Raw genomic sequence first — 229,557 nt, 5'->3', positions numbered from 1 at the left:
GGGCAGTTCTTTGACGCAATCGACAAAGACAAGCAACAAAGCCGTGCCAACGGACCCACGAATGAGCGGAATGTAGACACGGCGCAATGTGCCGCCCAGTGTTTGCCCCAGCGATCTAGCGGCCATTGGCAAAGACGGCGCAACCCGCCCCATGGCCGCATCCGCAGCGCCTTGAGCGATGGCAAAGAATCGCACTGTGTAGGCAAAGATGATGGCAAAGGCAGAGCCCGTGAACAGCAGGCCGATTTCGTGCCCTGTGAGCTTTAAAATCAGATCGGCCAAAGCATTGTCAAACGCGGCCAGCGGAAACAGAATTCCGATCCCCAAAACGGCACCGGGCGCGGCGTAGCCAAGCGTCGTAAAGGGCAATGCCAAACGCGGCAAAGCGCGCCCCGTCAAACGCACCCCGTAGACCATGAACAAGGCCGCAGTCACCGTGACCAATGACGCAATCCCTGCCACGGTAAGCGTGTTTTTAAAGGCTGAAATCAACCCCGGTGCAAGCCATTGCTCGGGCTCGCCCAAAGCGTGACTTAAAATAACAGCGACGGGCAGAATAAAACCAACAGCAAAAGGAATGAAGCAGACAAAGGTTGTCAGCCAGCCTTGTGCGCCCGTCAGTTTGATCGCCAAAATAGGACGCGGATGGCGTGCACCGCTGTGATAACGGGCTTTGCCTCGCGATGACTTTTCAAAGGTGAGCAACAAAAGCACAACCAAAAGCACCACAGAAGCAATCTGCGCCGCGCCGCCTGCATTGCCCCCTTCTAACCACGTGGAAAAGATGCCCGTGGTCAGGGTTTGCACTGCGAAATACGACACGGTGCCGTAATCTGACACAGTTTCCATCATCACAATGGCCGTGCCAGCCGCAATCGCGGGGCGCGCCATTGGCAAGCCTACACGCCAAAACCGTGCAAAAGGCCCCGCCCCCAAAGCGCGTGAGACTTCGTAGACAGACCCCGAATGTTCACGGAACGCCGCGCGTGCCAGCAAGAACACATAGGGCGTTAAGGCGGCGGACAGCACGATGATAGCAGAACCGATAGAGCGGATTTCGGGAAAGGCATAGTCACGCGCAGACCGCCAGTCGAACACGTTGCGCAACAAAGTTTGCACAGGGCCAGCGAATTCCAAGAAATCCACCAATGCATAGGCCCCGACATAGGCAGGGATGGCCAAAGGCAATAACAACAGCCACTCAAGCGTTTTGGACAACGGGAACCGGTACATGGTCACCAACCAAGCGGTGCCCGTGCCAACGCAAGCCGACAAAAGCGCCACACCCAATGCCAAAATGCCCGTGGTCATCGCATAGCGTGGCAATGTCGTGGCCAACAAATGCGGCCAGATATTTTCGGTCGGGTGAAACGCGATCCAAATCACCGCAAAGATCGGCATAAGCACCAAAGCTGCAATGACGACAGAGCCAAGTGACCAGATGCTCAACCTGCTGACCGGCCGCAAGCGGTTTTTAGGCGCAATATCTGTCGCGCAGCTTTGTTCAAGCACGTCTGGTTGCTGCGGATCAGGCACGTTTTTTTGAGGCTGAGTGATATCGTTGGTCATTATGAGGACCGCATACGCGAAACCGGTTTCGCTGTCCAGAAAAGCGCATATACTGTACCCAAACAATTCGCATGCGCACCAAAGGCCAACCCCATCTATGCTCATCTCATTTCACATCGGCGCGCACTGTACATATGGCTCGAAACTTATGCGCGGGCTTTTAAAAAACCGGCCCATCTTGGAACAGCACGGCGTCATTGTGCCTCCACCCTCGCGGTATCGGGAAGTCTTGCCGCAGGTGATGAAAAAAATCAAAACCAGCCGCGCCACCACCGAAGCCGAAGAGATGGTGATTGACGAAATCACCGACATGCAAACCTGCGACCGTATGGTGCTGAGCTACGAAGACCTGATTTGTATGCCCAAAGGTATTTTTTACAATGATCGCCTGTATGGCCAAGCAGAGTTCAAACTTAAATGGCTGCGCAACGTGTTTCCCAGCAGTCCGATGGAATTTCACATCGGCGTGCGCAATCCTGCGACCTTTATACCTGACGCTTGCCCAGACTCTGAAAACTACGCGGACTTCATTGGCAAAACCAATGTAGATGCAGTGCTTTGGTCCGATCTGATTAAAACTATGCGCCGCGCCTGCCCCGATGTGCCCGTCACCGTGTTCGCCTATGAGGACACGCCTTTGACATGGTCGCAGGTCATGCGCAGCATCGCAGGGCTTGATCAAATGGTGCCTATTGAAGGCGGGTTGGATATCTTGGCTCAAATCATGCAACGCGAAGGCATGAAGCGTCTGCGCACGTATTTGCACACCCATCCGCCGCAAAATGAAATGCAACGCCGTCGGATTTTATCTGCGTTTTTGGACAAATACGTCGATGAAGACGCCATTGAAGAAGAAATCGATCTGCCCGGTTGGGATGATGCTTTGATCGAGCGCCTGACTGAGCGCTACGAAGATGACCTGTACGCGATCGAAGACATTCCTGGCGTCACATTTATCCAACCGTAATTTATGGCCCGACGCTCTACACACCAATAGGCCCTCCAGTGTGCAATTCAGATCACCGTCAAAAACGACTAAAATGAAAAAACCGCGCGGTAAGGCCAGCGCGGTTTTCTTATCTTAAACCCATGCCTTTGGATGCATTGGTTTCAATCCAATCAAGCTCGGCTTACGCCATGCCCAACGCTTCTTTGTACATTTCAAGAACCGCTTCTTCTTCGGCAATTTCATCTGTAGATTTCTTACGCAGAGCAATCACTTTGCGCAGAACTTTGGTGTCGTAACCGCGCCCTTTGGCTTCGGCCATCACTTCTTTTTGTTGGTCAGCGATGTCTTTTTTCTCCATCTCCAACCGCTCATAGCGCTCCACGAACTGGCGCAGTTCATCTGCGGTCACACGGTACGCGGCATCGGGGCCTGAAGGGGTGTTGTCATCGATCATGGTCGAGCCTTTTCTTGGCAAAATGTGGACTTGGCAAAGCGGGATGAGATCTGCTGACCTCGGTTGATCTGATCCCTAGCGCCCCTGCCCGCGCATGGCAAGTCTCAGGCGTCTTGATCTGCCGCTTTGGCTGGTTGTTGCTCGCGCGGCAACGCTTTGCTTTAACCATATCCACACGTCATATCGCCCGCCTATATAACATGTGGCACATCACAAACTTGCACCCACACGCAGGACACGCTAGGCGATCTGAAAACAAAGAAAGGAATGCCGATGGAAATGCTCATTTATGCAGGCGTGGTTTTGACCTTGGGCGGAGTTGCGCTTTTGGTTTATTGTATTTTGCAAGCCGCAAAGGCCCGTAAATCTGGCGGAACCGAAGATGAAATTCGTGTTCGGTTGCAAAAGGTTATTGCGCTAAATTTGGTCGCTTTGATGATTTCAGCAATCGGTTTGGGCGCGGTGACCATCGGCAGCATCCTATCCTAACACGCATTGCTTTTTAGGCTATGACACACCCCTAGCTTGGATGATGCCGCAACGCCCCGCGATTCTGGGCGTTGCCTTTTGGTCAGCGTTACTCTGCCCCATTATGTTGACATAGTTTCAATGAAAACACATCCAAACACCCCAAATTCATAAGATAATATCCGGTTCGGAAACAGTTAATCATTTAGGCTGCGGAATCCTTTTGATCGCCTCTGAAATGCCCTAGTTTATGCTCATGTCGTTAACCATGTGGATGTCATGCCAGACACAGGTACACGCAAGCACACCCCTTTTAGGGCACCCAAGTCGCGTATCTGCGTCAAGGCAAAACGACTGAGAAAATGGATAAGGCAGCAATGGATCAACCGCCCAAATCGGACGCACAAAACGTGCGGACATCTGATATTTCAGACCTGCCGCGCGCGCAATGGTTGGAAGCCATCGAAGATATTGGCGAAGATGCGGGTTATTTTGAACCTTTGGGCGCAGATCATTGCGTCATGTTTTCAGACGAAGCCCCTCGACTGCTGGTGACGTTCGAATCCTATGACAGCATCACAGAGCGCAGCGAAAATGGGCTGCCTTTGGGGTATAATTTTGCAAAAAAACATGGCTGGTCCCACCTGAGTATTATCGCCCATGGCAGCGACCCAACATCCCTGTGGTTCCGCGTTCATAACATCTATGGCTATTTTGATCGGCTGGTGGATGAAGGCTTTTTTGAAGACTTCGACCAAGTCGTTTTTTACGGTGCGGGGCACAGTGGTTATGCGGCCTGCGCCTATTCTGTTGCCTCCCCTGGGGCGACAGTCATTGCCATAGCGCCCCAAGCAACGCTTGATGCACGCCTCGCGTCATGGGACAAACGGTTTTCAAACACGCGGCGCATGGATTTTTCCACCCGCTATGGGTTTGCCCCTCATATGATCGACGCAGCGGATCACGCAATGATTTTATACGACCCGCACATCGACCCAGACGCGATGCACGCCGCCCTATTCAAAAATCGTCATACATCATTGCGACCTGTTCGCAATTTTGGGGCAGACCCCGAATTTGAAATGCTCGAAATGGGCGCGGTTGAACCCATTCTTATCGCTGCCATGAACGGGGTTTTGACTCAACGGGTTGTCACGCGAGCCTTGCGCAACCGACGTCATCATGCGGGCTACCAGCGGCGCCTGTTGACCGAGGTGACGGCGCAAAATCATCCCTTGCTCACCACACGTTTATGCACGCATGTTCTCAAAACCAGAAAAGCTCGGCCATTCGAAAGCGCACTGGGCTTGGCGCAAAAATCTATGCAAGAGCAAGGCATGACGATCCCTTTTGACGCCAAACCAGACTAAATCCCGCCTAGTCTCACGTGCCAAGACCACCATCTTCTTCGACAAAAGCACAGATAGCCTCAACGCCGATCCCTGCCCGCAAAGACGCCATCACATAGGGCAACGCGCCACGGGCCGCTTTCGTGTCTTGCTCAAGCAACGCCAAATCGACATCCACATGCGGGGCCAAATCGGTTTTATTGACAATCAACAAATCTGACCGCGTCAATCCCGGTCCCTTTTTACGCGGAATATCCTGCCCTGCCGCTGTATCAATCACATAAAGCGTCAAATCCGCCAACTCAGGCGAAAACGTTGCAGCCAAATTGTCGCCGCCACTTTCGATCAAAATCACATCCAAGTCAGGGATTTTATCGGTCAAATCGGCAATAGCAGCCAGATTGATCGACGCATCCTCGCGAATAGCTGTGTGCGGGCAGCCGCCCGTTTCCACGCCGCGAATACGCTCAAGTGGCAAAATTTGTTGGCGCATCAACGCCTCAGCATCCTCGCGAGTGTAAATATCATTGGTGATCACCGCCACCGAATATCGTTGCGACAACTCCTTTGCCAAAGCGCCTGTCAGCGTGGTTTTTCCAGCCCCAACGGGACCACCGATACCCACCCTAAGGGGGCCATTTTTCGACGCCATTTTCACAGTCCTCGTATAAATTTCATAGGGCCACCTGTCAGCTTTTGAACAGCCGGACCTCCATATCTTCGTGCCGCGCCGCGCTTAAATCAGCGGCAAAAGCACTTGTGGTCAACGTGCTATTTGTCGCCTCAAGTACTGCGGCTGCCTGCGCCTCAATAACAGGGTGCAAACGCGCTAAAACGGTTTGGCCCGCACTTTGTCCCAAAGGAACAAACCTTACAGCAGCACTTACAAGATTCGCCGTAAAGCTATGCAAATAAAGTGAAATTATAGCTTCAGGCGCAACATCCATACCTCTCGCAGCCTGACCAACAGCGACAGGCAAAGCGCAAGCCGTAATATCGGTTCCGCCCATTGCTAAAACTGTCCGCACAAAAGCCGCGCCCTGATCATAAGCTTCCATCCAACGCTCACGCGTGCCCGCCAAAGCCTCAGCCATCTGAGCCATGTCATCCGCGTCTGCGCCAGTCAACACCTGCGACAAGAGCCATGCATCCACCTTACCGCCGCCCACTTGTAACGTCATTTTCAGCCAGTCTTCCAACGTGTCTGCATCGGTCACAGCCCCGTCAGACATGACCAACTCTAAGGCATGCGAATAGGCAAAAGCCCCAAGCGGGAATGACGGCGAAAGCCATTGCGTGAGACGCAAAAGGTCGATGGTCGACGCCTGCGCTTTAGTCATGGTGATGCCCATGTATGTGGTCGTGGTGGTGGAGTTCATGGTCGTGACCATCATCAGGCAGCGCAGGATCAACATGATCATGACTGCCATGATCATGCCCCATCGTACGCCCATGCCCATAGGCCCCACCCTCAGGCGTGAATGGCGCTTCAATATCTTTCACTTCAGCTCCAAGCTGAAGCAACATAGCCTTAAGCACAGGATCGCGCTGAATCACCAACTGATCAGGCGCCAATTCACAGGGCGTGTGCCGGTTTCCAACATGCCAAGCATAGCGCAGCATATCTGGCCCAGTGATGGCAAACAGGTCTTCCTGCGCAGCCTCAACACACACAATGCGTCCATCGCTAAGTAAAAAACCCTGCCCCGCCGAGACAGAAATGGTTTTAGGCAAATCAACATAAAACGCCTCCCCTTGAGAAGTCGTTAATTTCTTACGCCGCAACAATCTTTGATCATACGTCATGGCAACAGTGTCATGCGCCTTGCCTGCCGAAACACGGTCTACGGCAACGATTTCATATGCTTTTTGCAAACTCATATCGCGTTCCTGTGTTGAAATTTGGAATTTTTTAACCGACTCGCCCCCAAATGCAGGGCAAGGAGATCATTTTGATGACACACACACCGCTGCACGCCATCGACGAACTTGCCAACTTGCGTGGAACCATAGCTGCGCTGCGCCTGCGCGAATCCGAGCTCTGCGATGAAATTCGTACGGGGGCCACGGAACATGGCACATTGCGACTTGAGGGTAAAAAACGCATAGCCGTGATCGAAATACGCAAAACATATCAATTGGATGTCTCGCAAGTCCCTGATGAAATTTTGAACGATCCCAACCTGTTTATCGCGTCTCACAAAACGCATGTCCTCTTGTGGCCCAAAACCAACACGACGAACGGGACTGCGGCCCAAGATACGAGCTTGGACAGCACGCCAAACACCGAACATGTCGAGCAAGACCTGTCTCATTGCGATATCACCGCGCAAGAAACGGTCGAACCAGACGTTGCGGAAACCCTTGCAGTACTGGAAATGGATGCTGAACCGGATATCACGGAGGGTTTTGCCCCCGCGAGCCAAGCTAATGTTCCAGAACCAACTCTTGATGTGCAAAATACTAATTTGTCGGAAGAGAGTTTCAGCGAACTCAATGAGCCTGAAAACGTTGTCGTCACCGAGCCTGACATTGAAGCCCCGAGCGATCCGGATATCGCAACGCAAGTTGCCCCGAACGACACTGTTTTTGATATTGTCGATGCAAATACGCCGATGCCTACGATAGATATGCCCACTCTTGATACGCAGCAAATTGCAGAAACGGCCGAAGAAATCGGATCGCCACCCGACTTGCGTGCAACAGCCTATACAGACCTGCAACCAATGGGAGATTTGACCGAAGAAGATGTTGAAGCAGCCCTTTATGCCGCCGACATAGCGATGGAGCCGGCAATGGATACTGAGGCGGTTCTGGACACGGAAATACTGCAAGCTCAGCTTGATACACAAATAGAAACTGGCGACACGACTCAAGACGCAGCCGCGTTTGCCACCCGTAGAGTGATTGGTGCTCCAGGCTGAACAACTGAAATTTTGCGACCCAATTACGGCCTCTCCTCCTAAATCATCAAACGTCGTTTCAGAAGGAACCACATCATGTATATGCCAAATTCTCATGTTGACGAGCTTGCCAAAATTCGAGGCCAAATTGCCGAACTGCGAGCGCGGGAAACCACACTGGAAGCGCGGTTTATTAAGCAGCGTTCCTCTGGACCATTCACAGGGTTTTCTGGCGATGTTGTTGTTGATCAAACCGCCCATGAGGTGTTCGACATTGCCAAACTGCCCGATGCCATGCTGAACGACACGCGGTTTTATTCTTTGCGCCACGTGACCACGGTTCGTATTGAACCGCATGAAACGGTTAACGCGATGTCGTTGACTGCACCGCGGATGTCTATATCCAGCCTGTAGTCGATCAATCAGCAATAAAGGCGCTTTAAAGCCAACACAATTTTCCCGTGGTGCGGCACGCCGCATAATCGGCAAAGAAGCAACACGAGAGCACTGAAACAACATTGACCGTGCCTCATACTGGCCCTCGCGCACAACATACCGCACGGACAGCGTCAAAAAGACAGCCGCGTTTTCGGCGCGACGGAACGATAAGCAGCCCCAATGTAATCCGCCAAAAGCGCAACATCTATGCTGTTGAGTTGCAGGTATGTCCAGCCATCCTGCTGCTCTGCTACCACGGCACCCGCTGCGCACAATTCCACAAATGCGGCATGTTGGCTGACACCCAGCTTGAGAAAACCAGACCTATTGTCACCCAGTTTCGCAAACGCATTTCCTGCATGATCAAACACACTAGACTTGCCCTTTTGGGTCACATCAACACCTTTGTGCGACATGGCAAGCGCCGTGAATATTTTATCTGAAGCTTTCATCAGAACATGAAATACCGCTGAGCCATGGGCAATTCGCTGGCAGGTTCACAGGTCAACAGCTCACCGTTGGCGCGCACTTCATACGTTTCGGGATTGACCTCAATCTTGGGCTTTGCCGTGTTCATGATCATGTCGGATTTACCGATGTTGCGGGTATTTTTTACCGCAAGTGTTGATTTGGCAAGACCATATTTGGACGCCACGCCCGCAGCTTGTGCGGCTTGCGAGACGAAAATCACAGCCGAGCGTTCTACCGCGCGGCCCATAGCGCCAAACATAGGACGCGTATAAACGGGTTGTGGTGTGGGGATCGACGCATTTGGATCGCCCATTTGCGCCACAGCAATAGACCCACCCAACAGCACCATTTCAGGTTTCACACCAAAGAATGCTGGCGACCAGACAACCAAATCGGCACGTTTACCAACAGCGATTGATCCAATTTCTGCACTCATCCCATGCGCAATCGATGGGTTTATGGTGTATTTAGCAATATAGCGCTTCACCCTTACATTGTCGTTTTCGCCGGTTTCTTCAGACAAACGCCCGCGCTGCTTCTTCATTTTATCAGCGGTTTGCCATGTACGGATCAACACTTCGCCGACACGACCCATGGCCTGACTGTCGGATGCAATGATCGAAAATGCGCCCATATCGTGCAAGATGTCTTCGGCTGCAATCGTTTCTTTACGAATACGGCTTTCGGCAAAGGCCACATCTTCGGGAATGGATTTATCGAGGTGATGACAGACCATCAACATGTCGAGGTGCTCTTCCAGCGTGTTCACCGTATAGGGGCGCGTCGGGTTGGTGGACGATGGAATCACATGCTCTTCGCCGACCACTTTGATGATATCAGGCGCGTGCCCGCCGCCTGCGCCCTCGGTGTGAAACGCGTGAATGGTCCGTCCCTTCATCGCCGCAACTGTGTTTTCGACAAACCCAGATTCGTTCAGCGTATCGGTGTGGATCATCACTTGGACGTCCATGTCGTCAGCGACAGACAGACAGCAATCAATCGCCGCAGGCGTGGTGCCCCAGTCTTCGTGCAGCTTCATCGCGCAGGCACCCGCCTCAATCATCTCGACCAGAGCTTGAGGTTGCGAGGCATTGCCCTTGCCCGCAAGACCGATGTTCATTGGAACGCCGTCCAACGCTTGCATCATGCGCTCCATATGCCACGGACCGGGGGTACAGGTGGTGGCGAGCGTGCCATGGGCCGGCCCAGTGCCGCCGCCAAGCATCGTGGTTACGCCAGAATGTAGAGCATCATCAATCTGTTGCGGGCAAATAAAGTGAATGTGACTGTCAAAACCGCCTGCAGTGATGATACGGCCCTCGCCTGCGATCACTTCGGTTCCGGGGCCAACAATAATGTCTACATTCGGTTGGGTGTCGGGGTTGCCCGCTTTACCAATCCCAGCAATGCGCCCACTTTTGAGGCCGATATCGGCTTTGTAAATCCCGGTTGTGTCAACGATCAAAGCGTTGGTTATCACCGTGTCAACAGACCCTTGGGCGCGCGACAATTGCGATTGCCCCATGCCATCACGAATGACTTTACCGCCACCAAATTTGACTTCTTCGCCGTAAGGGCCCGTGAGATCGCGCTCAACTTCGATAATTAAATCGGTATCGGCAAGGCGCAGTTTATCGCCTGTGGTGGGCCCAAACATATCGGCATAAGTGGCGCGGGAAATTTTTGCAGGCATGGTGAAGGTCCCTTTTAAAACGGTTCGTAAGTGGCGCGCATGTCTTGGGTGCGGCGCGTTGTTAATGTGGCTTTGCACGTGTTCTCGATGAGAGGGCGAATTGATCCACCCTCATGCAGCTGACCTTCGGCATTGCAGGCCGCATCACGGTACGCAATCCACGTACGTTGCGCGGCACGCAAAGCTTCTTTGGTGCCAGAACCCCAGTCCTCGGTGCGCGCCAAAGCCCATGTGTAGGTGTCGTTCAACGCCCGATCTACAACCATATAATCCTCATAGGAACAGATGTTCATATCCCTTTGCGTCATCGCATTTTCGCAATCAACCACGGCATCTTGCGCCAAAATGGGGCTTGCCCCCAAAAGACCAAACACCAAGGCGACAGCGTACCTGTGCATCACAAAGGACCGGACACTTTGGCATTAAATCCGTAAACTTCACGCTTGCCTGACAAAGGCACAAGCGTCACTTCGCGGGTTTGGCCCGGTTCAAACCGCACGGCTGTGCCTGCGGCAATATCCAAACGTTGACCGCGCGCGGCACTGCGATCAAAAGAGAGCGCTTCATTGGTTTCAAAGAAATGATAGTGCGAGCCAACCTGCACAGGGCGGTCACCTGTGTTGGACACCTCAAGCGTGGTCACTGGCGCGCCGGCATTCAGCTCAATCTCGCCATCTTTGATGAAATATTCTCCGGGGATCATGGCGTGCTCCTAACGAATGGGGTGATGAACGGTGACCAATTTGGTCCCGTCTGGAAAGGTGGCTTCGACTTGCACGTCATGAATCATCTCTGAAATGCCATCCATGCACATATCTTTGGTCACGACATGGGCAGCGGTTTCCATCAATTCGGATACCATTTTACCGTCGCGTGCGCCCTCGACCACAAAGTCTGTGATCAAAGCGATAGCTTCGGGGTGATTAAGTTTCACACCGCGCTCTAAACGCCCACGCGCCACCATGGCAGCCACTGAAATCAGCAGTTTGTCTTTTTCCCGAGGCGTCAGATTCATAATCGGTCCTTATACTTGCCAGACCCGCGGCAACGCTGTGCCACGGAGTTTCGTCAAAATTTGTGCCACATAACGGCGCAGTGGATACCCATCGCCAGCCATTGCGCGAACAATCAGTTTGCCATTCCAGCCCGACACACCCGCGACAACGCCGTCTTGCGACAAGGGCTTAAGCACATCGGCAAGTGCCTCTGCACCTTGGTCAAACAGACCGATTGTGGCAAAGGCGCGATGTCCAGCCAAGCTTACAGCATTGGCGCGCGATGCCAAAACGGTCGCATTGATTTCAAGTGGTTCCAAAAACTCCAACCGCCCTGCCCGCGTGATTTCACGCCGATCTGTCAGATGCAGTGTTTCGATGGTCTCGCCCATAGCGGCGCGGCCCAGCACTAAGGTTTCCACAAATAGAAACCGCGCATTTGCAGCCAACTCAGCTTTGGTACAGCGAGCCAAGCGGGACTTTTCAAACAAAATAGTTTCTTGTGGTAACCATTCAAGCGAGGCGTTTTGCCCGACTTTGAGATCGACATGGACCTCGGCAGCTATAGAATTATCTGTCGACGCATAGGCGCGCTCTGCGGTTTGCGACGTACCGATCAGATGAGTGTGATCTAGAGCTTGCAAATGATATTCAAGCCGATCCCCGCCCGTGAGACCCCCAGATGTATTGAGAAAAACCACCTCGGGAATGCCGGTGTGTACCTTGGGCATCATCGCTTTGGCCGAGCCAGATTGATGCAAGTCACGCAAGCCACCAGGCCCAAACACCACACGCCCACGACCGCGCACGCGCTGCATCGCAGAGGAAGGTTGTGGGTGTGGCGTGTCTAGCATCGAAGCCTCCGTTTCATGCGACGCTAACGCTGCGCAGGGGTAAGCTTCAATCCTTGGCACGATCAATTGATGAGCAATCGCATCATTTATTGACCTCTCGCTCAAAAAATAGGCACGCTATGTGTTGCAGAGCCACTGGCCCTTTTACGCAATACGCGGTATGCGGTTTTCATGATCGATACACTCACACTCCGCCGCCCCGATGACTGGCATTTGCACTTGCGCGATGGCGCAATGATGCAAGCCGTCCTGCCCGAAACTGCGCGCCATTTTGCGCGGGCTGTTATTATGCCAAATCTTGTGCCCCCTGTGGTCAAAAGTGCCGATGCCGCCGCATATCGCGATCGCATTATGGCCGCTTTACCCAAAGGGTCGGATTTTGAGCCTCTGATGACATTGTATCTGACCGAAGATACGGACGCAGATGATGTGGCCGCGGCGCATGCAAGCGGGTTGATCAAATCGGTCAAACTTTACCCTGCTGGGGCGACGACCAATTCCAACTCGGGCGTGCGCAATTTTGACAATGTGCGGGCTGTTTTGGAAAAAATGGCTGAGATAGGCCTGCCACTGTGTTTACACGGCGAAGTCACCACAGCCGATGTCGATATCTTTGACCGCGAAGCCGTATTTATTGACACCGTTCTAGACCCAATTCGTCGCGCCAATCCCGATTTGAAAGTGGTGATGGAACATATCACCACCAAAGACGGTGTCGATTATGCGCGCTCTGCCGACAGCGGTTTGGCGGCCACGATCACAACGCATCACTTGGTGATCAACCGCAACCACATCTTGGTTGGCGGTATCAAACCACATTACTATTGCCTGCCAGTGGCCAAACGCGAAGAGCATCGTGTGGCATTGGTTGAGGCCGCGATCTCTGGCGATAAGCGCTTTTTCTTGGGCACAGATTCTGCCCCGCATTTGGATCACCTCAAAGAAAACGCATGCGGCTGTGCGGGGTGTTTTACCGCAACCAACACACTGTCAATTTTAGCGGAAGTGTTTGAGCGCGCAGGTAAATTGGACAATCTTGAAGCGTTCACATCGCTCAACGGCCCACGTCATTACGGCCTGCCATTGAATGAAGGCACGATCACGCTGCGCAAAGGTGCGGCAGTTGAATACCCCAAACATATCGCCACGCCCGACGGTCCTGTCACCGTATTTGACCCGCAAATGCCGCTGCATTGGTCGGTCGAGGCCTAACTTTTTACAAGACACCAAGGACACTGCCATGATCCCTTCCACGTTTCCAGATTCAACCGAAATCGCCCGCCTCACGGCACGTATGTTGCTTGAAATTAAAGCCGTTGATTTCAATACGGCTGAGCCATTCACTTTGGCTTCAGGTTTGCTGAGCCCAACCTATGTCGATTGCCGCAAGTTGATTTCCTATCCGCGTATTCGTTCAACTTTGATGGATTTTCTGTCTGTCACCGTGATGCGCGACGCTGGATTTGAAGCATTTGACAATATCGCGGGCGGTGAAACGGCTGGCATCCCATTTGCGGCGATGGTTGCAGAACGTCTTGCTTTGCCAATGACTTATGTACGCAAAAAACCCAAAGGCTATGGGCGTAACGCACGCATTGAGGGTAAAATGACCGAGGGCGAGCGTGTGCTTTTGGTCGAAGATCTCACCACAGATGGCGGATCAAAACTGTCATTCGTGGATGCGATCCGCGACACTGGTGCGACATGTGGTCATACGGCTGTGATTTTCTACTACGGGATTTTTTCGGAAACAGAAAAAACACTCGGCGACCACGGGATCCAACTGCATTCATTGTGCACGTGGTGGGATGTTCTGGCAGAAGCAAAGTTGCAAAAATCCTTTGATGCAGACACCTTGGCTGAAGTTGAGAAATTTCTCAACGCCCCGCGTGAGTGGCAGGAAGCCAATAAAAAGGGCTAAGCCCTGTGCAGTTTACCCCAAAGTAACTACATTTTATGAACGCCGCCAAATTTGGTGGCGTTCATTTTTTATTCTGGCGCAGATCAACATATTGATCATACATCCACTCCCTCACTACATATCGTAGCACTAGAGTTATCCACAGAAATATACAGTTTGAACCTTGGTCGTGAGTTTCGTTACAACAACCAAACATGCCACGACAGGCAAGCACGATCAGGCAAAAGACAGGACCGCACCGGATGAACGACGACATCGCCACGCTCAATGACACGCAAGGCTCAGACGATCCCGGCTATACAGACATGCCAGAGACGGCAGATGTTACGCCAGCTTCAGATGCGCCAAGCACCGCTGTCACAGCACAAACAGGCTCGGTCATTTCATCATATGACGGCGCTTTGCCGCACAACACAGAGGCCGAACAGCAATTGCTGGGCGCGCTTTTGACCAATAATGATGTCTACGACAAAATCGCATCGGTCATCATGCCAGAGCATTTCTACGACCCGGTGCACCGCGATATCTTTGAAAAAGCGGCTGAACGGATCGCAAAAAACATGCTGGCCTCGCCTGTGACGCTCAAAGCCTACATGGAAGATCACAAAGGATTACAAGAGCTTGGCGGACCCGCGTATTTGGCACGCTTGGCTGCTTCAGCCATTTCGACTTATGCCGTGCGCGACTATGCGCAGCTGATCTATGATCTGTTCATTCGCCGCCAATTGATTGAGCTGGGGAATGAAATCGCAGGCGCTGCGGCCAGTGGATTGGACAGTCGCGAACCCGTTGAACAAATCGTATCAGCCGAGCAAAAGCTCTATTCCTTATCTGAACAGGGCAAAGCGGATTCTGGATTTAAATCCTTTCTGTCTGCCGTCACCCAAGCCGTTCTCAATGCCAACGCAGCTTACGAGCGCGGGGGCGGTATGGCGGGGATTTCATCAGGCTTGATGGATCTGGACAAAAAAATGGGCGGGTTGCACAAGTCGGATTTGATCATCTTGGCGGGACGGCCATCGATGGGCAAAACGTCGCTCGCGACCAACATCGCGTACAACGTAGCCAAGGCTTATAAAAAGGGCACTTTGCCAGATGGCAAAGAGGGCGCGGTGCAAGGCGGCGTTGTTGGGTTTTATTCACTCGAGATGAGTGCCGAACAGCTTGCCGCACGTATTTTGGCGGAAGCGGCGGAAATTTCATCGCATAAAATTCGCCAAGGTGACATGGAAGAAGACGAGTTTCGCCGTCTGATCGAAGCCGCGAAAACGCTAGAAACCTGTCCTTTGTATATCGATGACACGCCAGCTTTGCCGATCTCGCAATTGGCAGCGCGCGCACGACGTTTGAAACGGACACACGGCTTGGATGTGTTGATCGTCGACTATTTGCAGTTGGTGCGCGGCACACCAAGCACCCAAGGCAACCGTGTGCAGGAAATTGGCGAGATTTCGATGGGCCTCAAAGCCATCGCCAAGGAATTGAACATCCCTGTGATCGCGCTGTCCCAGCTGTCTCGTACGGTGGAAAGTCGCGATGACAAACGCCCGCAATTGTCGGATTTGCGTGAATCTGGCTCAATCGAGCAAGATGCCGATGTGGTGATGTTCGTGTATCGCGGCGAATACTACAAAGAGCGCGAAAAACCAGATGATCACAACCACGAAGCCATCGCCGCGTGGCAAGAGGAAATGGAACGTTTGCATGCTAAAGCCGAAGTCATTTTGGGCAAACAGCGTCACGGTCCCATCGGCACGGTCACCTTGTCGTTCACTGCCGAATTCACACGATTTGGCAATCTGGCGTATGAACATCACCTGCCAGATGCTGAAGAATACTAAGTCACACTTGTCGTAAGGAGCACTGGCGGCACGGAATTTGGGCTTGCGTCCAATCTCTGCGCCCGTCAAAACACGTTTATGGGCAGTTCAACACTTCATATCGATCTTGGCGCTCTGGCGCAAAATTGGCGCGTGCTTGACGCGAAATCAGCCGCGAACGTGGAAACCGCTGCTGTGGTCAAAGCAGACGGTTATGGCACGGGCGCGGGCAAAGCAGCACGGGCTTTGGCGCGTGCGGGCGCTAAGACATTTTTTGTTGCCGCCGCAGAAGAAGGCATTGACGTGCGCAACGCTGTGGGGCCATCACCGCGCGTCTGCGTGTTCAGCGGTCATATGGCCGGCGACACCGACATGATTGCCGATATGCAATTGATCCCCATGCTCAATTCACTCGATCAAATTACCCGGCATTTCGAATTGCTGCCCAAACACCCGTTTGGGGTGCAGCTTGACACAGGCATGAACCGCCTTGGCTTGGAAGCCAACGAATGGGACGCGGTGCGCGACTTGGTGATGGCTGCAAACCCTGTGCTGATCATGTCGCATTTGGCCTGTGCAGATGAGCCAGATCATCCGATGAATGCTCAACAACTTGCCGAATTCCACAAAATGACCGACGGGCTAGACGTGCCGCGCGCTTTGTCTGCGACAGGTGGCATTTTGCTTGGGCCAGACTATCACTTTGATCTGACACGCCCGGGTATCGGGCTTTATGGCGGCTTGCCATTTGAAGACGCTGCCCCTGTGGTGCGTGTGGAATGTCCGGTCATTCAAATCCGCGATGTTCCCGCGGGTGAAACTGTGGGCTATGGCAACACATGGACCGCCGAGGTCCCTTCTCGTGTGGCCACCGTGTCTGCGGGCTATGCTGACGGGATCACGCGGCAGATTTCAAACAAATCAGTTTTGTTTGATGGCGATACGCCTTGCCCGCTGATCGGACGTGTGTCTATGGATTTGATCACCGTCGATGTCACCCATCTTGACCAAACGCCACGGTCGCTTGATTTGCTGTGCGCCCATCAAACTGTTGATGATTTGGCAGAAATCGGTGGTACAATCGGCTATGAAATTTTGACATCCCTTGGTCGCAGATACAATCGTCGGTACCGCACATGAACACGTCCCTGATCACACGTCCGCTGGCGGCGCTTGGCGCAACAGTGCTTGGGGCTTTAGCAGGCATGGGACGTTTGACATTATTTGCGCTGTCAACGCTGCGCCATATGGTGACACCACCGTTTTACACCCGTGAATTTATGCAAGCTTTGCTACATATTGGCTATTTGTCTTTGCCAGTCGTGGGGTTGACCGCGTTTTTCACTGGCGGCGCTTTGGCATTGCAGATTTATTCCGGCGGATCACGGTTTTCGGCCGAAGCCGTTGTGCCACAAATTGTCGCCATCGGCATGGTGCGCGAACTTGGCCCTGTGCTGGTTGGCTTGATGATTGCCGCAAGGGTCACAGCCTCGGTCGCGGCCGAAATTGCGACGATGAAAGTGACCGAACAAATCGATGCATTGGTCACGCTGTCGACCCATCCGATGAAATACCTCACCGTACCGCGCGTGTTGGCGGGGCTATTGACTGTGCCGCTTTTGGTGGGCATCGGCGACATCATCGGCATCTATGGTGGCTGGTTGGTATCGACACAGTCCTTGGGCTTTAACGCCGCAACTTATTTGCAAAACACAGTGAACTTTCTAGAGCCAATTGATGTGATTTCATCTTTAGCCAAAGGTGCCGTGTTTGGTTTCATCGCCACGGTCATGGGCTGCTACTACGGCATGCAATCAGAGCGCGGCGCACAGGGCGTCGGCAGCGCCACCAAGTCTTCGGTTGTGGCCGCAGCGGTGCTGATTTTGGCGGCGAATTTCCTTCTGACACAGGCGTTTTTTGCGATATGATTGAGCTTTCAAATGTCCATAAATCCTTTGGGTCCAAACAGATCCTGCGCGGTGTCGATCTGAACATTCCACGCGGCGAAAGCCTTGTGATTATTGGCGGTTCTGGCACCGGAAAATCCGTGATGCTCAAATGCGTTTTGGGGCTGATCCAACCCGACCTTGGCACGATCAAAGTCGATGGTGAAGATGTCACCAAAACCAAAGACCGCGATGCGTTTTTAGCGCGATTTGGCATGTTGTTCCAAGGCGGAGCATTATTCGATTCAATTCCTGTTTGGCAAAACGTAGCCTTTCGGTTGCTGCGCGGCGCACTCAAACGCCCCCGCGCAGAAGCCCGCGAAATTGCCATCGAAAAACTGCGCCGCGTTGGCCTGTCCCCCGATGTGGCAGATCAGTTTCCGGCAGAACTGTCAGGCGGCATGCAAAAACGTGTAGGTCTGGCCCGTGCGATCGCAGCCGACCCCGAAATCATTTTCTTTGACGAGCCGACAACAGGTCTTGATCCAATTATGGCTGGCGTTATCAATGACTTGATCCGCGAGATTGTGGTTGAAATGGGCGCAACGGCCATGACGATCACCCACGACATGACCTCAGTACGCGCAATATCGGACACGGTTGCAATGCTACATGGCGGGAAAATTCGCTGGACGGGCCCCGTGGCGCAGATGGATTCAGGCGATGACCCATATCTGCAACAGTTTATCACCGGATCGTCCATAGGGCCGATTGAAACACTGCGCTGATCTGACACTCACAACACGCACCCTATCAGGGGCGCTTGAAACTTAGGCGCAGGGAAACCACCTGTATCTCATGACAATTTTGCGCCTTTTGAACCTTTCACTTTTGATCTTTTTTCCCATCGCATGGATCGCCCCCCTGTTTCGCGCAGGGGTGTTGCCTTTGTTTGGCATGAAAGAGGTTTCAATCCTGTCAGGCATCGCAAGCCTTTGGCAAACTGACATTTTTCTAGCACTCATCGTCATTATATTCGCCATCATCGCCCCGGTCGCGAAAATATTGACCTATGAAGCACTTGCCACGGGGCGTTTGCCTGCACACGCCAAACCTTGGTTGTTTCACCTTGGTCGCCTTGCCATGGCGGATATTTTTCTCATTGCGATCTATATCACTGTGGCCAAAGGGCTTGGGATCGGGCGCATTGATGTGGCGTGGGGACTGTATGTGTTCACTGCCAGCGTTTTGGTATCGATTGGGCTCAGCTTTCAATCCCAAAGTTCAAAACAAGGTTGATCCCACCCTACGCTTCGCGCTAAACAAGAACATAGCGCGAACATGCGCCATTGATCCAAGCGGAGCATCCCATGGCAAAAGCCTCAAACAATTTCACCTGTAGCGCTTGCGCCGCCGTTTACAGCAAATGGTCAGGGCGCTGCGATGGTTGCGGCGATTGGAATACCATTATTGAGGAAAAGCCGCTGTCAAAATCAGGCCCCTCCAAGAAAACCTTGGGCGGAATGCGCGGCAAAAAGGTGCCTCTGACGGACCTGTCCACCAAAGAAGCACCGCCCCCGCGCACCGTGTGCGGCATGGGCGAATTGGACCGCGTTTTGGGGGGCGGCCTTGTGCCTGCATCGGCGATTTTGGTCGGCGGTGACCCAGGGATCGGCAAATCCACATTGATGTTACAAGCCGCCGCGCGGTTTGCCCAAGCGGGGTTGAAAACAGTCTATGTCTCGGGCGAAGAATCATCGGCCCAAGTGCGGATGCGCGCACAAAGGCTTGGCCTTGGGGATGCCCCTGTCAAGCTTGCCGCGGAAACCAATCTGCGCGATATTTTAACCACGCTTGAAGCCGAAGAACCTGATTTGGTGGTCATCGATTCCATCCAAACCATGTGGGCCGACAATGTCGAAAGCGCGCCGGGCTCTGTCAGCCAAGTGCGCGCCGCCGCCCATGAAATCGTCACCTTTGCCAAATCGCGCAATGTCGCGGTGATTATCGTCGGCCATGTGACCAAAGACGGTCAACTTGCCGGCCCACGTGTGGTCGAACATATGGTGGATACGGTTTTGTATTTCGAAGGCGAACGTGGGCATCATTTCCGCCTATTGCGTGCAGTGAAAAACCGTTTTGGCCCCGCGCAAGAAATCGGCGTGTTTGAAATGACCGGCGACGGCTTGTGCGAAGTGACCAACCCGTCGGCTTTGTTCCTGTCAGAACGCGACAAACCCACCGCTGGATCTGTTGTTTTCGCAGGGATTGAGGGCACGCGGCCCGTGTTGGTCGAATTCCAAGCACTGGTCGCCCCCTCACCCAACGCGCAAGCGCGGCGCACGGTTGTCGGTTGGGATGGCGGACGATTGTCGATGATTTTGGCCGTCTTGGAATCGCGGTGCGGCATTCCGTTTGCCGGACTTGATGTCTATCTCAACGTGGCGGGCGGCATGAAAGTGTCTGAACCTGCCGCCGATTTGGCCGTGGCAGCAGCGCTGCTATCTGCGCGCGAAGACGTGGCGATCCCCAAAGACTGCGTTGTGTTCGGTGAATTGTCGCTGTCAGGGGGCCTGCGCCCCGTCAATCAAACCGAGAATAGATTGAAAGAGGCACAAAAGCTTGGATTTTCTTCGGCTATTGCCCCCTCGCGGTCAAAAGCGGGCGACGGATCGGGCATGCAAATCAGATATATGGATGATCTTGTCAGCTTTGTTGGCGAAGTCTTTGCTGCGGGGTAACGCGTTTGGCTTGGCTGTTTTCGTAATTTTCATGAAAATATAGGGCTTTATCTGCTCATACTGGTCTTTTTTATGCATCACATTCGGAAAATAGGTTGAATCCTACGCCAAAAATTGGTTCTTCGTGCCCAAGTGCCTGAACGGGTGCAAGAGTCGATTCAATAGAAAAGAGGCGCCATGGAAGGCTTTACCATAGTTGACGCAATCGTAGCGCTTGTGATCATTGTATCCGCACTTTTGGCCTATTCGCGGGGATTTGTCCGCGAAGGTATGGCCATCGCAGGCTGGATCGTGGCCGCCATTTTGGGCTATATTTTCGCACCACACGCCGTGCCCTTGGTCAAAGAAATCCCAATGCTGGGGGGCTATATTGAAGACAGCTGCGAGCTTGCCGTGATCGCGGGCTTCTTTTCCGTCTTTGCATTGGCGTTGATTGTCGTGTCGATCTTTACGCCGCTTTTGTCATCAGCTGTGCAACGCTCGGCGCTTGGCGGCATCGATCAAGGCCTTGGGTTCTTTTTCGGCGTGATCCGCGGCATCCTATTGGTCGCCATCGCTTTGGTGATCGTGGACCGCATTTCAACAGGTGACCGCATTGCGGTGCTCGAAGACTCGCGCACAGTGAAAGTATTTGACCGCTCGCAAAGCCGCCTCGATGATAGCATCCCAGAGAATGCACCGGGCTGGATCACATCGCGCTATGAAAGCTTGGTCAGCACTTGCACTGAATAAGTTACTGCAGACTGAAAATTTTGAAAGGCGGGCTTGCAGGACATGCTAAGCCCGCCTTTTTCATGCGTATCGGTTTTTCGTCAACATTCCTAATGCAAACAAGGCGCGCAACGGTGTCTTAAACGTGCTTGATTGCAACTTTGACCAAGCGGTCGAAATTCTTTTGTGATCCTTCCGTGACACTGCGCTCGTTAAGGACTAAACGAAGGACGAAATGCACGCCTTTGGATTCGGAGCCTGTTGCCATGCGCCAGATGCCCCCTGAAAACCCGTTTGACGACGATAAATTAAAAGAAGAGTGCGGCGTGTTTGGCGTTGTCGGCGTTGCCGATGCGGCCAACTTTATCGCACTCGGATTGCACGCCTTGCAGCATCGCGGTCAAGAAGCTGGCGGAATCGTCACGTACGACCCCGAAGCGGGGTTCAACTCGGCCCGCCGCTTTGGCTATGTCCGCGATAACTTTACCAGCCAAAAAGTGATGGAAACGCTTCCTGGCGAAGTTGGCATTGGCCACGTGCGCTACTCCACTGCTGGTTCAAAAGGCGCCACAGCCATCCGTGATGTGCAGCCTTTCTTTGGTGAGTTTTCCATGGGGGGCGCCGCCATCGCCCACAACGGCAATATCACCAATGCAGAAGCGCTCAAACGCGAACTGATTGATCGCGGCTCGATTTTCCAGTCTTCGTCAGATTCTGAATGTATCATTCACCTGATGGCACGCTCGTTGCAGCGCAACATTCCTGAGCGGATGAAAGATGCCCTACGCCGTGTCGAAGGGGCGTTTTCTGTTGTCGCAATGACCCGCACCAAATTGATTGGTGTGCGTGACCCACGCGGCGTACGGCCACTTGTTTTAGGCAAAGTCGGCGAAAAAGGCTATGCTCTGTCTTCCGAGACCTGTGCGCTTGATATCATCGGTGCCGAGTTTGTACGTGAAATTGAACCCGGTGAAATGGTTGTGATCTCGAACGGTGTTGTGGAAAGTTTCCACCCGTTTGAACGCACGGCATCACGCTTTTGCATCTTTGAACACGTCTATTTTTCACGCCCTGACAGTATATTGGGCGGGCGTTCTGTGTATGAAACACGCCGTCAAATCGGTGTGGAACTGGCGCGTGAAGCCCCTGTGGATGCTGATCTTGTCTGCCCTGTACCAGATTCCGGCACCCCTGCTGCGATTGGATTTTCGCATGAATCCGGTATTCCATACGGCATGGGCATCATCCGCAATCAATATATGGGCCGCACGTTTATCGAGCCATCAGAGCAAATCCGCAATATGGGTGTGCGCCTGAAACTCAACGTCAATCGTGCGCTGATCCGTGGTAAACGCATCATTTTGGTCGACGATTCAGTTGTACGCGGCACCACATCGCAAAAAATCAAAGACATGTTGCTGGATGCTGGCGCGGCCGAAGTGCATTTCCGCATCGCTTCGCCCCCCACAATGTGGCCCTGTTTCTACGGCGTAGACACGCCAGACCGTGACAAACTTTTGGCTGCAAATATGACGGTCGACGAAATGTGTGCCCATCTTGATGTGGACAGTTTGCAATTCATCACGCTGGACGGTCTGTACCGCGCCGCTGGCGTGCCTGAGGGCCGTGATGCGAATGCGCCGAAATACTGTGACGCGTGCTTCTCTGGCGAATACCCTGTCGTGCCAAGCGATATGATTGCCAAAGGGTTCGAGATGAAAACAGCCGCTGAATAAGCGCTTTTTGCCCGATATGAATAAACCGCCGCGTCATTGATTTGATGCGGCGGTTCTTTTATGGGACAAGATCAAAGACCCTCAGTTTAAAGGCCAGATCATGACATCAATCCTAGACCTCGATCCGCGTTGGCGTGCCTTACAAGATATGGGCGGCGTGATGGATATTGGCTTTGACCACCCCAGCGCTTGGCCCCACGGCGAACGTGGCGATCAGCCTTTTGTCAAACTTGGCGATGATCAATTGGCGTCAGAACTGTGTCGTTTTGGTGAAGACCGCTTTATCTGCGCCACACTTGCCTTGCCCATTCGCGGCTCTGACGAGCATGTGGTGTTTGCCCTTTGGGTCAAAGTGCCAAACGAGGGGTTCTACGCCTATATCGAGACATTCGATGGCGCAGCGTCCCCTGCACCGTTTGATGGGAAATTGTCATCTGATCTTGGTCCTTTAGCCAACTTAGGGGCGAAAGTGTCACTTGAGTTCAATGACACATCAACACGTCCAACAGCCACACTTGCACAGGGCGCAACGGACATATCGCTTGACGATTTGATTGACCTTTACGAGGCTACAGGGACATTAAGTCGCGACGATTTATCTAAGTCCTGAGAGCTTGCCCTCTTGACCGCGCACGCATTTGAAAGCACATCTGCCCCATGACCGAGAAAACAAAAATTGCCCTGATCACAGGCGCCTCGCGCGGCCTTGGCTTTCATTTGGCCGAAGCCCTTGCCCCTGAGTATCACATCGTCGCTGTGGCCAAGACCACAGGCGCGCTCGAAGAGTTGGATGACCGCATCAAAGCCAAAGGTGGCGATGCGACACTAGCCCCGATGGATGTCACCAACCCCGATGCGATGGCGCATTTGTGTCGCGGCATTTATGATCGCTGGGGGTATTTGGACCTCTGGGCGCATACCGCGATTTACGCACAGCTTTTGTCACCGGCCGATCATTTGGACCCCAAAGATTTGGATCGCACCATAGGCACCAATATCACTGCGACGGGCAAACTTATTCCTCTGATCGGACCGCTTTTGAACATGGGGCCGCGCCGCTCTGACGTGTTGTTTTTTGATGATCCGCATGCAGGCGAGAAATTCTTTGGCGCATACGGCGCATCAAAAGCTGCGCAAATCGCAATGGCGCGCAGTTGGCAGGCGGAAACCGCAAACTCAGACAAAGCGCCCCGCGTGCATATCGTGCAGCCCAATCCGATGCCCACTGGCACACGCGCCAGATTCCACCCCGGCGAAGGCAAAGAGGCATTGGTCCACCCCCGTGATGAAGCTCCGCGCATTTTGAAAGAGATCGGCCTGATCTAAGGTCGGTCCCTGCTCCGCCCGGGTCTTATGACGCGCATCACTATCTCGCCCGTCACCCCGCAAGCGGGGCAAACAGATCAATGCGGTATCCATCGGCATCGGCCACAGTCGCATAACGCTGCCCCCAAAAGGCGTCCCACGGCTCTGTCAAAACCGCAAACCCTGCCGCTTTGATTTTCGCTGTATAGGCATCCACTTCGGCAGGGCTGTCACACAACATCGCAAACACCGAATGGTTCGGCGCGCGTGGCATTTCACCGATGAGCTTTTCCATCAACGTCGCCCTATCGATCATCAACCGTGGCTCGCCCGCGCGACGCACAGGTTCGACATGGTCTTCGCTCTCAAAGCCACCGTCAAATTCAAATCCAAGCAACGTGTAAAACATTTTGGCGCGAGACATATCATGAGCACTCACAGCCACCGCATCTAAAATAGGTTTCGGCATAAATTCCTCCATTTTCCAGAATAGAATGCACGCAAGCCCTGAAAGGCTGCAACCCCGTCTTGCTGTGATTCGTCACCTGCTTTAAGGATGAGACAACACAGAGGCAAAAGGCAGCACATTTATGCGCATTCTCATTACCAATGACGACGGCATCAACGCGCCGGGACTGGTCACACTTGAGGCCATAGCACGCGACATAGCAGGTCCAGATGGCGAAGTCTGGGTCGTTGCCCCTGCCTTTGAACAATCCGGTGTTGGCCATTGCATTTCGTATGCCCACCCGACGATGATTTCCGAATTGGCCCCCCGCCGTTGGGCAGCCGAAGGATCCCCCGCAGATTGCGTTTTGGCCGCCCTTTTTGATGTTATGCCTGAGCGGCCTGATTTGGTTTTGTCCGGTGTAAATCGTGGCAACAACGCTGGCGAAAATGTTATGTATTCGGGCACAATCGGCGGCGCTATGGAGGCGGCCTTGCAAGGTGTCAAAGCCATCGCGATGAGCCAATTTTTTGGGCCAGAGAATGCCGAGCTAAATGACCCGTTTGAAAGTGCCGCACAGCATGGCGCAGCCGTTGTGCGCAAACTCTTGGCCGATGCGCCTTGGGATGGAACAGATTACAACCTGTTCTACAACATCAATTTCCCGCCCATATCTGCTAACAAAACAGGCGGCATCACAGTGACCCGTCAAGGTCGCCGAAAAGGGTCAGGATTTGGGGTTGAAGCACAAATGTCTCCCTCTGGACGGCGTTTTTTATGGGTCACAGGCTCACAGCAATCCGTTGATACAGGCGCGGGCACAGATGTAACCGCCAATCTTGCGGGTCAAATTTCAGTGACCCCGATGCGCGCCGATCTAACAGCATATGATGTACTTGCTGATATTGAGGCCGCGCTGAAATGACCTCAGCCGCAGAACGCAAAATGCAGTTTTTGTACACGTTGCGCTCTAAGGGCGTAACGGACAGCCGCACGATGACCGCGATGGAAAAAATCGATCGCGGGGCATTTGTGCGGGGCCTTTTTGCGAAGCGCGCCTACGAAGACATGCCCTTGCCGATTGCCTGCGGCCAAACGATATCCCAGCCTTCAGTTGTGGGCCTCATGACCCAAGCGTTGAACGTGCAGCCGCGCGACAAGGTTTTGGAAGTCGGCACTGGGTCGGGCTATCAGGCCGCAGTGCTCAGTCAACTGGCGCGACGTGTCTACACGGTAGACCGATTTTCACGATTGGTGCGCGAAGCTCAAGAGGTGTTTGATACCTTGGGCATCGTCAACATCACCGCATTTGCCGCTGATGGCAGCCACGGTTTACCCGATCAAGCGCCCTTTGATCGCATCATCGTGACTGCCGCTGCAGAGGACCCACCAGGCCCCCTCTTGGCGCAGCTGCGTGTTGGCGGTATCATGGTCGTGCCAGTCGGCCAGTCTGATACTGTGCAAAGTCTGATTAAGGTCACACGCCTCGAAAAAGGCTTTGACTACGAAGAACTGCGCTCTGTGCGTTTTGTGCCCCTGCTTGAGGGGATAGGTCAGGAGTAACCGCCCATGTTGGGCCAATTTTGGGGCAAACACCCCGATACGGGCAATGACCCGAAAATTTGAGGATCGAGCTATGACATTTACCAAATTGACAGTCGCCCACCCGCGCACCCTTCACCGTTTGGCACTGTGTGGCTGTGCGGCTTTGGCGCTCACGGCCTGCGACAAACCACTGGATTTTGATCTGCGTGGATTGACCGATGCCTTTTCCACGGCCCCTGCCGCACAAGAAGCAAAGACAGCCGCCAAACCAAAACCAAATGCAAATGGCGTGATCTCATATCCCAATTACCAAGTCGCGGTGGCACGCAAAGGCGATACCATCGATATGGTTGCCAGCCGCGTCGGCCTGCCCGCCGCAGAATTGGCGAAATACAACGGCATTCCAAGCGGCGTTGCCTTGCGCAGCGGCGAAGTCATCGCATTGCCGCGCCCCGCAGGCCAGATCAGTGGAGCCGTCATTCCAACGGGAACAATCGCCTCTGGCGAGCGCATCGACGTGACCTCTTTGGCGAACGAAGCTCTGTCTGAAACGCCGCTTGCAGCGCCACAATCAACAGCCACAGCCCCCGTCAAAAACGCGCCCACTATCACCACAGAACCTGTGCGCCACCAAGTGCAACGCGGCGAGACAGCCTATTCAATCGCACGTAAATACGGTGTGTCTGTGCGCGCCTTGTCCGATTGGAATGGCCTAGGGTCTGACCTTGCGGTGCAAGAAGGACGCTATGTGTTGATCCCAGTTAAAACGGCAGAAAACACGGCGCAACCAGTACAAACTACCCCTGGGGCGGGCACCGCCACACCCACACCGCCCTCTGCCGCCACACCTCTGCCTGATGCCAAAGAAGCAACACCAGAGCCAGTTAAACCCAGCACCCCTGCCCCAAACTTGGGCGCGACACAGACATCCAGTTCTGAAATGTCCAAGCCAGTCTCAGGTCCGATTATTCGCGATTACGACAAAGCGAAATCAAAGTTCGTGCTGTTCTCTGCGCCCTCTGGCACCACTGTGAAAGCGGCCAAAGCGGGCACAGTTAAACTTGTGTCCACCAATGCGGACGGGGTTCAGATTATGGTGATTGATCACGGTGATGGGTTGCAAACAGCCTATAGCTTTATCGACAACCTGTCCGTCAAAAAAGGCGACAAGGTTTCAAAAGGCCAAAGCATCGCCAAAGTAACTGCAAATGAATTCAATGCGTTGCAATTCATGGTCTTCAAAGGCACGCAAACGGTCGATCCGTCACCTTACTTGAATTAAACCAAATTCAAGTGGCCAAGCCATAAAAAAAGCCGCCCCATTTGGAGCGGCTTTTTCATATCTATGTGCTGATGTTTTAAGACAAAGACACACCTTTGCGCCCAGCCAGATCCACAAAAAATTGCCATGCAACACGGCCAGAGCGTGACCCACGTGTGGCTTGCCATTCAATCGCTTCAGCCCGCAGAGTATCGTCATCAATCTCAACGTTATGCGCGGTGCAATAGCCGCGGATCATCGCCAAATAGTCGTCTTGGCTGCACGGGTGGAACCCAAGCCACAAACCAAATCGGTCTGACAAAGACACCTTTTCCTCAACAGCTTCCGACGGATTGATCCCAGAAGAACGTTCGTTTTCAATCATATCGCGCGGCATTAAATGACGACGATTGGACGTGGCGTAGAACAGCACATTGTCGGGCCGCCCTTCGATCCCGCCATCCAGAACCGCTTTGAGCGATTTGTAATGTTGGTCATCATGACTGAACGACAGATCGTCACAAAACAAAACAAAGCGATGTTTTGAGCTGCGCAAGTGCCCCAGCAAACGCGACACCGTGGGCAAGTCTTCGCGCTGCATTTCCACCACTTTAAGCGGCAAACCTTGGTCGCAGACAGACGCGTGCACGGCCTTGACCAAAGACGATTTTCCCATGCCCCGCGCGCCCCACAAAAGCGCGTTGTTGGCTGGCAGCCCCCGCGCAAATTGCAACGTGTTGGTCAGCAACGTATCGCGTGATCTATTGATGCCCACCAAAAGCGACACATCCACCCGCGACACCTGTGCGACGGGTTCTAACCTGTCTGGTCCCGTGTGCCACACAAAGGCATCTGCGGCGTCAAAATCAGGGGCAGATTGTGGTGCGGGGGCCATGCGATCCAAGGCCGCCGCGATCCGTTTCAAAGTCTTGCTCGACATAGTTAAATCCTATTTATCGTCTTCGTCGTCGAACTCTGGGTAAAGCTCTTCATCTTCATCCAAAATACCCGCGGCACGCAATTCAGCTGTGCGTTTTTTCTCAACACGCGCCACAAGGAAGATGGAGATTTCATACAGGCCGTAGACCACAACGAATAAGATCAACTGCGTTGTCACATCAGGTGGCGTGACCAAAGCGGCCACCACAAGAATGCCAACGACTGCATATTTACGGGTTGATCGCAGACCATGCGCTGTTGCCAGCCCAGCTTTTCCCATCAAGGTCAAAAGCACTGGCAGCTGAAAGCACAGACCAAAGGCGACGATCATTTTCAGTGTAATATCAAGTGTTTCGTTCACCTTACCGTTGAACACGATATCGATGCCTGAATCGTTAGAGGCGACCGAAAGATCACCGCCCGACGCCACCAAAGCTGCCATGAACGATGGCAAGTCGGCAAACCCAAGGAAAAACGCCATCGCCAGCGGCACCACGATGTAATGCGCAAAGGCCGCACCAAGTAAAAACAGCACAGGTGACGCAATCAAAAACGGCAAAAACGCATTCTTTTCATTGCGGTACAGACCGGGCGCAATAAAGCGCCACAGTTGGGTGCCGATCACAGGGAACGATAACATCAAGCCGCCGACCATTGAAATACGGATCAATGTGAAAAAGTATTCCTGCGGTGCAGTGTATTGCATCACAGGGTTTGGGTTGCCCAAATTGCGCATGGTTTTCTCGATGGGCATCAGCAAGAAATCAAGAATGGCCCCGCCAAACGCAAAGCAAATCACCATACCAACGAAAAAGGCCAAAACGGCGCGAATAAGCCGCGTGCGCAGTTCTGCCAGGTGTTCGATCAAAGGCGCTGAGCTGTCTTCGACCTCATCAAGGGGCGTGTCTGTGTGGCTCATACGTCGGTTTCTTTCTTGGTCTTAGCAGGGGGTGTTTTCTTTACCGCCGGCTTTTTGGCGGCTGGTTTAGGGGCTGTTTTTTTCGGCGCGATTTTTGCCGCTGGCTTTGCGGCTTTCGCTTTCGTTGTCGCAGCTGGCGTTTTTTTAGAAACGGGTGCTTTTTTAGCAGCTGGCTTTTTCGCAGCGGGTTTTGGTGCTGCCACTTTGGGGGCCGCACTTTGAGCCGCCTCAGCAGCTGCTTCAGATGCCTTGCGTTCTGTTGCTTTCGCGGCAGCGCTGTCACTGATTTTTTTGGCCACAGCCGCCCGGTCTTCGGTCATGACCGCTTGGGTTGGCGCTTTGGGCGTATCCTTTTTCATCGGATCCCAATTTTCGAAATCAGATGCGGCGTCTTTGAGCTTATCCAGCCCAAACTTTTTAGGATTTGCGGCAGCGTTCAACCCGTCTTTGATCTCATTCACACCCGCCTCATCAGCGGCGTTTTCCATCGCGCGAGTGAACTCACGGCTCATCGCTTTGATCTTGGCCGTGAACCGACCAAGCGTGCGAAACATACCCGGAAGATCTTTGGGCCCGACCACAATAAGAGCCACAATCCCGACAATCAGAAGTTCGGACATACCGATGTCAAACATGTTGAGCCGCCTTTCAAAAACGCCAAACAGAAAACGACACACAGGCGGTGGGCCGATCTGGCTTCCCCAGTCCCGCCCACGCCTTAAGAGTCAAAAAGCGTTTAAACTTTGTCTTTTTCGGTTTGTGCCGTCACGTCTGTTGTGACCTCAGTTTCAGCCTCTGCAGCTTCGTCTTCGATTTCTTTGGTGCCATCGTTAACGCCCTTTTTGAACGCAGTGATGCCTTTGCCCACTTCGCCCATAAGGCCAGACACTTTGCCACGACCAAATAGAACCAAAACCACGACAGCGATCAGCAGAAGGCCCGGAATACCGATATTGTTAAGCATAGTCATTCTCCTGTGTGCAGGCACTGTGCGCCCGCTTAAAAATTCATCTGCTTTAGGATTAGCGTGGATTTCGGCGAGGAAAAGCACCAAATGCGCAAAACCACATTGATGCACAACATTGGCGCGGCGCGGTGGGCTAGATTTTATCTACTGACAGGTTTATGTCAGTTGTCAGGATGCACAAACGAGGACCACATCCGAATCGGAGACCACGATGAAAAACATTCAAATTGTTGAAACCGTTACTTTTCGTTCCTTCGCGGGCGGCAATCCCCAAGCCGTTGCTCAGGCATCAAATGCGATGACACCATTCTTAGTGCGTCAAACGGGATTTATCTCGCGCCGCTTGCCTGTTGGCGATGATGGGATTTGGTTAGATCATGTCCAGTGGGCCAACATGGACGCAGCCCAAGCCGCAGCAAAAGCCATCAGCAGCGCACCAAAGGCCGAGACCCTGCTAGCGTTGATCGATATACAGTCCGCCACCATGCGCCATGACACGCTGATAAACGCGCAGGCGACATAATTTATGGTAGGCGGTCGCAAACAAACTGGAATACGGCGCAGCGACCGTTTGTTTGATCTCATTCAAATCATGCGGGACGGCAAACTGCATACCGCACGCGATTTGTCCCAAAAACTTGAGGTATCTGAACGCACGATTTGGCGCGATATGGCCACCCTGCGTGCCTCTGGCGTGCCCGTCGAGGGCGAGCGCGGTGTTGGCTATATGGTGACAGCGCCGATCACTCTACCGCCGATGAATCTCACCATGGGCGAATTGGAAGCGCTGCATTTGGCAGTCGCCATTTTGGGCGAGGCCACGGACCCTGAGCTATCCAAATCTGCGCAAACTCTGGCCGCTAAAATCGATGCTGTGCTGCCCGAAAACTCTGGTCCGCCAAGCACAGGTTGGGGGTTTGCGGTCTATCCCTTTGCCGACGCCGCAGCAGGATTTAAGCATATGCCGTTGCTGCGCGATGCAGTCCGCGAGAAAAAGCTTATTCGTATGAGCTACTTATCTCTGGATGAGACACAAACGACACGGCTGGTCCGTCCACTGCAACTTGAATATTGGGGACGCGTTTGGACAATGGCAGCGTGGTGTGAATTGCGTGCTGGGTTTCGTGTGTTTCGCGTCGATCGGATTGAAACACTGATCGACACGGGCGCGAGCTTTCAAGATGAAGTGGGCAAAACACTACGAGATTATTTGGAACAGATCGACCCGAAAGACACGCCCGCAAGCCAAGCTTAGGTCTGCGGAAACACGAAACAGCGCTCACGGCGCAGCATCAACCACAGCGGCGTGCCCTGTTTGGGCAAAAACACCGATGGGACCGTCGCACGCAAAATTGACCCGTCAAAATCCATGCGAAAATCAACCAAACTTTCACGCCCCATAAACCGAGCGCGTTCGACGATGCCACGTGCAGGCGTGCCGTCTTGCGGGGTGGGATTGGGGCCACGCCCCGCGCGGTCAAAATCAATCCGCAGATGTTGAGGACGAATAACAATTTCAACAGGCGTGCCATCTGCATGGCCCGGACACAAAAATTCGCCAAAGGCAGTAGAGACCAAAGCCCCTTGAACTTCGCCGCCTATTACATTGATATCACTAAAAAATGCTGCCGACTTTTTGTCAACAGGGGCATTATATATATTGTAAGGCGCGCCTTGTTGCACAATCTTTCCATCACGCATCAAAGCGATTTCATCGGCCATGCGCATGGCTTCATCTGGCTCATGCGTGACCAACAAAACGGCTGTACCTTCGGCTTTGAGCACCTCTAAAGTGCTGTCGCGAATGTCATCTTTCAAGCGTTCATCAAGCCCAGAAAACGGTTCATCCATCAACATCACGGACGGACGCGGCGCAAGAGCGCGGGCCAGCGCAACGCGTTGTTGTTCGCCACCTGACAGCTCATGTGGGAACTTTTTGAGCGCCCCCAACAGATCAACTTTTTCAAGCAACTCTTCAACGCGCGCTTGTTTTTCAGCCTTAGAGCCTTTCAACCCAAACGCCACATTCGCAGCGACAGACAGATGAGGGAACAGCGCGAAATCTTGGAACATCAAACCGATAGAGCGCCCCTCAGGCGGCACGCGGTGCACCGTGTCGCACACCAAGGCGCCATCGACGTAGATCTCGCCAGCGTCTTGCATATCAACGCCAGCAATCATCCGCAAGGTTGTGGATTTCCCGCAGCCTGATGGCCCCAAAAGACAGGTCACCTGCCCCGGCATCACTGCGAGCGAGACATCATCAACCACATTGCGGCCTTGAAATGTACGGCGCAAATTGCGGATTTCTAAACGCGGATGCACGGTAGATGTTTGAGCGGTTTTTTGGGCGTTCACGAGCGATATCCGACTGAAACTATAAGTCTGGATCGTCCTAGCAGTCGCAAGCGATCTTAGCAACTGCTAGGCCTTTAACGGCAAGACGCGCCTTGCCGATCACATCGAAAAATGGGCTCATACCCTCGCATCCCGCGAAATGCAGTCTGTAATACCATCTTGCCCGTCTTTACCCTATGACCGCCATTCTGCTTAAAACATACGGAGCATGTGGCAGGCGCGCGAAATCCAGCCCCCGCCACATGAGGTAAGGTTATGCGACCTACATCGTTGAAACAGTTGCGCCGCCATCCAAAAGCACATTTTGCCCGATCATAAAGCCCGCATGTTGAGAACATATAAAGGCGCATGTCGCCCCGAATTCATCAGCAGTGCCATAACGGCCCGCAGGAATGCTCGCACATTTTTCAGCACGAATGTCATCAAAACTTTTGCCCGTTGTTTCAGACGCATTGGTATCGAGTGAAATCATCCGGTCTGTGTCATGCAACCCTGGTAAAAGGTTGTTGATGGTCACGCCACGCGACGCCACTTGGCGAGATGTGCCCGCGACATAGCCCGTAAGCCCTGTGCGTGCTGCATTTGACAGACCCAGCACAGGAATAGGCGCTTTGACAGACACAGATGTGATATTGACCACACGGCCCCAGCCGCGTTCCATCATTCTGGGCACCAAGGCTTTGATCAACGCGATTGGCGTGAGCATATTGGCATCAAGAGCTGCGATAAAATCGGCGCGATCCCAATCCGTCCACATGCCGGGGGGCGGCCCACCCGCATTGGTCACAAGAATATCCACCTGCCCAGCCACGGCAAGCACCTTGGCACGACCGTCTTCGGATGTGACATCGGCCGCAACCGTTTCGACATTCACGTTATACTTGGTGCGAATATCGGCCGCTGTGGCCTCAAGCGCCTCAGCGCCGCGCGCGTTCAGTACCAAGTCCACACCAGCCTCAGCCAATGCAACCGCACATCCGCGTCCCAATCCTTTGGATGAGGCACACACAAGTGCCCGCTTTCCTTTGATCCCAAGATCCATCGTTTATCCTCCTGAAGGCTTGCATAAAATTATCGATTAAAGGCTTTGTAGCGACTGGAATGACATGTGTCATGCCCCAGAATTTACGGGTATTGCATCGTCGCACACCGCGGTGCTTTGGACCAAATGAGGTCAATGAATTTTTATAAAGCACGCGCTTAAAACACCCAGCCAGTACCCGCAGCACGCGTTTCAAAAACCCAGCGCAACTTCATAATATTTATCAATTTTTTACGATTGTGACGCCTGTTTTGGGAAACGAACGCAATGTGTCACCAATCTCGCCAAATTCCCGCCACTGTTCACACCTACACCTGATTCCAATGATGTTTGGGAAAGGTATCGATTTGTCAGCCCCTCTTACTGTATACATTCACGCCAATTTCAGGCATATGAATACCCATGTGGTGGCAAATTATGCTTGGTGCGGCGTTTCCTTAGTAGGAACAACAAATCCCCCGATGCATCGCATTTGCCAAACCACGGAATCGACCTAGAATGATCGAAACAATGTTCAAAACGCCATCGCAGATTAGCCTCAACACTGGAGTGCTGCAGGTTCAAAGCCTGCCTGTGTATCACGCTGACTCATTTCGCGTGAACAATGGTGCTAACTTTGGCGATGCCATTTCCCAAGCCGATGAAATCGAATTGGCGGATATCTACCAGCTTGAAACCAATGCCAAACGTCTGGTCTTGGCTGTGAACGTGTTTGATGATGCTATTCGTATCGCCGAAGGCTCTGATATTGGTCAACTCGGTGCGGATATTCACTTGGATTGCGTGATCACATTGATGGCGCCCGATGGAGCGACTGTTGAAGTTTTGATTTTGATTGAAACCGATGACACCGGCATGATCGAAGGGACCTATATTTTACCCCTCGCGGCCTTGCATGAAAAACAAGATTACGCTGCTGTGATGCTGGACCGAGATGCCCCGCGCGCGCGCTTGGCCGAAGTGTCCTGCGTTTCCTTCACCCGTAGCACATTGATTACGATGGCCAATGGCATGCAAAAGCCAATCGAAGATCTCAATATAGGTGATCGGATTTTGACTCGCGACAATGGCCCTCGCGAAATCCGTTGGATTGGCCAGCAAACTGTGCGCGCCACAGGATCTTTCGCGCCGATCATCATCAAAAAAGGCGCTTTGAACAACGAAAATGACCTAACCGTCAGCCCGAACCATCGCATCTTTATCTATCAGCGCAAGGATCGCGTGCATGCGAAGCGCGCTGAGATTTTGGTCAAAGCCAAACTGTTGGTCAATGGCGTGTCAGTTGTGCAATCTGATGGTGGCTTTGTGGAATACTACCAGCTTTTGTTCGACAAACATGAAATCATTTACGCCGAAGGTATAGCCGCTGAAAGCATGTTTGTGGACACCCAAGTCAAACCCTACCTGCCCAAAGACATCCAAGCGCGCATGTCGAATGTCACCGATATTCACGAACAATCACGCGCGTTTGAAATCACCGATGGCGCACTTGCCCCAGAAGATGCGGCCAACCTGTTGCGCGCGGCCTCGGGAACGTAAGCGACGCTCTTTAGCGACGTGTTTTCACCAAACCAAACACAAAGCGCAGTGGCACACAGTCAAGCGGTCAGCAAACCCATTGCCGCAGCCCGCACGCCCCGCTATAGACACGCCCATGTCAAACGCTTCACATACCGCCCTTGATTTGCCCGACGAAATTGCACGTCGGCGCACCTTTGCGATTATTTCGCACCCTGATGCTGGGAAAACCACGCTGACTGAAAAGTTCTTGCTGTATGGCGGAGCGATTCAGATGGCGGGTCAGGTGCGCGCAAAAGGCGAAGCACGACGCACGCGATCTGACTTTATGCAGATGGAAAAAGACCGCGGAATTTCGGTATCGGCCTCTGCCATGTCGTTTGATTTTGGCAAATACCGTTTCAATCTTGTCGACACCCCCGGTCACTCGGACTTTTCCGAAGACACGTATCGCACGCTGACCGCTGTGGACGCTGCGATCATGGTGATTGACGGCGCAAAAGGTGTTGAAAGCCAAACGCAAAAGCTGTTTGAAGTCTGCCGGATGCGCGATTTGCCGATTTTGACGTTCTGTAATAAAATGGACCGCGAAAGCCGCGATACATTTGAAATTATTGATGAAATTCAAGAAAATCTGGCGATTGATGTCACGCCTGCCTCTTGGCCCATTGGCGTGGGTCGTGATTTTGTAGGCTGTTACGACATCTTAAATGACCGTCTTGAATTGATGGACCGCGCCGACCGCAACAAAGTGGCGGAAAGTGTAAAAATCGATGGGTTGGATGATCCCCGCTTGGCGGAACACGTGCCAGCCGAACTGCTGGAGCAGCTCAAAGAAGAATTGGAAATGGCGCGCGAATTGTTGCCCGCCTTTGACCGAGACGCATTTCTCGAAGGGTCAATGACCCCGATTTGGTTTGGCTCTGCGATCAATTCCTTTGGCGTCAAAGAGTTGATGGACGGCATGGGCGACTACGGCCCCCTGCCCCAAGTGCAAACAGCGCAACCACGGTCTATCTCGCCAGACGAGAAAAAGGTCATGGGCTTTGTGTTTAAAGTGCAAGCCAACATGGACCCCAAGCACCGCGACCGCGTTGCTTTTGTGCGCATGGCATCTGGGCATTTCAAACGTGGTATGAAACTGACCCATGTGCGCTCGAAAAAACAAATGGCCATCTCGAACCCTGTGCTGTTTTTGGCCTCGGACCGCGAATTGGCCGAAGAAGCATGGGCAGGCGATATCATCGGCATACCCAACCACGGCCAATTGCGCATCGGCGACACATTGACCGAGGGCGAAGACATTCGTGTCACTGGCATTCCATCGTTCGCGCCAGAGCTGTTGCAATCGGTGCGCGCTGGCGATCCAATGAAATCGAAACACTTGGAAAAAGCTCTGATGCAATTTGCAGAAGAAGGTGCCGCCAAAGTGTTCAAACCCGCGATCGGGTCTGGCTTTATTGTTGGCGTTGTCGGCGCGTTGCAGTTTGAGGTCTTGGCCTCACGCATCGAGTTGGAATACGGCTTGCCCGTCAGATTTGGCCAATCTCAGTTCACATCTGCGCGCTGGGTCACGGGACCAAAAGACAAAGTCGACGCCTTTGTCAGCATCAACCAGCAGCACATTTCGCACGACCACAACGGCGACATCGTTTACATGACGCGCCTACAATGGGACATCGACCGCGTTCAGCGCGACTATCCCGAATTAACATTGTCTGCGACACGCGAATTGATGGTTTAATCAGCGCTTTTCAATGACCTGACGCCGCTTTTGGCAAGGACCCGCCCATTTTTTGGCGCGGGTCTTTTTGTCTGTGGACCGCCTGACATATCGATGAGACTATCTGCACCAAGATGATTTACTTTGCGAAAGGTTTTGCAATGCGCACGCTTCCTGTCTCTGTTTTCTCTGCCGTATTCGGCGCGACAACGACCATGGCTCTGCCCGCTTTGGCGCAAACAGATGTCTGGGCATTGCTGGGCGATGTACAGGTCGACGAGATCGTCACAGACACAAGTTACGAAGTTAAAAAGACCTTTCCCAAACAGCTTGAAGACGGCATTCGCGCGTTGAAAATCACCGGGTACGCCATGCCATTGACCCCCGGAGATGCGATCAGCGAATTGATTTTGGTCTCGGATATGGGCACCTGTCCGTTGTGTGGCGGTGCCGATCATGGCACGTCTTTGCAAGTGAAACTGTCCCAGCCTTTGATTGGCTTTGAAGACGGCGCTCGGATCACAGTGCAGGGCAACCTGTCTGCCGTACGCGACACAACCACATGGCAAAGCGCTGTGCTGGAAAATGCTGTGCTGGTGGACCTTTAAGCCCCTCTAAGGCCAAGCAGTCACTCACGCGAATCTGCTTTGCGATGACGGACGTATTGCCAGCCTATGGTCCGATATTTTCCTGATAGTGACACGTCGTTGGATCAAATCTGTCACCAATTTGCACGAACGCACCCCATTTGTTGCAAAATATAATCCCATTTGACCATACATCTAGGGTTTCATTGACCTTTCGCCCATATCAGAGTAATGAAGTCCACGATTTAGGGACCTCGATGCGCGAGGTGGTCACGAGACCGGTAACCCCAGTTGACGCCGCGGGCTTAGATATGTCCGTGAGAACACGGATATACATGATAAAATTCACGGATCTCAACCTTGATAAAAAGGTTCTCAAAGCAATTGAAGATGCTGGCTATACAGAGCCAACACCAATTCAAGCAGGGGCGATTCCCCCCGCACTTGAGGGCAAAGACGTTTTGGGCATCGCTCAAACGGGGACAGGCAAGACCGCTTCTTTCACATTGCCAATGATCACACGCCTTGCACGAGGCCGCGCACGCGCACGGATGCCACGTTCTTTGGTGCTGTGTCCGACACGCGAATTGGCCGCGCAGGTTGCAGAAAATTTTGACACCTACACCAAGTATCACAAGCTCACCAAAGCTCTGTTGATCGGTGGCGTGTCGTTCAAAGAACAAGACCGTCTGATCGACAAAGGCGTCGACGTTTTGATTGCCACACCAGGCCGTCTGCTCGACCATTTTGAACGTGGCAAATTGATTTTGACCGATGTGAAAATCATGGTCGTGGACGAAGCTGACCGGATGCTCGACATGGGGTTTATCCCAGACATCGAACGCATCTTTGGTCTGACACCGTTCACGCGCCAAACGCTGTTTTTCTCGGCCACGATGGCCCCTGAAATTGAGCGCATCACCAACACGTTCTTGTCTGCCCCTGCCCGCATTGAAATTGCACGTCAGGCATCCGCCTCTGAGCAGATCGAACAGCATGTTGTCATGATCAAAGGCTCACGCAAGGATCGCACGGCAACTGAGAAACGCAAGCTTTTGCGTGCTTTGATCGAACAAGAAGGCGAGACACTTGATAACGCGATCATCTTTTGCAACCGCAAAACTGATGTCGATATCGTTGCCAAGTCTATGAAAAAATACGGTTTTGACACTGCGCCTATTCACGGTGATTTGGATCAATCCCAACGCAATGCGACGCTTGAACGGTTCCGCAATGGCGAAATCAAAATCCTTGTGGCGTCAGACGTCGCCGCACGCGGTCTTGATGTGCCATCCGTGACCCACGTGTTCAACTTTGACGTACCGGGCCACCCCGAAGACTACATCCACCGTATTGGTCGGACAGGTCGCGCGGGCCGTGATGGCAAAGCGATCATGTTGTGCGAGCCACGTGATGAGAAAAACTTTGAAGACGTAGAACGCCTTTTGGGCAATAAAATTCCGCGTCTTGATAACCCGTTTGGCAATCCTGTGGCGGAAGAGGCAGCCCCTGCTAAACCCGAACCAGTTAAGTCTGAGCCTGCAAAAGCAGCAGATGCGCCATCTGGTGAAGACACGCCAGCGGAAAAACCAAAGCGCACACGTACACGATCACGTCGCAAACCTGCGGCTGATAAAGCGGTTACTGCAGATCAAGCCGCGCCAGTGGACGCGACTGCGCAAGTCACGCCAGCACCAGCATCTCAACCAGCGGAAACGACTGACAACGATGTGGCTCAAGCTGCCGCTCCTGTTGAGAAAACAGATAACACATCAGAACGCCCAGCAGCGCGTGGACGCGGCAGAAGCCGTGGTGGTCGCTCTAATAACGACGGTAACGGCGATAACAACACAACTGATCGCAATGCCAACGACCGCAGCGCCAGTGATCGTAACACCAGTGATCAAACTTCAAATGATCGCCCTGTAAACGAGCGTCCTGTAAACGAGCGCAATTCGAATACGGACCGCCACACCAATGATCGCGACAACAATCGCAATTCCGGTGGCCGTGGTCGTGGACGGTATGGTCGTGAAGAGAAAAACACAGTCGTTGGACTTGGCGATCATCTACCAACCTTCATCGCGCTGAGCTTTGAAGAACGGTTTGGCAGCTAAAACGCCGCCTCAAGCATTGGCTTGAACCTTTAAAATAATTTCAAAAGCCCGGTCAATTTGGCCGGGCTTTGTCGTTTCATCCTGACTATATTTATGACGCGATCATCAAATTATGGCTTGCCCCCGCGCACAAAAAATGGAGGCAGGTTTCCCCGCCTCCATTCAAAATTTGTTGCCTTTAAACGATGATCAGTTTGACAGGCGTGAAATCACAACTTGGACTTCTGGCTTTTTGCCAATTTCATTTTGCGTGGAACGACGAATGATGCGGCGCATCTCTTCTTCGATCTTATCATCATCCACCATCGTTTTCTTATTGGCGCGCATGAGGAACTGGTTGAGATCTTCTTCAAGTACATCCACGAGCGGCGCTTTTGAACGACCAGTTTCTGGCAGGCCTTTGATTTCGCACCAGCAATCGCCCAAAGGCGCATTGTCTTCGATGATCACGGTTGTGACTACAAGACCGTTCAGAGCCATGCGAATACGGTCACGCACGACACCGTCCATTGCGCCGATTTGAACAGAGCCATCCAAATACGTGCGGCCAGTTTCGACAAATTCCACAACCTTGATCTTGCCACCGGCAAGGTTCACCCCCGTGCCATTCGGCGCGATGATTGCCTTGTAACCGTTGTCTTCGGCCAATTTGGCATGGGCGCGCAGGTGACGGTGTTCGCCGTGCATTGGAATGACCAAATTGGGTTTTACAACGTTGTGCACATGCGCAATGTCAGGGCGGTTGGCGTGGCCAGACACGTGGTACAGGCCATCGGAATCCGTGACCACATCAACGCCCATTTCAGAGAATGCGTTGACGATACGGCTAACGGAGTTTTCGTTGCCGGGGATGGTTTTGGACGAGAAGATGACAGTGTCGCCTTCGACCAATTTCATGCCCAGATACTTGCCGCGTGACAATTGCGCTGTGGCTGCGCGACGTTCGCCTTGCGAGCCAGTCGTCAACAACAACAAGTTTTCGCGTGGCACTTCGCCGGCTTTGTCTGGTGGCAAAGTTGTTGGGAAATCTGTGATCACGCCAGTCTCGATGCCAGCGGTAACCATACGGCGCATCGCGCGGCCCATCAGCACAACAGAGCGGCCCGCTTTGACGCCAGCTTCTGCCAGTGTTTTCACGCGCGCGACGTTCGATGCAAATGTCGTCGCAGCAACGAGACCCGGCAGGTCTTTCATCAACTGTGTGAGCGGCTCGACAACTTCGGCCTCAGACCGGCCAGCGTTGGGGCTGAACACGTTGGTGGAATCGCACACAAGCGCGATCACGCCGTCTTTGGACACATCTGCCCACAGATCGTCGTCAAAAGCTTCGCCTACAAGAGGCGTACGGTCGACTTTGAAATCGCCCGTGTGAATGATGCGCCCCTCAGGCGTGTCGATGATCAAAGCAGAGCTTTCAGGGATCGAGTGCGACACAGGCAAGAAGCCAACCGTGAACGGACCTGTTTTGGTCTGCTCAGGCCACGCGCCCACTGTGATAACTTTTTTCACATCCAAGCCGTGCTCTTCAAACTTGAGACGCGCCAGATGCGATGTGAATTTACGCGCATAAATAGGCGCGCCCAAACGAGGCCACAGGTGGCCAACTGCGCCCACGTGATCTTCGTGTGCGTGGGTGATGTAGATCGCATCAATGCGGTCTTTGCGCTCTTCCAGCCATGCGATATCTGCGAAAATCAGATCGACGCCAGGGGTGCCATCCATATCGGGGAATGTCACGCCAAGATCGACAACAATGTAGCGCTCTTTGCCCACGGGCCCGTAGCCGTAAACGTAGCAGTTCATGCCGATTTCGCCAGCGCCGCCAAGCGGCAGGTATAATAGACGATTGGTACTCATAAGTTGCCTTGGTCCTTGTTATATTGATGGATGACCACGAGGCCATGAATGGTTAGGAATTCATCGAATTCGTCAAAGAGCTTGTGGCCCTGATTGAAGAGCGGCGCAAGCCCGCCTGTCGCAATCACCCGCATGGGGCGGCCATATTCGTCTTTGATCCTGTTACATGTCTCACGGATCAAGCCGACATACCCCCAGAATACACCGGATTGCATACAAGCGACAGTGTTGGTGCCGATCACCTTGTCAGGCATTGTCACATCCACATGGGGCAAGGCGGCCGCTTTCAGGTGTAGACTTTCCAGCGATGTGTTCACACCGGGCGAAATCACCCCGCCCACATAGGCACCGTCATGCGCCACAACATCAAATGTGGTGGCGGTGCCAAAGTCCACAACGATCAAATCGCCACCGAACTTGTCAAAGGCAGCAGCCGAATTAACCAAACGGTCTGGCCCCACAATGGTGCCCACATCCACGCGCGCGTCTATCGGCAAAAGGCACTCAGGCTTGCCAACCACCAAAGGTCTGCAATCAAAGTATCTGTTTGCAAAGACACGCAGGTTGAATACAACGCGCGGCACTGTGGATGAGATGATCACCTCGGTGATATCGGCTTCGATCTTTTGAAAATTCATCAAGGTCGACAACCAGACATAATACTGATCGGCTGTGCGCTGAACCTCGGTCGAGGTGCGCCATGTGGCAATAAAATCAGTGCCGTCCCAAATGGAAAACACGGTGTTTGTATTGCCTGTGTCGATACATAGAAGCATTAGAAAAAGACCTCTGCTGCGGGAATTGAAAGCGTGCCCTTGGACTGGCGCAGCACAAGGTTGCCGTTGCTATCGACATCCTCAAACGTGCCATAGTGTTCGTCTTTTGTGGTGCGCGCTCGAATAGGTTCACCCAATTTAGCCGCCCGTGCAAGCCAAGCGGTGCGAATAGGCTCAAATCCATACGTGGTGAACTGGGTTTCCCATTTGGCATAGTTAGGTGCGAGCACATCAAGAAACGCTTCGGGTGTCACGCGTGTACCCATCTCGTCGACCAAAGCCACCGGGGGAAAGGGGCTAGGTTCCACATCAGATGCCATCGGTGCGGCCGCAAGGTTTGCACCAATGCCGATGGACAGATGATTTGCGCCACGTTCTAACAAAATGCCCGCAAACTTACCGCCATTGAGCAACACATCATTGGGCCACTTCAACGCCAAAGCATCGGCACGCCCTGTCACCTCTGTAACGGCATCGAACAGCGCCAAAGACGCGACGAAAGATCGCAAAGCAATTTGTTGAGGTGGTTCATTGGGGAACATCAAAAGCGTAGCGGCAAAATTGCCTTTTGGCATAGTCCAAGGGCGGCCACGACGACCATGCCCCGCGGTTTGATCCAAGGTCAAAATCCACTGCGTGAATGCTGAGGAGGCCGCGACACGCGCGGCCTCTTTCATTGTGCTGTCCGTTTGAAGCAGAACTGTGCGCCCTACCCCATCAGGCCAGTTTTGCGGATTATCGGACAAGGGCCTCAGCCGCTGTCATTGCATATGTATCGATACCAAACAGGTTGACGATACCAACCAGCATGACCACGCCAGCGATCAAGACCACAAAGTTGGCCACGCCGCCTTTGGTTTTGTCGAGAGGTTCCACATCGCTACCAAAGAAGATGTAGTAGACCACACGCAGATAGTAGAATGCGCCGATCACAGATGCGACCACACCAGCTGTCGCAAGCCATGTCATGTCGGCGGCAACGGCAGCTTGCAGCACTGCAAGTTTACCAAAGAACCCAACCATTGGTGGCACACCCGCCATGGAGAACATCAAGAACAACACAGCCAAAGCTTTGGGCGGGCTGACTTTCCAGTAGCCATTGAGGGCTTTGATTTTTGTGACAGGCTGACCATCACGTTGCATCGTCATGATAAAGGCGAATGTGCCGATGTTCATAACAATGTAGATAGCCATATAGATCAGCGCCGCTTGAACGCCGCCAACAGTACCAGACGCCACACCGATCAATGCGAACCCCATGTGGGAAATCGATGAGTAAGCCATCAGACGTTTAATGTTGGTTTGGCCGATCCCTGCGAGGGCGCCAAGGAACATAGATGCCACTGCAATCAAGGCCACAACCTGTGACCAATCGCTGGAAATACCGCCAAATGCATCATGCAAAACACGGGCAAACAATGCCATGGCAGCTAGTTTAGGGGCTGTTGCAAAGAACGCTGTGACAGGTGTCGGTGCGCCCTCGTAAACGTCAGGCGTCCACATGTGGAAAGGCACGGCAGACACTTTAAACGCCATGCCTGTGATCATAAACACCAGGCCGAACAAAACCCCCAAAGGCGCGCCATCTTTTACGACAGCCAAGATACCGGCAAAGTTTGTTGTGCCTGCAAAACCGTAGGTCAGCGATGCACCGTAAAGCAAAAGGCCAGAAGACAAGGACCCAAGCACAAAGTATTTCAGGCCAGCTTCTGAGGACCGCACAGAGTCGCGGCGAAATGAAGCCAGCACATAGAGCGCCAGAGACATCAGTTCGAGCCCCATGTAGAGCGCCATCAGATCACCCGCAGACACCATAACCATCATACCGATGGTCGACAAAGCCACGATGATCGGGAACTCAAATTTGAGCAGATCGAGCTTTTTCATGTAGTCTTGCGACATCACTAAAACGGTCGCCCCCGCCAGCAAAATGCCAATCTTGGCAAAGCGCGCAAAGGCATCGTCAACAAACATACCGTTGAACGCGGTCTGCGCGCCGGCAACGCGAGATGCGATGATCGCGGCGACCACAACAAAAGCGCCCGCTGTGAGCCACGTGATCAACCCCGCAGTTTTGTCTTTGCCAGTGTAGACAGCAAAAAGCAGCGCCGCGAGGGCATAAACGGCCAGAAGGAACTCTGGAAGGACGATCGAAAAATCAGCTGAAGTCATGATCGCGGCTCCTTAGTGGGTTACGGCTGCGGCGACAGTTTCTGTCGGCAATGCAGCGTTATAGTTGTTCAAGAGCGCCTCGACCGAGGGCCCAATGAGGTCAGTGACCAATGCGGGATAAATCCCAAGGATCAAGGTCATCGCAACCAGTGGCGCAATGATCCATTTTTCACGCGGTGTGAGATCTTGGATTGTCTTGAGGCTTTCTTTAATCAACTCGCCCAACACAACGCGGCGGTAGAGCCACAAAGCGTAAGCGGCAGAGAAAATCACACCCGTTGTCGCGATCATAGCCACCCAAGTGTTGGCTTGGAACATGCCCATCAAGGTCAAGAATTCGCCAACGAAACCAGAGGTGCCGGGAAGGCCGACGTTGGCCATGGTGAAGAACATAAACACAAGCGCATAGGCAGGCATCCGGTTTACAAGACCACCGTAGGCATCAATTTCGCGGGTGTGCATCCGATCATAAATCACACCAACGCTGAGGAACAATGCGCCAGAAATAAACCCGTGTGAGATCATTTGGAAGATCGCGCCATCAACCCCTTGTTGATTGAGCGAGAAAATACCAGCCGTCACATACCCCATGTGCGCGATGGATGAATAAGCGATAAGCTTTTTCATATCGCTTTGCACCAGAGCAACAAGCGAGGTGTAGACAATCGCGATTGCAGACATCCAAAGGATGATATCGGCCATCATGTGCGAGGCCACAGGGAACATTGGGATCGAGAAGCGCAAGAACCCGTAGCCGCCCATTTTGAGCAAGATCGCAGCAAGCACAACTGAACCAGCCGTCGGCGCTTGAACGTGCGCGTCTGGCAACCACGTGTGGACAGGCCACATCGGCATTTTCACCGCGAATGAGGCGAAGAAGGCGAGGAAAGCAAGCATCTGCAATCCGCCAACAACTTGAATACCAAGCAGGCTGAAGGTCTCGGTTGAGAAATCATGCGCCATCAATGCGACGATGTCTGTCGTGCCTGCATCCATGTACATCGCGATCATCGCGACCAACATAAGAACAGACCCAAAGAACGTGTAGAGGAAGAATTTGAACGACGCATAGATGCGGTTCGCGCCGCCCCAGATGCCGATGATCAAGAACATCGGGATCAGGCCAGCTTCAAAGAAGACGTAGAACAACATCAAGTCAAGCGCACAGAACACGCCGAGCATCAGTGTTTCAAGCAACAAGAACGCAATCATGTATTCTTTAACGCGTACTTTCATGTCCCATGTCGACCAGATCACCAGCGGCATAAGGAATGTTGTGAGCATCACGAACAGAACCGAAATCCCGTCCACGCCCATTTTGTACTGCAGACCCATGATCCAATCGGCCTGTTCGACCATTTGGAAGCCTGTGTTTGACGGGTCAAACTGTGCAATAACAAACAGCGACACCAAGAATGTGATCACCGTTGCAAACAGCGCCAGCCGTTTTGCGTTGAGTTGCGCCACCTCGTCGTCCCCGCGCAAAAACAGCGTCAGAACCAAGGCCGCTACAGCCGGAAGGAAGGTGATAAAGGAAAGGACGTAATCCATCAGTGAGCCCCTCCGCCGATCGTCATCCAGGTGATCAAAACGACAACCCCCAGAACCATCGCGAATGCGTAAGTAAAGATAAAGCCAGACTGCAAACGACCCGCAAGCCGTGTGAAGAAAGGAACGATGCCAAGGGCAAGTCCGTTGATAGCGCCGTCGATGGTTTTCACATCGCCACGCTGCCACAAGAACCGCCCCAAAGCCAAAGTGGGTTTTATAAAGATCGCGTTGTACAGCTCATCAAAGTACCATTTGTTCAACAAGAACTGATACAAAGGTTGCTGATCTTCGGCCAATTTGCGCGGCAAATCTGGCTTGCGAATATAGAACACCCAAGCCGTGATAAAGCCGATAACCATAGCAATGAACGGTGACAATTTCACCCAGTTCGGCACGTGGTGCGCGTCGTCCAAGATCGTGTTGTCAGCGGCAACAAAGATCGCGCCCTGCGGTGCTTCAAGCACCATCATGTCAACACCGTGATCCGCAGCGGCGCCATGTTCTGCCCCGTGATCTTCTGCAAGAATTGCTGCCCCATGATCCGTCGTTGCGACATCTTCATGTGCTTCAACCGTGCCATGCCCTTCTGCGGCTTCAGCGTGATGTGCTGGGATGCCAAAGAATTCATTGTGCTTGTCGTGATCACCAAAGAACGACCCGTACCAAATCATACCAGAGAACACCGCACCCAAGGCCAAAACAGCCAATGGGATCAGCATCACTTTAGGGCTTTCATGTGCGTGATCATGCGTATGTTTGTCGCCGCGCGCTTGACCGTAGAAGGTCAAGAAAATCAAACGCCATGAGTAGAACGACGTGAACAAGGCCGCGATAACCAGCATCCAGAAAGCATATCCAACACCAGAAGCATAAGCGCTTTCGATGATCGCATCTTTTGAAAAGAAGCCCGCAAAACCCAGATGTGTGAACGGAATACCAACACCTGTGATGGCCAACGTACCGATCATCATCGCCCAGTATGTGGCCGGGATTTTTTTGCGCAGTCCACCGTAGTTGCGCATATCTTGTTCGTGGTGCATTGCGTGGATCACAGACCCCGCGCCCAAGAACAACATCGCTTTAAAGAAAGCGTGCGTCAAAAGGTGGAACATCGCAGGACCGTAAGCGCCAACACCGACAGCCACAAACATGTAGCCAAGCTGTGAACAGGTTGAGTATGCGATCACACGTTTGATGTCGTTTTGAACCAAGCCGACAGTCGCGGCAAAGAACGCTGTGGACGCACCGATGTAGACAATAAAGGTCTGTGCTTGTGGCGCGTATTCGAACAAAGGCGACATGCGTGCCACCAAAAACACACCCGCTGTCACCATGGTCGCGGCGTGGATCAAGGCGGACACAGGTGTCGGGCCTTCCATCGCGTCGGGCAACCATGTGTGTAAGAAGAGCTGAGCAGATTTACCCATCGCGCCGACAAACAAGAGGAATGCCAACAAGTTCGCCGCGTTCCATTCAGTCCACAAGAAATGCAGCTGTGTGTTCGCCAATTCAGGCGCTTTTGCAAAAACCACATCCATGTCGATGGAGCCGGTCAGGTAGAACAGGCCAAAGATACCAAGCGCGAACCCAAAGTCACCCACACGGTTAACGATGAACGCTTTCATCGACGCAGCACCCGCAGATGGCTTTTTAAAGTAGAAGCCAATCAGCAAGTACGAGGCAACGCCCACGCCTTCCCAACCAAAGAACATCTGTACCAAGTTGTCAGAGGTCACCAGCATCAGCATAGAGAAGGTAAAGAACGATAGGTAGGCAAAGAACCGTGCGCGGTAGGGTTCAGCATCCGAGAAGTTCTCGTCATGCGCCATGTAACCGAAAGAGTACAGGTGAACCAATGCAGATACAGTATTGATTACAATGAACATAATCGCAGTCAAGCGGTCGACACGAATGCCCCAAGTTGTGGACAACTCGCCGCTTTCAATCCAGCGGAACAATTCAACGTGCTGTATCGTGCCATCAAAAGTGAAAAACACAACCCACGACAACAAAGCCGCCAACATCAACAACCCAGTGGTTAGATACTGTGCGTTTTTTTCGCCAATGATCCGCCAGCCAAAGCCGCCAATAATAGCACCCAACAGTGGGGCAAAGAGGATAATTTTTTCCATGTGCCCTTACCCTTTCATCACGTTGATGTCTTCAACATCAATCGTGCCGCGGTTGCGGAAGAAGCCTACGAGAATAGCCAGACCAATCGCGGCCTCGGCTGCTGCAACCGTCAGGACCAGCATGGTGAAAATCTGCCCGACCAGATCACCCGAAAAGGATGAAAAGGCCACGAGATTTATGTTGACCGACAACAGGATCAATTCAACGGACATCAAAATGATGATCACGTTCTTTCGGTTCAAAAAGAGACCGAAAATCCCGATGACAAACAGCGCTCCTGCGACTGCTAGGTAATGTTCAAGTCCGACCATGTCGTCCCTCAGTTCTTTTTTCGCGCCTTTGTGGCGGCTTTTCAGTTCAGGGCAGCGGACCGCCCGTCGGTTTTAGGATCTGCGCAGAGACTTAAAGCCCCTGCCCCGATTTCACGTCTTTAAGTTCCATCGCCTTGGCTGGATCGCGGTGCATCTGGGCGATAACGTTTTGGCGTTTCACATTTGGATTATGACGCAAAGTCAAAACAATCGCGCCGATCATAGCCGTCAGCAAAACCAAACCTGCAAGTTGAAACAACAGCAGGTATTCATCGTACATCAACAGCCCCAAAGCGGCGGTGTTGTGAACTTCCGTGCCTTGGATATCACCGAGAGAGGCAGCAACATTAACGCCTTCGGCCACATGCCAGTCACCAAATGCGATGCTCAGCTGCATCAAGACGACAACGCCGATCAGCAAAGCAAAGGGCATAAATTTCGCCATGCCGCCGCGCAACTCTGCAAAATCGACATCCAGCATCATCACCACAAAGAGGAAAAGCACCATCACGGCGCCCACGTAAACGATGATCAACAGCATCGCGACGAATTCAGCGCCAAGCAGGACAAAAAGTCCCGATGCGGACAAAAAGGTCAAAATGAGCCAGAGCACAGAGTGGACGGGGTTGCGCGCCACCACTGTAAACAGACCCGACGCCACCAATAGAATGGCGAAAAGGTAAAATGCGTAATCCGCGACAGTCATGCACTGTCCTCCTGCTTTTCGGCGAACACTTCGGTGACGAAGCCAAGCGCCTTTGACATTGCGGGCAAACCGCCCAGCATCGACATTTGATAGATCGTTTCACCGATCTGCTGTTTTGTGGCCCCAGCTTTTAGTGCATTACGCACTGTCGCTTTAAACGGTGCTTCGGCTTGTGCGCCCAATACCGTTTGGCCGGCCAAAACCACGAGAAGACGCGTTTTGGCGTCCAGACCCTCGGGGTTAAATTTTGTACCCCACATCATGTCCAACTGTTCAGTGGACAGGGTGGGAAAAAGCTGATCAAGGCCCGGCATCTCAAAATCTTTGAGCGCAGGGTTAAACGCTTCGGCCATCTTTTGGCCTTGGGCAGTCATATCCTCGAAAAGCTTTTTAAAATCGGTCATCGGTAAGGTGCATCCAATTCAAGGTTGCGAGCAATTTCTGCTTCCCAACGTGCGCCGTTGTCCAAAAGCTTTTCTTTATCGTAGAATAACTCTTCGCGGGTTTCCGTTGCGAATTCGAAATTTGGGCCTTCAACAATCGCATCCACAGGGCAAGCTTCTTGGCAGAATCCGCAGTAGATGCATTTTGTCATATCGATATCGTACCGCGTTGTGCGGCGTGATCCGTCATCGCGCGGTTCCGCGTCGATGGTGATCGCTTGCGCAGGGCACACGGCCTCACACAATTTACACGCGATACAGCGCTCTTCGCCATTAGGGTAACGACGCAATGCATGTTCGCCGCGAAAACGTGGGGACAAAGGCCCCTTTTCGTGCGGGTAGTTGATCGTTGCCTTGGGGCTAAAGAAATACCGCAAACCGATCCGAAAACCAGCGATGACGTCTGTCATCAAGAAGTATTTCACAGCGCGGGTGTAGTCGAATTCTTGTTTTGCCTGAGCCATGATTTAGCCTCCAATTGCCCAGCGGGCGTAAGCACCGCCGAAGGCACCGAATTGCGCAAAGAATGCCACGAGAACGACCCAAGCGAGTGACAATGGCAAAAAGACTTTCCAGCCAATGCGCATCAATTGGTCGTAGCGGTAGCGAGGGGTGATCGCCTTTACCATCGAGAAGATAAAGAAGAAGAAACCCATTTTGAGGATCATCCAGAAGATGCCATCAGGCAGACCTGGAATAGGTGACAACCAACCGCCGAAGAACATCAGCGAGATCAGCGCACACATCAAAACCACGGCCATCAATTCGCCCATCATGAACAAAAGGAATGGTGTGGATGAGTATTCCACTTGGTAGCCCGCCACGAGTTCGGATTCTGCTTCGGGCAAATCGAACGGTGGGCGGTTTGTTTCGGCCAAGGCAGACACAAAGAACAACACAACCATTGGGAAATGCGGGATCCAGTACCATGAGAAGATACCAAAACGGCCATCTTGCGCGGCCACGATATCGCCAAAGTTCATAGAACCTGATGAAATGATCACACCGATAATGATGAGCCCGATTGAGACCTCATACGAAATCATCTGCGCGGCAGAACGAAGTGCGCCAAGAAAAGGATATTTCGAGTTGGACGCCCAGCCCCCCATGATCACGCCGTACACTTCAAGCGATGAAATCGCAAAGATATACAAGATCGCGACGTTGAGATCAGAGATCACCCAACCGTCATTCCAAGGGATAGCAACCCAAGCGATTGTTGCCATGACAAAGGTGATCATTGGCGCGAGGTAAAAGACAAATTTGTCAGCCCCCGCAGGCACAACCACCTCTTTGACGATATATTTGATGAAATCCGCAAAGGATTGCAGCAAGCCAAAAGCGCCAACAATGTTGGGCCCTTTGCGCATCTGAACCGCAGCCCAGATTTTGCGATCGCCATACATCAAAAAGGCGAGTGCGATAAACAAAGGCAACAGAACCAACAGACATTGTCCGAGGATCATAAGCGCAATGCCAAGATTTGTTGTCGTGAAAAATTCGACCATTTCGTAGTCCTTCACACCGTCGGTATTCTAAATTCGCGGCAATTCGAAACGATGACCTCAGCGTCAATCGTTCGCAAACCATCGGGGAGCGCTGATGAGATGGTGTAAACAGCATCCGCACGCCAAATTCCAGCCTCTTGTGAGACATTTGTTCGCAAGTGACGCGCAAATCCAAAGCCTCGGATCAACGCGTATTGTGCAGCGGCACATTCCGAATATGCCGCCACGTCGTTTTTGGTCGCCTGACCAGTCACGGACACGATGAAATTCACCAAATCCCCGTCCAAAAGGCGTGTTTCCACGCCCAAATAGGTCGGCATGCCTTGTGCACGGCTGACGTCTGGCGCGTTTTGCACACAGCCCATAACAACGGCCGACAAAACACACCCAAGGGTGATTTTGGCGACACGCTGTGAAAGGCGTTTGTATGTGTGCGAGACGCTCATTCTTATTCGGCCGCCAATGTTTCTTCGGAACGGGCTTTTGCAGCGGCTGACAGTTCGGCCATCAAAGCCGACGCACGTGCAATCGGGTTTGTCAGGTAGAAATCTTTCACAGCATAACGGATCGATGCTTTTGCAGGCTTGCGCAAAGGCACGCGTTTCCAAGCATTCTCTGTCACGTGATCCAACTCGGCAAAGTGCGGTACAGCTTCAACCAGCGCCGTACGCAAACCCGCCAATGTGGAATACGCCAAAGTCGCGTCAAGTTCAGCAGACAAAGCCCGCAAAATCGCCCAGTTTTCTTTCGCATCCCCAGGAGGGAACGAGGCGCGCGCAGCCAATTGTGGACGCCCTTCTGTGTTAACGAACAGACCGGATTCTTCGGTATAGGCAGCGCCGGGGAAAATCACGTCAGCGCGGTGTGCGCCACGATCGCCGTGCGACCCTTGGTAGATCACGAAAGCTTCGCCAGCAATTTCAACTTCGTCAGCGCCCAAGTTGTAAACCACTTCGGCTCCATCAAGCGCCGCATCAAGACCACCGTCTGTCACAGCGTCAATGTCCATCGCACCAACGCGGGACGCGGCAGTGTGCAAGATCATCAATTTCGCGCCAGAGTTTTCCGCCAGTTTCATCGCTTGTGACAAAACAGCTTCGCCGTCGGCCTCGTGCAAGGCACCTTGGCCAACGATAACCAATGTATTTTTCTCATCACGAGTCTCGGCAGAGATTTCACGTCCAGCCAATTCCACAAGCGCGGCACGATCTGTGCCGACGTGATGGTATTCGTATGTCAGATCAACAGCTTCACCGATCACACCCACATCTGCGCCGCGCGCCCAAGCCGCACGGATACGCGCATTCAAAACGGGCGCTTCTTCGCGAGGGTTTGTGCCGATCAATTGGATCATATCAGCTGTGTCGATGTCTTCGATGGTCGCGGTGCCAACGTAGGCAGAACGATTTCCGGCGGGCAATTTCGCGCCATCCACACGGGATTCAACTTTACCACCAAGACTTTCGACCAATTGCTTCAACGCGAAAGCCGCCTCAACAGGTACGAGATCACCGATAAGACCGGCAACTTTTTTGCCCTTCATACCTTTGGCAGCAAAGGCCAAAGCTTCGGACCAGCTTGCTTTGCGCAGCTTGCCGTTTTCACGGATGTAGGGCGTGTCCAAACGCTGACGACGCAGCCCATCCCAAACGAAACGTGTTTTGTCAGAAATCCACTCTTCGTTCACGCCATCGTGGTTGCGTGGCAAAATGCGCATCACTTCACGGCCTTTGGTGTCAACGCGGATGTTTGATCCCAAAGCGTCCATCACATCGATGGTTTCCGTTTTGGTCAATTCCCAAGGACGCGCGGTAAAGGCGTAGGGTTTTGATGTCAGCGCGCCAACGGGGCAAAGATCGATGATGTTACCTTGCAAGTTGGACACGAGCGTTTCGTTCAAATAGCTGGTGATCTCGGAATCTTCGCCGCGCCCCGTTTGACCCATTTGCGTGATGCCTGCGACCTCAGTCGTGAAGCGCACACAGCGGGTGCAAGAAATACAGCGCGTCATGGTTGTGGCAACGAGTGGCCCCAAATCCAAGTCTTCTGTCGCGCGTTTTGGTTCGCGGAAGCGTGAGAAATCAACACCGTAAGCCATGGCTTGGTCTTGCAAATCGCATTCGCCACCTTGGTCACAGATCGGGCAATCCAGCGGGTGATTGATGAGCAAGAATTCCATCACGCCTTCGCGGGCTTTTTTCACCATTGGTGAATTGGTTTTCACCACGGGTGGTGCACCTTCTGGGCCGGGGCGCAAATCTTTGACCTGCATCGCGCAAGATGCAGCAGGTTTGGGCGGGCCGCCAACGACCTCGACCAGACACATGCGGCAGTTGCCTGCGATTGAGAGACGCTCATGGTAGCAAAAGCGCGGCACTTCGATCCCTGCGACTTCACAAGCCTGCAAGATCGTCATGGCCGGATCGACCTCGACTTCATTTCCGTCAATGATAAGTTTGCGCGTATCTGCCATATCACGTCACCTGTGTTTCATGAAGGTGCCGCACGCGGTATGCGCCGCACCTTCGGTATTTAGAGGCACCTTTTACAGCGCCGATTTGATCTCACCCGCGAAGATGCGGGAACTGAATACGAAAGGGCTGAGGCCCCTCAATTACGACTGCGCAGCAAAGACCCCGTCAAAGAATTTACTGCAATTTCTTGTTGTCCAAGTGTGCACAAATCTACGCCACTTGTCGGGTTCAAGCCTTTGGACTTCACATAAATTTCGCCAAGGCGACGCATGCGCGATTTTTCTGCATCACTTTCGACATATGCTTTGATTTCAGCGTCCGAATACCCAAGCTTAGACGCCTTGGTTTTCAGCCCCCAAAGGACATTCAACCCTTTGAGTTTACGCGCATCAATGCTGGTACATTTGTCGGAAATCTCAATCGCGAGCGCGACGGCAAACATAGGTCTGTCGATTGTTGGTTCATCGCGCAGATCCTTGGCGATGGCCGCACTCGCGGCAATGCCAGAAAGAGGAACCAAAAGCAGGGATGTAAAGATAAGGGTTTTAAACTTAGACATGTTGGGACTCCATAACAGGTGGCGTGCATGCATTTGTGATGTGCAATTGCGCTTCTTTTAGATACGACCAGCCAAAGGCGTGATCGCTGTCCCCATGTTTTTCCTTGTAGGCAAGGCGTTCAAGCGCCTCATCCAAGCTGGGCTTATGCCCTTGCTCTACGTACCACATTACAAAGTGCTGGCCACCCAAGATTTGGAACCACTCTTCGCGACGGTCGTAGAATTTCTTGTGAACCGTGTTGAAAACGAAATGCTCTAAGCTCTGCACGTCTTCCCACACGGTCATATTGGCAACGAACTGTGGATCGTCGCCAATAGCATTTTCGGTGTTTCCGGTGCCCGGTTCGCCCGAGCCTTCCATCATCCAAACAAAGCCCGGCATGCGTTTACCAAGACCATTCACCATATCCAGTGCGCCCATAAAATCGGCCACGCGCGGATCATCGGTCGGCGCAATGAGTCGTCCGATGTTGAGTTCCGCTATATGTGTTCCAATGGGCTGCATCTGTGTCTTTTACTCCGCCGCCATCGCGCCCATACGGCCCGATTTTTGTGCTTTGATACGGTCTTCAATTTCTTCGCGGAAGTTGCGGATCAAGCCTTGGATTGGCCAAGCTGCAGCGTCGCCGAGCGCACAAATTGTGTGGCCCTCAACCTGCTTGGTTACATCCCAAAGCATGTCAATCTCTTCCAGTTCAGCTTCGCCTTTTACCAGACGATCCATCACGCGCATCATCCAACCTGTGCCTTCGCGGCACGGCGTACATTGGCCACAAGACTCGTGTTTGTAGAACATAGACAGGCGGTGGATGGCTTTGATGATGTCGGTGGATTTGTCCATGACGATGACCGCAGCCGTGCCAAGGCCAGAGCCAAGCTCACCGCGCAAATAGTCAAAGTCCATGATCGCGTCTTTCATATTTTCGCCGCGCACCAATGGCACGGATGACCCACCGGGGATCACCGCCAACAGATTGTCCCAACCGCCGCGAATACCGCCGCAGTGGGTTTCAATCAACTCTTCAAACGAGATCGACATGGCTTCTTCGACAACACACGGGTTGTTGACGTGACCAGAGATCGCGAACAATTTCGTGCCCGCATTGTTAGGGCGACCAAAGCCCGCAAACCACTCAGGGCCGCGACGTAAAATGGTCGGTGCAACTGCGATGGATTCAACGTTGTTCACAGTGGTCGGACAACCGTACAAGCCCGCGCCCGCTGGGAACGGTGGCTTCATCCGTGGCATGCCTTTTTTGCCCTCTAAGCTTTCGAGCAATGCAGTTTCTTCACCACAAATATACGCCCCTGCCCCATGGTGCAGATAGACATCCATGTCCCAACCTGATTTGGCTGCGTTCTTGCCCAAAAGGCCAGCGTCGTAGCATTCATCAATCGCCATTTGCAGCGCTTCGCGTTCGCGAATGTATTCACCGCGCAGGTAGATGTAGCAGGCGTTTGCATTCATTGCGAAGGACGCGATCAACGCCCCTTCGATCAGCGTGTGCGGATCGTGACGCATGATTTCGCGATCTTTACATGTACCAGGCTCAGATTCATCCGCGTTGATCACCAAGTAGCTTGGGCGACCATCGGATTCTTTGGGCATAAACGACCACTTGAGACCCGTTGGAAAACCCGCGCCACCACGGCCACGCAAGCCAGAGGCTTTCATCTGGTCGATGATCCAGTCACGACCTTTTTTGATGATGCCGGCGGTGCCGTCCCAATGTCCACGCGCCATAGCGCCTTTGAGGCTGCGATCATGCATCCCGTAGATATTGGTAAAGATCCGATCTTGATCTTTGAGCATAGCGTCTCTTCCTTCAGCTACTCTGGCGCGCGCGCCAGATCTGATAAATCACGATAAGCGCCCACACAAATGCGGCGAGCGCCAAGAGGTCGAATAGCACTGCATACCGAGTGGTCAAACCCAATGTGCTACCAACCCACTGAGCCCCAATCCAAAGAACCATCGTTCCAGCAATAACCAGCGAGACAAGTCGCGCTTTTTTCGCCAGACGTGAGTCTTTATCAGGAGCCATGTTTCAATCCCATCAATACACGTCGCCTTTTTTGACGCGTTTTGAAAATTCTGTTTCCCCGCCCTTTGCGAGAACTTTAGCCTGACTGCTCCATTCGGTAATCTGCGCTGCAGATGACCGTGTGAGCTGTTCATCAAGCCAAGTGATTTCTTTTTTGCGCAGACCTGCGATCTGATCAAAGTGGTAAAACCCAAGACCATTCAGCGTTTGCTCAAGCTTTGGCCCAACCCCTTTGAGTTGTTTCAAATCATCCGCCCCACTCGCACGTGCTGCGGTCAAAAGCGCCGGCTTGCCGTCTTTGGCCACAGCTGCTTTTGCAGATGGTGCTTTTGCGGCTGCAGGAGCTTTCGCTGCGACTGGTGCTTTGGTGGCAGCGACTTTAGCAACTGGTTTTGTCGCCGCCGCTTTGGCTGTTGTCTTTTTCGCAGGCGCTGCTTTTTTCGCGGCAGGTGCCGTTTTGGCTGCAGCGGCAGCTTTAGGCTTTGCTGGCGCTTTCGTTGCTGCCTTTTTAGGAGCCGCTTTTTTAGGGGCTGCCGCGACAGGATCAGCAACAACTGGTGTGGTATCCACATCAGCCGTTTGAGTTGCAGCCGCGCTCATATCAATCGCAGCGACCGCGGTGTGCTCAGGTGCGTTCGCCGCTGAAGTTGCGGCAATATCTTTTGCTGTTGCATCAGAGGCTGCAGTGACCGCTGCTTGTTGCTGCGCTGTACGATCCGCCAAATCGCTTTCGGCTTGTGGGTCTTTGTACCAGCCGATCCACAATAGAATGCCAACCAAAACAGCAAAGAGAACCCCGACGATAAGCGAGGCGACGGTTGAGTAATTGGCAATATAAAGTAGCGCCAAAAACGCCAAAATTCCTGCTATGGCCGATATCAGCCATATTCTTTGCGTATTACTTGATGTTGTCTCACTCATTGCCGTACTCCTTTACTGTCCCTGTTGAACTGAGGTGTGGCACTTTCGGCCACTTACCCGTTTGGTCGTAAAAATCAGTATTTCGCGCGTTTAGAGAATTCGGTTGTGCCGCCTTCGGCAAGAATTTTGGCTTGCTCGACCCATCCATCGCGTTCGATGCGGCCTTTGAATTTCAGGTTGTCATCCACCCATGAAATTTCTTCGGCTGTCCATTTTGCGATTTGATCAAAATGCCAGAACCCTAGTGTGTTCAGCGTTTCTTCTAGTTTTGGCCCAACACCTTTGAGCATTTTCAAATCGTCAGCACCGGCTTTGCGTGGCGCTTTCATGGTGCGAGGTTTCTTTTGAACGGCAACAGGAATGTTATCCGCAACTGTTGCTTTTGGTGCTGCAGGAACCGATTTCTTTGCAGGCGTTGCCGCTGGTTTCACATCAGGTTTGCCGACAGATTTTTCTGCCAATTTCTTTGATGGCACCTTGGTGGTAACCGCTTTTGCCTTTTTGTCAGCCGCTTGTTGCACCGCCGATTTTGCGGGAGCCGCTGGTTTTGGTGGTTTGGCACCTGTGCGTGCGCCACCTTTGAGCCAAGGTGTCAGCAAAGGCACTTCGGTCCCATCAATACGTTTTAGCGTATCACCGATATCTGCGGCCAAAGCCACAGACGCGTTGTATTGGTTTTTATCTGTATCGCCACCAGTCAAAGACGTGAGACCAGACAAAGGCTCTGCTGCGAAGCGCCCGTTTTGCGGGCCCGGCAGTGGGACATTGCCAGCGGCCATATCGTCGATCAGTTTGCCGAAGTTTTCAGCAGACAGGTCTTCGTAATAATCTTTGCCGATTTGCGCCATTGGTGCGTTGGAACACGCGCCCAGACATTCGACTTCTTCCCAAGAAAACTTGCCGTCCGCAGACACGGTGTGCGGCGTTGGGGAAATTTTCGCTTTAGCGACAGCCATCAGGTCTTCGGCACCACAGATCATGCAAGACAAAGTCCCACAGATTTGGATGTGCGCAACAGTGCCCACAGGCTGCAGTTGGAACATGAAATAGAACGTCGCGACTTCAAGCACACGGATGTAAGGCATGCCAAGCATGTCGCCAATGTGTTCGATCGCGGGCTTTGTCAGCCAGCTTTCTTGTTCCTGAGCGCGCCACAACAACGGGATCACCGCAGATTGTTGACGTCCTTCTGGGTATTTCGTGATTTGCGCTTCGGCCCAAGCTTGGTTGGCAGGAGTGAAGGCAAAAGATGCGGGTTGTTCAGCGTGCAGACGGCGTAGCATTAGCGGTCCACCTCCCCAAAAACGATATCCATGGTGCCGATGAGCGCTGCAACGTCAGCCAACTGGTGGCCTTTCGCAACGTGATCCATCGATTGAAGGTGCAAGAACCCCGGAGCGCGGAGTTTGGCACGATAAGGTTTGTTTGTCCCGTCAGAGACCATGTAAACGCCGAACTCCCCCTTGGGGGCTTCCACAGCAGCGTAAACTTCGCCCTCAGGCAACTTGAAGCCTTCGGTGTAGAGCTTAAAGTGGTGGATCAGCGCTTCCATTGACGTTTTCATATCGCCACGTTTGGGCGGTGTGAGTTTGCCACGGGCTAGAATATCACCTTGGCCCTCAGGCGCACGGAGTTTTTCAATCGCTTGCAAGATGATCTTGGTGGATTCTTCCATTTCCGCCATGCGCACGAGGTAGCGATCATAACAATCGCCATTCTTGCCCACAGGGATTTTGAAATCGAATTCGTCGTACAGCTCGTAAGGCTGCGAACGACGTAAATCCCACGCCAAACCAGAGCCACGCACCATCACGCCAGAGTAACCCCAATCAAGGATCTCTTGCTCGGAAATGATACCAATGTCGGCGTTACGCTGTTTGAAAATCCGGTTTTCGGTCAAAAGCGTATGGATGTCAGCGATCATTTTCGGGAATTCAATTGCCCACTTTTCGATATCGTCGATCAGCTTTGGCGTCAGATCTTGGTGGACACCACCGGGGCGGAAATACGCAGCGTGCAAGCGAGCACCAGAGGCGCGCTCGTAGAAAATCATCAGCTTTTCACGCTCTTCAAAACCCCAAAGCGGCGGCGTGAGCGCGCCCACATCCATCGCTTGTGTGGTGACGTTTAAAAGGTGGTTCAACACGCGGCCAATTTCAGAAAACAGCACACGGATCAACGAGGCGCGACGTGGAACTTCAACGCCAGCAAGACGCTCAATCGCCATACACCAAGCATGTTCTTGGTTCATCGGCGCCACGTAATCAAGGCGATCCAAGTAAGGCAAGTTTTGCAGGTAGGTGCGGCTTTCCATCAACTTTTCTGTGCCACGGTGCAACAGACCGATGTGCGGGTCGGCCCGCTCAACGATTTCACCATCCAGTTCCAACACCATGCGCAACACGCCGTGCGCCGCAGGGTGTTGAGGCCCGAAGTTGATGTTAAAATTGCGGATCTTTTGTTCGCCCGTCAGAACGTCGCTCACATTGCCATCCATCTAATAGACCCTCGCCATATTGGCGCGCGGCTGGTCACAACCTGCGCCGAAGGTTACTTTTACAAAAGCGTCGAGCGACACAACAAACGTGTCTGCCCAGCTTTGCATATTATGCGTCAACAACAGGATAATCCCATCGCGACGGTTCAATTCACGGCCTGTCAGCGCCTCACTTGGGCTCAAGTTTGGGTGCGACTGCGTCAAACGCTAGGCCTCCGGTTTCTCATCGCCAGGAAGGACATATTTGGCCCCTTCCCAAGGTGAGAGATTGTCAAACTGACGGTATTCTTGCGTCAAGGACACAGGTTCGTAGACAACGCGCTTGAGCGCCTCATCATAGCGCACTTCTGTGTAGCCTGTGGTCGGGAAATCTTTGCGCAAAGGATAACCACGGAACCCGTAGTCTGTCAGCAAGCGACGCAGATCTGGGTGACCCGAGAAAATGATGCCAAACATGTCAAAGACTTCACGCTCGAACCAGTTGGCCGAAGGATGAATGTCGACGATAGACGCGATCATTTCGTCTTCGCGCACAGCCGTTTTAATACGGATGCGGTGGTTTTGGTACATGGACAAGAAATGATACACGACATCAAACCGCGCAGGGCGGGTTGGATTGTCAATCGCAGTGATGTCCACCAAGCTTGAGAACTTGCAGGTTGTGTCAGATTTCAAGAAATCGACAAAATCCACAATGCCCGCAGGTGACACGGTCACAGTCAATTCGCCAAACGTAATCTCGGTTGAGACCACATCGTCAGGGCGTTTCAATTCGATATGCGCCGCCAGAATTTCAAGTGCTTCGCTCATAGGTCCGTCTCCTTAGCGGGCAATCGTGCCAGTGCGGCGCATTTTGCGTTGGAGTTGCATGATGCCGTAAAGCAACGCTTCGGCCGTTGGAGGACATCCTGGGACGTAGATATCGACAGGAACGATCCGGTCACAACCACGCACAACAGAGTAGGAATAGTGGTAATATCCGCCACCGTTCGCACAAGACCCCATTGAGATCACGTAGCGTGGCTCTGGCATTTGGTCGTAGACCTTGCGCAAAGCGGGTGCCATTTTGTTGGTCAATGTGCCCGCGACAATCATCAAGTCAGACTGACGTGGCGATGCGCGTGGCGCAGTACCAAAGCGTTCCAGATCGTAGCGTGGCATAGAGGTGTGCATCATTTCAACCGCGCAACAGGCAAGACCAAAGGTCATCCAGTGCAACGACCCTGTACGGGCCCAGTTGATGATGTCTTCTGTAGACGTGAGCAAAAAGCCCTTGTCTTGCAATTCGCTGTTCAAAGCCTGTGTCGCGACTTCTTTGTCTGCGCCAGCTGTGTTGGCAGAAGTGATCACGCCCATTCCAAGGCTCCTTTTTTCCACTCATAGGCAAAGCCCACTGTGAGAACACCCAAGAACACCATCATAGACCAGAACCCGACAAGCCCCACATCCTTGAACGCGACGGCCCAAGGGAAGAGGAAAGCGATTTCCAGATCGAAGATGATGAAGAGGATCGACACCAGATAGAACCGCACATCGAATTTCATACGCGCGTCATCGAATGCGTTAAAGCCACACTCATAGGCTGACACTTTTTCAGGGTCAGGATTGCGCACGGCAATGATCAATGCTGCGAAGATGAAAACAAGACCAAGCGCGATGGCGAGGCCGAGGAAAATGATAACTGGGAGAAAATCCCGAAGCAGGTCTTCCACGTGCGGCTCCTTGATGATGGGCCCACGAGATAGTGGGCGCGCGTGTGCTAAAGCTATCTGTGGTTTAGACCTCTGTGCGGGCAGCGTCAACAAGCGCAGCCGCGTCAAAACCCTTTGTTTCAAGGGAAGTACAAAGTTTTTTATCCGAGATGCACACGGATGATTAACCCTTAATCATCAAAGTTGATTCGAACCCAATACCTGATTTTTTTAGTCTGATTTAGCATTTTCCAAGGCGCTTTGCAGCAACTCACCGCCGATTTGCCCCGTGCTGCCCGAATTTGGATATGCGCCATCAAACGTCAAAAGAGCTCTCGACACCGCACCTAAAACTTCCAAATTTTGCACTTTGATTGCGGGCACGTCGCAGTCCATATACAGGACAGGTGATCAAGGCCAAACCTCAGGCACCTAACTCGATCTCATCCTTCACAATCCGCGCCAGTTGCGCGCAATCATCCACGCTGAACGTCAGTGGCAAGCGCATGTCGATGATGGCATTCAGCACGCGGTCACTGTCGGGCAAAGGTTGCGGGTCTGCGTAGCGCCAACTGTCGTAACGCGATGTAAATGCCACAGGTTCGGGCGCGCCAAACCATTTGAGTTCGACACCTCGCTTTAGGCAGCCTGCGATAAAGTCTTCGATCTTGGCATCGGCCCAATCCAGCAGCAAAAATTGAATGGACGACCCAACAAACCCCTCAGCCTGTGGGCGTTGAATAAGGGTAAGCCCAGCGACATCGCGCAATCCGTTTTCAACAGTGCGATACCGCGCATTCCAATGCTCAACTTGATTGGGTAGATTTTTCAACTGCACCCGCAAAATTGCAGCCCGCAAATGATCCATGCGCCCCGACACATTGGGCGTGTCGTATTTCACCGTCTCAAAAACATCGGCAGACGGGCCAGCTGTGTGCTTGCCATATAACATGTACGATCCCGACAGCATGATCGCCCGCGCTGCAATATCTGCATCGTCAGTGATCAACAGCCCGCCCTCGCCCGAATTGATGTGTTTATAAGTCTGGGTTGAATAGCATCCAACGGCTCCGTGACGCCCCGATGGCACCCCATCCCATGTGGCGCCCATTGTATGCGCGCAGTCCTCAATCACGATCACGCCCGCGCCGTTACAAATATACATGAGAGCATCCATGTCAGCGATGTGACCGCGCATATGCGACAGCATCAAAACCTTTGCGCCGCTGGTCGATATTTTCACCTGTAGATCATCAAGATCAATCACCAATCCCTCGGTGACGCCAACAAAAACAGGCCGCGCGCCCACGGCGGCAATCGCGCCCGGCACAGGGGCCAACGTAAAGGCGTTGGTCAAAACGGCGTCGCCTGCTTCAACCCCTACAGCCCGCAAAGCGCACCCCATGGCATAGCCGCCAGACGCCACAGCCAAGGCATATTTTGCCCCTGTGAACGCGGCAAACTCTTGCTCCAACAAGGCCACCTCGCCCGCCTCATCAGGCAAAGTGTTGTAACGATGCAGTCGACCAGATCGCATCACCGCCACAGCAGCCTCAATAGCATCTTCGGGAATGGGTTCTTGTTGGGTGAAATTGCCCGTAAACACCTCGGTCATCCGATCAACTCCTGCGTGATGCGCGCCAAATCATCGTAGTGATCCAGCACGGCATCTGGCGCATACTGTAACACATCTTGACCAATCGGGCCAAAGCTGACCAAGGCACTGGGCACATTGGCGGCCGTCGCCGTTTTGCGGTCGGTTATGGTGTCGCCGACCAGATAACTCTGCGCAAGATCACCGCCGGCGCGCGCCACCGCTGCCGCATAAGGCATCGGATGAGGTTTGCGTTCGCTCATCGTGTCTGAGCCCACCAAAGCCCCAAACAGATCGCGCACGCCGAGCTTGCCCAACAAAAGCTCAGCCAAGCCTTCGGGCTTATTGGTGCAAACGCCAACCGCATATCCGTCCCGTTTCAATCCCTCAATCGCCGCCACAGCGCCGTCATACAAAGTGGAATGCACCGCAATATTGTCGCGATAATACGCAACCACTAAACCGTGCGATGCATCTATATCAGCCTCGTCAAAGTCGGGCTTCACACGGGCAAATCCAGCGGCCATAAGTTTGCGCACACCTTGCCCTGCCACAATGGCATCTTGATGTAGATCTAAAACATCGCCGTATCCCAAAGTTTGAAACTGGTGATTGCCCGCAGCGATCAGATCGCCCGCAGTGTCGACCAATGTGCCATCCAGATCGAAAATCACGCACCGCATGCCATATCCTCTCAATAATCGCTGCAATTCAGCGAGAAACCAGCAAGGCTTTGCCGATTGTTGTAACCGATGGTTAAAATATGTGAAGCCCCGCCCCTTGCGATGCTTTGCGACATGGGTAAAACGACGTAAAGATAAAGAAAAGAGCAGATTGGGACGAACACATGACCACAGCCCTCATTTTACTTGCCGCAGGGCAAGGGTCGCGGATGAATTCGGACCTGCCGAAAGTTCTGCACCACATCGGAAATGCGCCTATGTTTGCCCATGGCTTACACGCAGGTGGCGCTTTAGCCCCCGAGCGCACGGTCGTTGTTGTCGGTCATGGCGGCGACCAAGTTGCAGCTGCAGCGCAAGCCATTGACGAAGATATCGTGATCGCGACCCAAACAGAACAACTCGGCACCGCCCATGCGGTGTTGCAGGCCAAAGACGCGCTGCACGATTTTGAAGGCGATGCCTTTGTGCTCTATGGTGACACGCCCTTTATTTCTGCTGAAACCCTAGAAGCCATGCAAACCGCGCGTGCCCAACACGATGTTGTGGTACTTGGGTTTGAGGCCGCCGACGCTGGCCGCTACGGTCGCTTGGTGATGGATGGCGATAAACTTTCTCGTATCGTGGAATTCAAAGACGCCACCGAGGCCGAGCGCGCCATCACCCTATGCAATTCCGGTGTGCTGTGTGCAGATTCTAAAACCCTGTTTGATCTGTTGTCTCGTGTGGGCAATGACAATGCTGCGGGCGAATACTACCTGCCTGATGTGGTTGAGATCGCTTGGGCCTCTGGCCTGACCGCGACATCCGTGTCTTGTGATGAATCCGAAACCTTAGGCGTCAACACCCGCACAGAATTGGCCCGCGCTGAGGCTTTATTCCAAAACGCCAAACGCGCAGAAATGCTAGAAAACGGCGTGACGCTTGTCGCGCCTGAAACCGTGTTTTTATCACTCGACACTTATATTGGCCGTGATGCGATCATCGACCCCAACGTGGTCTTTGGCCCAAACGTGACGATTGAAAGCGGCGCACGGATCAAATCGTTCAGCCATCTTGAGGGCTGTCATGTCTCCACCGGCGCAGATGCTGGGCCATTTGCCCGCCTACGCCCCGGGGCTGAGCTGGCCAACAACGCCCATGTCGGCAATTTCGTTGAGATTAAAAACGCGCAAATCGGTGAAGGCACCAAAGTCGGCCACCTCACCTATATTGGCGACGCGGACATCGGCGATGGTGCGAACATCGGCGCGGGCACGATCACCTGCAACTATGACGGCGTGTTCAAACACCGTACAACTGTGGGCCGTGACGCCTTTATCGGCTCGAACACCATGCTGGTCGCGCCTGTGAATGTGGGGATTGAGGCGATGACAGCCAGCGGATCTGTGATCACCACGGATGTGCCAAATGGCGCGCTCGCGATCGGGCGCGCCAAACAAGTCAATAAACCGATGCTGGCAGTCAAACTTTTCTTAAAATTACGCGCGCTCAAGGCGAAAAACGCCGCGAAAGGTCAATAATATGTGTGGTATTGTAGGGGTCTTGGGCAAGCACGAAGTTGCGCCCATTTTGGTTGAAGCCCTCAAACGACTTGAATATCGCGGTTATGACAGCGCTGGCATCGCGACTGTCAACAATGGCGTGTTGGATCGTCGTCGTGCGGTTGGCAAACTGGTCAATCTGTCTGACGAATTGGTGCACAATCCACTGGCAGGTAAATCTGGCATCGGCCACACCCGTTGGGCCACCCACGGCGCGCCAACTGTGATCAATGCGCACCCGCACAAGGCTGGTCCTGTCGCGGTTGTGCACAATGGTATCGTTGAAAATTTTCGCGAGTTACGCGAAATGTTGGCCACCAAAGGCTATAAATTCGTCACCGAAACCGACACTGAAACCGTCGCACTTCTGGCGCAAAGCTTTGTAGATGCAGGAAAATCGCCTGTAGACGCGGCGAACGCGACGATTGATGCGCTTACAGGTGCTTTCGCTTTGTGTTTCTTGTTCGACGGCCAAGATGATCTTTTGATCGCAGCCCGCAAAGGCTCTCCGCTGGCCATTGGGCACGGCGACGGCGAAATGTTTGTCGGCTCTGATGCCATCGCTTTGGCCCCCATGACAGATCAAGTGACCTATCTGGAAGAAGGCGACCGTGCTATTCTCACCCGCACATCAGTTGAGATTTTTGACGAGAGCGGCGCACAGGTGCAACGCACCCGCCGTGAAATCAAAATCGACGCGACGCGGATCGAAAAAGCCGGGCACAAACACTACATGTCCAAAGAGATATTTGAACAACCCACGGTGATTTCCGAGGCGCTGAATTACTACATGTCAGCTGATGGTGCCTCTCTTATTTTGCCTGAACCAGGCATTGATTTCACCAAATATGACCGCATCGTCATGGTCGCTTGTGGCACGGCGTTCTACGCCTGTTTCACAGCGAAATATTGGTTCGAACAGATAGCCAAAGTCCCTGTAGAGGTCGATATCGCATCTGAATTTCGTTACCGTGAAGCGCCGATCAGCCCACGCACTTTGGCGATTTATGTCAGCCAATCGGGTGAGACCGCCGACACTTTGGCAGCGCTGCGCTATACTGCAGGCAAAGCCGAAACCATCATCACAGTGACCAATTCGTCCGAGAGCTCAATGGCGCGTGAAAGCGATATGTCCTTGCCGATTTTGGCAGGCGTTGAAGTGGGTGTGGCCTCGACGAAAGCGTTTTCATGCCAGTTGACTGTGCTGTTGATGCTCGCGCTGAAAGCCGCACAGGATCGTGGTGTATTGTCGGAGGATGAGATCAAAACACAGCTGTCGGCATTGCGCAGTCTGCCAGGACTTTTGAATCTCGCCTTAGATCAATCAAGTGCGATTTCTGATGTCTCTGCCTTGCTTGCGGAATCGAGTGATGTGCTATTTTTGGGCCGTGGCGCGATGTATCCACTGGCGCTTGAAGGCGCGTTGAAACTAAAAGAAATCAGCTACATACACGCAGAAGGTTACGCATCTGGCGAGCTAAAGCATGGCCCGATCGCCCTAGTCGATCAGAACACGCCGATCATCGTTTTGGCCCCGCGTGACAAGCTGTTTGAGAAAACAGTGTCCAACATGCAAGAGGTCATGGCGCGTGGCGGTAAGGTGCTTTTGATCTCAGACGAACAGGGGTTGAAAGAGGCTGGTGACGGTGTTTGGCAGACCATTCAAATGCCCACCGTGCCCGATGCTTTGGCCCCGATCCTATACGCCGTGCCAGCGCAACTTTTGGCTTATCACACCGCCGTTGCAAAAGGCACAGATGTGGATCAGCCGCGCAATTTGGCGAAATCTGTCACTGTTGAATAGGACAAAGATCATGAGTTGGCCTGCCCCCGTTTCTCTCAAAGGTGATCACGTTCACTTGGTTCCGCTTGAGGCATCTCACAGCGCAGGTCTGGCCGATTGCGTCGGTGACCTGCACACACTTTGGTACACAAGCATCCCATCGCCAGAGGGCATGACGCAAGAAATCGACCGCCGTTTGGCGTTGCAAATCGATGGAAAAATGACGCCTTTCACGATCTGCACACCCGATGGGCGCGCTGTGGGTATGACCACCTATATGAATGTAGATCCTGTGCAAAAGCGTGTTGAAATTGGGTCCACTTGGATTTCCAAAGATGTTCAGCGTTCGCATTTAAACACTGAAGCCAAACTGCTTTTGCTCGACCACGCCTTTGACGTTTTGGGCTGCATCGCCGTCGAATTCCGCACGCACAGGCTGAATACTCAAAGCCGCCGGGCGATTGAACGCTTGGGCGCACAACTTGATGGAATCTTGCGGTCGCATATGGTGATGGCAAATGGTACAATTCGTGATACAGCCGTGTATTCGATCACGGCAGCTGAATGGCCCGCGATCAAAGCGGGACTGTTAGGAAAGATGAACACATGACCCCTGAAAACGCGCTGACCGCGCTCCACGCCGAGGCAGATGAAGCCCGCGTCACGAAACTCAAAGCACATTTTGGTGCTTCAGGGGACTATATCGGTATTGCACCTGGTCGTCTGGAAGAAATGGCGCGCGCATGGCGCAAAGAAGTGGGCTTCCCACAACGCCTTGAATTGGCTGAGTCTTTATGGGCTTCGGACATTCACGACGCCCGTTTGATGGCCGCAAAGCTGCTGACCCAAGCCCGTATCAAAGACGACCAAGAGGTCTGGGCACATCTCACCGATTGGCTGGCACAAGCTGACAATTGGGCCGAAGTTGACGCACTTTGCGCAGCATGTCAGCGTCGTCTGGCAGCAGACACATCGCGGATGAACAAAGTGTACAAATTGATGCGCCACGAGTCGTCTTTACAACGTCGTGCCGCTTTGGGAATCACTGAGTTTTTGGCAAAATCTTCGCATCCGTCCGAGCGCGAACAGATCGCATTGGATCGTATTTGCGATTGGCTGCCCGAAGCTTTGGCCGATGAAAGCAAAGATGTGCACCGCACAGCGCAGTCTTGGCTGCGGTCCTTGTCCAAACATGATTTCAAGCGTGCGCGCGCCATTCACCGTGGTCCGCAAAGCGATGATGATCTTGATACGGATGGCGACATTATTCAGCAAGACGAAGAAGAATAAACGCACGTTTGCGCGAGAACGATCAAAGGCGCTTGGCTCTTAGGGTTGAGCGCCTTAGTGTTTACACATGACCCTAGGCACACCCATTTTTGCACAGACCGACCGCCAAAACTCGGCGCCGCGTTTGATTGACCCGTTCGCACGTGAAATCAATTACTTGCGCGTTTCTGTGACGGATAGATGTGATTTTCGCTGTGTCTATTGCATGGCCGAAAACATGACCTTTTTACCGAAAAAAGAACTGCTGACACTCGAAGAGTTGGACCGTATGTGTTCGACGTTTATTGGGCTTGGCATCAACAAACTGCGGATCACGGGCGGCGAACCTTTGGTGCGACGTGGGATCATGACGTTTTTTGACGGGATGACACGGCATTTGGATAGCGGCGCGTTGCAAGAACTGACGCTAACCACAAACGGATCGCAACTGGAACGCTTTGCCGATGATCTTTATGCGGTCGGTGTACGGCGGATCAATGTTTCACTGGACACGCTGGACGCCGATAAATTCGCCCGCGTGACCCGGTGGGGACGTCTTGATCAAGTGCTGCGCGGGATCGATGCTGCGCGTAAAGCTGGTCTGCGGGTCAAGATAAATACTGTGGCACTCAAAGGCTTTAACGAAGACGAAGTGTTCGATCTGGCCGCATGGTGCGCTGACCAAGATATGGACCTGACCTTTATCGAAGTGATGCCCATGGGCGATTTGGGTGGTGAAGATCGCGTAGGGCAATATTGGTCGCTACAAGAGCTGCGCGCGCATTTGGCCACGCGTTACACGCTGACTGAGTTGACAGAGCGCACAGGCGGCCCTGCCCGCTATGAGCGCCTAGAGGAAACGGGCCAAAAGATCGGTTTCATCACGCCTCTCACCCATAATTTCTGCGAAAGCTGCAACCGCGTGCGCATGACCTGTACGGGTGATTTGTTCATGTGTTTGGGCCAAGAAGACAATGCGAGCTTGCGTGATATTATGCGCAACTCAGACACTGATGCTCCGCTGGTCAAAGCGATTGAGAATGCCATTTCACGCAAGCCCAAAGGCCATGATTTCGATTATTCGCGGCAAAAAGCCGATGGGCAAGTGTCACGCCACATGTCGCATACGGGTGGGTGATATCTTTTCGATATGAAATGTTCGGTCTGCCGGGCACAGTGACCTTTAGACTTGATAGGACTAGCTGCGCTGATGATCTCAGGAACGGTGAGCGCGGAGGGCTTCGGGAACGGCGATAAGGAGCAACACGGCTGCCGCGCCCACGAATAGCCAGCTTCCAACAAGGTGAAATAAAAGCGCGCCAAGGACTCCCCCCATGGCAAAGCTGGCGAGGGTTAAACTGTGTAGCTTGAGCTTAGGAACCGCGTCGTGCCGCGACCGATCATCCCCGACCAATGCCGCCAACTCAATTCCGATATCGGTTGCCATTCCTGACACATGGGTCGTGCGAACCCGCGCCCGCGATATCATCGTCGTAACTGCATTTTGAAGCCCCATAACAAAGCTTAGGACGATGACCATAAATGTCTCGTGCGCATTGGCAGATGACAGGGCAAGAGCCACCCCCAATAGCAGGAGTATGAGGGCCTCGGCGGTGATCGCCAGAGCATAGATAGAACGGACATGTCTTCTTTCGCCAGCTTGAATAACAAGGGCCGCTATGCTCGCCCCAAAGACAAACGCAACGACCAGCCCCATAAAGGAAAGTGAGGTGAGGATCGCGCCATTTGCGAGATGATCAGCAGACGCGGAAATGTTGCCCGTCATATTTGCAGTAAACGATCCGGCAATTAAAAAACCTACGGCATTGAGCGCTCCCGCCATTGAAGACAGCAGACCTGCCAGAACCAGATCAATGTTTGAGGTGCGATCATCGCCGACTTTAATGAGCATTATTGGTTCTCTTCAGTTCGATTTGGAAATATGGTCATTGACCATTATATCCGCTCTGCGGTCGTTTATTTTGTTCAACGCCTTTTCTTTTGGAATATGCACCACCCACCTCGATGGCCGCCACCAAAAACTGCCTTCAAGTCTGTTTCTGGTTTTGCAGTCATTGGTTTCCCCGCGATAGCCGTCGTTCACGGCAGTCCAAACGTTTGGGAAATGCGGTCTCAACCTGCCGTTCGCTGCGCCCCGCGACAAAAGCGTTAAAAACCCTACAATAGCACCACGGCCAAAAGTGCCAAAAACGCTGGAAGACCTTGGGTAAAAATGATTTTTTTGGTCACGGTGAGTGCGCCGTAAATACCCGCTACACACACGCAGAGCAAAAAGAAGATCACAACATCGGCTTTGCCTGCGAACAACCCCCAAAACAACCCAGCAGCAATAAAGCCATTATATAGCCCTTGGTTCGCAGCAAGACTTTTGGTCGAGGTCGCGAATTCTTTGGTGGTGCCAAAGATGTTGCGGGTGCGTTTGTCTTCCCATGCAAACATCTCAAGATAGAGAATATAGGCATGCAGCACAGCGACAGCGGCGATAAGAATGATGGCGATGACAGACATAGCATCCCTTTCAATATGAAGGCGTTAACGCAGCACTCTAGACAGCGGGCAAGCGACTCTCAACCATTTCGGCAAACCATGATGCGCCTATAGGTAGGATTTCGTCGTTAAAGTTGAATTTCGGGTGATGCACAGGGGCGCTATCACCGTTGCCCACGAGAATATAAGCACCGGGGCGTTCTTCAAGCATGTATGCGAAATCTTCACCACCCATAATCAAAGGGGCGTCATCACAACTGCCCGCAACTTTAGTGGCAGCATCAATCGCGAATTGGGTTTCGCGGTCGTGGTTCACCATCACTGGATAACCAAGCCTGTAATTGACTGTAATGTCTGCGCCAAAGGTTGCGCCGATGCCCAAAGAGATGGCTTTGACGCGCTCTTCGGCTTGCAAGCGCACGTCTTTGTCCAAGCTGCGCACAGTGCCACGCAATTCAACAGATGCGGGCAAAACATTATGCGCTTTGCTGGATGTTTCAAACGATGTGACAGAGACCACGACTTGTTCGGTCGGGTCCACATTGCGCGCTGCGATGGTTTGCAATGCGATCACCAAATGCGATGCGACCACAGTGCTGTCGATTGCGTCATGCGGTTTGGCAGCATGGCCACCTTTGCCCGTCACCGTGATATTGAATTCATCTGTGGCGGCAAAAAACGGGCCTGGGCGTATGGAAAACTGGCCCAAAGGCAAACCTGGCCAATTGTGCATGCCGTAGACTTCATCAATGCTCCAACGCGTCATCAGGCCATCCGCACACATTTCGCGTCCGCCGCCTTCGCCCTCTTCCGCAGGCTGGAAAATCACCACGCAGGTGCCATCAAAATTGCGGGTTTCGCATAGATATTGCGCGGCCCCAAGCAACATTGAAGTGTGCCCATCATGACCACAAGCGTGCATAACGCCCGCGTTGGTTGACGCGTACTCCACGCCAGTTTCTTCCAAAATGGGCAAAGCGTCCATATCAGCCCGCAAGCCAACGGTCCGCCCCGATGCAGATTGGCGACCTTTTATAACCCCCACAACACCCGTGCGGCCAATGCCCTCAACCACCTCATCACAGCCAAATTCATGCAGCAGGTCCGCGACCTTTTTAGCCGTGCGGTGGACCGCAAACATCAGCTCTGGGTGAGCATGAATATCCTGACGCCATTCAGCGATTTGAGGCTGCATATCTGCAAGGCGGTTTTTGACAGGCATGGGAAACTCCGAGTGGCAATGTTTACAACAGCAATACGATTTTGCCGTAAAAGTGCAAGGGCACCGTGTAAATCAGGCTGCGTTTGCACGATATATATGCAGATGTGAATTTAAGAACGACGCAGGCGCACACGCGCCCCCCCCCTTGGCTGTGTCCGCCAACACGCAGGTTTCAAAGAACAGATGTTCGCCTCAAAGGCCACAGGGCAAACAAAGTCCATATGCAGCTATATTCACAAACCTAAATCTATCTGTCAAAGAGGGCAAAAGGTCCGAGACGGACCACACAACGCACACGCCGCAGGAGCCACCAAATGTACGAACAGCTTGGATTAGACATAGCCCCGCGCGAGGCCTCTCTCATTTTGGGCCTTGTGATCGGATTGATTTTTGGCGCTTTGGCCGAGGTGTCGCGCTTTTGTTTTCGCCGCATCGTGGCAGGGCCACGCTCAGAGCGCCGTTCGGCGGCAGGTGTGTGGTTCGCAGCCTTGGCTGTGGCTGTCATCGGCACGCAATTCGCGGTTGCCCAAGACCTGATTTCCTTTGAAGACCACCGCTTTTTCGCATCAGATTTGCCATGGTTGGCCATCACCCTTGGCGGGTTGGCGTTTGGTGCAGGCATGGTTTTGACGCGCGGATGCGTGTCGCGCCTGACAGTTTTGGCGGGCACAGGCAATCTGCGCGCTTTGATCGTGCTTTTGGCTTTTGCCTTTGTCGCGCATGCGACTCTCAAAGGGGTTTTGGCCCCTGTGCGCACCACACTTGGCGCTGTGACCGTACCACTTGAAAACGCTGCTCTGCCGGGAAATCCGCTCATCTGGACAGCCTTGATCACCATCGCGGCCCTTGCCATTGCACTGCGTTCAGGGGCCCGCACACGTGACTTGATACTTGGCGCTTTGATTGGCGCTTTGGTGCCTGCCGCTTGGGTCGGCACGGGCTATGTATTGTTCGACGAATTTGATCCGATCGCCTTGGAAAGCCTGTCGTTCACATCCCCTGCCGCTGAAACGTTGTTTTGGGGCATAGCCTCATCGTCCATCCCTGCCGGGTTTGGCGTTGGTCTATTGGGCGGTGTGTTTGCTGGCGCTTTGGTGTTGTCGGTTTTGTTTGGTCGGTTCCAATGGCAAAGCTTTGAAAGCCCACGCCAAACGGGGCGCTATTTGGCTGGCGCTGCGTTGATGGGGGTCGGCGGCGTTTTGGCTGGCGGCTGCACCATGGGCGCAGGTCTGTCAGGCATTCCAACCCTGTCGATTGCTGCGATTATCGCGATTGGATCTATCGCGGTTGGCGGGACTGTGACAGCGCGCCTTTTGCGTGATGGGCTGCCTTCAAACGGCGCAAAGCACACCACACAAAGCCCACAACCAACGGCGTAAGCCCTGCCAGTGCAAGCCCCTTGCTGATCCCAAGGGGCTTTAACAACGGATAAACAGCATAGCCCGCAAGGCTCACGGCATAATAACTGATGGCAACGACAGACAGCCCTTCGACCGTTTGTTGTAGCTGCAATTGCAAATCCGCGCGCCTATCCATGGATGCGAGCAACGCTTGATTTTGCGCTTGGCGGTCTACATCCACTTTGGTGCGCAGTAAATTGGCAGCCCGTTCAGCACGGTCAGCCAAGCTTTCCAACTGACGTTTCGCAGCGCTGACTGTGCGCATCGCCGGATCAAATCGGCGCATCATAAATTCCGAAAACATTTGCCGCCCCATGAAGCGCTCTTCGTACAGCACATTGATCCGCTGTTCGACAAGAGCGGCGTATGCCCCCGTTGCGCCAAAGCGAAAATTGGTTTGCGCCACAAGACGTTCAATACGTGTTGACAGACTTAAGATATCGCCCAGCATCGCGTCTGCCGATCCTGTGTCTTTAAGCGCCATATCATCCATCAAGCTCACCAACTCAAGCTCCATATCGGCCATGTCGCGCGTGGCACGTCGCGCTTGCACAAGGCCCAGCATCGACATGGTTTTATAGGTTTCAATCTCGCACAGGCGTTGCAACACGCGCCCTATCCGCTGCGCGCCACAGTTGGGGCGTGTGAACATCGCAAAACGAATGTGCCCATCCGTGTCAATACGAAAATCGGATGCGACAACCATTTGGCCATCCAACACATGAGCCACAGCAAGGCTTTCACGCTCGAACCAGTCATCCAAACAGGTGTTGGCCCAACTGTCAGATTGCAGCGGTTCAATGCGCAGCAAGGCGGAAGACATCCGCTGCCCCGGTGCCGTGTCCAACCAATCCGGCGGGAACAAATCAAAACTTCCATCATCGAAATGCGCCTCGGATATGCCTTCGGTGAAAAGCGTGTAGGTCACGAATTCCGTATGGCTTTCCCATTTGAGATGATATTTCCCGATGTCGCCCATGTAATGCGTCGCATTCGGTGCGGGGTGTGGCGCGCCAAACCTGTCCAGCAAAGCAATCAGATGCGCACGGTCCAAATCGCGGTCACGCCGCGCGGCATCACCCGCCGCGCGAATAGCCAAATAGGCCGCAGATGCAGGAGACGTCAGTCGAGGAAACGGCCGCGCATGCAGCTCATTTGCCAGCTCATAGCGGCGGGGATGATCAATTAACGGGGCCATGGCGCATCTCGTGTGATTGAGTTCCAAACAATCGTAGAACCTAGACCTCAAGAAAACCATTGTATAAATCGCCGCATATCAATGTCTTAGCTGAATACCAAGGTATACTTTGGTCTACTGACAAGATCACAACACAACGCACCCTCCTCATCAGAACGCTGAAACGGTCACGTCTGTCTCAATCCTATGCTGGGATGATATTCACATGTGCGAGGGATTGGGTTTGCCCCAACCTGCATCTTTGAACGCAAAAAGGGCAACCTGTTCGGGCCGCCCTTTTCGTATGTTTTGCCGTGTTTAAAGATCAGTCGATCTTTGGCAACAAAGCGTTCACAGAGTCCTTGGCATCGCCGTAGAACATGCGTGTGTTTTCTTTGTAGAACAGTGGATTTTCGATACCGGAATAACCAGTGCCCTGACCACGTTTGGATACGAACACTTGCTTGGCTTTCCACACTTCTAAAACAGGCATGCCTGCGATGGGTGAGTTTGGATCTTCTTGTGCCGCTGGGTTCACGATGTCGTTGGACCCGATCACGATAACAACGTCCGTTGTTGGGAAGTCCTCGTTGATCTCATCCATTTCCATCACGATGTCATAAGGCACTTTGGCTTCTGCCAGCAAAACGTTCATGTGACCCGGCAAACGCCCCGCAACGGGGTGAATGGCGAAACGCACGTTTTTGCCTTTGGCGCGCAGTTTGTTGGTCAATTCTGACACAGCCGCTTGGGCCTGTGCCACCGCCATGCCGTACCCCGGCACGATGATCACAGAGTCAGCTTCATTCAAAGCCGACGCAACGCCGTCTGCATCGATGGCAATCTGTTCGCCTTCGACTTCCATCTGTGGACCTGTTGTGCCGCCAAAGCCGCCCAAGATCACAGACACGAAAGAGCGGTTCATCGCCTTACACATGATGTAAGACAAGATCGCCCCAGACGAGCCTACAAGTGCGCCGACTACGATCAAAAGGTCGTTCCCGAGAGAGAAACCAATCGCCGCAGCTGCCCAGCCTGAGTAGGAATTGAGCATGGAAACAACCACCGGCATATCCGCGCCGCCGATGCCCATGATCAAGTGGTAGCCGATGAACAACGCTGCCAACGTCATGATGAACAGCGGCAAGAACCCACCTGTGTTAAAGTACCAGATCAAGCAGATCACTGAGAGCGCCGCAGCACCCGCATTGAGCATATGACCACCGGGCAGCTTATTGGCGTTTGAGGACAGTTTGCCCGCAAGTTTGCCGTAAGCCACAACAGAACCGGTAAATGTCACGGCACCGATAAAGACGCCCAAGAACAATTCAACGCGCAGGATGTTGATCTCAACACCTGATTTATGCGCCAAAAGTCCCGCGAAACCGTCCAGAGTGGCGCGCGTGGCATGATCCATGCCCATAACGCGACCAAGTTCGATATGCGCAATCAAGCCCACAAACACAGCGGCGAGCCCGACCAATGAATGCATCGCCGCAACAAGTTGTGGCATTTCAGTCATTTGAACGCGTGTAGCAACCAAATAGCCAATCGCGCCACCGCCTGCGATCAAAACAAGCGACAAGAACCAAAGGCCAGCGCCCGGTCCAACCAGCGTCGCAAACACAGCCAAAGCCATGCCAACGATGCCGTACCATACAGCGCGTTTCGCACTTTCTTGCCCTGACAAACCACCCAAAGAGAGGATGAAGAGGACTGCCGCGACCACATAGGCCGCTGTCGTAAATCCGAATTCCATAATCCTATACTCCTTAAGATTTCTGGAACATGGCAAGCATGCGCCGTGTGACGAGGAAGCCGCCAAAGATATTGATGCCAGCCATGAAGACCGACACAGAGGCGAGCAAGATCACAAGGAACGATCCAGAGCCGATTTGCATCAATGCGCCGAGAATAATGATCGAAGAGATCGCGTTGGTCACAGCCATAAGCGGTGTGTGCAATGAATGTGCAACGCCCCAGATGACTTGGAAACCGATGAACACGGACAAAACGAACACGATAAAGTGCTGCATAAAGCTGGCTGGGGCCACAAGACCAACAGCCAAAAGCAACGCACCACCCACGGCCAACAATGTGACCTGTTGTTTGGTTTGCGCTTTGAATGTAGCCTTTTCGGCGGCGCGTTTTTCCTCAGGTGTCAGCTCAGGCACAACTTCTTTGGGCTTGGCCGCGATCGCTTTGATTTTTGGCGGAGGTGGCGGAAAAGTGATCTCGCCTTCGAATGTCACAGTCGCACCACGGATCACATCGTCTTCCATGTTGTGATTGATCTGTCCGTCTTTGTCTGGCGTCAGATCAGTCAACATGTGACGGATGTTGGTGGAATAAAGCGTGGACGCTTGTGAGGCCATACGCGATGGAAAATCAGTGTAACCCACGATGGTTACACCGTTTTCTGTGACGATTTTCTCGTCCATCACGGTCAACTTGCAGTTGCCGCCTTTTTCCGCCGCGAGATCCACGATCACAGACCCGGGCTTCATAGCCGCAACCATTTCAGCGGTCCAAAGTTCGGGTGCTTCACGGTTTGGAATAAGCGCTGTGGTGATAACGATATCTACCTCAGGGGCCAATTCTAGGAATTTTGCAAGTTGAGCTTCGCGGAATTCTGGGCTGGACACTGCGGCGTACCCGCCAGTTGCCGCGCCATCTGCCTGTTCTTCCTCAAAGTCAAGGTAGACAAATTCAGCGCCCATAGATTCGACTTGCTCTGCCACTTCTGGGCGCACGTCAAACGCGTATGTGATCGCGCCAAGCGATGTGGAAGTGCCAATTGCGGCCAAACCCGCCACACCAGCGCCCACAACCAAAACCTTGGCTGGGGGCACTTTACCCGCAGCCGTAATTTGACCTGTAAAGAACCGACCAAAGTTATTGGACGCTTCAATCACAGCGCGGTAGCCCGCGATATTGGCCATGGATGACAAAGCATCCATTTTTTGCGCGCGCGAAATACGTGGCACCATTTCCATGGCAATCACGTTTGCGCCTTTGGCTTTCGCTGCTTCCATCCCTGCGTCATTTGCCGCGGGATTAAAGAAGGAAATAAGCGTCTTACCTTTGGTCAAACGTTTGAGTTCAGCCTCATTGGGCTGACGGACTTTGGCAACGATTTCAGCGGCTTTCCACAATGCTGCTGCGGTTTTCACCACCTCAACACCGGCCTCTTTATAATCTTTGTCTGCAAAGCCAGCCAACGTGCCTGCACCAGTTTCAATCACACAGTCATAGCCAAGCTTTTGCAGCTGCTTTGCACTGTCAGGTGTCAGCGCAACCCGCGCTTCACCTTCAAATAATTCCTTAGGAACACCGATCTTCACGAATTTTTCCTCTTTTCCCCAGTCAAAATTTTGACGTCGCGTCAGTCCTAGCAGAACACAACACAAGCGCAACATTATTGCGCTAACATTCCACCTCTAGAATGATACGTTCATTTATCGCTGCATTGAGCCAATGTTACGCGTGCTGTGCAATAGCAATATGCCATCACGCACCGTAATAATGGCCTGTTTGCCCGCGTCCTCCCCGCATCTTTAACCTTAGTCTTTCCAAAAAGGTCTTAGATCTTGATCGCACCTTAGAGCATCATTGACAGAAAGGAAGACCAAACTAACATATCAGTTTAAAAAATCGGATAAATATGCCCTCGCGCGCACCATAAAAGAGGCCGCTATCACCTGCGTCCCAATTCATAGTATTTTTGTCGGATTAAGGGTTGAATTCCCTTGGCGCAGATGAAATTGTGGACATTGCGACTGGTGAAGACAGCCGCATGTGGCTCTGTTTTGCTCAAAACTCATCTCACACCGCGGCATCCAATCAAAATGGATTGCACGAAAAGGCTCTGAAAAGTGTTCTGTGACAGTCGAAAAGACATCTTATTGACGTCCTATTTGGACCATTGGCATAACATGCGCGCGCGTTTGGTGCGTCGACTTGGGTCACATGATCTTGCTGATGAAGCCATGCAAGAAACATGGCTGCGCTTGGACGGCATGAAACCAGCAAACACCACGATCGCCAATCCTCAGGCCTATCTGTTGAGCATCGCCGGCAACATAGCGATTGATCTGATCCGCAAGGAAAAACGGCACAGCGACCGTATGACCTATAAAGATGTCAATCTTGAGGAACTCATCGACAACGCCCCCTCAACCGAAGCAGTTTTGCTGGCCCGCGAGGATTTAAAGCAACTGGTGCGAGCTTTGTTAGGCCTGTCTGACAAAGCCCGTAAGGTGCTTTTGATGAACCGCAGCGCGGGCCTGAGTCACCGAGAAATTGCGGCTGCTTTGGGTATTTCTGAAAGCATGGTTGCAAAATATATGGCTCAGGCGTTGCGGCATTGTCGGGATTACATGCGTGAAAATTCTTAGAAAAATACAGCCCAATGGGTGCAAGAACGGGCTGCGGTTTTCGTCTCTCTTATATGGGGGGATTTTTTTATGTCACACCACATTGATCAAGAGACACTGAATATGAACGCCAATACATCAGATACGCTGAGCGATCAGGCGCTGGATTGGATTATACGGCTGAATTCCGGGGCTGCCCTGCCCGAAGATCACCGCGCATGGGCGCAGTGGCGCGCGCAAAGTCCTGCGCATGACATAGCTGCCCAAGATGCCGAAAGCTTGTGGCAAGGGCTTGGTCCGGCCGGCAGTGCTTGGGGCAAGAGCAACCGAAACAAACGGATGACACGGCGGGCTGTGCTGGGCGGCGGTGCGGCGTTGATCGCGGCTGGCGGACTAAATCAATTTCAAATCTTAGGGCCACATTTGTTGGCGGATTATCAAACAACCGCCGCCGAGCGCCGCGACTTGACGCTGACAGATGGCACGCACGTGGCGATGAACGCACAAACGGCTTTGTCCGGCCACGCAAAAGGTGCCACTCGCGGGGCGACGCTATACCGCGGACAAGCCCTGTTTGATATAAATCCGCAAGGCCCCTCGCCGTTTGCCATAAAGGTCGGGCCCCATGAAATTCAAAGCGCACATGCCGTTTTAGATGTGGAACGCCATGACGACACTTTGAACGTCGCCGTGCTGCGCGGCGCGGTCAATGTTATTGGGGCAAACGCCAAAACCACACTGACAGCCAACCAGCTTTTGCAGATCAAGATAGGACAATCTGAGCACCGCATTGCCAGCATAGATGCACAAGCGCGCAGTGCATGGCGCAGAGGAAAACTAATCTTCAATGATCGCAGCTTGGCTGATCTAACGGTGGAATTAGAACGGTATCGTGGTGGACGCGTTGTGGTGATGGGACAGCAGCTTTCCCAAATGCGACTGAGCGGCGTGTTTGATCTCGCTGATCCCGAAGCTATTCTTGACGACATCGCAGTCTCTTTGGGTCTACGCGTCACTCGAATGCCAATGCTTGCCGTGATCCGCAAAGCCTAAAACATAACAAAAACAATACAGTATAAAAAAGCAGACTTTTTTTTCGAAATCGACTGCAAGTTTGGGCGTTTCACTTCGTCCTTATAATACAGGACGAGCCAGATCGATTGCGACCCAGCCAGCCACACAGAAAATTTTAACCAGGCTGGGACACATGACCAAGAATTCAAAACAAACGCAGGCGCTGCGCGCTCTGTTGCTCTGCACTGTCGCATCGTTCGCTGTTGCCCAAGATGGCGCACAGCATGCAGCTTTGGCACAACAAGCAGATCAAATCGCCCTAGATATTCCTGCACAAAGCTTGGGGTCGGCACTGACACGGTTGGCCGACGCACTAGGGCTGCGCCTTGTGGTGGCTTCAGATGTTGTGGCTGGCAAGCAAAGCATGGCGCTGTCTGGCGTTTATTCGGCGAACACGGCGTTCAATCGGCTGCTGGCAGGCACAGGCATCAGCTATAGCTTCCCCAACGCAAGCACCGTGCGCATCAATGCAGTAGTCCTTGAAAGCGGCGATTGGGACGGCATTCTTTTAGACCCCATCGCGATTTCTGACACGGGCGGCGAGGATGCTATCTATGACACTCCCGGTGCCGTTGCCTATATTTCTCAAACCGATATCGAACGGTTCCGCGGTTCAAGCCCCGCAGATATGTTCCGTGGCACCCCTGGAGTTATGTCAGGCGAGGCCCGCAACGGGGCTGGCGCGATTGACGTCAATATCCGCGGGATGCAGGGCATGGGTCGCGTGGCGACCACAATCGACGGCACCGAAAACTCGATGCAGGTTTATCAGGGCTATCAGGGTATTTCGAACCGGACATTCATTGACCCTGATCTTTTGGGTGGTGTGGATATTTCCAAGGGATCTGATATCAAATCAGGCGGTATTGCGGGCACCGTTGCGATGCGCACCCTGGGCGCTGATGACATCGTCGAAGACGGTGAAACCTTTGGACTTAGACTGAAAGGCAGCCTTGCCAACAACAGCAGCTCGCCAAACGCTGGCGATGTGTCAGGTTATCGGTTTAGGAATATTTTGCGTGGAGTTGGGACCGCGACGGAATCCGAAACCGGTATGGGCGGAACCAATGAGTGGGACCCGGCGCAAGGATCAGGCAGCATCGTCGCCGCAGTCAAGACGGAAAACGTAGATTTCCTGACTGGTTACGCCTACCGCAAGCGCGGCAATTACCATGCGGGAACAAATGGGCCATCAGCTTCTCCGCAATGGATTGGTGGCTACGGCACCGATCTGGGGCTTTATTACGATTTCGTCGAAAACGCTGGGGTTTCCAATTATCGGGCTGGCGAAGAAGTTCTCAACTCTGAACTCGAAACAAAGTCTTTCATCGCCAAGGGCACTTTGCGGTTCGGCGACGGCCACGCTGTTGAACTGAGCCACACGTCTTTTGAAAGTGAAGCAGGGGATTTCCTTGCACGGACCCTCACGAGCAACACCAGTCAGGCTGTTCAATCGAGTGAAACCACCGGTACGAAACTAAGCACTGATACACTGAAATATCGCTGGAATCCGATTGGCAACGACCTCATCGATCTCAAGGTGGGTATTTGGAGCAGCGATCTTGAGACGCTGAACCCGCCCCGCTGGGGAGTGATTGATCCTGAGGATCTTGGCCTTCCATCTGACTATCGCGTTGGCTCACAGACCATGATGTGGGGCTTGAACATCGACAACTCATCAGCCTTTGACATCGGCGCGGCATCTTTTGATCTGACCTACGGTCTGGCGTTCAAAAGTGAAGACGTCCACGAGCGCCCCTACACCACTGAAATAGAAAATGTGGCCTTTCGCGATGCAAAGAGGGAAGAGACCAGCGCCTATGTCGCGCTATCCTATCGTCCGTCGGATTGGCTGACCATCAATGGGGGACTGCGGTATGCCCAGTTTGAAACGAATGACCGAAACCTGTCCTACAGCCCTGTGTTGGAAGGCAGAGACGACACAGCCTATAATGCGTCAATGTCCGATTCCGGGTACAGCCCAAGCATCGGAGTGACACTTGAGCCTTGGCATGGCACGCAGTTCTACGCGAATTATTCCGAGGCCAAGCGGATGCCTAGCCTTGTCGAAACAAGCGCAAGCTTTGTCTCGGTCAACCAGTCAATCAAGCCGGAACTGGCAAAGAACTGGGAAATTGGTGCGAATATTTCCCGTGATGGTCTGTTCCATTCCAGCGATTCCAGCATGCTCAAGTTCGGGTTCTTTGACTGGAAAATCGACGATTACCTCTCTCGCGAATGGCATGACGCCGAAGATGGTGAAACTTCGACCATGCAGGTGTTCAACATCGATCGCGCACATTTTCAGGGGCTGGAATTGTCGTACCGTTATCTGCTTGGCGGCTTCAGTGCGGAAATGGCAGCCAATTATTACACCAAAGTCGCGTTTTGCCGCACAAGCGCAACCTGCGAAGACAAATCTCTCTACGCAGATTATGCGACCAACCAAATCCCGCCAGAGTATTCGTTTGATCTGACCCTGACACAAAAGCTCATGGATGATGCGCTGATCGTCGGCGGACGTGCATCCTACCTTGGATCACGCGCCATTGGTCATGGCGATGCGACGGGGCAAGGGATGTCGCAGTTTATCACCCAGGTGAATTGGGAACCTTACACACTGGTCGATGCATTCGCTGAATACAAAATCAACGAAAACTTCACCGCAAGTTTCCGCGTCGAAAATCTGTTCGATCAATTCTACGTCGATCCGATCAGCATTGTCGCGATGCCTGGACCGGGCCGCACTGTTTACGCCGCACTGACCGCAGAATTTTGATCCTCGCTTTGTGACGCATGGCCCCGCCATGCGTCCAGCGACCGGATCTTTTGCATAGATATTTAAAGGACGAAACGATGAACACCATCTCAAATGCGCATGGGGCCACACCCCGCGCAAATCTCCACACGCCCTGCCGCCCCAAAAATACAGTCAAGCGCCGCTTGCTGACGGAAGTCTTCAGTGCGCCACGATGTGGTCTTGAAATTCCTGTGGCTTTGGCGCTGTTCATGGCCGTCGTATCTGGCGCACCTGTTGCTGCCGACACATGGACAGGGGCGGCGAGCACATCTGACTGGTTCACAGGGGAAAACTGGGCCACCGGCACAGTGCAAACCGTGACATCGGCGGATGCTGCGACCATCGACACTGGCGAAACCGTGGTGATTGACGGGCGCAATGCAACATCAGGCTGGCTGGAACTGGGCGTGGACGCCCCTGACGCAGGCCTGACCATCACCAATGGCGGCAATCTAGAACTCTATGCCGATTCCTATATCGGGAAAAACGCAGGCTCCAGCGGCACACTGACCGTCAGTGGCGCAGGGTCAAAATACAGGGGCACAGGATACGGCACCACATTTTTGGGGTATGAAGGCGACGGAACATTGATCGTTACGGACGGGGGCAACGTCGACGCCCCTGTCGCAGTTGCGAGACAAGCAGGCTCAACTGGAACGGTCGTCGTCTCAGGCGCGGGGTCTTACCTGAAAACCATTAGCTCTTTGGGGCTCGGCGGGACTGCCACGTTGACCGTCACCGACGGCGGTGTTGTGGGCAGCATCACCGACATTGGCACTGCCGATATCACCATTTCAGGGGCTGGTTCCTCTGTCGGCGGTAAGGTCGGGATACAAGGAGGAACGCTGCTGGTGTCTGACGGCGGCACCGCAGGTGGATCCGACCACAATATCGTGCTTAGTGGCACAGCCAATTCGGACGGCACAGCAACAATCACCGGCGCAGGCAGTTCGCTAAGTGCAAACGTGCTGTCTGTCGCCACCTCCCAAAACGCCACTTTACTTGTGTCAGATGGGGCGTCTGTGACCACCAAAAATGGTCTCACCATTAGCGCTAGCGCGGGCACCCAAGACATGATTATCAGCCCTCCATTTAGCGCATTCATTGTTGCATATGTAAGTGCCGTGTATCCCGACGTCGTCATCCCCGATGATGGTTCACCGATTATAATACCAGGAACGTCAGGGTCAGAAGGCAGCGTGACAGTTACGGGTCAAGGTACAACCATGACGGTTGGCGACGGGATGCGTTTGGCACAAGCTGGCACAGGCACACTCACCGTGTCAGATGGCGCTGTTTTCACATCAGGCGGCATTTCAAGGATCGCCACAAATGAAAACGCAATCGCGACAATAAACCTAGGCGCTGCAGCCGGTGAAGATGCCGCGGCAGCAGGATCAATCGATTTAGGTTCTGATGTGCGCCTGCACACTGGCACAACGAATATCGTTTTCAATCACACCAGCGACGATGCCACTTTTAACGCGGCTATGACGACCAACACCGGCAGTGCAACGATCAGCCAGATATCAGGCGATACCACGATCTCAGGCGACAGTTCTGGGTTCTTTGGCGACACTACAATCACAGGCGGCACGCTATATGTCACCGATGCGCTGGGGGGCACCTTCCAAGTGGACGGTGGCACATTGGGCGGCACGGGCACCGTTGGCACCGCTGCGACCGACACAAATTCCGCCATGGGCGTCACGGTTGCTGATGGCGCAACACTTGCGCCAGGCCTTGCAGATGCGGTTGGCACGCTGACTGTCGCAGGTGATTTGGTGTTTGAAAGCGGTTCAACCTATACGGTGAATATCAAAGGCAACCGCACAGTGGATCTAACTTTGGTGGGCGGCGATGTGACCATCAATGACGGCGCTTTGTTGCAAGTCTCTTCGCTTGGCACCCAAGCAAATTACGGTATCAGCTATGCAGGGGACGGGTATGTTTATACCGTTTTGACCGCACAAGGCGCGCTCGCAGGTGAATTCGCTTTGAGCCAAGAAGAAACCGCATTTTTGCGGTATTCGACCTCAACCGATGCACAAAACGCTTATGTGACTGTCGCACTTTTGGGTGAAGTCCCCGACGAAGAACCGACAGAGGAGCCCACAGAAGAACCAACCGAGGCCCCCACAGAAGCGCCAACCGAAGCCCCCACTGAAGAGCCAACCGAAGCCCCCGAAGAGGGTGTGTTTACCCCTGCGGCAAACACAGAAAACCAACGCGCAACAGCTCAAGCTTTGGAATCTCTCGACGAAAGTCATCCGCTTTGGTGGGCGGTGGCCAACGCATCTGATTACGACGAAGCGCGTCTTGCGTTTGACCAACTGTCAGGCGCATTGCACGCGTCAACCAAAGGGGCGTTGGTCAATGCCAGCCACCTCACCCGCTCGCTGACCAATGATCGGCTGCGCTTTATTTTGGACAGCTCAGTACCGACAACTGTGTCCAGCAAAGGGTCTGGCGATTTGTCAGCGCGCCCTTCGAATGTCTGGACGCAAGCATATGGCAGCTGGGGCACGGTGTCAGCAAACACGAACGCCGAGCAACTTGAAACATCAACCAGCGGGCTTGTGATCGGTGCCGACACGCAACTCGATACATGGCGTTTAGGCGTCATGGGTGGGATTGGGAAATCCAACTTCGACACAGCACTCACCAACGCTGAAACAGACAGCTACACCTTTGGTCTGTATGCGGGGACACAAATCGGGGCCCTGACGCTGCGCTCTGGCGCAAGTTACAGCGCCTCAAGTGTCTCTACCTCACGCTACACGAGCTATCTCGATGAAACGTTGAGCGCGGATTATGACGCGCAAACACTGCAAGCGTTTGGTGAGTTGGGATATCAAATCGATGCAGGGACTGCAGCCGTCGAACCCTATGCCAATGTGGCCCATGTTCAATTGAAATCCGATGGCTTCACGGAAAGCGGCGGCGCTGCGGCGTTGGATGTTGGCAGCGAAACGTTGAATACCACCTTTGCCACACTTGGTGTGCGGTTGGCTTCCACGTTTAATTTGGGCGGGATGAATGCCACGGCGCGGGCTGATATCGGCGGGCGTCACAGTTTTGGCGATGTTGATCTACAATCAACGCAAAGCTTTGTCACAGGCGGCGACGCGTTCACCGTGTCCGGCGCACCTATGTCGCAAAACACCGCCATGATCGAAGCAGGCATTGATTTCAGCCTGTCTCCGACTGCGACCTTTGGGCTGACATATGTGGGCCAGCACAGTGCAACCACGCGCGAAGGCGGCATCAAGGCACATTTCAATCTAAGGTTCTAAGCCCTCAAAGACCTTTTGCGGTGTAAAACCATGCGCCGCAAAAGACATCACCTTAGCCTCGCCGCACATGGCGCACAGCCCCCGCCGTCGGCCCAATTTCTTTAGGATTTGACCCCATGAAAGCGTCCTTTTTTAAAACTTTAGCGACCACGGTTTTGTTCGTGACTCAGATCGGGATTCCTATGGCACATGCACAAACCTCAACCATGCAAGCGCTGCCAAACGGTACGTCCTCATTGAATGAAATCTATCAAGATTGGACCGTAAACTGTGCCTCGGATCAAAACGGTCTGCACTGTGCCCTGTCCCAACAGCAACGCAAACAAGATACAAACCAGTTGGTTTTGGCCATAGAATTTGGTGATATTTCAGCGCAAAACATCACTGGAACGCTGGTGCTGCCCTTTGGTTTAAAGCTGGCTGACGGCGTCAGAATTCAGGTCGATGATGGCCCCGCTTGGGATGTTTTGCCCTTTGCAACCTGCTTGCCTGTGGGGTGCACTGTGTCGCTTGCCTTTGATCACGACAAAATCACAGCCCTGCGAAACGGAGCAATTTTGAACATGACGGCCAAGGCGTTTGAAACCCAAAAGCCCGTTTTATTCACCATTTCCCTGAAAGGCTTTTCCGCAGCCCAAGACCGCGTAACACAGGTGCGCGGGGCGCAGTAATGGTCAGTATTCCCCATGCAAATCCCCAAAACAAGCGGCCTAGGATATTCATCAGCATCGCCAGTTTTTGCGATCCCTTACTGATATTCACCGTGCGCAATGCTGTCAAAATGGCGCAGCATCCTGAGCGGCTTTGCTTTGGGATTGTTGATCAAAGCCAAACATCAAGCGAGGCTGATTTGCCCGCTGGTCCATGGCGGATTGCCAGTTTGCATGTGCCCCCACACCAATCACGCGGGGCGTGTTGGGCGCGCTCTTTGGCGATGACGTTTTATGCGGGGGAAGAGTATTTTTTTCAAATCGACTCACACAGTTGCTTTGATCAAGGCTGGGATGTCACGCTTATTGACGCTTTGGAAACCATCGCGCAGCGCAATCAAAACCCGAAAGTGATCTTGTCCACACGGCCTTTTGCATTTGAAATCGATGAAACCCAAACCATCAAAACCACGCGGTTTACCGACTGTACGCTGAAGCTTGTGCCCAAAAAGTCAGAACTTCACCTATCTGATCCAGTGCTGTCTTTTGCCTGCTACAACAGCAAACAGATGAACGATTTGCAGGGGTTTCAAATCTCTGCGGCCAATGTGTTCACACGTGGCAGCTTTGTCGAAGAAGTGCCCTATGATCCGTTTTTCTATTTTCACGGCGAAGAGCAAAACATCTCGATCCGCGCAATCACAAGCGGTTGGGATATCTGGCACCCCAACGCCGTGCCGCTCTATCACCTGTATAAAAAGCGCAGCACTGGCGAAGCGCCTTTGCACTGGGACCCGCAATTTGAGGCCCAACGAAATGAAAAATGGACCGAGTTGCGCAGCCGTGCGCGTACGAGGCTGTCTCAGTTGATTTCGGGCCGATTGAACGGCGTCTATGGTCTTGGGTCCGTGCGCACGATGCAAGATTATTTGCAGCTGTCTGGCCTGACCTTGATCCCAAACACGCCCGCGACCAACCACACGCCAGCCATTCAAGCCGTCCCAGTTCGGCCAAGCTGAAACTCGCGGCCACAAACAGACACAACACCACAAATTGCAGGACACACAATGACACTCGAAACCAGCCAAAGCCAAGAGACCCATATGCACCCTTTGTTGCCCCTATCCGATCGTTTGCGCGCAGACACACGCACAACTCACGAAGGTGTCGATCAAGCCATAATGGCAGGTGACCCCTTTAAAAACATTGAAAAATATGGCCTTTATCTGCAAATTCAGTATGGCCTGCACCGCGATGTCGAGCCTTTGTACACATCTAGCGCGCTCATCGGCGCGCAAGGGGATTTTCCTGTGATCAAGGATCGCGGTCGATTGGACGCTGTCATCCAAGATGCCGCTGATTTGGGGGTAACGCTGTCGCGCTATGCCACGCCCCCTTTGAGCGAAAACATTGATTTAGCGCAGGCGCTTGGATGGCTTTATGTTGTTGAGGGCTCAAACCTTGGCGCTGCATTTTTACTTAAATACGCGAAACAAATAGGTCTATCGGAAACCCATGGTGCACGCCATCTTGCAGAACCACCAGAGGGGCGCGCCCCCTATTGGCGTACTTTCAAAGACGCGCTGAACGGTGTCACACTTGGTGCAGACGACGACGCCCGCGCCTGTGAAGCCGCCCGCACCGCCTTTAACCGAGTGCGCGCACTCGTGCGTTGTCATTTCGACGAAGCATCACAGGGCGAACGGGGTGCCTGAGCCCATTCACTTGGTGGTGATTTGATCATACGGCCAGAATGATCAAATCACCTCAGCTTGTAGAGGAGCATATATCTACATGTCTTTTTCGCAATTTCATGTACATTGCCCCTATGAGACTCAACCCCCTCACCCACCGCGATGCGGATGCTTGCTACGACGTGTTTTACCGCGCCGTACACGGTGGCACGCAGGCGTTCTATGCGACAGAGCAACAAGAGGCATGGGCCCCAAAACGCGCCAAAGCGCCGGACGATTGGGCCGATAAGCTGACACAAGGCATCGCCATAAGTGCGCGCAGGTGGGGCAAGATTGTTGGCTTTATGACCATGGGACACGACGGCCACATAGATTTCGCCTATGTCTTGCCAAATGAGATGGGCAAAGGCACGGCCTTGAAACTCTACACCCACTGCGAAACTGAAGCCCGCAAACTGGGGTTAGAGGTCATCGACACTCAAGCCTCACATCTGGCCAAACGATTTTTCGAAAAACACGGATGGCATGTCACAGCGCGGCAAATGGTGATCCGCAATGGGGTCGGGATCGAAAACTTTCGGATGGAAAAAAGTCTTTAAGCGTCGGCTTTTGCCCGCTTTGACCTTGCATAGGCCCGCGCGGCATCGCCAAAGGCCCCGAACAAAGCCCGCGACACAGGGTCGATCCCCGCTTGCCATTCTGGATGCCATTGCACCGACAATGTGAACCCTTTCGCGTCTTTGACATAGATCGCCTCAGGCGTGCCATCGGGGGCGTATCCGTCAATAACAATGCGCGGTCCCGCGGCTTTGATGCCTTGACCATGCAACGTGTTGGTTCTCACTGTGGCGGCCCCCAACACTTTGTGAAACACACCACCTTGGGTCACAGTAACATCGTGGCGCAGCTCAAATTTTTCTTGCAACGTACCATCGGGCGGCATGCGGTGATTGTCGCGCCCCGGTAAGTCGCGGATCTCAGGATGCAGCGTGCTGCCCATTGCGACAGCGACCTCTTGAAAGCCACGACACACGCCGAAAAACGGCAGGCCCAGATCAACGCAAGCGCGCACCAAAGGCAGGGTTATCTCGTCACGGCAGCGGTCAAATGCGCCATGCGCTTTGGTCTCGTCCTCGCCGTATTCAGACGGGTGCACATTAGGTCGCCCCCCTGTAAGCAAAAAACCATCAAATGTATTCAACAGCTCTTGGACACTTAGAACTCTAGGATCAGCGGGCACCAACAGCGGCACACAGCCTGCCACATTCGACACGGCCTCGACATTCATCTTGCCCGTGGTGAACACAGGGTAATCCACATTCAACATATCGCTGTTGCCGATAATACCTACGATGGGGCGTGTCATGGGGCGGTCCTTATTCAAACGATACGCTCAACATAGACGCGCAGATATGAATGAAAAGACAGATCACCGCGCAAGTGATGCAGCACAGATGCACAATACATCAAGCGCGTTGATTTCGCTTATAATTTAGGCGCCGCTTTTTGGGGCGACGCCTAAATCAATCAACACTAAAAGCCAAACATGGCTTAAATCTCAGGCGTGAACCCTGCTGCGATCACGCCAGCCTGCCCCGCATCCGCGTCATTTTCCGACGTGTCGCCCGTGACACCCATTGCGCCAATCACTTTTCCATCTGCCCCTTTGACCAAAACACCACCCTGAACAGGCACAACCGTGCCGCCCAGCGCGGTATTGAGTGCCGTTATAAATTCGGGGCGCTCTTTGGCCATGGTGTTTAAGGTTGTCCCTGACATGCCCATCATCACAGCCCCGTAAGCTTTGCCATGGGCAATCGCATACCGCGCTGGCGAGGTGTCATTGGCCCGCGCAAAAGCAATCGGGTGTCCGCCTGCATCCAGCACAATCACCGACAAAGGTTTCAAGCCATGCTCAACCCCGTAGGCTGTTGTGGCTGCGATCATTTGTGTGGCGGCTTCGAGAGTAATAGTGGTCATAACTTATCCTTGGGCTTTCAATTGTAGGCGGCGTGCGTGCAACACAGGCTCAGTGTAGCCAGAGGGCTGAACGCGGCCTTTGAATACCAAATCACAGGCGGCTAGGAACGCGATCCCATCAAATGACGGGGCCATAGGGGTGTAGAGCGCATCGCCCGCATTCTGGCGATCTACGACAGCGGCCATTTTTTGCATCGCTGCCATGACTTGATCTTCACTGACGACACCGTGGTGCAACCAGTTGGCCAAGGCTTGTGATGAAATCCGGCACGTTGCGCGGTCTTCCATCAAGCCCACATCATGAATGTCTGGCACTTTGGAACAGCCAACGCCCTGATCAACCCAGCGCACCACATAGCCCAAGATACCTTGGGCGTTGTTTTCAATCTCAGACGCGATATCAGCGTCCGACCAATTGACACCAGCGGCCACAGGAATGGTGATCAAATCCTCCAAAGACCCGCGTGCGCCGCCTGCTTTGATCTGATCTTGAATGCCCAGCACATCGACCTTGTGGTAATGTGTGGCGTGTAATGTTGCGGCAGTTGGCGATGGCACCCAAGCACAGGTCGCACCCGCTTTGGGGTGTCCGATTTTGGCCACAAGCATATCTGCCATCAAATCCGGCATGGCCCACATGCCTTTGCCGATCTGCGCTTTGCCTTTCAGCCCACACGCCAATCCGATATCGACGTTGCGATCTTCATAGGATGCAATCCAAGCGGCGTTTTTCATCTCGCCTTTGCGCACCATGGGGCCCGCTTCCATCGAGGTGTGAATTTCATCCCCTGTGCGATCCAAGAACCCTGTGTTGATGAAAGCCACGCGCGATTTGGCCGCGCGAATACATTCTTTCAAGTTCACAGATGTGCGGCGCTCTTCGTCCATGATGCCCAGTTTCACGGTGTTTTGTGGCAGCCCCAGAATGCTTTCCACTTTTGTGAAAATCTCATCAGCAAAGGCGACTTCTTCTGGCCCGTGCATTTTAGGTTTCACCACATAGACAGAGCCAGCAACCGAATTGCGTGTGCCGCCCGTTTTGTTCAGATCATGCATCGCGATCAAGGTGGTGATCAACGCATCCATCAAGCCCTCGCCCACTTCACGGCCTTCACTATCCAACACAGCGGGGTTCGTCATCAAATGGCCCACGTTGCGGATCAACATCAAAGCGCGCGCTTTAACAGACAGATCCGCCCCATCTGGCGCGGTAAAGCTGTCGTCCGCATTTAAAGCGCGGGTAAAAGTCTTGCCGCCCTTGACCACTTCTTCGGTCAAATCGCCCTTCATCAAGCCCAACCAGTTGCGGTAAGCGCCTATTTTTTCCTCAGCATCCACAGCGGCGACGGAATCTTCGCAGTCCATGATCGCAGACATAGCGCTTTCCAAACGAATGTCTGAAATGCCCGCCGCGTCTTGCCCCCCCACAGGGGTGCTTGGGTCGATCACGATATCGATCAACAACCCATTGGCGCGTAACAAAACATGGCCGTCTTTCGATCCAGCCAATTGTGCTGGGTTGGACAAGCCTGTTTGCCCCATCTTGCCATCGACGATCATCATACCGTCTGTGACAGCCAATGATGTGACATCAGCCCATGATCCGCCAGCAAGTGGCGCGACCTCATCCAAATGCGCCTTGGCCCATGCAATCACTCGTGCGCCGCGGCTGGCGTCATAGCCTTTGCCTGTCGCGACATCGCCCAGCGCATCGGTGCCGTAGAGCGCGTCATACAAAGACCCCCAGCGCGCATTGGCGGCATTCAACGCATATCGCGCATTGGTGATCGGCACCACAAGCTGCGGACCTGGCAGATGTGCGATCTCAGGGTCAATGCCCGTTGTGTCGATTTCGAAATCCGCCCCCTCGGGCACGATGTAATTGATTTCGCGCAAAAATGCCTCGTATTCCGCAGGGTCGTGGGCTTGGCCTTTGCGGGCAACGTGCCACGCATCGATCTGCGCTTGGATGCTCTCACGCTTTTCCAACAACGCACGGTTTTTCGGACCAAATTCGTTGACGATATCCGCAAACCCAGACCACACAGTTTGTGCAGAAACATTAAGGCCGCTCAAAGCCTCGTCTTCGATGAAGCGGACCAGATCAGTCGCGATGTTTAGGTCTGAAATTTGAGTACGTGCGGTCACGGAATCATCCTCTCGTGTTTGGGCTAACTTTAAAATGGACCGTAGGCAGGAAATGTGGAAACGGCAAGGCTGGTCATATTTTTTTACCAAAACAACCTTAGCCTCAGATAACAGGCCAAAACGATCAACAGATACGCGGTCATGGCGCACACTATCATACGCCCATCACACCTCTCATCCACTTGCAGCCCCGCGACCCGCGCACTAACGTCGGCGCAAATCACACGTTTCATAGTGAAAGTAGACTTATGACCGCCCATGCGCCTCAGACCATTTTCCTCAAAGACTACGCCGAACCCCACCACTGGGTTGAAACCGCGCACCTCACATTCAAACTGTCCCCGCGCGCCACACTGGTCGTGTCAAAGATTGCGTTCAAACCAAACGCCAATAACCTAGGTGATTTGATTTTAAACGGCGAACAACTGCGTCTTGTGTCGGTACAGATCAATGGCGCTGACGTGCCCTATGAAACCACAGACACACACCTGACCATCAAACAATCCGATCTACCGCAAGAGCCGTTTACATTTGAGGCCACGGTCGAAATTTCCCCCGAAACCAACACCGCGCTTGAAGGTCTTTATATGTCCTCTGGCATGTATTGCACTCAATGCGAAGCCGAAGGATTTCGCAAGATCACCTATTACCCCGACCGCCCAGATGTGATGGGCGTGTTCACGGTACGCGTTGAATCCGATCTGCCTGTGATGTTGTCGAACGGCAATCCGCAGGCCTCTGGTGATGGCTGGGCGGAATGGCATGACCCATGGCCGAAACCCGCATATCTGTTTGCTTTGGTTGCGGGCGATCTGATTGCGCATTCCGATCATTTCACCACGATTGAGGGCAACCACGTTGATCTGAACATCTATGTGCGCAAAGGCGACGAAGACAAATGCGCCTTTGGCATGGGCGCCTTGATCGATTCAATGATCTGGGATGAACGCGTCTACGGGCGTGCCTATGATTTGGACATATTCAATATTGTCGCCGTGGATGATTTCAATATGGGCGCAATGGAAAACAAAGGGCTAAACATCTTTAACAGCTCATGTGTGCTTGCCTCGCCCGAAACTTCGACAGATGCCACATTCGAGCGCGTCGAAGGCATCATCGCCCATGAGTATTTCCACAACTGGACAGGCAACCGCATCACGTGTCGCGACTGGTTTCAGCTGTGCCTGAAAGAAGGACTCACAGTTTACCGCGATCAAATGTTCTCAGGTGATATGCGCAGCCATGCCGTGAAGCGGATCGAAGAAGTTCTGCAATTGCGCGCCCGCCAGTTCCGCGAAGACAACGGACCTTTGGCGCATAACGTGCGGCCCGAAAGCTTTGTCGAAATCAACAATTTTTACACCGCGACGGTCTATGAAAAAGGCGCTGAAATCATCGGTATGCTGCGCCGCTTGATTGGGGATGAAGCATACTACAAAGGATGCAACCTCTACTTTGATCGCCACGATGGGCAAGCCGTTACGATTGAAGAATGGATCAAAGCCTTTGAAGACGTCACAGGGCGAGATCTTACACATTTCAAGCAATGGTATTCCCAAGCGGGCACCCCGCGCCTGTCTGTGACCGAGGATTGGGCCGACACCACATTGACGCTGACCTTTACCCAAACCACCCCTGCAACGCCGGGGCAAGATGTGAAAAAACCACAAGTTTTGCCCATCATGGTCGGTCTTATCGCACCAAATGGCGATGAAGTGGTGCCGAGCACCGTTTTAGAAATGACTGAAACGACACAGAGCTTTACCTTTGAGGATCTCACAGAGCGTCCTATTGCCTCAATCCTACGTGATTTTTCTGCGCCGGTGATTTTGCAACGCGAGATGACGGCCAAAACCCGTGCGTTTTTACTGGCCCACGACACTGACCCGTTCAACACATGGGAAATGGGGCGGATGCTGGCGAAAGACACTCTAGTGGCAATGATTATCGATGGCACGCCCCCTGCGCGGGACTATCTGGACGCCCTCAAATCGATGCTAAGCGATGACAGCAAAGACCCCGCGTTTCGTGCGCTGTGTCTGGCTTTGCCATCACAAGATGACATCGCGCAAACGCTGACAGATGCGGGCGTGACACCTGATCCCATGGCGATCTACGAGCAACGCGAAGAGTTGCGCCACACTTTGGCGACCGAGTTCAAAGATATTCTACCCGGTCTTTATGCAGCCAATGACGCAGGCGCTTTTAAGCCCGACGCCCAAGGCTCAGGCAAACGATCTTTGCGCATGTCCGTTTTGGCGCTTTTGACGCTCAATGATGGCGGCAAAGCGGCGCAAACCTTGTTTGAAACTTCGGACAACATGACGGAGCAAGCGGGCGCATTGACCGCACTTTTGTCGGCAGGGACAGGCCAAGAAGAACTGGCAAGTTTCTATGCGCAGTGGTTCCACGACCGCCTTGTGATGGACAAATGGTTCATGATGCAAGTGGCCTCTGCCGCGCCGCTTGACGCTGCGCGCATTGCCAGCATGTTGACCGAACACGCCGATTTCGACATGAAAAACCCGAACAGGTTCCGTGCGGTGTTTGGTGCCTTGCATGGCAATCATGGCGGTTTTCACGCCCCTGATGGCGCAGCCTATAAACTGCTGGCAGATTGGCTGATCAAACTTGATCCGCTCAATCCACAAACCACAGCGCGGATGTGCGGCGCCTTTGAAACATGGAAACGCTACGACGCGGACCGCCAAGGCATGATCAAAGATCAACTGAACCGTATTCTTGCGACACCGAACCTGAGCGGTGACACAACAGAAATGGTGACGCGCATTTTGGGCGCATAACATCTATTCAAAGTTCACCAAAAAAGAGGCCCGTCCAAAGCGGGCCTTTTTCTATGGTATCACATGCAAGACCTAATCCCGTTCCAGAGGCGCACCAGCCGCAGATCGCTCTGCGGTAAAATCAACAGGGATGCTCTGTGCGCCGTGGTATTTCGCTTTCCGTCGCGAGGTTTTGTTTCTTTCTATATAGGGCCAATACAGCGCTCCTCTGATAGTAAAACATTGGCCTCGATATTCCCCACGCCGGGCAACGTCATGATCCGTCGACGCAACACACGTTCAAAGTCGGGCAAATCCTGCGCCACGACACGCAAACGATAGTCATAAACGCCCAACACGTGTTGCACGGTTTGCACTTCGGGAATGGCGGAAACTGCCCGCTCAAAGTCTTCCAATGACACACGGCCTTTGGTGGCCAATTTGATGCCTAAGAACACGGTGACGCCGACCCCAAGTTGTTCCAAATTCAAATCCACTCGACGCGGCCCAAACACACCCGCCTCACGCAAGCGTTTGATCCGCCGCCATGTTGCAGGTTGGCTAAGCCCAAAATCACGGCCCAATGCCCCTGCCGATTGGGTCGCATCAACGCATAAAGCCCGCATCAATGCGCGGTCGATGTCATCCAGTTCAATCGTCACAATGGCACCTCTTGGCGTTCTTTGATGGAGGCAACATGCATCAAGGCTTCGATGTCGGAAATATGCGGCAGGGTTAGAATATGTTGCCGATAAATCCGTTGATAATCGGCCATATCGCGCGCGATCATCAAAAGGCGTACATCAACTTGGCCAAGGAATGTGCCGATTGAAATCACCTCGGGCACACCACGTGCGGCAGCGATAAATTCATCAAAAGCGCGAGGTTCGGTTTTATCCAAGGTAAAGCGCAAAGACACTTCGACCGTATAACCAAGCGCGGGCCAATTGATTTCATCGCGAATGGCGCGGATCACGCCAGTCTCACGCATTTTATCAACGCGGCGCGCAAACGTGGGGCCAGTCACGCCCGCGCGTGCGGCCAAAATGGTGACCGCTTCTTCTGGGTCCGCTTGCAGTTGGCGCAGAATCCTGCGGTCCGTATCGTCTATTGGCATGATTTATTCACATATCAATTATATCAAGAATTAATTTATCACAATTACCTCAATATAGTCAAATTTTGAACTCGCTCTTTGGGGATTTGTCACTATTATCCCCGCCAGACGATACATTACTCACATAAGGAGCGCCCACCATGCGCGTTTATTACGATCGCGATTGCGATGTAAATCTCATCAAAGAAGCAAAAGTTGCTATCCTCGGCTACGGTTCACAAGGTCACGCACACGCGTTGAACTTGCGCGACTCTGGCGCGAAAAACGTTGTGGTTGCTCTGCGCGAAGGCTCTTCTTCTGCAAAGAAATGTGAAGCTGAAGGCCTGACTGTTATGGGCATCGCTGAAGCAGCGGCTTGGTGTGATGTGATCATGTTCACAATGCCCGACGAACTTCAGGCTGATACATACAAAAAATACGTGCACGACAACATCAAACCAGGTGCAGCTATCGCGTTTGCACACGGCTTGAACGTTCACTTCGGCTTGATCGAGCCTAAAGAAGGCATCGACGTGATCATGATGGCGCCAAAAGGCCCAGGTCACACAGTGCGCGGCGAATACCAAAAAGGCGGCGGCGTTCCATGTCTTGTTGCTGTTGACACAGACGCGACTGGCAAAGCTTTGGAAATCGGCCTGTCTTACTGTTCCGCTATCGGCGGCGGTCGTTCCGGCATCATCGAGACAAACTTCCGCGAAGAGTGTGAAACTGACCTGTTCGGTGAGCAAGCTGTTCTGTGTGGCGGTGTTGTTGACCTCATCCGTTGTGGTTTCGAGACACTTGTCGAAGCTGGCTACGCACCTGAGATGGCATACTTTGAGTGTCTGCACGAAGTGAAACTTATCGTAGACCTGATCTACGAAGGTGGCATCGCGAACATGGATTACTCCATCTCTAACACAGCTGAGTACGGCCAGTACGTCACTGGCCCGCGCATCATTCCATATGACCGCACAAAAGCTGAAATGAAACGCGTTCTTGAAGACATCCAATCCGGTAAATTCGTACGTGACTTCATGCTCGAAAACGCTGTTGGCCAGCCAACTTTGAAAGCATCCCGTCGTGCAAACGACGAGCACCTGCTCGAAGAAACCGGCGCGAAACTCCGTGGCATGATGCCTTGGATTTCAGCAGGCAAAATGGTCGACAAAGAGCGCAACTAAGCTTTTTTCACCATTGTAAAATTAAAGCAGGGTCAGCGGTGTTGGCCCTGTTTTTTTTCGTGAAAGACGTCACCCATGAGTATCCTCCCCAAAAAGACAGTGATCATAGCCGTGCTCGCCAATGTGTTTATTTTGTTTTGGGCCTACATGTTCGGCACCAGTCTTTACGCAGGACAATGCTACAAAGATGGTGTTACGCCGGAGAAACGCCTTGAAATTTGCACTCGCTCACTTTCTCTGAATGGCGTTTTCCTGACAGACTGGCAGCAAGCCTCAAACAGCTTTGCGCAGGCCGTCGCACTTGCTGATTTGGGGGAAGCCAGCAGATCCGTCACAATGTTTTCCGCGTCGTGGGATCAAGCCAAACCGTTTTTGCGTGGAAAAGATCAAAAGGAAAAGGTGCAGCATTTTCTACGCGACATGACATACCGACTTACGCTCACGCCAGCTGCAAAATCAGCTTTATCTACCGTGCTTAAAAGCTGCACCACTCCTTCTGGTTAAAAAAAAGCCTGCGTTGTGTAAGCCCCCTATTTCAGGCTAACAGGGTGCCAGCAACGGGCCACTCCCGCGCCCACCCCCTTCAGAAAGCCAGTCCCCATGTCTGATCCGCAAATGAAAGTGGTCATTGTGACCCCTGAAATCCCTTACAACACTGGCGCTATCGGGCGGACTTGTGTGGCTTTGGGGTTGGAGCTGATTTTGATCAAGCCTTTGGGGTTTTCACTGGATGAAAAAGCTGTGCGGCGCTCTGGCACGACCTATTGGCAGCATGTGCAATTGACTGAGTATGACGACTGGAAAAGCTTTCTGGACGACCGCAAACCAGCCCGTGAGGCCCTGCATTTCTTTGAAGAACACGGCGCGAAAAGCTTTTATGAACCTGATTATCAAGAAGACGCCTATTTGATATTCGGGTGTGAATCCAAAGGCTTGCCTGACGAAATATTGAACGGCATGCAAGATCGTACATTCAACCTACCTATGCGCAACCCTGTGGTGCGTTCGCTCAATTTGGCAAACACCGCCACCGCCGTAATTTACCAAGCGATGCGCACGCAGTTGGGTGGCTAAACCACGGCCCCTGCCCCGCGACAACGCGTGCAGTGATCCGCCTTGCCTCTCAGGTGCCGACCTGTGCAAACTGCGATCAGATGCAAAGGAAAACCCGATGACCAATCCAAGCCAAAGCGAATTAGACCAGATCAACGCAGACCGTGCCCGCATGTTCACGCGCGCATTTTGGAAAAGTCTTTTGCAAGGACGCGAAGGCTTGGGCGATACGTTTTGGGCCGGCAACTATTTGGCAGGACTTCTGTTTTTGCCCATCGTTATCGTGTTGTTGTTTGTGCCTGCGCTTTATGGGGGGATCGCGCCTGCTTTTGTGATGTTTGGTCTGTATCTTATGGCTGTCGCGCGCGCAGTATGGCTGGCCAAGCCCAAGGGCAACAGTGGTATGGAGCTAAAAGTCACTGCGGTGGTTTGGACCTTGCTGAATGCACTTTGTGTCATGGCCGTGTCGCCCTTTTCAGCTGGGCAATAAACCGAGCCAAACCAGTGCCCAAAAAGGCTCTTAGCGCCAAACCAAGAGCCTTTGGTGATTATAAACGTTAGCGCGTAGCGCGCTCCACAGCGGCCACGACACTGTCGACAGCAGCGTTCAATGTGGCTTCAGACAGGCTTTCTGCCATCACGCGGATCAACGGCTCTGTGCCCGATTTACGGATCAACAAACGCCCATTGCCGCTAAGTTTTGTTTCCGCATCCGCAATCGCGCGTTTCACAGCATCGTTTTCAAGCGGCGTTTGCCCTGTGGCGTAGCGCACGTTTTTCAACAACTGTGGTACGGTCTCAAATGTCTTAGATAACTCAGACGCTTTTTTGCCGGTCTCGATCATCGCAGCCAAGAATTGCAGCCCCGCCAAAAGACCATCGCCAGTGGTGGCATAATCGGTCATCACGATGTGGCCAGATTGCTCGCCGCCAAGGTTAAACCCACCACTGCGCATACGTTCCACCACATAGCGGTCGCCAACAGATGTGCGTTCCAAACGCAGGCCCTCGGATTCCAAATAACGCTCAAGACCAAGATTGGACATCACAGTTGCGACCAAAGCGCCACCTGTCAAAAGTCCTTTGACTGCCATGCGTTTGGCCATCAATGCCATCAGCTGATCCCCATCGGCGACTTGCCCGTTCTCGTCCAAAACCATGACTCGGTCTGCATCACCATCAAGACAAATTCCCACATCAGCGCCATACGCGATCACAGCATTGGCAGCGATTTGTGGTGATGTGGATCCGCAGTTGTCATTGATGTTGTGACCATCAGGCGTTGTGCCGACTGAAATCACTTCGGCCCCCAATTCCCACAACACTTCGGGGGCGGTTTTGTAAGCCGCACCATTGGCGCAATCGATCACAACCTTAAGCCCCGCCAAAGTCATGCCGCGTGGCAGTGTGCTTTTAATCCGTTCATTATAGCGAAAACGCGCGTCATCAATGCGCTTGGCGCGGCCAATATTACGCGCTTGTGCAGGCTCTACCCCAGTCATCAAAAGATGTTCGATTTCCGCCTCGGCCTCGTCGGATAATTTAAAGCCATCGGGGCCGAAAAATTTGATCCCGTTGTCTTCGGCTGGATTGTGAGAGGCGGAAATCATCACGCCCACATCTGCACGCATAGATGTCGTCATCATCCCTACAGCGGGCGTTGGCACGGGGCCCAGCAAAAACACATTCATGCCCGTAGACGTGAACCCTGCGGTCATCGCAGTCTCGAACATATAGCCAGACAAACGCGTGTCTTTGCCGATGATCACACGATGTGCACCAGTGCCATCACGGCGAAAATACCGCCCCGCAGCCGCGCCCAGTTTCAGCGCCATTTCAGCTGTCATAGGGTTTGAATTGGCACGACCGCGCACGCCATCGGTGCCAAAAAATTTACGGGACATGGTGATATTCTCCACTGCTCATCGCCTGCCAAAGAGCAAGCGCTTGTTTTGTTTGTTTTATGTCATGAACACGTATGATTTGCACGCCCTGCGCGGCACCGGCCAAAGCGACAGCGATAGACCCACCAAGACGCTGCAACGCATCGGGTTCGTGGGCAATTGTGCCGATAAATCGTTTGCGTGACGCACCCAGCAAGATTGGGCATCCAAGCGCGTGAAACAGCGACAAGCGGTTCATGATTTCAAGATTGTGTTGCACAGTTTTGCCAAACCCGATCCCCGGATCAATCACGATCTGGTCCCGCGCAATGCCCGCCAATTCTGCGGCCTGAATACGCGCTTCAAGGAAATCATAGACGTCCAAAAGCACATCCGCGTAAACCGGATTGTTCTGCATAACCTCAGGGTCGCCTTGGGCGTGCATCAGACACACAGGAGCCTTTGCCGTGGCTGTTATTTTGGCAAGATCAGGATCATGGGTAAAGGCGTAGACATCGTTAACAAGCGTTGCACCCGCATTCAAAGCGGCCTGTGCCACCTGTGACTTGCGCGTGTCAATCGAGATTGGCACAGCACTGGCACCGCGAATGGCGGCAATCACGGGGGCCGTGCGTTTGATCTCTTGATCTGGCGTCACATAAGCCGCACCAGGGCGCGTGCTTTCGCCGCCGATATCCAAAATATCAGCGCCATCGGCCACCATAGTAAGCGCATGTTCGATCGCGATTTCGGACTGCTCAAAACGCCCACCATCGGAAAAGCTATCAGGGGTTACATTCAAAATCCCCATCACATTGACCCGCGTCATATCAAGCCCAGCCACAATGGCCCGCGCAAAGGTCAGGCGGTGCAAAATATCATGCGCCAAAGTATCAGCGGGCACGATTTGCGGCGCATGACCTCGTCTCAGGGTTTCGACATGGGTGAACCACAAAGCTCCTCCGGCCACAGAATGCGCGCCGTGCGGGCGCACCAGTCCTTGTTGAACCATAGGTCGATGATAGAGTTTCACGTCAGGCATAGTCGTCCCTTTTGCAGCTCAAATGAGGGCAATAGGGCCATTGGCGTCAAGGGCGTGCATGTCAATGTTACAGTCTTGCGGCAAGTCTTCGCCCATCACCAACAGCTGCTCGGCGCTCAATTGTGCTGCCAACCATGCGGCCATATCCACCGCAGTGCCTTTGGGGCCATCCACCGCATCGAGCACCATTTTAGACGGTGCCCAGACTGACAGTTGATCATGCTTCATCGCCCAGTCCAGTTCTGTACGCGAAGCGCGCACAACACAGCGCGCATCACGCCCAGCCAAGGTCCAAGCGTTTTGTTCGACCGCCAGCAAATCAATACGGCGTTGCGTGAGCTTTGTGTTCGCTTTCGGCCATGCGCCTTCAGGCAAACCTACAGCCAAAATCACAGGGCGCGGATCGTCAACCAAAGCGTCAATCCACTGCGTTAGGCGCGGCGATGCCAATGCCTTGGCCCCCAAATATACGACCAACGGATGCGGCAGCGGGGCCTCCATTTGTGTCGCGCCCCCTTCCGCTTGACCATCGGTACGCACAATTTCGACACCCAAAGCGCCGGGGCCGCGATCCAGTTTTTCGACCCGCACAAACACGCGAAAGGCACGTGGCTCGGTCAAAATACGGGAGGCGATCCGTTCGGCCAAGGTTTCCAACAGGTTCAAACGCTCTGCCGCAAGTTCGATCTGAATGGCTTCGGTCAAACTGTCATAAGACAATATGCGATCCACATCGTCATCAATCGGCCCTGCCACAGGCGTGAGTTCCACAACGATGTTAAAGCCAACCCGTTGCAGCACACCGCGCTCGGCCTGAAATGCGCCAATTTCGACCTCGACCACATGGTCGCGCAAAGAAATGCGGTCCAGCGAACTGTCGCTTTGTGTCGCTGCCGCGCGAGCTTCGGGATGGTCAAACGCAAGGTGGATATCAGACATCGGGGTGCTCTGCTTTTGGCGCACGGGCCTGTGCGATTTACAGCGCCTAGCTAACGGGTTTACGGCGCGGCTCCAACCCATTTATCCACAAAAAACAAAACCCCGCCGAAATGGCAGGGTTTGAAACGCTCTGATCTTGTAACAAATTAAGCGCGCGGCATTCTATAAAAGTAGTGAACTCCGATAGAGGCTGTGCGTGGAAAAGCACGGGCCCAACGTGGATTGACAGCTTTGGTGTGATAATGTGTGGCACCTTCGGTCAAACGTCGCGGTGCACCATCCATCATCAATCGCGCAATTTTTCCAAGCCGACGCCAAGCCGCTTTTTCCGTGATAACTTCTGCGCGGCCATCACATGTATAGGTAAATTGGCAGCGAAACTTTTTACCTGTGCCTTGCGTGACAACAGCACACACAGAATTCGGGAATTTCGGGGAGGACACGCGATTAAGAATAACCTCAGCCACGGCAAACTGCCCCTTCACGCTTTCACCACGCGCCTCAAAATACAGAGCTTGGGTCAAACATTCCCAGTTTTCGCCACCGCTTGCAGCTGACACGTCAGCCAGAAAATCGCGCGTGTAATCGACTTTCACAGGCGGCTGCGGTTTGGGGACAGGTTTAAAGCTGGCCAACATCTGCGCCACGGTGTCAGTTTCAAGCGCCCGCAAAGACTCGCGCTCGTGCGTCAACAATTCAGTCACTTGTGCGCCCAGAACGAAATTAGGATCGTTAGACGTGCTCAATGTAACATCAGCCTGCGCCACCAGCGGCACACTAAAAGCCCCCAAAAAGGCGCCAACTGCGGCAGTTTTCACTGTCGTTTTGATTGCGGTTTTCAACGTCATGCGATCTCTCAACTTCGCTCAATATCTGAGCTTTATTTGGTATTTCGGTCGCTGACATAGGCTAAATAAGAACAAAGGTCCACCCAAGGGGCTTTTTCTAGGCGGAAACCCGAAACTTCGGCACGGATCACCCCCGCTAAAATGCCCTCAAACGTCACATAACTTACATAAAAGACAGTCACTTACGGTGGGGATGCGCTGACTTTTGCTCAGCGGCCACCAATTGGGCAGCAGCCAAGCGCGCCACAGGGACTCGAAAGGGCGAACAAGACACATAATCGAATCCCGCCGCCCGACAAAAGGCGATAGATTCGGGGTTGCCGCCATGTTCACCACACACCGACAGGGTAATATTGGGCGAAGCCTGCCGCCCGCGCGCGGCCCCAATGGTCAAAAGTTCCCCAACACCATCGACATCGAGCGAATGAAACGGGTCTTCGGGAAAAACGCCTTGTTTGACATAAGCGTTCATAAACCGCCCCGCGTCATCGCGTGACAGCCCATAGGCCATCTGCGTCAAATCGTTGGTCCCGAATGACAAGAACGCCGCATGTTGGGCAATTTCATGCGCCCGCAAAGCCGCCCGAGGCGTTTCAACCATCACGCCAAGACTATAAGTGAAATCAGCCCCTTTTTCATTGCGCACAGCCGCAGCCACGCCATCAATCTGGGTTTTCACCAACTCCACCTCACGCATGGCAGACACCAAAGGGATCATCACCTCAGGCACCACAGGTTCACCTATTTTCGACGCTTCTATAGCGGCCTCAAAAATAGCACGCGCCTGCATTTCGTAGATTTCAGGGAACGTGATCCCAAGTCGCACACCACGCATCCCAAGCATCGGGTTGAATTCAGACAGCCATTCAATGCGCCGCGTCACGTCAGACAGCGGCAAATCCAACGCTTCTGCCAGTTCTTTGGCCCCTGCGCGGTCTGAGGGCAAAAATTCATGTAGCGGTGGATCAAGCAAGCGAATGCACACAGGTTGGCCCTGCATAATTTGGAAAAGCTCAATAAAATCTGATCTTTGCATTGGCAAAAGCCGCGATATGGCTTCTTGACGATCTTCATGTGTTGCCGCGAAAATCATCTCGCGCATCACAGTCAAACGGTCGCCTTCAAAGAACATATGCTCTGTGCGGCATAGACCGATGCCTTGGGCCTTAAAATCACGCGCCATGGCCGCATCTGCCGGCGTATCCGCATTGGCCCGCACGCCGATATCGCGAATGGCGTCGGCCCATTCCATCAACTGCAAATACCAATAATCTTTGGACGGCGGCAACATTTTGGTCTCGCCCATCAAAGCCTCGCCAGCCGACCCATCCAGCGTGATCATATCGCCTTCGTTCAACACGCGCCCATCTGCACCGGTGATTGTTTTCTTGCGCGAATTGATAGTCATAGACGCCCCGACCACACAAGGCACGCCCATGCCACGCGCGATCACAGCAGCGTGCGACACCGCGCCGCCGCGTTCCGTGAGCACCCCAACAGACGAATGCATCCCGCGAATGTCTTCTGGCGCAGTTTCACGCCGCACCAAAATACAGGCTTCGCCACGCGCCTCCGACGCTTGCGCTGCCGCGGACGAAAACACCAATCGCCCCACTGCCCCGCCGGGACTGGCAGCGATGCCTTTGGCAAACACCGACCGTGCCGCCGTCGGATCAATCTGTGGGTGCAACAATTCAGTCAGCGACCGTGGCGGAATACGCAACAACGCATCTGATTTTGGAATGATGCCGTCTTCGGCCAATTGCACCGCTGTGCGCAGCGACGCACGTGTCGAACGCGGCACCCGCACAGCATCCAAAATTGCCAGCTTGCCGTTTTCGATGGTGAACTCGACCTGCATTTCTTCGCGCAGCTTGGTGCGACACAGCTGAGACACCGTGGTCAATTGTTCAAACAACGCAGGACAATCGGTTTCAAGCGACGGGCCACGCGTGTCTTTGGTCAAATACATCGTATCATTGTGCGCATTCAACGCGTCGCGTCCCTGCGCTTGACGTTTATAGCGGCCACGGATCATCGGTGCGCCAGTGTCTTCGTCAATCAATTGGATCACACCAGCGCCGCTTTCACCGGGTCCGACCCCCAGTGCCATAGCTTGCACGATCAACCCAAGACCTGCATCTGCAGGCGCGCCTTTGGCTTGGCGCAAAAGCCGTGCTGTTGTGCCGCTCCACGCGCGCGCCATTGAACGCAAAACCTTGGTCAATTGGGTATGGATATCTTGTGGAAAAGGTTCGTCTGTCTCGTCTTCATAGGCCTCAAGCGCGCGCGTCAACGCCTGCGAGGTTGGCATAGACGTGTCATTTTCGAACTCTTCTGGGTCCAATCGCTCGATATGAATGGCAAAAGCTTGCACAAATCGAAAGTACAGCGCATCGGCGGCCTCGGCCCCATGCGTTTCGGTCAACTCGGCGTGGCGTTGATCATTCATCCCGATATTGAGCATCGCCCCCGGCCCGCCCCAATCGGGGTCCTCAGAAGACGGACGCACAGACAAAAGCGGCGCATCACCAAAACTGTGCAACAGCTCTTTGATATTGACCGATAGCCCATCGGCCAATTGGCGGACCGATTCAAACGATAGGGCGATGGTCACGGGCACAGGCAAATCTAGGCGGATGAGGCGTTGCAAACATTTCGCGCGTCCACCATGCGTGGTCACCGCAATGGGGGCCACGCGGCGAATGCGGGTGTATTCAAGACTGTCATGTTTTTGCTGCACTGCGGCGCTCCCTTTGAGTGGAAAGATTAAGCGCCATGCACGGCGGGGCGCAATGAAAACATGCCCCGCCGTCCTGTTTTTTCAAACTTACCCGTCGAGTTTCGTCAAATCGGCGACAGACAGACAGATATCACGGATGCGCCCCAACAAATTCAAACGATTGCGGCGCACCACTTCGTTGTCAGCGTTGACCTGAACCGCTTCAAAGAACGCATCCACGGACGCACGCATGGCCGCCATGGCAGACATTGCGCTTGCGAAATCCTCAGACGCCATTGCCGGTTTGATCGCCGCCTCTGCGGTATCAAGGGCTGCAAACAGCGCCTTTTCCACATCACTTTCAGCGAATTTGATGTCGGGTCCGTAAGAATATTCAACGCCATCTTTGGCTTCGGCTTGCGACAGAATGTTGTTGGCGCGTTTGAACCCTTGGATCAGGTTTTGACCGTCTTCGGTGGCGAGAGTTTCAGACAAAGCACGGGCACGTTTGACGAGCAAAGTGATGTCGTCAGCCCCGTCCATTGCAAGACAGGCATCAATCACATCGTGACGAATGCCTTCGTCTTTCAGGAAGACTTTGAGACGGTCGTGGAAGAAGGACAGGAGATCAGCCGACGTCTTTGTAGGAGCAAGAGCAATTCTTCGATCAGATTCGTCTGAGTTTTCAAGTCCCAAGTCATTTTCTGGCATTCTCCAGTACAGCAAAAGACCGGCTTCATTGCCACTCTCATAGGGAGTTTGGACCCAACGTATTTTTTTCAGGCTACCATCTTCAGCATACTGCTCCAAATCCATTTTCAACACACTGTGCTCTGCTGCAAGGCGATCATAGATAGAAACTATGTGTCGGTAGAAGTTAGCTCTTAGCGAAACGCGTGCTTCATTGTTCACAATCAAACGGATCACACCCAAAGCTGCACGACGTAGAGCAAATGGGTCTTTCGATCCTGTGGGTTTCTGTTCAATCGCCCAAAATCCTGTCAGCGTGTCGAGCTTATCGGCAAGTGCGACAGCAACAGACACGGGATCGGTTGGCACATCATCTGATGGCCCCAATGGGGAATAGTGATCGCGGCAAGCGTCTGCCACAGCGTCAGAAAGCCCAGCTTTTTTCGCGTAATAGCGCCCCATGATGCCTTGCAGTTCGGGGAACTCATAGACCATTTCAGACGACAGATCGGCCTTGGCGACTTTGGCGGCCAATTCGGCCTCATCAGCATCCGCGCCCACAATCGGGGCGATTTCGCGGGCAAGCGCCGCAATACGTGCAATACGGTCAGACTGTGACCCGAGTTTGTTGTGGAACGTGACATTGGCCAATGGCGCGGCCATGGCTTCAAAGCCCTCACGCTCTACCGTGCGGATGTCATTGTCCCAAAAGAATTTCGCATCGGCCAGACGTGCAGACAGAACCTTTTCGTTGCCCGCCAAAATAGTCGCGCCTTGGTCTGCGGTTTCACGGTTGGCAACAGTGACGAATTTTTCGATACGTGCGGTCTTTGGATTGCGCACGGAAAAGAACTTTTGGTGCTCTTTCATCGAGGTTTGTAGCACCTCTGGTGGTAGGCCCAAGAAATCGTCGCCGATGTTGCCCATCAACACGACAGGCCATTCAACCAGACCGGCGACTTCGACCAAAAGACCTTTGTCTTCAACGACTTCCAAACCTTGTGCAAAGGCTTGGTTGGTTGCGTCATGCCAAATGTGGTCGGCACGCTCAGAGGCGTCCAGCATCACGTAAGCGGATTTCAATTTGCGGCTATAATCATCGAAGTTGTTCACTGAAAACGCATCAGGTGCCATGAAACGGTGCCCGCGTGTGGTGCGACCAGATACAATGCCATCAATATCAAATTCGACCACTTCCGAACCATCTTCGGCAGACAAAACACAGATGATAGAATGCAACGGGCGCACCCATTTCAAGCTGCCAGTGCCCCAACGCATGGATTTTGGCCACGGAAAGTTGCGGATCGCATTTTCCAACACTTCGGCAATGATCGGCGCTGCGGGGCGGCCCTCTTTGGTGATTTTGGCGACATAGAATGTGCCTTTTTTCTCTTCCACCGTACCAAGGTCTTCTTTGGCAACACCTGCGCCACGCAAGAAACCAGCAAGCGCTTTTTCGGGCGCATCAATACGGGGGCCTTTGCGTTCTTCCACTGTCGTGGGGCTTTGCGCCAACAAGTCCTCAACGGACAATGTCAGGCGGCGCGGCGTGGCGAAAGCCCCCGCAGAGGCATAGGTCAGGCCAGCCTCGACAAGTCCGTCGGTGACCAGTTTTTTCAAATCCTCAGAAGCGCGTTTTTGCATGCGCGCAGGGATTTCTTCGGAAAAGAGTTCAATGAGAAGATCGGGCATATTCGAAATCCTTTAAGGCTTATTGGCCAGCGTTTGTTGGGGCTGGCGGACAGCCTTGGGGGGCGGCTTCACCGTCGTAAACAGTTGCGCCACAGGCATTGATTTGGTGCCACGCATATGCGCGACCATCGGCGTAAACGGCCAAAACGCGGTCGACACCATATGTGATATTTTCTGTGCCCATAAAGGCCAAGGCAGCACCGCTTTCGATATCTGCGGTCAACGCTTTGGCATCGAAACACCCAAACCAGTTGGGCGCAGTGAGCGGTGTCGGCGCGTCATGGGGAATGAATGTTTCTGACATCATAGCTTGCGACAAAGGCGTGTTGAAACATGCGCGGAATTTGATCGGCGATGTGTCTGCATTGATGCCTTCGAAATTGTCAGCCAAGATGTCTTCAGTCACGCCATCAAAGGTGGTCGCGGACATAACGGCAGCGGGGGCGCTGGCATCAATGGGGTCGTAGTAGGCATAGACTTGGCTGTAATACAGCCCTGCCCCGAAAATGGCTGTGAACGCTAGGATGCCGCCTGACACGATGGACCCTTTCATTGGGTGGCCTCTGGCACATACCCGCCAGCTTTTGTTTGTACAAAAGCATCGGCACAGGCTTTGGCCAATGTGCGCACGCGTCCGATGTAGGCTTGGCGTTCGGTGACTGAAATCACGCCACGGGCATCGAGCAGGTTGAAAATATGCGAGGCCTTGATGCATTGATCATAGGCGGGGTGCGCCATGATGATGCGTTTGCCGGTTTTGGGATCATCGGCTGGCACATCGAGTAAAGCGTGGCATTCTGCTTCGGCTTCTTCAAAGTTTTTGAGCAGCTTTTCTGTGTTGGCGGCATCGAAATTGTGGCGCGCGTATTCTTCTTCGGTTTGTTTAAACACATCACCGTATGTCAAAGGGGTCGGCGCAGAGGGGTCGTTGAATGGCATATCCATCACGTGATCCGCACCCAAAATGTACATCGCCAAGCGTTCAAGCCCATAGGTCAATTCGCCAGACACAGGCGCACAGTCATGACCGCCGACCTGTTGGAAATAGGTGAACTGCGACACTTCCATGCCATCACACCAAACTTCCCAACCAAGGCCCCACGCGCCCAATGTTGGGGATTCCCAGTCGTCTTCTACAAAGCGAATGTCGTGCAAGTCTGCGTCGATACCGATGGCTTTGAGCGAGCCAAGGTAGAGCTCTTGCAAATCAGGCGGGCTGGGTTTGATCACCACTTGGTACTGGTAGTAATGTTGCAATCGGTTGGGGTTTTCGCCGTAACGCCCATCTGTGGGGCGACGCGATGGTTGCACATATGCGGCGGCCCAAGGGTTCGATCCCAAAGAGCGCAGGGTTGTTGCAGGGTGAAAGGTCCCCGCCCCGACTTCCATATCATAGGGCTGCAAAATGGCGCAGCCTTTAGAGGCCCAGTAAGCCTGAAGTCTAAGGATGATCTCCTGAAAGGAGCGCGGTTTTTCAAGTGTCTGCGACATGGATGTCCCTGCCAATCTTGTGTCAGTCTTGTGTCAATCGGGCGCCAAAACAACGCGTGCCAGTGATCACGAATGCGGGTTTTAAATAGGCAAGCCACGCGGGGGCGTCAATCGAAAGCCACGTAAGTTCGCGCACCAGAGGGCGCAATTGCCCAGATAGTTTGCCAAACGCGATCAACTTCACGCGACTTTTGGGCGCCGCAGTGGAAAATACGCCAAAAACAACAGCTAACATGTTGACGTTAACGGCGCTCTGCTTTCTTGTCCTACCCGAAGAAAAAGAGCGACAACGCTCACACAGGACGCAAGGTTTTTTATGACACGTTATTTTGTTGCGATTCAACTGGGGCTGGTGGCCTCTCTGTATTCTGGTACGGCACTGGCCGATGCATGGATTCAAATTGAAGCCCAGCCTTCTTTGACCTCAGCAACACAATCCGCACGCGGCTATGCAACCACATTGCCCAATGTCGTAGGGTTTAAAATCTCGGGCCGCTGGCACGCCATCGCGTTGGGGCCTTATGCCACTGACATCGACGCAGATACAGCAAGGTTAAACTTGCGCGCACAAGGCGTGATCCCGAATGATAGTTTCATTGCAGATGGCACGAATTATGGCCAAGCATTTTGGCCCATTGGCGGTGTGGCAACACTCGCGCCCGCACAACCTGTACCAAACACCCAACCTGCGCCCGATGCGGAACCTGCCGCAAACAACGCCACAGATGTAGTGCAACCTGCTATTGAGGTGCCTCAAACTGAAACCTTGGCCGAAGCACGTCGCTCAGAGGCTGCATTGGACCGCACAGGACGCGAAGAATTACAGATCGCGTTGAAGTTCGCAGGCTTTTACAAATCCACGATTGATGGATCTTTTGGGCGCGGCACACGGGGTTCAATGGCTGCTTGGCAAGAGGCCAAAGGCTATGACGCCACAGGTGTTTTAACCACAGCACAGCGCAGCGAGGTTGTTGGAACGTACCGCGACTTTGTGGCCAGCCTTGGCCTGACATCCGTGAATGATGATGTCGCGGGGATGACCATCGACTTGCCCCTGGGTTTGGTTGAATTTGATTCATATGCGCCGCCCTTTGCCAAATACAAAGCCAAAGATGGCAGCGGCGTTGAGGTGTTGTTGATCTCTCAATCGGGTGACGAAGCCACGCTTGGCGGGCTTTTCGAGATCATGCAAACGCTTGAGATTGTCCCCACCGAAGGCCCACGCAACCGCAAAGACACCAGCTTTACCCTAACTGGAACGGACAGCGCCATCAGTTCAACCACCGAAGCGCGCCTGCAAAATGGTCGCGTCAAAGGCTTTACGTTGATCTGGCCGAACGGGGACGATCAACGCCGCGACATGGCGCTTGACGCTATGCGCAATTGGTCAGCAACAGACAGCGTTTTGCCCGATGCGTATGGCGACGGTGCCGCGCAAGATATTGATCTTTTGGCAGGCTTGAACATTCGCCGTGCTGACAGCGCAGGCACAGGGTTTTATGTCGATGACACAGGCCATGTTTTGACCACAGTTGCTTTGGTTGGTGCGTGCAGTGAGATTTTGCTAGACGACAACTATGCGGCCAAAGTGATTGCGACAGACGGCGGTATGGCGTTGCTTGCACCTGACGACGCTCTTGCGCCGCTTGCGCATGCGGCGTTCGATGTGCGTTTGCCGCGCTTGCAATCCGAAGTGTCCGTGTCCGGCTATCCGTACGAAGGCCGCCTTGGCGCTGCGTCATTGAACTATGGCATGATGGCGGAACATGTCGGGCTAAACGGCGAAGACGACGTGCTGCGTCTGACATTGACTGCACTTCCGGGTGAAGCAGGTGGGCCTGTTCTGGCTTCTTCTGGCGGCGTGATCGGTATGTTGGCCCCTACGCAAGTCTCTGGTCGCACCCTACCCTCTGACGTGGCCTTTGCCTATGACATGGAAAAAATCGCAGCATTCTTAACCGGAAATGGCGTGACACTGTCAGCGACGCAAAACGACGCGGACATGTCCGATGCGCAATTGGTTGATATGGGCCGGGATATCACCGCGTTGGTAAGCTGCTGGAACTGAACCGCAGCGATCACAGCTAAAACAAAGCCCCGCTGACATCTGTCATGCGGGGCTTTTTGTTCTCACTGCTGATCTATGGGGGTTAGCCGCGCCAGAACCGAATGGTGAACAAGGCAAAGACCGACATCACCTCAAGACGTCCGATCAACATCGCTGTCGCCAAAATCCACTTTGCAGGATCATTGATCGTCGCGTAATTGCCCGATGGTCCGATAATTTCACCCAAACCCGGCCCGATACAGGCCAGTGCCGTGGCCGCACCAGACACAGCCGTGACAAAATCAAGCCCTGTGGCGGCCAGCAACACCGCTGTCACCCCAAGCGTCACAATGAAGAAACTGAAAAACGCCATAACAGAAGACAACACATCTTCGGTCACAGGTTGGCCCTGAAAGCGCGGGGTGAAAATTCCGTGGGGCGAGTGGATTTTGCGAATCTGAGCTCGCACCGAGGCGATCAACAATTGATAGCGGAACACTTTGACCGAACACGCGGTCGAGCCCGCGCAGCCGCCAATCAATCCAATGAAAAAGAAAGCGACAGCAGGAAACGCGCCCCACAGCTGATAATCCGTCGACGCATAACCCGTGCCGGAAATAATCGATGTGACGTTGAACAGACCTTCGCGGATCGAATGTTCCAATTGATCACCATCGGCAATCAAACGGTACACTGCAAACACGCCAACAAAGGAAAAGATGATCCCCAAATACGCATGAATTTGCGTGTCGCGCCACAGCGGTTTGGCCGTGCCTTGCATCAATTGCACATAGCGCACGAACGGCAGCGACGCGAGGATCATAAAGAAAGACGCCACATATTCGGCAGGTCCCTGAAATGCCCCAAAAGACGCATCACGGGTGGAAAACCCGCCCGTCGACAAAGTGGTCAACGCATGGTTCAGCGCGTCAAACGGCTGCATGCCCACGATGATGTAGCTCAGGTAGCACAGCAACGTCAGCACCACATAGATGCTGGAAATGCTGTTGGCGATCTGTGCGGCACGCGGCAAAACTTTCCCGCCAGTGTCAAAGGCTTCGGATTTAAACACCTGCATCCCGCCCACGCGCAACTCGGGCAAAAATACCATCGCGACAACAATGATCCCAACGCCCCCAAACCATTGCAGCATTGAGCGCCACAACAAAATACCCGGCGGCAAATCATCAAGTCCTGTAAACACAGTCGCACCAGTGGTGGTCACGCCTGACATACCCTCAAAGAATGCATCGGTCAGCGAGGCTTCAGTCGCGCCCAACATAAACGGCAAGCCCCCAAATAGGGGCAAAGCAATCCAAATCACTGTGGTCAAAAGAAAAATCTGTTGAATGGACAAGCGGTCCGTCACACCATTGGAACAGGCCAACGCGATAGACCCACCCGCGACAAAGGTGATGAGACCGGATTCAAAAAAGACCTCCCATTCGCCATTCCCAAAGAGCAGATCAACGCCCATAGGGATGAGCATGGTCAATCCAAGCGCAGCTACAAGGTAGCCGATAACATATCCAACAGGTCTAAGATCATACATTTGGCAAGGCTTGGCGCTGCAACGCGCGCAAGTCAAGATGTGAGTTGTCAAAGGGGCACACAAATCTGTATGCCCCTCTGAGGGTTTTAAGTCATTTGGGTGTCTTTATGCCCGTGTACGCGGGCGGCGCAACACGAACAACAGATCAACAGCAAGCGCAAAGATCACAGCCACACCAGCCATGGGAAAGGCCAGACACAACAAAAGCGCAAGAACGACAGCCCCCTTCCACACGGGCATATCACGCGGCGCTGGGGGCGGCACGAGCCCCTTTTGCCCAGCAGGGCGACGCTTGAGCCACATCACCACGCCTGAGATGCACAAAAACAGGATCGACAGGCAGAACACCGTGTTCAACAACACGATAGGCAAGCCAACCGTGCCCATATGAAACGCGATCCCAACAGCCATGGCTTTGCCCATAAGCGAATAGTCTTCATATTTCACATCTGCTAAAATTTTGCCCGAATAGCGATCCACATGCACCGTGCGATCCGACATCGGATTGGCACTATCCGTGTTCATTGAATCGCGGCTCATGGTCCAAACACCAGTGTCGCCCTTGGGGAAATTCAACTGATAGCGCGCATCGAAACCGATCACGCGCGCCAAGGCATCGATGCTGTCCAACGTCACAGGCACACCGTCTTTCAAACCCTCACGCCCAGCCAAAGACCCTGAGGCAGGCATAGGCGTTTGTTCAAGTATCCAAGGCACCTCTTTAGGGCCATTGTTCATCGAACCATGCGTCACATCAGACAACGGCGCACCCCATTTTTCAGCTGGAAAACTCGACCACGCCTGTACAATTTTCTCACCCCAAACACCGGCCCATGACAGGCCCGAGATGAGAAACACCAGTAGCATCGCTGCGCTCCAAAACCCCACAACTGAGTGTAGGTTTTTCCAAAGACTGCGCCCGCGCGCGGCCAAGTTGGGCTTTAAAACAGACCCCGTCGACGTGTTCCGTGGCCACCACATGAACACACCCGTTGCGATAAGGATCAAGCCCAACGACGCGGCTATTTCGATCATCCGGTCCCCTGTGACCCCCAGCAAAATCGTGCCGTGAGTGTTGTCCATCAAATCGTATAGCCCTGAGCGACGTGCAAAGCTTTCGATCACTTCGCCCGTGTAGGGATCAAGCACGACCATCATCGCGCCGTCTGTGGTGTCCACCCGAAACAATGCGGCCAAATCGGGGGCGCGCGGCGCTGTATAAGCCTCAAGTGTGCCTTGTGGATACTGCGCCAAAGCGGTTTTGGCCTGCAGTGACAGCGCGATGGGGGCGTCTTGCGGCACAACTGCTGTGCGTTCCCCGTCACGCCCATCAATGAATGCAATCCACATCATCATCATGCCCGTCGTGGCCAGCATTATGAAAAACGGGATCACGTAAAACCCCGCGTAAAAGTGCCACCGCCATGCAGCGCGGTAAAATTTAGCAAAGCTTGCGGTGTCGTCTTGGGATGAACCTGCGCCTGATTGCCCAGCGTTTTGATCGAGTGCGACCATTGAAATGTCTCCGAATACCCATGCGATGCGGCGCGCGCTATGTGCGGCGTCCTACAGTGTCATGGTCAGTTTGAATTTGAGATACGTGTTAAATCAGATTCAAACGGTACGGCGGCGCGCGGGCAAACTGGGTCGAAAACGCCACCATTAGACCATGCACCTCATGCGGGCGCGGATAATCGGCAAGTTCAGTGAAAGACGGATAGGGCAAAGCCGCCAGCACAGTGGCGGGGCCATCCGAGATATGCGTGAGCGCGCAAGGGTCTGTTTCCATTGACACTTCGACAGGATTCCCATCGGCATCAAGCGTGATTTTTTGCAACCCTTTGCCGGTACAAATCACGATCACTTCACCACTAATGATCCCCAGCTCTGCAAGCAAAACTGTGGATTTGGGTACGATCAAACCAGAGGCCACGCCCAAAAATAGCAATATGTGTATAATGCGCATCATCACGCATCTCATAGCGTCTGCTGCCTCTAAGGGGAACAGTGCTGATCACAATACGGTGAGCCGCGACATCACGCCGCGCAAAACCTATGGGGTCTTACCCTACGTGAATGAGCGTGCTGAACAGTTTGGGATCAAGACTGTCACTGGCAAAGGTATCACCCTCGGTCAGGACAGACACCGCATCATGGGAATGCAGGCTTTCTTGGTGCGACGCAATGATACGAAAATCACCAATGCGTACGTCGTTTTGCAAAACTTCACAAAACAGACGCGCGGCATCTTCGACAAAAATCGGGTTGGCCGCGTTTAATTCCGCAAAGGCTTGTTCGTCTTCGCGTTTCACCATGACTTGGGTTTCGGTCGCCACGGCTGCGCGGCACAGATCGATAAGGTCTTCGAACCAAAGACAGCTTTGATCCTGCAAAATCTCAATCGAAATACGCGCAACAGAACGCTGCGAATGCGGTGTCGCCAATTGTTGTCGCGTGGTGCGGGCATGCTCAGACAGTTCCAACGAACAAGGACACGTTGAACTGTAAACATAATCCAAATGCATGATCTTTGTGCGCACACCTGCACGCTCCACCAATTCCAGCGCGATGTCATAATATTGATAGCCCAGCAGACCTGAGCGCAAAGAAGGCACTTTCATCGGGAACGAAAACCGCATTTGAATGCGCGCATCAAAGCTATCGAGATCAGACATGTAATCGTCCAAAGCCGCTTCAATCACTTCAAACGAAAAAGTCCGTTCGGCGTGCTTGTAATAAGACCGCATGATACGGGACATGTTGATGCCCTTTTTCTCGGCCTCAAGCGACACAGTGCCTGTCACAGATGTCTCAAGCGTCAAATCACCATCATCACGGGTGTGAAACTGGATCGGCAGGCGGAAATTGGAAATCCCCACATGCTGAATGTGCTGTTTGGCGCCTTTGATCAGACTTTCAGGACCGTTTTGCAAATCGGGCAACGTATCACGATAGGCCTCGTCCACCGTGAATTCTTCAGGGTAAGCGCGGCGCAGCGCTGGGTAATTGGCCAGATCCTGCGCTTCGGGCAAAAGCCGCGAAATCGCAGGGTCAAGTTCGGCCACTTCCGTGGGCGTCGCTGTGCGCGCCCAAGCGCGTAAAACATCAAGGGCAGCTTTGGCGTCACTGCGTTTCGCGTCTGTATCCACGTTGGCTTGGTGCATTGTCATGGTGTTCCTAAACCTATCAATCCAGATATAGCCCTTTGGCATCTATATACCAAGGGTATGATTGGGGTCACAGCTTAGATCATACGTCGCACCAATTGGTTAAACAGTCTCAAGCGCCGCCAACAAGTCAGCGATCAAATCGCCCGCGTCTTCCAAACCCGCTGACAAGCGCACCAAGCCAGGCGTGATGCCAAGCGTGTCTTTTTGCTCTTGCGGCAAACGTGCGTGGGTTGTTGTGGCGGGGTGTGTCGCGATAGATTTCGCATCGGCGAAGTTATTTGAAATCGTGAAGATATCCAAAGCATTTAAGAATTTGAAACACGCGTCCTTGCCGCCTTTGACATCAATGGTCAAAACCGTTCCAGCACTTTCGCCTTGGGATTTAGCCAACTCATATTGCGGATGCGCCACATGCGTTGGAAAACGTACAGCGTTGAGTTTTGGATGACCGTCGAGTACCTCACAAATTGCCAAAGCCGTGCCGGATTGTTGGCGCACACGCAAATCAAGCGTTTCGAGTGATTTCAATTGGACCCATGCGTGAAACGGGCTCATCGCGCCACCTGAATGTTTCATATAAGCCTCAACTGGGCCGCGGATCACATCACGTGTCCCAGCAATGATGCCGCCCAAAACGCGCCCCTGCCCGTCCACATGTTTGGTGGTTGAAATCACCGCCAAATCAGCGCCACAAGCCTGTGCGTATGAAAAGATCGGCGTTGCCATGGCATCGTCGACCACCACAAGCGCGCCTTTGGCATGAGCCACATCACACACATGTTTCAGGTCGATCACTTCCAAAGTCGGGTTGGAAATGCTTTCCAAAAAGACCAAAGCCGTGTCATCGCGAATGGCTGCATCCCATGCTGCGAGATCAGTGCCATCGACCAAAGTGATCTCAACACCGAAACGCCCCAGCACGTCTTCTAAAATGTACAGACATGAACCGAACAAAGCTCGAGACGACACAACGTGATCGCCCGCTTTGAGCAAAGACATCAAAGCGCCGTTCACCGCCGCCATGCCAGAAGCACAGGCAAAGGCATCTTCAAAGCCCAAGATAGATGCCATGCGATCTTCGAACATGCGCGTGGTTGGATTGCCGTAGCGGGCGTAGATGAACTCATCCGAGCCAATCTCGATAAAGCGTTGCTCTGCGGCTTCGGCTGTCTCATAGACGAACCCTTGGGTCAAAAACATCGCTTCAGACACTTCGCCATATTGCGAGCGGCGCGAGCCATCATGCACCAGTTTCGTGCGCAATTTCCAATCAGTCTTGCCCATATCGGCACCTTTCCATCAATAAAAAACCCCCGTGGTGATCCACTGGGCCAGCAGTGCGATCAAGAGCGGGGGTCACAATATTGCGTCTCGTCTTGACCTCTTTAGCGGTTTGTTGAACAGGCGCATTTTCACACGCCCAACGTGGCCCGCAATCCGGTAAACAAATCGCCACGCATTGCCAGTTTGGTAGCTTTGAGCCGCCCCACTGTCAACATCTGCGGGCCGAACTGTGCAAAAACCATCCACAGCACGCGGCAAAAATAACTAAAATCCGAGCAACGTTACGCCTTTGTAATGAATCCTTCACGGATTTGGAGCATGTTTAACCCAATCTCAAATCAATATATGACACGCCCAGCGGGGCTGCCTTTGGACATCTGTTCCAAAGCAATCGTTCTGGCGCGCCACTCAAGGATTGCGCCTATGCCTTTGCTGAGCTTGAATTTGGTCGATGGTCACCCCGAACTTGAAGGGGGAGGCTGCGCATATCAGGCCCTGACAGATCAACTGAAATCTCTTCCAAAAGATGCCCCCGTTGTCATTTGTATCCACGGGTATAAATTTTCACCACAACACAAATCCTTTTCGCCCCATCGTCATATTTTGGCGCTTGATCCAACGAAATCCTGCTGGAAAGCCATGAGTTGGCCGCGTCATTTGGGGTTTGGACGCGGGTTGCACAATGAGGGCCTGTGCATCGCTTTGGGTTGGACCGCGCGCGGCTCTATCTGGCAGGCGTTTACCGCGGCGCGCGACGCTGGCGACATCGTTGCAAAATTGATCGCATTTATTGACCGCCCCGTGCACTTGGTTGGGCATTCGTTGGGCGCACGTGTCGCCCTGCGCGCAATGGCCGTTTCAAAAGAAAAATCGGTGCGCCGTGCCATTTTGCTGGCCGCCGCCGATTTTCGCAGCTCAGCTATGCAGGCTTTGGCAAGTCCAGCGGGACAAACCGCCGATGTGGTCAATATAACGTCACGTGAAAATGATTTGTTTGATGCTCTTTTGGAAACTCTTGTGCGCGCGCCTGAAAAGCACGACGTCGCTTTGGGCATGGGCCTGAATGGAGCGGCGCACAATTGGGTTGATATTCAAATCGACCACGATGATTGCCTGAACAATCTGCGCCATCTTGGGTTTCGCATTGCCGCGCCAAGCCGACGTATTTGTCACTGGTCCGCCTATGTCAGACCCGGTGCCTTTGCCTTTTACACAGCCTTGATCCGAGCGCCCGACAGCTTGCCATTTGAGATGCTGCAAACCCAAATACCGCAAGTGTCGAGCCCACGTTGGTCCCGTCTTTTCAAATGGCCCGAAACGCATATTTCCTTGCCATTTGCACGAAAGGCGACATTCTGACGTAAAAGGAGGCAGCTTCCGTTTATGTCCAAACCCATTGATTTATATTATTGGCCCACACCAAACGGTTGGAAAGTGTCAATCATGCTCGAAGAGTTGGACCAACCTTACATCACACATTACATCAACATCGGCGCAGGCGATCAGTTTGCACCTGAGTTTTTGAAAATAGCCCCTGCCATGGACCCGCCTCAAGATTTGCCCTACGCCAAAGACCGTTACCGCGACGAAACTGCGCGGCTTTACGGCGTTTTGGATCGCCAACTTGCCAAAACTGAATTTGTCGCTGGTGATTTTTATTCAATTGCTGATATGTCAATTTGGGGTTGGGCAAGCTTGTGGGATGGTCAACAACAAACGTTGGATGACAAACCTCATATGGCCCGCTGGCTCGATACAGTTGGCGCGCGCCCTGCAATCATAAAAGGCCGTGCCTTGGGATCAGACCGACGTACAGATACAACAAAAGACAAAGACGCCCAAAAGAACATGTTTGGCCGAAAGCCATAATATTTGATGACAAGGACGCTCAAACAATGACGGTACTCACACGGCGCGATGTGTCCTTGGGGCTTTTAGGACTCGGGGCAACGGGGCTTTCGGCCTGCGCTGCTCCGCCCAAATTGTTGACCGCTCCTTTTGTTGGCGAACCGAACACGCGCTCTGTCTTGGTCGCGACCAATCGCACCATGGTGCCTGATCCCCAAGTGCAATTTATCGAGGGACGCACCGACGATGTCACGTTTATGAGCTACGACATTTCAATTCCGTCAAAGCGTAAACCTGGGTCATTTTCCTTTCCCAAGCGCAGTCTCGATCCTGAGCGCGAGTTTTATGTGGCCCGCACAGAGCAGTTTGATAAGCCCAGCGATTTCATATCGGACATAAACGCCAATATCAGCACAGCGCCGGGCAACAACGGCAATCTTTTGGTCTTTGTGCATGGTTACAACGTGTCCTACCCCGCCGCCGTGTTTCGTGCAGCGCAGATTTCTACGGATTTCGGACTGGACATGCCTTTGGTTTTGTTCAGCTGGCCCTCGGCTGGACGCATTTCGCGCTACGCCTACGACCGTGACAGTGCTCTATTTGCACGCTCAGCTTTGGCCGATACATTGGCCACACTTGCGCGCACACAAGCACGCAAAATCACTATACTCGCGCACTCCATGGGCGGATTGTTAGCGATGGAAGCCCTTAAGCGACTGTCGTTAGAGGGGGACACCCCCACCTTGTCGCGTTTGGATGGGCTAGTTTTGGCGCAACCCGACATTGATGTCGACGTGTTTCGCAGTCAGATGTCTGATCTGGATATTGAGTCCTTTTTTGTCGCTGTTTTGGCCTCGGACAAAGATCGCGCGCTGCGCCTTTCGTCTGTTTTAACCGGAGGCCACCCGCGCGTCGGCAACACGCAAAACATCGAAGATTTGCGGCGATTGGGTGTATTGGTCATTGATGTGACCGACGTTGCATCGCGTGATTTTCTCAAACACGACACCTATGCGTCCTCGCCCGCGCTGTTGCAAATGATCAATTCAGGCGTCTTGACGGAACGCATTATCGCCGGATCTCCGGGTCAAGATTTGCTAATTGAGGGCGCAAACCTGACCGGAAAAGCCGCGTTGGCTATCGCCTATCTGCCTTATACCTTTGCCGGACTTTAATACCGTTCGCAGGGTTTTAAAGAGGGTCATCGTTTTCAGGCTGGGTGGCATGACGCGCCAGCAAGCCTGATTGCGACATGAAAAAGCCGAACATCACAAGCGGCAATCCAAAGGTTTTGAACTTCACCCAAGTCTCGGTCGACATACTGCGCCAGATCAATTCGTTGGCAATCGCCATCCCGACAAAAAGCAAGGTGACCCGCAATGTCAGCTTCATCCAACCAGTATGGTCCATGGGCATCATTTCCCCCATCACCACGCGCAGATAGCTGTGCCCGCGCAGCAAGCCAAATCCTAAAATCCCCGCAAACAATGTGTAGATCATTGTCGGTTTCATTTTGAAAAACCGCTCATCGTTCAGGAAAATCGTCAGCCCGCCAAAGACAGTTACCAAAACCAGGGTCATGATCTGCATCGCGGACAATTTGCCAGTGAGACGCCACAAAGCAAACGTCGACGCGGCCAGCAACGGAATGAACAAAGCTGTCATGGCGACGAACCCTGTATAGGTTTGCCCTCCGACGACAAATTCACGATCTTTGAGCAAAACAAAGCCAATGAAAAACGCCAAGATAGGCCCCATTTCAAGCGTCATTTTCACCCATGGCTTCACGTTTTTTTCTGACATGTCCGGTCCTTCACCTTATCCGCCCATTTCCACTATCACAGCACCAAGAGCGATCAAAGCCATGAGCGCCAAGCGACGTGGCCCTACCTTTTCTTTCAACACCAACCAGCCAATCAAAGCGGCAAAGACAGTCGATGTTTCACGCAACACTGCCGCCTCACCAACATTATCAAGTCTGGTCGCCAACATGATGAAACCAAATGAAAAATATGCGATTATACCGCCCAAGAATCCACGTTTCATCAATGGAATAAGATCGGGCTTTTGGGGCATCGCCCTGTAGCGCACGAACGCGGCAATAGGCATCACAAAACCGTCAATGAAAAAGAACCATGCCAAAAACGTAAACGGATCGGCGGTCGCACGAATTCCGTAAGCGTCATAGGTCGTGTAAAGCGCCACAAATCCGCCCGTTAAAATCGCCAACATTAAAGCGGGTACCATGGTCTCGCGGCCCACGGTGATGGTGCGCAGATTGTACACCGCCAAACCAAAAATGCCCGACACCAAAACGCCAACGCCAAGCCACTGGACGCCAGAGAAATGTTCACCAAAAACGATCCCCGCACCGATCACGGTGAACAATGGCCCAGTGCCTCGTACCACAGGATAGACGACCGTGTATGCGCCTTTTGAATAGGTATAGCCTTGGGCGACTTTGTAAGCGGTGTGGATTACAAACATACCCGCGAAAATCACCCACATGTGTGGTTCGGGCCATGGCACCACAAACAATGCGAAAGGCGCCGCAATCAGGCCATAGAAAAAATCCATCGCCCCGCGTGACAGCCACGGATCGTGACGTCCTTTTTGCAATGCGCCGAAAAACGCATGCAAAATGGCGGCAGAAATGGCAAGAACCAAAGCCAAATGATGGCCCAGTTCTGTTCCTTCAAGTGAGATGATCCAACTGCTCAATCTGGGGCCCTTTAGGCTGCAAGACGGCGAGGCCGCGCAGGGATGCCTTCGATATCGGCGGCGGGATTGGTGATCAAACGCCCATCCGCTCCTTCGATAAATGGCACGCTGTCATCCAGATAGCTGTCTTTGATCAGCTGCTCTTCAAGCGCGCTGATGATGAAATCGGTGCGATATTCGGGCAAAAGCCCAACGCCAAACACCCGCAGTTGAATGTCTTCGCGCTCAGGATCGAGCACCAACATCGCGGTCCCCACCAAACGCGAGCCATCGACAACGACCATTTCAGAGTACAGTTGGCGATCTTCGGGCCATTCTTCTTCGGTTTGCTCTGGACACAAAGCATAATCAAAGAAAATGTCCTGCATGGCTTCGCGACGCGCAATGGCGTCCCCTTGAGACACCCAGTTTTCAGGGCCAATAGCTTTACAAATTTCGAGCATTATTCCTCCAGCCCCGTCAGGGCCGCGGCAAAATCTTCGGGATCAAATGGCGCCAGATCATCGATCTGCTCTCCCACGCCAATGGCATGAATAGGCAGGCCAAATTTATCGGCAAGGCTGACTAAAACACCACCTTTGGCTGTGCCATCAAGCTTGGTCATCACAAGCCCCGACACATCGGCCAGCTTTTGAAAGGCGTCAACTTGGTTAAGTGCGTTTTGCCCCGTGGTGGCATCCAGCACCAACAAAGTGTTGTGCGGCGCTGAGGGGTCTTTTTTGCGAATAACACGCACAATTTTTGACAGTTCTTCCATCAAATCCGCACGATTTTGCAAACGTCCAGCAGTGTCGATCATCAGCAGATCCGCACCGGATTCTTGTGCCTGTGTCATCGCATCAAACGCCAAAGACGCAGGGTCAGATCCTTCGGGGGCGGTCAAAACAGGCACGCCAGCCCGCTCCCCCCAGACCTGCAATTGCTCGACAGCCGCCGCGCGAAATGTATCGCCCGCAGCAATAACAACGCTTTTGCCCGCCGCGCGGAACTGCGACGCCAGTTTACCGATTGTCGTGGTCTTACCTGAGCCATTGACCCCCACGACCAAAACCACCTGCGGGGTCTTTTGGTACAGCGGCATCGGCACAGCGACAGGTTCCATGATGCGCGCAATTTCGCGGGCCATAAGCTGTTTAATCTCAAGTGCGGACAGTTTTTTACCAAAACGTCCCTCGGCCATGGCCGCAGTCACACGCATCGAGGTTTCAACGCCCATATCTGTGGTGATCAGCAATTCTTCCAGCTCTTCAAGCATCTGATCATCCAGCGCACGACGCGGCGCAGCGGGACTGGCGGTGCGCCCAAGCATCCGCCCCAAAAGGCCCGGCTTGCTGCCTTTGGCAGGATCAGGGGCCGCAGTGGGAATGTCCGCGATAGGCGCGATATCTAGGTCCGCGCGCGGAGCAGGATCATCGTGTGGAATTTCAGTATTGGGAGTCTCAACATCCAGTTCCGAGACGGGCATTGAGATATCGTTTGGCGTATCTACGATCGCTGGCTCAACGGGGGATGGCTGCTCAACCTTGGGCGCATCCTGCTCAGGCGAAAGCCCCGCATCTGGCGCAAGCGCAGACGCGTCATCCGCCGATGTATCTTGTACAATCGCATCAAGTCCTACGTCCAACTTGGACGAAGTTTTGAGCAATCGACTTTTGAGCTTTCCAAAGAGCGACATACACACCCACCTTTTCCAGATTTTGCAGACTTAATGCCGAATCTTTGTAGATGGAAGGGCTACAAACCTTTTGCGAAAGATTTACACAGTGATTTCGCCGCCCTGAACATGATAAACACGGACAGAGCTCAAGGTTTTCAATGCTCGGGCCCCTTGCTGAAATGCCTGTGCCGCATTCCCTTTTGGTTTGCCGATTAACGTTTTAACAAGCCCATTAACCCTTTAGTAATTTAGTAATAATGTGACTCGCCTGAAGCGTATTCAGATGGCATGATTGCAAAATGATACAACATTGCCCCCTTATGCTTGCCCCTGTCTTGCTTGCGGCCACATCTGCCACTGCAGCCGAACCGCTGTCTGGGGCGCAGTTCGATGCCTACGCAACGGGCAAGACCCTGACCTATGCTGAAAACGGCGAAGCCTATGGCGCAGAGCAATATTTGCCCAACAACCGTGTGCGTTGGGCGTTCGACGAAGAGACCTGCCTAGAGGGTGTCTGGTATGAAAAAGACGACAACATTTGTTTCGTCTACGAAGATGGCGCAGCGCCGCAATGTTGGAATTTCTTTTTAGAACACAACAAGCTACGCGCTATTTTCAACGGTGATAATGGCACCGAATTATACGAAGCTTGGGCCACTGACGGCCCACTTGCCTGCATGGCACCAGGCCTAGGTGTCTGAGCGTGACGTCACGCCCCGTTTAAAACACCCCTCCTAAAACTCTACCTTAGAGGTCCCACTTTAGAACAAAGACCCTTGGTCCGTGTCTGATTTTTTTGTTGGTTTTGACTTTGGCTTAGGGGGTTCTTTTTTCACCACAGGTGCTGCAACAGAACGGCTCACACTGCCGTCCAATGCCACACGTCCATCGGCAAATTCCACCTCATACATACGCGACGCCTCTGCAGCTGAGGTGACAACGCCATCTTTGGAATCGCGTACAACGGCATAGCCGCGCCGCAATGTTTCCCTATATCCCATCGCTTGACGCATGGCCTCAAGCCGTTCAAGTCTTTGCTGACGTTGCTGTTCTTGACTGCGCGCTGCACGCACAAGACGCTCGGACACTTGGGTAAATCGCTCGCGCTTGGCATCGATATTTCGCGCCACGAGAGCAGGGTGCAGACGAATTGACAGGTCATTCATCTTGTCAGATTTGACTTGTAGGGCACGACGTATACTGGCGGGTCGCAGCCCTGCCGAGACTTCTGACAGGTGCAGTTTGCGTTTCTGAACGCCTTCCATCAACGCCTGATTCATCCGAAGTTCGGCTTGATCAAAGCGTTGACGTGGGCCATCCAAAAGTCGGTCTTTGTTTGGCATGACACGCGCTAAATCGGACAGGCGCTGTCTGCGACGCTCTAACCCTTGGGTCAACCCCCGCGCCATACGGCCCTTTTGTTCTTGGATCGCCACCCACAATTCGCGCCGCACAGGCACGGCAATTTCCGCCGCAGCCGTCGGGGTTGGCGCACGCATGTCTGAGGCAAAATCAATCAGGGTTGTATCGGTCTCATGACCCACCGCCGAAATCAGTGGAATTTTGGATGCTGCGGCAGCACGCACCACGACTTCCTCGTTAAAACCCCATAGGTCTTCGACAGACCCACCGCCCCGCGCAACGATCAACAAATCTGGACGAGGAATAGCGCCATCAACAGGCATTGCATTAAATTGCTCAATCGCATTGGCCACTTCACGGGCACAATTTTGCCCCTGCACGGCAACAGGCCACAAAAGCACATGACGCGGAAAACGATCCCGCAGCCTGTGCAAAATGTCACGGATCACAGCCCCAGAGGGCGACGTCACAACGCCGATCACTTCGGGCAGATACGGAATTGGTTGTTTGCGATCCGCATCAAACAGACCTTCAGCCGCCAATGCTTTTTTACGCTTTTCCAGCATCGCCATCAAAGCGCCAGCCCCTGCGGGTTCGATGCTATCGACGATCAACTGATAACGCGACCCACCCGGAAATGTGGTCATACGACCTGTGGCAATGACCTCCATCCCCTCTTCGGGGCGCACGTCCATTTTGGCGACTTGGCCTTTCCAAGACACGGCGTTGATCACGGCTTTATCATCTTTGAGGTCAAAATACATATGACCCGAGCGCGGCATCGATACACGGCCCACCTCAGCACGAACCCGAACGAATCCAAATTCGCCTTCGATAATCTTTTTCACCGCGCCCGAAAGCTCGGACACCGTGAATTCAGGAGCATTTGAGGTGCCCTGAGGGCCTTCATCTTCGAAAAGGTCAGACATAGAGAGATGCGCGCCTTGTTTGATCGTCTGTTACACTTGTGTCAGCTTGGGCCAGACCTTAGAACGCCAACAACAAAAGGTGAAGCATAGGAATTGGCGCGATGAACATTCTCATTCTCGGATCTGGCGGACGTGAACATGCATTGGCGTGGGCGGTCTTGCAAAACCCTAAATGTGACAAGCTGATCGTCGCCCCTGGCAACGCTGGCATCGCCGCGATTGCCGAATGCGCCAACTTTGACATCAATGATGGCGATGCCGTGTTGAGCTTTGTCGAAGAAAACGCCATCGAATTTGTCATCATCGGACCAGAAGCACCTTTGGCTGCGGGTGTGGCCAACGTGTTGCGCGCCGCCGAAGTGTTGACCTTTGGCCCCTCACAAGCGGCAGCACAGCTTGAGGCATCAAAGAGCTTCACCAAAGAGATCTGTGATGCCTCTGGTGCGCCAACTGCAGGCTACGGGCATTTCACCGATGCGACAGCAGCCAAAGATTACATCCGTGCCCAAGGCGCGCCAATTGTGGTCAAAGCTGACGGTCTGGCCGCAGGCAAAGGCGTGATTGTGGCGATGGAATTGCAAGAGGCGCTGGATGCCGTGGACGACATGTTCGGCGGCGAATTTGGCACGGCTGGCGCAGAAGTCGTGATTGAAGAATTCATGGACGGCGAAGAAGCGTCTTGGTTCATATTGTGTGACGGCGAAAACGTGTTGCCCGTGGGCACTGCGCAAGATCACAAACGCGTCGGCGACGGCGACACAGGGCCAAATACGGGCGGCATGGGCGCCTATTCCCCTGCCCCCGTGATGGACGCAGGCATCATTCAAAAAGCGATGGACGAAATCGTCAAACCGACCGTGGCGGAAATGGCCAAACGCGGCATGCCCTACCAAGGTGTGCTGTATGCGGGCTTTATGATCAAAGACGGTCAGCCGCGCTTGGTCGAATACAACTGCCGTTTTGGCGATCCTGAATGTCAGGTGTTGATGATGCGTTTGGGCGCTCAAGCCCTTGATTTACTGATTGCCACAGCCCAAGGAACGTTGGATCAGGCCCAAGTCAATTGGGCAGATGACCATGCGATGACCATTGTCATGGCCGCAAAGGGCTATCCCGCCGCTTATGAAAAAGGCACAGTCATCAAAGGTCTAGATGCAATTTCTGCTGACAGCAATCGCATGGTATTTCATGCTGGCACAGCATCAAAAGACGGTGCAATTGTCGCCAATGGCGGACGTGTTTTGAATGTGACGGCACGGGGCGCAAGCTTAGCTGAGGCGCGCGATGCGGCCTATGCGATGATCGATCAAATCGACTGGCCTGAAGGGTTCAACCGTACAGATATCGGCTGGCGCGCGTTGTAAATCACACCACCCAAACTGATCAAAAATAGACGCCGCTTACACACATGAGCGGCGTTTTTTTGTGCATTCATATATACATAAAATACGCAAAAGACCCTGTGATGTGTGGTTTCATTTACAGATTGTTAAGGTTAATTCACTACAAAGACCTAAGAACCAATCGGGGAAAACCCGACACACTGAATGATTCAGACGGTAAAAGCCGACGGTGGGTTCCGAAAAGTCAAAAGGCGCGCTCGAACGGTGCGTCTTTTTGTATTTCACAGCTGGGTGCAGCACATCTGTTCAACATGACGCGCAACGCTTACCCCATCCGCTCGGATGCGTAGCTTCCGGGGCTTGCAGGGAAAACCACCGTCTTATTGCCGTTGATGAAAACGCGGTGGTGAATATGGGCATGAATCGCACGTGACAGCACTTGAGCCTCAACATCACGGCCCAATGACACGTAATCATTCGGACTTTGGGCATGGGTGATCCGCACTGTATCTTGCTCAATAATCGGACCTTCGTCTAGATCAGCAGTCACGTAGTGCGCGGTCGCACCTATCAGTTTCACCCCCCGTTCAAACGCCTGTTTATACGGGTTCGCACCCTTGAAAGATGGCAAGAAAGAATGGTGAATATTGATGATGCGGCCCGACATGGCTTGGCACATATCATCAGATAGGATTTGCATGTAACGCGCCAATACAATCAATTCCGCGCCAGTGTCTTTGACCACTTGCATGATCGCGGCTTCGGCTTGCGGTTTGTTTTCTTTGGTCACTTTGATGCAATGGAATGGGATGTCGTGATTGACCACAACCTTTTGATATTCCATGTGATTGGATACCACACCAACAATATCAATCGGCAAAGCGCCAATGCGCCAACGATACAATAGATCATTCAAACAATGGCCAAAGCGCGACACCATCAAGATGACTTTCATCTTTGTGGCCTCGTCATGCATCGCCCAGTTCATATCGAAATCAGCCCCAACGGGGGCAAAGCCTGCCTCAAGCGCAGCCTCGTTATGGCCTTGCTCTGACACAAAGCTCACCCGCATGAAAAACTGTCCGGTGCCCGGATCATCAAACTGCGCGGAATCGGTGATGTTGCAGCCGAGTTCCGCCAATTTACCAGAAATTGCCGCCACGATACCGCGTTTGGATTGGCATGTTACGGTCAAAACATGAGAGGTCATGGGGCGTCTTCCTTGAATTTATTACGTCAGAGCGTTTTGCCATAAGGGGCGCAGAATGCCAGCCCAAAATCATGTGCAACTTGCGCAATCCAGCGCATCACCTGTCATCACAGGCCAAAAATCGCGTAAAGCTATCAGGCCCCACATAGGGCGCGACGCTTGTGCTGTGCAATGTGCCGTCTTGCAGCTGTGTCTCGACGATGGTTTGCCAATTGGAATTTGCGGTCAAAATTACAGGAATCTGTCCCTCACAATCTCGCACACCGCCCTCAATCATCGCGCTGCCAAGATGGTGATTGGTCAAGCCGGTCTTGGAGGCAACTTCCGAGAGTGCCCCCCCAGTTACTTCAACACTCACAAGCAAAATGCGCAGCACTTTGGCCAAATGTGGACGGTCCACATAGGCGATTTCATCAATCCCATCATTGTTAAAATCAGCGACCCCCGCGATGGCCAGCCAGCGATTGCGCGTGCCAATGGGCAAGTTTGATGCAAAAGGCACAAGCGCGCCCTTGCGTAGCGTAAAAATCTGGATGCGCGCACCAGCGTCAAATGTTGACACAACAGTAACAACTTCGGGTGCACCGTCTTTATCAAAATCGTGCAAGCGCGGCGCGATGTCTTCGAACACTGCATCATCATAAGTCAGGCTGAGATTTGTCCCATCGCTGAGCCCCACCTGCAAGCGGGCATATTCCCCGTCTTGAAGCGCGCCATGTCCGTAAACATCCGTTGGTTCAAGATACTGTGCTGACACAATATTTTGCGCCAAAACCGGAGCGGCAACAAGGGCCGTGCCCGCAATGACGACGGCCCCAAGCCACATCAGATTTGTTTTTCAGGCAGGTTCACAACCAAGCCTTCCAAAGCGTCAGTGACTTTAATCTGGCACGTCAAACGCGACCGCGCTGGGTCTGGCTGAAAGGCGAAATCAAGCATGTCTTCTTCCATCGGATCCATAGGGTCCAATTTGTCCACCCATTCTGGGGCAACATAAACGTGGCACGTGGAACACGCACAAGCGCCACCACAATCCGCATCGATGCCCGGCACGCCATTGTCGCGCGCGCCTTCCATAACGGTCCGACCATTTGGCACGTCAACGACATGCTCTGCGCCACCGAATTCGATGTAAGTGATTTTTGCCATCGGGAATCCTATCTTTCGTCAACTAAAGTTGCGCAGAAACTATAGTGCTCAAGCCCGCATGAAAAGGGCGCATTGCGGTGACACAGACGCGCACGGCAGTCGGCGCTTTCACCAAGGTCATTTTAGCGCTATGATTTGCCGAATGATCCTAAATGGACGTGCGAAAACATGTTACAGGTCCCACCTCACACTGCGCGCCCCGCCCTGCGTCTATGCGCGGCTCTTACGGTTTTTTTGGGGACTGCGGCGTGTCAAATGACCCCGCCCACAGATGATATCGTACGCGCTTACGAAACGGCATTCGCCCCACCTGGCGCCGATCCAAATGCGTGTTTTGGGCGACACACCACCCCTGCGATCGTGGAAACTGTGACCGAACAAGTTCTGGTTCAACCGCCACAAGTCAATGCCGATGGTTCTGTGTCTTATCCTGCGACGTATCGTACTGAAACCCGCCAAGAAATCGTGCGTGAGCGCAAAGAATTGTGGTTTGAAACGCCGTGTTCTGAAACGTTGACGCCTGAGTTTATCAGCTCTGTGCAGCGCGCTTTGGCCGTACGCGAGGTTTATAGCGGCCCCACTACAGGCAAGTTGGATCGCGCCACACGCCGCGCCATTCGTGCCTATCAAAAAGCGCAAGGACTGGACAGTGACGTGTTGTCGTTGGCCGCGGCCCGCAAGCTTGGCTTGATAGCACAGCCGCGGACGCCGTAACAAAACACGACGGCCCAGATGCAAAAAGGGCGCCCCGCGGGACGCCCTTTTTTTAATCGCTTTTCAAATCACACGGTGTGAGTTGTTATTCGTCTACACCAAGAGCCACAAACCGTGGCTCACCTGCGCGGCGCACCAATAACAGAACCGTTTTGCGACCCGCCTCACGTGCAGCGTCTACGCGCGTTTTCAGATCATCGGCGCTGGCAATTGGTTCTTGTCCCGCTTCGACAATCACATCGCCAGACCGCAGTCCTTTGGTGAAGGCTTCGGATGTTTCATCAACATCAACCACAGCCAAACCATCGGTGCCGTTCACAACACCAAGCTGTTCGCGCAACTCGTCTGTCAAAGGAGTCACAGTCAATCCAAACAATGTTTCATCTGGCGCTGGGGTCATTTCTTCGACGTCGGCTGTTGGAAAGGCCACGTTTTCAGCATCTTCACGACGGCCCAATGTGACCATCAGTGTCTTGGTTTTTCCATCACGGAACACCACAACACGCACGGCTTTACCCACTTCGGTTTCACCCACGGTGCGCACCAAAGCATTGGCGTCTTCGACGTTTTTGCCGTCAAATGATGTGATAACATCGCCAGCTTCGATACCTGCATCCTTGGATGGCCCATCTGGTACATCGGTGATCAAAGCCCCTGAGGCCGCTTCAAGACCCATAGCTTCAGCGACATCTTCTGAGACGTTTTGGATTTTCACACCCAACCAGCCACGGCGTGTTTCACCAAATTCAGTCAATTGGCTAGTCACGCGTTTCACGACGTTGGACGCCATAGAAAAGCCGATGCCGATAGAGCCGCCATTGGGGGACAAAATCGCAGTGTTCACGCCAATCACTTCGCCGTCCATGTTGAACAACGGACCACCAGAGTTACCACGGTTGATCGCCGCATCGGTTTGGATGTAGTCGTCATACGCACCTTGCAGCGCGCGGCCCCGTTGGGACACGATGCCTGCGGAGATTGAGAAACCTTGGCCAAGCGGGTTGCCCATAGCCATCACCCAATCGCCCATTCGTGCCACATCACTGTCGCCGAAAGAGACGAATTTCAGTGGTTTGTCGCTTTCAACTTTCAGCACTGCAATGTCTGTTTTGGGATCAGTACCGACAAGTGTGGCGGGCAATGTGCCGCCTTCAAAAAATTCGATTTCAATCTCGTCGGCCCCTTCAATCACGTGATTGTTGGTAACGATATAGCCATCTTCGGAAATGACAAAACCGGACCCAAGCGCATTGCTGCGGCGTGGCGCGCGATTGCCGTCATTGCCCCCACGGTCCATGAAGTCTTTGAAAAAATCTTCGAATGGCGAACCTTTTGGCACCATTGGAGCGGTGTCGGTTGAGGCTTCGACGATTGTCGTTGTCGTGATATTCACAACCGCAGGGCTGACCTTTTCCGCCAGATCCGCAAAGCTTTCCGGTGCACCGCGTGCATCAGCGGCACCTGCTTGCAGCAGCAGCGCAAGCGCGCCAACGAACCCCACGAACAGCATCCGTAAATCGGTGCCTCGCGCATGGTTGTTAAATGGAATGGCTATTGCCTTGGTCATAGGACTCTTTCCTCCGTGATGAGCGCGATCGCATTTTTCGCGCTCCGCTTAACTCTAACGTCAAGGGTAAAGATAAGCACGATACGCCGCAACTCAATGTCAATCGCGTTCATTCAAGAGCATGTGATCACAGTGTGAAATGTGAAAGTGGGAAAAACGGTCAACTTTTCCCTGTTTGTTCCATTTGATATGTCTGAGTTTGATAAAAAAATGGCAAAATAAAAGGGCCGATGCATGCACCGGCCCTTAGAATGAATTGTGTTTTTGGGGTTACTTGCCTGTTGAAGACTTCAAGTAGTCAAAGAATTCAGACTCTGGCGAGATCACCATAGTGGTTGTATCCCCAGTCAAACCAGCACGGTACGCGTTCAAAGACCGGTAGAATTCAAAGAATTCGGGGTCAGCACCAAAAGCGTCAGCAAAGGTACGGTTGCGCTCTGCATCGGCTTCACCACGGGCGATTTCCGCTTGGCGACGTGCAATGGATTCAAGTTCGACCACAGTCCGGTCGGCTTGTGCCCGTACACGTTGGGCCGCTTCTTCACCACGCGCTCGCTCATCAGCAGCTTCACGTTCACGTTCCGCCCGCATCCGTGCGAATGTCGCGTCCAAGTTTTGCTCTGGCAGGTTGGTTTGCTTGAGACGCACATCCAAGATGTCGACCCCCAACTGAGCTGCGCGCGCATCGGCTTGTTCGGTGATTTGATCCATCAAGACAGTCCGCTCAGCTGAAAGGATCGTGTTGGATGTCACACCATCCGCACCCAAAACAGCACGAATACGGTCAATGAGGATGCCCTCAAGATCGACCTCGGCTTTGCGCATGCCGCCTGTGGACACAGCGCGTTTGAATTTCACCACGTCAACAATACGGTAGCGTGCAAAAGCATCTACCACGAGGCGACGATCATCAGATGGCGTCACTTCGGTTTCTGCCGTTTCAAGCGACAAAATCCGGTCATCGTAGTATTCTACGCTTTGGATAAATGGAATTTTGAAAGCCAAGCCGGGGTCTTCTTTAACGGCTTTAATTTGACCGAACTGAATGACCAAAGCTTTTTCACGTTCATCCACGATGAACAGAGAAGACAAAACCAAAAAGGCGATCACGATGAGGCCGATGGCACTTACGAGAAGCTTATTCATTAATTTGTCCCCGCTGTTTTCTTGAGTTCATTGAGCGGCAGATATGGCACAACGCCAGATCCTTCGGCACCTTCATCCAAGATGATTTTATCAATGCCGCTGTAAACCTCTTCGATGGTTTCTAGGTACAGACGCTTGCGTGTCACCTCTGGTGCGTTCTGGTATTCCCCCAAAACAGCTGTGAAACGCGATGCTTCACCCTGAGCTTCGTTGACGACGCGGGCACGATAACCTTCGGCCTCTTCAAGGATTTGCGCAGATGTACCACGTGCGCCCGCCACTACAGTATTGGCATAGGCATCAGCTTGACGTTCCAAACGGTCACGTTCTTGTTCGGCAGCTTGCACATCGCGGAACGCGTTGATCACTTCTTCTGGCGGATCGGCTTTATCGAGGTTGACACGCACGATAGAAATACCAGCATCCAGATCGTCCAACGTGGATTGGATCAGTGTTTTAGCGGTGTCCGAAATCAAACCACGGTCGCGGTTTAAAATTGGAGACAGTTCTGATGACGCAATGATTTCACGCATCGAGGATTCAGACACAGCCCGCACAGTTTCGCGTGGGTATGCAAGGTTAAACAGGTACTTGGATGAATCGTTGATGTTCCAAACAACTTGGAAATCGATGTCCACGATGTTTTCATCCGTGGTCAACATCAAGCCATCATCACCCGTGGATACCGTACCAATGCTTTCAGAGCGTTGCCCTGTTACATTGACCAATTCGTGGGTCACAATCGGCCAAGGGGCAAATTTCAGACCCTCGGTTGTAGTGCGGTGATATTGACCTAAGAAAAGCTCAACACCGTTTTGTTCGGTTTGCACAGTGTAAAACGAGCTGAACAACCAAATGCCAACTGCGCCAACAACACCCAGTGCGATTAGCCCCTTAGGAACTCCGCCCTGCCCGCTTGGACCACCGGAGCCAGAGCCATTGCCCCCACCTTTGCCGCCCATCAGAACCTTAAGATACTCGTTGCCCTTGTTGAGCATCTGGTCAATCTCAGGGATTTGGGTTTGATTGCCGCCTGGACGACGATCGCCGCCTGTAGGCTTTTCGCGATCATTATCCGAAGATCCGTTGCCGCGATTTCCGCCGCCGCCTGATCCCCATGGTCCGCCGTTGTTGCTGGCCATTTAGGTCTCTTCCTCTCTCAAAAACTTATGACACTGGGGCGCGATATCGCCCAAGGTCATTGCTCGTGTTTAAAATGTTCTTTTTATGGGCAGGTTTCAAGGGCAGCGCGCACTGGCGCACTGCAATTGTGTGTTTTTCCACAATATATTCGCCAATACTTTGACGTAGGACCTATTTGTGGACCCGCACAGGCTCTTTCATCAGCACAATCTCTTCTGCCATGGTCGGATGCACCGCCACTGTGGCATCGAAATCTTCCTTGGTGGCGCCCATTTTTACAGCGACTCCCGCCAATTGAATCATTTCGCCAGCATGAGGCGCGATGATGTGACAGCCCAGCACTTTGCGCGTGTTGGAACACACGATAAGTTTAAACATCACCCGTTCGTTTTTGCCGATGAACGCATTTTGCATTGGGCGGAACGCTGCGGAATACACTTCGATAGGGCCGTCTTCGCGCGCTTGCTCTTCGGTGAGGCCAACTGTGCCATATTCGGGCTGAGTGAAAATCGCAGACGGCACATTGGCGTGATCCGGCGTCATTGGATTGCCTTTGAACACGGTTTCATGAAAGGCCACAGCTTCGCGGATTGCCACAGGCGTCAATTGAATACGGTTCGTCACATCGCCCACGGCATAGATCGAGGGGATATTGGTTTGGCTGTACGCGTCGACCACAACTTCACCCGCGCGCCCCTGTGTAACGCCCGCCTGTTCAAGTCCTAGCCCATTGGTGTTGGGCGTGCGGCCTGTCGCGTAGAGCACCACATCAAACACTTTGGTTTTACCATCGGTGGATTTGACATGCAGCCCGTCGTCTTTTTTGTCGATGCGTTCCACATCGGTGCCGACATGCAGGTTCACGCCCTGCTCAGCAATCAGTTCAGCAATATGCCCGCGCGCTTCGTCATCAAAGCCGCGCAAAATCTGCGCACCACGATAGTATTGCGAGGTCTCAGTGCCCAAACCGTTAAAAATACAAGCAAACTCAGACGCGATGTAACCACCGCCAACGATCAAGATGCGTTTTGGCAATTCAGGGATGTCGAAGATTTCGTTAGAGGTGATCGCATGTTCGATACCAGGAATAGTGTCGGGCACGAATGGCGTGCCGCCTGTGGCGATCAAGATATGTTTCGCCGTGATTTCTGTGCCATCGGCCAAAACAACCGTGTGCGCATCTTTAACAGTGGCACGTTGGTGGAAAATCTCGACACCCGCATTGCCCGCATTTTTAGTATAGATCGCTTCAAGACGTGACAGTTCGGCTGACAAGCGCTCTTGGAAAGACGCCCAATTGAAATCGCCGATGGAAATATCCCAACCATATTCGGCGGCCTCTTTGGCGGCACCAGAATACTGTGAAGCAAAGACCATTAGCTTTTTGGGCACACAACCACGAATGACACAGGTGCCGCCCATGCGAAACTCTTCGGCCAAGGCCGCTTTCGCGCCCCCTGCCGCTGTAAGCCTTGCAGCGCGCACACCGCCAGAACCACCACCGATTACAAAGAGATCAAAGTCAAAAGCCATCTGTCATCACCCAATTTGGAATATTTCTAAACTTGGTCCTAGATGTAATCATAGCGCACCCAAAACAAAACCCCGCAGAGACCTGCGGGGCATAACTTTCCGTGACGTGCTGCAATATTTAGGCGCGGCGCATCTGTGTGCTTTAATCACCCATGTCGGAAAAGATGTTTTCGTTTTCCGCAAAGTGCACCAAGCCTTCTGTGGTTTCGCCTGAATTGATATCATGCGTTTCAACACGCCCATCGCCGTGACCAATGACCACTACATCGCAGATATCAATGAACAAACCGTTTTCAACAACGCCCGGGATTTGATTAAGGATCAACGCCAATTGACGCGCGTTGCCAATGCGCTGCACATGCAAGTCAATGATATGATTACCTTCATCCGTGACATAAGGTGTGGCTCCATTCATCCGCAACGTGGTCCGCTGCCCCAACACATCCATCGATACCAATGTTTCTTCGATCAACGCTTTGGTGGTCTGCCAGCCAAAGGGGATCACTTCGACGGGCAAAGGAAACGCGCCCAGCGTGTCGACCTGTTTGGACACATCTGAAATCACGATCATCTGATCTGATGCTGTGGCCACGATTTTTTCTTGCAACAAAGCGCCACCGCCGCCTTTGATCAAGTTCAGCTCTGCATCAAATTCATCCGCCCCATCGATGGTGAGATCAAGCCATTTGGCCTCATCCAGCGAGATCACTTTGATGCCTTCTTGACGGGCCAATTCTGCGGTGCGGGTTGACGTGGGCACGCCCACAATTTTCAAGCCATCATTGCGCACCATTTCGCCCAAAAGTCGCACCATCCAAAAGGCGGTGGACCCTGTGCCCAGCCCAAGTTTCATACCGTCTTCGACAAACTCAACTGCACGTTTGGCGGCAACAAATTTAGCGGTGTCGATCGGGGAAAGAGTGTCAGACATGGGCGGCTCTCCGAGGTTATATGCGCCCAGCGTCTATGAACAATCACGGGCACGAGCAAAAAAGGATGGCTGGCCCAGTTCAGGCGCAGATGGAATCGATGCCCTTATAAGCGGCAGTTCCACGTGGTGATAGGGTGAAACAGTCCAGAAATAGGCACATCGCTCTTGAAATAGCAAAGCGGCACCACAGGTGTGGTAAACGCAGTTTTGCACATCTATACCCAGCAAAAAGACATGTCGTTCACGCTACACAGATGGATACCGTAAAACCAATGGCCCGCCCCCATCAAACCCTTCAAAAATTTATGCACCTAGCTCTGGGATGGATATGTGTCGGACTTGGTATAATAGGGGCCGTTTTGCCCGTGATGCCGACAACTGTGTTTCTTATTCTGGCAGCGTTCTTTTTCACCAAAGGATCGCCACGTATTCGCCATTGGTTGATCTCACACCCCACACTTGGCCCGCCCATTCAAAATTGGGAAGACACAGGTTCGATTGCGCCTAGGGTCAAACTTTTGGCTCTGTCGATGATGGGGTTCACTTTGGGGGCAGCGATTGTGTTTGCTGCGCCGATCAAGATCCTTGTGATCCAAGCCCTGTGCATGTCTGCAGCGGCCCTGTACATCCTAACACGGCCCAATGCGTAAAACCCCACTTGTGATTTGATCTTGTGTGGCTCTAATTGCCAAATGAACACTGATCGCATAATTTTGGGCATCCTTTGCATGCTCGCCTTTACGGCCACGGCACCGCTGATGGATGCCTGTGCCAAAATCGCATCCGAATTTCACCCCACAGGGCAGATCGCTGTCGCACGCTATGTGGTGCAAGGTGCCATTGTGCTGCCCATCGCGCTGTCTTTAGGGTTGAGTTGGCGTATTTCGCGCCGTGACTGGGGACTTTTGGCCCTGCGCGCAATATTCACTTTGGGATCCACGATCACCTTTGTTTGGGCCGTCAGTGTTATGCCTTTGGCCGATGCTTTGGCCATCGTTTTTATAGAGCCCTTCATCTTGATGTTTATGGGCTGGGTGTTCTTGGGCGAACAAGTCGGTCCGCGCCGCATCATTGCATCGGCGGTGGGGTTTTTAGGGGCTATGATTGTTGTACAGCCGGGCATTTTGGCCTTTGGCTATGTCGCGCTTTTGCCTTTGGCCACGGGGTTTCTCTTTGCGGCTTACATGTTGGTCACACGCCAATTGCGCACGCACCCGCCCCTCGTTTTACAATCAGCGACCTCAGGGCTGGCTTTGCTGTTCACCATCCCTCTGTTGTTTATATTTGAAGGCCAAGGCGGCATGTTTGACGCGGTTATGCCCAGTGGCAGGATGTGGATATATCTTGCAGCGATCGGGGTTATGGCCACTGTATCGCACCTGTTCTTGACGTTTTCTTTGCGCTTTGCCCCCTCTGCCACGATTGCTCCCCTGTCCTATGCGGAAATGGCCTTTGCGACGGCGATTGGATTTTTCGTGTTTGGCGATTTTCCGTCCCCCGCCACGTGGGTCGGGGTGACACTGATCGTCGGATCGGGGCTATATCTGGTGCACCGCGAACACGTCTTGTCTCAACACGCAAAATCTGCGGCCTAATCCACGCGCACGTTCAGCGCATCCAAAAGGCGTGGCAATGTGTGTCGCGGTAGAATCAGCAACATGCCATCATCGTAGAATTCCAAATCTACAGTTTTGTCGCTTGCCTCATTTGAAGTGCCGATCCGCCCCCCCGGCGCAAAGGCAATATTTTCAATCGGCCACAACAAACCAGAGCTGGCACCCGCCACAGGTTTAAGCGGAAACAGCGATACCCGTGTCCCGACCTCAAGCTCAAGCCGCAACTGTCGCGGGGCGTGCAGGCAAATGTCATACTCCCCCACAATAAGGCAGCGTTTTTCGGGAAAGCGCACCAATGTGTTATAGACAGACAGTTCATGATCGATCCGCGCGCCCATAAACCCAACACCTAAAATAAGCGGAGCGTCCACGCGGGACAGGCATTTTTCAAAGTCTGTGCTATCTTGTTCGGCAATATGGTGCAAAATTTCAGACGGCATCTGTTTGCGCATGTCACTCGATAGACTGTCAAAATCGCCGATCACAGCCTTTGGCATATACCCGTATTCAAGCGCAGTCTGCGCAGCCCCATCGGCCGCCACCAAGTGCGGTGCCAGCGTTAACGCATGGGAAAGCGTTGCAGGTTCAACCTTGCCACCCCCAAGAAGAGTAACGCCGATTGTCGATGAAAGGACTGTGTTTTTCATAAAATGGTTATGCGGCATTAACCATCTTGCCACAATTAGAACACGAAATAATCAATGTCTTTTCTTGGTTTTGTGCCAATTTGCGAACCAATTCATGGTAAATATGTCTTTGCTGAGCAAGAGCAGAAAGCGAGTCAAGCATGGTAAGTGATAGTAAAATCCTGACGGTATCCTATGGAACCTTCTCCTGTACGTTGGAAGGTTTCGATGATCCGTTCTCAACGATGCGCGGCATTGCCGAGTATTTTAGAGACCTTGCGGCAGATGACCGCTACTTCGGCGCGGAACCTCCGACGCCAGACGCCAACATGCTGCATTCTATTGCAGAAAAGGAAATTCAGCGTCGCGTCGAAGCCAAAGTGCAAGGCAACGGCGTTGTTTTGCGTCAAATCGATGCCGACTCAGAAGACACATCTTTTATGTCCCAATCGAGCGGGGCTGCTCAGCCCGCTCATTCCGAGGATCACAAAGCCGCGCCATCTGAAAAATCCAAAAAGAAAAAGGCCAAAAAAGCTGGGAAACCCGGCAATACGCGTGCCTTGAAACGCAAAGCTGCTGCAAAGGCGAAAACCAACGCGATTGGTGGTGATACTCTGTCCGCATCCATGATCCATAAAGATCAAGACGAGACAAACACCCAGATTTCTGACCTCAATCAACCAGATGCGCATGAGCCAGATATCAGCGGACCAGACAACGCGGTCTACGCACATGCTGATACCAGCCACAATGCCACACAAGATGACGCGCAAGATGCGATCCGCGCGCCACAAAGCTTGATGTCAGGTGCCCCCGTGCAAGCGGCGGAAACGGCCTCAATCGCTGATAAACTTGAACGCATTCGTGCTGCCGTGTCCCAGCGCAACATCTCGGAATATGCCGAAGATCAACATGCCACGGATTCTTTTGAGCCCGCGCAGGATATTCAAAAACAAGACCCTGCCGCAGATATGATCTCAGATACTGAAATGTCTGCGCAACCAGAGACATCTGAACCAGATGCAAAATTGGCAGCACAAGCCAAAGCGGCCGCCGAACGCAGAGCGGCCAAAATCGCACGCAGAAAGCGGATGAGAGCTGCAGTACAGGCCAAAGCCAAAGCTGCCGCAGCAGCGGAACTGGCACAAAGCGAAGTTGCTGAGGTTGCTGAGGTTGCTGAGGTTGCTGAGGTTGCTGAGGTTGCTGAGGTTGCTGAGGAAGTGCTTGAGCACAGCCCAGAAAACACAACCTCCGACAGCGATTCTATAGACAACATTCTATCCGCCCTAAACGCAGACACGCCGGATGAACCACAATCTCTGCCCGCAGGCGAAACTGCTGACCTGCATGACATCGACACAACGTTGGCAGCCGATATTGCCGAAGCGACAGCTACGCCTGAAGTCGACGAACCAGTTGCAATAGATGTTCCTGATCCACAGCGTCGCGTACGAGCGCGCGTGATTAAAATGCGCCGCTCAGACGCCAACGATGTATCAGAAAACGCAACCAATGTTGATTCACAAGAACAGGCACAAGATTTTGACCCCGCAGCCTTTGCAGCCAAAATGAACGACGAAACAACACCGGATGAAGTCAAACCTGCGCCTCACGTCGACGAAGATAACTTGGCCGCACTTTTGCGCAAGGAACTTGGCGAATCGTCTTTGGATGATGATGCCGAAGATGAGCTGATGCGCGAATTGGCAGAAGTCACCGCCGACTCTGATGGGGAAATCGAAGTCGCGGCGGACATCATTTCAGACGATCAAGATACGGACGACCAAGGCCGTGACGATGATGTAGTTGCTCAGCAGGATGAAACCCCTGTTGATGACATCCCTGTTAATGACGGCTCTACTGTTGACGAGACCGCTGGCGACAACGACTTTCGTACGATTGCCGAAAACGAAGACGATACACAGATCTCAGACGAAAATGACGAAGACGAAACACGCAACATCTTTGATGCCTCAGACGCCTCTATGTCTCGTCTGCTCGACACAGCAGAGCGCGAAATGGAAGACGGTGCAAACACACGTCGTCGCAACGCTATCCAGCATTTGAAAGCAGCTGTGGCGGCAACACGCGCCGAGCAAAATGACGCGCCCTTGTCTGATGAACAAAAAGATGCGGAAGAAGCCGTCGCCTACAAAGAAGATCTTGCCCGTGTGGTGCGCCCGCGTCACCCAAGTGAAGCAACAAAGTCCATCCAGCGCCGCCTTGCCCCTTTGATGTTGGTCTCGGAACAACGCATTGATGCGCAGCCTGACACCGTGCAAGGCGCAAATATCACCCCAGTACGTCCGCGCCGCGTGTCTTCTGCCGCCCTTGCGATACAAGAAAATGAACACCTTGAGGCACCACAGCCGCAGCCCACGCGCAGACCGCAAATTATGGCACCAAAAGGCCCAGGAAATTTTGCTGATTACGTTGAAACCGTTGGCGCCGAAAACTTGAGTGAAGTGCTTGAAGCCGCCGCGGCCTATTCAAACTTTATTGAAGGCCGTGAAACTGTAACACGTCCGCAAATCATGCGTTTGGCCAGCCAAGCCATGGCAGAAGAACTCCCCTTAGAAGACCGCTTGCGGTCCTTTGGGCAGCTTTTACGCCAAGGCAAAATTCGCAAAATCAAACGGGGCCAATTTGTTGTCGCCGATGGCACTCGGTTTAAACCAGACGCACAAGCCAGCTAAATCGGACTTGAGTCGCAGACATACGAAAGGCCGCCATATAGGGCGGCCTTTTTCTTTGGATATAAGTCACTGAACAGCGTTTAAACCGTGCTATTCATCTGGATCGGGTTGACCGATCCCCATGAACACCGATTTCAACGGAATGGCCCAAAGCAACCCCATGCCAACATAGATCGCCAGTTCGACCAAAATCGATGGCCGCTCAAACAAGCTGGTGAGTTTCCAACACAGCGCGATATAGACAGGCACCCCCACCACAAGCACCAAAAGAGCCACGCGACGACGCGCTTTGTAGGATAGGGCCATCTCAATCAATCCTTGTCTATCAATCTTCGAACGGGTCAGTGACCAGAATCGTATCTTCGCGCTCAGGTGATGTGGATAACATCGCAACAGGGCAGCCAATCAATTCTTCGACACGGCGCACGTATTTCACCGCATTTGCAGGCAGATCGTTCCAAGAGCGCGCGCCCTCAGTCGATTCAGACCAACCGGGCATTTCCTCATAAATCGGTTTGCAGCGCGCTTGTTGATCAGCCGCTGTTGGCAAGTAATCCAATGTCTTACCATCAAGATCATAGCCAACACAGATTTTCAGTGTCTCAAAACCGTCCAAAACGTCGAGTTTGGTGAATGAAATTCCGTTCACGCCAGACGTCGCACAGGTTTGGCGCACAAGCACGGCATCAAACCAACCACAGCGCCGTTTGCGCCCCGTGTTGGTGCCAAATTCATGACCGCGTTCGCCCAAGCGTTGACCATCTGCGTCGTTCAATTCAGCAGGGAAAGGTCCCTCGCCCACGCGTGTGGTGTACGCTTTGACAATGCCCAAAACGTAATCAATCGCGCCAGGCCCCATGCCAACACCTGTCGCGGCTTGACCCGCGATCACATTAGATGAAGTCACAAACGGGTATGTGCCAAAATCAATGTCCAAAAGCGCGCCTTGTGCGCCCTCAAACAAGATACGTTTGCCAGCTTTGCGTTTTTCAGCGAGCACTTTCCAAACGGGTGCCGCGTATTGCAAAATCTGCGGTGCAATCTCTTGCAGCTGTGCAATCAAAGCATCGCGGTCCACAGGGGCAATGCCCAGACCTTTGCGCAGCGGATTGTGATGCTGCAGCGCACGATCAACATGAGCGATCAACGTCGTCTCGTCGCCCAAATCAGCAACGCGCACAGAGCGACGGCCAACTTTGTCTTCGTAAGCTGGCCCGATACCACGACCCGTTGTGCCGATTTTCGTGCCCTGCGACGCGGCTTCTTCGCGTGCGCGATCAAGTTCGCCGTGGATTGGCAAAATGAGCGGTGTGTTTTCCGCGATCATCAGATTTTCGGGGGAAATATCCACACCCTGTTTCTGAATAGACGCGATTTCTTTCACAAGATGCCATGGATCAAGCACAACACCGTTGCCGATCACAGACAGTTTCCCGCCACGCACAACGCCAGATGGCAGCGCAGCAAGTTTGTACACTGTCCCATCAATAACGAGCGTGTGACCCGCGTTATGACCGCCTTGGAAACGTGCAATCACATCTGCACGCTCAGAAAGCCAGTCTACAATCTTGCCTTTACCCTCGTCACCCCATTGGGCGCCGACTACGACGACGTTTGCCATATCCTAATTCCTTTGGATTGGATGAAACCCGCGTCGGTATAGCCATTGGTGCGCTGTGATGAAACCTTAAAAGGGCACATCATGCCGCTTCGCCGCAATTGATTTGACCAATTGACTGAAATTGACGCCCGTTTTTCGGCGGACAGCGTAATTTTCACTCCCTAAGCTTGTGTCATGACCTTATTTGCCCTGCCTGATTCCGAAACGCTTTACACCGCTCTTGTGGCACGAGACCCGTCTTACGAAGGGCGTGCTTTTGTCGGCGTGTCATCCACCGGCATCTTTTGCAGGCTCACCTGCCCTGCGCGCAAACCCAAGCCCGAGAATTGCACCTTTTACAAACAGAGACTGATTATCACGCCAGACAGGATTTGATGCGATGCCGCTAAACATAGCGGCACGACCAAGATCCGACGCATAAGCCAAGATTACGTATTTTGATGCCGCTTAAAGGCCCAATCAAAGAGCATATCATTGTTGAAAAGCACCCAAATGATACAGCACATTGCAGCCGCAAAAAACACGGCAACAGTGGCATCCAATCGGCGGTGGGTTTCGTGCAAACGCATCCACGTCGTTCTGCTACTGTGTCCCAACGACACAAATTTAGCGGAACATCCCCTTGAATCAATAAAAGTTTGACCTCATTTGCCTTAGAGCAGGGTCAAGGGGTTGCGCGCCTCGCGCATTTTACCTAAATACCCGCATCGAACTCATCCGAAGGCCTCTCCATGGAAAACGTCATCCTTATCGTCCACCTGATCCTTGCATTGTGCTTGATTGGCATTGTGTTGCTTCAGCGTTCCGAAGGTGGCGGCCTTGGTATGGGTGGCGGTGGTGGCGGTGACGTCATGAGCGGTCGTGCTGCGGCGTCGGCCCTGACCAAACTCACATGGATCTTTGCTATCGGCTTCATCTGTACATCGATCACTTTGACCGTTTTGGCGCGTCGCGATGCGGCAAGTTCTTCGGTTGTAGACGGTGTTGTGCTGCAAGATGACACCACATCAGCAGCACCGGCTTTGCCAGATGCAAGCACCTTGTTGCCCCCATCTGCATCAGATGCGCCTTTGGCACCTCCGCGCGCAGAATAAGCTAAATTCAAGCAATACTTTGGGCAAAGCGGGTTAATTCACGCAATATCTTGCGGTTCGGTTGTGCGGGACGACCGAATCTGTTAGTCCATAAATCCCGTGAACATGGCGTTTTTTAACGCCATGCCTCAATATGTTTTTGACCACTCACGGGAGCTACACCCACTATGGCACGTTACGTTTTCATCACCGGCGGTGTTGTTTCCTCACTCGGCAAGGGCTTGGCCTCTGCCGCTCTTGGCGCTCTCTTGCAAGCACGCGGATACACAGTGCGCCTTCGCAAGCTTGATCCCTACCTCAACGTTGATCCAGGCACGATGAGCCCGTTTGAACACGGCGAGGTGTTTGTCACGGATGATGGCGCTGAGACGGATCTTGATTTAGGTCACTACGAACGTTTCACAGGTGTGGCTGCGCGTAACACAGATTCGATTTCATCGGGTCGCGTCTACACCAATGTTTTGGAAAAAGAGCGTCGTGGCGATTATTTGGGTAAAACCATTCAGGTGATCCCGCACGTGACCAACGAGATCAAAGATTTCATCGAAATTGGTGATGACGAAGTTGATTTCATGCTCTGCGAAATTGGTGGCACGGTTGGCGATATCGAAGGTCTGCCGTTCTTTGAAGCGATCCGTCAGTTTGCCCAAGACAGACCACGCGGTCAGTGTATTTTTATGCACCTCACGCTGTTGCCCTACATCGCGGCCTCTGGCGAATTGAAAACAAAACCGACACAGCACTCTGTAAAAGAATTGCGTACGATCGGCTTGCAGCCAAATGTCTTGGTCTGTCGCTCTGAGCATCCGATCCCAGAAAAAGAGCGCGAAAAAATCGCCTTGTTCTGTAACGTGCGCAAAGAAGACGTGATTGCAGCCCCTGATTTGAAATCCATCTACGAGGCACCGCTCGCGTACCACCGCGAAGGTTTGGACCAAGCCGTGCTTGATGCCTTTGGCATCGCCCCTGCCCCAAAACCCGACCTGACGGTTTGGCATGATGTGGCGGACCGCGTGTTCAACCCAGAAGGCGAAGTGAAAGTCGCCATCGTGGGCAAATACGTGCAATTGGAAGACGCCTATAAATCTATCGCAGAAGCGCTCACACATGGCGGCATGGCCAACCGTGTGAAAGTGAAAGTTGAATGGGTTGACGCCGAGCTGTTCGAATCTGAAGACGCAGCGCCCTATCTTGAAGGCTTCCACGCGATCTTGGTTCCTGGTGGCTTTGGCGAACGTGGTACAGAGGGTAAAATCAAAGCGGCACAATTCGCACGCGAACGCAAAATCCCATACCTTGGCATCTGTTTGGGCATGCAAATGGCTGTAATTGAAGCCGCGCGCAACTTGGCCGGAATCGAAGCAGCAGGATCCGAAGAGTTCGACCACGAAGCTGGCAAAAAACGTTTTGAACCTGTCGTGTACCACCTCAAAGAATGGGTTCAAGGCAACCACAAAGTGCGCCGCAAATCCACAGATGACAAAGGCGGCACCATGCGTTTGGGCGCCTACTCTGCGACATTGACTGCGGGCTCTCGTGTGGCCGAAGCTTACGGCACCACACAGATCGAAGAGCGCCATCGTCACCGCTATGAGGTCGACACGAAATACCGCGAACAGTTGGAAAAACACGGCATGGTGTTCTCAGGCATGTCCCCCGATGGACGTTTGCCAGAGATTGTCGAAATCAAAGATCACCCTTGGTACATCGGCGTTCAGTTCCACCCAGAATTGAAATCCAAACCCTTTGCACCTGCGCCTTTGTTCAAAGACTTCATTCGTGCTGCCAAAGAAAATTCACGTCTGGTCTAAGCCACGACATTCAACATTGAAAAAGCGCGTTCTTGGGATCAAGGGCGCGCTTTTTTATGAGTATAACAAGCCGGTTGCAGGCTTTTAGTCTTGGTCCAAATATCCGGCCAATGCGCCAGCAATATGCCCACCAGCCTCGCTTTCACGTGACAACCCATCGATGGTCCCACGCATGTCAGCATCAGATTTGTTTTGGTTCACTTTCCACTTGCCTTCGAGTTTTTCGACACTCAACCGCAAGCCGACAACACCGCGTTTAAGCGCCGACAAATAAGCAACGGGTGCATCACTGACCTTCCAAGGGTCTGGGCGCGCGCTTTCATGTTGCTGTGTAAGCGATTCCAAATGAGTTGAAATCCACCGCGGGTCCTCAATCGTCTCAAGCATCCCATGGGCATGCACCGTGATGTAGGTCCACGTTGGCACCACGCGGCCATCTTCGGCTTTTGACGGGTAAAATGACGGCGACACATAGGCATGCGGGCCTTGAAAAATCGCGACAGATTGAAACCCACCCAATCGCCAATGCGCATTGGCGCGCGCAACGTGGGCCTCAAGAATGACATTGGCCCCTTCGCGGCGCACCAACCAAGGCAGGTGGTTGATTTCCATCCCGTCAGCGTGCGGCGTGACAAGCGCTGCAAAACTGATTTCTTGGATCGCTGCACAAAGCACATCAGGACGTCTTTCGCCTGTGCCGTTGGGAATATACATCTGGGTCTCCTGACTGATACTCCCCGAGCTAACACGCAAAAACATCTGGGCACAGATCAAATGCGACCAAGCTTACTTAGGCCCCATATCAGGCAAATCCTTGCTTATGCGCGCAGATCTTTCGGGCTTTCCATGACGATATAAGACGTGATCGAATTCACTTGTGGCAAAACGCCCAGCACATCTGTGTGAAACACTTTATATGCACTTAAATCCGCTGTTTCGACCCGCAAGATATATTCAAAAACGCCTGTCACATTGTGGCATTCTTTGACCTGTGGCGCCTGTGAAATGGCGCGCTCAAACGCCTCTTGCGATTCTTTGGTGTGCTTTGACAAGCCAACCGTTACATAGGCTACGAACCCAAGCCCCACTTTGGACTGATCAATCACGGCGCGGTATCCGGTAATCACGCCACTGCGCTCAAGATCGGCAACACGGCGTGACGTGGCAGAAGGCGACAGGCCGATTTGATCCGCCAATTGCAGATTGGTCAAACGCCCGTCCCGTGCAAGGGTGCGCAATATATGATCGTCAATTTTGTCCATAATCGAGATATATTGCAATAATTTATCAAATCAAGCGCCATTCGCATACAAACACCGTAAGACTTCGCCTATCTTCCCGCTATGGATATAACACTTTTTCTTGCCCTTTTGGGCTTTGCTTTTGTTGCCTCTGGAACGCCAGGGCCAAACAATTTGATGTTGCTGGCCTCTGGCGCGAACTTTGGGTTCAAGCGCACGTTGCCGCATATGTGTGGCATCTCTTTGGGGCATTCTTTTATGGTGTTCGTGATCGGGCTTGGATTGGCGCAAGCCTTTGAAACAATTCCGATGTTGCGGCGCGTTTTGATGGTTCTTTCCATCGGCTATATGCTGTGGCTGGCTTGGAAAATCGCCCATGCAGCGCCACCAAAAGAAAACGATGTGGGCGGCAAGCCGTTCACGTTTTTGCAAGCTGCCGCTTTTCAATGGGTGAACCCGAAAGCATGGATCATGGCGATTGGCGCGCAAACGAATTACGCGCAAGGCGATGGATGGACCGCCGCCTTGATGGTTGGCATCGGGTTTTTGATGGTCAATTTTCCAGCCATCACACTTTGGGCGTGGATGGGCACAGAGCTGCGTCGCCTTTTAACAAATCCGCGCCGACTGAACATATTCAATTGGACCATGGCAAGCCTGCTCGTTGCATCTTTGGTGCCCATTTTATTCCATTAAGAAACTGTCATATTCTTCTGATTTAAGGCAGGCTCGCAGCAGACAGCAGCATAAAGGGGCACGCGAGATGACATTTGACAAAGACGCACAGGATTGGCTGGAAGCCGAGCTCGCAGATACGCTGGATGAAGAATTTGAACTGGAATTGGAAGACGCGCTTTTATCGACAGAGATCAAAAAGATCTATCAAAAAGCCCACCCCGATGCCTTGAAACGACCTGAATATTTTTACGATCTTTTGCGCCTGCAAGCCGAACTGATCCGGCTGCAAGATTGGGTTCAACACACCGGCGAAAAGATTGTAGTCTTGTTCGAAGGACGCGATTCTGCCGGCAAAGGCGGCGTGATCAAACGCATCACCCAGCGCCTTAATCCACGGATTGTGCGCACGGTGGCCTTGCCCGCGCCCTCTGATCGCGAAAAAACCCAATGGTATTTCCAACGCTACGTGCCACACTTGCCAGCAGCTGGCGAAATCGTGTTGTTTGACCGCTCATGGTACAATCGCTCAGGCGTTGAACGCGTAATGGGATTTGCCGAAGATGACCAAGTGGAACAGTTTTTCCAAGATGTTCCCGAATTTGAACGTATGCTTGTACGCTCTGGCATCAAAGTTGTGAAATACTGGTTTTCTGTATCAGACGAAGAACAACAAATGCGGTTTTTGATGCGCATTCATGATCCGATGAAGCAGTGGAAACTGTCCCCAATGGACCTGCAATCTCGGGTGCGCTGGGAACAATACACCAAGGCCAAAGAAGAAGCCTTTGCCCGCACCAATATTCCAGAAGCACCATGGTATATCGTTGAAGGCAATGACAAAAAGCGGGCGCGCTTGAACTGCATCGACCATCTGCTGTCGCTGTTCCCCTACGAAGACGTGCCCCACGAAGAGATCAGTCTGCCTGAACGGGTGTACAACAAAGATTACGAGCGCGCCGTTTTGCCGCCCGAACTTTATGTGCCGTCCAAATATTAACAATCATGTGATGCCGCACGGGGTTCCCTTTGGCGGCATCGCCCCTATGTTGAGCCTATGTTTGCAGATTTTTTACAAAGGCTGATTCAGCCAGAACCAAAGCGCCTGTCCGGTGCAGATTCTCATCTGGCGCTCGCAGCGCTTTTGGTGCGGGTGGCCCGTGCAGATGGGCATTATGACCCGTCTGAAGCCACGCGGATCGAAACTGTTTTGCGCACGCGCTACGATATCGATGAGGCTGGTGCACGCCAATTGCGTGGCGAAGCAGAAGTGCTTGAATCTGAAGCCCCCGACACCGTGCGGTTTACCAAAGCCATCAAAGACGCTGTGCCCTATGAAGATCGTATCAGCGTGATCGAAGGCCTGTGGTCTATTGTGCTGGCCGATGGGCAACGCGACCACCAAGAAGATACAATTCTGCGATTGGTCTCGAACCTCTTGGGGGTCAGTGATCGTGACAGTGCTTTGGCCCGTCAACGCATGGCGCGCCAAGTTTCCTAACATGCCCCTTGGGATAGGTTAAAATAGCATTCAAGAGATGCAAAGCGCGCCTTAGATGCGGCGGTTTGCGCCATTTGCACATTTTTTAGCCCCTGACGTAGCGGAAATATGTCAAATTTTATTGCATCTTTGGTAGAATCTCACCTTACTCTTGGAAATGTTGACCAACGACTCAAACCTCACAAGTCACGCCACGCATGACAGCGCGCCAGTGATAGAAATCCGTGATTTGCATAAATCTTACGGCGATCTTGATGTGCTCAAAGGCGTATCCATGATTGCAGGACGCGGTAAAGTGGTGTCATTGATCGGGTCCTCCGGATCAGGAAAATCCACGCTTTTGCGCTGTGCCAACTTGCTTGAAGACAGCCAAAGCGGTGAGATTTTGTTCGAAGGCGAGCCCATCACATGGAAAGGCGCAGGCCTTGCGCGGCGCCCAAGCGACCGTAAACAAATCATGCGCATTCGCACGAACCTGTCGATGGTGTTTCAGCAATTCAATCTTTGGGCGCATATGACGGTTTTAGAAAACGTCATGGAAGCCCCGGTCACGGTTTTGGGCCGCGACAAAGCCGAGGTGGAAACAAGTGCGCGTGCCTATCTGAACAAAGTCGGCATTGGCGATAAATGTGATGTGTATCCAGCGCAAATGTCAGGCGGGCAACAACAGCGCGCCGCCATTGCGCGGGCCTTGTGCATGGAACCAAAAGCGCTGTTGTTTGATGAACCGACATCGGCGCTGGACCCTGAACTGGAACAAGAGGTGGTCAAAGTGATCAAATCTTTGGCCACCGAGGGACGCACTATGATGATCGTCACTCACGATATGCGCATGGCTGCGGATATTTCCGACCATGTTGTTTTTCTTCACCAAGGGCTGATCGAAGAACAAGGCCCTCCAGCCGACCTGTTCGGCGCACCGAAATCCAAACGCTTGCAACAGTTTCTCAGTGCGACTGTGCCAGCATAACAAACCCCAACAGGAGTTTAAAACATATGAAAAAGCTACTTCTCTCAGCCACCGTTTTGGCCTTCACGGCCGGCGCATCTTTCGCCGACACCGTACGCATGGGCACCGAAGGCGCCTACCCTCCCTACAACTTCATCGACGATGATGGCGAAGTGGCGGGCTTTGAACGCGAAGTCGGTGACAAACTTTGCGAAATCGCTGGTTTGACATGTGAGTGGGTCACAAATGAATGGGACACCATCATTCCCAACCTGTTGTCCGGCAACTACGACACCATCATCGCGGGCATGTCCATCACGGATGAGCGCGATGAAGTCATTGATTTCACACAAGACTACTACCCTCCCACCGCTTCCGCATACGCAGCGTTGACAGATGGTGTGGATCTGATGGGGGGCGTTATTGCAGCGCAAACATCCACAATCCAAGCAGGCCACGTTGCCACAACAGGCGCAACATTGGTTGAGTTTGCAACACTGGATGACACAATCGCAGCGGTACAAAACGGCGAAGTTGACGCTGTGTTCGCAGACAAAGATGCGCTTGCACCTTTCGTGGCAGAGCAAGGCTTCACATTCCTTGGCGATGATGTGCCCTTGGGCGACGGCATCGGCATGGGCTTGCGTGAAAGCGACGCTGAGCTGAAAACAAAATTCAACGCGGCGATTGACGCGATGAAAGCTGACGGGTCTTTGAACGCCTTGTTAATCAAATACTTTGGCGAAGAAACAGCGACGTACTAAACGAATGCGGGGCCAGTTCGCTGGTCCCCTTTCACACCCCTTATGTTTACATCATGTACAGACCCCTCAACGCTTGACGGCCTGAATTGGCTTGCCTGTTATCTGACAACCGGCAAACATGTTTTGTTCTATAAAAGCTTTTTCGTTGTGCTCACGCTTTTGGCCGTGACCGCCCCGCTTGCGCTTGGCGTAGGCTTTCTGGGTGCTGTGGTCTCACGGTCGAAACACGCCCCTTTGCGCTGGATTGGCACTCTCTACACCTCAATGGTGCGCGGCGTGCCTGACATTGTGTTCTTTTTGTTCGTGCCTTTGGCGATGGATCAAGGCTTTGAATGGGTCCGTCACAAAACGTTGTGCCGCGATTGGTCCGAACCGATCCGCCAAGGCAACGACTTTTTAGTCTGTTCAGCCGCCAAACTGCCACTGGGATCAGCGCCGCAATCTGTGCATGAAATCTATGGTTTCGCCTTAGCCGTCTTGGCCTTTGCTGTGGTGTTTGGGGCCTTTGCTGCCAATGTTTTGGCAGGCGCGATGAAAGCCGTGCCCCGTGCGCAAATGGAAACGGCAGAGGCTTATGGCATGTCACCTCGCCAAAGTTTTTGGCGCATTATGGTGCCGCAAATGTGGATTTACGCTTTGCCGGGCCTGTCCAATCTATGGATGGTTTTGATCAAAGCCACACCCCTTTTGTTTTTATTGGGCGTCGAAGACATCGTCTATTGGGCCCGTGAACTTGGTGGCGCTAAAACCAGTCACTTCACCTATCCACATCCCGATTGGCGGCTGTGGTATTTCCTTGGGCTGTTGGTCTTTTATCTTGGCTTTACAAAGCTGTCCGAAATTGTGCTGGCCCGCATCACCACGCGATTGTCACGCGGCCAAGCCACGATGGCAGGCGAGCAGATGAGGAAAGACACATGAGCTGCCTGCAGACCATTTCAGACTACGCCTTTCGCTCGATCGGCTATGGCCCGCGGCTTTTGCCCAAATCCGACATCACCCTGTGTGAACAGGTGACGTTGATTGGCTCTGGCATGTTGTGGAACATCTACTTTGGCGTTTTGGCATTAGCATTTGGATTTATCTTTGCAACGGCGCTGGCTGTAGCAAAAAATTCGCCCAGCCCATGGCTGCGCAAACCCAGCGAATGGTTCATCTTTTTGTTTCGCGGCTCGCCTTTGTTCATTCAGTTTTTTCTGGCCTATGAACTGTTCGTACAACTGCCCAAAACGGGCATCGACATCTTTGGACTGACACTTGAAACTGGCAACTTGACCCGCGCTTGGGCAGGGGCATTGGTGGTGCTTTTTCTCAACACAGCAGCCTATTCCGCCGAAATTTTCTATGGGGCTCTGCGCGCGATCCCCAAGGGCGATATCGAAGCCGCCGACGCCTATGGCATGATGGGATGGACCCGTTTTCGCCGCATCACATGGCCCACAATGCTGCGCCTTGCGTGGCCAGCCTATACCAATGAAGCGATCTTTTTGTTTCATGCGACAGCCTTGGTATTTTTCTCAGGCTTTCCCGCTTGGCAGCAAAAGGGAGACGCATTGTATTACGCGTCGTATTTCGCAGAAAAGACGTTTAACCCCTTTGTGCCCTACCCCATTGTAGCTGGGTATTTTGTTTTACTGATCATCATTGTGATCGCTATATTCGGTCTAATCAACATACGTCTCAACCGCCACCTGCCAAGCACGCGACGCCCAAAACTGCGCATCAGACCGCAAATCCTCCGCTAATCTCAAATCCGCGCAACAGCTTGTCTGCGTCTCCTGTGCCGCAGATTGGCGTAACGCCAATCACGTCCACACGCAGCAAAGCGCATCCGACTGTAACGGTTATGCGAAATTTTGCCTGTGCCAGTTCACAGAGCTAGCATTTTGCGCGACACGCACTTACAGTTATTGCGAAAAGACAATTTAAAAATGGTGAAACTAATGTCCTCTGGTCCAAATGTTTACTCTGCTGAACCGATCCCTGAAAGCGCGCGCGCCGAAATTGAACGCCTGCTTGGGTCGGGTGATTTGTTTCGCTACACGGCGACCGAAGATGCACCAGTTACCCTTTTGGAACAAGAGTTTGCACAGATGCTTGGCTCGAAATATGCCTTAGCTGTGTCATCGTGTTCTGCTGCGCTGTTCTTATCATTGAAAGCACTCGACCTGCCGCGTGACGCAAAAGTTCTCATTCCCGCGTTTACCTTTGCTGCGGTTCCTTCCTCAGTCGTTCACGCAGATTGCGTGCCTGTTTTGGTGGAATGCGGCGACAATTACCGCATCGACATGGATGATTTTGAAGCCAAACTGACCGATGAAGTCGGCGCCGTCTTGATCTCGCACATGCGGGGTCATACCTCAGATATGGATGCTATCATGGCGCTGTGCGCCGAGCGCGGCGTGCCTGTGATCGAAGATGCAGCACATTCGTTGGGCACGGTCTGGGACGGTAAAAACATTGGTACAATCGGCAAAATTGGCTGTTTTTCATTCCAATCCTATAAGCTTTTGAACGCTGGTGAAGGCGGTATTTTGGTTACCGACGATGCAGATATCATCGCCCGCGCCGTGATCATGTCTGGCGCTTATGAACACAATTGGAAAAAACACGCCACTGCACAAAGTGCCGAATTGGATGCCGCCTTTGATCGCTGGCAAAACCAATTGCCGCTGTACAACCAACGCCTGTCCAACCTTGCCGCAGCGGTTGTGCGCCCTCAGTTGGCAGAAGTACCTCGCCGTGTGCGCGATGGTCGTGCAAACCACGATTATGTCGCTGCAAAACTGGATGCCACTCCGTTTTTGACCGTCCCAGACAAGCTCGAAAAAGAACTGCGCGCACCAGACAGTTTGCAATTCAACTTGGTTGATTTCACCCGCGAAGAAGCCCTGACATTTCAATCAGCAGCCAAGGCGCGCGGCGTATCGGTGCAGGTGTTTGGCCTGTCCACAGACAACGCGCGGGCGTTTTGGAATTGGAAATTCCTAGGCGACACTCCTGAGTTGCCAAAAACCCGCGAAATGCTGTCAAAGGCGTGTGATACCCGCTTGCCAGCGCGCTTGCAAAAAGCTGATTTGGACTTCATCGCAAGAGCGTTGATTGAAGCCGCAGCCAGCGCCAAAAGCATGCAGCAAGCCGCCGAATAAACCGTACAAAAACAAACAAATCAAACCGCAGCCAAGAACACTTGGCTGCGGTTTTTATGTGAGCATTGTCAACAAACCTTCCAGCCATGGATGCTGGGACACCGCAGGTTTAACAATCTGCACGTCGATCAAGGGCCGCAGTCGCACCGCAATATCAGACGCCATATCTTCCATGCCATCTTTGCGCACAGATACAGAAATCCGTCGTGATTTGGGGGCAAAAGGCATCGGATGCACATCAATCTCGCCTGCATATCGGCCTGCGTGCTGCGCGCCCAAAGCTGTTAAAATTGTCCAACCTGCCCCACCGGCCACCATCGCCATCATGGCGCGGTAGCTGTCGATCTCAAATCTATGGGGCAAATTAAACCCTTGGCCAGACAGATGTGCTGCCAATTCGCGCCCCATCGCGTGTCGCCGAGTGTATTCAATAAAGGACAAGTCTTTGAGTTCGCTTAAAGAACTCCCCACCCCTTTGGGGGTGATTGCAACGAAAGGATCGTCAAGCAAAGGGTGGCTGACCATCCAATTGGCAGGTTCGAATTCCGCAGCCACGATCACATCAAGACTGCGGTGTTCCAAATGATCCAGCAAGCGATGGGACGGACCTGTTTCAAGTTCAAACCGAGTGCGCGTGAGCGTGTCGGCCATGTCAGACAGCAACATAGGCGTTACAGACGCTTCGAAATCTTCGACCATGCCCAACCTGAGCGAGCCAAGTTGAGACAAATCTAGGCCAGTGATTTCCGAGCGCGCCCGCGATGCTTCGCTAAGGATTGTTTGTGCGCGGCGGCGCAAAATGCGGCCTGCAGGGGTCAATGTCATGGGGCGTTCGCGACGGTTCAAAAGCTCGGTGCCAAGCGCAGTTTCCAGATTTGAAATTTGCTGCGACACTGATGAAGGCGAGGTCCCAAGCCGCTTGGCCGCCACCGAGACAGACCCATCTTCAGCAGCAGCCAAAAACACTTCGATGCCCCATAGGCTGAGCCGCCCCACTGTATCGTTCATCATCTAAATCTCCTCGCCGTGCATGCTTCACGCTAAGGTGATCTGCGCGTAGTGTCAGCCCTGATTGGTGCCATATGCACAAGATTTTACGTTATGATGATGTCATGGAAAAACCCGCTTAAAAAAGCGGGCTTTTGTCGTGAGATATACACGCGTATTAGCTGAGTTTTGAAAGCTTTTCTTGCAACTCGGCCAATTGTTTTTTGATATCGCCCAAATCCTCTTTCTCGGCAGGTTTGGTGTCTTTGGCAGCAGAAGGCCATGCATTTGGCATGCCGCCTGTCATCGCTTTTAGAAAGGCTTCTTGCTGCGCTTGCATTGCTTCCAACCCAGGAATGCTTGGAAGACTGCCACCAAGGTTGCCCATCATATTGGCAGGTCCGTTGCGTAACATTTCAAAGCTTTGCGCCAAGAATTGAGGCACGACAGAATTCACTTCGGTGGTGTAGCTGCGCACCAAATCTGTCAGCACGCCGAGTGGCAAAACGCTTTCACCGCGCCCTTCGTGTTCTGCAATGATTTGAAGAAGATACTGGCGTGTCAGGTCGTCTCCGGATTTCAAATCAATAATTTGAACATCACGGCCAGAACGAATGAACCCCGAAATATCTTCGAGTGTCACATAGTCCGACGTTTCAGTGTTGTATAGACGCCGTGAGGCATATCGCTTGATCAAAAGCGTCGCATTTTTTGTATCAACCATGGGCTCCCCTGCTTTATTTTTTGGCGTTGCAGAAAGCCTATGCGCGCCGTTTTGGAAAAGCAAAAGAAAAGGTGTTACAGAGCGAAACAGATTGGTCTTACCCTTTTGCGCAACAAGCCAATGCGACCTCATAAATGAGGCGGAACACTCAAAAACGGGCCCGCTCATATGAGGGGCCCGTTTTGATGCAAATGTGGGTGCGCAGGGAGGGTGCTCACCCCATTTGTGCAAGCATTATTTAGCGGAAGCTGTCGCTTTTTTGGCAGCTTTGCTCACTTCGTCAGTTGCTTTTTTAGCAGCTGCAGTCACGTCTTCGCCCATGTCTTTACCGGCTGCGAGCATCAATTCAACTGTTTCCATTTGAACGGATTTAGCAACTTCAGCAAACGCTGCGATATTTTCAGCAGCAAGTTCGGCTTGAGCGGATGCGAAATCAGTGATCGCCTTGGTGTAATCAACTGGTTCGTCTTTTGCAGAAGTGACATCAGTTACTTTTGCGAGTGTTTCTTTGGTCCATTTTGCGGAAATCTCGGAAGATTTTTCAGCAGCTGCAAGTGCAACTTTGGACATTTTATCGCCGAAAGAGGCGTGGGTTTTGAAACCCTCTTGGAAAGCAGTCATGTCAACTGGGAATGCACCCATCATGTCTTTCATGATCTTTGTGTAATCTTCATTCGCGGCCATTATCGTATCTCCTTGAACAGATGTTCTGTGCGGAGGGGCTAAGGGAATTCTCAGCAGATCCGCTTTCGATAGGGATACTATAAATGCTGCACCGCAGCAAATCAAGTGAAATTTCTGCGACGCAGCATGAAGTTTAAAAATGTCTATATTTCAATATCTTCAAGATGCCTTCACATAGGTGCCGGGTGCTGGTGCCAAAGACACCCACCCCGAATCACCTATTTGACGCGCAGGAATAGAGCCACCAGAACGCGTATCGAGCCAAGCTTCCCAACGGGGCCACCAACTGCCTTTGTGAAAGGTCGCGCCCTCTTTCCACTCTTGTGGAGGCAACGTCGCATCATCATTTGTATAGTGACCGTATTTCTTTTTACTGGGTGGGTTCACGATACCAGCGATATGGCCGGACTCAGACAGAATGAACGTTTTGTCTTTTGTCCCCATCTGGCGCACGCCGTTGTACGAACTGGCCCAAGCCGCGATGTGATCCGTTTCGCAACCAATGGCACAGACCGGCACCGAGACCTCAGACAAATGCACTTTAGTATCGCAAATAGGAAAGCCCGTGGTGGCCAAAAAATCACCCTGACACAAGTTGCGCAAATATTGGATTGCCATTTTGCCCGGTAGATTGGTGCTGTCACTGTTCCAATAGAGCAAATCAAACACAGGGGGGGCTTCGCCCAGCATATAAGATCGGATCGCAGGTTGATAAATCAAATCATTCGCCCGCAAATAGGAAAACGTACGTGCCATGTAGAACGAACTCATCATGCCTGTGCGCTGCGCTTCGGCTTCAATCGCGTCGACAAAGTCGTTGTCCAGAAACACCCCCACTTCGCCTTGATCGGAAAAGTCGGTCAAGGTGGTGAAAAACGTGGCGGAATTGATCGACGTGTCACCGCGTTGTTTAAGCAACCCCAACGTGATCGACAGTGTTGTCCCTGCGATGCAATAGCCCGTGACGTTGATTTTCGGCACGCCTGTGATCTGTTTGACCTGATCAATCGCAGTCAAAAATCCTTCTTCGACATATTCATCCATGCCGACATCCGCATAGCTTTCATCGGGGTTGACCCAAGAGACAATGAACAAAGTATAGCCTTGGTCCACGATCCATTTGATCAAAGAGTTCTGCTCTTTCATGTCCAAGATATAGAATTTGTTGATCCATGGCGGGAAAATAAGCAAAGGCGTTTCGTGCACTGTTGGCGTCGTGGGCGCGTATTGGATCAGTTCGAACATGCGATTGCGAAACACGACAGCGCCCTCAGAGGTGCCAAGGTTACGCCCCACTTCAAAAGCGGTTTTATCAGCAAGACTGACAATCATTTGCCCATCATGTTCTTCGACATCGCGCACAAGGTTTTCCAACCCCGCCACAAGACTGTCACCATTGGTGGCCACAGCTTGTTCCAAAGCGTCAGGGTTGGTTGCCAAAAAGTTCGTCGGGGCCAACATATCAACGATCTGTTTGGTGAAATAATCGACACGTCTGCGGTCGCTGTCTGGCAAACCTTCGATGTCTTGCACGGCTTCAGTCATCGCCTGCGCATTGGCCATATATTGCTGTTTGACGAAATTGAAATAAGGGTGCGTGTCCCACAAAGGGTTTGAAAAACGGCGATCTTTCGGGGTGTCATCAGCGGGTGGTGTATAATCACCTTTGGCGAAACGGTTCTGTGCCTCGGTGAAATGAGTCAGAGTTTTGCCCCAATACCCGATTTGATGCTCCATGATCTTTGCGGGGTTGTTCACCATCTCAGCCATATAGGCCGACGCCGCTTTGACGAACAAATCCTGATTGGGCGCTTGCAAGGCCTGTGGTACAGGCTTGCCCTGCGCCATCGCGGCAGCCAAACGTTTTGAGAGAGTTTCGATCTTTGCGATATTGGCGTTCATAACGTCCAAATCGCGGACTTCCTTATCCTCCCCCGACGTCATTTAGTCACCTCCCCTAGCATGTTGCGCCCGCAGCAATTATTTGCACTTGCAGCAATTAAATGTACTGTAAGACTATGAGATCATGATAGCGCGACATTTCCAAGAGGGAAGCGTCGCATGGCCGATCAGTTCGGCAGAATGGAGACCACATGCGGTTCATGGCGACTTATGACTTTATGGAAACGCTGCGCACGACGAACCAATGGCTGGGCGCATCGGCACAGGCGCTTGGCTCATACCCCGCGGCGTCAATGACAGCTAACCCCGCACTTCAATGGATGGCCGCTTGGGGCGAAGTTACTGAACGCTCATTTGCCCGCATGGCGACCAAGCCCGATTGGGGCATTTACAACGTTGTCGGCGAAGATGGCCGCGACCATATCGTCGATGTAGACATCGAAGTCAGCAAAGCCTTCGGCGATCTGATCCACTTTAATGTCCAAGGCCGCGATGAGATGCCGCGCAAGGTTTTGATCGTCGCGCCGATGTCTGGCCACTACGCCACATTGCTGCGCTCAACGGTTGTGTCCTTGCTGCCCGATTGCGAAGTCTACATCACAGATTGGCACAACGCGCGCGATATTCCGGTGTCAGAGGGCAAGTTCGACATCGAAGATTACACCCTCTACCTTGTTGAATTCATGAAATATATGGGGCCACAAACCCATGTGATCGCCGTGTGCCAACCCGCGCCACTCACATTGGCTGCGACAGCTTATTTGGCCGAAGAAGACCCCGCCGCCCAGCCGCGCACTTTGACGCTTATCGGTGGCCCGATTGATCCAGATGCGACACCAACGGATGTCACTGATTTTGGCAACCGCGTGACAATGGGCCAGCTTGAACAAAGCATGATCCAACGCGTCGGCTTTAAATACAAAGGGGTTGGTCGCAAGGTTTACCCCGGCCTGCTGCAACTGTCGTCCTTTATCTCGATGAATGCCGAAACACATGCGCGCGCCTTTAGCGATCAAATCAGCCGTGTCGCCAAAGGCGAAGCTGGCGAACATGACAAGCACAATAAGTTCTACGACGAATACCTGTCAGTTATGGATATGACCGCTGAATTCTATCTCTCTACCGTCGACCGTATTTTCAAAGGTCTTGAGATCGCAAAGAATGAATTCGTCGTCGCCGGCAAGCGAATCGATATCGGGAAAATCACCGATGTCGCCGTAAAAACGGTCGAAGGCGAGAACGATGACATCTCAGCGCCCGGTCAATGTGTCGCGGCCCTAGACCTATGTACTGGCCTGCCCGACAGCAAAAAGGCGTTCCATCTTGAACCTGGCGCAGGGCATTATGGTATTTTTGCAGGCAAAAGCTGGCGCAACAACATTCGCCCATTGGTGCTAAATTTCATTGATCAAAACTCTGGTCCACGAAGTGTTGGCGGCACGCAAGCAAAACCAAAAACGGCCCCCAAAGCAGCTGCAAAACCAGCGCCTAAAAACGCAAAAGCGAGCTAACGTAAAACAAACGGCGCTTCAGTCTTTAACCACGACTGAAGCGCCCGCGTCAGCGCACTCGGGGTTTCAAACATCGGCAGATGCCCTGCCCCTTTTAAAAGAACATATTCCGCGCATGGCATTAATTCTGCGATAAACTCTTGCCTGCGCGGTGGTGCGAGTGTGTTCGCAGCTCCGCCAATCACGATACAGGGCAACCGCGCACGGCGTAAAACATTTTGCATGTCAGGCCTGCGTTGGATGATCCGGGATTGGCGCAAATAGGTCTCAAGCCCAGCCTCAAGTGCCATATCAACCCAATGATCCCGAATAGCATTGCGGTGCGGGCTGTCGGCCAAGGTTGTGCTGGGCAATTCTTCCATCAAAACCTCACCAAACCGCCCCGCTTTGGCACGCACCATACGCGGTTCGCGCGCAGCAGAGGCAATTGGCGTTTCCCCTTGGGCAGATGCACAGATCAATGCCAAACGCGTCACGCGGTCTGGGGCACGGCGCAGGATTTCGGTCGCGACAGTCGCCCCCAAATCATGCCCCACAATTGCAAAACGCGGCGGAGCATTTGCAAGAACAGCCATCGCCATATCTTCAAGAGTGGCCCCAAGCAAAGGGGCGACATGCACAGCGCGATCTTGGCTCAACGCAGGGATTTGATCTACAAACACGCGACCATCGGCCATAAACCCAGGAAGCAACACCACAGCTTCGTTCATTTTACACCCTACCCAAGTCCCACGTTCAGATGCACTGATTGCGAAGGACACCGCTAGCGTCAAGCATCCAATCCGCTCAAGTCCTTATAACAGCATGAAAATCATCGATATCGGCGTAATTTTGCGCACGTGCCCGCCCCAGGCGTAAATTTCACACCCGTGCGGTTACATCCAAAATGGCAGCTTGGACTGCCTCAAGACACACAGGCGAAGAAAAACTGTGATCCGCGCCTTTTATAAATTTCAACTGGATATCATCCCCATCGGCATGGTCCAGTAATCGCAGTGCGACGGAACGCTCGACAGAACTGTCCAAAGTGCCCTGTAAAAACCGCACAGGAAACGGCAAAGGCAAAGGTGTACGCAGCACCAGATTGTCACGTCCATCATCAAGCAGCTTTGATGTGATCGGATACGGCGCGCCATAGCCTGACGGCAAAAGTACAACACCATTTTCTTCTAGTTCGACAATCTGTTCCGGTGAAAATCCAGCCAACATACTGTCTTCTGTAAAATCTGGTGCCGCCGCTATGCCCACAAATCCTGCGACTTTGTCTGCGATGCGCTGTGTCATCAAAAGCGCGATCCAGCCGCCCATCGACGAGCCAACAAAAATCTGAGGCCCCTGTGTCAAACTTGTAATGACGGCTTGAGCATCTGCGGCCCATTCACCGATGCTGCCATCAATGAACGCACCCGCACTTTGACCATGCCCAGAATAATCAAACCGCACAAAAGGCCGTCCTTGCGCTTGCGCCCATGCCTCAAGCGCGACAGCTTTGGTGCCTTCCATGTCCGACATAAAGCCCCCCAGAAAGACAATCCCAACGCCCGTTCCCGCGCTTTGGTGATAGGCAATGCGCCGTCCAGATGGGGTGTCTAAGAAATCGGTCATAGTGTCTCCTACATGGCAAGTCGGCGGCACGGCCCCGACGGAATAGAGTGCCAGTAAGTTAGTTTGCACGCAAAGCACACACAAGCCCGCACGGGTGATAAATCAGTTGACTTGCCCCGCAAGGCGGACCAAAAAGCGGGCGAACATAGACCCGCAACCGGGCGCTTGGTAGGCGCCAAAATGACGAGGAGTGCCCAAATGGCCCAAGTCACAGTTAATCAAGTCAAACTCACCCTTCCCGATGGTTCAATCCGCGAATACGACGCTGGTATCACTCCGGGCGAAGTGGCCAATAGCATTGCCACCTCTTTGGGTAAAAAAGCGATTTCAGCGACAGTAAATGGCGCGCATTTTGATCTGCAGTGGCCGATCAATGCCGACGCCAACATCGCGATCCACACCATGCAAGACGACACACAAGCGCTTGAACTGATCCGCCATGATTTGGCGCATATCATGGCGCGTGCTGTGCAAGCGATTTGGCCTGATGTCAAAGTGACCATCGGCCCTGTGCGCGATTACGGTTGGTTCTATGACTTTGATCGCAAAGAGCCTTTCACACCAGAGGATCTAGGCACCATCGAGGCCGAGATGAAGAAAATCATCAACGCCCGCGATGCGGTAAAAACCGAAACTTGGGACCGTGCGCGCGCGATCAAATTTTATGAAGACGCAGGTGAGCCTTTCAAAGTTGAGCTGATCCACAAGATCCCCGAAGGCGAAGACCTGCGCATGTATTGGCATGGCGACTGGCAAGATCTGTGCCGTGGGCCACACTTGCAAAACACAGGCCAAGTGCCTGCCGATGGGTTCAAATTGACCCATGTCGCTGGCGCTTACTGGCTTGGTGATAGTTCACGTCCAATGTTGCAGCGGATTTATGGCGTGGCGTTTAAAAACCGCAACGATCTTAAAGCCCACATGACCATGCTGGAAGAAGCAGCCAAACGCGATCACCGCAAACTTGGCCGTGAGATGAACCTGTTCCACATGCAAGAAGAAGCCCCAGGGCAGATTTTCTGGCATCCGAATGGCTGGAAAATCTACACACAATTGCAAGACTACATGCGCCGCATGCAAGAGGTTGACGGCTATGTCGAGGTGAACACACCGCAGGTTGTCGACCGCAAGTTGTGGGAAAAATCAGGCCACTGGGAAAACTACCAAGAGAACATGTTTATCGTTGAAGTCGACGAAGAACACGCCCGCGAAAAAGCAATCAATGCGCTCAAACCTATGAACTGCCCGTGCCACGTGCAGGTGTTCAACCAAGGTTTGAAATCTTACCGCGATCTGCCCTTGCGCATGGCCGAATTTGGCTCTTGTAACCGCTATGAACCCTCCGGCGCGCTGCACGGCATCATGCGTGTGCGCGGGTTTACCCAAGATGACGCTCATATTTTCTGTACGGATGAGCAGGTCGAAGATGAGACCAAAAAGTTCGTCACCTTCTTGGCGAAAGTCTATGCCGATTTGGGGTTTGATCAGTGGAAAGTGAAACTGTCCACACGCCCTGAAAAACGTGTTGGAACCGAGGAAAGCTGGGATGCTGCCGAGGCTGCGCTGGCCAATGGGATCAAGGCCGCAGGCTATGATTTCGAGTTGCAAGAGGGCGAAGGCGCATTCTACGGGCCTAAACTTGAGTTTGTGTTGACCGATGCGATTGGCCGCGATTGGCAATGTGGCACGCTGCAAATTGACCCGAACTTGCCCGAACGCCTAGACGCCAGCTATGTCGGCCAAGATGGCAACAAGCACCGTCCTTTGATGTTGCACCGTGCTGTTCTGGGCTCGTTTGAGCGCTTTATCGGTATCTTAATTGAATCTCACGCAGGCAAACTACCGTTCTGGTTGGCCCCACGTCAGGTGGTTGTCGCGACGATTATCTCGGACGCGGACGACTATGTGCATGAGGTCGTGGCGCAACTGCGCGCTGCCGGTGTGCGTGCCGAAGCAGATACCCGCAATGAAAAGATCAACTACAAGGTGCGCGAGCACTCATTGGGCAAAGTTCCTGTAATATTGGCCGTTGGTGCGCGTGAGGTCGAAGAGCGGACTGTTTCAGTTCGACGCCTTGGAGAGAAACAAACATCTGTCTCTCCCCTTGATGATTTGATTGCACAACTTAAAGCTGAAGCCTTGGCACCCGACCTTAGATAGACCCTAAGCTATTGAAAAAAAACAAAGGCGGTCATCATTTGATCGCCTTTTTTCATGCCGTTTTCACAGGCAACTCACGTTTTCGTTTGTTACATTTACTGACACACGCGTGGGACACGTCCCTGTGAATGGCGAGAGAGCTTCGTTTGAGGCACCCTGTTTACACCGCCAACTACGGCGTAAACGCATGACCTTAGGGAGACACACAATGTCCAAACACACAAAATCAATCGCTCTTGCTGGCGCACTCGCCGCTGCTTTGTCCGCTCACGCAACAACAGTATCTGCTGAAGGCGCGACTGAAAAATGCTTCGGCGTCTCACTTGCAGGCGAAAACGATTGCGCAGCGGGCCCAGGCACAACATGCGCAGGTACATCCAAAGTCGATTACCAAGGCAACGCATGGTCATTGGTCCCAGCAGGCACATGTGAAACAATGGAATTGCCAGCAGGCATGGACGACATGATGCGCAAAGGCTCACTCGAAGCTCTTGACCGCGACATGGCAACCTAAGCGCCACTGGATCGCCGCATATCTGTGTGGCGATCCTTTTCAGGGGGAATACTATGACACATCATTTTGACATGCTGCCAAAGAGTGTTGGCGTCGGCTATAAGCCCCAGCACTTTTCTGATATTTTGGCGGATGCAGCCCCTGTCACTTGGCTCGAAATTCACGCTGAAAATTACATGGGCGCAGGTGGGCGTCCGCTTGCGCAGCTACGCGCCCTCTCCGAAAAATTTCCAATATCTGTGCACGGCGTTGGCCTGTCGATCGGCTCCGAAGGGCGCCTTGATCCAGACCATCTTGCGCGTCTGAAACACCTCAACGACTGGCTTACGCCCGCGTCTTTTTCCGAACATCTGGCATGGTCGACCCATGACATGGGGTTTTACAACGACCTGCTGCCCCTGCCCTATACAAACGCCACACTCGAAACCGTTTGCGATCATATCGATGAAGTTCAAAACACGTTGGGGCGGCAGATGTTGTTGGAAAACCCATCCAGTTATTTGGCGTTTTCTGAGAGCACTCTGGATGAAGTCGCTTTCTTGCGCGAAGTCACCAAACGCACAGGTTGCGGGCTTTTGCTGGATGTGAACAACGTCTTTGTCTCTGCCACCAATTTACAGATGGATGCCCGCGCGTATATCGATACCTTTCCACTGGATAAAGTGGGTGAAATCCATCTGGGTGGACATGATGAGGACACCGACGATCATGGCGCACCGTTGTTGATTGACAGTCACGGGCGTGAGATCGCAGACCCTGTTTGGGCACTTTATGCCCATACGATTGCGGCATGCGGCGCGAAACCGACCTTGATCGAATGGGATACGGATGTGCCCGCATGGTCCGTTTTGACCGACGAAGCCCACCGCGCTGCAGATATTTTAACTCCGGTGCCCGCATGACAGATCGCGTCAGCCAAACGGACTTTATTGCTGCTGCTATGAACCCCGAACGCGCCGCGCCGCTTGGCATTGTTGGCCCTGATGGAACCCCCGCCCCCAAGCGGTTTTCAGTTTATCGCAACAACATCATTGTCAGTCTGAAAGCTGCTATGGCCGATGGATTTCCAGCCGTGGCATCTTTGGTTGGTGACGCTTTTTTTGCGGCCATGAGCGATGTTTTCATTCGGAAAACCCCACCAAACTCGCCGATTTTGACGCTTTATGGTGCTGATTTTGCTGACTTCATCGCATCGTTTGAACCCGCTGCGTCTTTGCCCTATTTAAGTGGCGTCGCGCAGTTGGAATATGCATTGCGTCGTGCCTACCACGCTGCGGATGCACTGCCTGTTGCGGCTCGTGCGCTGGAAAACCCTCATATATTTTCCGCACAGATCACACTCGCGCCCGCCTGTACCATGCTAAGTTTTGCCCACCCTGTTGCCGAAATACGCGCAGCGGCGCTTGGCGGCCCAAAACCCACATCTGGCGCGCAAGATGTTTTGATCACGCGCCCAGACCTTGACCCGATTGCCACAGCACTCCCTGCTGGAACCATAGCCATCACGACTGCCCTGCAGGCGGGAATTCCGCTGGGACAGGCCATCGAACACGCGCCAGACGAGCTTGATCTAACCGCTTTTATCGGCGCGCTGGTATCCGGTGGTGCCATTACGAAATTGGAGTACGACAATGTTTAATAATTTGAATCGCCTAGATCGTTTTACAGCACGACACCTGCCACTGTTGGCACGTTTTGTCTTTGCTGCAGTATTGGCGCGCTACTTTTGGGCCTCGGCTTTGACCAAGCTTGACGGCGTATTCACTCCGTCTCTTGGGGCCTATGCACAGATTTTCCCGCGCCAACTAGAGGCAGCAGGTTATGACATTTCAGGGTTCGGGGCGTTCCACTGGTTGGTCATCATGGGCGGCACCTATGCAGAGTTTGTATTGCCTGCGCTGTTGATCATCGGGTTCGCCACCCGCCCTGCCGCTTTGGCAATGGCGGGCTTTATTGTGGTGCAAAGCCTTACAGATATTGTGGGGCACCACGCGGATGCGGCCACCATTGGCCTGTGGTTTGATCGTGCCTCAGATGCGCTGATTTTGGACCAACGTGCCTTTTGGGTGCTCGGTTTGTTCACTTTAATCGGGCTTGGCGCAGGGCCGTTTTCAATCGATGCCTTGGTCAAAAAGCGTCTGTCTGGCAAACTTTAAACGTTTAAAGCTGCCTGCACGTCTTTGCCCCAGCCAAGATACAGCTTGCCCTCAACATCAATCACCGGACGTTTCATCAACGTTGGGTGATCCGACAAAAGATCAAGCGGCGGGCGAGCACGCTCATCTTGGGACAGGCCGCGCCATGTTGTTGATCTGGTGTTGAGCAACGCATCACCAAAAGCCGCATGAAACCGCTTCAATTCATCCAAAGACAAAGGGTTTGTGCGAATGTCCGTCAACTCAAGCCCTAAGATTTTAGTCGCTTTTCGGCATGTATCGCAGGTTTTGATTCCGTAAATTTTGGTCATCGTTCAATCCTTAGGGTCGCCCAAACAGGACGTTTTCGTCACTTTACCCCTGTTCCCCCACGATATGCAGCCAAAAATTATAACTTTTTTCTTAAAAAATACGATCGTTACAAACTTATGGCTTGAGTTTTAACAGGCATGCGGCAAAATTTATGCGTGACCGCTACCTTCTGGAAGAACCGCTCCTCACTAGAGCAGCTATCGCCGTTAGAAGACTTAGCTGCACCGACTGTCGCACGATGCGGCAATTATTTTGAGAGGAAACAGCCCATGCCCAAAGGCACAGTGAAATGGTTTAACACGACAAAAGGATTTGGATTTATTGCACCCGAAGATGGCGGACCAGACGTGTTTGTTCACATTTCAGCTGTAGAACGCGCGGGCATGACGGGCCTCGCGGACAACCAAAAGGTGTCATACGAATTGCAAGCTGGCCGTGATGGACGCGAATCTGCCGGCGACTTGCAAGCGCTGTAATCCACACACAATCACTTGATTTCCAGCGGTCCCTATAGCATGTAGGGACCGCTTCATTTTGTGTCTGGGAGGACCCTATGCCAACTCTTTTGTGTTTCGGCGACAGTAATACCTACGGCATGCTACCAATCTCAGATCGCGATCTGCCACGCGAACGTGCAGCGCGACGTTGGCCTGTGGTCTTGGGTGAAAAACTAAAGTGGGACATTGTCGAAGAGGGTCTTCCGGGGCGCACATTTGCCTTTCCTTGCCCCACCATGGGGCCTCATATGGATGGCCGTGTCGGATTGTTTATCGCGCTTGAAAGCCACGGTCCGATTGATGCGATCACCATCATGCTTGGGACAAATGACCAAAAAACGCATTTCGATGCATCCCCCGAAGACATCGTTGCGGGGGCGTCTTTTTATCTGGATGTGTGCCTGTCTGAAGAAATGCAGGCGCGCCATGGTGGGTTCGAGCCCATCTTGATCGCCCCGCCGCATCCCGTTGAACGCGGACCATTGGCCGAAGAATTTAGAGGCGCCGATGCCAAAGCAAAAGCCGTCTCGAAAGCCTTGAAAGAGTTGGCAGATGCGCGTGATGTTACCTTTTTTGACGCGGCATCTGTGATTGAAACAGATCAAGTCGATGGTATTCATATGAACGAGGCTTCGCACATCGCGCTTGGCAACGCCCTTCACGCATTTATTTTGTCGGAAATAAGCCCTGAGTAAACCTGCGCGGGCCAAGCCATAACTTAGGTCAAAGCCCGCGTGATCAACATCCCAGCCACAGCAGACACCCCTGTCAAAACACCACCCCAAATGAAATCGACGGCAACCATCGTAGGGTGCCAACGATCAAGGGTCGCGTAATTTGTGAACTCGTAGGTCCCATACGCCATCAATCCAAGCAGCGCCGCTTTCGTGAAAGTGCCAAAAATCGACCCACTTTCAAGCGCTGGCCAAGACACGAAAAACAGCACACCTGCGATATATGCAAGATAGAACACGGCGGCGGGACCGATTCTAAATTCATCAAGCAACCAATCGCTGAGATGCGTCTCGAACACCGGTCTCATAATATTTTTTAGAAAAACTGCATCCAAGCCAAGAAAAACAACGGCGGTCGATATATAAAGAAGTATGAGCTGCATGGTGCCTCCTGTTCAAAAGGGATACGCAGCGGACCAGCTTTTGGATCATGTTCGGCCAATGATATTTTATGGCTTTACCTTGCGCAGCCGTTCAACCACATCACAACGCGGCCCATCAGACCGCAAACACATGCGGGTGGTTTCGGTCCAATCCGCTGTGTCAAACTCAGGGAAAAACGTGTCTGGCTGCTCGATTTCCAAATCGACTTCGGTGATCAAAAGCCGGTCTGCCAGTGGCAACATCGCTTGGTAAATACCAAATCCGCCCATGCCGTACACACGGCCATAGGCCTGATCCTTGGCAAACTTGATAGCGCCCTCTAGCGTTGGAAACACGTGCTCATGATCGACACCTTGCGAAGAGACCACGATGTTCAACCTGTTTTTCAGTGGCTTAAATGGCAAGCTGTCCCATGTATTACGCCCCATAATACAGGCCCCCCCCAAAGTTTCGCGTTTAAAAAACGCAAGATCTTCTGGGGCATACCATGGAATTTCATTGTCTTTGCCAATGGCCCCATTGCGGTCGCGTGCAACAATCAACGTAATCATATGCGAATCCTTTAGACTGCCACGGGCGCTTTGATCATCGGATCTGGATTGTAATTAAGCACCTCGAAATCATCGTATTTGAAATCGAAAAGTGATTTCACATTGGGGTTCAATCGCATCTGTGGCAGCTTTTTTGGTGTGCGTGACAGTTGCAATTCGACCTGTTCAAGGTGATTGGAATAAATATGAGCATCGCCGATGGAATGTACAAAATCGCCCGGTTCATAGCCCGTAACCTGCGCCAACATCTGTAACAACAATGCATAAGACGCAATGTTGAAAGGCACCCCAAGGAACATATCAGCGGAGCGTTGATACAGCTGAAGATGCAATTTTCCACCAAGGATTTTAACCTGCCACAGCGTATGACAGGGCGGCAAAGCCATGTTGGGCACATCCGCAGGGTTCCACGCAGACACCATCAACCGACGACTGTCCGGTGAGGTTTTAATCATATCAATCAGATTTTGAATCTGATCCACTGAATTGGCAATGAAAAGCGGTTCACCGTTGCGGGTCTCGTTGGTTTTTTCTAGCGCAGGGAAACGACGCCATTGATGTCCATAAACGGGGCCAAGATCCCCATTTGCATCGGCCCATTCATCCCAGATCGAAACACCATTGTCTTTGAGGTATTTGATATTGGTATCGCCCGCCAAAAACCACAAAAGTTCATGAATGATTGAGCGTAAATGCACTTTTTTAGTCGTAACCAAAGGAAACCCATCTGCCAAGGAATAGCGGGTTTGCATGCCGAAATAAGAAATCGTGCCAGTTCCGGTGCGATCTGTCGTGTGCTCGCCCTTGTCCAAAATGGTCTTAAGTTGGTCGTGATACTGCTGCACCTGTCGCTCCCCGTTCGCGTTTGGATTATTTGTAGGCGTCAATTACACAAAGTGCAAAGGGGCTGAGAGCCTTCGTCCCTAGAATTTCCAACCATCTACGTTATTGTTAAACAAAGACGCAAAGGGAGAAACACATGAAATACCTACACACTATGGTTCGAGTGAAAGATCTCGAGAAATCTATGGCCTTTTTTGAACTGCTGGGTCTGAAAGAAACACGACGTATCGAAAATGAAAATGCACGTTTTTCATTAATTTTCATGGCAGCAGCAGGCGATGAAGACTGCCCAGTTGAATTGACTTATAATTGGGATGGGGACGACGCGCTGCCAACCGATGGGCGTCATTTTGGCCATTTGGCGTACAGTGTCGAAAATATTTATGACCTGTGCCAGACGCTGATGGACAATGGCGTCATTATCAATCGCCCTCCCCGTGATGGACATATGGCGTTCGTGCGCTCACCTGACAATATTTCTATTGAGTTACTGCAAGAGGGCGAAAGCCTTGCGCCTGCAGAGCCTTGGGCGTCAATGCAAAACACTGGTCACTGGTAAGATTTCAAATATTTAAATCGTGCATAACGCACGCAAAAAAATGGCGCTCTCGCATATATAGGCGGGGGCGCTTTTGCATCATAGACTGCTTTAAGCTTGAGGAAGCGACGGAATGGACATTCTGTCCAAAATCACGTCGTTTAGTAAATGTAGCGGATCTGATCTGTCCAATACCGTTCAACTCGACGTAGAGATGTGTTGATCTCATCAATGTCTGCTGGCGTCAAAACAGCTTTATTTTCAAGACCATCAGCGTGACGCTCAAAAAGTTCGGAAACTGTATCGGACACATGGCGGCCCTTTTCAGTCAGTTTAACCCGCACAGAACGCCGATCAACTTCGCAGCGCTGATGGTGCATATAGCCCATATCAACCAGTTTTTTCAGGTTATAGCTCACATTCGATCCCTGATAGTATCCTCGGGATTTCAACTCGCCTGCTGTCACTTCATTTCCGCCCACATTGAACAAAAGAAGTGCCTGTACGGCATTTATTTCAAGAACACCGACGCGTTCAAACTCGTCCTTGATCACATCAAGAAGAAGACGGTGAAGACGTTCCACCAAAGATAGGGCTTCAAGATATTGCCCCATGTAAGTCGTGTCGTTCGATTTGGTAATCGTAGAATGCATACTCATTGGGTACTCCGCCATTAGGGCATGTAGAAGGCCACTTTGACGGAAATATCCAAAAATTCAGTTAAACGTCGTTGCTTTTTTTATAGAAAACAATTTCAACTTGATCAGGATACGAAAAATAAACATATATGAACAAGATCAGTCATTTAGTTAACCATGTTTACACGTTATCCTACGATAGTAATATCTTGCTATCCGCCGTGAGCAACGCCTTGTTTGTCAGCAAAAGCAAGTAAGAGATCAAGCGTTGGTTGCAATTCGACAGGCACCTCATGCTGGCCCGTGACCCACGCCAAAAGATCCTGGTCATGCTCACTCATCAGCATTTCAAAATCATCAAGCTCTTGCGGCGTCATGCTGGCCAATTTGGCATCGGCATAGCCCCCGATCAACAGGTCCATCTCTTTAATACCGCGACGCCATGCTCTAATTTTAAGGCGTTTCAGGCGATGTTCGTGAGTCTCTTTAGGGGCTTGTGTTGACATGGTACTCTCCATTTTGTCTCGTTTTTGCACTTTGCCCCCTTGATGTGCAAGGGACGTCTTGGCGCAGACGTTTTGGAGGTCTATCAAGGGATCAACCACAACCCCAAAAGGTGCCTTATGTCATTTCTTTCCAAATCGCTTGCCCGTGTCAAACCCTCCCCCACCATCGCGGTGACGACCAAGGCACAAGAGCTCAAAGCCGCGGGTCAAGATGTGATCGGGCTTGGTGCAGGCGAGCCTGATTTTGACACGCCAGACAACATTAAGGCCGCGGGTAAGCGCGCCATCGATGAGGGTAAAACCAAATACACTGCGGTCGATGGCATTGTCGAATTGAAGCAGGCGATTTGCGCTAAATTCAAACGTGACAATGGCTTGGACTATGAGCCACAACAGGTTTCCGTGTCTTCAGGCGGCAAACAAGTGCTGTACAACGCGCTGGTTGCAACCTGTAATCCGGGCGACGAGGTGATCATCCCAGCGCCCTATTGGGTCTCTTATCCTGACATGGTTTTGCTGGCGGGCGGCACACCTGTGGCGGTTGAGGGCACGCTAGCCAACAATTTCAAAATCACCGCAGACCAACTTGAGGCTGCTATCACACCGAAAACCAAATGGCTGATTTTCAACTCTCCGTCGAATCCTACGGGTGCCGGTTATAGCCGTGTTGAATTGAAAGCGCTGACTGACGTATTGCTGCGCCACCCCCATGTCTGGGTGATGACCGATGATATGTATGAACATCTCGCCTTTGACGGGTTTGAATTTTGCACCCCAGCCGAGGTGGAACCTAAACTGTATGATCGCACACTCACCATCAATGGCGTGTCCAAAGCCTATGCGATGACAGGTTGGCGGATCGGGTATGCTGCGGGGCCCGTTGAATTGATCGGTGCGATGCGCAAAGTGCAATCACAGTCCACGTCAAACCCTTGTTCTATCTCGCAATATGCGGCGGTTGAGGCCTTAAACGGTCCACAAGACTATTTGGCCACGAACAACGAGACATTCGTGCGCCGCCGCAATTTGGTGGTGTCCATGCTCAACGAGATTGAGGGCGTGACCTGCCCGACACCTGAAGGCGCATTTTATGTCTACCCAGATATTTCAGGCTGTATTGGCAAGACATCCAAAGCGGGCGCGTTGATCACCAATGACGAAGTGTTCGCAACCGCGCTTTTGGAAGAAACCGGTGTGGCTGTGGTGTTTGGCGCGGCTTTCGGATTGTCCCCGAATTTCCGCGTGTCCTATGCGACATCGGACGCCGCCTTGTTGGAAGCTTGCACCCGCATCCAAACCTTCTGCGCCGCGTTGCGCTAGGCGGCCACTGGCATGAACGCTTTGAGGCTGTTAGCATAGCCTCAAAGCGGTAAAACCGCGAAACCCACAATCGGTAACCCCGAGAAACGATAGAGATTTGGTATGAGCGCAGACCTGCCCGACTACTACTTTCGCGTGCGTGAAAACGGCGCTTTTGTCTACCGTTTGGACACCGCCAATCGCCAAAGACGCATTGAAATGGATCAAATTGCGGTCGTGAATGTCAAAAACGGTGATGTGAAGCCGCATGGCGGGCGCACTTTATCTGATGGTGATATGAAAGCGATCGACGACTGGATGGCGGACCGCGTGGCCTTGTTGGCGCAGCGCGATATCGACGACATTCACCGCGCAATTGATCACCTCAATCTGACAGCGCACTGGGCCCAATCGCGTGCCACGCCAGATCAATTGGAAAATGTGACAGATCCCCTATTGATGGCGATGCATGATCTGCGCACAGTTTTGGTCCGTAAAAAAGCAGACCGTTTGCTTAAGGATAAATAGGGGCACGCTTAAATGCGGCGCCCCCAATCCAGTTCAGCCGTCAGATGTGATCCGTGATTTGTACGCCCAAAAGCGCCACGTCATCATCGCGCATGCGACGCTCAACCCAACCAGCAATCCGACCCAAACCCCAGACGCACCCCAGCCCACGACAAAGGCAAAGATATAGGCCACGGGCAATCCGACCGCCCAGTAAGAAATGCTTGCAAGCCAAAATGGGATCGCCGTGTCTTGTACGCCGCGCAACAACGACAGCGCCACCACTTGACCCCCATCGGCGAATTGAAACAGTGCTGAAAAGATCAACAGGGTCGCGCCAATGGCCAAAACAGCATCGCGTTGCGGTTCATCAGGCGCAATAAACAAGCCAATCAAAATCTCTGGGATCGAGAAATAAATCATACAAGTAATCGCGGCCATGCCCATCGACATCAACGTCACAACCCGTGCCCCAGCCCGCAGATCAGCTTCGTCTTTACGACCAAACGCATTGCCCGCGCGGATGGTGCCCGCCTGCGAAAGACCAATTTGCACCATAAAGGCCACTGCGGACAGTTGCATCGCGATGCCATGCGCCGCCAGTGCTTCGATGCTGATCCAGCCCATCATCAAAGACGCCACGTTGAACAGGCTCACTTCGGCCAAAGATGTCAGACCAATCGGCACGCCCATTTTCAAGACACGGCCAAAGACCTCCCAATCGGGTTTGAAAATATTGCGGAACAATTCGTTTTCTGGCGTAACGATTTGGGCGTAAACAGCCAAACCGATCATCGTCAATGTGCTGACGATCAACGATGCGACAGCCGCCCCGGCAATGCCCAGTTCAGGGGCGCCAAAGTTCCCAAAAATCAACACATAGTTCAGCCCTGCGTTCACCACAGTGGCCAAAATAGCCGCGATCAAAACGGCACGCGTACGTTCAAGCGCAGAAAAGTAAGACCGGAACACCAAAGCGATCAAGGCAGGCACCATTTCAATGCCAGCGATGATCAAATAGGGCTGTGCCAATTTGGCGATATGCGCATCTTGCCCCATGGCCTCAAAGGCCGCGGCCGAGAACAAAAAGATCGGGTAGACCAAAATGGCAGCAAGGATAGACAACCACATTGCCATGCGTGTGGCACGGCGGACCAAGGTAATGTCGCCTTCACCCGATGCTTTTGCCACCAATGGCATCACGGAAAATGCAAAGCCCGCGATAAAAATAAAGATGATGAACCAGAATCCAGTCGCAAGCACCAATGCAGCCAATTCATCAAGCCCGTACCACCCCATCATGACCACGTCAGTCATATGCAGCGCAAACTGCGCCAATTGGCTGGCAGCCAGCGGCAATCCGAGCGTCAGCACCATGCGGGCATGTTCTGAAAAAGAGCGTGTTTTGATGTTTGGGGTGCCACTGGGCAAATCATTATGTGTCATGGAGAGCCTATAGGACGGAAATCTCTGACCGCCGAGTCAAAAAGACCAATGGAATGCACAAAAAATGCAATGCATCCCATCACAACTTGTGAAGCAAGGGACGCGCGCGGCGCAAGCCCCTTGCTATGGCAGCTGTTAAATTTTGTCGCGCCACGTGTAGACAGGCGCAAATCCAAGCAGGTCTTTCGCCTTTTTGATTGAGAAAAATGTCTCATCCGGCCCCATATCGCTGGCTTGGGGGACATCGGCGTAATAGCGACTGATGATCTCAGATGTAGACAGATCGACAGAATGACCTTCGTTTGCGGCATTGAAAATCTGAAACCCCAGACCATCTTTGTGCAGCATCAAATCCACCATCTGACCCAAATCGCGCGCATCGATATAGGCAAAGAAATTGCGGCGGCGCTGATCAGGGTTGGCCACGTAATCGGGGAAATTTTGCGCATATTCATGCGGCTCGATCACGTTGTTGATACGAATACCGTAGATGTCGATACCAGATCGCTGATGAAACGACTTGGCCGTAACTTCATTCACAACCTTGGACATAGCGTAGCTGTCTTCGGGCACCACGGGGTGCTCTTCGTCCAACGGAATATATTCAGGTTTGCGTTCCCCATCGGCGAAACAGACGCCGTATGTGGTTTCGGACGAGGCGAAAATCACCTTTTTAATCCCAAGCTTCACGGCCGCCTCAAGCACATTATAGGTGCTCATGGTGTTGACCCGATATGTTTCATTGTCGGGTTTAAGCAAAATACGCGGGATGGCCGCAAAATGCACGATAGCATCAAATTTCGGCACGCCTGTGCCCGGCTCAAGTTCGTCAAAATTCGCGTATGATGTCAATGCGTTGAACACCTGGCCGCTGTCCGTGATATCAACTGTAAGATTGTCCACACCCGGATGATCCAAAGGCACCAAATCGGCGTTCACCACGCGGTGACCGCGCTCCAAAAGATAGGGCACAACATGTTTACCCGCTTTGCCTGACCCACCTGTAAAAAGTATCCGCATCTTGTCCTCCCAAATGTTCATTCTATCGTCATGCTTGCGCTGTTAGCGTCGCCGCGCGGGGCGCAATGTAGATACATCAAACCCGTTCCATGTCAAAATATCACGGGCTGCTTTGCGCTTGTCACGGGGTATCTCAAGCGCCCTGCTCAGCACATGCGCCTTTCCAGTCGGCGTGGCTATCACAGCCACATCATAACTTTGATCCACCCACAACACCCACAACTCATCCCCTGCGAAATTGAACCGGCCAGGGCCGATACGCGTGGCCACACCGCGCCGCAAATTTCCGTCCGAGCATGGCCCCTCTGATAGGATCATATCGCCATTTTTTTGCCGACTAAAGGTCACTGCCCCCAGCACGCAAGACGCGCCGTCGGGCACATAGGCTTCAACTTCATACCAGCGCCCCGAAAATTGTGCGGGATCAAAACTGGCCAAGGATGACATCGGCACGCTTTGGTCACGTGTGCCCGCCACAGGCCCGCTGGCCGTGGACAAACAGCCAGCCAAAGCCATGCACAATATAGAACCCAAAGCACAGCGGATCATCAATCCACGCATATCGTCACCTCGCGTCCAGAGCTGTCCAATATGGCATGACACCCAAACAGTGGTTTAATCGGCGCACAAGATTTAGTGCGCGCCAAACACTGACTTTCGCAATCGGTGGCTTTGGCACATGATTTCCCCGCATCTTTGGGTGTTTCAAAACACACCATAAGCCCCGCAATACCGCCAGACCTATAGTCTCCGCCTTTGGCAAGACAGCTTTGCTTGGCTGCCTCCCCCGCGCTAGGGTCAAATCCTGCAAGCCCGTAACTTTGGGTTGGTGCGACATCATCTTGCGGGACACAGCCAGCAAGAGACAATGCGCAACAAATGGCAAAGATCAAACCCGATATGGCGCGCCTTGGTTTGGCGCGCCAAATGGATGCAAGTGTCGTCAAAACGGTAACGCATGCGCGCGATAAGCCGCATCGATGTCTTTCAACACATCCTTGGACAATTGCAACGTTTCACCGTCCAGTGATTTTTCCAACTGTGGCACAGACGTCGCGCCAATGATCGGCATCAGATCAAAAGGACGCGTCAAAGTCCACGCAATGGCCATCGCAGTCGGGTCAAGATCATGCTTGGCCGCAATGTCCAAATAGGCTTGTGTCGCTGTCCATGCTTGTGGCGTGACCCGTCCGCCCAAATCACCATTCAGCGCCATCCGCGAGCCCTCTTCCACGACCGTGCCGCCTTGGTATTTACCAGTCAAAAGACCGCAGCCCAAACAGGAATAGGCCAAAAGCGTAAACTTTTCATGCACCGCCATTTCGGCCAAATCCGTGTCATACATACGGCACAGCAATGAATATTCATTTTGGATTGTTTCCATGCGCGGTCCGCCGGTTTCTTCGGCGATGCGCAGCCATTGTGCCATGCCCCAAGCGGATTCATTGGATGTGCCAAAGGCCCGCACCTTGCCAGTTTTTTGCAGCTCGGCCATCTTTTCGTTCACTGCACGCATGTTGTCCAAAACGTCTTCTTTGGCCGGCTGTTGCGAGGGATCGAAACCCCAATGTTGGCGAAAGTGGTAAGATCCGCGATTAGGCCAATGCAATTGGTACAGATCAACGTAATCGGTTTTCAAACGCTTGAGCGAGGCTTCGAGTTGGCTCACGAGTGTCTTTGGTGTGATGCCTTCAGCGCCGAGCGGACCGGGGCCTGCAATTTTAGTGGCCAGCACCCAATCTTTACGCTTTCCGGTGCGTGCGAAATATTCACCAATAATGGCCTCTGTGTCGCCTGCGGTTTCTTTGCGCACAGGGTTCACGGGATACATTTCAGCCGTGTCCATAAAGGTCACGCCATCTTCTGCCGCACGGTCAATCTGTGCGTGGCCTTCTTCGAGTGTGTTTTGCGTGCCCCATGTCATAGTGCCCAAGCAGATTTCAGAAACTTCGATGTCGGTTTGCCCGAGTGTGCGATAGCGCATGAAACGCCTCCTCATTGTTCTTTTACTTAAATGTTAGCGCCATCCTATTGGGAAGTTTGCGGAACTCAAGAGCACCTTTACCCATGACCCCTTGTGCGTAAAAATGTGCGTAAAAAAATCACGCAAACATCGACAAACGCCCTTGCTGCAGACAAGCCTCTGGCCCTTTCGCACAAGGGGCGTTAGGACAAGGAAACCCATTCCACATGACGCACCGCAAGGGATCCTTCATGGCACGTACACTCATCACATCCGCCCTGCCTTATATCAATGGCATCAAGCACCTTGGAAACCTTGTCGGCTCGCAGTTGCCGGCTGATTTATATGCCCGCTATTGTCGTGCACGTGGGGATGAAGTGTTGTTTTTGTGCGCCACAGATGAGCATGGCACGCCTGCGGAAATCGCGGCGCAAAAGGCAGGCAAACCTGTCGCTGAATTCTGCGCCCAATTGCATGAAGCCCAAGCCGAGATTGCAAAAGGGTTTCGCCTGTCGTTTGATCACTATGGTCGGTCCTCGTCAGATCAAAACCGTAAATTGACGCAACATTTTGCCAAGCGTTTGTTTGACGAAGGGCTGGTTGAGGAAGTGTCCGAAACCCAAGTCTATTCAGAAACAGATGGGCGCTTTTTACCAGATCGCTACATCGAAGGCACCTGCCCCAACTGCGGCTACGACTCTGCGCGGGGCGATCAATGTGACAACTGTACCAAGCAGCTTGACCCAACTGATTTGATCAATCCGCATTCCACCATTTCAGGTGCGACAGATTTGGAAGAACGCGAAACCAAGCATCTATATTTGCGTCAGTCCAAAATGCGTGATGCGCTAAACAATTGGATTGATGAGAAAAAAGACTGGCCAATCCTGACCACCTCTATCGCCAAAAAATGGCTCAATGATGGTGACGGATTGCAAGACCGTGGCATCACACGTGATCTCAAATGGGGCGTACCTGTTCAAAAAGGCGACGCACCTTGGGAAGGTATGGAAGGCAAAGTGTTTTATGTTTGGTTTGATGCGCCTATTGAATATATTGCCTGCGCGAATGAATGGACCGAAGCCAATGGCCTGACGGATGCCGATTGGGAGCGCTGGTGGCGCACTGATAAAGGCGCGGATGATGTTCGATATGTGCAATTCATGGGCAAAGACAACGTTCCATTCCACACGCTCTCTTTCCCCGTCACAATGCTGGGATCAAACGAGCCATGGAAGATGGTTGATTACATCAAATCCTTTAACTACCTGAACTACGATGGCGGGCAATTCTCGACTTCGCGCGGGCGCGGTGTGTTCATGGATCAAGCCTTGTCTATTCTGCCTGCCGACTACTGGCGTTGGTGGCTATTGTCTCATGCGCCTGAAAGCTCGGATTCAGAATTCACTTGGGAAAACTTCCAACAATCTGTGAACAAAGACCTGTCTGATGTATTGGGCAACTTCGTTTCACGTATCACCAAATTCTGTCGTTCGAAATTCTCAGAATCCGTACCATCGGGTGGCACTTACGGGCCGGTTGAAGAAGCTTTAATTGCTGATTTATCTGATAAGTTAAAGGCTTATGAGACGCACATGACCAATATGGACGTGCGTAAATCCGCAATGGAACTGCGCGGCATTTGGGTGGCGGGCAACGAATACCTGCAAACCACGGCCCCTTGGGCGACGTTTAAAACCGATCCAGAGCAAGCGGCAGCGCAGGTGCGTTTGGGACTGAATCTTATCGGTCTTTATGCGCGCTTATCCGCGCCATTCATTCCGGACACGGCTGAAAAAATCCAAGCGGCGCTGAACATGTCTAACCTCGACTGGCCAACAGATATCGCGGCAACTTTGGGGGAATTCAAAGAAGGGCACGCCTTTACGGTTCCAGACAATTTGTTCGTGAAAATCGATGATGACCAGCGGGTCGAATGGCAAGAAAAATTCGCAGGAAAACGCGAAGACTAAACGCGCAGCATATGTGTGATTATGACAAGTCTAGACCCTCGCCATGGCGGGGGTCTTTTGGTTAAGTTCGCTAGAAAGTATCACTCAAAACTATAAAATCGAGCCCCCTCACCAGTAGCGTTTATGTTGCAGTTCTGTGTCCCTATTTGGCATACGCGTGAGCAATAGGGCGTTATGTCAAAATTCACGTACCTAAGGTTGACTAAATTTTCATTTCTTGCAAAATCATTCATTAAGATATTTGTTCATGGCTTAATCAAATTCACGCTTTAAGCCCCTATTTTACAAGTGGTTTCCCCAATGGTTCAGTCTCCCCCACCCAAAACCGCTCTTGTCACCATCGCGAAGGATGAGGGGCCTTATATTTGGGAATGGGTGGCGCATCATAAAGCCATCGGTTTTGACGAAATCATCATGTTTCAAAATGATTCAACAGATGGCACGGGAGAAATCTTAAATTTACTACAAGACCACGGTGAAATTCAGTACCTCTACAACCACGCGCCAAAGGGCAAACACCAAGTTAGGGCCTACAAACGTGCGTCACGCCAACAGAGTTTTTTAAAGGCCGATTGGGTCATGGCCTTAGATCTTGATGAGTTTTTGACAATCAAACACGGCGCAGGAACACTCAATGATTTTTGGAAGGTGTATTCAGATTTCGATTGCGTGTTCGTCAATTGGAAACTTTTTGGGTCCAGCGGCGCATCGTCTTTATCAAACAATTTGGTCACACAGCGCTTTCAATTGTCAGAACATGACCATTGGATCGAACGTTTTCCACAAGCCTACAAATCCTTTTATAAACGCGAGATGTTTGGCAGGCCGGGCATCCACAAACCCCCGACTTTGGACATCACCGACCCATCAATCAAAATTACCAACAGCTCTGCACTGCCCCGTGATGAGTTTACCATTCGAAATTTTCAATGCACCGACAGCAAGCAAAGACAATACGCGCAGATCAACCACTACATCATCAAAGATGCCCAGAGTTTTGTTCTTAAAAACATGAAGGGAAGTGCCCACCAAGCGGCACGCAACATAGGCTATAAGTATTGGAAAATGCGAAATAAAAACCAAACGGTTGATACGGCTATTTCCCGTACCACACCGCGACTTCATCAAGAAATGCTGCGCTTGGACAACCTAACAAACGGCAAACTATCTGAGTTGACACAAGAAGCCCGGGTCCAACATAGCAACGCATTTGCACGCGCGCTGCAAACTGATGAAGGCATGGCGCTCTATCGGTTTTGTATAGATAACCCTTACATCAAAAAGCCCATCTCCCCCCTTCGACTGCTATAATGCGCCTTAAAGCTCATGATCAATATTCTTGTGGCCAAGGGGCCGATGAAAACACGCCGCCATCAACGTATAGCGTTTGACCTGTGACGAACGCAGCGGCATCCGAGGCCAAGAACACAACAGGGCCTGCCATATCTTGGGGGGTGCCAACGCGGCGCAGTGGTGTGAGGGCGGACCATTTTTCTGCGTAGCCTTCGGTTTCATCAGCGGTGCGATCTGTCGCGATGGCACCGGGGGCCACGCAATTGACGCGGATGCCATAAGGGCCAAGTTCCATTGCTGACGCTTTGGTGAATTGTTCAATGCCACCCTTTGAGGCCGTGTAATCCGATAGGTTTGGGAATCCAAGCTTGTTGCAGCCTGATCCCAAGTTGATGATCGCCCCCTGTTTTCCAGCTGCGATCATGTGCTTTGCGGCGATCTGCGTGTTTAAAAAACACCCACGCAAATTGGTGCGGATAACCCGATCAAAATCGGCCACATCCAAATCCAACAAAGGCGACCAAGTTTGAATGCCCGCATTGTTGACCAAGACATCAGGCGCCCCCCCCATGGCGTTTTCCACGTCAACATAGAGTTGTGTGACCGCACCTGCATCGCCTGCATCACTTTGAAACCCAAAGGCTTTATGCCCACGCTTTGCCACGTCGACCACAAGGCTGTCCACATGAGTGCTCGGCGTTAGATAGGTAAATCCAACATCATAGCCATTGTCCGCGAAAGCCAAAGCCAAGGTTCGACCGATGCCTGCATCGCCGCCTGTTACAAGTGCACGTTGTGTCATAAATCCTCCGATATGGCTGCGACCATGACCACACATGGTCATCGGGTCAAGGTCGTGATTTATCAGGTCAGTTGAACCGTTTTCAAACGCCAAGCCGGCAGACGGATGATGGCACAAGTGCTATCTTTTGTGGCTTGGACTTCGAATTCCCCGCCATGAAGTTCAACTAATTTGCGCGTCAACGGCAGACCAAGGCCCAGCCCGCCGCGTGTGTCCCTATTGTCGAGACGCCCTCCGACCACAAAGGGTTCATAAAGCGCCGCGAGTTCCACGTTATCGTCCAGCGCACCATTGTCGGTGACCGAAATCTCGACGTTTCCAGACGCATCTATACGGCGCGCCACTGTGATTTTGTGCCCGCCATGATTGATGGCATTCAAAGCAAGAGCCTGCAGCGCAAGCATGATTTGATCGGGGTCGATATAGATGGGGGTGATCTGCGCATCGTCTGTAAACTCGATCGACCGCAATTCGCCATCTGCCCCCGGAAGGACCAGTTCGGCGGTGCCTTTTAGGAGGTCTTCTAAGGTGCAGACCTTTTCGTTCAGGCGCAATTCACCTGTCGAGGCGTCACTGAAGGCGATGATTGTCTCGACCAACCCCGTAAGATGCGATGCGGATTTGCGCGCGGAGCTGAGCAATGAGGCGTTGAGGCCGCCTTGGGCGGTCGCTTCAAGCAGTTGCAGACTACCAAAAAGAATGGTGAGCGGTGTGCGCAATTCATGCCCGATAAGCGTGATGAAAGTCGCCTTTACGGTATAGTCGTTTGTGCGTTCCACAGGATTGGGTGGGATGCCTTCCAATGCGGCAACGACGGCCTTTCCCAAATCGCAAAGAATGGCCATTTGGTGATCGGAAGGCGCATCATGCGGCACAAGATCAAGCACACACAGGCTGCCAAAACGCTGCCCAGATGACAAAGTCAGAGGAACCCCTGCATAAAACCGCGCACCGGGGCCACCTTTTGCGACCATAGGATGGGTTTCAAATCGGGGATCTTTGCTAAGATCAGGCACCACCAGAGGCGCGCCTGACATGATCGTATGGGTGCAAAAGCTGTTGTCTTTCGGCATCCGGTCAAGGTCTATTCCGACAACCGATTTGTACCACTGAGTGTCTTGTTCAATGACGCTGATATGGGCGATAGGGCAGTCGAGGATTTTGCGTGTCGCTTCGCAGATCGCATCAAAGACGCCAGTGTTCGCATCGCTCAAACCGGGAACTGCAAACACGGATCGCAGGCGTGCTTCCTCATTGAAAGGAATGGGATACGTTCTCACTTTGGACCTCGTCACATTGGTTACATGAGGAACCATAACGGCATGTGTGGCACAATCAACCGTCGAGTGTTTGGTCAGGCTGGTGTGAGTTTATTCTCGAACACATTGGAACGACAGGGAAAATGAAACGCGGTTAAAATGAGTTAGCGTTTAAGCAAGGTCATGACTGCGGGATTTGCGGCCAGTAGCAATTTGCCTTTGGTCATATCGGGCGTATAGGTGCCGATCTCTCGCACCCACGTTTGGCCGCCTGTTTCACGGTAGATCAATTCTCCAGCCGCATGATCCCAAGGCAACAAGCCATGACAAATCGCGCCGTGGTACAAGCCTTTGCACAGCAAGCGGTATTCATGGGCAGAACAACCAAGGGATGTGACCCGTGAAAAGGGTGCGATGATTGCGGGCAAGTCATGTGCGCCAATGAATTCTTTTGCGATGATCAGGTTTAGATCGGTTTCTGCGGGGTGTGCAGGCTGGCGCAATGGCGCGGTTTTGCCAGCGGCATTGGTCACAAACGCCCCCTCGCCTTCAATCGCATGGATGGTTTCACCACTGATCGGATCGAGGATCAGCCCCGCGATGGTTTTGCCATGGCTAATGACCGCGATGATGACGCCGAAAACCGCAATCCCATGCGCATAATTCCAAGTGCCATCAATCGGATCAATGACAATCGACAGATCGGTTGTCGCGAGGTGATCCAAACGTACGGGGTCAGCTGCAACAGTTTCTTCGCCAAAGACATCAGCCTGTGGAAAGATACGTTGAAGCCCATTGATCAATGCCCGCTCGGCCTGTTGATCCGCCAGAGTGACCAAATCCGTCGCAGACGATTTTTGCGAAATCATATCGTCACTGAGCTTACCGAAAAAAGGCATGATTTCAGTTTCAGAGACCTCACGCATGAGCGTATCAATCGCTTTTATATCTGTCTTGGTGAGTGAGATCATGATGCAGACTTTAAAAATGTGGACAAGGCAGCGGGTTCATCGGTTTGTATCAAACGAATATGCGCCCGTGTCAAATCTCCCCAAACTGCATCAGGGTCAGTTAAGGCTTTTGTATCTTTTTTGGGGCAAAACGGAACGGGATCAAGCGTGTTGACGAACACCTCTGTCCCAACCGCTTTACACACAGCAGCCACCTTTAAAAGTGTTTCAAAATCACTGTACAGCACTTCGATCATCGGGAAATGTGCATGGGAAATAAGATCACAAATCTGGGAAACTGACGATTGATCAACATGTAAAATCGGTTTGACGATCAAACCCGTGGACTGCTCCAACGCGTGCAAACTGTCATAGTCGGCGCGGCAATTCACTTCGCGCTTTAGGTTCACTTGCTCCGCCATGCCTGCCGCTTTCACGGCTGCCACAATCGGGGCCACTTGGTCTGAAAACTTCATATCAAGATCAAGATAAACACGGTCTTTCGCAGCGGCCAAAGCCTCTGCAAAGCTGACAATATGCTCATCTGTCAACGCTGCGTCTGCCCCCATGCCCTGCTTCAATCGCAAGCCTTTAAGATCGTGCCAAAGGCGCGGCGCGGCAGCACCAGACGTGTTGGTCATCCGGTCTAGCGTACGATCGTGCAGACAAAACAGTGTGCCATCCCAGCTTTGCTGCACATCCAATTCAACGAATTCATACCCACGTTCAGCGGCCTGTGTAATCGCCAGAGCGGAATTTTCAGGCGCGTGATGCCATGCCCCACGATGGGCCACAATGGCGCAAGGCCAAGATTGATCTTTTAAAAAGGCGCGAAGTGGAAGCATGATTTTCTATCTCATTTGAGGAATGAAACGGGCCAATGATGCATCACTGGCCCGCATTTGAATGTTGGGTTTAGCGTTCGAGAATAACCTGTTCGATAAATGCTTTTTCCAAAGCACCACGGAACGGTTGATTTCCCCATGGAGTTTGGTTGGCGCGCTGCGCATTCGAAACCAAAGCGGCACTGTCATCGGCTTTGGCATGCATCGGTGCTGTGCCGAATGTTTGGTTGAACAACGTCTGAGTGTCAGCAGATGTCAGCCAGTTGATGAACACGGCAGCAGCCGCTGGATGCGGTGCATTCATAGGCACAGCAACCCCATTGGCCCCACCATACATGCCGAATTCTGGGATGTAAAATTTGATGTCAGCGCGCACTTCGCCGCTGTTTTGCAAGCCTGCAAGGTGGTCTTCCCATGCGGGGACCATCCACAATTCGCCGTCTGACAGGCGTGTGATGCTGTCCACGTTTGAGGCTGTCACGACATAATCGTCAGCTTGTGCCGTAAAGACATCAAAGCCCGCCTCGGCGACGGCAAGGCGTTCGTCAGACACTTCGCCATCCATGAGATCGATACCTGTGCTTGCGCGGATGATGTTTTGAAAAAAGGATGGGCCAGAGCCACCTTTTTCATAGTTGAACCCGAACTTGCCAGGATGTTCACCCCAAAACGCAGCGATGTCTTCGACTGTTTGGGGAAGATCCACTTGTGCCACATGTGCAGGATCATAGGCGATGCCTGTTTGGTTGCCCCAGTACGCAAGCACGTGACCTTTACCGTCAACGCCAAGCAATTCACCCACGCGACCATCATCTTCTGGCAACATGTTGAGAGGTTGGAACAATGCAGTCACGTCGATGGTGTCAAAATCGTTCAAACCCCATGCAAGCACATCAATATCACCTGTCTCGCGACCTTTTTCGGCAAGCATTTTGTCAGAGTTCCCTTGGCCTGTGCCTTCGGGAATGATCACATCAATCCCGTATTCAGCTTCAAAGGCCTCAACAACAGGGCGGAACCGATCTTGGAAGTACCAAACATACCAAGTGACCTGACCTTCATCTTGAGCTTGGGCGACAATGTCGTCCCAGCTCATGTTGGACATGTCGGTAGCAGGGCTATCGGCCCAAGCTATACCAGCGCTTAGAGCGAAAGCAGTGACAGACGTTAGCAGCGTTTTCATTGATTTAGTCCTTTGACGGGTTGATAGAAATTTCAGTATTCAGATCAGCCTTTGCCCGATGACAGAGTGGGATTGGCAGATTTCAAAAGCGCCTCAAGGAACAGCATCAAGATGACGTTCGGGACGACCAGAATGAGAGACAGCACAGCCGCATCCGGTCGGATGAAATCCTGACCAAGGCGGGAAAAAAGCAACGTTGGGACCGTGGTAAAGTCAGGAGACCCGACGATAAAAGCGATCGCGAACTCTTCGATGGACTGGATGAACACGATGAGCAGGCTTGCGAAAATACTGGGCCGCAAGGCTGGCAGATACGCGGCCCGAAAGCGTGCGATCGGCGATGCGCCAAGGTCGCGCGCTGCATCGATATGATCTTGGCGGACTTGTTCAAAACCTACAGTCAGAGTGCGAATTGCATAGGGCAAAAACAAGACACAATGCGCGATCAGGATCGCGAGAAACCGCGATTGTGTCAGTCCCAGTTGAAACAGGATCGCCGTAAAGAAAATGGCCGTAACAAACCCCGGCACAACCAATGGCAACAACACCAAAAGCTTTGCCACTTCACGCCCCGGAAAGGGAACCCGCGCAAGGCAATATGACGTCGGCATCGCCAATAATAACGTCACAATCGCAGTGATTGGTGCCAACGTATAAGAGTTCAAAAGCGCTGGTTTCAATGCGGAATTTTCCCACATATTCGTCCAGCGATACGTTGACATCTGTGGCGGCAAAAGATGGTCCGGCGTCCAAGGTTGCGCAGGATCGACCAGCGACCACAAGATGGCCATCGTAAAGGGAACCAAAAGCCAGATTGTACAAATCGCCAGCAGCACACCCATCAGAAAAGAGTTTATTTTTGCTTGTGTCATCGGCTGAATGGCCCCTTTAAGATCAATCGTGCAGCGATCGCCAAAAGCAGCGATCCTGCAAGGGCGATGACCATCAAAGTCACCCCGACAACCGCCGCCTCATGCCAACTGGTTTGGCGTACAAAAACCATCAGCTGAGCCAACGACTGACGGTTTGTCGGCCCTGCGATGACCTGAAAACTAAAGTCAGCAACGGCCCCGATAAAGATGATCACCAATGCGGCTTGCATGGCAGAAAGGCTCAGCGGTGCGATGATTTTGCGAAAACGGGCAAAGGTGCCTGCCCCCATATCGCGCGCGGCATCCAGCACATCGTCTGGAATGGCTTGAACAGCGCCCGTCAACAACAGCAATGCAAAGGGCATGTTCTTCCACGTCTGCAAAAACAGCACCCCGATGGCGCCCCGATCATTTTGCAGCCGGCGAGGTTCATCCCACAGACCAATGGCCTGCATCAATTGGTTAAAGATGCCATGATATGAGATCACGTTGATGAACAAAAACGCCGCGACGAGCCCCTGCACAAGTAACGGAGCCTTTAAAATCGCGCCAATGATGATCGACCCACGAAACGGTTTACGCAGCCAAATCGCCAGCGGATAGGCAAAAGCAACCGCAAGAATGGCCGACCAAACGCCGATATAAATCGAGTATGTCACAGCGCGGGTGTAAAGTTTGCGGTCCAACATCTCGGCCCAATGAGCCACCGTGAACACGCTGTCGCCATTGAGATTATACAACCCGAAAGACTGCGCGATCGCGACATAGACGACCATGCCAATCAACGAGACGATCAACCCCAATCCCGGCATCAACAACAGCAGAACTGTGGCGCAACGACGCCAAGTCATCTGCTTGGCTCCAGCATCAGAACGTCTTTAGCATCAAGGCCAAAGGCCACCTCGTCGCCAACCGATACATCGGAGTGTGGAACTTGTAGGCGATAGGATTGGCCCTGTGTCACAACATGTAGGTCCGTGAAATTTCCCTGAAATGCACGCGACACAACTGTGCCAGAAAGCGGCCCCTCAGGCGTGACATGCGCCAATTCCGGCCGCCACGCGATGTTGATTTTCTTGGCTTGAGGGTCTCTTGGATCGCGGCTGATCAGTTGGCCAATTTTGCTGTCCAAAATCCAGCCTCCCCCATCGGCCTCGCCAATCACTTCAGCCGGCATCACATTGGCGTTGCCAATAAAGTCGGCGACAAAGCTTGTGGCGGGCGTGTGATATAGGTCTTCAGGCGTTGCGATTTGTTCAATCTGACCATCACGCATGACAATGACGCGGTCTGATAATGCCAAGGCTTCAGACTGATCATGGGTGACATAAACGGCCGTCAGCGCGTTTTCATGCTGGATGCGTTTGATTTCAAATCGAACTTGATCACGCAGCTTGGCATCCAAATTCGACAAAGGTTCATCAAACAAAATCACACCGGGCTGCATCGACAAAGCGCGCCCCAATGCGACACGTTGCTGTTGGCCACCCGACAAAGCATTGGGCAACTTTCCCAACTGCTGCTCAAGCGACAACTGCACTGCGATTTGGGAAACCCGTGCCTTACGGTCCCCCGCCGGAGTACGCTGTTGACGCAAGCCAAACTCAAGATTGCCACGCACGGTCATATGCGGAAACAATGCATAAGATTGAAAACACAACGCTGTATCGCGATCTTCAGGTGGGGTGCGCGTCACATCCTTGCCGCCAATATGGATACGCCCCTGTGTAGGCGTCAAAAACCCCGAGATCATTTTTAAAAGGGTTGTCTTGCCACATCCTGATGGCCCCAAAAGAGTAACAAATTCACCCTGTTGCACCTCAAAGGAGACCTTATTGACCGCAACAAATTGATCGAATTGCATCGTAAGGTCTTGCACGATAATTTTAGACATGAAGTCATCCCCATAAGCATTATGGGCTTATTACTCGCGAAAAGTAATAACTTCATGACAATATAAATTTAGTGCATATTTTTACCTCAGCCTGTAAATCACCGTGTTATACGGCAGTATCGAACACCAAGACTGGAAACCCATATCGATGTCTTTTCCTTTGTCGCGCAGCGCAGCCGAAATCGTTGAAATCGCTCGGCGGCATCCACAAGTGGCACGCGCTGATATCGCCAAACACACGGTCTTGTCCCAACAAAGCATTCACCGGATCACAGCTGATCTTGTCGCGCGAGAACTGTTGATCGCCCATGATCCAATCGCAGATGGACGGGGCAAGCCAAGCCCTGGCGTTTCGCTCAACGGGCGCGGCGCACATGCCACCTGTATTTCAATCAACACCGACAGTGTGATTGTGGCGACGATTGATTTTTGTGGCGCGGTTCTTGCAAGTGCAACGCTTGATGTTGACCCAGATGATCCGAACGAGGTCGTAAAAGCCAGCCATGCTGAGGCGCTAAAACAGGGGGCGTCCCTTGATTTGGATGCAAATCGTTTTGCCGGCGTCGGCGTGTCGATGCACGGATTTCGACTTAGTCGAGACGGTGCGTTCATGACACCGCCCCCGCTATCAAACTGGGTCGATTTACCTGTCACGCCATTGTTCACACCTATTTTCGGCCCGCATGTTTTCGCTGAAAACAATGCGACCTTGGGTGCCATAGCCGAGTCTTGGGTCGGGCATGGCGTGACCACTGCGACGTTCGGATATTTGTCATTCAACCATGGTTTCGGCGGAGGTATTGTGCACGAAGGCAACCCGATTTTTGGAGCCAACGGCAACGCGGGAGAGATCGGCACGATTTACTCAGCAGAAATTGAGTTAAACCGCCCACGTCTTGAAGGTTTAATTCGTGCTCTGCAAACTCATGGAAATGACATTCAAGAGATTGCTCAACTTGATGACGCCGTCCGCCGCAATTTGCCAGGACTGTCAGAATGGTTGGAAGAGGTCATGCCACAACTTGATCTGATTGTGCGTTCCTTGACCGCTATTCTTGACCCCGAAAAAATCGTTTTCGGTGGCGAGGCCCCCCGTGTTTTGCAAAAAAAGTTGCTTGAACGTTGCGCCCCGCGCAGACCCGACAGATTTGGGCGTACAGCCCCCGCGCCACTGCTTGTTCCAAGCCTTGTCAAAGGCGACCCAGCGCTGCTTGGTGCGGGTATTCAGGTCTTTCGCAAAAGAATTTTGGCCAAAGAAACATAGCTGTTTTTATTATGGCATTTGTGACCGCATCTGTATCTGCGATAGAACCTATAAAACGACGCCAAAAATGGTTTAATCTATCGTGCTGAAATCGACGTAGACCGTTGTTCCTATGCCTTCTTTCGTCTTGATATCAATTTTTCCGCCATGAAGCTCAACCAACTTTTTAGCAATGCCTAACCCCAAGCCGGAGCCTTCTTTGCTGTGTTCGTTTGAGGGATCCACCTGAGTGAATTTATCGAAAATTGTAGCCAATGCGTGGTCCGGGATGCCAATGCCATCATCTATCACGGAAATCCGCGCGACTTTACCATCTTCAAGCTTGCTGAGATCGACGACGACCACCCCACCCGTTTGTGAGAACTTTGCGCCATTTGAAATAAGATTGGTCAGAACCTGCATCAAACGGTTTGCATCCCCCATCATCATAACGGGCGTGTCGACACCCCGACACTTAAGCTGCACGCCTCGGTCCATAGCATAGGCTTTATTGGCTTCGATGGATTCCTGTACGAGCTGCGCCAAGTCCACGGGGACATGATTTATTTTCATACTTCCGTTTGTGATTTTTTCGATATCCAGAATATCGTTGATCAATCGCGCCAGCCGATCACTGTTGCGCAAGGCGATGTTTACAGTTTTTTGCAAACCCTCGGACAGGGGATCGATCGCACCCGAGGCCATCAGGCTAAGGGCGCCTTTGATGGAGGTAAGTGGCGTGCGCAACTCGTGACTAACAACGGCAATAAATTCCGTTTTGGCTTTTTCGGCGATCTGGCGTTCTGTGATGTCGCGCACGATGCCAACGAACACCCGACGATCCTCAATGTAGAGTTCTGTCACGGTCAGCTCAATTGAAAAGGTCTCGCCTGATTTGCGTCTGCCGATCTCTTCACGCCCAACCCGATCGATTGTTCGGTCGCTTTTTGACGTGTAGCGTTTCAAAAAATCAGCATGAACGTCAGGGTTTTTATTTTCCATAAGCAGTATTACATTTTGACCCAGCGCTTCGTCTTCGCTATAGCCGAAAATGCGTGTGCAGGCTGGGTTGAACCCTTCGATTTCCCCCACTTCATCAATGATAATGATACCTTCGCCGATATTCGAAATAATGGACCGCAATTTGTTTTCGCTTGCGACATGACTGTCCGTCAGTTCCTGAAACGCTTTCGCCAGCTTTCCGATCTCGCCTTTGGCTGTCGTCGGAAGATTGAGCGGCGCGGCACCGTCTTTGGAATAGATGATTTTTTCTGTTAGCTCTCTGAGAGGTTCCGTGATCATGCGCGATGCGATGTAGGCCAAAAGGATCGACAGCGCGAGAAAGAGGCCCATCAAATAGATGCTGTCACGGCGAACAATGTTTGCCCGCGTTAAAAGTTTAGCGCGGGGGGATTGCACCATAACAGTGATCGCGGCGTCTGAGTTCTCTTCACTCACCCCCACCCGCACGAAATAGGAAATAAAAGCGTCTCCGATGATGGATTTCTCGATCACATTTTCTGTCTGCACCAGATCAACCGCTAATGGCGGCGGAACGCTGTAGTGGTCATGGAATTCCAAATTCGAAATTGTCCCACCCGCTTTATATTCCAAATAATCACCAGCATTGTTGATCACATAAACGCTGTTGTCCTGAATGATATCTTCAAAGGCTTGGGACAAAAGTTTTTCGTAATCCGCGTTCAGAACCAACATGCCAAAAAGTTTGTGACCTTTCGTGTACACAGGCAGGATTGCACGAATTGTGGCCACTTTCGGGATAACGATTTTTCCGTTTTCTCTATTATAAGTGACATCAGAAAATGTGATCGCATGACCCGATTTAGTCTCATCGAGATGGCTCAGCATCATATGGGCAGCGATAATTTGAAAGTAAGGTTCCTCACCTTTTTGTTGCAACCCTTGATCGGGGGCCTGAATAATCCCCATTGGCGTTCTATTGGTGCGAACCAACTCTCGTCCGTTGTCGGGCAAACCAATGAAACGTATTTGAGTGTATTGTGGGCGCACCACCATCAACGAGGTAAACAAATCCGCAAGACGGTCCTTTTGTTTCTGCGTGAGACTGCGACCTTCAGGCGAACTTTGATCTAGGTTCTGCTGGGTTGTAATAGCCTGAATCGACGGAGAACTGGACGCCAGCAAAAGATCACTTTCCATTTGGCCATAGGCATCTTTGAACCGCAGAGCCAACAAATGGGTTTCTCCGGTCAGACTCTCAACCGCAGTATCTAATGTATTCTTGACCGTCCGGTGATAGAAAAACGTGCTGATGCTGGCTGTCGAGATAAAAACTGTGACACAGACCAAGCTAATCACTTTGGCGCGTAATGACATTGAGGGCAGCGAGGGCAAGCTCCAGATATTCATTGTGATCTTTACCATTTACTAAAAAACAAAAACGCGTTCAGAACTTTTGTAGGTACCCTGCCCATTTGTTTTAGGATCACCTTTTATTATGTGCGGTATCTTTGTGTTATACTAGGATATCTCTTGGAGCGGATTATGAAGTGCTCTAAATGCTAAATATTTCATCTAAATGACGTTATAGAACTGCCTGCGATGTTCATAGCCACCTTTCACGCTAACCTTGCGGAAGGGAATATCTCATATCATACGTGGTTTTGACCCACTTTAAGTCCGATCCTTTTCGAGCGATGCTCGCTATGAAGAAGGTGGCGAATAGCAACACTAGGGACTGCAAGTGGGACACCTGCGCACAGGCCATTTAGCAGCAAACGCGGGCGTTCAACGAAATTTCACGCGCTCTCGCATTACCCATAAAAATATATAAGTTGAACGCAACCTGTTATTTTGTAACTATTAAAAGTGCTATCTTCGAATGATTTGAAGTCGGCTTTAATTACAGCGCTTTGGTGCTTCACAACCGTAGGGCCTTCATAAGTGTTAAAGCCAATTTGGTTTGGCACGATAAATAAAGAGAAGCCGTGTTCACGTTCTTATTGCAAAGCTTTACGTCGTTGTTACTGGCTGGTGTGCTCGTTTACGTGGCACTCACCAGTGTCCGACTGAAAAACCGACGCCGCTTACAACAGGTATTTTTGGGTGTGTTTTTCGGGATTTCGGTTGTAGCACTCGGAATGTCGAACATATTGGTGGCACCATTCCCGACACCTATTGATGCCAGATCTGGACCACTCATCTTTGCGGGCTACCTTGGTGGTCCAATCGGCGCTTTAATAACCGGGCTCATGGGGGCCGCTTTCAGGGCTTGGCATGGCGGGCCACTCCCGATTTTAGGTATCTTCATGAACCTTGGTATTCCTGCTGTCGGGCTTGCTGCCAGCTATCTATGCCCCTTGCAAAAATGGCCCGATGTACAAAAGTCAGCGATTGCCTATCTGGTTATCGGGTTTTCACTGATACACATCCCCCCCTACTTATTTCTTGCCAGTGTGATTGAAACCCCCAATCCATATATAACCCTCATCCCGACCGCGTTGGGCTTTATTGCCAGCGGGTCCCTATCGATACTCATCACTTGGCAGATCATTAAATTCGCAGTGCGCTCGGCAAACCATACCAATCAAACTGCGGAAGTTGCGAACAGGCTGGATCTGGCAATACGCGCGTCCGGTGTCGGCTTGTTCGTTCAAGAAGCCGGTGACCCCGGCCCCTATTATGATGCAGGAATGATGACGATGCTGGGGCTAAACCGAGAACCCGGCATCATTCCGTATTCGGACTTAGAGCCATTGTTCCACCCGGATGATTTGAAGCGCGTCCGCAAAGAGATGCAAGACGCATGGACGGCAGGACAGCTTCGCGGCAAGTCAGACGTTCGCGCAATTCGGAAAGATGGAACATATCAGTTTATCCGCACGACATGGACAGTGGAGTTAGATGACGCTGGCAACGTCAAGCGTTTGACTGGTATTAATTCTGACCTGACAGACATCCGCAACGCAGAAAATCAAGTTCGGAATACTCAAGAACGTCTCGTATCGATTGCTGAAAATTTGCCCGGCGCATTTGTTGACTGGGATGTGACGCACTGGGACAAGCCCAATCTCCTCTACATCAGTCCAAAATGCGTGGACATTTGGGGCTACACCGATAAAGAGCTTCTTGCCGACCAAAATTTGCTCGTCCAAATGCACGACCCCAAGGATCTTGGGCATTTTCTTAAAACCATCAAAAAAGCGAAAGAGACAAAATCCCCGCTGCAATACCGCTACAAGATTACGTCACGAGACGGGGGAATTCGTTGGTTGGATTTTCATGGGAACTTCGCAATTGAAGACGACAAGACACTTGTTAAAGCGATCCTTTTAGATGCGACACGCGAAGTTCAGTATCAACAACGCGTTGAAGAGGAACGGGAAATATCACGCAGGGCGCAAAAGAACGAAAGCATCGGTCAACTGACGGGGGGCGTTGCTCATGACTTTAACAATTTGCTGGCTGTGATCCTTGGTAATCTGGAACTGCTTCGCGATAATCAAGATCCCCCCGCGCAAGAAAAAATGATAGATGCAGCGATTTCGGCTACCTTACGAGGGGCAGATCTAACCAAAAATATGTTGGCATTTGCGCGTCAGGCTCCGCTCCAACCTGTGGTTCTCGATCTCAACAACGTCGTACGCGAAGCCAAAAACTGGATGGCCCGCGCGATTCCAGCAAGTGTCGAAATTGAAACGTCGCTTCTTGCTGGGCTGTGGCAAATCGAGGTGGACCGTGCATCGCTAGAAAGCGCCTTGCTCAATTTGGCTTTGAATGCCCGCGACGCAATGAATGGGCATGGAAAACTAACGATCGAGACTGCGAACATTCAGATCGACGAGACCTATATCGACGTGCGGCACGAAGAGTTGACACCAGGGCGTTATGTTATGCTAGCCGTCAGCGATAATGGCTCGGGTATCTCAAATGATGTTATTGACCAAATTTTCAATCCCTTTTTCACGACGAAGCCACCAGGTTTGGGATCAGGCCTAGGATTGTCCATGACCATCGGATTCATGAGGCAATCGTCTGGCACTATTCAAGTTTATACCGAGATTGGCGAAGGGACGACATTCAAGCTGTATTTTCCAATTTCAAAAACAAACCCGAAACAGTCCGCCACGCCGTTGATGGATGACACAAAAGCGTTTGGGGGCGGCAAAAAAATACTGATTGCGGAAGACGAAGATGCCGTACGCGCCACGCTGATCACTATTCTTGAACGTGCAGAGTATCATGTTATGGCGACGTCATCTGGTGACGCAGCTTTTGCAGCTTTCGAGGCAAATCCCTCTTTTGATTTATTGCTGACTGATATCGTCATGCCCGGGACTCTACAGGGAACGGATCTCGCCAAGGCGTTACGAGAACGGTGGCCACACCTACCAGTCCTGTTCATGTCTGGTTATGCAAGCGAGGCAACAGTCCACGGAAACGGATTAAGGCCCGAAGATATTCGACTAATGAAACCGGTCCAACGCTCGCAACTTCTCGCGGCAGTCATAAAAGCGACCACACATACCAAAAATTAACGCTCCACATGCCAAAGATGCAGATGCGCATGGATAGAAACACGTCAGGTCAATGCGACGCTGTCAGCCATATAGCCGTTTGCATGCGAATGATGACCGCTAGGTAGGAAAAACTGCGGTTAAACCTTTCTAGTCAAAGGTCCGCTTTGGTTAGTAATGCCTTTGTTTCGATAACAAACCACTTTGCCGTGTTTATCTCAAAGGGATGGCCCTGTATCAGAGCTTGCCGACACAAGGTTACCACCCTATGGGTCAGACCATGGTGACAGGTGTTTCATATGTGGAGTTGGGACAGCGGGCCATGGGGACGCCCTATGGGAAAACGCTAGAATGGTGGCCTCCGCCCCATAGCTGAGCTGTGACAACAAACATTTCTCACTATGAAACGAATTGGATACCCAATGACTGCACCGCACTTTACGGTTCAAACCGACATGCTTGTCGTGACGTGGACAGACGGCACTATAACGCATTTTCCAACCATTTGGTTGCGCGATAACTGCCCATCTGGACTGCACCCCGAAACACATGAGCGCTTACTAGACCTCTTAGCTATCGATGAAACTCCGGTGCTGATCTCAGCCGCCCTCGACGGTGATTTCGCGGTGTTGGAATACGAAGACGCACATGTCAGCCACATGCCAATTGCTCTGATGAGCGCCCATCGTCCAGGCCGTCGCACTGATGACGCAGGGGACGTTTCAGCGCAACTTTGGCGCGCAGATTTGGGTATCTTAGGCATCCCGCGCCATATATCAGCAACAATTATGACCGACGATCAGGCATTGAACACATGGATGCGAGATACCGCCACTTTTGGACTGACAATTGTTGAACACCTGCAAGACCGCATAGACGCAGGCATTGATGTGGCTGAGCGGATCGGATTTTTACGGACTACGAATTTTGGCACCACATTCGAAGTTATCAATAAGCCAGACCCAAACAACCTTGCCTACACATCTGTCGCCTTGCCGCTCCACACAGACTTACCCAATCAAGAGGTGCCTCCCGGCTACCAGTTCCTGCATTGTTTGGCCAATGAAGCAAAAGGCGGCGGGTCGCTGTTTGCTGATGGTTTTGCCATGGCAGAAGATCTTCGCGCAGAAGATCCAGAAGCGTTTCGCCTGCTCTGCGAAACCCCCATCCCTTTCCGTTTCTCCGACCATGACGCAGATATAAAAGTCCATCGGCCCGTGATCACACTGGGTGCATTCGGCCATGTGATCGAAATCCGTTATAACGCGCATTTGGCAGGGATTTTCGACATGTCAGCCAAGATCATGCCAGCCTACTACCGCGCCTATCGTGCCTATATGGCGAAGACACGGGACCCAAAATACCGCATTAACTTTAGATTGAAAGCGGGTGAAATGGTGGTTTTTGACAATCGGCGTGTCCTTCATGGACGTGACTCGTTTGATCCCTCGACAGGTTTCCGCCATCTGCACGGATGTTACGTGGATCGCGGTGAATTCTTTTCACGCCTACGTTTGCTAGAAAAAGAGATCTCAATAGCGAAAACGTCTTAACCCAACGATCAAAAGCAACCAGACCATCCTGTCAGGGATGGTCTTTGACCCGTGTGTGGAAAACCGCCGTTCATGCGCACACAGCATCCGATAGAATGGCTCAAGCGCCGCCCCCCCCCTGATAGACTGGCAGCCGCGCGAATGACCGAGGCAAACTTAAGCGCAGAGTATGTGGCGAGGCCAAGTTTGGCGATCAAGCCCACAATCGACCAGCCTACTAATGCGCCCGCAATCAAAGACGCGACCTTGAGTGCGGCATCCGCGATGGTGTCAAATCATCCGCCAACGCCGTCAAACCACCGACAAGGCGCTGCGTCGCACTCAGCCCCGCATCCGTCTGGCCGATGTATTGCGTGAACGCATTGTTGACCCTGGTCACACCGTCCGCGATGGTCGCGTTGGTTGTGGCAAAGGCTTTTTCAACTTTTGGCTGCGCGGCCAAAATGGCCTTGAACACCTTGTCCGATGTCAGCTCGCCTTCAGGCATCAGCGTATTACGTCACTTCACGAATGGATAGGGCCACAGAAATTCCAGAAAGAGGTGCTATGATCGAACGGGACATGTTGCGCCCGATCTGATCCATTTTCTTATTTGTAGAATCCCAGCGCTTCACAATTGCGCCAGCTTGCTTGCTGGTCACACCCATGGCCTTGCGCATATTGCGCTCTTAGCCTTTGATGTCAGCCGACAGCTGCACGACTAGCTTATCAAAATCTGTCGCCATTTAAGGACCCCACATGAATTTTAAAATATTTATAACGGCTTCACTGGCAGCCATTCCATTTCCGGCTCTGGCGCTGGAGGCGAACTCACACAAGCGCGCCGCCGCGATACGGACCGCCGACGCCGCCGTAACAACCTATGTTTCTGCCTTGGCACAGTGCGAAAGCACCATGAAACAGGGGTTCGGTGGCCTTTGGATCATGCATCGAGATATCGCAATTGCATCTCTCAGGGAACTTCATCAAGACAGTGACGCCGGGCTGCAGCAGTATAACGGGATTTACCAAAGCGAGCTCGAGACCGGGAACAGCATCAGTGATCTCTCCAAATGCCCCGAAGTTCTAGAAAAGATGATGCAAGAGGTTGCCGTTGCAGAATCAAAACTGAGAGCCACGCATCACTGACAAGGTCGGTCATCACATCCGCTCGATGATCCCATCCCAAAGATCGTCTTCGGCGTCTTGGCCCAAGCCTTGCGCGGCCGCAAGCGACATCAAAGTGTCGACAAACCGCGACACCGGCGAAAGTAAAATTCAATTCCTTGATGAACACAAAGCGAAGTTCAAAAGGATATGCCCATGGGCCGAATAATCTGCATCAAATAAACCCCGAGCGACACCTTTTATGGAATGGTCCACAACAAACCGATTCCCAGGTACGTATCGTATGAGGGCGCACGACCTGTCTTCAAAGTCGAAGATATCAGCCTAGTGTTTTCAATTCAGAGTGGGGATTAAAGTGGGGTGGAGAAGCCCCACAAAACAAAAAGTATATAAAATCAATATGATACTTTATTTAAATGGTGCGGGCGGTGGGAGTCGAACCCACACGGGCATACGCCCAACAGATTTTAAGTCTGGTATGTCTACCATTCCATCACGCCCGCGACCTGCTACGTTCCAGTCGATATTGGTGTATTATCGAACCAGTTTGCAACGCTTTGTTGTTTAAGCGCTTCGGCCACAAGAGCCAAGAGGTTTTCGACACGAAGAAGCGCAAGTTTTCGGCTTTGGGCTTGACCTCAAACCATGCTGCGCCAAGGGTATGCTTATGTTTCCAATTCGTGACCACAACCCGTCCCTCCGCCCCGCCTATGTGACCTATGCGATCATGACGATAAACATCGCAGTGTTCATGGCGATGCTGCCCGCATTTGGCAATGAGACCACCATATCTGACATTTATGCCAGCTGGGCATTGGTGCCTGCACGGGTGTCCTCTGGCGAGGGGGCCTATACATTTTTTACATCGATGTTCATGCACGCTGGATTTATGCATTTAGCGGGCAACATGTTGTTTTTATGGATATTTGGCGACAATTTAGAAGATGAAATGGGACACGCAAAGTATCTGGGCTTCTACATTTTTTGTGGTGTGATCGCCGGACTTGCGCAGTATTTGGTCGGAACCAGCGCGCGCGTGCCTATGGTTGGGGCCTCTGGTGCGATTGCTGGCGTCATGGGGGGGTATTTACTTTTATACCCCAAGGCCAAGATCGACGTCCTTTTGATTTTCATTATATTTTTCAAAGTTATCCCTGTGCCGGCTTGGGTCATGCTGGGGCTGTGGTTCACCATACAAATTCTAGGTGGATTTTCAGGAACCGCACAAGGCGGCGTCGCCTATTTGGCGCATTTGGGGGGATTCGCAGCCGGGCTTATTATCATTTACCCCCGCTGGCTGGCCCTTGGTGGGCGACAGTATTGGGACAGAACATTTGGTCTGCCAGATAATCCTGTGGCCAGATACGAGTTTGTCAAAACATCTATCCCTGCTGTCAAACGACGTAGAAAACGCTGACCCACAAGAATAGACCCGTCTGAGTTTATTCAAAATTGAATCAAAATCGACAAGCTACAAACGCAAAATGCGCACCTATGTAAAAGGTGCGCATTAAAATCGTTGCCCAAATTGAGCTAAAGTCTAAGCTGAGCGAATAATCGTAGCAAACCGATCAAACAGCGCCTCATTGGCACAGATCACTTCGCCATCATCGACCATGTTGTTTGTTTTCACGATTGGCTCGACGAAACCGCCCGCTTCTTTGACCAAAAGCAAACCAGCCGCGATATCCCAAGGTTTCATGCGACGCTCCCAGTAGCCATCGAAACGACCGGCTGCAACAAATGCCAGATCAAGTGACGCAGCACCCCAGCGACGTACACCGGCACAAGCGGGCAAGATGCGAGCAAGATCACGCAAGGTGTCAGGCAAATCAGATTGACCACCATTTGGCAAACCTGTCGCAAACAATCCCTCATGAAGCTTGGTGCGACCAGAAACGCGAATACGCGTGTCGTTCATCCAAGCGCCCGCGCCTTTTTCAGCCCAGAACAATTCGCCTTTGGCTGGATCAAACACAACGCAAGATACGATTTCACCTTTGTGTTCAAGAGCGACGGACACTGCCCAATGCGGCAGACCGTGCAAAAAGTTGGTCACTCCGTCCAAGCCAGAAACGATCCAGCGGCGGGTCGGGTCAGCGCCTTCAACTTCTTTGCCGTCTTTGCCAAGCCAGCCATAAGTTGGACGCGCTTCGACCAGCATGTCGCGCATGATGGTCTCAGAGCTGATGATCGCTTTGGAAACAAAGTCCCCTGCCCCTTTTGAGGACACTTGGAGGTTCTCGACCTCACGAAAGTCTTTGACAAGAGAGCGACCAGCGGCGCGCGTGGCCTTGATCATGACGTTTTGGTTTGCACTGCCTAGCATGGGTATCCGGCTCCGAAGATGTTCAAGTGCTGCGTATACGCACAAGGGCCCGCGCTGCCAAGGGGCGCAAGGGTAGTTTTATAGGAAGTTTAGGGCAAAATCGGGCCATTAACCCCGTTGAAGTTTCACGGCCTCGGTTTTTGCGATGCGAATGACATGCGCCATATAGGGTTTCGATACATCATCATCACGCACTGCGGCGTACAAACGGCGCGTTTTCCCGCGTGCTGTCAGGGGCAAAACGGCATATTCATCGCTGTCACGAATGTCGCGCATCACCCAATCGGGCAACACCGCTACACCGCGATTGGACGCAACAAGCATCATAATCACATCGGTCAATTCAACTTGGCGCACGGCAGCAGGCGAAACACCTGCGGGCGTCAGCAGTTCTTTGAACACATCCAAACGGGCTCGGTCCATGGGATAGGTGAACAATGTCTGGTCCACAAAATCTTCGGCCTCAACATACTCACGTGTCGCCAAATGGTTTTTGCTGGAACACACAAACATCGGCGAATAATCAAACAGCGGAATATAAGTGACACCTGTGGGCACATCAGGATCCGATGAGATCACCAAATCGACATCTTCCTTTTCCAGCGCCGCCATCGCGCCAAAGGCCAGCCGCAGTCGGATATCCACATCCACATCAGGCCAAGCTTTGCGGAACTGATTAAGCACGGGCAACAACCAATCGAAACAGGCGTGGCATTCAATCGCGATATGAAGCCGCCCTTTGGTGCCGTCTTCAATCCCGCGAAACTCTGCTTCAATCGCTTCAATCCGTGGCAGCACATCTTCCGCCAAGCGCAGCAATTTCATGCCCGCAGCCGACAATTTTAACGGTTTTGAGCGACGCACGAACAATTCCACACCAGCCTGATCCTCAAGCCCTTTGACCTGATGCGACAGCGCAGACTGCGTGATATTCAAACGATCTGCCGCGCGGGCCAAGCCGCCCTCTTCAAAAATCGCTTTGATCGTGCGCAGGTGGCGGAATTCCAAATGCATATGTGAGCGCCATTCATAATAATGTTGAGAACTATGAATTTGTCTCACATGGCGCAACATGACACAAGATGTCCAACTCATCTAAGGACGATCAACATGACCAAAACGCCAAATATCTCATTCGAGTTCTTTCCACCAAAGAACATGGCGGCCACCTTTGGTCTGTTTGAAACGGTCAATGCGCTGCATGATCTCAAACCCGGCTTTGTGTCTGTGACCTACGGCGCAGGCGGCACAACGCGCACACTGACCCACGAAGCGGTTGAGTTGCTGCACAAGAAATTCGGGCTAAATGTGGCGGCGCACCTCACCTGTGTCGATGCGACCAAAGCCGAAACACTGGCCATTGCAGACGCATACCATGCGGCAGGCGTATCCGAAATCGTGGCCTTGCGCGGCGATCCCCCCAAAGGCGCGGGCGGCTTTACCCCCCACCCTGATGGCTTTGCCAACTCAATTGAATTGATCGAAGCCTTGTCTGAGACAGGTAAATTCAAACTGCGCGTGGGCGCCTATCCTGACCCACACCCAGAAGCCGCCGATGAAAATGCAGACGTAAAATTTCTCAAACGGAAATTTGATGCGGGTGCAGACAGTGCGATCACGCAGTTCTTTTTCGACCCTGATACATTTTTCCGTTTTCGGGACCGCGCTGAAGCTGCGGGCATCACTGGCAAAATTTTACCCGGTATCCTGCCGATCGGCAGCTGGAATGGTGTGAAAAAATTCGCACAAAGTTGCGGCACGCCCGTGCCCACCCATTTGGATGATCTTTATGCCAAAGCGGGCGCAGATGCCGAACAACTGTCGATCAATCTGGCCACTGACATGTGCGAAAAACTAATTGCTGGGGGCGTTGAAGATTTGCATTTCTACACGCTCAACAAACCGCATCTGTCCAAAGCGGTCTGCGAAAACTTGGGCGTGACTGGCGCGTAGTTGGCACGCAACGCCAAACCTTTGTTATAAAATACGGCAAGCGCGCTCATATTTGGGCGCGTTTAGCGTTTTACCGCGGGGTGAACCAACTCAGATGGATCATGACCCACAGTGCGCTTTCTTCGTAGCCAAAAGAATTTACCCCAACCTTTGCTCATCCCGATAGAGCGCCCGTGCGGGTCGGATAAAAACCGGCGTCGCCAGCCCTTGGGCAGGTCCAAGCCTGCTTGCTCGGCTTTGTCTAACATCCACACCAGCGTCGCGTTTGACAGCTTGCGTTCGGGATTGTGCCCCGACAACTGCCCACCCACATCACTGTGCGATCCGGGAAACCACATTTGTTGCAGCACTTGATCAGAGCGCGGATTGGTTTCAAACATCACTGGCGCATAGGCGCGGCGGCGCTCGTCATGGGCCAAAGCGTGATATGACCGCAGCGCACATTTCGGTGGCTGCAAGTCGTGAAATTCGTGAAAGACCTTGGAAAACCGCCACAGGATCGGAAAATGTAATCCGACGGCTGCCACGGTGTCCCACACGCCAAGCATGTCTATCACCACAGTTTTATGGCAATGTTTAGCGGCAAAGCTGCGTGCCAGTGGCGTATCTGGGTCTGATTGGTAGTGTCTGTAGGCAGCCGTGATGTTGCGCACAGTTGTGTCTTTGGCCCGCAAAAGACCAATTTTGTCGATAAATCCAGCAAGCGAACGTACAGCATAGGCCCCGCGAGAATACCCAAACAAGAAAATTTTATCCCCATCGCGATAGCGCGATGCCAACCCGCCATAAACCCGCATGATTTGTTCGTTGATGCCGCGCCCCTCGATGACACTCATAGTGTCACCAAAACCCTGCCACTGGATGCCAGCTTCATACCGCACCAACATATTGGTGCTTGTTTTGCCAATATCGGCGGCCTCGCAGCACAGTTTAAACGTCAGCCCTGCGTTGGTTTCAAACCCGTCATCCAACGACGAAAGGGTCCCATCCATGATAACAACATGGGTGATGGGCCCACGCCCAACAGGCGCGACAGACGTGGTGACCCGCTTTTTGAAATCCAGAAGATGCTTAAGACGGCTGAAAATACTTTGACGCGGGTGCACGTATCGGTTCCTTAACTACGGTGGAACGCTTGATGTGCAAACGGCCCCAATTCCCACATAAACTAGCGGTCAAAGGGGCCGTGTAAAGGCAATAGAATGTGAAGCTTAAAGCTTACGCGTAGATTGCCTGACGCGCGGCCTCAGGTTTGACCAAACGTTGGACTGTCTCAACTGTAATGTCACCAAAACCGTTGAAACGCGTGGCTGTTGCAAGCGAGTATGCACCCAAGCCGTAAAACACTACGTGATCTTCTTCTTCCATATCGGACGGAAAGCCCAATTCGGTTGGCAATTTGTCGGTGCTGTCACATGTCGGGCCAAACACAGTGCGTGCCACTGGGTCGCCTTGGCGGCGATTGCCGTATGGCCCGAACACTTGGATGCGGTCGATTACACCCACAAGATGCAGTTCAGACAAACCACCGTAGACACCATCGTTCAAGAACACATGCGCGTCATCGCGAATGGCTTTCACGCGTGTGACCAACGAATAGCTTTCCGCAACCAACGCACGACCTGGTTCACAGATCAGTGCAGGGCGCGCATCGCCAAAGGCGTCATCTGTGACGCGGTCAATCAATGCAAATGTCGCTGACAATTGTGGCACCACCTCGTTCAAACGGTGCGATGGGAACCCACCGCCAACGTTCAAACGATGAATGCGCACGCCAGTCACAGATGCAATTTCAGCCGCTGTAAAGATGTATGTTTCCCATGCTTTTGGATCAGTACACTGTGTGCCCGGATGGAAATTGAGCGACACATCAAAGCCAAGCTGATCGGCCAAAGTGACCAATTCGATTGCCTTTTCAACAGTCGCCCCAAATTTTGCACCAAAGTTGTAGGCCGCGCCCGCAACAGGCAATTTGAACCGCACAGCGATTTCCACACCATCCGCAGGCACCAATTCACCCAGCTTGACCAGCTCGGAATGGCTGTCGATAGAATATGATTTCACGCCCAGCGCCACGGCATGTTTGATCTCGGTCCGAGAGCGCACAGGATTGTTGTAATGCATCGCAGCATGAGGTGCGAGACGTGCGATTGTGTCCATCTCAACAGGAGAGGCCACATCAAAGCCGCTGATGCCCGCAGCGATCAGATTTTCAAGCACCTCTTCGTCTGGGTTTGCTTTGACCGCATAGGTCACAAGCCCAGGAAATCCTTGCAAGAATTCATGAGCACACGCCTGAAGCGTTTCAGGCGAAAAGAACATAACCGGATGCTCCGGCGAGTGTGTACGAAGGTAGTCTGCGGGGGATGCCCACAATGTTTTCGAAAGCCCCATCAGCGTATCTCCACCAACAGTTGCAGCCACTATCTTACCCGGGGTGTCCGGTTGGGAATGCGCTTGCGCGTTAATCCAAACCAGGTCTGGTACAAGCGTGTCCGCTGCCCTTTGATCCTGAAACAAGTAAGTGCTGTATGATGCGTAAATTCACCGAAAAAAAGAGTTGAAATGTACATATGACTCGTTAATTTGTATGGTATTGAAGTTAAAATGTGCAATAAGAGGCCCTAACCCACGGTCAGCACCGACCTTTCACGATATTTAGAGGCCAAATATGGACGATCTTGATCAAAAAATTCTCGCGGCGATGGCAACTGATTCATCCACATCGGTGTCCCGCTTGGCGCGCCGATTTAAAGTGGCACGTTCAACGGTACAGGCGCGTTTGGAAAAGTTGGAAACCAATGGCACCATCGCGGGCTACACCATCAAGCTTGGAGATGTCGCTTTGGCGCGGCGGATCAAAGCAACGGTTCTCATTTACTGCGAACCGCGCGCCACAATCGGTGTTGTCGGCAAGCTCAAATCGATTCCCGACATTGAAATGGTCGCGACCTCAACAGGGCGCGTCGATTTGATTGCACAAATTGCCTGCGCGACAACCGAAGAGATTGACCAAACATTAGATCAAATCACTGCCACCAATGGCGTTCAGGACATTGAAAGCCTTGTGCATCTCAGCGTGAAATTCGACAGATCAATCTAGATCTGCTGGGCGTATCATGCGACTGAGCGATCAATGGACCTGACTGTGTATTTTGGCGCACGCCCACTCACGGGACTGACCTCATCCCGCTCGATCGCCTCAAGCACACGCATCGCCAAAGCGATAGAGCTTTTGGGATATGCAAGTTGGTTGGTGGTGCCCACAACATAGACCTTGGACGCGGGTGCGAAGAACGCGAAACTGCCCCCCAACCCATAATGGCCATACACCGCCGACGCTTTGCGCCCCCATGTCCACGGCTCTGACAGACGGAACCGTACGGCAAGATACCGCGGAACATCAATCCGCATCACGCCAAGCCCGTAGTCAATCGGCGGGAAAATAGGCTTCCAATCATACAAGTCGCGCACGCGCGTGCGATCAAACATGTAGCCTTCAAAAAAGCTGCGTAAAAAGATCAGACAGTCATGCGATGTGGTCACCAATCCGCCATCCGCCTGAAAAGATGCCATCGCACGCGGCACAATGACTTCGCGGTCTCGCGACATGAAATTCGCAGGTCGTAAATCCGCTGGATCATTGTAAATATACGTTCCCGTGAGTCCAAGCGGCGTCGTGATCCTATCCTTGACCACTTGCGACAAACTTTTTTGCTCAATCGCCTCGATCACTTTGCCCAGAATATGAAAATTCACATCTGCATACAAAGCCTTAGGAGACTCGCCAGGTTTTGCGATTGCCCCATACGAACGGGTGCGTGAAATCACGTCATCAAATGTCCAAGAGGCATCGATGCCACTGGAAATTGTGTTTTGCAAATCTCTGGCCCGATTGCGGAAAATAAAGAAATCCCCCAAGCCTGAGGTTTGCGACATCAGATGTCGAATGGTGATAAGACCCGTATAATCAATCGTATCCTTAACATGAATTTCGACACAAAGTTTGCAACCAGGCAGATAGGTTTTAAACGGCGCTTCAAAGGCAACTTTGCCCTCATCCCGCAATTGCATCAAAATTGTCGTTACATAAAGCTTTGCCGCAGCTGTCGCAAAATAGGGCGTGCGGTCGGTCAAAGTCCCACCACTGAATTGAAACTGCGTCGCGTCAGATTGGCGATAGGCAGAAATGGTGATGCCGCTGTAAAGCGGGCTTTGCACCAAGCGCTTGATCACACGATCTACCCGTGTTGTCCGATCACCCATATTGTTATTCTCCAATAGTACCATCACGCTTAACCGTGAAAACTTAAAACCAAGTCAATACGAGCCTGCGACTGCCCAGCGTCAAAGATGCGGGCAAACGAACGGGCCAATAAACACACCAGCATGACCACGTCGAACAAACCTGCCCAGCCATACTTTCGACAATGCCCGCACACGCCAGCGCCAAGACCAAAACGTCTAAACGCCACGATTGCGCCAAAGCACCATCAATTTGTCCATTTAGGAGATATACATCAGCGGGTTTCACCCTTTCCCTTGTGCGCACTGCGGGGTACATATCGCACGAACAGGAATGACGTATTGGGCGGTTTAGCATGACCATGGACAAAATCTTTGACGCAAAAGCGGCAGAAAAGCGGATTTACAGCGACTGGGAAAAGGCAGGTGCCTTTAAAGCAGGCGCAAACAAATCCCGCGATGAAACCTTTACGATCATGCTGCCCCCCCCCAATGTGACGGGTGCTTTGCACGTCGGCCACGCGTTCAACCACACTTTGCAAGACATCATGGTGCGTTGGCACCGGATGCGCGGCTTTGACACCCTATGGCAGCCGGGCCAAGATCATGCTGGCATCGCCACGCAATTACAGGTCGAAAAGAAACTCATGGCCGATGAGGGCAAAAAGCGCTCTGATCTAGGCCGCGAAGAATTTTTATCGCGCGTGTGGGATTGGAAAAGCCAATACGGCTCGACCATCATCGAACAGATGAAACGCTTGGGCAATTCCTGCGATTGGTCGCGCAACGCATTCACCATGTCAGGCGCGCCAAATGCGCCCGCTGGTGAAGAAGGCAATTTCCACGACGCCGTGATCAAAGTCTTTGTCGAAATGCATTCCAAAGGTCTGATCTATCGTGGCAAGCGCCTGACAAACTGGGACCCACATTTCGAGACCGCGATCTCTGATTTGGAAGTTGAGAATATCGAAGTCGCGGGCCACATGTGGCACTTCAAATACAAGCTCGCGGGGGGCGACACTTACGAGTACGTCGAAAAAGACGAAGACGGCAACGAGACCCTGCGCGAGACCCGCGACTACATTTCTATCGCCACCACGCGCCCTGAAACCATGCTGGGCGATGGCGCTGTTGCTGTGCATCCAAGTGATGAACGCTACGCGCCAATCGTGGGCAAAATGGTGCATCTGCCGCTATGTGATCGCTTGATCCCCATCGTGACCGACGAATACCCTGACAAAGATTTCGGCTCCGGTGCTGTGAAAATCACTGGCGCGCATGATTTCAACGACTACCAAGTCGCGAAACGCTGCAAATTGCCTATGTACCGCCTAATGGATCGCCAAGGCGCAATGCGCGACGACGGCGATGCTTATGATGTTTGCGTTGAGCGGGCCCGCGAGATTGCCACGGGTGCAAAGGCTACTGAGATTGAAATCGACGAAATGAACCTCGTGCCAGAAAAGTACCGTGGCATGGATCGTTTTGAAGCGCGTGAAGCCGTGATTGAAGACATCACTGCTGCGGGCCTTGCGGTTATGACGACTGTCACCAAAACGGTAAAAGACGATGAAGGCGTCGAGACAGAAGTGTCCGAAGTCGTGCCTTACGTTGAAAACAAACCTGTGATGCAGCCTTTCGGCGATCGCTCCAAAGTCGTGATTGAGCCTATGCTGACAGACCAGTGGTTCGTTGACGCTGAGAAAATCGTCGAACCCGCGCTAGATGCTGTGCGGGATGGCAAAACCCAGATTATCCCCGACAGTGGGCGTAAAGTGTACAACCATTGGCTTGAGAATATCGAACCTTGGTGTATCTCGCGTCAATTGTGGTGGGGGCACCAAATTCCGGTTTGGTACATTCCGGGACAAGACGACTGGTATCCCATTTGTGCCCCTACAGAAGCGGAAGCCATCGAAAAGGCCAAACTTCAATCCGTTGACGGCACTGATTTCCGCATCGTCGCAGACATGCAAGCAGCCGCCGAAGTGCTGGCCGAACAGGTCAAGCTGATGGATACCAAGAACGAAGGCGAAATCCGTTCGTTCGAGGGCCCGATGGAAGTGCCCATGTTCCGTGACCCTGACGTTTTGGACACATGGTTCTCATCCGGCCTTTGGCCTATCGGCACGCTCGGCTGGCCTGAATGGAACGAGGACACCTCGAAATACTTCTCAACAGACGTGTTGGTCACTGGCCAAGACATTCTGTTCTTCTGGGTCGCGCGCATGATGATGATGCAATTGGCTGTGGTTGACGAAGTTCCATTCCACACCATCTATCTGCACCAGCTCGTGCGTGATGAGAAGGGCAAGAAGATGTCCAAAACCACGGGCAATGTCATCGATCCGTTGGAAATCATTGACGAATACGGCGCTGATGCGCTGCGGTTCACCAATGCGTCCATGGCGGCCATCGGTGGGGTTTTGAAACTGTCTGAGGACCGTATCAAAGGCTACCGCAACTTTGGTACCAAAATCTGGAACGCTGCACGCTTTGCTGAAATGAACCAAGTGTTCGAGGTTTATGACCCGTCCGTGATGCCAACGCCAAAAGCAACGGTGAACAAATGGATCATTGGCGAGGTTGCAAAAACCCGCGCCGAAGTCGATGCAGCGATTGAAGCGTATCGTTTCAATGATGCCGCAAACGCGCTCTACGGCTTTGTCTGGGGTAAATTCTGTGACTGGTACGTCGAACTCGCGAAACCATTGTTGTTCGCAGAAGACGAAGCCGTCTTGGCCGAAACCCGTCAAACCATGGGTTGGGCACTGGACCAAGCGCTGGTCATGTTGCACCCGTTCATGCCGTTCATCACCGAAGAATTGTGGGGCACAGTCCAAACAGATCGCGGACTTTTGGCCGTCACCGACTGGCCGACATATGGCACCGATCTGGTTGATCCTGCCGCCGACCGCGAAATGAACTGGGTGATCAATTTGATCGAAAGCATCCGGTCCTCACGCGCCGAAGTGCATGTGCCTGCGGGTCTGAAAATCCCGATGGTTCAGGTCGATTTGGACGAGGCGGGTAGAACAGCTTGGGCCAACAACGAAGCCCTGATCATGAAACTCGCGCGCATCGACAGCCTGTCTGTCGGTCCAATGCCCAAAGGCGCGATCACCATTCCAGTCGAGGGCGGCACCTTCGCACTGCCACTCGCAGGCGTGATCGACATTGCCGAAGAAAAAGCGCGGCTTGAGAAAACCATGCAAAAACTGGCCAAAGAACTGGGCGGCTTGCGTGGTCGGTTGAAAAACCCGAAATTCGCGTCTTCTGCCCCTGCCGATGTTGTGGCGGAAGCCCAAGCCAATCTGGCCGCACGCGAAGAGGAAGAGGGCAAACTCAAAGCTGCGCTCAACCGTTTGGCTGAAATCGGCTAATTTAGCGGCATAAGATTTCAAAACGGGCGCGGGGTTATTCCGCGCCCGTTTTTTAAGTATTTGAACCAAGAAAAACAACCGCCCCGCGCAACAGGCTTGCGGGGCAACTTGCATTCAGGCAGAAATTCGCAATGACAGATACACGCCTCACCCCGCTTGCCGCATCCTTGCCTTCGACCATTCCCTTTGTCGCACCAGAAAGCATGGAAGCCCTGCGCGGCGCGGCGTTTGATGCACGACTTGGTGCGAATGAGCTGTCGTTCGGCCCCTCGCCCAACGCCATCCGCGCCATGCAAGACGCTTTGAGCGGCATTTGGAAATACGGCGTGCCCGAAAATGAACCTTTGCGCAGCGCATTGGCCACACATCTTGGCGTGATGCCAGATGCCCTGACCATCGGCGAAGGCATCGACGGGCTTTTGGGCATATTGGTGCGGTTGTATGTGGGCGCGGGCGACGCAGTGGTGACATCTGATGGGTCATATCCAACGTTCAATTACCACGTCGCGGGTGTTGGCGGCGTGCTGCACAAAGTGGCGTACAAGGGCGATTTTGAAGACCCCGATGCTTTGATTGCCAAGGCGCATGACGTAAATGCGAAACTTGTGTACTTGTCCAATCCGAACAATCCCATGGGCAGCGCTCATAGCGCAGAGACAGTGCAAGCGATGATCAATGCTGTGCCCAAAGACTGCTTAATGGTGTTGGACGAAGCTTATACAGAATTCGCTCCCAAAAGCACGCAACCGCAGATCGATACATCCGACACACGCGTCATACGGTTTCATACATTTTCAAAGGCTTATGGCCTTGCTGGGGCGCGAATAGGCTACGGCATTTCGCACCCTGATATCGTCAGCGGCTTTGATAAAATTCGCAACCATTTCGGCGTCAATCGCGTGGCACAAGCAGGTGCTTTGGCTGCATTGCACGACGCTGCCTATTTGGCTGAAACGCTGCAAACAGTTGCTCAAGGACGCATTCGAATTGCACAAATCGCACAAGACAACGGGTTGACACCCCTGCCCTCTGCCGCGAATTTTGTGACGATAGACTGTGGTCAGGATGGCGACCATGCCCGCGCCCTTATGGCGGCGCTCAACGCGCGTGGCGTTTTTGTGCGTATGCCGGGCAAAGCGCCGTTGGATCGCTGTATTCGTGTGTCGGTCGGCTTGCCGCAAGAACTTGATGTGTTGGCCGAGCGCCTGCCTTTGGCACTCGGCGATATTGCATAAATCTTAGTCGCTACAACAAGCGCTTGCGTCAGTTGGCGCAAGCGTTTGCCCAGATTTACTTGCTAGGAATTTGGCAGCAGCGCGCGCCCCCCCTGCCCCATGAGGGATATCAAGCGCGATAAAAGCTGTCTCAATCGCACCGATCACGCCCAAAACCATTTGCGCGTTGAAATACCCCATGTGGCCGATACGGAAATATCCGTGCCATTCGTCGGTGTCCCAAGGGGCCATGCCCAACGGAATACCCAAAGTGATGCCCATATGTTCGGTCAACCAGTCACGCAAACGGGTGCCATCTGGCTCGTTGAGTTTGAGCGCTGTAACAGCATGTGAGCGATGCTGCGCATCTGGAACGTTCAGCACCAAATCGCCGCCTTGCGCCCACACATCAGCCGCCGCCCAATATGCGCCAGCCAAAGCTGCATGACGGGCAAAAATATTGTCCAAGCCTTCTTCAAGCATCATATCTACAGCTTTGCGCAAACCATACAGATGTTGTGTTGGCGGCGTGCCCCCGAAAAATTCATACAAATGCACAGGATTTGTACGCAAATTCCAATCCCAATACGGCGTGCGCATGTTGGCGGATTGTCCAACCTCAAGTGCCTTGTCTGACACCCAAATGAACCCCATTCCAGCAGGCGTCATCAGACCTTTTTGCGAGGCTGCGATGGCCACATCCACGCCCCAAGCATCCATTTCAAAGCGTTCACACCCCATCGAGGCAACACAATCGACCGCATAGAGCGCAGGGTGGCCTGCGGCATCGATCGCCTTGCGCACGCCATCAATATCATTGCGCAAAGACGTCGCTGTATCGACATGCGTGACGAGAACAGCTTTGATATCGTGGCCAGTATCGGCCCGAAGCGCCTGTTCGACCTGAGCAGGATCAATGGGTGATTTCTTACCAAAATCAAGTGTTTGCACTTGTGCGCCCAGCTGCGTGGCCACATCCGCCCAACCCACACCGAATTCGCCAGTCAAACACACAAGAATCTTATCCCCGCGCGAAAGTATATTGGTCAAAGCGGCTTCCCAAAGGCCATGCCCATTGGAGATATACATGCCCACATGTTGCTGCGTGCCTGCAATGGTTTTCAGGTCGGGCACCAGCCCATGCGTCAATTCCACCAGTTCGCCCGTGTAAATATTCGGGGCGGGGCGTTGCATGGCCTGAAGCACTGGATCAGGGATAACAGAAGGACCGGGAATAGCGAGATAGTGACGACCGTTGGCAAAAGACATAAGCGTATCCTAAAAATTCAAGTCTTATGGGTAGCGCTGGAAAAACGATTGGTCAATCTGACCTTTTCCCTCACCGAAAGTGATGCGATGGAAAGCCCCCAAAAGTATTATATGTGTCATAAATAATTGCCAAAGCTGTAACGTGTACATGGCCCAAATATAGCTAATCAACCCATGCTGTATTTTCTCAAATGGGGCACAATGTCAAAGACACTAAAACAGCATTTCAAAGATTTGAATTACGGACGTGTTGGCGCATTTGGAAACGATGTGTCGACACTGCGCACGCGCCGTTTGGCTTTGGTGCATTTTCAGCTGTTCGATCACGCCTTTTTGCGTGGGCTCTGGACAAACCTATCGGAAATTGCCCCCGGGGTATGGCGATCCAATCAACCCTCACCGCGCCGGATCAAAAGGTACAAAAGGATGGGCATCAAAACGATCCTGTCTTTGCGCGGTCACCCTGCGCACCCGATGAGTTTTATGCTACTTGAACAACAACGCTGCGCTGAACTTGGTATTGAATTGGTCGTTGCCAATTTGAACGCACGCAGTGTGGCCCCCAAAGAAAACTATCTCAAAGTTCTCGATCTGCTCGACACATTAAATCCGCCCTTTTTGTTTCACTGTAAATCTGGGGCAGACCGCGCAGGTTTAGTGTCGGCCTTGTACCTTTTGCATGTCAAAGGTATGAGCTTGAATGAGGCGCGCAAGCAGTTATGTTTGCGTTACATGCATCTCAAGTGCACAAAAACAGGAATTTTGGATCACCTACTGACGTGCTACGAATCTGATATCAAAGCACACGGACCAATTGCAATTCGTGACTGGTTTGAAACGCATTACGACCGCGATAAGATAGCTGCAAGCTTTAATCCGCTTTGGAAACACTCTTGACTGTGTAAGAGTTTTTCGAATTGGTGCCCGTCACACTGGGTCTGATTGATACAGGGCTAGCGCAGCGTCAAAATAGGATTCTCAATGAGCGACAAGATACAAAGACAACCCAAGTCCTCCAAAACATTGATGAGCTGGTTTTGGGGCGGATATTTGCGTCAATCCATGCCCACGTTGCTGGCTGCGTTTTGCTTTATGGCAGCAGAAGGCATGATGCTTGGGGCGCTCAGCTATCTGATCAAGCCTATGTTCGATACGATTCTGACAACGGAAAACACGTCTTCAACCGTTTGGGTGGCCTTTGCAATTTTTGGCGTCTTTGTGGTCCGCGCCCTGTCGTCTTTTGCACAACGAGTGTTAATGTCTATGGCCCAACAGCGCACATCTGCACGGGTTCAAATTGCGCTTATCAAACACGTTTTAACCCTAGATGGACCGTTTTTTCACAAATATCCCCCGGGGGTTCTGATCGAGCGCACGCGCGGGGACAGCCAACAAATCTCAAGCCTTTGGGGACAACTTTTCACCTCTCTTGGCCGTGATATCATCGGCTTGCTATCGTTGCTTGCGGTGGCGTTTTACACCGATTGGCTGTGGACACTCATCGTGCTATCGGCCGTGCCACTGTTAGTCTGGCCCATTTCACGATTACAAAAACTAGTGCGCCGCACATCTTATTCTGCGCGCGAAACGTCGTCTTTGGTCTCCAATCGGCTTGATGAAGTGTACCACGGCAGCACATCAATCAAATTGTCAGGTACAGAAGAACGTGAAACGCAGCGCTTTGGCGCAACGATCAATAACTATGTACGCACAGAATTGCGCGCCGTGCGCGGCCAAGCTGCGATGCCTGCCTTGATAGATCTGGTCGCGGGTTTTGGGTTTTGTGGCGTGCTTTATTACGGCGGCAGCGAAATTGTTGCTGGCGAAAAATCCGTTGGCGAATTTATGTCGTTTTTCACTGCCATAGGTATGCTGATTGACCCTGCAAGACGTCTTGGAATGGCCGCAGGCACGTGGCAACAAGCCATGGCACCGATTGAACGCTTGCATGAAGTTTTCATGCAAAAACCAACTATCAAAGATCCGAAAAAGCCTGTGAAACTAGCCTGCCAAGCAGCACAAGCTGACATAGCGCTCAATGACGTTGTCTTTTCGTACACCGACGCCCCTGTTTTGCGCGGCGCGTCATTCACCGCCAAAGCGGGTGAAACCACGGCATTGGTCGGGGCCTCTGGTGCCGGTAAATCCACAGTCTTCAGTCTTTTGACACGTTTGGCCGATGCGAAAAGTGGTGATTTGACCCTTGGTGGTGTTGCTTTGCACGATCTCGCCCTCAGCGATCTGCGCGGGTTGTATTCTGTCGTATCACAAGATGCTTTGTTGTTTGATGAAACCATTCGCGACAACATCACCATGGGCCAAAAGGTCAGCGACGCCGCCCTTAAGGCAGCGATGGATACGGCCCATGTCAGTGACTTTGTGAACTCTTTAGACCAAGGATTAGACACGTTAGCTGGGCCACGCGGCTCTGCTTTGTCTGGCGGCCAACGCCAGCGTGTGGCCATTGCGCGTGCTGTGTTGCGGGACCGTCCTATTTTGTTGTTGGATGAAGCCACATCAGCGCTGGATGCACAGTCTGAAAAGATCGTGCAAGAAGCGCTTGAAAAACTGTCCAAAGGCCGCACCACGTTGGTTATCGCCCACCGCCTGTCCACCATTCGCAGCGCTCATAAAATCGTTGTGATGGACAAAGGTCGCGTTGTGGATCAGGGCACGCATGAAGAGCTTTTGGAACGTGGCGGACTTTACGCAGATCTGTATCGTTTGCAGTATTCTGACGGCAAAACCATCACCGATAGTCACGGTGTAGCTGCACGGGATGCACGCCCATCAGATAGCGCGCAAGTCGCCACAGATTCGACGCCCCTTGGCGCAGCCAGCCGTTTCTTTGGTAACGTTCGGAGCCTGTTTGGACGCAAAGCGGACTAAGCGTGATACGGCCTTTGAGTTTGCGCGCTATGGCCACATCTTCCATCAAGGGCTGATCTGGGTAGCCGCCAATGTCGTCGAACAAAGCGCGCGAAATCAACAGCGCTTGGTTCCCGTATGGCAGACCAAACAAGCGTGTGCGCAGATTGGCCCACCCCGCTGTGAGCCGCGCCATGATGCCGCCGCCGCGAAATGCGAGCGAAAACACATAGGCGTTTTGCTCTATTTGCAGATGCGCCAGCGCTGCGTCAGACCAGCCTTCGGGCAACCACGTGTCAGCATGCAAAAACAACAGCAAGTCGCCCTGGGCGACTGTCGCACCACGGCTCAACTGCCCACCGCGCCCCGCCGGACCAGTTACAAATGTAGCCCCGACTTCGGCGGCCAGCGTTTTAATATCATCGTTTGACCCGCCATCCGAAATCACCAATTCGCGGACAAGCCCTGCGTTCAACCCTTCCATCACCCGCGCCAAAGTGTCGGGCAACTGCGGTGCCGCGTTCAAGGTTGGGATAATGATTGATATCGGTGCGCGCATCGTGAGGCCCCTTTGCTGTACCGCCACTGGTGTCTTTCGCAAAAACACCTATATGATCGGCGATAACAAAGGAATGATCATGACCCAAACCGCTTCGCATCGCAGTGTCATTGCACTCACTGGCCCTGACCGTATTAAATTCTTGCAAGGTTTGGTGTCCAATGATGTGAGTAAGCTGGACACAGACGCCGTCTATGCCGCGCTTTTGACCCCACAAGGCAAGTTCATGGTTGATTTCTTTGTGATTCCTGAGGGCGATACCATTTTGATTGATGTCTGCGCGGACGAAGCGCCAGCCCTGCTCAAACGTCTGACCATGTATAAAATGCGTTCAAATGCTGCGCTTGAAATGACGGATCGCACCGTGTCGCGTGGCCTCGGCGATGCTTCGACTGGCGCCTACGCCGATCCGCGTCATGCGGCTTTGGGCTGGCGGGCCTACGATGGACGCCCCTCTGAGGATGTCGATTGGGATGCGATTCGTGTCGCGCACTGCATCCCAGAAACGGGGATCGAGCTGACACCTGACACCTATCTACTTGAGGCTGGTTTTGAGCGCCTAAACGGCGTTGATTTTCGCAAAGGTTGCTATGTCGGTCAAGAGATTACCGCGCGGATGAAACACAAAACAGAGCTGCGCAAAGGGCTTGCCACCGTTGAAATCGATGGCAACGCCCCTGTCGGCACCCCGCTGTTGACTGAAGATGGCAAAGAGGCCGGTACGCTGTTCACCCAAAGCGGCAATCACGCCATTGCGCACCTGCGCTTTGATCGGGCGCGCGGCCTTATGACAGCAGGTGACGCTAAGGTGACGTGGGCCGGATAAACGCCGCTCTTTGTGCTTCACACGCCGCATGACAATGGCAGTCAGGCGTGTGATCATTCACCAATCCCATAGACTGCATAAACGCGTACATCGTTGTTGGGCCAACGAATTTCCAGCCACGTTTTTTGAGATCTTTCGACAAAGCAACTGACGACGGCGATGTCGCAGCAGGATATTCAAGCTCGGACAGTTCTTGCACACTTGGCTCAAACCCCCAGATATACGCCGCCAAAGTGCCCTCAGTCTCAAGCATCTCAATCGCCCGTTTCGCGTTGTTGATCGTGGCATTGATTTTGCCGCGATGACGAATGATACCAGCATCTTGCACCAGCCGTTCAACGTCGTCTTCGGTATACATGGCGATCTTATGGAAATCGAAATCATCGAAAGCGGCGCGAAAATTCTCGCGTTTGGCCAATATCGTCCGCCAACTCAAACCCGATTGAAAGCCCTCTAAACACAGCTTTTCAAACAGGCGTTGATCGTTGCCTTGCACAAAGCCCCACTCCGTATCGTGATAGACTTGATAAAATGGATAGTCAGGCGCGCCATGCGCCCAGTTGCAGCGGATCGTGCCATCGGAACTTTGTGTGGAATGGGACATGGGGTCTCCTGTCATCTTTGGACCACTAAACAAAAAAGGCCGCCCAAAGGCGACCTTTAAAACCATCAGCGGCTTAATTTAAGCGCGCTCTGAATATTCCATGGATTCTGTGTTGACGATGATGTCTTCGTCTTGCCCCACAAAAGGTGGCACCATGACTTTGACGCCGTTGTCCAAAATCGCTGGCTTGAATGAATTCGCAGCTGTCTGACCTTTGACCACAGGCTCGGTTTCAACCACTTTGCATTTCACTTTTTGCGGCACAGTCACGTTGAGCGCTTCAACATCGTGATATTCAATCACAACGGTCATGCCATCTTGCAAAAACGGACGACGATCGCCCAGCAAATCCGCAGGCAATTCCACCTGTTCGTACGTCTCAGTGTCCATGAACACCAACATGCCATCATTTTCATACAAAAACTGCTGGTCTTTTTGCTCAAGACGCACCCGTTCTACTTTATCGGCTGAGCGGAACCGTTCATTCAACTTGCGACCATCGCGCAAGTTTTTCATTTCCACTTGAGCAAAGGCGCCGCCTTTACCTGGCTTGACGTGATCGACTTTGACAGCGACCCACAAACCATTCTCATGTTCAAGAGTGTTTCCTGGACGGATTTCGTTACCGTTGATTTTTGGCATGTGCACACCCGCGCTAAAGGTTGAATTTTACTTATGCCACCCTATATCTGGACAGTCTTGACGGCGCAAGGCGCGGATATGGGATCTAACAATGCACAACCTATGCACTAAGCGCATAACAGACATGCAAAACGACTGTATCCGAATCAGAACGAACATGTCATAAGGCACCTTACGCCGAAAAGACAAGACCAATAAAACAAGGACAAACCATGGCTGATTTCGTTGATGGCTCCGCATTCAATTACGAACAAGGCCAACGTGCCCGCAAACTTTTTGCTGCCGTTGTACTTGCTGCGTTGGATGACGCGATTGCTGATAACAAGAAATACGGCAATGGCCCTGAACAGATCGCCCGTTGGGCACGGTCTCGTGACGGGCGCGAAGTTTTGTCATGCTCTGGCATCGACCCCAACGAGCGGGTTGTGTCTGGCTTGATGGACTTTGTATCTAAGGGTATCCGCACATCTGTTGCGTTGTCCCGCGAGGAAAGTGAACGCCGCAACGCTCAACAAGCTGAAGCTGCGTAACTCCTTAAAGAAACTGCCATTTCTTACTAAAGACGCGCCATGGGAAACCTGGCGCGTCTTTCGTTTTACGGCAGGCCTGCGTTGCGTCATACTCGCCTTACCTGATTGGAGGCATTTCATGACAGACACCAAACGCGGCGGTAAAATCGATATTTCAGCGATCCCTGCGAAAATCGGCACGCTCTATCCCCCACCTTTTCATAAAAACACCAAAGCGCGTGAAAAACGTGCCTTGGGCGATGCTGTGGGGCTTGATCAATTCGGCGTCAATATCACGCGGCTCGCACCAGGCACATGGTCTGCCATGCCCCATTGGCACGAGAAAGAAGATGAATTCGTCTATATTATAGAGGGGCATCCAACGCTCATTTACGGCAACTCCGAAGAACCGCTCGCCCCCGGAGATTGCGCAGGTTTCAAGGCTGGCGTCGATATCGCGCATTGTTTACAGAACCGGACTGATAAAGATGTTGTGATCTTAGAAGTCGGATCACGGGTCACAGGCGAACGCGCCCTTTATCCCGGTCTGGATTTAATAGCCGATATGGAGGCGCAATCCTTTTATAAACATTTGGATGGCACGCCCTATACTGACATCAAACGTCGTGGGCCAAACGACGATTGATCCCACTTTCAGCCGCTCTCAATTCACAGTAGAACACATCAAACGCATAAGGGCAGCTATGACAAAAGCGATCATGATCCAAGGCGCCGGCAGCAATGTCGGTAAATCCATGTTGGTCGCAGGCATCGCACGTGCGCTGACCCAACGCGGCTACACAGTCGCGCCGTTCAAACCGCAGAACATGTCCAACAATGCAGCCGTCACATCAGACGGCGGCGAAATAGGCCGCGCGCAGGCGTTACAAGCGCGGGCCTGTGGTCTGAAACCCCACACCGATATGAACCCCGTTTTGCTCAAGCCTGAAAGCGACGTTGGCGCGCAGGTCGTTGTGCATGGCAAACGAGTCGCGACGATGAAAGCCCGCGACTATGGCAAGATGAAATCAACACTTATGCCTGCCGTCTTACAAAGCTTTCAAAGACTTGCCGCAAATGTAGACTTTATCATCATTGAGGGCGCTGGCAGCCCCGCTGAGATCAACTTACGCCACGGTGACATCGCAAACATGGGCTTTGCCGAGGCTGCAAATGTGCCAGTAATTTTGATTGGTGATATAGATCGTGGCGGCGTTATCGCGCAAATCGTCGGCACCCACACTGTGTTACCACCTCAGGATCGTGACCGGATCAAAGCCTTTGCCGTGAATAAATTTCGTGGCGACGTCAGCCTGTTCAGCGATGGAGCCAAAGCCATTGTGGATCACACGGGTTGGACTGATTTAGGCACAATCCCGTGGTTTTCCGAGGCGCATAAACTGCCTGCCGAAGACATTATGGACATCGCGTCAAGCGGCACAGGCCATATCAAAATCGCCGTGCCGCGCCTGTCGCGTATTGCTAATTTCGACGACCTTGATCCTTTGGCCAGCGAGCCAAATGTCACAATTGAAATTGTCGAAGCAGGCCACCCCCTGCCCGCAGATGCCACGCTTATCTTGCTGCCCGGCACGAAATCCACCATCGCTGATCTAGCCTATCTGCGCGCCCAAGGATGGGACATCGACATCATGTCTCATGTGCGTCGTGGCGGGCATGTTCTGGGGATTTGCGGAGGATATCAGATGCTTGGCACTTGGATAGATGATCTAGACGGTCTGGAAGGCATCGCGGGGCGCCATGCGGGCCTTGGTCTATTAGACGTGACAACCGAGATGACCGACGACAAACGCTTGGCCGAAATCACCGCGACAGATACCGCGACGGGCACAACCTTCAACGCCTATGAAATTCATATTGGCCAAACAAACGGACCAGATTGTGAACAGGCCTGGCTTGAGGTCGAAGGACGTCTTGAGGGCGCACAATCCGCATCTAAGCGCATCAAAGGATGCTATTTGCACGGGCTGTTTGCCTCGGATGCGTTCCGTCACGGCTATCTGGCGCAGTTTGGGTTAACCGACAGGTTGGATGACTTTGAATACGACATAGACAAAACACTTGATGCACTAGCGATGCACATGGAATCGCATATCGATATCAATCAGTTAATCGCATTGGCGGGTGACGTTTAATCAGTCGAATTCACGCAAGGTCATCGCACGCCGCACTTCGCGGCGCACCAAACGGCGCACGTTAGCCGTGATGCGTTCGCCCAAAGCGCCTTGCAATTCTTGACGAATGACATCGGTCACCATGTCGCGCAACGTGTCTTCATCAAGCAACTCGTCACTTGAATAACCTGCAAGCGGCAAGTCATCGTCAACAGGCCCCTGTAGGGCATCGTCCTGCGTTTCAGGCACTGGTATGTTGGTGTTATGATCGGCCTGAACCGTGCGATCCAGCGTACGATGCAAATCATCTGAAACGTGTGTCTCGGCCTTTACTGCATCCTCAAACACAGTGGTTGGCGTTGCAGTGTGACCTATACTACCTGCTGGCGCAGGCTGAATATGAGGAGCAAGCTCTGCACTGCGAAAATTCAAAACGCGCGCGCCAGACTGGGCAAAAGCCTGTGAAACCCCATGCGCTGCAGCATCGTCGAAATCGTCAGATCCATCGGAATCCCAATCTTGAACCTGCGATTCAACTGCGCTTTCAAGTTCTGCAATACGCTGCTCAAGCGACAGTTTGGCCGCATGATCTGCAGCCTGTGCATTTGGAATATCATCGAATTCCGAAGGCCACTTTTGGCTCTGCACATCCAGTTTGGCATCTATCGTAAACGGTGCCGCCTTGGTCGCGTCTCTATCGTTCTCTTGCTCCGACGACGCTGCGATTTTGGCGTTCATCGTCTCAAAAAGTGCATCAGCAGTCCCAGCACCATCAGACTGCGTTTTTACCGGTTTTTGCACTGTGTCCCCAACAGGAGCGTCTTTTGCAACTTGCGTTTTCAGCATGAACGGCGCCGCAGTCGGTGCTGGCTTTGCTTGGGGATCGCTTTGTTCCACGAAAACAGACGCATCGCTGCGGCCCTCGACAACACGCAAATCTGGCGACAAAACCAAACGATCAGGCACGCGTTCGGGTGTTTTCTGACGCAGCTTTGGATCATACGTTTCTGACACCAACCTGCGGATTGACGCAAGCACGTCATCCGCGCCCATATTTGTCATTGGATCAGACATTCCGATTCCCTTAAAATTCTACTGTCAATGGTAGACAGCTTCGCCTCGACACACAACAAATAGAAAATCCGCCCAGAGCCTCTGAGCGGATTTAATGCCAAATTGTGACACCGATTTAGTTGCGGCCAAGCGCCTGCAAGACACGATCAAGCTTATCGCCTTCAGGGCTAACAAAGCGCGTTGGCGCTGTTTTCACTGCGTTGTAATAGGCTGCAGGATCATAGACAGGCACATTGAGTTTCAAGTGATCTACAGTCAAAAGCCCCATCGCGCTGAGCAATGAGAAAACGGCGCTTTCATTATCGATGCGCGCCTGAATGGCAGATACTTGTGCATCAAGCAAATCTTGCTCCGCTTCCAAAACATCAAGCGTTGTGGAGGCACCAAGTTCGGCTTCTTCTTTCACACCTTGATAGGCCACACGCTGGGCGGTCACCGATGCGGCGGTTGCTTCAGATGATGCACGAGTCACAGTCAACATAGACCACGCGGTGCGCACGCCTTGCTCGATCTGGCGCGCAGTTGTGTGCAAATTCGCCCGTGCAGCATCGCGGTTGGCCATTGCTGTGCGAATAGAGGAAGAAAGCTGTCCGCCCGCATAGATTGTCCCACTTGCAGTCAAACCAAAGGCATCCGTCTCGTCCCCTTCGCTGATCTTATGCGATGCACTGGCGGAAACAGTTGGCAAAAGACCGCGCTCTGCAATCTCGACAGCGAGATCAAGTGCCGCAATGCGGTGTTGCAGCGCTTTAATCGCTGGGTGCCCACTGGTTGCAATGCGCACAGCTTCGTCTGCGGAGCGTGCTGGGTTTTTAACGGTGGGGGGGCTGGATAATTTTGACGGGTAATTGCCGATAGCCACTTTATAGCTTTCACGTGACGCGGTCACTTGACCTTGCGCTGCGGCAAGCTGCGCGCGGGCTGTGGCCAATTGGGCCTCAACTTGGCTAACCGCAGTGCGTGTGATTTCACCGACTTCAAAGCGGTCTTTGGCGGCGCGCAAGTTTTGCTGCATCAACCGCACAGAGTTTTGGCGCAAATTGGACTGCGCTTCATTGTAACGCACATCCATATAGGCAGATACGGCATCTCCAAGCACGTCTTGTTCAATAGAAACCAAAGAGGCACGTGTCGCCAAAACGGTTTCTTTTGCCGCATCCACGTTAAGTTTGTTACGGCCAAAAGTGAACACAGTCATGCTGGCAGAAAACGTCAACGCGTTCGTCCACTCTTCGGTGGTCGACGAATACCCACTGCTGGCACTGTACCCAAGCGATGGTCGCATCCCAGCCAAAGCCGATGCCACGCCTTCGTCTGTTGCGCGCAGGTTGGCACGGTTTTGTTCAAGTAAGCCGGAACTTTTATACGCAGATGCCAGTGCATCACCCAAAGTTTCGGCCGAAAGCGCCAAAGGTGTAATCGCTGTTCCAAGAGCCAAAAGACTCGCTGTAATGGTTCGTTTTATGCCAAAGGTTATTCGCATTTGCCTGCCTTAATTTATTTGAACGCTGTGGCAGTTTTAACCCCAAGCGTTATCCCAACGTCACAGCGCGAATGCACGCTCCGCTTCAAAACCAGGAAGCACAGGCGCCGTCGCGTTGAACGCCATGCGCCACGTGAACTTCCCTTTTATCTTGTACCCCATACGCACAATTCCAAGACTTCCATCAAGGAAAATTGCACAAATGCGTCCACCATCTTTAACTTGGTCTAAAATTGCAGCAGGAATGTCTTCTACTGCTCCTTGCAAAACGATTGCATCATACGGCCCGTGCTGCGGTGCGCCAGCAGCCAAAGCGGCCACTTCGACAACAACATTATCAGCACCGGCATCAGACAATGCAGCTGCGGCATCGGACGCCCAAGCCTCGTTGCTTTCAACAGCAATCACAGCTTGCGCCATGCGCGCAATCACGGCAGACGAATATCCAAGGCCAACACCGATATCGAGCACCAATTCGTCGTTTTGGATGTCGAGAATATCAAGCATTTTGGCAAGCACACGCGGATCCAAAACAACGCGGCGGTCGCCAAGGACAACATGTTCCCCAACATAAGCCGCCTCGCGCTGTGCTGCTGGCACAAAGTTTTCGCGCGCCACTGTCAGCATCGCTTCAATGATTGGGAATTTGGTCACATCAGAGGGGCGCACCTGCGTGTCGACCATCATGGTGCGAAGTTTTGCAAAATCTGTCATGAGCTGAACTCTTTCGTTCACATAGGAATCTTTGCGTTAGTGCCATATCGCGCGGCTTTCGGCAACATGCGAATAGATACATTTGGCGTCTTGCACCCCCCACAGCCTTGGTATAAACCCCGCTCAACCACAACGAGGCGAGTTGGCGGAGTGGTTACGCAGCGGATTGCAAATCCGTGTACATGAGTTCGATTCTCATACTCGCCTCCATTTACTTTCAATGACTTAGAAGGCTTTGAGCCTAGCAATGATTTAAAGTCTAAACAAATGTCTAAACATTCTGTTTTTGTTCCGTTCTCTTTTGCTGTGCCTGTTGTGCTCGATATTTCTGGCGAACTTGTTTGGTGTAGTGACTCACCATCGCAGAACTTTGCCCTGTAACGGCAGCAATGAGATCATCATCACATCCCGCCTCTAGCAATTCGCAGGCAGCGTTATAGCGCCAGCTGTGAATATCGTAGTCGAGCGCATTGAGCGCCTCTCTAACTTTTCGAACAGCTTGCGATGCGCCGCTATAGGACCAGCGGTTTGTGCCCTTTTCATTAGTGAGCAGAAATACCGAATGGCGACTTGCAGCATCCAGTGCAACTTGAAGCTCTGGCAGAATAGGAACCCAAAGCTCTTTATTGGTTTTATTTTGCTTAACGAAAACTGATCCATCTTGAATATCTGACCAACGCATCTCCAGTACATCGCCAATGCGCTGTCCTGTCCCTACGCACAATTCCATGACCAAACGCTCACGCCCACCAAGTGGACAGCTCGCCCTGTAGACCTCTAGCAATTCTTGAGGCCACGGGCTGCGCTCGGTTTTCTTTGTTTTAATTTCGGGCACGCCTTTTGCAGGGTTTGCTTCACGCCAACCTAAATCAACGCAATGCTCCATTAATATACGCAGGACGCGTAAGGAGTAGTTGGCGAAATAAGCTTTTTCTGCGTTGGAATCGCGTAAACGAATAACGTCTTTACGCTGCATTTTGGCAGGGTTGGCATCTGCCATGATCGAAATGAAGAACTCTAGATACTTGTCGTAATCCAATGCCGTGCGCAGCTTGAGGTTCTTATAGCGAGGAGACTTAATGTAGCTCGCAACCAATGCTTTGAAGGTCCGCGACGTTACCACTTTTGGCTTCACCATTCCCGCAAGAATATCGGAGTATTCCTGCCAGAATTCAGGTGAGCCAAACTCATGCTTGAACTTTAAGGAAGGCCAGCCGCGCCTCTGGAAATAGAGGCCATTGCGTTGCCGATATACATGTTTTGGAAGCTCACGTTTTGCCATGGCGCATATTTACTCTCTCAAATTCATCGACTGTAGGAAGTTCAACCAAGACCAATTCGATCTTTTTTCCGTCAACTGTGACACGCCCAACTGATTTTCCAGCGCGCTCAAAGGCGTTTAGTAAGCGTAGTGCTTTTTGTTCAATCGTAGTCTGTGCCATCTGGGTTTACCTTACAGGTTCCTTTGTCCAAGTTCGCTCGCGCATCCATTCGGCTGAATGTGCACTAGCGCCCATGCAATCTAACTTGGGACAAAGATAGCCAGAGGCGGATTCCCTGACAATTAAATGCTAAGATTTAGCTAATATTTCAATCAGGGGGTGTCATTAACCGTATACAAGGGAACGTGCTTTGTTCTCCTCATTTCGGGGTATTTTTTTAAAAAAAAGAAACGATGGGAAAAATAACTTGACGCAATATCTTCGCATTTGATGGCTGAAATGTTTCAGTTTTGGGGTGTCAGTAAGTGTATACAGGAACAAGGGGGTGTATAGGACGCCCCGACCCTCCTCCGATAGTTGAGGTCTACGGAGGATCAGAGCTGTGTTGCGCGCGGTTTGCGTTGAGGCGCTTTGTGGTCAAGTGTCGTGAAAAATGGACTGGCAACTTTCAGACGCCCACTAGGGCGAGCTCAGCTAGGACGTCAAGGGAGAAGCCCACTGGTGCAATTTAAAAGGGCGTCTAGACGCCTTATGCTAACACGGAAGTCTAAGGGCGGAAAGCGGAAGTACGCTGCAGCCATGCTTGTCTAGGGCTAATTTTTATGAAGCGGACATTAGATGCCACGCTGAACACGGAGTTTCATTGTTTAGGTTCACTTGAAATAATCAGTTACTCTAGCTATATCAGAACTAACTCGACCTTCGGGGATCGGGGCAGGTTCGAATCCTGCTGTTGCGCTAGTTCTTGTCGTTCTTTTGGCCGTTTTTCATTTGGGAAACACCTATTTGAAGGAGAATGCCATGGACAAAAAGACTGAAGACTCAAAAACGAAGTTCTGCAAAACAAAGCGACTACTGACGAAACCAACTGCGATTGTTACCCATTTTTTTGATACTGTTTGGGCGGCAGGAGTTAGTGTAGCAGCGGCGATGGCGTTCTCCACCTCGATCCATTGGCGTAAGGCGCTTTGTGCGCCTTACGCACCCTAACTGAACCGGCTCCAAGAGGGAGCTCCAAAAAATTCACCAACACCATCTTGATATTGTGGAGTCGCATACCCATAGTATAAGGTAGTCCATTGTCTCGATGGCGTCCGACGTGAAGCTGGCCCTGTCCATGCGGATCGCGCGTCACGGTGACATCGCCGAAGTGGCATTTGCTGCCAAGGTGTCTGTAGTCTCGGAATATCAGAGCGCAGTGGATGACCTGAGCCTGACCGTTGCTCTTGAAGCTGTGAGTGTCCTAAGTTTTGGCCCCCAAGCAGCAGATAAGCATTCTACGCGGCGGGCCGGGCCGGGGCGGAAAGCGCTTGACAGCGTCCAAAAACCTTTAAGGTGGAAGGCGGAGAAATGTGTGAAATTGCCCCGAAAAACCGGCTCTTTGGAGCTGGCTAACCGGCATGTGCGCTTGCGTACTTGCCGCAGCGTCCATTGTCTCGATGGCGTCCGACGTGAAGCTGGCCCTGTCCATGCGGATCGCGCGTCACGGTGACATCGCCGAAGTGGCATTTGCTGCCAAGGTGTCTGTAGTCTCGGAATATCAGAGCGCAGTGGATGAGTGCCTATCAACGGTCGGGTGTGCATGCACGGGGGACCGAACCGGAGAATATCTATGGGCAAGCTGTGTGACAGGGTTCGAACCGAAAGTAACATGTTCGCCGCATGGCGACATGTAAAGCGCAGCGCATTGAATTCTGCTAACGGAGAAATTCGTGGTGCAGCAGCGGAATTTGAACATCAACACCAGCGGCATATTCGTCGCAGTATTGACCAGCTGCGCACTGGTAAATTCCAGTTCGATGAAGTTCTTGGCGTTCTCGCTGACCAAAAAAGCCGCGAGAAGGTTGGGAAAGACCCTCGCCCAATTGCCATTGCGACGCTCAAAAACAGAATTGTACAACGAGCCATTCTACAGGTGCTTCAGCCAAGGTCAGCCCGTGATGTCCGTGATATAGACACGCGACACCAAACGGTAAGAGACCCTGCCTTGGGTAAAATCAATGACGTCAATACCTCAGCTTTTGGAGTTGGAGGTCTAATCAAACCATATGGCGGCGTCGGACCGGCAATAGATCTGATAATGGGAGCGATGAATAACGGTGCCAAGCACTATTATAGATCGGATATCAAAGCATTCTTTACGGACATTCCAGTCGACCCAGTTATCAAATTCGTTCGCGACGAAACGAAAGACGATGCTCTTTCTGACCTGTTTGCGAAAGGTCTAGAAGTCCATTTGGCAAACTCAGAGGAACTCAAGGGTTACGCATCTTTGTTTCCATCGAACGGGCATGGGGTCGCTCAGGGTTCGTCGTTATCAGCATTTGCTGGAAATATTTTACTCTTCGATATGGACCACGAAATCAATCAACTAAATGTGGCGGCTGTTCGCTACATCGACGACATTATTATCGTGTCTGAAACCGCCTCTGAGCTTAGCAAAGCCATAGATTTGGCGAAAAGCCATCTGGGTCGGCTTGGCTTCAGGCTTTACCAACCCTCGAAAGGCTCTGACAAAGCGGCAACCGGAGATTGTTCGCAGTCATTCGGTTTCTTGGGTTGCACGCTGCAGCCCAACAGATGTGTTCCGAGTTCGCAATCAATTCAGCGGCTGAAAGACGATGTAAATGAAACACTTTCAATGTCACATCGCGCGATCAAAGCCTTCGCTCAAGAAGGTAAGAATCTCGACCCAAAGCTTGCTTCAAGCGCGACTTTGGACGGATTGGGGAGGAAGATTTACGGCTGGCAAAAATCATATGCATTCTGCACCGATGCAAAACCGTTCGCCGATTTGGATACCTATATTTCAAAGCGGGCCAGTGAATTTGGAAACGCCGTGAGGCGCCTCACTGACAAAATGTCAGATGAACAAAAGGCACGTGTCGGCGGACTACCATCAACGGAACAAATGTTTCGTCAAGGAATTGCGAAGTCAGAAAAATAGGAAATTTGGGGACCGCAGTGTCCGGTTTGACGCGCTGCATTGCCGCATCCCGGACCACTGGCCAATGTCGGCTAATGGGATGTACCGGCTGCTTCACCCAGCAGGTTAGACTGAGCTTAGTTTCACCTGCATATAGGAGAAGTAGCATGGCGAAGATTGAATTTGATGAACTGATGTCTGTTGGCATCGATATTGGTAAAGACACATTTCATTTGGTGGGTTTCGACCCGGCAGGACAGCGTGTCCTGCGCAAGCAGATAAAGCGGCTAGCGTTGGTCGCGACTTTTGAACAGCTGCCGCGCTGTATCGTGGGTATGGAGGCTTGCCTCAGCGCCCATTTTGTCAGCCGCACCTTGCGCAAGATGGGTTTTGAGCCTCGGATCATCCCTGCGATTTACGTTAAGCCGTTC

At 52.5% G+C, this 229,557-nt stretch carries 223 protein-coding genes, 2 tRNA genes and 3 pseudogenes (1 of these 228 only partly in view); 98 read left to right on the top strand and 130 right to left on the bottom strand.

From position 1 onward, the window contains the following. Positions 1–1,401 carry the 5' portion of an ABC transporter permease gene (locus BM025_RS08835; RefSeq protein ID WP_244515571.1) on the bottom strand. The gene continues 174 nt to the left of window position 1, outside the view, so the window shows 1,401 of its 1,575 coding nt (coding positions 1–1,401); its start codon is at positions 1,399–1,401; the stop codon falls past the left edge of the window. Between the two features lie 265 nt (positions 1,402–1,666). On the opposite strand from BM025_RS08835, the gene BM025_RS08830 reads away from it, so the two are divergent. After that, positions 1,667–2,536 carry a hypothetical protein gene (locus tag BM025_RS08830; RefSeq protein WP_085849238.1) on the top strand — a complete coding sequence of 290 codons (870 nt, stop codon included), beginning with the start codon at positions 1,667–1,669 and terminating at the stop codon, positions 2,534–2,536. 163 nt (positions 2,537–2,699) lie between these two features. Here BM025_RS08830 and BM025_RS08825 read toward each other — a convergent pair whose 3' ends face one another. Continuing rightward, complete coding sequence (locus tag BM025_RS08825; protein WP_085849239.1) at positions 2,700–2,972, bottom strand: DUF2312 domain-containing protein; 273 nt, start codon at positions 2,970–2,972, stop codon at positions 2,700–2,702. 273 nt (positions 2,973–3,245) lie between these two features. On the opposite strand from BM025_RS08825, the gene BM025_RS08820 reads away from it, so the two are divergent. Next, positions 3,246–3,461 carry a hypothetical protein gene (locus BM025_RS08820; protein ID WP_085849240.1) on the top strand — a complete coding sequence of 72 codons (216 nt, stop codon included), beginning with the start codon at positions 3,246–3,248 and terminating at the stop codon, positions 3,459–3,461. Between the two features lie 341 nt (positions 3,462–3,802). Further along, positions 3,803–4,810, top strand: a complete 1,008-nt coding sequence (locus BM025_RS08815) for a phosphoadenosine phosphosulfate reductase (protein ID WP_139204558.1) — start codon at positions 3,803–3,805, stop codon at positions 4,808–4,810. 13 nt (positions 4,811–4,823) lie between these two features. Here BM025_RS08815 and ureG read toward each other — a convergent pair whose 3' ends face one another. From ureG to BM025_RS08800, 3 genes are read right to left on the bottom strand one after another with little or no spacing between them, the layout of a single operon-like run. After that, positions 4,824–5,441 carry an urease accessory protein UreG gene (gene ureG / locus BM025_RS08810; protein WP_085849242.1) on the bottom strand — a complete coding sequence of 206 codons (618 nt, stop codon included), beginning with the start codon at positions 5,439–5,441 and terminating at the stop codon, positions 4,824–4,826. Between the two features lie 37 nt (positions 5,442–5,478). After that, positions 5,479–6,219 (bottom strand): urease accessory protein UreF, encoded by a 741-nt coding sequence (locus tag BM025_RS08805; protein WP_244515567.1) that lies wholly within the window; start codon positions 6,217–6,219, stop codon positions 5,479–5,481. Continuing rightward, positions 6,122–6,670: an urease accessory protein UreE gene (locus BM025_RS08800; RefSeq protein WP_085849244.1), complete on the bottom strand. Its 549-nt coding sequence runs from the start codon at positions 6,668–6,670 to the stop codon at positions 6,122–6,124. Before BM025_RS08800 ends, BM025_RS08805 begins: the two co-directional genes overlap by 98 nt. A 74-nt stretch (positions 6,671–6,744) precedes the next feature. Here BM025_RS08800 and BM025_RS08795 point away from each other — a divergent pair, with 74 nt between their 5' ends. Both BM025_RS08795 and BM025_RS08790 read left to right on the top strand, forming a co-directional pair. After that, positions 6,745–7,713 (top strand): hypothetical protein, encoded by a 969-nt coding sequence (locus BM025_RS08795; protein ID WP_139204557.1) that lies wholly within the window; start codon positions 6,745–6,747, stop codon positions 7,711–7,713. Positions 7,714–7,788: 75 nt separating this feature from the next. After that, positions 7,789–8,106, top strand: a complete 318-nt coding sequence (locus BM025_RS08790; protein WP_085849246.1) for a hypothetical protein — start codon at positions 7,789–7,791, stop codon at positions 8,104–8,106. A gap of 155 nt (positions 8,107–8,261) precedes the next feature. On the opposite strand, the gene BM025_RS08785 is transcribed toward BM025_RS08790, so the two are convergent. Genes BM025_RS08785 through BM025_RS08760 form a run of 6 tightly spaced genes read right to left on the bottom strand, consistent with a single transcriptional unit; the run spans position 8,262 to position 12,143 of the window. Then, positions 8,262–8,546, bottom strand: a complete 285-nt coding sequence (locus tag BM025_RS08785) for a hypothetical protein (protein WP_139204556.1) — start codon at positions 8,544–8,546, stop codon at positions 8,262–8,264. 35 nt (positions 8,547–8,581) lie between these two features. Then, a complete protein-coding gene (gene ureC, locus BM025_RS08780; RefSeq protein WP_085849248.1) occupies positions 8,582–10,294 on the bottom strand; it encodes an urease subunit alpha in 1,713 nt (570 codons plus the stop codon). Between the two features lie 14 nt (positions 10,295–10,308). Continuing rightward, complete coding sequence (locus tag BM025_RS08775; RefSeq protein ID WP_085849249.1) at positions 10,309–10,692, bottom strand: lysozyme inhibitor LprI family protein; 384 nt, start codon at positions 10,690–10,692, stop codon at positions 10,309–10,311. Beyond that, positions 10,692–10,997 (bottom strand): urease subunit beta, encoded by a 306-nt coding sequence (locus BM025_RS08770; RefSeq protein WP_085849250.1) that lies wholly within the window; start codon positions 10,995–10,997, stop codon positions 10,692–10,694. The genes BM025_RS08775 and BM025_RS08770 overlap by 1 nt, the downstream gene beginning before the upstream one ends. Positions 10,998–11,006: 9 nt before the next feature. Continuing rightward, positions 11,007–11,309 carry an urease subunit gamma gene (locus BM025_RS08765; RefSeq protein ID WP_085849251.1) on the bottom strand — a complete coding sequence of 101 codons (303 nt, stop codon included), beginning with the start codon at positions 11,307–11,309 and terminating at the stop codon, positions 11,007–11,009. Positions 11,310–11,318: 9 nt separating this feature from the next. Further along, positions 11,319–12,143, bottom strand: a complete 825-nt coding sequence (locus BM025_RS08760; protein ID WP_090875311.1) for an urease accessory protein UreD — start codon at positions 12,141–12,143, stop codon at positions 11,319–11,321. Positions 12,144–12,314: 171 nt separating this feature from the next. Between BM025_RS08760 and pyrC the strand changes: the two genes are divergently transcribed. From pyrC to BM025_RS08700, 12 genes are all read left to right on the top strand, one after another. Continuing rightward, on the top strand, positions 12,315–13,355 hold the full coding sequence (gene pyrC, locus BM025_RS08755) for a dihydroorotase (protein WP_085849252.1): 1,041 nt from the start codon (positions 12,315–12,317) through the stop codon (positions 13,353–13,355). A 28-nt stretch (positions 13,356–13,383) separates the two neighbouring features. Further along, the gene (locus tag BM025_RS08750) at positions 13,384–14,064 is read left to right on the top strand and encodes an orotate phosphoribosyltransferase (RefSeq protein WP_085849253.1); all 681 of its coding nucleotides are present in this window, start codon (positions 13,384–13,386) and stop codon (positions 14,062–14,064) included. A gap of 305 nt (positions 14,065–14,369) precedes the next feature. Then, a complete protein-coding gene (locus BM025_RS08745; protein WP_085849445.1) occupies positions 14,370–15,905 on the top strand; it encodes a replicative DNA helicase in 1,536 nt (511 codons plus the stop codon). Between the two features lie 78 nt (positions 15,906–15,983). Beyond that, positions 15,984–17,024: an alanine racemase gene (alr, locus tag BM025_RS08740; protein WP_085849254.1), complete on the top strand. Its 1,041-nt coding sequence runs from the start codon at positions 15,984–15,986 to the stop codon at positions 17,022–17,024. After that, positions 17,021–17,812: an MlaE family ABC transporter permease gene (locus BM025_RS08735; RefSeq protein ID WP_085849255.1), complete on the top strand. Its 792-nt coding sequence runs from the start codon at positions 17,021–17,023 to the stop codon at positions 17,810–17,812. The genes alr and BM025_RS08735 overlap by 4 nt, the downstream gene beginning before the upstream one ends. Further along, positions 17,809–18,558 (top strand): ABC transporter ATP-binding protein, encoded by a 750-nt coding sequence (locus BM025_RS08730; RefSeq protein ID WP_085849256.1) that lies wholly within the window; start codon positions 17,809–17,811, stop codon positions 18,556–18,558. Before BM025_RS08735 ends, BM025_RS08730 begins: the two co-directional genes overlap by 4 nt. A gap of 70 nt (positions 18,559–18,628) precedes the next feature. After that, positions 18,629–19,069: a paraquat-inducible protein A gene (locus BM025_RS08725; protein WP_085849257.1), complete on the top strand. Its 441-nt coding sequence runs from the start codon at positions 18,629–18,631 to the stop codon at positions 19,067–19,069. 71 nt (positions 19,070–19,140) lie between these two features. After that, complete coding sequence (gene radA / locus BM025_RS08720) at positions 19,141–20,511, top strand: DNA repair protein RadA (protein WP_085849258.1); 1,371 nt, start codon at positions 19,141–19,143, stop codon at positions 20,509–20,511. Between the two features lie 177 nt (positions 20,512–20,688). Beyond that, a complete protein-coding gene (locus BM025_RS08715; RefSeq protein ID WP_085849259.1) occupies positions 20,689–21,243 on the top strand; it encodes a CvpA family protein in 555 nt (184 codons plus the stop codon). Positions 21,244–21,488: 245 nt separating this feature from the next. Continuing rightward, positions 21,489–22,958, top strand: a complete 1,470-nt coding sequence (gene purF, locus BM025_RS08710; protein WP_085849260.1) for an amidophosphoribosyltransferase — start codon at positions 21,489–21,491, stop codon at positions 22,956–22,958. Positions 22,959–23,058: 100 nt separating this feature from the next. After that, positions 23,059–23,568 (top strand): DUF2199 domain-containing protein, encoded by a 510-nt coding sequence (locus BM025_RS08705; protein ID WP_085849261.1) that lies wholly within the window; start codon positions 23,059–23,061, stop codon positions 23,566–23,568. A gap of 47 nt (positions 23,569–23,615) precedes the next feature. Beyond that, a complete protein-coding gene (locus BM025_RS08700; RefSeq protein ID WP_085849262.1) occupies positions 23,616–24,284 on the top strand; it encodes an SDR family NAD(P)-dependent oxidoreductase in 669 nt (222 codons plus the stop codon). A gap of 52 nt (positions 24,285–24,336) precedes the next feature. Here the strand turns inward: BM025_RS08700 and BM025_RS08695 are convergent, their stop codons facing one another. Beyond that, positions 24,337–24,732: a VOC family protein gene (locus BM025_RS08695; protein ID WP_090875308.1), complete on the bottom strand. Its 396-nt coding sequence runs from the start codon at positions 24,730–24,732 to the stop codon at positions 24,337–24,339. Between the two features lie 121 nt (positions 24,733–24,853). Here BM025_RS08695 and surE point away from each other — a divergent pair, with 121 nt between their 5' ends. The 3 genes from surE (at position 24,854) to BM025_RS08680 (ending at position 27,538) form a co-directional block, all read left to right on the top strand. Beyond that, positions 24,854–25,636: a 5'/3'-nucleotidase SurE gene (surE, locus tag BM025_RS08690; RefSeq protein ID WP_085849264.1), complete on the top strand. Its 783-nt coding sequence runs from the start codon at positions 24,854–24,856 to the stop codon at positions 25,634–25,636. Then, complete coding sequence (locus tag BM025_RS08685) at positions 25,633–26,274, top strand: protein-L-isoaspartate(D-aspartate) O-methyltransferase (RefSeq protein ID WP_085849265.1); 642 nt, start codon at positions 25,633–25,635, stop codon at positions 26,272–26,274. Before surE ends, BM025_RS08685 begins: the two co-directional genes overlap by 4 nt. A 73-nt stretch (positions 26,275–26,347) precedes the next feature. Then, positions 26,348–27,538, top strand: coding sequence for a M23 family metallopeptidase (locus BM025_RS08680; RefSeq protein WP_085849266.1), 1,191 nt, complete (start codon positions 26,348–26,350; stop codon positions 27,536–27,538). Positions 27,539–27,614: 76 nt separating this feature from the next. On the opposite strand, the gene BM025_RS08675 is transcribed toward BM025_RS08680, so the two are convergent. The 4 genes from BM025_RS08675 to BM025_RS08660 all read right to left on the bottom strand — a co-directional run bounded on the left by BM025_RS08675 (position 27,615) and on the right by BM025_RS08660 (position 30,339). Continuing rightward, on the bottom strand, positions 27,615–28,457 hold the full coding sequence (locus tag BM025_RS08675; protein WP_085849267.1) for an ATP-binding protein: 843 nt from the start codon (positions 28,455–28,457) through the stop codon (positions 27,615–27,617). A 9-nt stretch (positions 28,458–28,466) separates the two neighbouring features. Beyond that, the gene (tatC, locus tag BM025_RS08670) at positions 28,467–29,375 is read right to left on the bottom strand and encodes a twin-arginine translocase subunit TatC (RefSeq protein WP_085849268.1); all 909 of its coding nucleotides are present in this window, start codon (positions 29,373–29,375) and stop codon (positions 28,467–28,469) included. After that, positions 29,372–30,010, bottom strand: a complete 639-nt coding sequence (gene tatB, locus BM025_RS08665; RefSeq protein ID WP_085849269.1) for a Sec-independent protein translocase protein TatB — start codon at positions 30,008–30,010, stop codon at positions 29,372–29,374. The genes tatC and tatB overlap by 4 nt, the downstream gene beginning before the upstream one ends. A 101-nt stretch (positions 30,011–30,111) precedes the next feature. Then, positions 30,112–30,339, bottom strand: coding sequence for a twin-arginine translocase TatA/TatE family subunit (locus BM025_RS08660; RefSeq protein WP_085849270.1), 228 nt, complete (start codon positions 30,337–30,339; stop codon positions 30,112–30,114). A gap of 214 nt (positions 30,340–30,553) precedes the next feature. Between BM025_RS08660 and BM025_RS08655 the strand changes: the two genes are divergently transcribed. Together BM025_RS08655 and BM025_RS08650 are read left to right on the top strand one after the other, a co-directional pair. Beyond that, the gene (locus tag BM025_RS08655; protein WP_085849271.1) at positions 30,554–30,865 is read left to right on the top strand and encodes a hypothetical protein; all 312 of its coding nucleotides are present in this window, start codon (positions 30,554–30,556) and stop codon (positions 30,863–30,865) included. A gap of 3 nt (positions 30,866–30,868) precedes the next feature. Then, entirely contained in the window at positions 30,869–31,597 is a 729-nt protein-coding gene (locus BM025_RS08650; RefSeq protein WP_244515565.1) for a helix-turn-helix transcriptional regulator, read from the top strand. Here BM025_RS08650 and BM025_RS08645 read toward each other — a convergent pair. Continuing rightward, entirely contained in the window at positions 31,594–32,700 is a 1,107-nt protein-coding gene (locus BM025_RS08645; RefSeq protein ID WP_085849272.1) for an ABC transporter ATP-binding protein, read from the bottom strand. The two genes, BM025_RS08650 and BM025_RS08645, sit on opposite strands and share 4 nt — an antisense overlap. A 262-nt stretch (positions 32,701–32,962) precedes the next feature. Beyond that, a complete protein-coding gene (locus BM025_RS08640) occupies positions 32,963–33,742 on the bottom strand; it encodes an SDR family oxidoreductase (protein WP_085849273.1) in 780 nt (259 codons plus the stop codon). A gap of 498 nt (positions 33,743–34,240) precedes the next feature. Between BM025_RS08640 and BM025_RS08635 the strand changes: the two genes are divergently transcribed. The 4 genes from BM025_RS08635 (at position 34,241) to BM025_RS08620 (ending at position 39,687) form a co-directional block, all read left to right on the top strand. Beyond that, positions 34,241–35,281: a Hint domain-containing protein gene (locus BM025_RS08635; protein WP_244515563.1), complete on the top strand. Its 1,041-nt coding sequence runs from the start codon at positions 34,241–34,243 to the stop codon at positions 35,279–35,281. Between the two features lie 115 nt (positions 35,282–35,396). Further along, positions 35,397–37,004 carry a peptide chain release factor 3 gene (locus BM025_RS08630; protein WP_085849274.1) on the top strand — a complete coding sequence of 536 codons (1,608 nt, stop codon included), beginning with the start codon at positions 35,397–35,399 and terminating at the stop codon, positions 37,002–37,004. A 140-nt stretch (positions 37,005–37,144) separates the two neighbouring features. Then, the gene (locus BM025_RS08625) at positions 37,145–37,591 is read left to right on the top strand and encodes a hypothetical protein (RefSeq protein ID WP_085849448.1); all 447 of its coding nucleotides are present in this window, start codon (positions 37,145–37,147) and stop codon (positions 37,589–37,591) included. Positions 37,592–37,905: 314 nt separating this feature from the next. Then, the gene (locus BM025_RS08620; RefSeq protein ID WP_085849275.1) at positions 37,906–39,687 is read left to right on the top strand and encodes a DEAD/DEAH box helicase; all 1,782 of its coding nucleotides are present in this window, start codon (positions 37,906–37,908) and stop codon (positions 39,685–39,687) included. A 189-nt stretch (positions 39,688–39,876) separates the two neighbouring features. Here BM025_RS08620 and BM025_RS08615 read toward each other — a convergent pair whose 3' ends face one another. The 27 genes from BM025_RS08615 to BM025_RS08490 form a co-directional block, all read right to left on the bottom strand. Next, the gene (locus tag BM025_RS08615; protein ID WP_085849276.1) at positions 39,877–41,544 is read right to left on the bottom strand and encodes a ribonuclease J; all 1,668 of its coding nucleotides are present in this window, start codon (positions 41,542–41,544) and stop codon (positions 39,877–39,879) included. Next, entirely contained in the window at positions 41,541–42,320 is a 780-nt protein-coding gene (locus BM025_RS08610) for a type III pantothenate kinase (protein WP_085849277.1), read from the bottom strand. The genes BM025_RS08615 and BM025_RS08610 overlap by 4 nt, the downstream gene beginning before the upstream one ends. Next, a complete protein-coding gene (locus BM025_RS08605) occupies positions 42,320–43,066 on the bottom strand; it encodes a biotin--[acetyl-CoA-carboxylase] ligase (protein ID WP_280139344.1) in 747 nt (248 codons plus the stop codon). The genes BM025_RS08610 and BM025_RS08605 overlap by 1 nt, the downstream gene beginning before the upstream one ends. Next, positions 43,056–44,492, bottom strand: a complete 1,437-nt coding sequence (nuoN, locus tag BM025_RS08600; RefSeq protein WP_085849279.1) for an NADH-quinone oxidoreductase subunit NuoN — start codon at positions 44,490–44,492, stop codon at positions 43,056–43,058. The genes BM025_RS08605 and nuoN overlap by 11 nt, the downstream gene beginning before the upstream one ends. 12 nt (positions 44,493–44,504) lie before the next feature. After that, positions 44,505–46,043, bottom strand: coding sequence for an NADH-quinone oxidoreductase subunit M (locus BM025_RS08595; RefSeq protein ID WP_085849280.1), 1,539 nt, complete (start codon positions 46,041–46,043; stop codon positions 44,505–44,507). Beyond that, complete coding sequence (gene nuoL / locus BM025_RS08590) at positions 46,043–48,175, bottom strand: NADH-quinone oxidoreductase subunit L (RefSeq protein ID WP_085849281.1); 2,133 nt, start codon at positions 48,173–48,175, stop codon at positions 46,043–46,045. Before nuoL ends, BM025_RS08595 begins: the two co-directional genes overlap by 1 nt. 6 nt (positions 48,176–48,181) lie before the next feature. After that, positions 48,182–48,487, bottom strand: a complete 306-nt coding sequence (nuoK, locus tag BM025_RS08585; protein WP_085849282.1) for an NADH-quinone oxidoreductase subunit NuoK — start codon at positions 48,485–48,487, stop codon at positions 48,182–48,184. 91 nt (positions 48,488–48,578) lie between these two features. Next, the gene (locus BM025_RS08580; RefSeq protein ID WP_085849283.1) at positions 48,579–49,193 is read right to left on the bottom strand and encodes an NADH-quinone oxidoreductase subunit J; all 615 of its coding nucleotides are present in this window, start codon (positions 49,191–49,193) and stop codon (positions 48,579–48,581) included. Then, positions 49,190–49,597 carry a carboxymuconolactone decarboxylase family protein gene (locus BM025_RS08575; RefSeq protein WP_085849284.1) on the bottom strand — a complete coding sequence of 136 codons (408 nt, stop codon included), beginning with the start codon at positions 49,595–49,597 and terminating at the stop codon, positions 49,190–49,192. Before BM025_RS08575 ends, BM025_RS08580 begins: the two co-directional genes overlap by 4 nt. Next, positions 49,594–50,100 carry an NADH-quinone oxidoreductase subunit NuoI gene (nuoI, locus tag BM025_RS08570; RefSeq protein ID WP_085849285.1) on the bottom strand — a complete coding sequence of 169 codons (507 nt, stop codon included), beginning with the start codon at positions 50,098–50,100 and terminating at the stop codon, positions 49,594–49,596. The genes BM025_RS08575 and nuoI overlap by 4 nt, the downstream gene beginning before the upstream one ends. 3 nt (positions 50,101–50,103) lie before the next feature. Beyond that, entirely contained in the window at positions 50,104–51,144 is a 1,041-nt protein-coding gene (nuoH, locus tag BM025_RS08565) for an NADH-quinone oxidoreductase subunit NuoH (protein ID WP_085849286.1), read from the bottom strand. An 11-nt stretch (positions 51,145–51,155) separates the two neighbouring features. After that, a complete protein-coding gene (locus BM025_RS08560) occupies positions 51,156–51,590 on the bottom strand; it encodes a hypothetical protein (RefSeq protein ID WP_370738061.1) in 435 nt (144 codons plus the stop codon). A gap of 2 nt (positions 51,591–51,592) precedes the next feature. After that, positions 51,593–53,617, bottom strand: a complete 2,025-nt coding sequence (gene nuoG / locus BM025_RS08555) for an NADH-quinone oxidoreductase subunit NuoG (protein ID WP_085849287.1) — start codon at positions 53,615–53,617, stop codon at positions 51,593–51,595. 137 nt (positions 53,618–53,754) lie between these two features. Beyond that, positions 53,755–54,177 (bottom strand): DUF5333 domain-containing protein, encoded by a 423-nt coding sequence (locus BM025_RS08550; RefSeq protein WP_085849288.1) that lies wholly within the window; start codon positions 54,175–54,177, stop codon positions 53,755–53,757. Next, positions 54,170–54,682, bottom strand: a complete 513-nt coding sequence (locus BM025_RS08545; RefSeq protein WP_085849289.1) for a DUF3291 domain-containing protein — start codon at positions 54,680–54,682, stop codon at positions 54,170–54,172. Before BM025_RS08545 ends, BM025_RS08550 begins: the two co-directional genes overlap by 8 nt. A 9-nt stretch (positions 54,683–54,691) precedes the next feature. Then, the gene (gene nuoF, locus BM025_RS08540; protein WP_085849290.1) at positions 54,692–55,990 is read right to left on the bottom strand and encodes an NADH-quinone oxidoreductase subunit NuoF; all 1,299 of its coding nucleotides are present in this window, start codon (positions 55,988–55,990) and stop codon (positions 54,692–54,694) included. A 13-nt stretch (positions 55,991–56,003) separates the two neighbouring features. Further along, positions 56,004–56,222 (bottom strand): DUF5337 domain-containing protein, encoded by a 219-nt coding sequence (locus tag BM025_RS08535; RefSeq protein WP_085849291.1) that lies wholly within the window; start codon positions 56,220–56,222, stop codon positions 56,004–56,006. Between the two features lie 12 nt (positions 56,223–56,234). Next, positions 56,235–57,143 carry an NADH-quinone oxidoreductase subunit E gene (locus tag BM025_RS08530; protein ID WP_085849292.1) on the bottom strand — a complete coding sequence of 303 codons (909 nt, stop codon included), beginning with the start codon at positions 57,141–57,143 and terminating at the stop codon, positions 56,235–56,237. 74 nt (positions 57,144–57,217) lie between these two features. Then, complete coding sequence (locus BM025_RS08525; RefSeq protein ID WP_085849293.1) at positions 57,218–58,426, bottom strand: NADH-quinone oxidoreductase subunit E; 1,209 nt, start codon at positions 58,424–58,426, stop codon at positions 57,218–57,220. Beyond that, positions 58,426–59,640, bottom strand: coding sequence for an NADH-quinone oxidoreductase subunit D (locus BM025_RS08520; RefSeq protein ID WP_085849294.1), 1,215 nt, complete (start codon positions 59,638–59,640; stop codon positions 58,426–58,428). The genes BM025_RS08525 and BM025_RS08520 overlap by 1 nt, the downstream gene beginning before the upstream one ends. After that, entirely contained in the window at positions 59,641–59,844 is a 204-nt protein-coding gene (locus tag BM025_RS08515; RefSeq protein ID WP_085849295.1) for a hypothetical protein, read from the bottom strand. 3 nt (positions 59,845–59,847) lie between these two features. Next, positions 59,848–60,450: an NADH-quinone oxidoreductase subunit C gene (locus tag BM025_RS08510; RefSeq protein ID WP_085849296.1), complete on the bottom strand. Its 603-nt coding sequence runs from the start codon at positions 60,448–60,450 to the stop codon at positions 59,848–59,850. A 12-nt stretch (positions 60,451–60,462) separates the two neighbouring features. Beyond that, the gene (locus BM025_RS08505; RefSeq protein WP_085849297.1) at positions 60,463–60,996 is read right to left on the bottom strand and encodes a NuoB/complex I 20 kDa subunit family protein; all 534 of its coding nucleotides are present in this window, start codon (positions 60,994–60,996) and stop codon (positions 60,463–60,465) included. Next, positions 60,987–61,352, bottom strand: a complete 366-nt coding sequence (locus BM025_RS08500; protein WP_085849298.1) for an NADH-quinone oxidoreductase subunit A — start codon at positions 61,350–61,352, stop codon at positions 60,987–60,989. The genes BM025_RS08505 and BM025_RS08500 overlap by 10 nt, the downstream gene beginning before the upstream one ends. Before the next feature lie 210 nt (positions 61,353–61,562). Further along, positions 61,563–61,715, bottom strand: coding sequence for a hypothetical protein (locus BM025_RS19180; protein ID WP_170842162.1), 153 nt, complete (start codon positions 61,713–61,715; stop codon positions 61,563–61,565). 40 nt (positions 61,716–61,755) lie between these two features. Further along, the gene (locus BM025_RS08495) at positions 61,756–62,946 is read right to left on the bottom strand and encodes a DegT/DnrJ/EryC1/StrS family aminotransferase (RefSeq protein ID WP_085849299.1); all 1,191 of its coding nucleotides are present in this window, start codon (positions 62,944–62,946) and stop codon (positions 61,756–61,758) included. Next, on the bottom strand, positions 62,943–63,608 hold the full coding sequence (locus tag BM025_RS08490) for an HAD-IA family hydrolase (protein ID WP_085849300.1): 666 nt from the start codon (positions 63,606–63,608) through the stop codon (positions 62,943–62,945). Before BM025_RS08490 ends, BM025_RS08495 begins: the two co-directional genes overlap by 4 nt. Positions 63,609–63,772: 164 nt before the next feature. Between BM025_RS08490 and glmU the strand changes: the two genes are divergently transcribed. From glmU to moaA, 5 genes are all read left to right on the top strand, one after another. Continuing rightward, the gene (gene glmU / locus BM025_RS08485) at positions 63,773–65,128 is read left to right on the top strand and encodes a bifunctional UDP-N-acetylglucosamine diphosphorylase/glucosamine-1-phosphate N-acetyltransferase GlmU (RefSeq protein WP_085849301.1); all 1,356 of its coding nucleotides are present in this window, start codon (positions 63,773–63,775) and stop codon (positions 65,126–65,128) included. Between the two features lies 1 nt (position 65,129). Then, a complete protein-coding gene (glmS, locus tag BM025_RS08480; RefSeq protein WP_085849302.1) occupies positions 65,130–66,953 on the top strand; it encodes a glutamine--fructose-6-phosphate transaminase (isomerizing) in 1,824 nt (607 codons plus the stop codon). Between the two features lie 10 nt (positions 66,954–66,963). After that, on the top strand, positions 66,964–67,542 hold the full coding sequence (locus BM025_RS08475) for a GNAT family N-acetyltransferase (RefSeq protein WP_085849303.1): 579 nt from the start codon (positions 66,964–66,966) through the stop codon (positions 67,540–67,542). Continuing rightward, positions 67,539–68,222: a DNA alkylation repair protein gene (locus BM025_RS08470; protein WP_170842161.1), complete on the top strand. Its 684-nt coding sequence runs from the start codon at positions 67,539–67,541 to the stop codon at positions 68,220–68,222. The genes BM025_RS08475 and BM025_RS08470 overlap by 4 nt, the downstream gene beginning before the upstream one ends. A 67-nt stretch (positions 68,223–68,289) precedes the next feature. Further along, a complete protein-coding gene (moaA, locus tag BM025_RS08465) occupies positions 68,290–69,339 on the top strand; it encodes a GTP 3',8-cyclase MoaA (RefSeq protein WP_085849305.1) in 1,050 nt (349 codons plus the stop codon). Between the two features lie 78 nt (positions 69,340–69,417). Here the strand turns inward: moaA and BM025_RS08460 are convergent, their stop codons facing one another. From BM025_RS08460 to BM025_RS08445, 3 genes are all read right to left on the bottom strand, one after another. Next, positions 69,418–70,113, bottom strand: coding sequence for a YoaK family protein (locus BM025_RS08460; protein WP_085849306.1), 696 nt, complete (start codon positions 70,111–70,113; stop codon positions 69,418–69,420). A 266-nt stretch (positions 70,114–70,379) separates the two neighbouring features. Then, complete coding sequence (locus BM025_RS08450; RefSeq protein ID WP_085849308.1) at positions 70,380–70,730, bottom strand: DUF1304 domain-containing protein; 351 nt, start codon at positions 70,728–70,730, stop codon at positions 70,380–70,382. A 37-nt stretch (positions 70,731–70,767) separates the two neighbouring features. Further along, positions 70,768–71,931 carry a M20 aminoacylase family protein gene (locus BM025_RS08445; protein ID WP_085849309.1) on the bottom strand — a complete coding sequence of 388 codons (1,164 nt, stop codon included), beginning with the start codon at positions 71,929–71,931 and terminating at the stop codon, positions 70,768–70,770. Between the two features lie 314 nt (positions 71,932–72,245). Here BM025_RS08445 and BM025_RS08440 point away from each other — a divergent pair, with 314 nt between their 5' ends. After that, a complete protein-coding gene (locus BM025_RS08440) occupies positions 72,246–73,310 on the top strand; it encodes a YeeE/YedE family protein (RefSeq protein WP_085849310.1) in 1,065 nt (354 codons plus the stop codon). Here the strand turns inward: BM025_RS08440 and BM025_RS08435 are convergent. The 3 genes from BM025_RS08435 to BM025_RS08425 all read right to left on the bottom strand — a co-directional run bounded on the left by BM025_RS08435 (position 73,210) and on the right by BM025_RS08425 (position 77,852). Beyond that, the gene (locus tag BM025_RS08435) at positions 73,210–74,529 is read right to left on the bottom strand and encodes a DUF3422 family protein (protein ID WP_085849311.1); all 1,320 of its coding nucleotides are present in this window, start codon (positions 74,527–74,529) and stop codon (positions 73,210–73,212) included. The genes BM025_RS08440 and BM025_RS08435 overlap by 101 nt on opposite strands. A 304-nt stretch (positions 74,530–74,833) precedes the next feature. Next, a complete protein-coding gene (locus BM025_RS08430) occupies positions 74,834–76,267 on the bottom strand; it encodes an NAD(P)(+) transhydrogenase (Re/Si-specific) subunit beta (protein ID WP_085849312.1) in 1,434 nt (477 codons plus the stop codon). A gap of 13 nt (positions 76,268–76,280) precedes the next feature. Next, entirely contained in the window at positions 76,281–77,852 is a 1,572-nt protein-coding gene (locus tag BM025_RS08425; protein WP_085849450.1) for a Re/Si-specific NAD(P)(+) transhydrogenase subunit alpha, read from the bottom strand. Between the two features lie 561 nt (positions 77,853–78,413). Here BM025_RS08425 and BM025_RS08420 point away from each other — a divergent pair. From BM025_RS08420 to BM025_RS08385, 8 genes are all read left to right on the top strand, one after another. Then, positions 78,414–78,905 carry an RNA polymerase sigma factor gene (locus BM025_RS08420; protein WP_244515560.1) on the top strand — a complete coding sequence of 164 codons (492 nt, stop codon included), beginning with the start codon at positions 78,414–78,416 and terminating at the stop codon, positions 78,903–78,905. Between the two features lie 69 nt (positions 78,906–78,974). After that, positions 78,975–79,937: a FecR family protein gene (locus BM025_RS08415; RefSeq protein WP_085849314.1), complete on the top strand. Its 963-nt coding sequence runs from the start codon at positions 78,975–78,977 to the stop codon at positions 79,935–79,937. A 154-nt stretch (positions 79,938–80,091) separates the two neighbouring features. Next, positions 80,092–82,737 carry a TonB-dependent receptor gene (locus BM025_RS08410; RefSeq protein WP_085849315.1) on the top strand — a complete coding sequence of 882 codons (2,646 nt, stop codon included), beginning with the start codon at positions 80,092–80,094 and terminating at the stop codon, positions 82,735–82,737. A 77-nt stretch (positions 82,738–82,814) separates the two neighbouring features. Then, positions 82,815–86,054 (top strand): autotransporter domain-containing protein, encoded by a 3,240-nt coding sequence (locus tag BM025_RS08405; RefSeq protein WP_170842160.1) that lies wholly within the window; start codon positions 82,815–82,817, stop codon positions 86,052–86,054. A gap of 116 nt (positions 86,055–86,170) precedes the next feature. Next, on the top strand, positions 86,171–86,725 hold the full coding sequence (locus BM025_RS08400) for an invasion associated locus B family protein (RefSeq protein ID WP_085849317.1): 555 nt from the start codon (positions 86,171–86,173) through the stop codon (positions 86,723–86,725). After that, entirely contained in the window at positions 86,725–87,723 is a 999-nt protein-coding gene (locus BM025_RS08395; RefSeq protein ID WP_085849318.1) for a GlcNAc-transferase family protein, read from the top strand. The genes BM025_RS08400 and BM025_RS08395 overlap by 1 nt, the downstream gene beginning before the upstream one ends. Before the next feature lie 48 nt (positions 87,724–87,771). After that, entirely contained in the window at positions 87,772–88,419 is a 648-nt protein-coding gene (locus BM025_RS08390) for a biliverdin-producing heme oxygenase (protein WP_085849319.1), read from the top strand. 113 nt (positions 88,420–88,532) lie between these two features. Continuing rightward, positions 88,533–88,997, top strand: coding sequence for a GNAT family N-acetyltransferase (locus BM025_RS08385; RefSeq protein WP_170842159.1), 465 nt, complete (start codon positions 88,533–88,535; stop codon positions 88,995–88,997). Here BM025_RS08385 and BM025_RS08380 read toward each other — a convergent pair. The 3 genes from BM025_RS08380 to BM025_RS08370 all read right to left on the bottom strand — a co-directional run bounded on the left by BM025_RS08380 (position 88,994) and on the right by BM025_RS08370 (position 92,526). Beyond that, positions 88,994–89,764 (bottom strand): gamma-glutamyl-gamma-aminobutyrate hydrolase family protein, encoded by a 771-nt coding sequence (locus tag BM025_RS08380; RefSeq protein ID WP_085849321.1) that lies wholly within the window; start codon positions 89,762–89,764, stop codon positions 88,994–88,996. The genes BM025_RS08385 and BM025_RS08380 overlap by 4 nt on opposite strands. A gap of 185 nt (positions 89,765–89,949) precedes the next feature. After that, entirely contained in the window at positions 89,950–90,378 is a 429-nt protein-coding gene (locus BM025_RS08375) for a GlcG/HbpS family heme-binding protein (RefSeq protein ID WP_085849322.1), read from the bottom strand. 3 nt (positions 90,379–90,381) lie between these two features. Then, complete coding sequence (locus tag BM025_RS08370) at positions 90,382–92,526, bottom strand: malate synthase G (RefSeq protein WP_085849451.1); 2,145 nt, start codon at positions 92,524–92,526, stop codon at positions 90,382–90,384. Between the two features lie 248 nt (positions 92,527–92,774). On the opposite strand from BM025_RS08370, the gene pepN reads away from it, so the two are divergent. Further along, positions 92,775–95,330 carry an aminopeptidase N gene (pepN, locus tag BM025_RS08365; RefSeq protein WP_085849323.1) on the top strand — a complete coding sequence of 852 codons (2,556 nt, stop codon included), beginning with the start codon at positions 92,775–92,777 and terminating at the stop codon, positions 95,328–95,330. A 182-nt stretch (positions 95,331–95,512) separates the two neighbouring features. On the opposite strand, the gene BM025_RS08360 is transcribed toward pepN, so the two are convergent. Together BM025_RS08360 and BM025_RS08355 are read right to left on the bottom strand one after the other, a co-directional pair. Further along, positions 95,513–95,971, bottom strand: coding sequence for an Lrp/AsnC family transcriptional regulator (locus tag BM025_RS08360; protein WP_085849324.1), 459 nt, complete (start codon positions 95,969–95,971; stop codon positions 95,513–95,515). Continuing rightward, on the bottom strand, positions 95,968–96,426 hold the full coding sequence (locus BM025_RS08355; RefSeq protein ID WP_085849325.1) for an Lrp/AsnC family transcriptional regulator: 459 nt from the start codon (positions 96,424–96,426) through the stop codon (positions 95,968–95,970). The genes BM025_RS08360 and BM025_RS08355 overlap by 4 nt, the downstream gene beginning before the upstream one ends. Before the next feature lie 140 nt (positions 96,427–96,566). Between BM025_RS08355 and ilvC the strand changes: the two genes are divergently transcribed. The 4 genes from ilvC (at position 96,567) to BM025_RS08335 (ending at position 99,132) form a co-directional block, all read left to right on the top strand. Beyond that, entirely contained in the window at positions 96,567–97,589 is a 1,023-nt protein-coding gene (gene ilvC / locus BM025_RS08350) for a ketol-acid reductoisomerase (RefSeq protein ID WP_085849326.1), read from the top strand. Between the two features lie 75 nt (positions 97,590–97,664). Further along, positions 97,665–98,093: a hypothetical protein gene (locus BM025_RS08345; protein WP_085849327.1), complete on the top strand. Its 429-nt coding sequence runs from the start codon at positions 97,665–97,667 to the stop codon at positions 98,091–98,093. A 96-nt stretch (positions 98,094–98,189) separates the two neighbouring features. Further along, positions 98,190–98,663, top strand: coding sequence for a tRNA (cytidine(34)-2'-O)-methyltransferase (locus tag BM025_RS08340; RefSeq protein ID WP_085849328.1), 474 nt, complete (start codon positions 98,190–98,192; stop codon positions 98,661–98,663). A gap of 97 nt (positions 98,664–98,760) precedes the next feature. After that, positions 98,761–99,132 carry a hypothetical protein gene (locus BM025_RS08335; RefSeq protein WP_085849329.1) on the top strand — a complete coding sequence of 124 codons (372 nt, stop codon included), beginning with the start codon at positions 98,761–98,763 and terminating at the stop codon, positions 99,130–99,132. A 67-nt stretch (positions 99,133–99,199) separates the two neighbouring features. Here the strand turns inward: BM025_RS08335 and glmM are convergent, their stop codons facing one another. The 8 genes from glmM to BM025_RS08295 form a co-directional block, all read right to left on the bottom strand. After that, on the bottom strand, positions 99,200–100,546 hold the full coding sequence (gene glmM, locus BM025_RS08330) for a phosphoglucosamine mutase (RefSeq protein ID WP_085849330.1): 1,347 nt from the start codon (positions 100,544–100,546) through the stop codon (positions 99,200–99,202). Further along, entirely contained in the window at positions 100,536–101,567 is a 1,032-nt protein-coding gene (gene folP / locus BM025_RS08325; RefSeq protein ID WP_085849331.1) for a dihydropteroate synthase, read from the bottom strand. Before folP ends, glmM begins: the two co-directional genes overlap by 11 nt. A gap of 18 nt (positions 101,568–101,585) precedes the next feature. Then, positions 101,586–102,506, bottom strand: coding sequence for a dihydroneopterin aldolase (locus BM025_RS08320; RefSeq protein WP_085849332.1), 921 nt, complete (start codon positions 102,504–102,506; stop codon positions 101,586–101,588). 146 nt (positions 102,507–102,652) lie between these two features. After that, positions 102,653–103,354 (bottom strand): cell wall hydrolase, encoded by a 702-nt coding sequence (locus BM025_RS08315; RefSeq protein WP_085849333.1) that lies wholly within the window; start codon positions 103,352–103,354, stop codon positions 102,653–102,655. A gap of 178 nt (positions 103,355–103,532) precedes the next feature. Beyond that, on the bottom strand, positions 103,533–106,097 hold the full coding sequence (locus BM025_RS08310; protein WP_085849334.1) for a putative PEP-binding protein: 2,565 nt from the start codon (positions 106,095–106,097) through the stop codon (positions 103,533–103,535). Positions 106,098–106,184: 87 nt separating this feature from the next. Beyond that, positions 106,185–108,458, bottom strand: a complete 2,274-nt coding sequence (gene glyS, locus BM025_RS08305; protein WP_085849335.1) for a glycine--tRNA ligase subunit beta — start codon at positions 108,456–108,458, stop codon at positions 106,185–106,187. Between the two features lie 19 nt (positions 108,459–108,477). Next, the gene (locus tag BM025_RS08300; RefSeq protein WP_085849336.1) at positions 108,478–109,011 is read right to left on the bottom strand and encodes a DUF6446 family protein; all 534 of its coding nucleotides are present in this window, start codon (positions 109,009–109,011) and stop codon (positions 108,478–108,480) included. Continuing rightward, on the bottom strand, positions 109,008–109,949 hold the full coding sequence (locus BM025_RS08295; RefSeq protein WP_085849337.1) for a glycine--tRNA ligase subunit alpha: 942 nt from the start codon (positions 109,947–109,949) through the stop codon (positions 109,008–109,010). The genes BM025_RS08300 and BM025_RS08295 overlap by 4 nt, the downstream gene beginning before the upstream one ends. A gap of 316 nt (positions 109,950–110,265) precedes the next feature. Here BM025_RS08295 and BM025_RS08285 point away from each other — a divergent pair, with 316 nt between their 5' ends. Continuing rightward, positions 110,266–112,017: a serine protease gene (locus BM025_RS08285; protein ID WP_085849339.1), complete on the top strand. Its 1,752-nt coding sequence runs from the start codon at positions 110,266–110,268 to the stop codon at positions 112,015–112,017. 82 nt (positions 112,018–112,099) lie between these two features. Here the strand turns inward: BM025_RS08285 and BM025_RS08280 are convergent, their stop codons facing one another. The 5 genes from BM025_RS08280 to BM025_RS08260 all read right to left on the bottom strand — a co-directional run bounded on the left by BM025_RS08280 (position 112,100) and on the right by BM025_RS08260 (position 118,002). Next, the gene (locus BM025_RS08280) at positions 112,100–113,548 is read right to left on the bottom strand and encodes a TrkH family potassium uptake protein (RefSeq protein ID WP_085849340.1); all 1,449 of its coding nucleotides are present in this window, start codon (positions 113,546–113,548) and stop codon (positions 112,100–112,102) included. A gap of 105 nt (positions 113,549–113,653) precedes the next feature. Further along, positions 113,654–115,063 carry a PepSY-associated TM helix domain-containing protein gene (locus BM025_RS08275; protein ID WP_085849341.1) on the bottom strand — a complete coding sequence of 470 codons (1,410 nt, stop codon included), beginning with the start codon at positions 115,061–115,063 and terminating at the stop codon, positions 113,654–113,656. An 88-nt stretch (positions 115,064–115,151) separates the two neighbouring features. Next, positions 115,152–115,517: a hypothetical protein gene (locus BM025_RS08270; RefSeq protein ID WP_085849342.1), complete on the bottom strand. Its 366-nt coding sequence runs from the start codon at positions 115,515–115,517 to the stop codon at positions 115,152–115,154. A 94-nt stretch (positions 115,518–115,611) separates the two neighbouring features. Beyond that, complete coding sequence (folE2, locus tag BM025_RS08265; protein ID WP_085849343.1) at positions 115,612–116,718, bottom strand: GTP cyclohydrolase FolE2; 1,107 nt, start codon at positions 116,716–116,718, stop codon at positions 115,612–115,614. A 99-nt stretch (positions 116,719–116,817) separates the two neighbouring features. Next, positions 116,818–118,002: an aminotransferase class I/II-fold pyridoxal phosphate-dependent enzyme gene (locus tag BM025_RS08260; RefSeq protein ID WP_085849344.1), complete on the bottom strand. Its 1,185-nt coding sequence runs from the start codon at positions 118,000–118,002 to the stop codon at positions 116,818–116,820. Between the two features lie 318 nt (positions 118,003–118,320). On the opposite strand from BM025_RS08260, the gene BM025_RS08255 reads away from it, so the two are divergent. From BM025_RS08255 to BM025_RS08245, 3 genes are read left to right on the top strand one after another with little or no spacing between them, the layout of a single operon-like run. After that, positions 118,321–119,361 carry an alpha/beta fold hydrolase gene (locus tag BM025_RS08255; RefSeq protein ID WP_170842158.1) on the top strand — a complete coding sequence of 347 codons (1,041 nt, stop codon included), beginning with the start codon at positions 118,321–118,323 and terminating at the stop codon, positions 119,359–119,361. A gap of 24 nt (positions 119,362–119,385) precedes the next feature. Then, positions 119,386–119,871 (top strand): glutathione binding-like protein, encoded by a 486-nt coding sequence (locus BM025_RS08250; RefSeq protein WP_085849346.1) that lies wholly within the window; start codon positions 119,386–119,388, stop codon positions 119,869–119,871. Positions 119,872–119,897: 26 nt separating this feature from the next. Then, positions 119,898–121,025 (top strand): alpha/beta hydrolase, encoded by a 1,128-nt coding sequence (locus tag BM025_RS08245; RefSeq protein WP_085849347.1) that lies wholly within the window; start codon positions 119,898–119,900, stop codon positions 121,023–121,025. Positions 121,026–121,041: 16 nt separating this feature from the next. Here BM025_RS08245 and BM025_RS08240 read toward each other — a convergent pair whose 3' ends face one another. From BM025_RS08240 to ftsY, 4 genes are read right to left on the bottom strand one after another with little or no spacing between them, the layout of a single operon-like run. Then, positions 121,042–121,653, bottom strand: coding sequence for an inner membrane-spanning protein YciB (locus BM025_RS08240; RefSeq protein ID WP_085849348.1), 612 nt, complete (start codon positions 121,651–121,653; stop codon positions 121,042–121,044). A gap of 15 nt (positions 121,654–121,668) precedes the next feature. After that, complete coding sequence (locus BM025_RS08235; protein ID WP_085849349.1) at positions 121,669–122,571, bottom strand: DMT family transporter; 903 nt, start codon at positions 122,569–122,571, stop codon at positions 121,669–121,671. A gap of 11 nt (positions 122,572–122,582) precedes the next feature. Further along, the gene (locus BM025_RS08230; RefSeq protein WP_085849350.1) at positions 122,583–123,014 is read right to left on the bottom strand and encodes a hypothetical protein; all 432 of its coding nucleotides are present in this window, start codon (positions 123,012–123,014) and stop codon (positions 122,583–122,585) included. Next, a complete protein-coding gene (gene ftsY / locus BM025_RS08225) occupies positions 123,014–124,246 on the bottom strand; it encodes a signal recognition particle-docking protein FtsY (RefSeq protein ID WP_085849351.1) in 1,233 nt (410 codons plus the stop codon). Before ftsY ends, BM025_RS08230 begins: the two co-directional genes overlap by 1 nt. 281 nt (positions 124,247–124,527) lie before the next feature. Here ftsY and BM025_RS08220 point away from each other — a divergent pair, with 281 nt between their 5' ends. Then, on the top strand, positions 124,528–124,929 hold the full coding sequence (locus BM025_RS08220) for a hypothetical protein (RefSeq protein ID WP_090875305.1): 402 nt from the start codon (positions 124,528–124,530) through the stop codon (positions 124,927–124,929). 60 nt (positions 124,930–124,989) lie between these two features. Here the strand turns inward: BM025_RS08220 and xseA are convergent, their stop codons facing one another. Next, complete coding sequence (gene xseA, locus BM025_RS08215) at positions 124,990–126,519, bottom strand: exodeoxyribonuclease VII large subunit (protein WP_085849353.1); 1,530 nt, start codon at positions 126,517–126,519, stop codon at positions 124,990–124,992. Between the two features lie 101 nt (positions 126,520–126,620). Here xseA and purD point away from each other — a divergent pair, with 101 nt between their 5' ends. Further along, positions 126,621–127,883 (top strand): phosphoribosylamine--glycine ligase, encoded by a 1,263-nt coding sequence (gene purD / locus BM025_RS08210; RefSeq protein ID WP_085849354.1) that lies wholly within the window; start codon positions 126,621–126,623, stop codon positions 127,881–127,883. A 304-nt stretch (positions 127,884–128,187) separates the two neighbouring features. On the opposite strand, the gene purU is transcribed toward purD, so the two are convergent. The 3 genes from purU to BM025_RS08195 all read right to left on the bottom strand — a co-directional run bounded on the left by purU (position 128,188) and on the right by BM025_RS08195 (position 130,221). After that, a complete protein-coding gene (gene purU, locus BM025_RS08205) occupies positions 128,188–129,072 on the bottom strand; it encodes a formyltetrahydrofolate deformylase (protein ID WP_085849355.1) in 885 nt (294 codons plus the stop codon). A gap of 97 nt (positions 129,073–129,169) precedes the next feature. Then, positions 129,170–129,898, bottom strand: a complete 729-nt coding sequence (locus BM025_RS08200) for an FG-GAP repeat domain-containing protein (RefSeq protein ID WP_085849356.1) — start codon at positions 129,896–129,898, stop codon at positions 129,170–129,172. Next, entirely contained in the window at positions 129,898–130,221 is a 324-nt protein-coding gene (locus BM025_RS08195; protein WP_085849357.1) for a 2Fe-2S iron-sulfur cluster-binding protein, read from the bottom strand. Before BM025_RS08195 ends, BM025_RS08200 begins: the two co-directional genes overlap by 1 nt. A gap of 255 nt (positions 130,222–130,476) precedes the next feature. On the opposite strand from BM025_RS08195, the gene BM025_RS08190 reads away from it, so the two are divergent. Beyond that, positions 130,477–130,935 carry a peptidoglycan-binding domain-containing protein gene (locus tag BM025_RS08190; RefSeq protein WP_170842157.1) on the top strand — a complete coding sequence of 153 codons (459 nt, stop codon included), beginning with the start codon at positions 130,477–130,479 and terminating at the stop codon, positions 130,933–130,935. A gap of 85 nt (positions 130,936–131,020) precedes the next feature. On the opposite strand, the gene BM025_RS08185 is transcribed toward BM025_RS08190, so the two are convergent. The 5 genes from BM025_RS08185 to rpiA form a co-directional block, all read right to left on the bottom strand. After that, on the bottom strand, positions 131,021–132,502 hold the full coding sequence (locus tag BM025_RS08185) for a Do family serine endopeptidase (protein ID WP_085849359.1): 1,482 nt from the start codon (positions 132,500–132,502) through the stop codon (positions 131,021–131,023). 270 nt (positions 132,503–132,772) lie between these two features. Further along, positions 132,773–133,648: a protease modulator HflC gene (hflC, locus tag BM025_RS08180; protein ID WP_085849360.1), complete on the bottom strand. Its 876-nt coding sequence runs from the start codon at positions 133,646–133,648 to the stop codon at positions 132,773–132,775. Beyond that, positions 133,648–134,790, bottom strand: coding sequence for an FtsH protease activity modulator HflK (hflK, locus tag BM025_RS08175; RefSeq protein WP_085849361.1), 1,143 nt, complete (start codon positions 134,788–134,790; stop codon positions 133,648–133,650). The genes hflC and hflK overlap by 1 nt, the downstream gene beginning before the upstream one ends. Before the next feature lie 172 nt (positions 134,791–134,962). Next, entirely contained in the window at positions 134,963–136,324 is a 1,362-nt protein-coding gene (gene gor, locus BM025_RS08170) for a glutathione-disulfide reductase (RefSeq protein WP_085849362.1), read from the bottom strand. 142 nt (positions 136,325–136,466) lie between these two features. After that, on the bottom strand, positions 136,467–137,255 hold the full coding sequence (gene rpiA, locus BM025_RS08165; protein ID WP_085849363.1) for a ribose-5-phosphate isomerase RpiA: 789 nt from the start codon (positions 137,253–137,255) through the stop codon (positions 136,467–136,469). 272 nt (positions 137,256–137,527) lie between these two features. Here rpiA and BM025_RS08160 point away from each other — a divergent pair, with 272 nt between their 5' ends. Both BM025_RS08160 and BM025_RS08155 read left to right on the top strand, forming a co-directional pair. Further along, the gene (locus BM025_RS08160) at positions 137,528–137,905 is read left to right on the top strand and encodes a YbaN family protein (RefSeq protein ID WP_085849364.1); all 378 of its coding nucleotides are present in this window, start codon (positions 137,528–137,530) and stop codon (positions 137,903–137,905) included. Positions 137,906–137,947: 42 nt separating this feature from the next. After that, complete coding sequence (locus tag BM025_RS08155) at positions 137,948–138,850, top strand: DMT family transporter (protein ID WP_085849365.1); 903 nt, start codon at positions 137,948–137,950, stop codon at positions 138,848–138,850. On the opposite strand, the gene BM025_RS08150 is transcribed toward BM025_RS08155, so the two are convergent. Then, the gene (locus BM025_RS08150; protein ID WP_085849452.1) at positions 138,847–139,518 is read right to left on the bottom strand and encodes a thiamine diphosphokinase; all 672 of its coding nucleotides are present in this window, start codon (positions 139,516–139,518) and stop codon (positions 138,847–138,849) included. The genes BM025_RS08155 and BM025_RS08150 overlap by 4 nt on opposite strands. Before the next feature lie 140 nt (positions 139,519–139,658). Between BM025_RS08150 and BM025_RS19175 the strand changes: the two genes are divergently transcribed. After that, a complete protein-coding gene (locus BM025_RS19175; protein WP_090875303.1) occupies positions 139,659–142,193 on the top strand; it encodes a hypothetical protein in 2,535 nt (844 codons plus the stop codon). A gap of 90 nt (positions 142,194–142,283) precedes the next feature. Here the strand turns inward: BM025_RS19175 and BM025_RS08140 are convergent, their stop codons facing one another. Beyond that, complete coding sequence (locus BM025_RS08140; protein ID WP_085849367.1) at positions 142,284–142,499, bottom strand: DUF2842 domain-containing protein; 216 nt, start codon at positions 142,497–142,499, stop codon at positions 142,284–142,286. 19 nt (positions 142,500–142,518) lie between these two features. Next, positions 142,519–143,814 carry an adenylosuccinate synthase gene (locus BM025_RS08135; protein WP_085849368.1) on the bottom strand — a complete coding sequence of 432 codons (1,296 nt, stop codon included), beginning with the start codon at positions 143,812–143,814 and terminating at the stop codon, positions 142,519–142,521. Positions 143,815–143,988: 174 nt separating this feature from the next. Here BM025_RS08135 and BM025_RS08130 point away from each other — a divergent pair. The 3 genes and pseudogenes from BM025_RS08130 to BM025_RS08120 all read left to right on the top strand — a co-directional run. Beyond that, positions 143,989–144,153: pseudogene (locus BM025_RS08130) on the top strand (Ada metal-binding domain-containing protein); the annotation flags it as partial. 392 nt (positions 144,154–144,545) lie between these two features. Further along, positions 144,546–144,908, top strand: a complete 363-nt coding sequence (secG, locus tag BM025_RS08125; RefSeq protein WP_085849369.1) for a preprotein translocase subunit SecG — start codon at positions 144,546–144,548, stop codon at positions 144,906–144,908. A gap of 167 nt (positions 144,909–145,075) precedes the next feature. Next, positions 145,076–146,719, top strand: a complete 1,644-nt coding sequence (locus BM025_RS08120; protein WP_085849370.1) for a CTP synthase — start codon at positions 145,076–145,078, stop codon at positions 146,717–146,719. An 84-nt stretch (positions 146,720–146,803) separates the two neighbouring features. Here BM025_RS08120 and BM025_RS08115 read toward each other — a convergent pair whose 3' ends face one another. Both BM025_RS08115 and BM025_RS08110 read right to left on the bottom strand, forming a co-directional pair. Then, a complete protein-coding gene (locus BM025_RS08115) occupies positions 146,804–147,433 on the bottom strand; it encodes an FMN-binding negative transcriptional regulator (RefSeq protein WP_085849371.1) in 630 nt (209 codons plus the stop codon). 104 nt (positions 147,434–147,537) lie between these two features. Continuing rightward, entirely contained in the window at positions 147,538–147,981 is a 444-nt protein-coding gene (locus BM025_RS08110; protein WP_085849372.1) for an Lrp/AsnC family transcriptional regulator, read from the bottom strand. Between the two features lie 81 nt (positions 147,982–148,062). Here BM025_RS08110 and BM025_RS08105 point away from each other — a divergent pair, with 81 nt between their 5' ends. From BM025_RS08105 to BM025_RS08070, 8 genes are all read left to right on the top strand, one after another. After that, complete coding sequence (locus BM025_RS08105; RefSeq protein WP_085849373.1) at positions 148,063–148,656, top strand: LysE family translocator; 594 nt, start codon at positions 148,063–148,065, stop codon at positions 148,654–148,656. Between the two features lie 67 nt (positions 148,657–148,723). Continuing rightward, positions 148,724–149,635, top strand: a complete 912-nt coding sequence (gene ppk2 / locus BM025_RS08100; protein WP_085849374.1) for a polyphosphate kinase 2 — start codon at positions 148,724–148,726, stop codon at positions 149,633–149,635. A gap of 57 nt (positions 149,636–149,692) precedes the next feature. Continuing rightward, positions 149,693–150,136 carry a tellurite resistance TerB family protein gene (locus BM025_RS08095; RefSeq protein ID WP_085849375.1) on the top strand — a complete coding sequence of 148 codons (444 nt, stop codon included), beginning with the start codon at positions 149,693–149,695 and terminating at the stop codon, positions 150,134–150,136. 157 nt (positions 150,137–150,293) lie between these two features. Then, a complete protein-coding gene (locus tag BM025_RS08090; protein WP_085849376.1) occupies positions 150,294–151,106 on the top strand; it encodes an ABC transporter ATP-binding protein in 813 nt (270 codons plus the stop codon). Between the two features lie 26 nt (positions 151,107–151,132). Beyond that, on the top strand, positions 151,133–151,849 hold the full coding sequence (locus BM025_RS08085) for a transporter substrate-binding domain-containing protein (protein WP_085849377.1): 717 nt from the start codon (positions 151,133–151,135) through the stop codon (positions 151,847–151,849). A 42-nt stretch (positions 151,850–151,891) separates the two neighbouring features. After that, entirely contained in the window at positions 151,892–152,770 is an 879-nt protein-coding gene (locus BM025_RS08080) for an ABC transporter permease (protein ID WP_085849378.1), read from the top strand. Beyond that, the gene (locus BM025_RS08075) at positions 152,767–153,594 is read left to right on the top strand and encodes an ABC transporter permease (protein ID WP_085849379.1); all 828 of its coding nucleotides are present in this window, start codon (positions 152,767–152,769) and stop codon (positions 153,592–153,594) included. The genes BM025_RS08080 and BM025_RS08075 overlap by 4 nt, the downstream gene beginning before the upstream one ends. A 198-nt stretch (positions 153,595–153,792) precedes the next feature. Next, positions 153,793–154,998 carry a DegT/DnrJ/EryC1/StrS family aminotransferase gene (locus BM025_RS08070; RefSeq protein WP_085849453.1) on the top strand — a complete coding sequence of 402 codons (1,206 nt, stop codon included), beginning with the start codon at positions 153,793–153,795 and terminating at the stop codon, positions 154,996–154,998. Between the two features lie 54 nt (positions 154,999–155,052). On the opposite strand, the gene BM025_RS08065 is transcribed toward BM025_RS08070, so the two are convergent. The 4 genes from BM025_RS08065 to phaC form a co-directional block, all read right to left on the bottom strand. Beyond that, entirely contained in the window at positions 155,053–156,009 is a 957-nt protein-coding gene (locus BM025_RS08065; RefSeq protein ID WP_306455989.1) for a LysR family transcriptional regulator, read from the bottom strand. Positions 156,010–156,163: 154 nt separating this feature from the next. After that, positions 156,164–156,709 (bottom strand): polyhydroxyalkanoate synthesis repressor PhaR, encoded by a 546-nt coding sequence (gene phaR / locus BM025_RS08060; protein WP_085849380.1) that lies wholly within the window; start codon positions 156,707–156,709, stop codon positions 156,164–156,166. 234 nt (positions 156,710–156,943) lie between these two features. Beyond that, positions 156,944–157,393 (bottom strand): Phasin, encoded by a 450-nt coding sequence (locus BM025_RS08055; RefSeq protein ID WP_085849381.1) that lies wholly within the window; start codon positions 157,391–157,393, stop codon positions 156,944–156,946. 159 nt (positions 157,394–157,552) lie between these two features. Beyond that, complete coding sequence (phaC, locus tag BM025_RS08050) at positions 157,553–159,337, bottom strand: class I poly(R)-hydroxyalkanoic acid synthase (RefSeq protein WP_085849382.1); 1,785 nt, start codon at positions 159,335–159,337, stop codon at positions 157,553–157,555. 149 nt (positions 159,338–159,486) lie between these two features. On the opposite strand from phaC, the gene phaZ reads away from it, so the two are divergent. Next, entirely contained in the window at positions 159,487–160,806 is a 1,320-nt protein-coding gene (phaZ, locus tag BM025_RS08045) for a polyhydroxyalkanoate depolymerase (protein ID WP_085849383.1), read from the top strand. On the opposite strand, the gene BM025_RS08040 is transcribed toward phaZ, so the two are convergent. Continuing rightward, a complete protein-coding gene (locus tag BM025_RS08040; RefSeq protein ID WP_085849384.1) occupies positions 160,803–161,516 on the bottom strand; it encodes an alpha/beta fold hydrolase in 714 nt (237 codons plus the stop codon). The two genes, phaZ and BM025_RS08040, sit on opposite strands and share 4 nt — an antisense overlap. Before the next feature lie 151 nt (positions 161,517–161,667). Next, positions 161,668–162,411 carry an alpha/beta fold hydrolase gene (locus tag BM025_RS08035; protein WP_085849385.1) on the bottom strand — a complete coding sequence of 248 codons (744 nt, stop codon included), beginning with the start codon at positions 162,409–162,411 and terminating at the stop codon, positions 161,668–161,670. Positions 162,412–162,609: 198 nt separating this feature from the next. On the opposite strand from BM025_RS08035, the gene thrS reads away from it, so the two are divergent. From thrS to BM025_RS08010, 5 genes are all read left to right on the top strand, one after another. Continuing rightward, positions 162,610–164,571 (top strand): threonine--tRNA ligase, encoded by a 1,962-nt coding sequence (thrS, locus tag BM025_RS08030; RefSeq protein ID WP_085849386.1) that lies wholly within the window; start codon positions 162,610–162,612, stop codon positions 164,569–164,571. Positions 164,572–164,779: 208 nt separating this feature from the next. After that, on the top strand, positions 164,780–165,085 hold the full coding sequence (locus BM025_RS08025; protein WP_085849387.1) for a BufA1 family periplasmic bufferin-type metallophore: 306 nt from the start codon (positions 164,780–164,782) through the stop codon (positions 165,083–165,085). A gap of 53 nt (positions 165,086–165,138) precedes the next feature. Continuing rightward, entirely contained in the window at positions 165,139–165,987 is an 849-nt protein-coding gene (gene bufB / locus BM025_RS08020; RefSeq protein WP_085849388.1) for an MNIO family bufferin maturase, read from the top strand. Next, positions 165,984–166,724, top strand: a complete 741-nt coding sequence (locus BM025_RS08015) for an HvfC/BufC N-terminal domain-containing protein (protein ID WP_170842156.1) — start codon at positions 165,984–165,986, stop codon at positions 166,722–166,724. Before bufB ends, BM025_RS08015 begins: the two co-directional genes overlap by 4 nt. Next, on the top strand, positions 166,717–167,241 hold the full coding sequence (locus tag BM025_RS08010; RefSeq protein ID WP_085849389.1) for a DoxX family protein: 525 nt from the start codon (positions 166,717–166,719) through the stop codon (positions 167,239–167,241). The genes BM025_RS08015 and BM025_RS08010 overlap by 8 nt, the downstream gene beginning before the upstream one ends. On the opposite strand, the gene BM025_RS08005 is transcribed toward BM025_RS08010, so the two are convergent. Beyond that, the gene (locus BM025_RS08005) at positions 167,238–167,552 is read right to left on the bottom strand and encodes an arsenate reductase family protein (RefSeq protein WP_085849390.1); all 315 of its coding nucleotides are present in this window, start codon (positions 167,550–167,552) and stop codon (positions 167,238–167,240) included. The genes BM025_RS08010 and BM025_RS08005 overlap by 4 nt on opposite strands. Positions 167,553–167,822: 270 nt before the next feature. On the opposite strand from BM025_RS08005, the gene BM025_RS08000 reads away from it, so the two are divergent. Continuing rightward, the gene (locus BM025_RS08000) at positions 167,823–168,029 is read left to right on the top strand and encodes a cold-shock protein (RefSeq protein WP_085849391.1); all 207 of its coding nucleotides are present in this window, start codon (positions 167,823–167,825) and stop codon (positions 168,027–168,029) included. Positions 168,030–168,106: 77 nt separating this feature from the next. Continuing rightward, a complete protein-coding gene (locus BM025_RS07995) occupies positions 168,107–168,745 on the top strand; it encodes a GDSL-type esterase/lipase family protein (RefSeq protein WP_085849392.1) in 639 nt (212 codons plus the stop codon). 23 nt (positions 168,746–168,768) lie between these two features. Here BM025_RS07995 and BM025_RS07990 read toward each other — a convergent pair whose 3' ends face one another. The 3 genes from BM025_RS07990 to BM025_RS07980 all read right to left on the bottom strand — a co-directional run bounded on the left by BM025_RS07990 (position 168,769) and on the right by BM025_RS07980 (position 170,564). After that, positions 168,769–169,167, bottom strand: coding sequence for a DUF2177 family protein (locus BM025_RS07990; protein WP_085849393.1), 399 nt, complete (start codon positions 169,165–169,167; stop codon positions 168,769–168,771). 66 nt (positions 169,168–169,233) lie between these two features. Further along, positions 169,234–169,719, bottom strand: coding sequence for a dihydrofolate reductase (locus BM025_RS07985; protein ID WP_085849394.1), 486 nt, complete (start codon positions 169,717–169,719; stop codon positions 169,234–169,236). Between the two features lie 11 nt (positions 169,720–169,730). Next, on the bottom strand, positions 169,731–170,564 hold the full coding sequence (locus BM025_RS07980) for a thymidylate synthase (protein ID WP_085849395.1): 834 nt from the start codon (positions 170,562–170,564) through the stop codon (positions 169,731–169,733). A gap of 134 nt (positions 170,565–170,698) precedes the next feature. On the opposite strand from BM025_RS07980, the gene BM025_RS07975 reads away from it, so the two are divergent. Beyond that, positions 170,699–171,121, top strand: a complete 423-nt coding sequence (locus BM025_RS07975; protein ID WP_085849396.1) for a VOC family protein — start codon at positions 170,699–170,701, stop codon at positions 171,119–171,121. Positions 171,122–171,261: 140 nt separating this feature from the next. On the opposite strand, the gene BM025_RS07970 is transcribed toward BM025_RS07975, so the two are convergent. Both BM025_RS07970 and BM025_RS07965 read right to left on the bottom strand, forming a co-directional pair. Beyond that, on the bottom strand, positions 171,262–171,759 hold the full coding sequence (locus tag BM025_RS07970) for a MarR family winged helix-turn-helix transcriptional regulator (RefSeq protein WP_085849397.1): 498 nt from the start codon (positions 171,757–171,759) through the stop codon (positions 171,262–171,264). A gap of 191 nt (positions 171,760–171,950) precedes the next feature. Continuing rightward, positions 171,951–172,244, bottom strand: a complete 294-nt coding sequence (locus BM025_RS07965) for a succinate dehydrogenase assembly factor 2 (protein ID WP_085849398.1) — start codon at positions 172,242–172,244, stop codon at positions 171,951–171,953. Between the two features lie 117 nt (positions 172,245–172,361). Between BM025_RS07965 and BM025_RS07960 the strand changes: the two genes are divergently transcribed. Continuing rightward, positions 172,362–173,564 carry a pyridoxal phosphate-dependent aminotransferase gene (locus BM025_RS07960; protein ID WP_085849456.1) on the top strand — a complete coding sequence of 401 codons (1,203 nt, stop codon included), beginning with the start codon at positions 172,362–172,364 and terminating at the stop codon, positions 173,562–173,564. Positions 173,565–173,666: 102 nt separating this feature from the next. Next, positions 173,667–174,071: a hypothetical protein gene (locus BM025_RS07955; protein ID WP_085849399.1), complete on the top strand. Its 405-nt coding sequence runs from the start codon at positions 173,667–173,669 to the stop codon at positions 174,069–174,071. Positions 174,072–174,104: 33 nt separating this feature from the next. Here BM025_RS07955 and BM025_RS07950 read toward each other — a convergent pair whose 3' ends face one another. The 5 genes from BM025_RS07950 to BM025_RS07930 all read right to left on the bottom strand — a co-directional run bounded on the left by BM025_RS07950 (position 174,105) and on the right by BM025_RS07930 (position 178,500). Continuing rightward, positions 174,105–175,496, bottom strand: coding sequence for an MATE family efflux transporter (locus BM025_RS07950; RefSeq protein ID WP_085849400.1), 1,392 nt, complete (start codon positions 175,494–175,496; stop codon positions 174,105–174,107). A gap of 135 nt (positions 175,497–175,631) precedes the next feature. Beyond that, positions 175,632–176,516, bottom strand: coding sequence for an NAD-dependent epimerase/dehydratase family protein (locus BM025_RS07945; protein ID WP_085849457.1), 885 nt, complete (start codon positions 176,514–176,516; stop codon positions 175,632–175,634). Between the two features lie 42 nt (positions 176,517–176,558). Next, positions 176,559–177,077 (bottom strand): lipocalin family protein, encoded by a 519-nt coding sequence (locus tag BM025_RS07940; protein WP_085849401.1) that lies wholly within the window; start codon positions 177,075–177,077, stop codon positions 176,559–176,561. Next, the gene (locus tag BM025_RS07935) at positions 177,065–177,463 is read right to left on the bottom strand and encodes a hypothetical protein (protein WP_085849402.1); all 399 of its coding nucleotides are present in this window, start codon (positions 177,461–177,463) and stop codon (positions 177,065–177,067) included. The genes BM025_RS07940 and BM025_RS07935 overlap by 13 nt, the downstream gene beginning before the upstream one ends. After that, on the bottom strand, positions 177,460–178,500 hold the full coding sequence (locus BM025_RS07930; protein ID WP_085849403.1) for an aldo/keto reductase: 1,041 nt from the start codon (positions 178,498–178,500) through the stop codon (positions 177,460–177,462). The genes BM025_RS07935 and BM025_RS07930 overlap by 4 nt, the downstream gene beginning before the upstream one ends. Positions 178,501–178,730: 230 nt before the next feature. On the opposite strand from BM025_RS07930, the gene metG reads away from it, so the two are divergent. Together metG and BM025_RS07920 are read left to right on the top strand one after the other, a co-directional pair. After that, positions 178,731–180,452, top strand: a complete 1,722-nt coding sequence (gene metG, locus BM025_RS07925; RefSeq protein ID WP_085849458.1) for a methionine--tRNA ligase — start codon at positions 178,731–178,733, stop codon at positions 180,450–180,452. 300 nt (positions 180,453–180,752) lie between these two features. After that, positions 180,753–181,763, top strand: coding sequence for a glycosyltransferase family 2 protein (locus tag BM025_RS07920; RefSeq protein WP_085849404.1), 1,011 nt, complete (start codon positions 180,753–180,755; stop codon positions 181,761–181,763). A gap of 19 nt (positions 181,764–181,782) precedes the next feature. Here the strand turns inward: BM025_RS07920 and BM025_RS07915 are convergent, their stop codons facing one another. The 8 genes from BM025_RS07915 to BM025_RS07880 form a co-directional block, all read right to left on the bottom strand. Then, the gene (locus BM025_RS07915) at positions 181,783–182,547 is read right to left on the bottom strand and encodes an SDR family NAD(P)-dependent oxidoreductase (RefSeq protein WP_085849405.1); all 765 of its coding nucleotides are present in this window, start codon (positions 182,545–182,547) and stop codon (positions 181,783–181,785) included. A 62-nt stretch (positions 182,548–182,609) separates the two neighbouring features. After that, positions 182,610–183,827: a GAF domain-containing sensor histidine kinase gene (locus BM025_RS07910; RefSeq protein WP_085849406.1), complete on the bottom strand. Its 1,218-nt coding sequence runs from the start codon at positions 183,825–183,827 to the stop codon at positions 182,610–182,612. Between the two features lie 143 nt (positions 183,828–183,970). Then, positions 183,971–184,777: an inositol monophosphatase family protein gene (locus tag BM025_RS07905; protein ID WP_085849407.1), complete on the bottom strand. Its 807-nt coding sequence runs from the start codon at positions 184,775–184,777 to the stop codon at positions 183,971–183,973. After that, positions 184,774–185,601 carry a glycerophosphodiester phosphodiesterase family protein gene (locus tag BM025_RS07900; RefSeq protein WP_085849408.1) on the bottom strand — a complete coding sequence of 276 codons (828 nt, stop codon included), beginning with the start codon at positions 185,599–185,601 and terminating at the stop codon, positions 184,774–184,776. Before BM025_RS07900 ends, BM025_RS07905 begins: the two co-directional genes overlap by 4 nt. Before the next feature lie 70 nt (positions 185,602–185,671). After that, positions 185,672–186,784 carry an extracellular solute-binding protein gene (locus BM025_RS07895; protein WP_085849409.1) on the bottom strand — a complete coding sequence of 371 codons (1,113 nt, stop codon included), beginning with the start codon at positions 186,782–186,784 and terminating at the stop codon, positions 185,672–185,674. Between the two features lie 44 nt (positions 186,785–186,828). Continuing rightward, positions 186,829–187,656, bottom strand: a complete 828-nt coding sequence (locus BM025_RS07890; RefSeq protein ID WP_085849410.1) for an ABC transporter permease — start codon at positions 187,654–187,656, stop codon at positions 186,829–186,831. Continuing rightward, complete coding sequence (locus tag BM025_RS07885) at positions 187,653–188,507, bottom strand: ABC transporter permease (RefSeq protein WP_085849411.1); 855 nt, start codon at positions 188,505–188,507, stop codon at positions 187,653–187,655. The genes BM025_RS07890 and BM025_RS07885 overlap by 4 nt, the downstream gene beginning before the upstream one ends. Next, on the bottom strand, positions 188,504–189,550 hold the full coding sequence (locus BM025_RS07880; protein ID WP_085849412.1) for an ABC transporter ATP-binding protein: 1,047 nt from the start codon (positions 189,548–189,550) through the stop codon (positions 188,504–188,506). Before BM025_RS07880 ends, BM025_RS07885 begins: the two co-directional genes overlap by 4 nt. Before the next feature lie 148 nt (positions 189,551–189,698). On the opposite strand from BM025_RS07880, the gene BM025_RS07875 reads away from it, so the two are divergent. Further along, positions 189,699–190,814 carry an ROK family transcriptional regulator gene (locus tag BM025_RS07875; RefSeq protein WP_085849413.1) on the top strand — a complete coding sequence of 372 codons (1,116 nt, stop codon included), beginning with the start codon at positions 189,699–189,701 and terminating at the stop codon, positions 190,812–190,814. Between the two features lie 72 nt (positions 190,815–190,886). Here BM025_RS07875 and BM025_RS07870 read toward each other — a convergent pair whose 3' ends face one another. Beyond that, entirely contained in the window at positions 190,887–193,184 is a 2,298-nt protein-coding gene (locus BM025_RS07870; protein WP_170842155.1) for an ATP-binding protein, read from the bottom strand. A 611-nt stretch (positions 193,185–193,795) separates the two neighbouring features. Between BM025_RS07870 and BM025_RS07865 the strand changes: the two genes are divergently transcribed. Continuing rightward, on the top strand, positions 193,796–196,312 hold the full coding sequence (locus BM025_RS07865; RefSeq protein WP_170842154.1) for a PAS domain-containing protein: 2,517 nt from the start codon (positions 193,796–193,798) through the stop codon (positions 196,310–196,312). A 401-nt stretch (positions 196,313–196,713) separates the two neighbouring features. After that, positions 196,714–197,844, top strand: coding sequence for a TauD/TfdA family dioxygenase (locus tag BM025_RS07860; protein WP_085849416.1), 1,131 nt, complete (start codon positions 196,714–196,716; stop codon positions 197,842–197,844). A gap of 232 nt (positions 197,845–198,076) precedes the next feature. Here the strand turns inward: BM025_RS07860 and BM025_RS07855 are convergent, their stop codons facing one another. Then, positions 198,077–198,331, bottom strand: a complete 255-nt coding sequence (locus BM025_RS07855) for a tape measure protein (RefSeq protein WP_085849417.1) — start codon at positions 198,329–198,331, stop codon at positions 198,077–198,079. A 7-nt stretch (positions 198,332–198,338) separates the two neighbouring features. After that, positions 198,339–198,503: a hypothetical protein gene (locus tag BM025_RS19170; protein ID WP_170842153.1), complete on the bottom strand. Its 165-nt coding sequence runs from the start codon at positions 198,501–198,503 to the stop codon at positions 198,339–198,341. Positions 198,504–198,582: 79 nt separating this feature from the next. Here BM025_RS19170 and BM025_RS07850 point away from each other — a divergent pair, with 79 nt between their 5' ends. Beyond that, complete coding sequence (locus tag BM025_RS07850) at positions 198,583–198,972, top strand: hypothetical protein (protein ID WP_085849418.1); 390 nt, start codon at positions 198,583–198,585, stop codon at positions 198,970–198,972. Positions 198,973–199,368: 396 nt separating this feature from the next. On the opposite strand, the gene BM025_RS07845 is transcribed toward BM025_RS07850, so the two are convergent. After that, positions 199,369–199,454: transfer RNA gene (locus BM025_RS07845), tRNA-Leu, on the bottom strand. 164 nt (positions 199,455–199,618) lie between these two features. On the opposite strand from BM025_RS07845, the gene BM025_RS07840 reads away from it, so the two are divergent. Beyond that, positions 199,619–200,368, top strand: coding sequence for a rhomboid family intramembrane serine protease (locus tag BM025_RS07840; protein WP_085849419.1), 750 nt, complete (start codon positions 199,619–199,621; stop codon positions 200,366–200,368). Between the two features lie 123 nt (positions 200,369–200,491). On the opposite strand, the gene BM025_RS07835 is transcribed toward BM025_RS07840, so the two are convergent. Beyond that, on the bottom strand, positions 200,492–201,280 hold the full coding sequence (locus BM025_RS07835) for an inositol monophosphatase family protein (protein ID WP_085849420.1): 789 nt from the start codon (positions 201,278–201,280) through the stop codon (positions 200,492–200,494). 108 nt (positions 201,281–201,388) lie between these two features. Then, positions 201,389–202,294 carry a LysR family transcriptional regulator gene (locus BM025_RS07830; protein WP_085849421.1) on the bottom strand — a complete coding sequence of 302 codons (906 nt, stop codon included), beginning with the start codon at positions 202,292–202,294 and terminating at the stop codon, positions 201,389–201,391. A 96-nt stretch (positions 202,295–202,390) separates the two neighbouring features. Here BM025_RS07830 and metF point away from each other — a divergent pair, with 96 nt between their 5' ends. Continuing rightward, complete coding sequence (metF, locus tag BM025_RS07825) at positions 202,391–203,233, top strand: methylenetetrahydrofolate reductase [NAD(P)H] (protein ID WP_085849422.1); 843 nt, start codon at positions 202,391–202,393, stop codon at positions 203,231–203,233. Positions 203,234–203,295: 62 nt separating this feature from the next. On the opposite strand, the gene BM025_RS07820 is transcribed toward metF, so the two are convergent. Both BM025_RS07820 and BM025_RS07815 read right to left on the bottom strand, forming a co-directional pair. Then, entirely contained in the window at positions 203,296–204,339 is a 1,044-nt protein-coding gene (locus tag BM025_RS07820; RefSeq protein WP_085849423.1) for a DUF2235 domain-containing protein, read from the bottom strand. A 112-nt stretch (positions 204,340–204,451) separates the two neighbouring features. After that, complete coding sequence (locus tag BM025_RS07815) at positions 204,452–205,627, bottom strand: type III PLP-dependent enzyme (RefSeq protein ID WP_085849424.1); 1,176 nt, start codon at positions 205,625–205,627, stop codon at positions 204,452–204,454. Between the two features lie 277 nt (positions 205,628–205,904). Here BM025_RS07815 and BM025_RS07810 point away from each other — a divergent pair, with 277 nt between their 5' ends. After that, the gene (locus BM025_RS07810) at positions 205,905–206,336 is read left to right on the top strand and encodes an Lrp/AsnC family transcriptional regulator (RefSeq protein ID WP_085849425.1); all 432 of its coding nucleotides are present in this window, start codon (positions 205,905–205,907) and stop codon (positions 206,334–206,336) included. 14 nt (positions 206,337–206,350) lie between these two features. Here BM025_RS07810 and BM025_RS07805 read toward each other — a convergent pair whose 3' ends face one another. Continuing rightward, positions 206,351–207,499, bottom strand: a complete 1,149-nt coding sequence (locus BM025_RS07805) for a serine hydrolase domain-containing protein (protein WP_170842152.1) — start codon at positions 207,497–207,499, stop codon at positions 206,351–206,353. A 335-nt stretch (positions 207,500–207,834) separates the two neighbouring features. Between BM025_RS07805 and BM025_RS07795 the strand changes: the two genes are divergently transcribed. Together BM025_RS07795 and BM025_RS07790 are read left to right on the top strand one after the other, a co-directional pair. Then, on the top strand, positions 207,835–210,861 hold the full coding sequence (locus BM025_RS07795) for a valine--tRNA ligase (protein WP_085849428.1): 3,027 nt from the start codon (positions 207,835–207,837) through the stop codon (positions 210,859–210,861). 131 nt (positions 210,862–210,992) lie between these two features. Continuing rightward, on the top strand, positions 210,993–212,096 hold the full coding sequence (locus BM025_RS07790) for a pyridoxal phosphate-dependent aminotransferase (protein ID WP_085849429.1): 1,104 nt from the start codon (positions 210,993–210,995) through the stop codon (positions 212,094–212,096). A gap of 3 nt (positions 212,097–212,099) precedes the next feature. Here BM025_RS07790 and BM025_RS07785 read toward each other — a convergent pair whose 3' ends face one another. Then, positions 212,100–213,344 carry a pyridoxal-phosphate-dependent aminotransferase family protein gene (locus tag BM025_RS07785; protein ID WP_085849430.1) on the bottom strand — a complete coding sequence of 415 codons (1,245 nt, stop codon included), beginning with the start codon at positions 213,342–213,344 and terminating at the stop codon, positions 212,100–212,102. Positions 213,345–213,545: 201 nt separating this feature from the next. On the opposite strand from BM025_RS07785, the gene BM025_RS07780 reads away from it, so the two are divergent. Beyond that, complete coding sequence (locus tag BM025_RS07780; RefSeq protein ID WP_170842151.1) at positions 213,546–214,241, top strand: phosphatase domain-containing protein; 696 nt, start codon at positions 213,546–213,548, stop codon at positions 214,239–214,241. Positions 214,242–214,325: 84 nt separating this feature from the next. Next, positions 214,326–215,852 (top strand): annotated as a pseudogene (locus BM025_RS07775) (ABC transporter ATP-binding protein); the annotation flags it as partial. Positions 215,853–216,093: 241 nt separating this feature from the next. On the opposite strand, the gene BM025_RS07770 reads toward BM025_RS07775, so the two are convergent. Next, positions 216,094–216,771, bottom strand: coding sequence for a TIGR04283 family arsenosugar biosynthesis glycosyltransferase (locus BM025_RS07770; protein WP_085849432.1), 678 nt, complete (start codon positions 216,769–216,771; stop codon positions 216,094–216,096). A 79-nt stretch (positions 216,772–216,850) separates the two neighbouring features. Here BM025_RS07770 and ygfZ point away from each other — a divergent pair, with 79 nt between their 5' ends. Continuing rightward, a complete protein-coding gene (gene ygfZ, locus BM025_RS07765; RefSeq protein WP_085849459.1) occupies positions 216,851–217,597 on the top strand; it encodes a CAF17-like 4Fe-4S cluster assembly/insertion protein YgfZ in 747 nt (248 codons plus the stop codon). Here the strand turns inward: ygfZ and BM025_RS07760 are convergent. Together BM025_RS07760 and efp are read right to left on the bottom strand one after the other, a co-directional pair. Then, positions 217,575–218,201, bottom strand: a complete 627-nt coding sequence (locus tag BM025_RS07760) for a DNA-3-methyladenine glycosylase I (RefSeq protein ID WP_085849460.1) — start codon at positions 218,199–218,201, stop codon at positions 217,575–217,577. The genes ygfZ and BM025_RS07760 overlap by 23 nt on opposite strands. Positions 218,202–218,279: 78 nt before the next feature. Next, positions 218,280–218,843 (bottom strand): elongation factor P, encoded by a 564-nt coding sequence (efp, locus tag BM025_RS07755; RefSeq protein ID WP_085849433.1) that lies wholly within the window; start codon positions 218,841–218,843, stop codon positions 218,280–218,282. Between the two features lie 212 nt (positions 218,844–219,055). On the opposite strand from efp, the gene BM025_RS07750 reads away from it, so the two are divergent. The 3 genes from BM025_RS07750 (at position 219,056) to BM025_RS07740 (ending at position 221,508) form a co-directional block, all read left to right on the top strand. Further along, positions 219,056–219,373, top strand: a complete 318-nt coding sequence (locus BM025_RS07750) for a DUF6280 family protein (RefSeq protein WP_085849434.1) — start codon at positions 219,056–219,058, stop codon at positions 219,371–219,373. A gap of 118 nt (positions 219,374–219,491) precedes the next feature. Then, on the top strand, positions 219,492–219,998 hold the full coding sequence (locus BM025_RS07745; RefSeq protein ID WP_085849435.1) for a cupin domain-containing protein: 507 nt from the start codon (positions 219,492–219,494) through the stop codon (positions 219,996–219,998). A 58-nt stretch (positions 219,999–220,056) separates the two neighbouring features. After that, the gene (locus tag BM025_RS07740; RefSeq protein WP_085849436.1) at positions 220,057–221,508 is read left to right on the top strand and encodes a cobyric acid synthase; all 1,452 of its coding nucleotides are present in this window, start codon (positions 220,057–220,059) and stop codon (positions 221,506–221,508) included. Here BM025_RS07740 and BM025_RS07735 read toward each other — a convergent pair whose 3' ends face one another. The 3 genes from BM025_RS07735 to BM025_RS07725 form a co-directional block, all read right to left on the bottom strand. Next, positions 221,509–222,561, bottom strand: a complete 1,053-nt coding sequence (locus tag BM025_RS07735; RefSeq protein ID WP_085849437.1) for a hypothetical protein — start codon at positions 222,559–222,561, stop codon at positions 221,509–221,511. It abuts the gene before it with no gap. Between the two features lie 115 nt (positions 222,562–222,676). Beyond that, on the bottom strand, positions 222,677–223,999 hold the full coding sequence (locus BM025_RS07730; RefSeq protein ID WP_244515553.1) for a TolC family outer membrane protein: 1,323 nt from the start codon (positions 223,997–223,999) through the stop codon (positions 222,677–222,679). Between the two features lie 105 nt (positions 224,000–224,104). Continuing rightward, a complete protein-coding gene (locus tag BM025_RS07725) occupies positions 224,105–224,758 on the bottom strand; it encodes a protein-L-isoaspartate O-methyltransferase family protein (protein ID WP_085849439.1) in 654 nt (217 codons plus the stop codon). A gap of 136 nt (positions 224,759–224,894) precedes the next feature. On the opposite strand from BM025_RS07725, the gene BM025_RS07720 reads away from it, so the two are divergent. Then, positions 224,895–224,968 (top strand) — tRNA-Cys (locus BM025_RS07720). Between the two features lie 61 nt (positions 224,969–225,029). Here BM025_RS07720 and BM025_RS07715 read toward each other — a convergent pair. Together BM025_RS07715 and BM025_RS19165 are read right to left on the bottom strand one after the other, a co-directional pair. Next, complete coding sequence (locus BM025_RS07715; protein WP_085849440.1) at positions 225,030–226,040, bottom strand: tyrosine-type recombinase/integrase; 1,011 nt, start codon at positions 226,038–226,040, stop codon at positions 225,030–225,032. Further along, positions 226,027–226,200 carry a hypothetical protein gene (locus tag BM025_RS19165; protein WP_170842150.1) on the bottom strand — a complete coding sequence of 58 codons (174 nt, stop codon included), beginning with the start codon at positions 226,198–226,200 and terminating at the stop codon, positions 226,027–226,029. The genes BM025_RS07715 and BM025_RS19165 overlap by 14 nt, the downstream gene beginning before the upstream one ends. An 801-nt stretch (positions 226,201–227,001) precedes the next feature. Between BM025_RS19165 and BM025_RS07710 the strand changes: the two genes are divergently transcribed. The 3 genes and pseudogenes from BM025_RS07710 to BM025_RS07690 form a co-directional block, all read left to right on the top strand. Further along, complete coding sequence (locus BM025_RS07710; RefSeq protein ID WP_085849441.1) at positions 227,002–227,190, top strand: hypothetical protein; 189 nt, start codon at positions 227,002–227,004, stop codon at positions 227,188–227,190. Between the two features lie 622 nt (positions 227,191–227,812). Beyond that, positions 227,813–229,147 carry a reverse transcriptase domain-containing protein gene (locus tag BM025_RS07695; RefSeq protein WP_085849443.1) on the top strand — a complete coding sequence of 445 codons (1,335 nt, stop codon included), beginning with the start codon at positions 227,813–227,815 and terminating at the stop codon, positions 229,145–229,147. A gap of 146 nt (positions 229,148–229,293) precedes the next feature. Further along, a pseudogene (locus BM025_RS07690) lies at positions 229,294–229,557 on the top strand (IS110 family transposase); the annotation flags it as partial.

Origin of the sequence: Pacificibacter marinus, assembly GCF_900109555.1 — a bacterium.
Lineage (GTDB): Bacteria > Pseudomonadota > Alphaproteobacteria > Rhodobacterales > Rhodobacteraceae > Celeribacter > Celeribacter marinus_C.
The sequence above is the reverse complement of the archived record's forward strand: the minus strand, read 5'-3'. Positions and strand labels throughout refer to the sequence as shown.

What these genes read in the sequence shown, in the direction of transcription:
- BM025_RS08830 (WP_085849238.1), top strand. Translation starts at nt 1,667, where the DNA reads ATGCTCATCTCATTTCACATCGGCGCGCACTGTACATATGGCTCGAAA.
- BM025_RS08825 (WP_085849239.1), bottom strand. Translation starts at nt 2,972, where the DNA reads ATGATCGATGACAACACCCCTTCAGGCCCCGATGCCGCGTACCGTGTG.
- BM025_RS08820 (WP_085849240.1), top strand. Translation starts at nt 3,246, where the DNA reads ATGGAAATGCTCATTTATGCAGGCGTGGTTTTGACCTTGGGCGGAGTT.
- BM025_RS08815 (WP_139204558.1), top strand. Translation starts at nt 3,803, where the DNA reads ATGGATAAGGCAGCAATGGATCAACCGCCCAAATCGGACGCACAAAAC.
- ureG (WP_085849242.1), bottom strand. Translation starts at nt 5,441, where the DNA reads ATGGCGTCGAAAAATGGCCCCCTTAGGGTGGGTATCGGTGGTCCCGTT.
- BM025_RS08805 (WP_244515567.1), bottom strand. Translation starts at nt 6,219, where the DNA reads ATGGCAGTCATGATCATGTTGATCCTGCGCTGCCTGATGATGGTCACG.
- BM025_RS08800 (WP_085849244.1), bottom strand. Translation starts at nt 6,670, where the DNA reads ATGAGTTTGCAAAAAGCATATGAAATCGTTGCCGTAGACCGTGTTTCG.
- BM025_RS08795 (WP_139204557.1), top strand. Translation starts at nt 6,745, where the DNA reads ATGACACACACACCGCTGCACGCCATCGACGAACTTGCCAACTTGCGT.
- BM025_RS08790 (WP_085849246.1), top strand. Translation starts at nt 7,789, where the DNA reads ATGTATATGCCAAATTCTCATGTTGACGAGCTTGCCAAAATTCGAGGC.
- BM025_RS08785 (WP_139204556.1), bottom strand. Translation starts at nt 8,546, where the DNA reads ATGTCGCACAAAGGTGTTGATGTGACCCAAAAGGGCAAGTCTAGTGTG.
- ureC (WP_085849248.1), bottom strand. Translation starts at nt 10,294, where the DNA reads ATGCCTGCAAAAATTTCCCGCGCCACTTATGCCGATATGTTTGGGCCC.
- BM025_RS08775 (WP_085849249.1), bottom strand. Translation starts at nt 10,692, where the DNA reads ATGCACAGGTACGCTGTCGCCTTGGTGTTTGGTCTTTTGGGGGCAAGC.
- BM025_RS08770 (WP_085849250.1), bottom strand. Translation starts at nt 10,997, where the DNA reads ATGATCCCCGGAGAATATTTCATCAAAGATGGCGAGATTGAGCTGAAT.
- BM025_RS08765 (WP_085849251.1), bottom strand. Translation starts at nt 11,309, where the DNA reads ATGAATCTGACGCCTCGGGAAAAAGACAAACTGCTGATTTCAGTGGCT.
- BM025_RS08760 (WP_090875311.1), bottom strand. Translation starts at nt 12,143, where the DNA reads ATGCTAGACACGCCACACCCACAACCTTCCTCTGCGATGCAGCGCGTG.
- pyrC (WP_085849252.1), top strand. Translation starts at nt 12,315, where the DNA reads ATGATCGATACACTCACACTCCGCCGCCCCGATGACTGGCATTTGCAC.
- BM025_RS08750 (WP_085849253.1), top strand. Translation starts at nt 13,384, where the DNA reads ATGATCCCTTCCACGTTTCCAGATTCAACCGAAATCGCCCGCCTCACG.
- BM025_RS08745 (WP_085849445.1), top strand. Translation starts at nt 14,370, where the DNA reads ATGCCAGAGACGGCAGATGTTACGCCAGCTTCAGATGCGCCAAGCACC.
- alr (WP_085849254.1), top strand. Translation starts at nt 15,984, where the DNA reads ATGGGCAGTTCAACACTTCATATCGATCTTGGCGCTCTGGCGCAAAAT.
- BM025_RS08735 (WP_085849255.1), top strand. Translation starts at nt 17,021, where the DNA reads ATGAACACGTCCCTGATCACACGTCCGCTGGCGGCGCTTGGCGCAACA.
- BM025_RS08730 (WP_085849256.1), top strand. Translation starts at nt 17,809, where the DNA reads ATGATTGAGCTTTCAAATGTCCATAAATCCTTTGGGTCCAAACAGATC.
- BM025_RS08725 (WP_085849257.1), top strand. Translation starts at nt 18,629, where the DNA reads ATGACAATTTTGCGCCTTTTGAACCTTTCACTTTTGATCTTTTTTCCC.
- radA (WP_085849258.1), top strand. Translation starts at nt 19,141, where the DNA reads ATGGCAAAAGCCTCAAACAATTTCACCTGTAGCGCTTGCGCCGCCGTT.
- BM025_RS08715 (WP_085849259.1), top strand. Translation starts at nt 20,689, where the DNA reads ATGGAAGGCTTTACCATAGTTGACGCAATCGTAGCGCTTGTGATCATT.
- purF (WP_085849260.1), top strand. Translation starts at nt 21,489, where the DNA reads ATGCGCCAGATGCCCCCTGAAAACCCGTTTGACGACGATAAATTAAAA.
- BM025_RS08705 (WP_085849261.1), top strand. Translation starts at nt 23,059, where the DNA reads ATGACATCAATCCTAGACCTCGATCCGCGTTGGCGTGCCTTACAAGAT.
- BM025_RS08700 (WP_085849262.1), top strand. Translation starts at nt 23,616, where the DNA reads ATGACCGAGAAAACAAAAATTGCCCTGATCACAGGCGCCTCGCGCGGC.
- BM025_RS08695 (WP_090875308.1), bottom strand. Translation starts at nt 24,732, where the DNA reads ATGCCGAAACCTATTTTAGATGCGGTGGCTGTGAGTGCTCATGATATG.
- surE (WP_085849264.1), top strand. Translation starts at nt 24,854, where the DNA reads ATGCGCATTCTCATTACCAATGACGACGGCATCAACGCGCCGGGACTG.
- BM025_RS08685 (WP_085849265.1), top strand. Translation starts at nt 25,633, where the DNA reads ATGACCTCAGCCGCAGAACGCAAAATGCAGTTTTTGTACACGTTGCGC.
- BM025_RS08680 (WP_085849266.1), top strand. Translation starts at nt 26,348, where the DNA reads ATGACATTTACCAAATTGACAGTCGCCCACCCGCGCACCCTTCACCGT.
- BM025_RS08675 (WP_085849267.1), bottom strand. Translation starts at nt 28,457, where the DNA reads ATGTCGAGCAAGACTTTGAAACGGATCGCGGCGGCCTTGGATCGCATG.
- tatC (WP_085849268.1), bottom strand. Translation starts at nt 29,375, where the DNA reads ATGAGCCACACAGACACGCCCCTTGATGAGGTCGAAGACAGCTCAGCG.
- tatB (WP_085849269.1), bottom strand. Translation starts at nt 30,010, where the DNA reads ATGTTTGACATCGGTATGTCCGAACTTCTGATTGTCGGGATTGTGGCT.
- BM025_RS08660 (WP_085849270.1), bottom strand. Translation starts at nt 30,339, where the DNA reads ATGCTTAACAATATCGGTATTCCGGGCCTTCTGCTGATCGCTGTCGTG.
- BM025_RS08655 (WP_085849271.1), top strand. Translation starts at nt 30,554, where the DNA reads ATGAAAAACATTCAAATTGTTGAAACCGTTACTTTTCGTTCCTTCGCG.
- BM025_RS08650 (WP_244515565.1), top strand. Translation starts at nt 30,869, where the DNA reads ATGGTAGGCGGTCGCAAACAAACTGGAATACGGCGCAGCGACCGTTTG.
- BM025_RS08640 (WP_085849273.1), bottom strand. Translation starts at nt 33,742, where the DNA reads ATGGATCTTGGGATCAAAGGAAAGCGGGCACTTGTGTGTGCCTCATCC.
- BM025_RS08635 (WP_244515563.1), top strand. Translation starts at nt 34,241, where the DNA reads ATGATCGAAACAATGTTCAAAACGCCATCGCAGATTAGCCTCAACACT.
- BM025_RS08630 (WP_085849274.1), top strand. Translation starts at nt 35,397, where the DNA reads ATGTCAAACGCTTCACATACCGCCCTTGATTTGCCCGACGAAATTGCA.
- BM025_RS08625 (WP_085849448.1), top strand. Translation starts at nt 37,145, where the DNA reads ATGCGCACGCTTCCTGTCTCTGTTTTCTCTGCCGTATTCGGCGCGACA.
- BM025_RS08620 (WP_085849275.1), top strand. Translation starts at nt 37,906, where the DNA reads ATGATAAAATTCACGGATCTCAACCTTGATAAAAAGGTTCTCAAAGCA.
- BM025_RS08615 (WP_085849276.1), bottom strand. Translation starts at nt 41,544, where the DNA reads ATGAGTACCAATCGTCTATTATACCTGCCGCTTGGCGGCGCTGGCGAA.
- BM025_RS08610 (WP_085849277.1), bottom strand. Translation starts at nt 42,320, where the DNA reads ATGCTTCTATGTATCGACACAGGCAATACAAACACCGTGTTTTCCATT.
- nuoN (WP_085849279.1), bottom strand. Translation starts at nt 44,492, where the DNA reads ATGACTTCAGCTGATTTTTCGATCGTCCTTCCAGAGTTCCTTCTGGCC.
- BM025_RS08595 (WP_085849280.1), bottom strand. Translation starts at nt 46,043, where the DNA reads ATGGATTACGTCCTTTCCTTTATCACCTTCCTTCCGGCTGTAGCGGCC.
- nuoL (WP_085849281.1), bottom strand. Translation starts at nt 48,175, where the DNA reads ATGGAAAAAATTATCCTCTTTGCCCCACTGTTGGGTGCTATTATTGGC.
- nuoK (WP_085849282.1), bottom strand. Translation starts at nt 48,487, where the DNA reads ATGGTCGGACTTGAACATTACCTAGCAGTCGCAGGAGCGCTGTTTGTC.
- BM025_RS08580 (WP_085849283.1), bottom strand. Translation starts at nt 49,193, where the DNA reads ATGACTGTCGCGGATTACGCATTTTACCTTTTCGCCATTCTATTGGTG.
- BM025_RS08575 (WP_085849284.1), bottom strand. Translation starts at nt 49,597, where the DNA reads ATGACCGATTTTAAAAAGCTTTTCGAGGATATGACTGCCCAAGGCCAA.
- nuoI (WP_085849285.1), bottom strand. Translation starts at nt 50,100, where the DNA reads ATGGCTCAGGCAAAACAAGAATTCGACTACACCCGCGCTGTGAAATAC.
- nuoH (WP_085849286.1), bottom strand. Translation starts at nt 51,144, where the DNA reads ATGGTCGAATTTTTCACGACAACAAATCTTGGCATTGCGCTTATGATC.
- BM025_RS08560 (WP_370738061.1), bottom strand. Translation starts at nt 51,590, where the DNA reads ATGAGCGTCTCGCACACATACAAACGCCTTTCACAGCGTGTCGCCAAA.
- nuoG (WP_085849287.1), bottom strand. Translation starts at nt 53,617, where the DNA reads ATGGCAGATACGCGCAAACTTATCATTGACGGAAATGAAGTCGAGGTC.
- BM025_RS08550 (WP_085849288.1), bottom strand. Translation starts at nt 54,177, where the DNA reads ATGTCTAAGTTTAAAACCCTTATCTTTACATCCCTGCTTTTGGTTCCT.
- BM025_RS08545 (WP_085849289.1), bottom strand. Translation starts at nt 54,682, where the DNA reads ATGCAGCCCATTGGAACACATATAGCGGAACTCAACATCGGACGACTC.
- nuoF (WP_085849290.1), bottom strand. Translation starts at nt 55,990, where the DNA reads ATGCTCAAAGATCAAGATCGGATCTTTACCAATATCTACGGGATGCAT.
- BM025_RS08535 (WP_085849291.1), bottom strand. Translation starts at nt 56,222, where the DNA reads ATGGCTCCTGATAAAGACTCACGTCTGGCGAAAAAAGCGCGACTTGTC.
- BM025_RS08530 (WP_085849292.1), bottom strand. Translation starts at nt 57,143, where the DNA reads ATGAGTGAGACAACATCAAGTAATACGCAAAGAATATGGCTGATATCG.
- BM025_RS08525 (WP_085849293.1), bottom strand. Translation starts at nt 58,426, where the DNA reads ATGCTACGCCGTCTGCACGCTGAACAACCCGCATCTTTTGCCTTCACT.
- BM025_RS08520 (WP_085849294.1), bottom strand. Translation starts at nt 59,640, where the DNA reads ATGGATGGCAATGTGAGCGACGTTCTGACGGGCGAACAAAAGATCCGC.
- BM025_RS08510 (WP_085849296.1), bottom strand. Translation starts at nt 60,450, where the DNA reads ATGAGCGAAGCACTTGAAATTCTGGCGGCGCATATCGAATTGAAACGC.
- BM025_RS08505 (WP_085849297.1), bottom strand. Translation starts at nt 60,996, where the DNA reads ATGGGCGTGATCACTTCTGCCAACACAGCTGGCGCAGACAAAGAAGTC.
- BM025_RS08495 (WP_085849299.1), bottom strand. Translation starts at nt 62,946, where the DNA reads ATGACCGAGGTGTTTACGGGCAATTTCACCCAACAAGAACCCATTCCC.
- BM025_RS08490 (WP_085849300.1), bottom strand. Translation starts at nt 63,608, where the DNA reads ATGCGGTGCGTGATTTTCGATCTGGATGGCACATTGGTCGACACTGCG.
- glmU (WP_085849301.1), top strand. Translation starts at nt 63,773, where the DNA reads ATGACCACAGCCCTCATTTTACTTGCCGCAGGGCAAGGGTCGCGGATG.
- glmS (WP_085849302.1), top strand. Translation starts at nt 65,130, where the DNA reads ATGTGTGGTATTGTAGGGGTCTTGGGCAAGCACGAAGTTGCGCCCATT.
- BM025_RS08475 (WP_085849303.1), top strand. Translation starts at nt 66,964, where the DNA reads ATGAGTTGGCCTGCCCCCGTTTCTCTCAAAGGTGATCACGTTCACTTG.
- BM025_RS08470 (WP_170842161.1), top strand. Translation starts at nt 67,539, where the DNA reads ATGACCCCTGAAAACGCGCTGACCGCGCTCCACGCCGAGGCAGATGAA.
- moaA (WP_085849305.1), top strand. Translation starts at nt 68,290, where the DNA reads ATGACCCTAGGCACACCCATTTTTGCACAGACCGACCGCCAAAACTCG.
- BM025_RS08460 (WP_085849306.1), bottom strand. Translation starts at nt 70,113, where the DNA reads ATGCTCATTAAAGTCGGCGATGATCGCACCTCAAACATTGATCTGGTT.
- BM025_RS08450 (WP_085849308.1), bottom strand. Translation starts at nt 70,730, where the DNA reads ATGTCTGTCATCGCCATCATTCTTATCGCCGCTGTCGCTGTGCTGCAT.
- BM025_RS08445 (WP_085849309.1), bottom strand. Translation starts at nt 71,931, where the DNA reads ATGCCTGTCAAAAACCGCCTTGCAGATATGCAGCCTCAAATCGCTGAA.
- BM025_RS08440 (WP_085849310.1), top strand. Translation starts at nt 72,246, where the DNA reads ATGTACGAACAGCTTGGATTAGACATAGCCCCGCGCGAGGCCTCTCTC.
- BM025_RS08435 (WP_085849311.1), bottom strand. Translation starts at nt 74,529, where the DNA reads ATGGCCCCGTTAATTGATCATCCCCGCCGCTATGAGCTGGCAAATGAG.
- BM025_RS08430 (WP_085849312.1), bottom strand. Translation starts at nt 76,267, where the DNA reads ATGGAATTCGGATTTACGACAGCGGCCTATGTGGTCGCGGCAGTCCTC.
- BM025_RS08415 (WP_085849314.1), top strand. Translation starts at nt 78,975, where the DNA reads ATGTCACACCACATTGATCAAGAGACACTGAATATGAACGCCAATACA.
- BM025_RS08410 (WP_085849315.1), top strand. Translation starts at nt 80,092, where the DNA reads ATGACCAAGAATTCAAAACAAACGCAGGCGCTGCGCGCTCTGTTGCTC.
- BM025_RS08405 (WP_170842160.1), top strand. Translation starts at nt 82,815, where the DNA reads ATGAACACCATCTCAAATGCGCATGGGGCCACACCCCGCGCAAATCTC.
- BM025_RS08400 (WP_085849317.1), top strand. Translation starts at nt 86,171, where the DNA reads ATGAAAGCGTCCTTTTTTAAAACTTTAGCGACCACGGTTTTGTTCGTG.
- BM025_RS08395 (WP_085849318.1), top strand. Translation starts at nt 86,725, where the DNA reads ATGGTCAGTATTCCCCATGCAAATCCCCAAAACAAGCGGCCTAGGATA.
- BM025_RS08390 (WP_085849319.1), top strand. Translation starts at nt 87,772, where the DNA reads ATGACACTCGAAACCAGCCAAAGCCAAGAGACCCATATGCACCCTTTG.
- BM025_RS08385 (WP_170842159.1), top strand. Translation starts at nt 88,533, where the DNA reads ATGAGACTCAACCCCCTCACCCACCGCGATGCGGATGCTTGCTACGAC.
- BM025_RS08380 (WP_085849321.1), bottom strand. Translation starts at nt 89,764, where the DNA reads ATGACACGCCCCATCGTAGGTATTATCGGCAACAGCGATATGTTGAAT.
- BM025_RS08375 (WP_085849322.1), bottom strand. Translation starts at nt 90,378, where the DNA reads ATGACCACTATTACTCTCGAAGCCGCCACACAAATGATCGCAGCCACA.
- pepN (WP_085849323.1), top strand. Translation starts at nt 92,775, where the DNA reads ATGACCGCCCATGCGCCTCAGACCATTTTCCTCAAAGACTACGCCGAA.
- BM025_RS08355 (WP_085849325.1), bottom strand. Translation starts at nt 96,426, where the DNA reads ATGCCAATAGACGATACGGACCGCAGGATTCTGCGCCAACTGCAAGCG.
- ilvC (WP_085849326.1), top strand. Translation starts at nt 96,567, where the DNA reads ATGCGCGTTTATTACGATCGCGATTGCGATGTAAATCTCATCAAAGAA.
- BM025_RS08345 (WP_085849327.1), top strand. Translation starts at nt 97,665, where the DNA reads ATGAGTATCCTCCCCAAAAAGACAGTGATCATAGCCGTGCTCGCCAAT.
- BM025_RS08340 (WP_085849328.1), top strand. Translation starts at nt 98,190, where the DNA reads ATGTCTGATCCGCAAATGAAAGTGGTCATTGTGACCCCTGAAATCCCT.
- BM025_RS08335 (WP_085849329.1), top strand. Translation starts at nt 98,761, where the DNA reads ATGACCAATCCAAGCCAAAGCGAATTAGACCAGATCAACGCAGACCGT.
- glmM (WP_085849330.1), bottom strand. Translation starts at nt 100,546, where the DNA reads ATGTCCCGTAAATTTTTTGGCACCGATGGCGTGCGCGGTCGTGCCAAT.
- folP (WP_085849331.1), bottom strand. Translation starts at nt 101,567, where the DNA reads ATGCCTGACGTGAAACTCTATCATCGACCTATGGTTCAACAAGGACTG.
- BM025_RS08320 (WP_085849332.1), bottom strand. Translation starts at nt 102,506, where the DNA reads ATGTCTGATATCCACCTTGCGTTTGACCATCCCGAAGCTCGCGCGGCA.
- BM025_RS08315 (WP_085849333.1), bottom strand. Translation starts at nt 103,354, where the DNA reads ATGACGTTGAAAACCGCAATCAAAACGACAGTGAAAACTGCCGCAGTT.
- glyS (WP_085849335.1), bottom strand. Translation starts at nt 108,458, where the DNA reads ATGCCCGATCTTCTCATTGAACTCTTTTCCGAAGAAATCCCTGCGCGC.
- BM025_RS08300 (WP_085849336.1), bottom strand. Translation starts at nt 109,011, where the DNA reads ATGAAAGGGTCCATCGTGTCAGGCGGCATCCTAGCGTTCACAGCCATT.
- BM025_RS08295 (WP_085849337.1), bottom strand. Translation starts at nt 109,949, where the DNA reads ATGTCGCAGACACTTGAAAAACCGCGCTCCTTTCAGGAGATCATCCTT.
- BM025_RS08285 (WP_085849339.1), top strand. Translation starts at nt 110,266, where the DNA reads ATGACACGTTATTTTGTTGCGATTCAACTGGGGCTGGTGGCCTCTCTG.
- BM025_RS08280 (WP_085849340.1), bottom strand. Translation starts at nt 113,548, where the DNA reads ATGTATGATCTTAGACCTGTTGGATATGTTATCGGCTACCTTGTAGCT.
- BM025_RS08275 (WP_085849341.1), bottom strand. Translation starts at nt 115,063, where the DNA reads ATGGTCGCACTCGATCAAAACGCTGGGCAATCAGGCGCAGGTTCATCC.
- BM025_RS08270 (WP_085849342.1), bottom strand. Translation starts at nt 115,517, where the DNA reads ATGATGCGCATTATACACATATTGCTATTTTTGGGCGTGGCCTCTGGT.
- folE2 (WP_085849343.1), bottom strand. Translation starts at nt 116,718, where the DNA reads ATGACAATGCACCAAGCCAACGTGGATACAGACGCGAAACGCAGTGAC.
- BM025_RS08260 (WP_085849344.1), bottom strand. Translation starts at nt 118,002, where the DNA reads ATGGGCAAGACTGATTGGAAATTGCGCACGAAACTGGTGCATGATGGC.
- BM025_RS08255 (WP_170842158.1), top strand. Translation starts at nt 118,321, where the DNA reads ATGTTTAACCCAATCTCAAATCAATATATGACACGCCCAGCGGGGCTG.
- BM025_RS08250 (WP_085849346.1), top strand. Translation starts at nt 119,386, where the DNA reads ATGTCCAAACCCATTGATTTATATTATTGGCCCACACCAAACGGTTGG.
- BM025_RS08245 (WP_085849347.1), top strand. Translation starts at nt 119,898, where the DNA reads ATGACGGTACTCACACGGCGCGATGTGTCCTTGGGGCTTTTAGGACTC.
- BM025_RS08240 (WP_085849348.1), bottom strand. Translation starts at nt 121,653, where the DNA reads ATGTCAGAAAAAAACGTGAAGCCATGGGTGAAAATGACGCTTGAAATG.
- BM025_RS08230 (WP_085849350.1), bottom strand. Translation starts at nt 123,014, where the DNA reads ATGCTCGAAATTTGTAAAGCTATTGGCCCTGAAAACTGGGTGTCTCAA.
- ftsY (WP_085849351.1), bottom strand. Translation starts at nt 124,246, where the DNA reads ATGTCGCTCTTTGGAAAGCTCAAAAGTCGATTGCTCAAAACTTCGTCC.
- BM025_RS08220 (WP_090875305.1), top strand. Translation starts at nt 124,528, where the DNA reads ATGATACAACATTGCCCCCTTATGCTTGCCCCTGTCTTGCTTGCGGCC.
- xseA (WP_085849353.1), bottom strand. Translation starts at nt 126,519, where the DNA reads ATGTCTGACCTTTTCGAAGATGAAGGCCCTCAGGGCACCTCAAATGCT.
- purD (WP_085849354.1), top strand. Translation starts at nt 126,621, where the DNA reads ATGAACATTCTCATTCTCGGATCTGGCGGACGTGAACATGCATTGGCG.
- purU (WP_085849355.1), bottom strand. Translation starts at nt 129,072, where the DNA reads ATGACCTCTCATGTTTTGACCGTAACATGCCAATCCAAACGCGGTATC.
- BM025_RS08200 (WP_085849356.1), bottom strand. Translation starts at nt 129,898, where the DNA reads ATGTGGCTTGGGGCCGTCGTCATTGCGGGCACGGCCCTTGTTGCCGCT.
- BM025_RS08195 (WP_085849357.1), bottom strand. Translation starts at nt 130,221, where the DNA reads ATGGCAAAAATCACTTACATCGAATTCGGTGGCGCAGAGCATGTCGTT.
- BM025_RS08190 (WP_170842157.1), top strand. Translation starts at nt 130,477, where the DNA reads ATGACCCCGCCCACAGATGATATCGTACGCGCTTACGAAACGGCATTC.
- BM025_RS08185 (WP_085849359.1), bottom strand. Translation starts at nt 132,502, where the DNA reads ATGACCAAGGCAATAGCCATTCCATTTAACAACCATGCGCGAGGCACC.
- hflC (WP_085849360.1), bottom strand. Translation starts at nt 133,648, where the DNA reads ATGAATAAGCTTCTCGTAAGTGCCATCGGCCTCATCGTGATCGCCTTT.
- hflK (WP_085849361.1), bottom strand. Translation starts at nt 134,790, where the DNA reads ATGGCCAGCAACAACGGCGGACCATGGGGATCAGGCGGCGGCGGAAAT.
- gor (WP_085849362.1), bottom strand. Translation starts at nt 136,324, where the DNA reads ATGGCTTTTGACTTTGATCTCTTTGTAATCGGTGGTGGTTCTGGCGGT.
- rpiA (WP_085849363.1), bottom strand. Translation starts at nt 137,255, where the DNA reads ATGTCTGACACTCTTTCCCCGATCGACACCGCTAAATTTGTTGCCGCC.
- BM025_RS08160 (WP_085849364.1), top strand. Translation starts at nt 137,528, where the DNA reads ATGGCCCGCCCCCATCAAACCCTTCAAAAATTTATGCACCTAGCTCTG.
- BM025_RS08155 (WP_085849365.1), top strand. Translation starts at nt 137,948, where the DNA reads ATGAACACTGATCGCATAATTTTGGGCATCCTTTGCATGCTCGCCTTT.
- BM025_RS08150 (WP_085849452.1), bottom strand. Translation starts at nt 139,518, where the DNA reads ATGAAAAACACAGTCCTTTCATCGACAATCGGCGTTACTCTTCTTGGG.
- BM025_RS19175 (WP_090875303.1), top strand. Translation starts at nt 139,659, where the DNA reads ATGGTAAGTGATAGTAAAATCCTGACGGTATCCTATGGAACCTTCTCC.
- BM025_RS08140 (WP_085849367.1), bottom strand. Translation starts at nt 142,499, where the DNA reads ATGGCCCTATCCTACAAAGCGCGTCGTCGCGTGGCTCTTTTGGTGCTT.
- BM025_RS08135 (WP_085849368.1), bottom strand. Translation starts at nt 143,814, where the DNA reads ATGGCAAACGTCGTCGTAGTCGGCGCCCAATGGGGTGACGAGGGTAAA.
- secG (WP_085849369.1), top strand. Translation starts at nt 144,546, where the DNA reads ATGGAAAACGTCATCCTTATCGTCCACCTGATCCTTGCATTGTGCTTG.
- BM025_RS08120 (WP_085849370.1), top strand. Translation starts at nt 145,076, where the DNA reads ATGGCACGTTACGTTTTCATCACCGGCGGTGTTGTTTCCTCACTCGGC.
- BM025_RS08115 (WP_085849371.1), bottom strand. Translation starts at nt 147,433, where the DNA reads ATGTATATTCCCAACGGCACAGGCGAAAGACGTCCTGATGTGCTTTGT.
- BM025_RS08110 (WP_085849372.1), bottom strand. Translation starts at nt 147,981, where the DNA reads ATGGACAAAATTGACGATCATATATTGCGCACCCTTGCACGGGACGGG.
- BM025_RS08105 (WP_085849373.1), top strand. Translation starts at nt 148,063, where the DNA reads ATGGATATAACACTTTTTCTTGCCCTTTTGGGCTTTGCTTTTGTTGCC.
- ppk2 (WP_085849374.1), top strand. Translation starts at nt 148,724, where the DNA reads ATGACATTTGACAAAGACGCACAGGATTGGCTGGAAGCCGAGCTCGCA.
- BM025_RS08095 (WP_085849375.1), top strand. Translation starts at nt 149,693, where the DNA reads ATGTTTGCAGATTTTTTACAAAGGCTGATTCAGCCAGAACCAAAGCGC.
- BM025_RS08090 (WP_085849376.1), top strand. Translation starts at nt 150,294, where the DNA reads ATGTTGACCAACGACTCAAACCTCACAAGTCACGCCACGCATGACAGC.
- BM025_RS08085 (WP_085849377.1), top strand. Translation starts at nt 151,133, where the DNA reads ATGAAAAAGCTACTTCTCTCAGCCACCGTTTTGGCCTTCACGGCCGGC.
- BM025_RS08080 (WP_085849378.1), top strand. Translation starts at nt 151,892, where the DNA reads ATGTTTACATCATGTACAGACCCCTCAACGCTTGACGGCCTGAATTGG.
- BM025_RS08075 (WP_085849379.1), top strand. Translation starts at nt 152,767, where the DNA reads ATGAGCTGCCTGCAGACCATTTCAGACTACGCCTTTCGCTCGATCGGC.
- BM025_RS08070 (WP_085849453.1), top strand. Translation starts at nt 153,793, where the DNA reads ATGTCCTCTGGTCCAAATGTTTACTCTGCTGAACCGATCCCTGAAAGC.
- BM025_RS08065 (WP_306455989.1), bottom strand. Translation starts at nt 156,009, where the DNA reads ATGATGAACGATACAGTGGGGCGGCTCAGCCTATGGGGCATCGAAGTG.
- phaR (WP_085849380.1), bottom strand. Translation starts at nt 156,709, where the DNA reads ATGGTTGATACAAAAAATGCGACGCTTTTGATCAAGCGATATGCCTCA.
- BM025_RS08055 (WP_085849381.1), bottom strand. Translation starts at nt 157,393, where the DNA reads ATGGCCGCGAATGAAGATTACACAAAGATCATGAAAGACATGATGGGT.
- phaC (WP_085849382.1), bottom strand. Translation starts at nt 159,337, where the DNA reads ATGACGTCGGGGGAGGATAAGGAAGTCCGCGATTTGGACGTTATGAAC.
- phaZ (WP_085849383.1), top strand. Translation starts at nt 159,487, where the DNA reads ATGCGGTTCATGGCGACTTATGACTTTATGGAAACGCTGCGCACGACG.
- BM025_RS08040 (WP_085849384.1), bottom strand. Translation starts at nt 161,516, where the DNA reads ATGAACGAAGCTGTGGTGTTGCTTCCTGGGTTTATGGCCGATGGTCGC.
- BM025_RS08035 (WP_085849385.1), bottom strand. Translation starts at nt 162,411, where the DNA reads ATGACCGATTTCTTAGACACCCCATCTGGACGGCGCATTGCCTATCAC.
- thrS (WP_085849386.1), top strand. Translation starts at nt 162,610, where the DNA reads ATGGCCCAAGTCACAGTTAATCAAGTCAAACTCACCCTTCCCGATGGT.
- BM025_RS08025 (WP_085849387.1), top strand. Translation starts at nt 164,780, where the DNA reads ATGTCCAAACACACAAAATCAATCGCTCTTGCTGGCGCACTCGCCGCT.
- bufB (WP_085849388.1), top strand. Translation starts at nt 165,139, where the DNA reads ATGACACATCATTTTGACATGCTGCCAAAGAGTGTTGGCGTCGGCTAT.
- BM025_RS08015 (WP_170842156.1), top strand. Translation starts at nt 165,984, where the DNA reads ATGACAGATCGCGTCAGCCAAACGGACTTTATTGCTGCTGCTATGAAC.
- BM025_RS08010 (WP_085849389.1), top strand. Translation starts at nt 166,717, where the DNA reads ATGTTTAATAATTTGAATCGCCTAGATCGTTTTACAGCACGACACCTG.
- BM025_RS08005 (WP_085849390.1), bottom strand. Translation starts at nt 167,552, where the DNA reads ATGACCAAAATTTACGGAATCAAAACCTGCGATACATGCCGAAAAGCG.
- BM025_RS08000 (WP_085849391.1), top strand. Translation starts at nt 167,823, where the DNA reads ATGCCCAAAGGCACAGTGAAATGGTTTAACACGACAAAAGGATTTGGA.
- BM025_RS07995 (WP_085849392.1), top strand. Translation starts at nt 168,107, where the DNA reads ATGCCAACTCTTTTGTGTTTCGGCGACAGTAATACCTACGGCATGCTA.
- BM025_RS07990 (WP_085849393.1), bottom strand. Translation starts at nt 169,167, where the DNA reads ATGCAGCTCATACTTCTTTATATATCGACCGCCGTTGTTTTTCTTGGC.
- BM025_RS07985 (WP_085849394.1), bottom strand. Translation starts at nt 169,719, where the DNA reads ATGATTACGTTGATTGTTGCACGCGACCGCAATGGGGCCATTGGCAAA.
- BM025_RS07975 (WP_085849396.1), top strand. Translation starts at nt 170,699, where the DNA reads ATGAAATACCTACACACTATGGTTCGAGTGAAAGATCTCGAGAAATCT.
- BM025_RS07970 (WP_085849397.1), bottom strand. Translation starts at nt 171,759, where the DNA reads ATGAGTATGCATTCTACGATTACCAAATCGAACGACACGACTTACATG.
- BM025_RS07965 (WP_085849398.1), bottom strand. Translation starts at nt 172,244, where the DNA reads ATGTCAACACAAGCCCCTAAAGAGACTCACGAACATCGCCTGAAACGC.
- BM025_RS07960 (WP_085849456.1), top strand. Translation starts at nt 172,362, where the DNA reads ATGTCATTTCTTTCCAAATCGCTTGCCCGTGTCAAACCCTCCCCCACC.
- BM025_RS07955 (WP_085849399.1), top strand. Translation starts at nt 173,667, where the DNA reads ATGAGCGCAGACCTGCCCGACTACTACTTTCGCGTGCGTGAAAACGGC.
- BM025_RS07950 (WP_085849400.1), bottom strand. Translation starts at nt 175,496, where the DNA reads ATGACACATAATGATTTGCCCAGTGGCACCCCAAACATCAAAACACGC.
- BM025_RS07945 (WP_085849457.1), bottom strand. Translation starts at nt 176,516, where the DNA reads ATGCGGATACTTTTTACAGGTGGGTCAGGCAAAGCGGGTAAACATGTT.
- BM025_RS07940 (WP_085849401.1), bottom strand. Translation starts at nt 177,077, where the DNA reads ATGCGTGGATTGATGATCCGCTGTGCTTTGGGTTCTATATTGTGCATG.
- BM025_RS07930 (WP_085849403.1), bottom strand. Translation starts at nt 178,500, where the DNA reads ATGCGCTATCGCACACTCGGGCAAACCGACATCGAAGTTTCTGAAATC.
- metG (WP_085849458.1), top strand. Translation starts at nt 178,731, where the DNA reads ATGGCACGTACACTCATCACATCCGCCCTGCCTTATATCAATGGCATC.
- BM025_RS07920 (WP_085849404.1), top strand. Translation starts at nt 180,753, where the DNA reads ATGGTTCAGTCTCCCCCACCCAAAACCGCTCTTGTCACCATCGCGAAG.
- BM025_RS07915 (WP_085849405.1), bottom strand. Translation starts at nt 182,547, where the DNA reads ATGACACAACGTGCACTTGTAACAGGCGGCGATGCAGGCATCGGTCGA.
- BM025_RS07905 (WP_085849407.1), bottom strand. Translation starts at nt 184,777, where the DNA reads ATGATCTCACTCACCAAGACAGATATAAAAGCGATTGATACGCTCATG.
- BM025_RS07900 (WP_085849408.1), bottom strand. Translation starts at nt 185,601, where the DNA reads ATGCTTCCACTTCGCGCCTTTTTAAAAGATCAATCTTGGCCTTGCGCC.
- BM025_RS07895 (WP_085849409.1), bottom strand. Translation starts at nt 186,784, where the DNA reads ATGAAAACGCTGCTAACGTCTGTCACTGCTTTCGCTCTAAGCGCTGGT.
- BM025_RS07890 (WP_085849410.1), bottom strand. Translation starts at nt 187,656, where the DNA reads ATGACACAAGCAAAAATAAACTCTTTTCTGATGGGTGTGCTGCTGGCG.
- BM025_RS07885 (WP_085849411.1), bottom strand. Translation starts at nt 188,507, where the DNA reads ATGACTTGGCGTCGTTGCGCCACAGTTCTGCTGTTGTTGATGCCGGGA.
- BM025_RS07880 (WP_085849412.1), bottom strand. Translation starts at nt 189,550, where the DNA reads ATGTCTAAAATTATCGTGCAAGACCTTACGATGCAATTCGATCAATTT.
- BM025_RS07875 (WP_085849413.1), top strand. Translation starts at nt 189,699, where the DNA reads ATGTCTTTTCCTTTGTCGCGCAGCGCAGCCGAAATCGTTGAAATCGCT.
- BM025_RS07870 (WP_170842155.1), bottom strand. Translation starts at nt 193,184, where the DNA reads ATGAATATCTGGAGCTTGCCCTCGCTGCCCTCAATGTCATTACGCGCC.
- BM025_RS07860 (WP_085849416.1), top strand. Translation starts at nt 196,714, where the DNA reads ATGACTGCACCGCACTTTACGGTTCAAACCGACATGCTTGTCGTGACG.
- BM025_RS07855 (WP_085849417.1), bottom strand. Translation starts at nt 198,331, where the DNA reads ATGCCTGAAGGCGAGCTGACATCGGACAAGGTGTTCAAGGCCATTTTG.
- BM025_RS19170 (WP_170842153.1), bottom strand. Translation starts at nt 198,503, where the DNA reads ATGCGCAAGGCCATGGGTGTGACCAGCAAGCAAGCTGGCGCAATTGTG.
- BM025_RS07850 (WP_085849418.1), top strand. Translation starts at nt 198,583, where the DNA reads ATGAATTTTAAAATATTTATAACGGCTTCACTGGCAGCCATTCCATTT.
- BM025_RS07840 (WP_085849419.1), top strand. Translation starts at nt 199,619, where the DNA reads ATGTTTCCAATTCGTGACCACAACCCGTCCCTCCGCCCCGCCTATGTG.
- BM025_RS07835 (WP_085849420.1), bottom strand. Translation starts at nt 201,280, where the DNA reads ATGCTAGGCAGTGCAAACCAAAACGTCATGATCAAGGCCACGCGCGCC.
- BM025_RS07830 (WP_085849421.1), bottom strand. Translation starts at nt 202,294, where the DNA reads ATGCATTTGGAATTCCGCCACCTGCGCACGATCAAAGCGATTTTTGAA.
- metF (WP_085849422.1), top strand. Translation starts at nt 202,391, where the DNA reads ATGACCAAAACGCCAAATATCTCATTCGAGTTCTTTCCACCAAAGAAC.
- BM025_RS07815 (WP_085849424.1), bottom strand. Translation starts at nt 205,627, where the DNA reads ATGGGGCTTTCGAAAACATTGTGGGCATCCCCCGCAGACTACCTTCGT.
- BM025_RS07810 (WP_085849425.1), top strand. Translation starts at nt 205,905, where the DNA reads ATGGACGATCTTGATCAAAAAATTCTCGCGGCGATGGCAACTGATTCA.
- BM025_RS07805 (WP_170842152.1), bottom strand. Translation starts at nt 207,499, where the DNA reads ATGGGTGATCGGACAACACGGGTAGATCGTGTGATCAAGCGCTTGGTG.
- BM025_RS07795 (WP_085849428.1), top strand. Translation starts at nt 207,835, where the DNA reads ATGACCATGGACAAAATCTTTGACGCAAAAGCGGCAGAAAAGCGGATT.
- BM025_RS07790 (WP_085849429.1), top strand. Translation starts at nt 210,993, where the DNA reads ATGACAGATACACGCCTCACCCCGCTTGCCGCATCCTTGCCTTCGACC.
- BM025_RS07785 (WP_085849430.1), bottom strand. Translation starts at nt 213,344, where the DNA reads ATGTCTTTTGCCAACGGTCGTCACTATCTCGCTATTCCCGGTCCTTCT.
- BM025_RS07780 (WP_170842151.1), top strand. Translation starts at nt 213,546, where the DNA reads ATGTCAAAGACACTAAAACAGCATTTCAAAGATTTGAATTACGGACGT.
- BM025_RS07770 (WP_085849432.1), bottom strand. Translation starts at nt 216,771, where the DNA reads ATGCGCGCACCGATATCAATCATTATCCCAACCTTGAACGCGGCACCG.
- ygfZ (WP_085849459.1), top strand. Translation starts at nt 216,851, where the DNA reads ATGACCCAAACCGCTTCGCATCGCAGTGTCATTGCACTCACTGGCCCT.
- BM025_RS07760 (WP_085849460.1), bottom strand. Translation starts at nt 218,201, where the DNA reads ATGTCCCATTCCACACAAAGTTCCGATGGCACGATCCGCTGCAACTGG.
- efp (WP_085849433.1), bottom strand. Translation starts at nt 218,843, where the DNA reads ATGCCAAAAATCAACGGTAACGAAATCCGTCCAGGAAACACTCTTGAA.
- BM025_RS07750 (WP_085849434.1), top strand. Translation starts at nt 219,056, where the DNA reads ATGGCTGATTTCGTTGATGGCTCCGCATTCAATTACGAACAAGGCCAA.
- BM025_RS07745 (WP_085849435.1), top strand. Translation starts at nt 219,492, where the DNA reads ATGACAGACACCAAACGCGGCGGTAAAATCGATATTTCAGCGATCCCT.
- BM025_RS07740 (WP_085849436.1), top strand. Translation starts at nt 220,057, where the DNA reads ATGACAAAAGCGATCATGATCCAAGGCGCCGGCAGCAATGTCGGTAAA.
- BM025_RS07735 (WP_085849437.1), bottom strand. Translation starts at nt 222,561, where the DNA reads ATGTCTGATCCAATGACAAATATGGGCGCGGATGACGTGCTTGCGTCA.
- BM025_RS07725 (WP_085849439.1), bottom strand. Translation starts at nt 224,758, where the DNA reads ATGACAGATTTTGCAAAACTTCGCACCATGATGGTCGACACGCAGGTG.
- BM025_RS07715 (WP_085849440.1), bottom strand. Translation starts at nt 226,040, where the DNA reads ATGGCAAAACGTGAGCTTCCAAAACATGTATATCGGCAACGCAATGGC.
- BM025_RS19165 (WP_170842150.1), bottom strand. Translation starts at nt 226,200, where the DNA reads ATGGCACAGACTACGATTGAACAAAAAGCACTACGCTTACTAAACGCC.
- BM025_RS07710 (WP_085849441.1), top strand. Translation starts at nt 227,002, where the DNA reads ATGGACAAAAAGACTGAAGACTCAAAAACGAAGTTCTGCAAAACAAAG.
- BM025_RS07695 (WP_085849443.1), top strand. Translation starts at nt 227,813, where the DNA reads ATGGGCAAGCTGTGTGACAGGGTTCGAACCGAAAGTAACATGTTCGCC.